This is a genomic window from Acidovorax sp. LjRoot129, from assembly GCF_964253765.1.
Classification (GTDB): domain Bacteria; phylum Pseudomonadota; class Gammaproteobacteria; order Burkholderiales; family Burkholderiaceae_C; genus Acidovorax.
In genome coordinates, this window is the sequence record NZ_CAXUSE020000001.1 from 2410976 (window position 1) to 2636399 (window position 225424).

Annotated in this window: 193 protein-coding genes, 3 tRNA genes and 2 riboswitches (1 of these 198 only partly in view); of the genes, 95 read left to right on the top strand and 101 right to left on the bottom strand. The window is 65.5% G+C overall.

Annotated elements, in window-relative coordinates; genetic code table 11:
* Positions 1–211 carry the end of a universal stress protein gene (locus tag ACSQ3Q_RS11055; protein ID WP_436134426.1) on the top strand. Its footprint begins 227 nt before the window's first position, so the window shows 211 of its 438 coding nt (coding positions 228–438); its start codon lies beyond the left edge, outside the window; the stop codon is at positions 209–211.
* Positions 212–406: 195 nt separating this feature from the next.
* On the opposite strand, the gene ACSQ3Q_RS11060 is transcribed toward ACSQ3Q_RS11055, so the two are convergent.
* The 4 genes from ACSQ3Q_RS11060 to ACSQ3Q_RS11075 form a co-directional block, all read right to left on the bottom strand.
* Positions 407–1390, bottom strand: a complete 984-nt coding sequence (locus ACSQ3Q_RS11060) for a tripartite tricarboxylate transporter substrate binding protein (protein WP_436134427.1) — start codon at positions 1388–1390, stop codon at positions 407–409.
* A gap of 172 nt (positions 1391–1562) precedes the next feature.
* Positions 1563–2747 (bottom strand): beta-ketothiolase BktB, encoded by a 1185-nt coding sequence (bktB, locus tag ACSQ3Q_RS11065; protein ID WP_436134428.1) that lies wholly within the window; start codon positions 2745–2747, stop codon positions 1563–1565.
* A gap of 92 nt (positions 2748–2839) precedes the next feature.
* On the bottom strand, positions 2840–3601 hold the full coding sequence (locus tag ACSQ3Q_RS11070; protein WP_436134429.1) for an SDR family NAD(P)-dependent oxidoreductase: 762 nt from the start codon (positions 3599–3601) through the stop codon (positions 2840–2842).
* 59 nt (positions 3602–3660) lie between these two features.
* Positions 3661–4176 carry a MarR family winged helix-turn-helix transcriptional regulator gene (locus ACSQ3Q_RS11075; protein ID WP_436134430.1) on the bottom strand — a complete coding sequence of 172 codons (516 nt, stop codon included), beginning with the start codon at positions 4174–4176 and terminating at the stop codon, positions 3661–3663.
* An 80-nt stretch (positions 4177–4256) separates the two neighbouring features.
* On the opposite strand from ACSQ3Q_RS11075, the gene ACSQ3Q_RS11080 reads away from it, so the two are divergent.
* Complete coding sequence (locus ACSQ3Q_RS11080) at positions 4257–5168, top strand: EamA family transporter (RefSeq protein ID WP_436134431.1); 912 nt, start codon at positions 4257–4259, stop codon at positions 5166–5168.
* A gap of 29 nt (positions 5169–5197) precedes the next feature.
* Here ACSQ3Q_RS11080 and ACSQ3Q_RS11085 read toward each other — a convergent pair whose 3' ends face one another.
* The gene (locus ACSQ3Q_RS11085; RefSeq protein WP_436134432.1) at positions 5198–5875 is read right to left on the bottom strand and encodes an RluA family pseudouridine synthase; all 678 of its coding nucleotides are present in this window, start codon (positions 5873–5875) and stop codon (positions 5198–5200) included.
* A 60-nt stretch (positions 5876–5935) separates the two neighbouring features.
* Positions 5936–8161, bottom strand: coding sequence for an ATP-binding protein (locus ACSQ3Q_RS11090; RefSeq protein WP_436134433.1), 2226 nt, complete (start codon positions 8159–8161; stop codon positions 5936–5938).
* 339 nt (positions 8162–8500) lie between these two features.
* On the opposite strand from ACSQ3Q_RS11090, the gene ACSQ3Q_RS11095 reads away from it, so the two are divergent.
* Positions 8501–9163, top strand: coding sequence for an NAD(P)H-dependent oxidoreductase (locus ACSQ3Q_RS11095; RefSeq protein WP_436134434.1), 663 nt, complete (start codon positions 8501–8503; stop codon positions 9161–9163).
* 71 nt (positions 9164–9234) lie between these two features.
* Here the strand turns inward: ACSQ3Q_RS11095 and ACSQ3Q_RS11100 are convergent, their stop codons facing one another.
* From ACSQ3Q_RS11100 to ACSQ3Q_RS11145, 10 genes are all read right to left on the bottom strand, one after another.
* Complete coding sequence (locus ACSQ3Q_RS11100) at positions 9235–10611, bottom strand: MFS transporter (RefSeq protein ID WP_436134435.1); 1377 nt, start codon at positions 10609–10611, stop codon at positions 9235–9237.
* Positions 10601–11887 (bottom strand): acyltransferase family protein, encoded by a 1287-nt coding sequence (locus ACSQ3Q_RS11105; protein WP_436134436.1) that lies wholly within the window; start codon positions 11885–11887, stop codon positions 10601–10603. The genes ACSQ3Q_RS11100 and ACSQ3Q_RS11105 overlap by 11 nt, the downstream gene beginning before the upstream one ends.
* 49 nt (positions 11888–11936) lie before the next feature.
* The gene (locus ACSQ3Q_RS11110; RefSeq protein ID WP_436134437.1) at positions 11937–12995 is read right to left on the bottom strand and encodes a MerR family transcriptional regulator; all 1059 of its coding nucleotides are present in this window, start codon (positions 12993–12995) and stop codon (positions 11937–11939) included.
* 162 nt (positions 12996–13157) lie between these two features.
* On the bottom strand, positions 13158–13571 hold the full coding sequence (locus ACSQ3Q_RS11115; RefSeq protein ID WP_436134438.1) for an FKBP-type peptidyl-prolyl cis-trans isomerase: 414 nt from the start codon (positions 13569–13571) through the stop codon (positions 13158–13160).
* Positions 13572–13764: 193 nt separating this feature from the next.
* Complete coding sequence (gene gcvP, locus ACSQ3Q_RS11120; RefSeq protein ID WP_436134439.1) at positions 13765–16674, bottom strand: aminomethyl-transferring glycine dehydrogenase; 2910 nt, start codon at positions 16672–16674, stop codon at positions 13765–13767.
* A gap of 71 nt (positions 16675–16745) precedes the next feature.
* Positions 16746–17120, bottom strand: coding sequence for a glycine cleavage system protein GcvH (gcvH, locus tag ACSQ3Q_RS11125; RefSeq protein ID WP_436134440.1), 375 nt, complete (start codon positions 17118–17120; stop codon positions 16746–16748).
* A gap of 81 nt (positions 17121–17201) precedes the next feature.
* Positions 17202–18341, bottom strand: a complete 1140-nt coding sequence (gene gcvT, locus ACSQ3Q_RS11130; protein WP_436134441.1) for a glycine cleavage system aminomethyltransferase GcvT — start codon at positions 18339–18341, stop codon at positions 17202–17204.
* Positions 18342–18395: 54 nt separating this feature from the next.
* Positions 18396–18522, bottom strand: a riboswitch (glycine riboswitch).
* Positions 18523–18535: 13 nt separating this feature from the next.
* Positions 18536–18635: riboswitch (glycine riboswitch) on the bottom strand.
* Between the two features lie 27 nt (positions 18636–18662).
* Complete coding sequence (locus ACSQ3Q_RS11135) at positions 18663–19958, bottom strand: TRAP transporter large permease (protein WP_436134442.1); 1296 nt, start codon at positions 19956–19958, stop codon at positions 18663–18665.
* A complete protein-coding gene (locus ACSQ3Q_RS11140; RefSeq protein WP_436134443.1) occupies positions 19955–20467 on the bottom strand; it encodes a TRAP transporter small permease in 513 nt (170 codons plus the stop codon). Before ACSQ3Q_RS11140 ends, ACSQ3Q_RS11135 begins: the two co-directional genes overlap by 4 nt.
* Before the next feature lie 84 nt (positions 20468–20551).
* Positions 20552–21526, bottom strand: a complete 975-nt coding sequence (locus tag ACSQ3Q_RS11145) for a TRAP transporter substrate-binding protein (RefSeq protein ID WP_436134444.1) — start codon at positions 21524–21526, stop codon at positions 20552–20554.
* Positions 21527–22057: 531 nt separating this feature from the next.
* Here ACSQ3Q_RS11145 and ACSQ3Q_RS11150 point away from each other — a divergent pair.
* The 9 genes from ACSQ3Q_RS11150 (at position 22058) to ACSQ3Q_RS11190 (ending at position 34308) form a co-directional block, all read left to right on the top strand.
* Positions 22058–22516, top strand: coding sequence for an Lrp/AsnC family transcriptional regulator (locus tag ACSQ3Q_RS11150; protein WP_436134445.1), 459 nt, complete (start codon positions 22058–22060; stop codon positions 22514–22516).
* 340 nt (positions 22517–22856) lie between these two features.
* Positions 22857–23780: a LysR family transcriptional regulator gene (locus ACSQ3Q_RS11155; RefSeq protein WP_436134446.1), complete on the top strand. Its 924-nt coding sequence runs from the start codon at positions 22857–22859 to the stop codon at positions 23778–23780.
* A gap of 320 nt (positions 23781–24100) precedes the next feature.
* Positions 24101–24877 (top strand): putative hydro-lyase, encoded by a 777-nt coding sequence (locus ACSQ3Q_RS11160; RefSeq protein WP_436136982.1) that lies wholly within the window; start codon positions 24101–24103, stop codon positions 24875–24877.
* A 16-nt stretch (positions 24878–24893) separates the two neighbouring features.
* Positions 24894–25862: a TRAP transporter substrate-binding protein gene (locus tag ACSQ3Q_RS11165; protein WP_436134447.1), complete on the top strand. Its 969-nt coding sequence runs from the start codon at positions 24894–24896 to the stop codon at positions 25860–25862.
* Between the two features lie 66 nt (positions 25863–25928).
* Positions 25929–26477: a TRAP transporter small permease subunit gene (locus ACSQ3Q_RS11170; protein ID WP_436136983.1), complete on the top strand. Its 549-nt coding sequence runs from the start codon at positions 25929–25931 to the stop codon at positions 26475–26477.
* A gap of 10 nt (positions 26478–26487) precedes the next feature.
* Positions 26488–27798 (top strand): TRAP transporter large permease, encoded by a 1311-nt coding sequence (locus ACSQ3Q_RS11175; protein ID WP_436134448.1) that lies wholly within the window; start codon positions 26488–26490, stop codon positions 27796–27798.
* A gap of 66 nt (positions 27799–27864) precedes the next feature.
* The gene (locus tag ACSQ3Q_RS11180) at positions 27865–28827 is read left to right on the top strand and encodes a TRAP transporter substrate-binding protein (protein WP_436134449.1); all 963 of its coding nucleotides are present in this window, start codon (positions 27865–27867) and stop codon (positions 28825–28827) included.
* An 18-nt stretch (positions 28828–28845) separates the two neighbouring features.
* A complete protein-coding gene (locus ACSQ3Q_RS11185) occupies positions 28846–32508 on the top strand; it encodes a hydantoinase B/oxoprolinase family protein (protein ID WP_436134450.1) in 3663 nt (1220 codons plus the stop codon).
* 132 nt (positions 32509–32640) lie between these two features.
* Positions 32641–34308: a methyl-accepting chemotaxis protein gene (locus ACSQ3Q_RS11190; RefSeq protein ID WP_436134451.1), complete on the top strand. Its 1668-nt coding sequence runs from the start codon at positions 32641–32643 to the stop codon at positions 34306–34308.
* 68 nt (positions 34309–34376) lie between these two features.
* On the opposite strand, the gene ACSQ3Q_RS11195 is transcribed toward ACSQ3Q_RS11190, so the two are convergent.
* Positions 34377–36077: an electron transfer flavoprotein-ubiquinone oxidoreductase gene (locus ACSQ3Q_RS11195; RefSeq protein ID WP_436134452.1), complete on the bottom strand. Its 1701-nt coding sequence runs from the start codon at positions 36075–36077 to the stop codon at positions 34377–34379.
* A gap of 138 nt (positions 36078–36215) precedes the next feature.
* On the opposite strand from ACSQ3Q_RS11195, the gene ACSQ3Q_RS11200 reads away from it, so the two are divergent.
* From ACSQ3Q_RS11200 to ACSQ3Q_RS11210, 3 genes are all read left to right on the top strand, one after another.
* Positions 36216–36998: an SDR family oxidoreductase gene (locus tag ACSQ3Q_RS11200; protein WP_436134453.1), complete on the top strand. Its 783-nt coding sequence runs from the start codon at positions 36216–36218 to the stop codon at positions 36996–36998.
* 71 nt (positions 36999–37069) lie between these two features.
* Entirely contained in the window at positions 37070–37492 is a 423-nt protein-coding gene (locus ACSQ3Q_RS11205; RefSeq protein WP_436134454.1) for an acyl-CoA thioesterase, read from the top strand.
* A 269-nt stretch (positions 37493–37761) separates the two neighbouring features.
* Entirely contained in the window at positions 37762–40920 is a 3159-nt protein-coding gene (locus ACSQ3Q_RS11210) for a putative bifunctional diguanylate cyclase/phosphodiesterase (protein WP_436134455.1), read from the top strand.
* A gap of 15 nt (positions 40921–40935) precedes the next feature.
* Here ACSQ3Q_RS11210 and ACSQ3Q_RS11215 read toward each other — a convergent pair whose 3' ends face one another.
* From ACSQ3Q_RS11215 to ACSQ3Q_RS11225, 3 genes are all read right to left on the bottom strand, one after another.
* Positions 40936–41520 carry a hypothetical protein gene (locus ACSQ3Q_RS11215; protein WP_436134456.1) on the bottom strand — a complete coding sequence of 195 codons (585 nt, stop codon included), beginning with the start codon at positions 41518–41520 and terminating at the stop codon, positions 40936–40938.
* A 188-nt stretch (positions 41521–41708) separates the two neighbouring features.
* On the bottom strand, positions 41709–42290 hold the full coding sequence (locus ACSQ3Q_RS11220) for a peroxidase-related enzyme (RefSeq protein ID WP_436134457.1): 582 nt from the start codon (positions 42288–42290) through the stop codon (positions 41709–41711).
* Positions 42291–42433: 143 nt separating this feature from the next.
* Positions 42434–43240, bottom strand: a complete 807-nt coding sequence (locus ACSQ3Q_RS11225; RefSeq protein WP_436134458.1) for an IclR family transcriptional regulator — start codon at positions 43238–43240, stop codon at positions 42434–42436.
* A 131-nt stretch (positions 43241–43371) separates the two neighbouring features.
* Here ACSQ3Q_RS11225 and ACSQ3Q_RS11230 point away from each other — a divergent pair, with 131 nt between their 5' ends.
* The 5 genes from ACSQ3Q_RS11230 (at position 43372) to pcaC (ending at position 49066) form a co-directional block, all read left to right on the top strand.
* Complete coding sequence (locus tag ACSQ3Q_RS11230) at positions 43372–44379, top strand: Bug family tripartite tricarboxylate transporter substrate binding protein (protein ID WP_436134459.1); 1008 nt, start codon at positions 43372–43374, stop codon at positions 44377–44379.
* A gap of 195 nt (positions 44380–44574) precedes the next feature.
* Complete coding sequence (locus ACSQ3Q_RS11235) at positions 44575–45261, top strand: RraA family protein (RefSeq protein WP_436134460.1); 687 nt, start codon at positions 44575–44577, stop codon at positions 45259–45261.
* A complete protein-coding gene (locus ACSQ3Q_RS11240) occupies positions 45258–46193 on the top strand; it encodes an NAD(P)-dependent oxidoreductase (protein WP_436134461.1) in 936 nt (311 codons plus the stop codon). The genes ACSQ3Q_RS11235 and ACSQ3Q_RS11240 overlap by 4 nt, the downstream gene beginning before the upstream one ends.
* A gap of 136 nt (positions 46194–46329) precedes the next feature.
* A complete protein-coding gene (gene katG, locus ACSQ3Q_RS11245) occupies positions 46330–48531 on the top strand; it encodes a catalase/peroxidase HPI (RefSeq protein WP_436134462.1) in 2202 nt (733 codons plus the stop codon).
* Between the two features lie 142 nt (positions 48532–48673).
* Positions 48674–49066 (top strand): 4-carboxymuconolactone decarboxylase, encoded by a 393-nt coding sequence (gene pcaC, locus ACSQ3Q_RS11250; protein ID WP_436134463.1) that lies wholly within the window; start codon positions 48674–48676, stop codon positions 49064–49066.
* 149 nt (positions 49067–49215) lie between these two features.
* On the opposite strand, the gene ACSQ3Q_RS11255 is transcribed toward pcaC, so the two are convergent.
* The gene (locus ACSQ3Q_RS11255) at positions 49216–49764 is read right to left on the bottom strand and encodes a PAS and helix-turn-helix domain-containing protein (RefSeq protein WP_436134464.1); all 549 of its coding nucleotides are present in this window, start codon (positions 49762–49764) and stop codon (positions 49216–49218) included.
* 76 nt (positions 49765–49840) lie between these two features.
* On the opposite strand from ACSQ3Q_RS11255, the gene ACSQ3Q_RS11260 reads away from it, so the two are divergent.
* The 6 genes from ACSQ3Q_RS11260 to ACSQ3Q_RS11285 all read left to right on the top strand — a co-directional run bounded on the left by ACSQ3Q_RS11260 (position 49841) and on the right by ACSQ3Q_RS11285 (position 56971).
* Positions 49841–50653, top strand: a complete 813-nt coding sequence (locus tag ACSQ3Q_RS11260; RefSeq protein WP_436134465.1) for a CoA transferase subunit A — start codon at positions 49841–49843, stop codon at positions 50651–50653.
* 1 nt (position 50654) lies between these two features.
* Complete coding sequence (locus tag ACSQ3Q_RS11265) at positions 50655–51293, top strand: 3-oxoacid CoA-transferase subunit B (RefSeq protein ID WP_436134466.1); 639 nt, start codon at positions 50655–50657, stop codon at positions 51291–51293.
* A gap of 212 nt (positions 51294–51505) precedes the next feature.
* Entirely contained in the window at positions 51506–52132 is a 627-nt protein-coding gene (locus ACSQ3Q_RS11270) for an ECF-type sigma factor (protein WP_436134467.1), read from the top strand.
* Positions 52087–54720 carry a protein kinase domain-containing protein gene (locus ACSQ3Q_RS11275; protein ID WP_436134468.1) on the top strand — a complete coding sequence of 878 codons (2634 nt, stop codon included), beginning with the start codon at positions 52087–52089 and terminating at the stop codon, positions 54718–54720. Before ACSQ3Q_RS11270 ends, ACSQ3Q_RS11275 begins: the two co-directional genes overlap by 46 nt.
* An 11-nt stretch (positions 54721–54731) precedes the next feature.
* Positions 54732–55892: a glycoside hydrolase family 5 protein gene (locus ACSQ3Q_RS11280; RefSeq protein ID WP_436134469.1), complete on the top strand. Its 1161-nt coding sequence runs from the start codon at positions 54732–54734 to the stop codon at positions 55890–55892.
* A 188-nt stretch (positions 55893–56080) separates the two neighbouring features.
* Positions 56081–56971, top strand: coding sequence for a glycoside hydrolase family 5 protein (locus ACSQ3Q_RS11285; protein WP_436134470.1), 891 nt, complete (start codon positions 56081–56083; stop codon positions 56969–56971).
* A 116-nt stretch (positions 56972–57087) separates the two neighbouring features.
* On the opposite strand, the gene ACSQ3Q_RS11290 is transcribed toward ACSQ3Q_RS11285, so the two are convergent.
* On the bottom strand, positions 57088–57381 hold the full coding sequence (locus ACSQ3Q_RS11290; protein WP_436132791.1) for a DUF4148 domain-containing protein: 294 nt from the start codon (positions 57379–57381) through the stop codon (positions 57088–57090).
* A gap of 95 nt (positions 57382–57476) precedes the next feature.
* A complete protein-coding gene (locus ACSQ3Q_RS11295) occupies positions 57477–57764 on the bottom strand; it encodes a DUF4148 domain-containing protein (protein WP_436132792.1) in 288 nt (95 codons plus the stop codon).
* A gap of 480 nt (positions 57765–58244) precedes the next feature.
* Between ACSQ3Q_RS11295 and ACSQ3Q_RS11300 the strand changes: the two genes are divergently transcribed.
* From ACSQ3Q_RS11300 to ACSQ3Q_RS11320, 5 genes are all read left to right on the top strand, one after another.
* Positions 58245–59546 carry an HD-GYP domain-containing protein gene (locus ACSQ3Q_RS11300; RefSeq protein WP_436134471.1) on the top strand — a complete coding sequence of 434 codons (1302 nt, stop codon included), beginning with the start codon at positions 58245–58247 and terminating at the stop codon, positions 59544–59546.
* Positions 59547–59593: 47 nt separating this feature from the next.
* On the top strand, positions 59594–59998 hold the full coding sequence (locus ACSQ3Q_RS11305) for a VOC family protein (RefSeq protein WP_436134472.1): 405 nt from the start codon (positions 59594–59596) through the stop codon (positions 59996–59998).
* A 282-nt stretch (positions 59999–60280) separates the two neighbouring features.
* Positions 60281–61153 (top strand): translesion DNA synthesis-associated protein ImuA, encoded by an 873-nt coding sequence (imuA, locus tag ACSQ3Q_RS11310; protein ID WP_436134473.1) that lies wholly within the window; start codon positions 60281–60283, stop codon positions 61151–61153.
* Positions 61113–62783, top strand: coding sequence for a DNA polymerase Y family protein (locus tag ACSQ3Q_RS11315; protein WP_436134474.1), 1671 nt, complete (start codon positions 61113–61115; stop codon positions 62781–62783). The genes imuA and ACSQ3Q_RS11315 overlap by 41 nt, the downstream gene beginning before the upstream one ends.
* On the top strand, positions 62767–66165 hold the full coding sequence (locus tag ACSQ3Q_RS11320; RefSeq protein WP_436134475.1) for an error-prone DNA polymerase: 3399 nt from the start codon (positions 62767–62769) through the stop codon (positions 66163–66165). Before ACSQ3Q_RS11315 ends, ACSQ3Q_RS11320 begins: the two co-directional genes overlap by 17 nt.
* Before the next feature lie 165 nt (positions 66166–66330).
* Here ACSQ3Q_RS11320 and ACSQ3Q_RS11325 read toward each other — a convergent pair whose 3' ends face one another.
* A complete protein-coding gene (locus ACSQ3Q_RS11325) occupies positions 66331–66843 on the bottom strand; it encodes a M23 family metallopeptidase (protein ID WP_436134476.1) in 513 nt (170 codons plus the stop codon).
* Between the two features lie 103 nt (positions 66844–66946).
* Positions 66947–69307, bottom strand: coding sequence for an AsmA family protein (locus ACSQ3Q_RS11330; protein ID WP_436134477.1), 2361 nt, complete (start codon positions 69305–69307; stop codon positions 66947–66949).
* A 294-nt stretch (positions 69308–69601) separates the two neighbouring features.
* Between ACSQ3Q_RS11330 and ACSQ3Q_RS11335 the strand changes: the two genes are divergently transcribed.
* The 6 genes from ACSQ3Q_RS11335 (at position 69602) to ACSQ3Q_RS11360 (ending at position 76931) form a co-directional block, all read left to right on the top strand.
* On the top strand, positions 69602–70516 hold the full coding sequence (locus tag ACSQ3Q_RS11335; RefSeq protein WP_436134478.1) for a pseudouridine synthase: 915 nt from the start codon (positions 69602–69604) through the stop codon (positions 70514–70516).
* A 166-nt stretch (positions 70517–70682) separates the two neighbouring features.
* Positions 70683–72716: a Cache 3/Cache 2 fusion domain-containing protein gene (locus tag ACSQ3Q_RS11340; protein ID WP_436134479.1), complete on the top strand. Its 2034-nt coding sequence runs from the start codon at positions 70683–70685 to the stop codon at positions 72714–72716.
* A 97-nt stretch (positions 72717–72813) separates the two neighbouring features.
* A tRNA-Gly gene (locus ACSQ3Q_RS11345) sits at positions 72814–72887 on the top strand.
* A gap of 313 nt (positions 72888–73200) precedes the next feature.
* Entirely contained in the window at positions 73201–74166 is a 966-nt protein-coding gene (locus tag ACSQ3Q_RS11350) for a sulfurtransferase (RefSeq protein WP_436134480.1), read from the top strand.
* A gap of 180 nt (positions 74167–74346) precedes the next feature.
* Positions 74347–75552: a YeeE/YedE family protein gene (locus tag ACSQ3Q_RS11355; RefSeq protein WP_436134481.1), complete on the top strand. Its 1206-nt coding sequence runs from the start codon at positions 74347–74349 to the stop codon at positions 75550–75552.
* Positions 75553–75902: 350 nt separating this feature from the next.
* The gene (locus ACSQ3Q_RS11360) at positions 75903–76931 is read left to right on the top strand and encodes an ROK family protein (protein WP_436136984.1); all 1029 of its coding nucleotides are present in this window, start codon (positions 75903–75905) and stop codon (positions 76929–76931) included.
* 126 nt (positions 76932–77057) lie between these two features.
* Here ACSQ3Q_RS11360 and ACSQ3Q_RS11365 read toward each other — a convergent pair whose 3' ends face one another.
* The 6 genes from ACSQ3Q_RS11365 to gabT form a co-directional block, all read right to left on the bottom strand.
* Positions 77058–78548, bottom strand: coding sequence for an NAD-dependent succinate-semialdehyde dehydrogenase (locus ACSQ3Q_RS11365; protein ID WP_436134482.1), 1491 nt, complete (start codon positions 78546–78548; stop codon positions 77058–77060).
* A 303-nt stretch (positions 78549–78851) separates the two neighbouring features.
* Positions 78852–79673 (bottom strand): ABC transporter permease, encoded by an 822-nt coding sequence (locus tag ACSQ3Q_RS11370; protein ID WP_436134483.1) that lies wholly within the window; start codon positions 79671–79673, stop codon positions 78852–78854.
* A 21-nt stretch (positions 79674–79694) separates the two neighbouring features.
* Positions 79695–80960 (bottom strand): ABC transporter permease, encoded by a 1266-nt coding sequence (locus ACSQ3Q_RS11375; RefSeq protein ID WP_436134484.1) that lies wholly within the window; start codon positions 80958–80960, stop codon positions 79695–79697.
* 30 nt (positions 80961–80990) lie between these two features.
* On the bottom strand, positions 80991–82022 hold the full coding sequence (locus ACSQ3Q_RS11380) for an ABC transporter substrate-binding protein (protein WP_436134485.1): 1032 nt from the start codon (positions 82020–82022) through the stop codon (positions 80991–80993).
* A 101-nt stretch (positions 82023–82123) separates the two neighbouring features.
* The gene (locus tag ACSQ3Q_RS11385; RefSeq protein WP_436136985.1) at positions 82124–83224 is read right to left on the bottom strand and encodes an ABC transporter ATP-binding protein; all 1101 of its coding nucleotides are present in this window, start codon (positions 83222–83224) and stop codon (positions 82124–82126) included.
* A gap of 43 nt (positions 83225–83267) precedes the next feature.
* Positions 83268–84560: a 4-aminobutyrate--2-oxoglutarate transaminase gene (gabT, locus tag ACSQ3Q_RS11390; RefSeq protein WP_436136986.1), complete on the bottom strand. Its 1293-nt coding sequence runs from the start codon at positions 84558–84560 to the stop codon at positions 83268–83270.
* Positions 84561–84748: 188 nt separating this feature from the next.
* Between gabT and ACSQ3Q_RS11395 the strand changes: the two genes are divergently transcribed.
* A complete protein-coding gene (locus ACSQ3Q_RS11395) occupies positions 84749–86167 on the top strand; it encodes a PLP-dependent aminotransferase family protein (protein ID WP_436134486.1) in 1419 nt (472 codons plus the stop codon).
* Positions 86168–86320: 153 nt separating this feature from the next.
* Here ACSQ3Q_RS11395 and ACSQ3Q_RS11400 read toward each other — a convergent pair whose 3' ends face one another.
* The 10 genes from ACSQ3Q_RS11400 to ACSQ3Q_RS11445 all read right to left on the bottom strand — a co-directional run bounded on the left by ACSQ3Q_RS11400 (position 86321) and on the right by ACSQ3Q_RS11445 (position 96385).
* Positions 86321–86995 carry a GntR family transcriptional regulator gene (locus ACSQ3Q_RS11400; RefSeq protein WP_436134487.1) on the bottom strand — a complete coding sequence of 225 codons (675 nt, stop codon included), beginning with the start codon at positions 86993–86995 and terminating at the stop codon, positions 86321–86323.
* A 140-nt stretch (positions 86996–87135) separates the two neighbouring features.
* Complete coding sequence (locus ACSQ3Q_RS11405; RefSeq protein ID WP_436134488.1) at positions 87136–88158, bottom strand: TRAP transporter substrate-binding protein; 1023 nt, start codon at positions 88156–88158, stop codon at positions 87136–87138.
* Positions 88159–88237: 79 nt separating this feature from the next.
* Positions 88238–89503: a TRAP transporter large permease gene (locus ACSQ3Q_RS11410; RefSeq protein WP_436134489.1), complete on the bottom strand. Its 1266-nt coding sequence runs from the start codon at positions 89501–89503 to the stop codon at positions 88238–88240.
* 55 nt (positions 89504–89558) lie between these two features.
* Positions 89559–90200 carry a TRAP transporter small permease gene (locus ACSQ3Q_RS11415; protein WP_436134490.1) on the bottom strand — a complete coding sequence of 214 codons (642 nt, stop codon included), beginning with the start codon at positions 90198–90200 and terminating at the stop codon, positions 89559–89561.
* Between the two features lie 124 nt (positions 90201–90324).
* The gene (locus ACSQ3Q_RS11420; protein ID WP_436134491.1) at positions 90325–91647 is read right to left on the bottom strand and encodes an FAD-dependent oxidoreductase; all 1323 of its coding nucleotides are present in this window, start codon (positions 91645–91647) and stop codon (positions 90325–90327) included.
* Positions 91644–91916 (bottom strand): 2Fe-2S iron-sulfur cluster-binding protein, encoded by a 273-nt coding sequence (locus ACSQ3Q_RS11425; RefSeq protein ID WP_436134492.1) that lies wholly within the window; start codon positions 91914–91916, stop codon positions 91644–91646. The genes ACSQ3Q_RS11420 and ACSQ3Q_RS11425 overlap by 4 nt, the downstream gene beginning before the upstream one ends.
* Positions 91913–93034, bottom strand: coding sequence for an NAD(P)/FAD-dependent oxidoreductase (locus ACSQ3Q_RS11430; protein WP_436134493.1), 1122 nt, complete (start codon positions 93032–93034; stop codon positions 91913–91915). The genes ACSQ3Q_RS11425 and ACSQ3Q_RS11430 overlap by 4 nt, the downstream gene beginning before the upstream one ends.
* 27 nt (positions 93035–93061) lie before the next feature.
* Positions 93062–94015: a 4-hydroxyproline epimerase gene (locus tag ACSQ3Q_RS11435; protein WP_436134494.1), complete on the bottom strand. Its 954-nt coding sequence runs from the start codon at positions 94013–94015 to the stop codon at positions 93062–93064.
* 222 nt (positions 94016–94237) lie between these two features.
* Positions 94238–95386, bottom strand: a complete 1149-nt coding sequence (locus tag ACSQ3Q_RS11440; protein ID WP_436134495.1) for a branched-chain amino acid ABC transporter substrate-binding protein — start codon at positions 95384–95386, stop codon at positions 94238–94240.
* Positions 95387–95467: 81 nt separating this feature from the next.
* Entirely contained in the window at positions 95468–96385 is a 918-nt protein-coding gene (locus ACSQ3Q_RS11445) for a dihydrodipicolinate synthase family protein (RefSeq protein WP_436134496.1), read from the bottom strand.
* A gap of 336 nt (positions 96386–96721) precedes the next feature.
* On the opposite strand from ACSQ3Q_RS11445, the gene alaS reads away from it, so the two are divergent.
* Positions 96722–99349, top strand: a complete 2628-nt coding sequence (alaS, locus tag ACSQ3Q_RS11450) for an alanine--tRNA ligase (protein WP_436134497.1) — start codon at positions 96722–96724, stop codon at positions 99347–99349.
* A gap of 177 nt (positions 99350–99526) precedes the next feature.
* Here the strand turns inward: alaS and ACSQ3Q_RS11455 are convergent, their stop codons facing one another.
* The 5 genes from ACSQ3Q_RS11455 to ACSQ3Q_RS11475 form a co-directional block, all read right to left on the bottom strand.
* Positions 99527–100579, bottom strand: a complete 1053-nt coding sequence (locus tag ACSQ3Q_RS11455) for a GGDEF domain-containing protein (protein ID WP_436134498.1) — start codon at positions 100577–100579, stop codon at positions 99527–99529.
* 34 nt (positions 100580–100613) lie between these two features.
* Positions 100614–101396 (bottom strand): tRNA (guanosine(46)-N7)-methyltransferase TrmB, encoded by a 783-nt coding sequence (trmB, locus tag ACSQ3Q_RS11460; protein ID WP_436134499.1) that lies wholly within the window; start codon positions 101394–101396, stop codon positions 100614–100616.
* The gene (gene gluQRS / locus ACSQ3Q_RS11465) at positions 101389–102360 is read right to left on the bottom strand and encodes a tRNA glutamyl-Q(34) synthetase GluQRS (protein WP_436134500.1); all 972 of its coding nucleotides are present in this window, start codon (positions 102358–102360) and stop codon (positions 101389–101391) included. Before gluQRS ends, trmB begins: the two co-directional genes overlap by 8 nt.
* Entirely contained in the window at positions 102357–103511 is a 1155-nt protein-coding gene (locus ACSQ3Q_RS11470; RefSeq protein ID WP_436134501.1) for an NAD(P)/FAD-dependent oxidoreductase, read from the bottom strand. Before ACSQ3Q_RS11470 ends, gluQRS begins: the two co-directional genes overlap by 4 nt.
* Before the next feature lie 119 nt (positions 103512–103630).
* A complete protein-coding gene (locus tag ACSQ3Q_RS11475) occupies positions 103631–104569 on the bottom strand; it encodes a LysR family transcriptional regulator (RefSeq protein WP_436134502.1) in 939 nt (312 codons plus the stop codon).
* A 107-nt stretch (positions 104570–104676) separates the two neighbouring features.
* Between ACSQ3Q_RS11475 and ACSQ3Q_RS11480 the strand changes: the two genes are divergently transcribed.
* The 5 genes from ACSQ3Q_RS11480 (at position 104677) to ACSQ3Q_RS11500 (ending at position 108010) form a co-directional block, all read left to right on the top strand.
* A complete protein-coding gene (locus ACSQ3Q_RS11480; protein ID WP_436134503.1) occupies positions 104677–105378 on the top strand; it encodes a pirin family protein in 702 nt (233 codons plus the stop codon).
* 74 nt (positions 105379–105452) lie between these two features.
* Complete coding sequence (locus tag ACSQ3Q_RS11485) at positions 105453–105866, top strand: DoxX family protein (protein WP_436134504.1); 414 nt, start codon at positions 105453–105455, stop codon at positions 105864–105866.
* A gap of 162 nt (positions 105867–106028) precedes the next feature.
* Positions 106029–106583 (top strand): flavodoxin family protein, encoded by a 555-nt coding sequence (locus tag ACSQ3Q_RS11490; protein ID WP_436134505.1) that lies wholly within the window; start codon positions 106029–106031, stop codon positions 106581–106583.
* Between the two features lie 67 nt (positions 106584–106650).
* Positions 106651–107058: an OsmC family protein gene (locus ACSQ3Q_RS11495; protein ID WP_436134506.1), complete on the top strand. Its 408-nt coding sequence runs from the start codon at positions 106651–106653 to the stop codon at positions 107056–107058.
* 61 nt (positions 107059–107119) lie between these two features.
* A complete protein-coding gene (locus ACSQ3Q_RS11500; RefSeq protein ID WP_436134507.1) occupies positions 107120–108010 on the top strand; it encodes a pirin family protein in 891 nt (296 codons plus the stop codon).
* 99 nt (positions 108011–108109) lie between these two features.
* Here ACSQ3Q_RS11500 and ACSQ3Q_RS11505 read toward each other — a convergent pair whose 3' ends face one another.
* The 4 genes from ACSQ3Q_RS11505 to ACSQ3Q_RS11520 all read right to left on the bottom strand — a co-directional run bounded on the left by ACSQ3Q_RS11505 (position 108110) and on the right by ACSQ3Q_RS11520 (position 112508).
* A complete protein-coding gene (locus tag ACSQ3Q_RS11505) occupies positions 108110–108964 on the bottom strand; it encodes a sulfurtransferase (RefSeq protein ID WP_436134508.1) in 855 nt (284 codons plus the stop codon).
* Between the two features lie 114 nt (positions 108965–109078).
* Entirely contained in the window at positions 109079–109933 is an 855-nt protein-coding gene (locus tag ACSQ3Q_RS11510; RefSeq protein ID WP_436134509.1) for a MinD/ParA family protein, read from the bottom strand.
* A 10-nt stretch (positions 109934–109943) separates the two neighbouring features.
* A complete protein-coding gene (locus tag ACSQ3Q_RS11515; RefSeq protein ID WP_436134510.1) occupies positions 109944–110714 on the bottom strand; it encodes a GGDEF domain-containing protein in 771 nt (256 codons plus the stop codon).
* Between the two features lie 84 nt (positions 110715–110798).
* Positions 110799–112508 (bottom strand): SulP family inorganic anion transporter, encoded by a 1710-nt coding sequence (locus tag ACSQ3Q_RS11520; RefSeq protein WP_436134511.1) that lies wholly within the window; start codon positions 112506–112508, stop codon positions 110799–110801.
* A 151-nt stretch (positions 112509–112659) separates the two neighbouring features.
* Here ACSQ3Q_RS11520 and ACSQ3Q_RS11525 point away from each other — a divergent pair, with 151 nt between their 5' ends.
* The 3 genes from ACSQ3Q_RS11525 to ACSQ3Q_RS11535 all read left to right on the top strand — a co-directional run bounded on the left by ACSQ3Q_RS11525 (position 112660) and on the right by ACSQ3Q_RS11535 (position 114945).
* Complete coding sequence (locus tag ACSQ3Q_RS11525; RefSeq protein ID WP_436134512.1) at positions 112660–113151, top strand: BON domain-containing protein; 492 nt, start codon at positions 112660–112662, stop codon at positions 113149–113151.
* Positions 113152–113220: 69 nt separating this feature from the next.
* A complete protein-coding gene (locus tag ACSQ3Q_RS11530; protein WP_436134513.1) occupies positions 113221–114456 on the top strand; it encodes a PLP-dependent transferase in 1236 nt (411 codons plus the stop codon).
* Positions 114457–114762: 306 nt separating this feature from the next.
* A complete protein-coding gene (locus ACSQ3Q_RS11535) occupies positions 114763–114945 on the top strand; it encodes a hypothetical protein (RefSeq protein ID WP_436134514.1) in 183 nt (60 codons plus the stop codon).
* On the opposite strand, the gene ACSQ3Q_RS11540 is transcribed toward ACSQ3Q_RS11535, so the two are convergent.
* Positions 114946–115620 carry an arylesterase gene (locus tag ACSQ3Q_RS11540; RefSeq protein ID WP_436134515.1) on the bottom strand — a complete coding sequence of 225 codons (675 nt, stop codon included), beginning with the start codon at positions 115618–115620 and terminating at the stop codon, positions 114946–114948.
* 27 nt (positions 115621–115647) lie between these two features.
* Here ACSQ3Q_RS11540 and ACSQ3Q_RS11545 point away from each other — a divergent pair, with 27 nt between their 5' ends.
* Positions 115648–116361: an ABC transporter ATP-binding protein gene (locus ACSQ3Q_RS11545; RefSeq protein ID WP_436134516.1), complete on the top strand. Its 714-nt coding sequence runs from the start codon at positions 115648–115650 to the stop codon at positions 116359–116361.
* Positions 116362–116450: 89 nt separating this feature from the next.
* On the top strand, positions 116451–117197 hold the full coding sequence (gene rlmB / locus ACSQ3Q_RS11550) for a 23S rRNA (guanosine(2251)-2'-O)-methyltransferase RlmB (protein ID WP_436134517.1): 747 nt from the start codon (positions 116451–116453) through the stop codon (positions 117195–117197).
* A 19-nt stretch (positions 117198–117216) separates the two neighbouring features.
* Here rlmB and ACSQ3Q_RS11555 read toward each other — a convergent pair whose 3' ends face one another.
* Positions 117217–120231 carry a hypothetical protein gene (locus ACSQ3Q_RS11555; RefSeq protein WP_436134518.1) on the bottom strand — a complete coding sequence of 1005 codons (3015 nt, stop codon included), beginning with the start codon at positions 120229–120231 and terminating at the stop codon, positions 117217–117219.
* A gap of 249 nt (positions 120232–120480) precedes the next feature.
* On the opposite strand from ACSQ3Q_RS11555, the gene ACSQ3Q_RS11560 reads away from it, so the two are divergent.
* Positions 120481–121647, top strand: a complete 1167-nt coding sequence (locus ACSQ3Q_RS11560; protein ID WP_436134519.1) for an ABC transporter substrate-binding protein — start codon at positions 120481–120483, stop codon at positions 121645–121647.
* 40 nt (positions 121648–121687) lie between these two features.
* Here ACSQ3Q_RS11560 and ACSQ3Q_RS11565 read toward each other — a convergent pair whose 3' ends face one another.
* From ACSQ3Q_RS11565 to ACSQ3Q_RS11575, 3 genes are all read right to left on the bottom strand, one after another.
* Positions 121688–122323, bottom strand: a complete 636-nt coding sequence (locus ACSQ3Q_RS11565) for a chromate transporter (RefSeq protein WP_436134520.1) — start codon at positions 122321–122323, stop codon at positions 121688–121690.
* Entirely contained in the window at positions 122320–122928 is a 609-nt protein-coding gene (locus ACSQ3Q_RS11570; protein ID WP_436134521.1) for a chromate transporter, read from the bottom strand. Before ACSQ3Q_RS11570 ends, ACSQ3Q_RS11565 begins: the two co-directional genes overlap by 4 nt.
* 384 nt (positions 122929–123312) lie before the next feature.
* The gene (locus ACSQ3Q_RS11575) at positions 123313–123597 is read right to left on the bottom strand and encodes a DUF6150 family protein (protein WP_436134522.1); all 285 of its coding nucleotides are present in this window, start codon (positions 123595–123597) and stop codon (positions 123313–123315) included.
* A gap of 508 nt (positions 123598–124105) precedes the next feature.
* On the opposite strand from ACSQ3Q_RS11575, the gene ACSQ3Q_RS11580 reads away from it, so the two are divergent.
* The gene (locus ACSQ3Q_RS11580) at positions 124106–125470 is read left to right on the top strand and encodes a cation:proton antiporter (RefSeq protein WP_436134523.1); all 1365 of its coding nucleotides are present in this window, start codon (positions 124106–124108) and stop codon (positions 125468–125470) included.
* 285 nt (positions 125471–125755) lie between these two features.
* On the opposite strand, the gene ACSQ3Q_RS11585 is transcribed toward ACSQ3Q_RS11580, so the two are convergent.
* Both ACSQ3Q_RS11585 and ACSQ3Q_RS11590 read right to left on the bottom strand, forming a co-directional pair.
* Positions 125756–127102 (bottom strand): type II toxin-antitoxin system HipA family toxin, encoded by a 1347-nt coding sequence (locus ACSQ3Q_RS11585; protein ID WP_436134524.1) that lies wholly within the window; start codon positions 127100–127102, stop codon positions 125756–125758.
* A 44-nt stretch (positions 127103–127146) separates the two neighbouring features.
* Entirely contained in the window at positions 127147–127455 is a 309-nt protein-coding gene (locus ACSQ3Q_RS11590; RefSeq protein ID WP_436134525.1) for a helix-turn-helix transcriptional regulator, read from the bottom strand.
* 68 nt (positions 127456–127523) lie between these two features.
* On the opposite strand from ACSQ3Q_RS11590, the gene ACSQ3Q_RS11595 reads away from it, so the two are divergent.
* On the top strand, positions 127524–128087 hold the full coding sequence (locus tag ACSQ3Q_RS11595) for an AAA family ATPase (protein WP_436134526.1): 564 nt from the start codon (positions 127524–127526) through the stop codon (positions 128085–128087).
* Between the two features lie 22 nt (positions 128088–128109).
* On the opposite strand, the gene ACSQ3Q_RS11600 is transcribed toward ACSQ3Q_RS11595, so the two are convergent.
* Entirely contained in the window at positions 128110–129066 is a 957-nt protein-coding gene (locus tag ACSQ3Q_RS11600) for a LysR substrate-binding domain-containing protein (protein ID WP_436134527.1), read from the bottom strand.
* Positions 129067–129191: 125 nt separating this feature from the next.
* On the opposite strand from ACSQ3Q_RS11600, the gene ACSQ3Q_RS11605 reads away from it, so the two are divergent.
* The 4 genes from ACSQ3Q_RS11605 (at position 129192) to ACSQ3Q_RS11620 (ending at position 134476) form a co-directional block, all read left to right on the top strand.
* The gene (locus tag ACSQ3Q_RS11605) at positions 129192–130559 is read left to right on the top strand and encodes a D-serine ammonia-lyase (RefSeq protein WP_436134528.1); all 1368 of its coding nucleotides are present in this window, start codon (positions 129192–129194) and stop codon (positions 130557–130559) included.
* A gap of 53 nt (positions 130560–130612) precedes the next feature.
* Positions 130613–131596 (top strand): Bug family tripartite tricarboxylate transporter substrate binding protein, encoded by a 984-nt coding sequence (locus ACSQ3Q_RS11610; protein WP_436134529.1) that lies wholly within the window; start codon positions 130613–130615, stop codon positions 131594–131596.
* A 149-nt stretch (positions 131597–131745) separates the two neighbouring features.
* Positions 131746–133305, top strand: a complete 1560-nt coding sequence (locus ACSQ3Q_RS11615; protein WP_436134530.1) for an amidase — start codon at positions 131746–131748, stop codon at positions 133303–133305.
* A gap of 22 nt (positions 133306–133327) precedes the next feature.
* Complete coding sequence (locus ACSQ3Q_RS11620; RefSeq protein ID WP_436134531.1) at positions 133328–134476, top strand: NAD(P)/FAD-dependent oxidoreductase; 1149 nt, start codon at positions 133328–133330, stop codon at positions 134474–134476.
* A 51-nt stretch (positions 134477–134527) separates the two neighbouring features.
* Here ACSQ3Q_RS11620 and ACSQ3Q_RS11625 read toward each other — a convergent pair whose 3' ends face one another.
* The 3 genes from ACSQ3Q_RS11625 to ACSQ3Q_RS11635 all read right to left on the bottom strand — a co-directional run bounded on the left by ACSQ3Q_RS11625 (position 134528) and on the right by ACSQ3Q_RS11635 (position 136961).
* Positions 134528–134743, bottom strand: coding sequence for a putative motility protein (locus tag ACSQ3Q_RS11625; RefSeq protein WP_436134532.1), 216 nt, complete (start codon positions 134741–134743; stop codon positions 134528–134530).
* 87 nt (positions 134744–134830) lie between these two features.
* On the bottom strand, positions 134831–136249 hold the full coding sequence (locus ACSQ3Q_RS11630) for a dihydrolipoyl dehydrogenase (RefSeq protein ID WP_436134533.1): 1419 nt from the start codon (positions 136247–136249) through the stop codon (positions 134831–134833).
* A 118-nt stretch (positions 136250–136367) separates the two neighbouring features.
* The gene (locus ACSQ3Q_RS11635; RefSeq protein ID WP_436134534.1) at positions 136368–136961 is read right to left on the bottom strand and encodes an IMPACT family protein; all 594 of its coding nucleotides are present in this window, start codon (positions 136959–136961) and stop codon (positions 136368–136370) included.
* Between the two features lie 220 nt (positions 136962–137181).
* Between ACSQ3Q_RS11635 and ACSQ3Q_RS11640 the strand changes: the two genes are divergently transcribed.
* Positions 137182–137373 carry a hypothetical protein gene (locus ACSQ3Q_RS11640; protein ID WP_436134535.1) on the top strand — a complete coding sequence of 64 codons (192 nt, stop codon included), beginning with the start codon at positions 137182–137184 and terminating at the stop codon, positions 137371–137373.
* Between the two features lie 58 nt (positions 137374–137431).
* Here the strand turns inward: ACSQ3Q_RS11640 and ACSQ3Q_RS11645 are convergent, their stop codons facing one another.
* Positions 137432–138412, bottom strand: coding sequence for a bifunctional helix-turn-helix transcriptional regulator/GNAT family N-acetyltransferase (locus tag ACSQ3Q_RS11645; RefSeq protein WP_436134536.1), 981 nt, complete (start codon positions 138410–138412; stop codon positions 137432–137434).
* Positions 138413–138598: 186 nt separating this feature from the next.
* Between ACSQ3Q_RS11645 and ACSQ3Q_RS11650 the strand changes: the two genes are divergently transcribed.
* Both ACSQ3Q_RS11650 and ACSQ3Q_RS11655 read left to right on the top strand, forming a co-directional pair.
* The gene (locus ACSQ3Q_RS11650) at positions 138599–141016 is read left to right on the top strand and encodes a YgiQ family radical SAM protein (RefSeq protein WP_436134537.1); all 2418 of its coding nucleotides are present in this window, start codon (positions 138599–138601) and stop codon (positions 141014–141016) included.
* Positions 141017–141236: 220 nt separating this feature from the next.
* A complete protein-coding gene (locus ACSQ3Q_RS11655; protein WP_436134538.1) occupies positions 141237–141701 on the top strand; it encodes a hypothetical protein in 465 nt (154 codons plus the stop codon).
* A 113-nt stretch (positions 141702–141814) separates the two neighbouring features.
* Here ACSQ3Q_RS11655 and ACSQ3Q_RS11660 read toward each other — a convergent pair whose 3' ends face one another.
* The 4 genes from ACSQ3Q_RS11660 to ACSQ3Q_RS11675 form a co-directional block, all read right to left on the bottom strand.
* Positions 141815–144280: an EAL domain-containing protein gene (locus ACSQ3Q_RS11660; RefSeq protein WP_436134539.1), complete on the bottom strand. Its 2466-nt coding sequence runs from the start codon at positions 144278–144280 to the stop codon at positions 141815–141817.
* A 394-nt stretch (positions 144281–144674) separates the two neighbouring features.
* Positions 144675–145136 carry a hypothetical protein gene (locus ACSQ3Q_RS11665; RefSeq protein WP_436134540.1) on the bottom strand — a complete coding sequence of 154 codons (462 nt, stop codon included), beginning with the start codon at positions 145134–145136 and terminating at the stop codon, positions 144675–144677.
* Between the two features lie 185 nt (positions 145137–145321).
* Positions 145322–146029 (bottom strand): DUF1294 domain-containing protein, encoded by a 708-nt coding sequence (locus ACSQ3Q_RS11670; RefSeq protein ID WP_436134541.1) that lies wholly within the window; start codon positions 146027–146029, stop codon positions 145322–145324.
* Between the two features lie 42 nt (positions 146030–146071).
* Entirely contained in the window at positions 146072–146971 is a 900-nt protein-coding gene (locus tag ACSQ3Q_RS11675) for a CoA transferase (protein WP_436134542.1), read from the bottom strand.
* A gap of 198 nt (positions 146972–147169) precedes the next feature.
* On the opposite strand from ACSQ3Q_RS11675, the gene ygiD reads away from it, so the two are divergent.
* Positions 147170–148030 carry a 4,5-DOPA dioxygenase extradiol gene (gene ygiD, locus ACSQ3Q_RS11680; RefSeq protein ID WP_436134543.1) on the top strand — a complete coding sequence of 287 codons (861 nt, stop codon included), beginning with the start codon at positions 147170–147172 and terminating at the stop codon, positions 148028–148030.
* Between the two features lie 114 nt (positions 148031–148144).
* On the opposite strand, the gene ACSQ3Q_RS11685 is transcribed toward ygiD, so the two are convergent.
* The gene (locus ACSQ3Q_RS11685) at positions 148145–148762 is read right to left on the bottom strand and encodes a nucleotidyltransferase family protein (protein ID WP_436134544.1); all 618 of its coding nucleotides are present in this window, start codon (positions 148760–148762) and stop codon (positions 148145–148147) included.
* Entirely contained in the window at positions 148746–149942 is a 1197-nt protein-coding gene (locus ACSQ3Q_RS11690; RefSeq protein WP_436134545.1) for an amino acid aminotransferase, read from the bottom strand. Before ACSQ3Q_RS11690 ends, ACSQ3Q_RS11685 begins: the two co-directional genes overlap by 17 nt.
* A gap of 105 nt (positions 149943–150047) precedes the next feature.
* Here ACSQ3Q_RS11690 and uvrB point away from each other — a divergent pair, with 105 nt between their 5' ends.
* From uvrB to ACSQ3Q_RS11770, 16 genes are all read left to right on the top strand, one after another.
* A complete protein-coding gene (gene uvrB, locus ACSQ3Q_RS11695) occupies positions 150048–152138 on the top strand; it encodes an excinuclease ABC subunit UvrB (protein WP_436134546.1) in 2091 nt (696 codons plus the stop codon).
* A gap of 242 nt (positions 152139–152380) precedes the next feature.
* A complete protein-coding gene (gene iscR / locus ACSQ3Q_RS11700; protein WP_007851285.1) occupies positions 152381–152917 on the top strand; it encodes a Fe-S cluster assembly transcriptional regulator IscR in 537 nt (178 codons plus the stop codon).
* A gap of 106 nt (positions 152918–153023) precedes the next feature.
* A complete protein-coding gene (locus tag ACSQ3Q_RS11705; RefSeq protein WP_436134547.1) occupies positions 153024–154244 on the top strand; it encodes an IscS subfamily cysteine desulfurase in 1221 nt (406 codons plus the stop codon).
* A 34-nt stretch (positions 154245–154278) separates the two neighbouring features.
* Entirely contained in the window at positions 154279–154680 is a 402-nt protein-coding gene (gene iscU / locus ACSQ3Q_RS11710) for a Fe-S cluster assembly scaffold IscU (RefSeq protein WP_056421409.1), read from the top strand.
* Positions 154681–154685: 5 nt separating this feature from the next.
* Positions 154686–155009 (top strand): iron-sulfur cluster assembly protein IscA, encoded by a 324-nt coding sequence (iscA, locus tag ACSQ3Q_RS11715; RefSeq protein ID WP_436134548.1) that lies wholly within the window; start codon positions 154686–154688, stop codon positions 155007–155009.
* Positions 155010–155108: 99 nt separating this feature from the next.
* A complete protein-coding gene (hscB, locus tag ACSQ3Q_RS11720) occupies positions 155109–155627 on the top strand; it encodes a Fe-S protein assembly co-chaperone HscB (protein ID WP_436134549.1) in 519 nt (172 codons plus the stop codon).
* A 77-nt stretch (positions 155628–155704) separates the two neighbouring features.
* The gene (gene hscA, locus ACSQ3Q_RS11725; RefSeq protein WP_436134550.1) at positions 155705–157576 is read left to right on the top strand and encodes a Fe-S protein assembly chaperone HscA; all 1872 of its coding nucleotides are present in this window, start codon (positions 155705–155707) and stop codon (positions 157574–157576) included.
* Positions 157577–157632: 56 nt separating this feature from the next.
* Complete coding sequence (gene fdx / locus ACSQ3Q_RS11730) at positions 157633–157971, top strand: ISC system 2Fe-2S type ferredoxin (protein WP_436134551.1); 339 nt, start codon at positions 157633–157635, stop codon at positions 157969–157971.
* 147 nt (positions 157972–158118) lie between these two features.
* Complete coding sequence (dnaQ, locus tag ACSQ3Q_RS11735; protein WP_436134552.1) at positions 158119–158832, top strand: DNA polymerase III subunit epsilon; 714 nt, start codon at positions 158119–158121, stop codon at positions 158830–158832.
* A gap of 37 nt (positions 158833–158869) precedes the next feature.
* Positions 158870–158944, top strand: a tRNA-Val gene (locus ACSQ3Q_RS11740).
* A gap of 53 nt (positions 158945–158997) precedes the next feature.
* Positions 158998–159072: transfer RNA gene (locus ACSQ3Q_RS11745), tRNA-Val, on the top strand.
* A gap of 212 nt (positions 159073–159284) precedes the next feature.
* Positions 159285–160322 carry a histone deacetylase family protein gene (locus ACSQ3Q_RS11750; protein WP_436134553.1) on the top strand — a complete coding sequence of 346 codons (1038 nt, stop codon included), beginning with the start codon at positions 159285–159287 and terminating at the stop codon, positions 160320–160322.
* A gap of 91 nt (positions 160323–160413) precedes the next feature.
* Entirely contained in the window at positions 160414–161511 is a 1098-nt protein-coding gene (locus ACSQ3Q_RS11755; RefSeq protein WP_436134554.1) for an NAD(P)/FAD-dependent oxidoreductase, read from the top strand.
* Positions 161512–161647: 136 nt separating this feature from the next.
* Positions 161648–161953, top strand: a complete 306-nt coding sequence (locus ACSQ3Q_RS11760) for a DUF883 domain-containing protein (RefSeq protein WP_436134555.1) — start codon at positions 161648–161650, stop codon at positions 161951–161953.
* Positions 161954–161995: 42 nt separating this feature from the next.
* Entirely contained in the window at positions 161996–162391 is a 396-nt protein-coding gene (locus tag ACSQ3Q_RS11765; RefSeq protein ID WP_436134556.1) for a phage holin family protein, read from the top strand.
* Positions 162391–162723: a hypothetical protein gene (locus tag ACSQ3Q_RS11770; RefSeq protein WP_436134557.1), complete on the top strand. Its 333-nt coding sequence runs from the start codon at positions 162391–162393 to the stop codon at positions 162721–162723. The genes ACSQ3Q_RS11765 and ACSQ3Q_RS11770 overlap by 1 nt, the downstream gene beginning before the upstream one ends.
* Positions 162724–162814: 91 nt before the next feature.
* On the opposite strand, the gene ACSQ3Q_RS11775 is transcribed toward ACSQ3Q_RS11770, so the two are convergent.
* Positions 162815–163870: a quinone-dependent dihydroorotate dehydrogenase gene (locus ACSQ3Q_RS11775; protein WP_436134558.1), complete on the bottom strand. Its 1056-nt coding sequence runs from the start codon at positions 163868–163870 to the stop codon at positions 162815–162817.
* A gap of 37 nt (positions 163871–163907) precedes the next feature.
* Between ACSQ3Q_RS11775 and rpiA the strand changes: the two genes are divergently transcribed.
* Positions 163908–164600, top strand: a complete 693-nt coding sequence (gene rpiA, locus ACSQ3Q_RS11780; protein ID WP_436134559.1) for a ribose-5-phosphate isomerase RpiA — start codon at positions 163908–163910, stop codon at positions 164598–164600.
* An 85-nt stretch (positions 164601–164685) separates the two neighbouring features.
* Here the strand turns inward: rpiA and ACSQ3Q_RS11785 are convergent, their stop codons facing one another.
* From ACSQ3Q_RS11785 to ACSQ3Q_RS11805, 5 genes are all read right to left on the bottom strand, one after another.
* On the bottom strand, positions 164686–165351 hold the full coding sequence (locus ACSQ3Q_RS11785) for a DUF4124 domain-containing protein (protein ID WP_436134560.1): 666 nt from the start codon (positions 165349–165351) through the stop codon (positions 164686–164688).
* Between the two features lie 42 nt (positions 165352–165393).
* Positions 165394–167439, bottom strand: coding sequence for a M3 family metallopeptidase (locus ACSQ3Q_RS11790; protein ID WP_436134561.1), 2046 nt, complete (start codon positions 167437–167439; stop codon positions 165394–165396).
* A 90-nt stretch (positions 167440–167529) separates the two neighbouring features.
* Positions 167530–168384, bottom strand: a complete 855-nt coding sequence (folD, locus tag ACSQ3Q_RS11795; RefSeq protein ID WP_436134562.1) for a bifunctional methylenetetrahydrofolate dehydrogenase/methenyltetrahydrofolate cyclohydrolase FolD — start codon at positions 168382–168384, stop codon at positions 167530–167532.
* Between the two features lie 97 nt (positions 168385–168481).
* Positions 168482–169108, bottom strand: coding sequence for a response regulator transcription factor (locus ACSQ3Q_RS11800; RefSeq protein ID WP_069105922.1), 627 nt, complete (start codon positions 169106–169108; stop codon positions 168482–168484).
* Positions 169105–171666, bottom strand: a complete 2562-nt coding sequence (locus ACSQ3Q_RS11805; protein WP_436134563.1) for a PAS domain S-box protein — start codon at positions 171664–171666, stop codon at positions 169105–169107. Before ACSQ3Q_RS11805 ends, ACSQ3Q_RS11800 begins: the two co-directional genes overlap by 4 nt.
* A gap of 167 nt (positions 171667–171833) precedes the next feature.
* On the opposite strand from ACSQ3Q_RS11805, the gene aceE reads away from it, so the two are divergent.
* The 3 genes from aceE to lpdA are packed head-to-tail and all read left to right on the top strand — an operon-like array spanning position 171834 to position 178109.
* Positions 171834–174551, top strand: a complete 2718-nt coding sequence (gene aceE / locus ACSQ3Q_RS11810) for a pyruvate dehydrogenase (acetyl-transferring), homodimeric type (RefSeq protein WP_436134564.1) — start codon at positions 171834–171836, stop codon at positions 174549–174551.
* A gap of 17 nt (positions 174552–174568) precedes the next feature.
* On the top strand, positions 174569–176239 hold the full coding sequence (aceF, locus tag ACSQ3Q_RS11815) for a dihydrolipoyllysine-residue acetyltransferase (RefSeq protein ID WP_436134565.1): 1671 nt from the start codon (positions 174569–174571) through the stop codon (positions 176237–176239).
* A gap of 19 nt (positions 176240–176258) precedes the next feature.
* Positions 176259–178109 (top strand): dihydrolipoyl dehydrogenase, encoded by a 1851-nt coding sequence (lpdA, locus tag ACSQ3Q_RS11820; protein ID WP_436134566.1) that lies wholly within the window; start codon positions 176259–176261, stop codon positions 178107–178109.
* Between the two features lie 194 nt (positions 178110–178303).
* Here lpdA and ACSQ3Q_RS11825 read toward each other — a convergent pair whose 3' ends face one another.
* Positions 178304–179311, bottom strand: coding sequence for a hypothetical protein (locus ACSQ3Q_RS11825; RefSeq protein WP_436134567.1), 1008 nt, complete (start codon positions 179309–179311; stop codon positions 178304–178306).
* Between the two features lie 818 nt (positions 179312–180129).
* Between ACSQ3Q_RS11825 and ACSQ3Q_RS11830 the strand changes: the two genes are divergently transcribed.
* Positions 180130–181092: a DUF6910 family protein gene (locus ACSQ3Q_RS11830; protein WP_436134568.1), complete on the top strand. Its 963-nt coding sequence runs from the start codon at positions 180130–180132 to the stop codon at positions 181090–181092.
* Positions 181093–181193: 101 nt separating this feature from the next.
* On the opposite strand, the gene ACSQ3Q_RS11835 is transcribed toward ACSQ3Q_RS11830, so the two are convergent.
* The 7 genes from ACSQ3Q_RS11835 to ACSQ3Q_RS11865 all read right to left on the bottom strand — a co-directional run bounded on the left by ACSQ3Q_RS11835 (position 181194) and on the right by ACSQ3Q_RS11865 (position 187717).
* A complete protein-coding gene (locus ACSQ3Q_RS11835; protein ID WP_436134569.1) occupies positions 181194–182537 on the bottom strand; it encodes a four-carbon acid sugar kinase family protein in 1344 nt (447 codons plus the stop codon).
* Positions 182538–182540: 3 nt separating this feature from the next.
* Positions 182541–183818: a ribulose-bisphosphate carboxylase large subunit family protein gene (locus tag ACSQ3Q_RS11840; RefSeq protein ID WP_436134570.1), complete on the bottom strand. Its 1278-nt coding sequence runs from the start codon at positions 183816–183818 to the stop codon at positions 182541–182543.
* 98 nt (positions 183819–183916) lie between these two features.
* Positions 183917–184459, bottom strand: a complete 543-nt coding sequence (locus tag ACSQ3Q_RS11845; protein WP_436134571.1) for a VOC family protein — start codon at positions 184457–184459, stop codon at positions 183917–183919.
* A gap of 94 nt (positions 184460–184553) precedes the next feature.
* A complete protein-coding gene (locus ACSQ3Q_RS11850) occupies positions 184554–185348 on the bottom strand; it encodes a transporter substrate-binding domain-containing protein (protein WP_436134572.1) in 795 nt (264 codons plus the stop codon).
* Positions 185349–185532: 184 nt separating this feature from the next.
* Positions 185533–186336 carry an amino acid ABC transporter ATP-binding protein gene (locus ACSQ3Q_RS11855; RefSeq protein ID WP_436134573.1) on the bottom strand — a complete coding sequence of 268 codons (804 nt, stop codon included), beginning with the start codon at positions 186334–186336 and terminating at the stop codon, positions 185533–185535.
* Between the two features lie 14 nt (positions 186337–186350).
* Positions 186351–187037: an amino acid ABC transporter permease gene (locus tag ACSQ3Q_RS11860; protein WP_436134574.1), complete on the bottom strand. Its 687-nt coding sequence runs from the start codon at positions 187035–187037 to the stop codon at positions 186351–186353.
* Positions 187034–187717, bottom strand: a complete 684-nt coding sequence (locus ACSQ3Q_RS11865) for an amino acid ABC transporter permease (protein ID WP_116749924.1) — start codon at positions 187715–187717, stop codon at positions 187034–187036. The genes ACSQ3Q_RS11860 and ACSQ3Q_RS11865 overlap by 4 nt, the downstream gene beginning before the upstream one ends.
* Positions 187718–187987: 270 nt before the next feature.
* Between ACSQ3Q_RS11865 and ACSQ3Q_RS11870 the strand changes: the two genes are divergently transcribed.
* Positions 187988–189055, top strand: coding sequence for a LacI family DNA-binding transcriptional regulator (locus ACSQ3Q_RS11870; RefSeq protein WP_436134575.1), 1068 nt, complete (start codon positions 187988–187990; stop codon positions 189053–189055).
* 152 nt (positions 189056–189207) lie between these two features.
* Here the strand turns inward: ACSQ3Q_RS11870 and ACSQ3Q_RS11875 are convergent, their stop codons facing one another.
* Positions 189208–193782, bottom strand: coding sequence for an NACHT domain-containing protein (locus ACSQ3Q_RS11875; protein ID WP_436134576.1), 4575 nt, complete (start codon positions 193780–193782; stop codon positions 189208–189210).
* 324 nt (positions 193783–194106) lie between these two features.
* Entirely contained in the window at positions 194107–194991 is an 885-nt protein-coding gene (locus ACSQ3Q_RS11880) for a TIGR01777 family oxidoreductase (RefSeq protein WP_436134577.1), read from the bottom strand.
* A gap of 104 nt (positions 194992–195095) precedes the next feature.
* Here ACSQ3Q_RS11880 and ACSQ3Q_RS11885 point away from each other — a divergent pair, with 104 nt between their 5' ends.
* A complete protein-coding gene (locus tag ACSQ3Q_RS11885) occupies positions 195096–196241 on the top strand; it encodes an RDD family protein (RefSeq protein WP_436134578.1) in 1146 nt (381 codons plus the stop codon).
* Between the two features lie 58 nt (positions 196242–196299).
* Positions 196300–197901 (top strand): DUF4034 domain-containing protein, encoded by a 1602-nt coding sequence (locus ACSQ3Q_RS11890; protein WP_436134579.1) that lies wholly within the window; start codon positions 196300–196302, stop codon positions 197899–197901.
* Positions 197902–197965: 64 nt separating this feature from the next.
* Here ACSQ3Q_RS11890 and ACSQ3Q_RS11895 read toward each other — a convergent pair whose 3' ends face one another.
* A complete protein-coding gene (locus tag ACSQ3Q_RS11895; RefSeq protein WP_436134580.1) occupies positions 197966–199444 on the bottom strand; it encodes a TIGR01777 family oxidoreductase in 1479 nt (492 codons plus the stop codon).
* A gap of 47 nt (positions 199445–199491) precedes the next feature.
* Positions 199492–200169 carry a DUF4166 domain-containing protein gene (locus ACSQ3Q_RS11900; protein ID WP_436134581.1) on the bottom strand — a complete coding sequence of 226 codons (678 nt, stop codon included), beginning with the start codon at positions 200167–200169 and terminating at the stop codon, positions 199492–199494.
* 187 nt (positions 200170–200356) lie between these two features.
* Between ACSQ3Q_RS11900 and ACSQ3Q_RS11905 the strand changes: the two genes are divergently transcribed.
* On the top strand, positions 200357–202255 hold the full coding sequence (locus ACSQ3Q_RS11905; RefSeq protein ID WP_436134582.1) for a sensor histidine kinase: 1899 nt from the start codon (positions 200357–200359) through the stop codon (positions 202253–202255).
* Complete coding sequence (locus ACSQ3Q_RS11910) at positions 202252–203715, top strand: sigma-54-dependent transcriptional regulator (RefSeq protein WP_436134583.1); 1464 nt, start codon at positions 202252–202254, stop codon at positions 203713–203715. Before ACSQ3Q_RS11905 ends, ACSQ3Q_RS11910 begins: the two co-directional genes overlap by 4 nt.
* A gap of 275 nt (positions 203716–203990) precedes the next feature.
* Here the strand turns inward: ACSQ3Q_RS11910 and ACSQ3Q_RS11915 are convergent, their stop codons facing one another.
* Positions 203991–204782: a hypothetical protein gene (locus tag ACSQ3Q_RS11915; RefSeq protein WP_436134584.1), complete on the bottom strand. Its 792-nt coding sequence runs from the start codon at positions 204780–204782 to the stop codon at positions 203991–203993.
* A 196-nt stretch (positions 204783–204978) separates the two neighbouring features.
* Positions 204979–205413 (bottom strand): RidA family protein, encoded by a 435-nt coding sequence (locus ACSQ3Q_RS11920; protein WP_436134585.1) that lies wholly within the window; start codon positions 205411–205413, stop codon positions 204979–204981.
* 143 nt (positions 205414–205556) lie between these two features.
* Here ACSQ3Q_RS11920 and ACSQ3Q_RS11925 point away from each other — a divergent pair, with 143 nt between their 5' ends.
* Positions 205557–206504: a LysR substrate-binding domain-containing protein gene (locus ACSQ3Q_RS11925; protein WP_436134586.1), complete on the top strand. Its 948-nt coding sequence runs from the start codon at positions 205557–205559 to the stop codon at positions 206502–206504.
* Positions 206505–206537: 33 nt separating this feature from the next.
* Here the strand turns inward: ACSQ3Q_RS11925 and ACSQ3Q_RS11930 are convergent, their stop codons facing one another.
* On the bottom strand, positions 206538–207299 hold the full coding sequence (locus ACSQ3Q_RS11930) for a DeoR/GlpR family DNA-binding transcription regulator (protein ID WP_436134587.1): 762 nt from the start codon (positions 207297–207299) through the stop codon (positions 206538–206540).
* A gap of 95 nt (positions 207300–207394) precedes the next feature.
* Here ACSQ3Q_RS11930 and ACSQ3Q_RS11935 point away from each other — a divergent pair, with 95 nt between their 5' ends.
* Both ACSQ3Q_RS11935 and nudK read left to right on the top strand, forming a co-directional pair.
* Positions 207395–207826, top strand: a complete 432-nt coding sequence (locus tag ACSQ3Q_RS11935) for a DUF4406 domain-containing protein (protein WP_436134588.1) — start codon at positions 207395–207397, stop codon at positions 207824–207826.
* A gap of 20 nt (positions 207827–207846) precedes the next feature.
* The gene (gene nudK, locus ACSQ3Q_RS11940) at positions 207847–208443 is read left to right on the top strand and encodes a GDP-mannose pyrophosphatase NudK (protein ID WP_436136987.1); all 597 of its coding nucleotides are present in this window, start codon (positions 207847–207849) and stop codon (positions 208441–208443) included.
* A 165-nt stretch (positions 208444–208608) separates the two neighbouring features.
* On the opposite strand, the gene ACSQ3Q_RS11945 is transcribed toward nudK, so the two are convergent.
* Positions 208609–208860 (bottom strand): GlsB/YeaQ/YmgE family stress response membrane protein, encoded by a 252-nt coding sequence (locus ACSQ3Q_RS11945; RefSeq protein WP_436134589.1) that lies wholly within the window; start codon positions 208858–208860, stop codon positions 208609–208611.
* A gap of 427 nt (positions 208861–209287) precedes the next feature.
* Here ACSQ3Q_RS11945 and ACSQ3Q_RS11950 point away from each other — a divergent pair, with 427 nt between their 5' ends.
* Entirely contained in the window at positions 209288–210274 is a 987-nt protein-coding gene (locus ACSQ3Q_RS11950; RefSeq protein ID WP_436134590.1) for a class I SAM-dependent methyltransferase, read from the top strand.
* Here the strand turns inward: ACSQ3Q_RS11950 and ACSQ3Q_RS11955 are convergent.
* The 3 genes from ACSQ3Q_RS11955 to ACSQ3Q_RS11965 form a co-directional block, all read right to left on the bottom strand.
* Positions 210261–210485 (bottom strand): DUF2798 domain-containing protein, encoded by a 225-nt coding sequence (locus ACSQ3Q_RS11955; RefSeq protein ID WP_436134591.1) that lies wholly within the window; start codon positions 210483–210485, stop codon positions 210261–210263. The genes ACSQ3Q_RS11950 and ACSQ3Q_RS11955 overlap by 14 nt on opposite strands.
* Complete coding sequence (locus ACSQ3Q_RS11960; RefSeq protein WP_436134592.1) at positions 210482–211099, bottom strand: flavodoxin family protein; 618 nt, start codon at positions 211097–211099, stop codon at positions 210482–210484. The genes ACSQ3Q_RS11955 and ACSQ3Q_RS11960 overlap by 4 nt, the downstream gene beginning before the upstream one ends.
* A gap of 64 nt (positions 211100–211163) precedes the next feature.
* Positions 211164–211664, bottom strand: coding sequence for a DUF2938 domain-containing protein (locus ACSQ3Q_RS11965; protein ID WP_436134593.1), 501 nt, complete (start codon positions 211662–211664; stop codon positions 211164–211166).
* 359 nt (positions 211665–212023) lie between these two features.
* Between ACSQ3Q_RS11965 and ACSQ3Q_RS11970 the strand changes: the two genes are divergently transcribed.
* Positions 212024–212446, top strand: a complete 423-nt coding sequence (locus ACSQ3Q_RS11970; RefSeq protein ID WP_436134594.1) for a helix-turn-helix domain-containing protein — start codon at positions 212024–212026, stop codon at positions 212444–212446.
* Between the two features lie 59 nt (positions 212447–212505).
* Here ACSQ3Q_RS11970 and ACSQ3Q_RS11975 read toward each other — a convergent pair whose 3' ends face one another.
* On the bottom strand, positions 212506–213003 hold the full coding sequence (locus ACSQ3Q_RS11975) for an EVE domain-containing protein (protein ID WP_436134595.1): 498 nt from the start codon (positions 213001–213003) through the stop codon (positions 212506–212508).
* Between the two features lie 368 nt (positions 213004–213371).
* Between ACSQ3Q_RS11975 and ACSQ3Q_RS11980 the strand changes: the two genes are divergently transcribed.
* Positions 213372–214514 carry a DUF3592 domain-containing protein gene (locus ACSQ3Q_RS11980; RefSeq protein ID WP_436134596.1) on the top strand — a complete coding sequence of 381 codons (1143 nt, stop codon included), beginning with the start codon at positions 213372–213374 and terminating at the stop codon, positions 214512–214514.
* Between the two features lie 148 nt (positions 214515–214662).
* On the opposite strand, the gene alkB is transcribed toward ACSQ3Q_RS11980, so the two are convergent.
* From alkB to ACSQ3Q_RS12005, 5 genes are all read right to left on the bottom strand, one after another.
* Positions 214663–215316: a DNA oxidative demethylase AlkB gene (gene alkB, locus ACSQ3Q_RS11985; RefSeq protein WP_436134597.1), complete on the bottom strand. Its 654-nt coding sequence runs from the start codon at positions 215314–215316 to the stop codon at positions 214663–214665.
* Between the two features lie 231 nt (positions 215317–215547).
* Positions 215548–216300: a 2OG-Fe(II) oxygenase gene (locus ACSQ3Q_RS11990; protein WP_436134598.1), complete on the bottom strand. Its 753-nt coding sequence runs from the start codon at positions 216298–216300 to the stop codon at positions 215548–215550.
* Positions 216297–217430: a bifunctional DNA-binding transcriptional regulator/O6-methylguanine-DNA methyltransferase Ada gene (ada, locus tag ACSQ3Q_RS11995; RefSeq protein ID WP_436136988.1), complete on the bottom strand. Its 1134-nt coding sequence runs from the start codon at positions 217428–217430 to the stop codon at positions 216297–216299. The genes ACSQ3Q_RS11990 and ada overlap by 4 nt, the downstream gene beginning before the upstream one ends.
* Before the next feature lie 238 nt (positions 217431–217668).
* Positions 217669–220503: a DEAD/DEAH box helicase gene (locus ACSQ3Q_RS12000; RefSeq protein WP_436134599.1), complete on the bottom strand. Its 2835-nt coding sequence runs from the start codon at positions 220501–220503 to the stop codon at positions 217669–217671.
* Between the two features lie 70 nt (positions 220504–220573).
* Complete coding sequence (locus tag ACSQ3Q_RS12005) at positions 220574–221500, bottom strand: DMT family transporter (RefSeq protein ID WP_436134600.1); 927 nt, start codon at positions 221498–221500, stop codon at positions 220574–220576.
* A gap of 136 nt (positions 221501–221636) precedes the next feature.
* On the opposite strand from ACSQ3Q_RS12005, the gene ACSQ3Q_RS12010 reads away from it, so the two are divergent.
* Positions 221637–222080 (top strand): Lrp/AsnC family transcriptional regulator, encoded by a 444-nt coding sequence (locus ACSQ3Q_RS12010; RefSeq protein WP_436134601.1) that lies wholly within the window; start codon positions 221637–221639, stop codon positions 222078–222080.
* A 22-nt stretch (positions 222081–222102) separates the two neighbouring features.
* On the opposite strand, the gene ACSQ3Q_RS12015 is transcribed toward ACSQ3Q_RS12010, so the two are convergent.
* Positions 222103–223047, bottom strand: coding sequence for a helix-turn-helix transcriptional regulator (locus ACSQ3Q_RS12015; RefSeq protein ID WP_436134602.1), 945 nt, complete (start codon positions 223045–223047; stop codon positions 222103–222105).
* 140 nt (positions 223048–223187) lie between these two features.
* On the opposite strand from ACSQ3Q_RS12015, the gene ACSQ3Q_RS12020 reads away from it, so the two are divergent.
* Together ACSQ3Q_RS12020 and ACSQ3Q_RS12025 are read left to right on the top strand one after the other, a co-directional pair.
* Complete coding sequence (locus ACSQ3Q_RS12020; protein WP_436134603.1) at positions 223188–223664, top strand: DUF3237 domain-containing protein; 477 nt, start codon at positions 223188–223190, stop codon at positions 223662–223664.
* A 75-nt stretch (positions 223665–223739) separates the two neighbouring features.
* The gene (locus tag ACSQ3Q_RS12025) at positions 223740–224759 is read left to right on the top strand and encodes a Bug family tripartite tricarboxylate transporter substrate binding protein (RefSeq protein ID WP_436134604.1); all 1020 of its coding nucleotides are present in this window, start codon (positions 223740–223742) and stop codon (positions 224757–224759) included.
* A gap of 83 nt (positions 224760–224842) precedes the next feature.
* Here the strand turns inward: ACSQ3Q_RS12025 and ACSQ3Q_RS12030 are convergent, their stop codons facing one another.
* Entirely contained in the window at positions 224843–225352 is a 510-nt protein-coding gene (locus tag ACSQ3Q_RS12030) for a hypothetical protein (protein WP_436134605.1), read from the bottom strand.
* Positions 225353–225424: the final 72 nt, after the last annotated feature.

Consider the following 225424-nt stretch of genomic DNA (forward strand, 5'->3'; position numbering starts at 1 on the left):
CATGACCGAGGCCGGTGTGCCCGTGACCACCATGGTCGGCGAAGGCCACGCGGTGCACGAAGGCATCCTGCGCGCCCTGGAGACCACGGGCGCCGACCTGATCGTGATGGGCTCGCACGGCCGCCGTGGGCTAGAAAAGCTGGTGCTGGGCAGCGTCACCCAGCGTGTGCTGGCCGCCGTCCACATCCCGGTTCTGGTGGTCCGCACCTGAGTTGCAACTGCGTCCCATCGCTCCATAAAAAAACGGCTCCAAAAGGAGCCGTTTTTTGTTGCCATTTTCGATGGCTCCAACCCTCGCTACAGCCATGGAAACTGGCACGCCGTGCGCCAGTGCACCCATGGAATTGGCTTTGCCAAGCCACCGGGTGCGTCCCCCTTGGGGGAAGGCGCGAAGCGCCTCAGGGGGTCATTCAATCTTTGCGCCAGAAGCCTCGACGATGCCCTTCCACTGCACGTATTCGGTCTTGACCAGCGTGCCCAATTGCGCGGGCGACATGGCTTCGGGCTCGGCGCCCTGGGCGTGGATGGCGGCCTTCATGTCGGCGCTGGCCAGCAGTTTGTTGATCTCGGCGTTGACCGCGCTCACCACGCTGGCGGGCGTGCCGGCCGGGGCAAACACGCCGTACCAGGTGCTCACGTCAAAGCCCTTGAAACCCGACTCGGCGACCGTGGGAACGTCGGGCAGCGACGAACTGCGCTTGGCGGACGTCACCGCCAGCGGACGCAGCTTGCCGGCCTTGATCTGGCCCATGGCCGAGGGCAGGGAGGACACCAACAGGTCCACGTTGCCCGACAGCGCATCCATCAACGCCGGGTTGGAGCCCTTGTACGGGATGTGGCTGAGCTTGACGCCCGCGGCCTGCTCGAACAGGTGTCCGGCCAGGTGGATGGACGTGCCGTTGCCAGGCGAGCCATAGGTGATGGTGGCGGGCGCAGCCTTGGCGGCGGCCACGACGTCGGCCAGGGTCTTGTACTTGGAGTTGACGCTGGTGGCGATGACCACGGGCGTATAGGCCACGTGGGCCACCGGTGTCAGGTCCTTGGTCGGATCCCAGGGCAGGTTTTTGTACAGCCACGGGCCGATCACCAGGTTGTCCTTCTGGCCCATCACCAAGTCATAGCCCGTGGACGCGGCTTTTACTGCCTCGCCAATGCCGATGGTGCCGCCGGCGCCGGCCTTGTTGTCGGCGACCACGGTCCACTTGGCGCTTTCGGTGAGCTTGGTGGCCACCAAACGCGACAGGATGTCGGTGCCGCCGCCGGGCGGGAAGGGCACGATCAGGCGGATGGGCTTGGTGGGGTAGGCGGCTGCGGGCGCAGGTGCCTGCGCGTGGGCTGTGGCGCCCACGGCCAAGGCGAGCGCGGTAAAGGAAAGCAGGTTGCGAATCATGGTGGGGGGTGTCTCCGTCTATCGATCAAGGGGTGGGCGGCTTTGCCCGCCGGTCTGGGCGCCGGCGCTTGCGGATGATCGCTGATCCTCCGCAGTGCCTGCCTTGCCAATCGCGGTTGGCAGCATCGCCACTGGCGATGGCGTAGTGCGAGGCGCGTGGTTTGTGCTTGGTTTAAATCCGCTCAAAAATTGCCGCGATGCCCTGGCCGCCACCAATGCACATCGTCACCAGCGCATAGCGGCCCTGGATGCGCTGCAGCTCATGGATGGCCTTCACGGTGATGAGTGCACCCGTGGCGCCAATGGGGTGGCCCAGCGAAATGCCCGAGCCGTTGGGGTTGACCCTGGCCGGGTCCAGGCCCAGGTCCTTGGTCACCGCGCAGGCCTGGGCGGCAAAGGCTTCATTGGCTTCGATCACATCGAGGTCGTTCACCGTGAGGCCGGCTTTTTTCAGCGCCAGCTGTGTGGCCGGCACGGGGCCGATGCCCATGTACTTGGGGTCCACGCCCGCGTGGGCATAGGCCACCAGGCGCGCCAGGGGCTTGGCGCCGCGTGCCTTGGCGGCGCCGGCTTCCATCAGCACCACGGCCGCAGCCGCGTCGTTGATGCCCGACGCATTGCCGGCCGTCACGGTGCCGTTTTCCTTGATGAACACGGGCTTGAGCTTGGCCATGTCGGCCAGCGTCGCGTTGGGGCGGAAGTGCTCGTCGGTGGCGTACAGCACATCGCCCTTCTTGCTCTTCAAGGTGACGGGGACGATCTGGTCCTTGAACACGCCGTTTTGGGTGGCGCGTTCGGCGCGGTTGTGGCTTTCGACCGCCAGCTGGTCCTGGTCTTCGCGGCTGATGCCCCACTTGGCGGCGATGTTCTCGGCCGTCACACCCATGTGGATGTTGTGGAAGGGGTCGTGCAGTGCGCCGATCATCATGTCCACCATCTTGGTGTCGCCCATGCGGGCGCCCCAGCGCATGTTCAGGCTGGCAAAGGGCGCGCGGCTCATCACCTCGGCCCCGGCGCCGATGGCCACGTCGGTGTCGCCCAGCAGGATGGACTGGCTGGCGTTGACGATGGCCTGCAGGCCCGAGCCGCACAGGCGGTTGACGTTGTAGGCGGGCGTGCCTTCACCGCAGCCACCATTGATGGCTGCCACGCGCGAGAGGTACATGTCCTTGGGCTCGGTGTTGACCACATGGCCAAACACCACGTGGCCCACGTCCTTGCCTTCCACGTTGGCGCGCGCCAGCGATTCGCGCACCACGAGCGCGCCGAGTTCGGTGGGCGGCACATCCTTGAGGCTGCCGCCAAAGGTGCCAATGGCGGTGCGCACGGCGCTGACGACGACGACTTCACGGGTCATGGGGAGGTCCTTTCAGTTGAATTTCAGGTCAAATTGGCCGCTAGCGCTTGTCTATCAAGCGCTAGTAGCTATCAAAACAGGAGCATTCCGATTTATGCGTCTCTGACGTCGGCCACGGGGTTGGTGCCGAAGTCTGCGCGGTCCAGCCAGGCCAGCACACGGGCCGCAGCGTCGGCCGGCGATGTGAGCTGCCCGCCCGACTTGAGGTTGGCAAAGTTCTGCTGGTCTGGGAAGGCCTCGGGCGCGGCGCCGCGCAGCTGTTCCTGCATGTCGGTGTCGATCACGCCCGGCGCCAACGAGCACACCTTGGCGCCATGGGGCTTGATGGCTTCGTCCAGCGCCACGCAGCGCGTGAAGTGGTCCATGCCGGCCTTGGCGGCGCAGTAGGCAGCCTGCGACGCCATCGCGCGGCGGCCCAGGCCCGAGGAGATGTTGAGCACCTTGCGCGGCACCGTCCACGCATCGGTCGCGCCCAGGAAGGCCGCGGTGAGCTGCATCGGCGCTTCCAGCCCCACGCGCAGTGCATTGGCCAGGTCAGCGGCATCGCTGTGCGACAGCGGTGCGATGCGCGGGATCACACCGGCGTTGTTGATGAGCGTGGCGCTGGCAAAAACCTGCGGGCCGCGGGCCTCGAGCCAGCTTTGCAGCTTGTGCGCCGCGTGTTCGCCTTCAGACAGGTCCTGCTGCCATTGTTCGATGGTGACGCCCGAGGCCCGGGCTTCGGTGGTCAGGTCCACATTGGCGCTGCGTGCAATGCAGATCAGCGTGTTGCCGCTCTTCAGGAGTTGCTGGGCCATGGCCAGGCCCATGCCGCGCGAGGCGCCGGTGAGGATGTAGAGATGGGTTTGAGGCATCCCGCCATGTTACTGCGCGGTACGTTCCCCACACGCGCGCCGGCGAGGCCACGGCAGGTTTACTGGCCCGTGGGCGACTCGAGTGCCGCCAGCAGCAGCGACAGCTTGGCATCCAGCGCCGCCAGGTCGGCTGCCCTGAGGGGCGCAAGGATGCGGTGCTCGTTGGCCACATGCGCCTCCACCGCACGGTCGATGAGCGCCAGGCCCACGGGCGTGAGCTGCACCAGCGAGCTGCGCGCATCCTGCGGGTTGGGCAAACGCTCGATCCAGCCGCTCGATTCGAGCTTGCCCATGCGGTGCGTCATGGTGCCCGAGGTGACCATCAGCGTCGAAAACAGCGTGGTCGGCGCCAGGCAATAGGGCGCGCCGGAGCGGCGCAGCGTGGCCAGCACGTCGAACTCCCAGAAGCTCAGGCCGAACTCGGCAAAGGTTTCGTCCAGCCGGCGCTGCAGCAGCGCCGCGCAGCGCTTGACGCGGCCAATCGGCCCCATGGGGCTGACGTCCAGGTCGGGGCGCTCGCGGTGCCACTGGTCGAGGATGGCGTCGACAGCATCGGGTGGGCGTGGGGTGGCCATGAGGGTCTTTTGCGCGGTGTTTTATCTTGAAGTCAAGATTGTATGGTAAGGTTGTTTATCTTGAATTGAAGATAAAAATCATGTCCACCACCCGCACCACACCCTGGATCGACGCCTTGGTCACCGGCATCGGCCCCGTCATCTGGGGATCGACCTACATCGTGACCACCGAGCTGCTGCCACCCGACCGGCCCTTTACCGCCGCGCTGCTGCGCACGCTGCCCGCCGGCCTGCTGCTGGTGCTGTGGTGCCGCCAGTGGCCGGCCTGGGGCGACTGGACCGGCTGGTGGCGCCTGTTGGTGCTGGCGGCGCTGAACATCGGCGTCTTTCAGGCGCTGCTGTTTGTGGCGGCCTACCGGCTGCCGGGGGGCGTGGCAGCGGTGGTGGGCGCCATCGGGCCGCTGGTGGTGATGGGCTTGACCTGGGCGCTGGACCACCGCCGCCCGCCCGCGGTGGCGCTGGGAGCGGGGGCCTTGGGTGTGGTGGGCATGGCAGCGCTGCTGCTCTCGCCCGGTGCGCGCTGGGACATGGTGGGCGTGGCCGCCGCGCTGGTGGGCACGCTGTGCATGGCGGCGGGCATGTTCTGGTCGCGCCGCTGGCGGTCCGATCTGCCGGTGCTGGCCTTCACCGGCTGGCAGCTGTTGGCGGGCGGCGTGATGCTGGCACCTGTGGCGTGGCTGGTCGACCCACCGCTGCCCGCGCTCACCGCGGCCAACGTGGCGGGGTACGTCTACCTGAGCGTGGCGGGCGCACTGTTGGCGTATGCGCTGTGGTTCCGCGGCATTGCGCGGCTGCCTTCGGTGGCGGTGTCGTCGCTGGCACTGCTGAGCCCGGTCACCGCCGTGCTGCTCGGCTGGGTGCTGCTGGGTCAGTCGATGCGAGGCATCTCGCTGGTGGGCATGCTGGTGGTGCTGGGCAGCATCCTGGCGGTGCAGTGGGCGATGTCGCGGCCTGCAGGCGACAAAGCCGCGCCAGCCACGGCGTCGAAGTAATTTGCTATTAAATAAATAGCTATAAGCGCTTATAAATCAAGCGCTAGAGGCCTATTTTGTTCAAATTCCGCCACCCATTCCAACGCCAGCTCGGCCCCGGTCGCTGGATGCGTGAAAGCCAGGTGGCTCGCGTGCAGCAGCAGCCGCGGCGCGCGGGCCTGCGTGGCCGCATCGGCGTACAGCGCATCGCCCAGGATCGCGTGGCCCACGGCCGCCAGGTGCACACGCAGCTGGTGGGTGCGGCCGGTCACGGGTTCGAGCTCGACGTGGGTGGTGTCCGGGGCCGGGTCGTACCGCCGCGCTCGCCATCGCGTGAGGCTGGGTTTGCCCCGCACCGGGTCGATCACGCGCAGCGGGCGGCGCTCCCAGTCGGCGGCGATGGCGAGGTCGATGGTTTGCCAGCCGTCCGCGTCCTGCGCGTCGTCCGCCTGCATCCGGCCCTGCACCACGGCCTGGTAGCGCTTGTGCACCTGGCGCTCGGCAAACGCGTGGCTCAGGCGCCGCTGCGCTTCAATGTGGCGCGCCATGATCACCAGGCCCGACGTGGCCTGGTCGAGCCGGTGCACGATGAGCGCACCGGGCCAGAGCGCTTGCGCGCGGGCGCTCAGGCAATCCTGCTTGTCGGGGCCGCGGCCGGGCACGCACAACAGGCCAGGCGGCTTTTGCAGCACGAGCAGGTCGGCATCTTCGTGGACGGCCACCACCATCTCAGCGACCCGTGGCGCAGTGCGCTGCTAGCGGCGTGTGAATCCTGCAGCCCACCCGGCTCATGGGGCGAGTGTCCCGTCGTCCGACACCAGCCGCTGCACGGTGGCGCACAGTTCTTCCACGTCGTTGGGTTTGTGGATCAGCGCGCGGGCGCCTTCGGCGAGCGCTTCCTGCTCGATCTCGGCCGTGACGTAGCCCGAGGCCAGGGCCACGGGAAGGTCGCTGCGGATGAGGCGTGCCTCGCGCACCAGGTCCACGCCGCAAAAGCCAGGCATGTTGTAGTCGGTCACCAGCAGGTCGTAGCGGTGGGGCGCAGCGCGCAGCGCGGCAGTGGCCTCATGCGGGTCGGTAAAGCCGCTCACCTCATACCCCCGGCGGCGCAGCAGGCGCCGCACCAAAAAGACCAGGGCCTCATCGTCGTCCACATACATCACATGCGGCTTGCGGGGCGGTGGCGTGCCGTCGTCAGGGGTGGCCTCGGACGCGTCGGGCGAGGGCGCAGCCGGGCTGGCCTGCAGCGCAGGCGCCACGGCGGGCGGTGCCGCCAATGCGCTGGCCGGCGCCACCGGAAAATACAGCGTGAACCGGCTGCCCTGGCCCGGCGTGCTCTGCACATCCACACCGCCTTCGTGCGTGCGCATCACCCCGTGTACTACCGCCAGGCCCAGGCCGGTGCCCTGGCCCACTGGCTTGGTTGTGAAGAAGGGCTCGAAGATGCGCTCCAGCGTCGCGGCATCCATGCCCGGTCCGCTGTCGCGCACCGACAGGGCCACGTAGTCGGCGGCGGCCAGGCCCAGGCGCTCGCTCAGGCGCAGGTCGGGCTGCACGGCGGTGGCCTCCACATGGATGCTTCCGCGCTCTGCGCCAATGGCGTGGACAGCGTTGGTGCACAGGTTGAGCAGCGCCTGCTCGACCTGGGTCGCATCGGCCAGCACCGGTGGCAAGCCGGTTTGCAGCTGCATGTGCAACTCGATGGCCGGGGGCAGGGTCACACGCAGCAGGCGTTCAGTGTCGTGCGCCACCTCGGCCAGCGACACGGCAGAGCGGCGGGGCGGCTCGTTGCGGCTGAAGGTGAGGATCTGGCGCACCAGGTCGCGTGCGCGGCGGCCTGCCTTGTCGATCTCCATCAGGCTTTCCAGCACGGGCGAATTGGCGGCGCAGTCGGCCTTGGCCAGTTCCACATTGCCCAGAATGGCGCCGAGGATGTTGTTGAAGTCATGCGCGATGCCGCCCGCCATGGTGCCCACAGCCTGCATCTTGTGCGATTCGCGCAGTTGCGCTTCGAGTTCGTTGCGGTGGGTCTCGGCCTTCTTGCGGCCGGTCAGGTCGCGCGCAAAGACGGTGGTGGTTTCGCCCTCGGTGTGGCGCTCAAAGGACACGCTGACCTCCACCGCCAGCTCCTTGCCGCTGGCCGTCAGCGCCGTCATCTCGCCCAGCATGGCTTGGGTGGTCAGCTGCGCAAACGCCAGGGCCTGGGCGGCGTCGGGCAGAAAGCGGTCGAGCGTGCTGCCCAGGGCGTCGGCCGCGCTGCACTGGAACAGCGCCGCGGCCGTGGGGTTGAACACGGTGATGCGCCGGTGCTGGTCCACGCACAGGATCGCGTCCAGTGCCGAATTGATGATGGCCTCCAGGCGCTTTTCGCTGGCAAAAAGCTGCTGGTTGCGCTGCTGCAGCGTGAGCGCGCTGTGCTGCAGCGCCTGGCGCTCGGCCAGCAGCGGGCCCTGGTCGATCACCGCACACAGAAACTGCGGCAGCGGCGGCCCACTGGCCTGGGGGGCTTCGATGTGGGCGATGTGCAGATCACCGGTGATGCGGGTCTCAAGGCTGATGGTGAACACCACCTCCTTGACCTCGCTGTGGCCCAGGTCCTCGGCCAGCGCAAAGGCCTCGCGCACCCGTTGGGCGTCTTCGTCGCGCACAAAGGGCATCAGTGCCGTGAGGGGGCGGTCGCGCTCGGTGGGCTGGAAGGACCGGTGGGCCATCGAGTTGGCCTGCACCACCAGGTCGTGCTCATCGACCACCATCAACGCCAGCGGCACGCTGGCAAACAGCGTCTCAAACCGTTCGTAGGCACTTTCGGCCACGGTCTGGCTGTAGCGCAAGACCTTGTTCTGGCTTTCCAGCTCGGCCTGGTAGGCGCGCAGGTCGGCCACCAACCCCTCCGCCGGCGAGCCTGCGCGCAGGGCCGGCGCCTCAGGCCGCACCACCGGCGGGCCCATCGGGTCTGCCACGCGGGCCGGCATGCGGCCGGCAGGGTCCAGAAAAGACAGGTCGGGTTCGCTCATGAAAATTGACCGCGCGGTCAGCGTGAAAGAGGGCCGAACAAGGCGACGCGCCCTGCAGAGAGCGTGCCAGAACGCATGCGGCGGAGTGTACGCCCGCAGGTTTTGGCGGGCACCGTGCACCCCGTGCGACCGCGGCTGGCCTGGGGCTTTGCAGCCTGCGCGAAGGCTTCGTTGGCGCACCGTGCCGCGCGCTGAGCGCCGATTGTTGGCCAAATCGGAACAATGCTTTTCCCCGGGACGGCTTACCGACGCCCGCTTGCTTGCCTACAGTTCATACACCGCAACTTGGCCCACGCCAAAGTGCCCTGAGACACCATTTCAACCAAAGGACTACCCCAGATGACCACCGCACTCGCCACTGCCGCCGCCCAGCCCCTGCTCGACCAACTGCAATGGCGCTATGCCGCCAAGAAGCTGAACCCCGAAAAGAAGGTTCCGCAAGACAAGGTAGAGCGCATCCTCGAAGCCGCGCGCCTGGCGCCCACGTCGAGCGGCCTGCAGCCGTTCGAGATCATCGTGGTGACCGACCCCGCGGTGCGCGCCAAGATCCAGCCGATTGCGTGGAACCAGGCGCAGATCACCGACGGCTCGCACCTCTTGGTGTTTGCCGCCTGGGACAACTACACGGCCGAGCGCATCAACATGATGTTTGACCTGACCAACGACCAGCGCGGCTTCAAGAACGAAGGCTGGGAAAACTACCGCCAGATGCTGCTCAGCAGCTACCCCCAGCGCGATGCGGAAGTGAACTTCCAGCACGCCGCCCGCCAGGCCTACATCGGCATGAGCGCCGCGCTGATCGCCGCTGCGTTTGAAGAAGTGGATTCGACACCAATGGAAGGTTTCGATCCAAACGCGCTGGACGAAATCCTGGGCCTGCGTGCACGCGGCCTGCGCAGCGTGTCGATCCTGCCGCTGGGCTACCGCGCCGACGAAGGCGACTGGCTGGTGAACCTGAAGAAGGTGCGCCGCCCGCGCGAGCAGTTCGTGACGGAAGTCTGAGGCACCGACCGGACCGCCGGTCACTGACACCCAAAGCCCGGCCCGCGATGTGCGGCCGGGCTTTGTCGTTTTCAGCGTGCCGGGGCCGGCGAATCGGTGACGCTGCGCATGGGCGTCAGCACAAAGGCCAGTGCCGCCAGCACCACCAGCGTGCCGCCGCTGGCTGCAAACAACTGCGTGAGCGTCACGCTTTTCATCAACCAGCCGGTGACGGCTGCCGAGATCGGTGCCAGGCCCATGAAGATGAACATGAACAGGCTCATCGCCCGGCCGATCAGGGCCGGCGGCACACGCTGCTGAATCCAGGTGAACACGCTCACCTGCATGAAGCCGCCCAGCAGGCCGATGGCCAGCATCAGCACTGCGCCTTGCCACACGGCGGTGATCAGGCCCATGGGCATGAAGAGCGCGCCGATGATGGCGTCGAACGCCAGGATGGTCATGCCCAGACTGCCAATGCGCAGCCGCGGCACCATGCCCGACACGACCATGCCCAGCAGCGTGCCTGCGCCATGGGCGCCCACGATGATGCCGAAGGCCGCCGCGCCCAACTGCGGTGTGCTGCCGGCCAGCACGGGGATCGCGATGTGGATCGGGCCCATGATGAACAGGGCAATGGCGCTCCAGTAGAGAAAACAGGTGCGCAACTCGCGGTCCCGCCAGAAGTGCACCAGCCCTTGCGCCACCGAGGTCAGCACCGCAGGCGGTGGCGCTGTGGGAGTGGCCACACCGCCGTGCACCTGGACTTGCCCGTGCATCTGCACTTTGGACAGCGTCCAGGCCGACACCGCAAAACTCAGTGCGTCGAGCGCAAACGCAAGGCCGATGCCGGTGGCGTTGGCCCTGGCTCCGCCTTGGCCGCCCTCGCTACCCGCCTGTGCGGCACTCGCGTCGCCAAACAGCGCAATCAGCAGGCCCGCCAGCAGCGGCCCGAGGAACATCGTGAGCTGGCGCAGGCCCAGGTTCACGCCATTGGCGGCCTGCAGCTCGTGCCGCGCCACCACGTGCGGCATCATGGCCGTGCCCGCCGGGATGCTGAAGGCGGTGGCCAGGCCGATGCCCAGCGACAGCGCGTACACCATCCACAGCGTGAGGCTGCCCGCCAACACCAGGCCGGCCAGTGCGCCCAGCAGCGCGAGGTTGACGTACTTGCTGATCATCAGCACCTGCTTGGGCGAATGCCGGTCGACCAGCGCCCCACCGATGAGGATGAACAGCGCACGCGGCACGCTGATGAGCGCGAGCACGGTGCCCAGCACCAGGGTGTCGCCGGTCATCTGCAGCACCAGCCAGGGCAGTGCAATCAGCGTGAACTGGTCGCCCAGCATCGACAGAAACGCGCCGCCGGTCATCCAGCGGAAGTTGGGGTTTTTGAACAAGGCGGCGCGCGCGTCGCTGGGTTGGGCGCGCGGCGGCAGCTCGGCTTGGGTGGATGTATCAGCGGGCATAGGCGGGATCTCCAGAGGTTTTGCGGGGATGGCGGTGGCCGTTGAGCAGCTGGCTCACCGCGGTAAAACGAACGCACAGGTGGTAGCTGCCCAGGCACAGGGCCGTGGTCGCCAGCGCGTTGAGGAAAATCTTGGCTACGGCAGGGATCGGCACGCCGTACAGCAGGGCGCCAAAACCGACCGTGAGCGGCAGGTGCACCAGGTACACCCAGTACGAGCTGTCGGCCAGGTAGGTCAACCAGGCCCGGGGCCGCGACACGTGCCGCAGGAACAGGCCAATCAAGGCAAAGCTCCACAGCCAGGACGCGCTGTTGTAGGCCAGGGCCATCCAGAACTGCAGGTGCCGCGTGGCGGAGACGGGCGAGGCCAGCATGTCGGTGAAGGCACCCGTCACCAGCACCAGTGCAAAGGCCGATGCCTCGGGTTGGGCGAGCACTTCCGCCAGAAACCCGGTCAGCACAAAACACGCGAAGCCCAGGCCGGCAAACACCGGCCAGTGCCGCTCGTAGCGCGCCATCAACACACGCCGATGGGCATAAAGGCACAGGCCGAACGCGTAGAAAAGGCCGTTGTGGATCCATTCCGCCAGGGGCGGCAGAAAGGACCCGCTGGGGGTGACGATGCCGTGGTCGTAGTGGGCACCGATCCACGCCAGCGGCAGCGTGAGCACTACGAAACCCAGCGGGGACCCGCAAAGCCAGGCCGTGGCCCGCAGCAGGGCGCGCTGCACCGCTGCGGGCAGTGCACTGGCGGCGGCCCACAGCGGCGGGGTCAGCAAGGTCAGCCACAGCAGCATCCACAAAAACCACAGGTGCATGGTGGGCGGGCCTTGTGGCACGTTGGGGCCGCGCGGCAGCAGGCTGCGGTCCACGCCCCAGGTGCCGTGGGCCATGCGGTGCAAAAACATCAGCCCCAGCAACGTGGTGGCAACGAACAGCACGGGCCAGAACACCACAAACGGCAAGCCCAGGCGGCGCAGCCGGTGGCGCGCCATGCCGGCCAGGCCACGCTGCTGCGCCAGCAGCGCCACAAAGAAGCCCGCCAGGACAAAAAACAGCGGCATGCGAAACGCATGGATCACCGCCACCAGCAAGTCGGCCACGGGAGTGGACTGGTCGTCGTGCCAGGGCAGCGGCGAGGGCGCGGCCATGTAAATGATCGACGCGTGCAGCACGATGCCCAGCCACATCATGGTGGCGCGCAGGTGGTCCAGCGCGTGCAGGCGCTGGGAAGGGGAGGCAGGGGCCGGAGGGTGGAGGGAGGGGTCAGCAGTCATGTGTCGGTCCATCAAGAGACCGACTGTCAAGCCTCACGTTGCGTGAGGGTCAAGCGTTTTTTGCTGCTTTTTTGCCAATGGGCTGAGAGGCCGCCCCTGCTGCGGGATGTGTGTGGGCGATGGCGGCGTACAGGTACGCGCGCACGGGGGTGCTGAGTGGCGATCCCGCTTGCAGCAAGGGCTCTTGCATCGACGCGGTGAGCAGCTTTTGGCGCAACGCGGCGTTGTTGCGCGTCAGCTGGCCGAACAAGGTATCCCAGCGCAGTGCGGCGGCGGCACCCTCAGCATGCTGGGGGGCGATACCGCGCGCCAGCAGTTGCTGCACTGAGTCTTCCAGCTCGGCCCATTGGGTGTGAGACACGTGGCCTAGCGCGCGCAGGTCGTCGCGGGTCAGGTACTTTTCGAGCAAGCCCAGGCGCAGCTTGATGGCGACTTCGACGTACTCAATCATCTCGCCGGGCGGCGCATGGTTGCGCCCATGCGTGGTGGGCTCGGTGCGGAACATGTGGCCCCATCGCTCCAGCAGGTCCATGTCGCCCCCCATCCAGTGCAGCATGAGCGCCATCCAGCGGTAGGCGAGGGCCTGCACTTCGGGGCTGTCGGGCGGCAACTGGCGGTCCATGGCGCTTTGCACCAGATCCTTGACGACCAGCCAGTCGGCTTCGATTAGGCTCCATTTGGTGAAGATCTGCTTGAGCTCTGCTGAACTGAAGTACTTGCCATACGTCGTCATGAGCGCCAGCGCTTCGAGCCAGTTGCCCATATCGGGCTCCGCCCCCGCCATGAGCCCGTCGCGCAGCATGGTCAGGCGCCCGCGCAGCTCGGTCGCCTGGCTGATCTGCTGGTCGAGCGAACGGATCTGCTGGCCGATGATGCGCTCGGGCGCCATGCTGTCACCGACCAGCAAGTCACCGATATCGCTGAGCGCGAGGCCCATCTGCCGCATGGTCTGGATGCCGTGCAGCCGCTGCACGTCGGCCTGGCTGTACAGCCGGTAGCCAGCCTCAGAACGGCCCGAGGGCTTGAGCAACCCGATCTCGTCGTAATGGTGCAGCGTGCGCACGGTGAGGCCGGTGCGGCGCGCGAGGTCACCAACTTTCAGCAGCATGAGCGGCTCCAAATCACAGCCCGTGTGAATCCGCTGCGCACCGTCACCAACCTACGCAATTGGCGCGCCCCGAGCGAGGGCAGCCAAGCAAGGGCCGCCCCGCAGCGAGGGCTGCGTCCCCCTTGGGGGAAGGCGCCGAAGGCGACTCAGGGGGGAGCATGCCTATTTGCGCACGGAGATCAACTCGATCTCGAAATTGAGCGTGGTATTGGGCGGAATCAATCCGCCCGCACCGCGCGAGCCATAGGCAATCGCTGCCGGGCAGGTGAGCTTGGCCTTGCCGCCGGGCTTCATCCGCTGCACGCCTTCGGTCCAGCAGGGGATCACGCCGTTGAGAGGGAACTCGGTGGGCTCGCCGCGCTTGTAGGAGCTGTCGAACTCCTTGCCGTCCAGGAAAGTGCCCTTGTAATGCACCTTCACGGTGTCGGTGGCCTTGGGCGATTCGCCCGTGCCGTCCTTGAGGGATTCATAGATCAGGCCGCTGGCCGTGGTGACGGGCTGGGCCTGGGCCAGGACGGCGGGGGCTACAGCCAGGGTGGCCAGGCTGGCGAGCAGGGTGCACAAGAGGTTTCGCAAAGGGGACTCCTTGGGATGGGGTGTCAGACAGCCCGCGATCTTAGAGCCTGTTCACGATCTCCTGCGAGATCGCAATCAGGGCTCATGGAACCCTTCCGAGATGGAACAAAGCCTTCGGCAGGCAGGCTGCGCGAAGGCTTTGGGTGAACCGCCGCTGCAGGGCCGCAGGCGTTTGGCTATTGGACTTCAACGCTCACGCGTAGTCAGACACCGGAATGCAGCTGCACGACAGGTTGCGGTCACCCCAGACGTTGTCGACCCGGCCCACGGGCGACCAGTACTTGGCCTGGCGCAGGGCGGCCACGGGGTAGGCAGCGGCCTCCCGGCTGTAGGGGCGGGCCCACTCGCCGGTGAGTAGGTTCTCGGCAGTGTGTGGTGCGTTCTTGAGCGGGTTGTTGTCCTGCGGCAGCGCGCCGGCCTCGATCTGGCGGATCTCTTCGCGGATGGCGATCATCGCGTCGATGAAGCGGTCGATCTCGAACAGCGTCTCGCTCTCGGTGGGTTCCACCATCAGTGTGTTGGGCACAGGGAAGCTCAGCGTGGGCGCGTGGAAGCCGTAGTCGATCAGGCGCTTGGCCACGTCCTCGGCCATCACGCCACTGGTTTCCTTCAGGCTGCGCAGATCCAGGATGCACTCGTGCGCGACGTGGCCGTTGGCCGACGCGTACAGCGTGGGGTAGTGGTCCTTCAGGCGCGCGCTGATGTAGTTGGCCGACAGGATGGCTGTCTCGGTCGCGGCCTGCAGGCCCACGGCGCCCATCATGCGGATGTACATCCAGCTGATGGGCAGCACGGCCGCGTTGCCCAGAGGCGCAGCGCTCACGGGGCCGACCTTGCCGTCGGCGGGAGCCAGCGGTGCATCGCCCTGGCCCGGCAGGCCGGGCAGGTAGGGCACGAGGTCTTCGACCACGCACACGGGCCCAACGCCGGGGCCGCCACCGCCATGGGGGATGCAGAAGGTCTTGTGCAGGTTCAGGTGGCTCACGTCGCCGCCAAACTCGCCGGGCGCGGCCACACCCACCAGGGCGTTCATGTTGGCACCGTCCACGTACACGCGGCCGCCGTGCTGGTGCACCAGGGCGCACAGCTCTTTCACCTGGGTCTCGAACACACCGTGGGTGCTGGGGTAGGTGATCATCACGCAGGCCAGCTTGTCGCTGTGCTGCTCGCACTTGGCCTTGAGGTCGGCCAGGTCCACGTTGCCGCTGGCGTCGCAGGCGGTCACCACGACCTGCATGCCCACCATCTGCGCGCTGGCGGGGTTGGTGCCGTGCGCGCTGCTGGGGATCAGGCAGATGTTGCGGTGGCCTTCGCCCTGCGCCTGGTGGTAGGCCTGGATGGCGAGCAGGCCTGCGTATTCGCCCTGGCTGCCGGCGTTGGGCTGCAGGCTGATGCCGGCATAGCCCGTCGCCTGGCACAGCCACTCGCGCAGCTGCTCATCCAACTCTTTGTAGCCTTGCAGCTGCTCGGCAGGCGCATAGGGGTGGATATGCGCGAACTCGGGCCAGGTGATGGGGATCATCTCGCTGGTGGCGTTGAGCTTCATGGTGCAGCTGCCCAGCGGGATCATGCTGCGGTCCAGGGCCAGATCCTTGTCGGACAGCTGGCGGATGTAGCGCAGCATGCCGGTCTCGCTGTGGTGCGTGTTGAACACCGGGTGCGTGAGGTAGCTGCTGGTGCGGCGCAGCGCGGCGGGGATCAGCGGCTCGACACCGTTCTCGAACGCGTCGAAGGTCGGCAGCGCCTGGCCGTCCTTGGCGAAGACCTTCCATAGCAGCTCGATGTCGGCGCGTGTCGTGGTCTCGTCCAGCGAAATACACAGGTAGTTTTCAAAGTAAATTCGCAGGTTAGCGCCTGCCTGTATTGCCTTTGTAGCTATCGATTTTGTAGCGACATCGGTTTTCAGTACCAGCGTGTCGAAGGTGGCTTGTGGGCGCACGGGCGCACCCAGTTGGGTGAGGCCCTTGGCCAGGATGGCCGTGTAGCTGGCCACGCGCTGGGCGATGCGCTGCAGGCCTTCGGGGCCGTGGTACACGGCGTACATGCTGGCGATCACCGCGGGCAGCACCTGCGCCGTGCAGATGTTGGACGTGGCCTTTTCGCGGCGGATGTGCTGCTCGCGCGTCTGCAGGGCCAGGCGGTAGGCGGGCTTGCCATGCACGTCCACGCTCACACCCACCAGGCGGCCGGGCAGGCTGCGCTTGAACTCGTCGCGGCAGGCCATGTAGGCGGCGTGCGGGCCGCCCGCGCCCATGGGCATGCCAAAACGCTGCGTGGTGCCCACGACGATGTCGGCGCCAAATTCGCCCGGTGGCGTGATGAGCGTCAGGGCCAGCAGGTCGGCCGCTACGATGAATGCCGCTTGTTTGGCGTGGGCCTTTTCCACATCGGTGCGCAGGTCTTCGATGCGGCCGCTGGTGGCGGGGTACTGGGCCAGCACCGCGAAATAGTCGCCGGCCAGCAGGTCGTTCCACTCCTCGGCCGAATTGGCCAGGCGCACTTCCAGGCCCAGCGGCTTGGCGCGGGTCTGGATCACTTCGATGGTTTGCGGGTGCGCATCGCCGGCCACCACAAAGACGTTGCTCTTGGACTTGACGGACCGCTTGGCCAGCGTCATGGCCTCGGCCGCGGCCGTGGCTTCGTCCAGCATCGATGCGTTGGCGATCGGCATCCCGGTCAGGTCGCAGACCATGGTCTGGAAGTTGATCAGCGCCTCCATGCGGCCTTGAGAAATCTCTGCCTGGTACGGCGTGTAGGCCGTGTACCAGGCGGGGTTCTCAAGGATGTTGCGCAGGATGACGCCCGGTGTGTGGGTGCCGTAGTAGCCCTGGCCGATGAAGCTCCTGAGCACCTGGTTCTTGGCCGCAATCGCCTTGAGCTCGGCCAGCGCGGCCGCTTCGGTGACCGAAGGGGGCAGGTCCATCGGCGTGCTGCGCGCAATCGAACGCGGCACGATGCTTTCAATGAGGGCGCTGCGCGATGCCTCTCCAATCACCGACAGCATGTGCGTTTCATCCGCAGCGTCGATGCCAATGTGGCGGGGCAGGAACTCGGTGGCGTTTTCGAGCGCGGCGAGGGAGGGCAGGGGGGCAGAGGAGGTCATCGGCGGCGGCACTGGTACAGCAAGACATTGGCCCGGCAACACGGTGCCGGGCCGCGGAAACCATCAACGCATCAGGCGTTCTTGGCGAAGTCGGCGTAGGCGGGTTCGTCCATCAGCGCGTCGAACTGCGTGAGGTCGGTCACGCGGACCTTGAAGAACCAGCCGGCGCCCATCGGGTCGCTGTTGGCCAGAGAGGGGTCGGCGCGCAGCGCTTCGTTGACCTCGACGACTTCGCCGGTGATGGGCATGTACACGTCGGCGGCCGCTTTCACGGACTCGACCACGCCAGCCACGTCACCCTGGGTGAAGGTGGTGCCGACTGCAGGCAGGTCCACAAACACCACATCGCCCAGCGCGTCCTGCGCATGCAGCGTGATGCCCACGGTGGCGGCTTGGTGGTCGGCAATGTCGACCCATTCGTGGTCCTTGGAAAACTTGACGGTCATGGGGGGCTCCAAAAAAAGAGGTTTCAAAGAAAAGTGCCGGTGCCAGCCGCGACTGTAGCGGGCTGGGCGGGTGTGACGCGATCAACCGCGGTAGTAGCGCGCCGGGGTGAAGGGCATGGCGCGCACTTCCATGGGCACAGCCTTGCCGCGCACGATGGCGTTCAAGCGCGTGCCGATGGCGGCGAAGGCGGGGCTGACATAGCCCATGGCCACGGGTTCGTTCACCGTGGGGCCGAGCAGGCCGCTGGTGACTTCGCCGATCTTCTGGCCGTCGGTGCTCTGCAGTTCGGTGTGTTCACGCACGGGTACGCGCTCCAGTGCCACCAGGCCCACGCGCTTGCGTTGCAAGGTGGCGGGGTCGTCGATCTGTGCCAGCACCTTGTCCGCGCCGGGGAAGCCGCCAGCACGTGCGCCACCGGTGCGGCGCACCTTCTGGATGGCCCAGTTGAGCGTGGCCTCGGGCGGTGTGGTGGTGGTGTCGATGTCGTTGCCATACAGGCACAGGCCGGCTTCAAGGCGCAGCGAGTTGCGCGCGCCCAGGCCGATGGGTTTGACTTCAGGCTGGGCCAGCAACGCGCGGGCCAGGGTGTCGGCCTGGGCGCCGGGTACCGAAATCTCAAAACCGTCTTCGCCGGTATAGCCGCTGCGGGTCACAAAACAGTCGCAACCGGCAATGGAGAAATCGCCGCCAGTCATGAACACCAGCTTTTCAACGCCGGGCGCCAGACGGGCGAGAGCGGTGACGGCCTGGGGGCCCTGCAGCGCCAGCAGCGCGTGGTCGGGCATGGGCACCACTTGGCAGCGCTGGCCGATGCGGGCCTGTATGTGGGCTATGTCGCCCACCTTGCAGGCACCGTTAACGATCACGAAGATTTCGCCCTGGCCCTTGTTGAAGAACATCAGGTCATCGATGACCGTGCCCTCATCGGTCAGCAGCAGGCCGTACCGTTGCTTGCCCACGGGCAGGTCGATCACGTCCACGGGCATCAGGGTTTCAAACGCTGCGGCAGCATCGGGCCCCAACAGGCGCAACTGGCCCATGTGCGATACGTCGAACAGGCCCGCCGCGTTGCGCGTGTGCTGGTGTTCGGCCATCAAGCCGGCGGGGTACTGCACAGGCATGGAATAGCCGGCAAACGGCACCATGCGGGCGCCCAGCTCGATGTGCAGGGCGTTCAGGGGGGTGGTGAGCAGGGGGGCGGCAGGAGCGGTGGCGGACATGGCGGACTTCTTGAGGCAAGGCAAATGGAAACCGCGGCCTGTACTGGCCCCGGCATTTGCCCTGCTGTCCGCTTTACCTGAGAGATTCACCGCAGCGCCCTGGCTGGCCGTGCGGTTTGCTCCTTCGGTGGATGGCCTCATCACGCGGTGCGGCGGGCCGTCTCTCTCCAGCAAGGGAACGCCCGCATCGCTGCGGGCGGTTGTCAGTCCTTTTGCCTGAGCGTTCGGCTGTTGCCTGCGCCTTCGGCGGCCCGGACGCAGTTGCTGCGAAGGGCTCTCTCCTGACGGGTGCGAGTATATCCGCTGCGCCGCTTTTCCCCGCTACTTGATGAAGCCGAGCGCGCGGGGGAGCCAGGTGGACAGCGCGGGCACAAAGGTCAGCAGCATCAGCACCACGCCATGGGCCCACAGGAAGGGCACCAGCTCACGCACCAGCTGGGTCATCGGCACACGCGACACATTGCAGGTGACGAACAGCAGCCCCCCCACGGGCGGCGTGATCATGCCCAGTGTGAGGTTGAAGATCACGATCATCGCGAAGTGGACCGGGTCCACGCCGAGCTTCATGGCCACCGGCGCAAGGATGGGGGCGAGCACCATCACGCCGGGCAGCGGCTCGATGAAGATGCCGAACAGCAGCAAAAAGATGTTCACGATGATGAGGAACATCCAGGGCGAGAGGTTCATGCCGATGAGCCACTCGGCCATCTGCTGCGGCACGCCTTCGATGGTGAGGATCCACGCGAACGCAGCCGACAGGCCGATGATGATGAGCACCGAAGCCGACAGCAGCGCCGAGCGCGCGAGGATGTCGGGCAGCGCCTTCCACTGCAGGGTGCGGTATACGAACTTGCCACACACCAGTGCGTAGAACACCGCGACCACCGACGCCTCGGTGGGCGTGAACCAACCGGCGCGCATGCCGCCCAGGATCACCACCGGCAGCAAGATGGCGGGCAGCGCCTTCCAGGTGGTCGTGAGCATCTCGCGCGCCGTGGGGGTGGCACCGTCGCCCCGGTAGTTGCGCCGCTTGGACACCAGGTAGTTGACGACGCACATGGCCACCGCAATCAGCAGGCCCGGCAGAAGGCCCGCCACAAACAGCGAGCCGACCGACACCGCGTCGTCCTGCAGCGCGTAGATGATCATGATGATGGACGGCGGGATGATGGGCCCCACGATGGCGGTGGAGGCCGTGAGCGCCGCAGCGTAAGAACGGTCATACCCCGCCTTGTCCATCATGCGGATCAGCATCGAGCCGGGGCCGGCCGCGTCGGCCAATGCTGAGCCCGAAATGCCCGAGAAGAACGTGAGCGAGACCACGTTGGTATAGCCCAGGCCGCCCCGCTTGTGGCCGACAAACTGGCCGGCAAACTTGAGCAGTACCTCGGTGAGCGACCCGCCGCTCATGAGCTCCGCCGCCAGGATGAAAAACGGCACCGCCATCAGCGGAAAGCTGTCGATGCCGGTGAAGGTTTCCTTGAGCAGCACCATGAGCGGGTAGCTCTCGGCCAGGATCAGCGTGGCCGCGGTGGCCAGGCCCAGGGCAAACGCCACGGGCACGCCGATGGCGAGGAACAGGCAGGCCGAGAAGATGAGGATGAGGGATGCGGTCACAGGGAGGCACTCGCATTCGCGTCAAAGTGCGCATCGGCCGCGAAAGTGCGGTCGAGCACATAGCCGCGCACGACGAACAGGAAGTGCACGATGAGCAGCACGCCGCCGATCAGCATGGCGCTGTAGATGTAGGCAAACGGCACTTGCGTGACGGCCGTCATCTGGAACATGGTGCGCTGCATGTAGAGCCAGCCGTACCAGACCATGAACCCGAAGAAGGCGAACAGCAGCGCCGCCACCACCGCGCGAATGGCGATGCCGCCCGCGCGGGGCAGGGCGTCCTGCAGGTTCTCTACCGCAATGTGGCCTCCGTAGCGCAGCACGGGGCCGGCACCCAAAAACGTCAGCCAGATCATCATGTGGCGCGACACCTCTTCGGCCCATTCGAGCGAGTTGTGGGTCACATAGCGCATCACCACGTTGGTGAAGATGATGACGGACATGGACGCCAACAGCAGGATCAGCGCCCAGCGGTTGGCGGCAAGAAAGTAGCGTTCGAAGGTTTTCACAGGGCGGTCTTGGGTGGCGTGCAGATCAAAGCAAAAGCGCCCGGCGCGTCAATGCGGCCGGGCGCTGTCTGGGTGCGAGCGCTTTTAGCGCACGTCCTGGATCTTCTTGATGTTGTCCGCGCCGAACTCCTTGGCGTAGCCAGCGTAGGCAGGCTTCAACGCTTCGCGGAAGGCGGCTCCGTCCACGGTCTTGGTGACCTTCATGCCTTGCGACTCGAGCACGGCAATGCCGTTGTTCTCGTCGTCATTCACCTTCTTGCGCTGGGCCACGGATGCGGCTTTGGCAGCGTCCGTAAAGATCTTCTTGTCGGCATCGTTGAGCTTGTTCCACACCTTGGGCGAGAGCAGCAGCAGCGCGGGCGAGTACACGTGGCCCGTGAGCGACAGGTGCTTTTGCACCTGCGAGAACTTGGCCGACAGGATCACGGGGATGGGGTTTTCCTGGCCGTCCACAGTGCCTTGCTGCAGGGCGCCGAACAGTTCAGGGAAGGCCATGGGCGTGGGCAGGATGCCGAAGGTACGGTAACCATCCATGTGCACCTTGTTTTCCATGGTGCGCATCTTCAAGCCCTTGGCGTCGTCGGGCTTGACGATGTCGCGCTTGCTGTTGGTCATGTGGCGAAAGCCGTTTTCCGTCCAGGCCAGCGCGATGATGCCTTTGCTCGGGAACTTGGTCAGGATGTCCTGGCCGATCGGGCCGTCCATCACCTTGCGCGCATGGTCGTAGTCGCGGAACAGGAAGGGGATGTCCACGATCTTCACTTCGGGCACGAAGTTGCCCACGGGGCCGGTGGAGGTGTTCACCAGGTCTTGCGTGCCGAGCTGGATGGCTTCGATCTGCTCGCGCTCACCGCCCAGCGCCGAGTTGGGAAAGTACTGGCACTTGTAGCGCCCTTGCGTGCCCTTTTCGACTTCATCGCAGAACACCTTGGAGCCCACGCCGTAGTGCGAATCGGGCGCCGTGGCGTAGCCGATCTTGAGCGTGGTGGTCTGCGCGCCAGCCGTGGCGATCAAGCCAAACGCAAGGCCCAGGCCCGCGGCGAGAGAAGTCAGTTGCATGGTGTCTCCTGTAGGTATGGTCTTGCCGAGTGCGCCTGCGTACCTGTTGCTGAAGGCTTCGCGCAGCCAGTGCACCGGCCCGGAAAATTATGGCGCTGCAACATGGCGCAGGGCATCGGGGTTTGTGCTGGTAAGCGTGCTTATTAACGCTGCCGAACGTTGCGGGGCGCGGGGGTACGGGGGCGACAGCTGCATGGGTCGGTCGAGATGCGTGCACTGTCGATGCACGACGGTGCGAGGGGTCGGATTTTCCCCTCGGCTGGCCGGCCGAGCCCGTGAAGGTTGCAGGTTCTGAAGCGCTTGAAGTGCGCTGAAGGTGGGGAGGGGTGCGTCCCACTGCGGTCTTGTCAAGCGCCCCGGTCCGGCGGTAACCGGTCCGGGGCCCTGTCAGTTTGTGCGCTCCGGTAAGAACGCCTTGATGACCGAAAGTATGCCTGGCGCGGGCTGGCATTTATTTCTGTTTTTGCTCAGAAATTCTTTCATTGCAGCAAATTATTCTGCAGTGGCGTGTTTCAAGGAATAATCATCGCCATGGACCGTCTTGATCGAAAAATTCTCGCCGTACTGCAAGGCAACGCGCGTGCCAGCCTTCAAGAGATCGGCCAGGCCGTCGGCCTGAGCCCATCGCCCTGCTGGGGGCGCATCAAGAAGATGGAAGAGGCCGGTGTCATCCAGGGCTACACCGTGCGGCTCAATCCGCAGGCACTGGGGTTGGCCGACACGGTGCTCGTGCAGGTCACGCTCGACAGCCACTCCGACAACACGCTGGAGAAATTTGGCGAAACGCTGGCCAGCATTCCCGAGGTGATCGAGGCGCACCTGGTGTCCGGCGACTACGACTACCTGTTGCGCGTCGTCGTCAAGGACACGCGCGATTACGAGCGGTTGCTGCGCGAGAAGCTCTACAAGATCAAAGGCATCCGCCACAGCCGCTCCAGCTTTGTGCTGCGCACGCTCAAGAAGGCCGACTTGCCGCTGTTTGTGGAGTAAATTTTGATAAAAAATGGCCTCTAGCGCATGATTTATAAGCATCTTTAGCTATAAAAATAATAGCATTTCGCGCCAAGGGCTCTCCATTCACACGGGGCATGCAGGCGAGATGACCCATGCTGCCGAGTGCGTCTGTGGAGATGATCTGTACCTTTTTTGCACGTCAGCAACTGCCCCATTGGGTGCGATGACCGCAGAATGGGCGCCGTTTTGGCTACAGCGGCACCGCGCAGACCGGCAGGCCCGCTCCGCGTTGCACCACGCCGGTGCGCGATATTTGCCAACGAACCAGCCAGCCAGCGAGCCAGCCGCACGTGCTTGATGCCTTAGGACCACCACCATGAACCTGCGTTTCGTCGAAGCCTTCTACTGGGTGGCGTCCCTCAAGAGCGTCACCCGCGCGGCCGAGAAGCTCTTCCTCACGCAGTCGGCCATGTCCAGCCGCATCGCAGCGCTGGAAGAAGAATTGGGCGTGTTGCTGCTCGACCGGCGCGACAAGCACTTCAAGCTCACCGTGGCGGGCTCGCGTTTTTTGACCTACGCCAAGCGCATGCTGGAGCTCCAGCGCCAGCTCAAGGTTGAGATGGGGTCTGGCGGTCCGCTCGAAGTCTCGATGCGCCTGGGGGCGATCGAATCGGTGCTGCACTCCTGGCTCATTCCGTGGGTGGAGCAGCTGCGCAAGGACAACCCGCTGCTGGAGCTGGAGCTCACGGTGGAATCCACGCCCGTGCTGCTCGACCAGATCCGCCGCGGCACGCTGGATGCCGTGTTTGCCGCGCTGCCCGCGTCCGCCGACGGCATCCGCAGCCAGGCCGTGACACCGATGGAGATGGTGTTCGTCGGCAACAGCAAGATCCACCGCAAGCGCCGCTACGCGCTCAGCGATTTTGTGGACACTGACATCCTCACTTTTCAGCGCGGATCGCAGCCGCATGTGTACCTGCTCGACACCTTCCGCAATGCCCAGGTGGAGCCGCGCCGCGTGCACACCGTGTCGTCGATTTCGGCCATGGTGCAGCTGGTGCAGGGGGGCTTTGGCGTGGCCACGCTGCCGCGCCTGGCGGTCGAGCGCATGCTGGCTTTTCCGGACCTGCGGGCGCTGGCCTGCGACACCGTGCTCAAGCCGCTGCCCATCCACGTGAGCTACCGCGAAGACCCGTCCTCGCCTGCGATGGACGCCATCGTGCGCTCGGCGCTCGACTTCATCGACGTCATTCCAGCAACGCCGAAACGCGGCAGCCGCCGCAAGCCCACGGCGACGTGACGAATCCGATTGCTGCGCCGCACGCGAAGGCGTTGGCGGGCGGCCTGGGCTGAGCCGCACGGTTTTTTGGCCTCCCAGGGGCTCGGGGTTAACCCTTAACTGGAGCATCCGGGTAATCCCTTGGCACCAACCTGGTTCCCTCTGCCCCAATGAAGTGCATCGAAAAAATCGATGAGCTGAGCAATATTTTTTGAATTTGCCACGACAGGTGGCGCCCCAACACAATCCGCCCAACGCCAAACAAATGGCATTTCCCAACGCAAGGAAATACGGTGGATTCTGTTCAAGAAAAAGCGCTCGCAGTCTTTGGCGCTGAAGGCATCAACGATCCGCGCCACGTTCGCAGCGTGATCCGGCAAGGCGCCTGGTCGTCGCACACCAGTGGCCTGGCCCATGGCCGGGTGCAGGGCAACCTGGTGATCCTGCCGGAGGCGCTGGCTGGCGACTTCCTGCGGTTTTGCCAGCGCAATCCCAAGCCCTGCCCGGTGCTCGCCGTGAGCGAGCCTGGCCAGGTGGCGTTGCCATCGCTCGGCGAGGGCATCGACATCCGCAGCGATGTGCCGCAGTACCGCGTCTGGCGCCACGGAGAACTGGCCCAGGAGCTGGCCGACGTCAGCGATCTGTGGCGCCCAGACCTCGTGACTTTCATCCTCGGATGCTCGTTCTCGTTCGAGTCGGCATTGATCGAGGCGGGCATCAGCCTGCGTCACATCGATGAAGGCAAGAACGTCGCCATGTTCCGCACCAGCCTGCAGACCGAGCCGGCCGGCCCGTTCAGCGGCGCCATGGTGGTGACCATGCGGCCCATGCCGGCGGCCGACGTGATACGGGCCGTGCAGGTGACTTCGCGCTTTCCCAATGTGCATGGCGCGCCGGTGCACATCGGCGATCCCTCGCTGATCGGAATTGCCGACCTGGGACGGCCCGACTACGGCGATGCAGTGGCACTGATGCCCGGCGAGATCCCGGTCTTCTGGGCTTGCGGCGTCACACCCCAGTCTGCCATCTTGAATGCGCAGCCGGCCTTTTGCATCACCCACGCACCCGGGTGCATGTTGGTCACGGACCTTTTCAATCACCACCTCGCCAGCTTTTAAACCAAGGAGTCTCCCCATGAAGAAAATGATGTTCGGCCTGTGCGCCGCGGCCGCCGCATGCCTGGCCCACGCCGAAACCAAATGGGACCTGCCTTCGGGCTATGCGGTCCACACCTTTCAAGTACAGAACCTGCAGCAGTTCGTGCAGGACGTGGGCAAGGCCAGCGGCGGCAAGCTCAAGATCACGGTGCACCCCAACGCATCGCTGTTCAAGGCCAATGAAATCAAGCGCACCGTGCAGTCCGGCCAGGTGGCGATTGGTGAATTCATCTTGTCGGGCGCGGCCAATGAGGCTGCGGTCTACGGCGTGGACTCCATACCTTTCCTGGCTACCAGCTATGCGGACTCCAAGCGGCTCGACCAGGCCTCGCGCCCGCTGCTGGTCAAGACGCTCGGCGCGCAGGGCATGAAGCTGCTCTACACCGTGCCATGGCCGGCGCAGAGCCTGTATTCCGTCAAGCCCATCACGGCGCTCAAGGACCTCAAGGGCACCAAGATGCGGGCCTACAACCCCGCCACTTCGGTGATCGCCAGCCAGGTGGGCGCGCAGCCGGTCACGATCCAGCTCGCCGAGCTCTCGGCCGCCCTGGCCACCGGCACGGTCGACAACTTCTTGACCTCCAGCGCCAGCGGCGTGGACAGCAAGCTGTATGAAAGCGTGAAGTACTTCTACGGCGTGGCTGCCTGGCTGCCGCGCAACGCAGTGGTGGTCAACCAGAAGGCCTTTGACAGCCTGGACAAGGCCACGCAAGACGCCGTGCTGGCCCAGGCCGCTATTGCCGAGCAGCGTGGCTGGGCCATGAGCGAACAAAAAGACCAGGAGTACCTCAAGGAGCTGGCTGCCAAAGGCATGCAGGTGGACGTGAGCGCCGAGAACCTCAAGAAGGAACTCAAGGCCGTGGGCGAGCGCATGACGGCCGACTGGATCAAGACCGCGGGCGACGACGGCAAGGCCGTGATCGAAGCCTACAACAGCAAGAAGTGAGCGCACGCCATGTCTTCCTTGCCTCAACCCTCTGCGGTCGCGGGCGCAGCCCCGCCCACCGTCGTGATGCCGCCGCATCTTCTGCGGCGCGCGCTGGACGGCGCCTACCTGGCCGCGGGCGCGGTGGGCGCGGCCTGCATCGCCGTGATCTGCGTGCTGATGGTGGTGCAGTCCCTGGGGCGCCAATTCGGCTTTCCCACGGGCGCCATCAATGACGTGGTGGCCTGGCTTTGCGCGGCCGCGGCGTTCTTGTCCATGGCCCACGCGTTCAAGCATGGCGACTTCGTGCGTGTGACATTGGTGCTCGAAAAACTCTCGCCCGCCATGCGCCGCAAGTACGAGCTGACCTGTCTCACCATCGCAGCCCTGGCCATTGGCTACCTCGCCTGGTGGGCCTGTGCCTTCACCTATGAAAGCTGGCAGTTCAACGAACTGGCGCAGGGCCTGTGGGCCATTCCCATCTGGATCCCGCAGCTGAGCTTTGCACTGGGCTCCATCCTGTTCCTCGTTGCGGTCATTGATGAGTGGTGGATCGTGGTGCAGGGCGGCGTACCGACCTTTGTGCGATTGGTGGAAGAGCGCCACGCCAAGGGCGACTTTTCCTCGGATCTGTAAGGAGCAAAAAATGGACATTCTTACTGTGGGCGGCGTATTGCTGCTCCTCATGCTCCTCATGCTGTCCGGCGGCGTGTGGATCGCAATGACGCTGGCCATTTGCGGCTGGGTGGGGCAGGCCTTCTTCACCAACAGCCAGCCCGGGCTGAACCTTTTCTCCGCATTCTGGGAGAGCAATGCCAGCTGGGAGCTTGCGGCCCTGCCGCTCTTCATCTGGATGGGCGAGATTCTTTTTCGAACCCGGCTGAGCGAGGACATGTTCTCGGGCCTCGCGCCGTGGCTGGGGCGCGTGCCCGGGCGGCTGTTCCACACCACCATCCTGGGCTGCGGCATCTTTGGCTCGGTCTCGGGTTCTTCGGCAGCCACCTGCGCCACGATTGCCAAGGTCTCGCTGCCTGCGCTCAAAAAACGCGGCTACGACGAGAGCATCGCCATCGGTTCGCTGGCCACGGCCGGTACGCTCGGCATCCTGATCCCACCGTCCATCACCATGGTGGTGTACGCGGTGGCGGCTGACGCCTCCATCATCCGCATCTTCTTGGCCGGCTTCTTGCCCGGCCTGCTGCTGATGCTGCTGTTCTCGGGCTACATCGCCTGGTGGTCGGTGCGCAACAAGGACCGCATGCCGGCCGACGAGCCGCCCACCACCTTCCGCGAAAAGCTGTACCTGTCGCGCAACCTGATTCCTTGTGCGCTGCTGATCGTGTTCATCTGCTGGTCGCTGGTGGCCGGCTGGGCCACGGCCACGGAATGTGCAGCGTACGGTGTGGTGGGTGCGCTGGCACTGGCTGCATGGTGCAGGGCGCTGACCTGGCAGAACTTCAAGGAGGGCCTGGCAGGTTCGGCACGCACCAGCTGCATGATCATGTTCATCCTGGCGGGCGCTGCGTTCTTGACCAAGACCATGGCCTTCACCGGCATCCCGCGCGAGCTGGCCGAGTGGGTGGATTCGATGCACCTGTCGCCGTATGCGCTGATTGCTTGCCTGGTGGGCGTGTACCTGGTGCTGGGCACGGCACTGGATGGCATCAGCATGATCGTGCTGACCGCTGCGGTGGTGATGCCCATGGTCGAGAAGGCCGGCTTTGATCTGATCTGGTTCGGCATCTTCGTGATCCTGCTGGTCGAGATCGCGGAGGTCACGCCGCCCGTAGGCTTCAACCTCTTCGTGCTGCAGAACATGACGGGCAAGGACAGCAACCTGATCGCCAAGGCGGCGATTCCGTTCTTCCTGTGCCTGGTGGTGTGCATTGGCCTGATCACGGCCTTTCCGCAGATCGTCACGATCGTGCCTGACCTCGTCATGGGGCAGTCCAAGTAGCGCCACTTTTCGCTGTGTCTGCCGGCCGCTCGTGCCGGCCCTTCTTTCCCATCACAGGAGCTTGCCATGAAGATGGTCTTGTTGGCCGCGCTCGCCGTGGCCCCGTCGCTGCACGCCCAGACACAGTGGAAATTGGCCACCGGCTACCGCGCAGAGTCCTTTCACACGCGCAACATCGTGCAGTTTGCGCAGGATGTGGAGCGCACCTCGGCAGGCGCGCTGCGCATCGAAGTGCACGCCAACAACGCCCTGTTCAAGCTGGCGGACATCCCTGAGGCAGTGCAGGGCGGCAAGGCCCAGGCGGGTGAAACCATCATGACCAGCCTGGTGCGCGACATGCCGATTGCCGGGGCCGATGCCGTGCCCTTTGTGGTGCGCAGCTATGCCGATGCGCGCCGCATGTGGGACTTGCAGCGGCCGCTGATCGACACGCACTTTGCTGCGAAGGGGCTCAAGGCGTTGTACGCCGTTCCCTGGCCGCCGCAGGGGCTGTTCTCCATTGCGCCTGTGCGCTCGTCGGCCGATTTCAAGGGCACTCGCATGCGCACCTACAACCCGGCCACGGTGCGCATCGCGGAGATGCTGGGCGCTGCGCCCGTGGACGTTCCCATGGTCGAGGTCAACAAGGCCCTGTCGGCGGGCAAGCTCGATTCGATGATCACTTCGGCCCTGACCGGGGTGGAAAACCAGGTCTGGAGCCAGATCCGCCAGTACTACGGCATCAACGCGTGGTTCCCCAAAAACATCGTGTTTGTGAACCAGCAAGCGTTTGACGCGCTGCCCGCCAGCGTGCGCCAGGCCGTCACCCAGGCGGCCACAGAGGCTGAGACCCGCGGCTGGGCCATGAGCGCAGCCGTGGCCGAGGAGTCGGTGGCCGAACTACAGCGCAAAGGCATCAAGGTGGACCGCGCACCTGCTGAGCTCGACGCCGAGCTCAAGCGCCTGGGCGAGCGCTTCTCCAGGGAATGGGTGCAGTCCGTCGGCAACGAGGCCAACAAGATTTTCATCCCGTATTACTTTCAACGTTAACCAGTGAGTCTCATCACCATGCAAGTTCCTTCTACAGTGACCACCGCACCGGCTGGCAACCGCTGGCAGTTCTGGATTGATCGGGGCGGCACCTTCACCGACATCGTGGCCAAGCGGCCCGATGGGTCTCTGACCACCCACAAGCTGCTGTCCGAGAACCCCGAGCAGTACAAGGACGCTGCAGTGGCGGGCATTCGCCACCTGCTGGGCCTCCAGCCCGGCGAGCCGGTGACACCTGCCCAGGTGGAGTGCGTGAAGATGGGGACCACGGTGGCCACCAACGCACTGCTGGAGCGCAAGGGCGAGCCCACGCTGCTGGTGACCACGCGCGGCTTTCGCGATGCGCTGCGCATTGCGTACCAGAACCGTCCGCGCTTGTTTGACCGCCACATCCAGCTGCCCGAGCTGCTGTACACCGACGTGATCGAAGCGCGCGAGCGCATGGGCGCGCGGGGCGACGTGCTGCAGCTGCTGGACGAAGCCACTCTGCGTGGCGACCTGCTGGCCGCCTACGGGCGCGGCCTGCGCAGCGTAGCAATTGTCTTCATGCACGGCTATCGCTACACCCAGCACGAAAAGGCTGCGCAGCGCATTGCCCGGGAGGTGGGGTTCACGCAGATCAGCACGTCGCACGAAACCAGCCCCATGATGAAGTTCGTGAGCCGTGGCGACACCACGGTGGTGGACGCCTATCTTTCGCCCATCCTGCGCCGCTATGTGGACCAGGTTGCCAGCGAGATGCCCGGGGTCAAGCTGTTCTTCATGCAATCGTCAGGTGGCTTGACCGATGCGGGCGCCTTCCAGGGTAAGGACGCGATCCTGTCCGGCCCGGCCGGCGGTATTGTGGGCATGGCGCGCACGGCGGGTCTGGCAGGACATGAAAAGGTGATTGGCTTCGACATGGGCGGCACCTCCACCGACGTGAGCCACTACGCAGGCGCCTTCGAGCGCGAGTTTGAAACCCATGTGGCGGGTGTGCGCATGCGCGCACCGATGATGAGCATCCACACGGTGGCGGCGGGTGGCGGATCGGTGCTGGCCTACGACGGCGCACGGTTTCGGGTGGGGCCTGAGAGCGCGGGTGCAAACCCCGGCCCGGTGAGTTATCGCCGCGGCGGCCCGCTGGCGGTGACCGACGCGAACGTGATGGTCGGCAAGGTGCAGCCACGCTACTTCCCCAGCGTGTTTGGCCCGGCCGCGAACGAAACATTGGATGCGGATGCGGTGCGTGCGCGCTTCCAGGAGATTGCCACGCAGACCGAGCGCAAACCCGAGGAAGTGGCCGAAGGTTTTATCCAGATCGCTGTGCAGCAGATGGCCAACGCCATCAAGAAGATCAGCGTGGCGCGCGGCTACGACGTGACACGCTACACCCTGCAGTGTTTTGGTGGTGCGGGCGGTCAGCATGCCTGCCTGGTGGCCGATGCGCTGGGTATGACGCGCGTCTTCGTGCATCCGTTGGCCGGCGTGCTCAGCGCCTACGGCATGGGGCTGGCGGACCAGACCGTGATCCGCGAGCAGGCGGTTGAGATGCCGCTGGCTGCCGCGTCGCTGCCCCTGATCGCAGAGCGTCTGGACGCCTTGGGCTCTGCCGCCCAGGCCGAGCTGGAGCGCCAGCAGGTCAGCGCCAACCCGGTGCAGGTGCGCCACAACGTGCATGTGCGCTACGAAGGCACGGATTCGGCGCTGGTCGTGCCCTTTGGCGACATGCCTGCGATACAGGCCGCGTTCGAAGCGGCCTACCGCCAGCGGTTTGCCTTCCTGATGGCGGGCAAGGGCCTGGTGGTGGAGGCGGTGTCGGTCGAGGCCGTGATCGCTGGCGACGCCCCGGCCGAGCCGCGCCTGGCGGTGCACCCACACCGCAAACATCCGCTGCGCGAAACGGTGCGCATGTACTCCGGCAGCCAGTGGCACGACGCGGCCCTGGTGGTGCGCGAGGACTTGCGCCCCGGCGATGTGATCCCGGGCCCGGCGATCATTGCCGAGAAGAACACCACCACCGTGGTGGAACCCGGCTGGTCCGCCCGCCTGACCGACCTGGACCACCTGGTGCTGGACCGCGTCACCGCACGCAAGGTGCAGTACGCGGCCGGCACCACGGTCGACCCGGTGTTGCTGGAGGTGTTCAACAACCTGTTCATGAACATCGCCGAGCAGATGGGACTGCAGCTGCAGAACACCGCGTACTCCGTCAACATCAAGGAGCGGCTGGACTTCAGTTGCGCGCTGTTCGATGCGGCGGGCAACCTGATCGCCAACGCGCCGCACATGCCTGTGCACCTAGGCTCGATGGGCGAGAGCATCAAGACCGTGATCCGCGAGAACGCCGGCAAGATGCACCGGGGCGATGTGTACATGCTCAACGACCCCTACCACGGCGGCACCCACCTGCCAGATGTGACGGTGATCACGCCCGTGTACGTGGCCGAAGGCGCAGAGCCCACGTTCTACGTCGGCAGCCGTGGCCACCACGCCGACATTGGCGGCACCACGCCGGGTTCGATGCCACCGTTTTCCACGCGCATCGATGAAGAGGGCGTGCAGATCAACAACGTGAAGCTGGTGGACCGTGGCATCTTGCTGGAAGAAGAGGTGCGCACCCTGCTGGCCACCGGCGGAGGCACCACGCCATACCCGAGCCGCAACCCGCAGCAGAATTTGGCCGACCTGCGCGCGCAGGTTGCCGCCAACGAGAAGGGCGTGCAGGAACTCTCGAAGATGGTGGACCAGTTTGGCCTTGATGTCGTACAGGCCTACATGCGCCATGTGCAGGACAACGCTGAAGAGTCCGTGCGCCGCGTGATCACGCAGCTCAAGGACGGGCAGTTCACGCTGCCGCTGGACAACGGCGCGCACATCAGCGTGTCGGTGAAGGTCAACGTGGCTGAGCGCAGTGCGGTGATCGACTTTGCGGGCACCAGTGCGCAGCAGACCAACAACTTCAACGCCCCGCGCGCGGTGTGCATGGCGGCGGTGCTGTATGTGTTCCGCACGCTGGTGGACGACGACATTCCGCTCAATGCGGGCTGCCTGAAACCGCTGCAGGTCATCATCCCGCAGGGCTCCATGCTCAACCCCAACCCGCCGGCCTCGGTGGTGGCGGGCAATGTGGAAACGTCCACCTGCATTACCAATGCATTGTTCGGAGCCCTGGGCGTGATGGCGGGCAGCCAGCCCACCATGAACAACTTCACTTTTGGCAATGCGCAGTACCAGTACTACGAAACCATTGCCGGTGGCAGCGGCGCGGGTGCGGTGTTCGATGCTTCAGGCCGCACGGTGCGCGGGTTTGACGGCACCAGCGTGGTCCAGACGCACATGACCAATTCGCGCCTGACCGACCCCGAGGTGCTGGAGTTCCGCTTTCCGGTGGTGCTCGACAGCTACGAGATTCAGCGTGGGTCCGGCGGCGCGGGGCGCTGGGCTGGGGGCGACGGTGGTGTGCGGCGCGTGCGTTTTCTCGAGTCGATGACGGCCAGCATCTTGTCCAACGGTCGCCTGAACCCGGCCTTCGGCATGGCCGGCGGCCAGCCGGGGCGCGCGGGTGCCAACCGGGTGCTGCGTGCCAACGGCGACGTGGAGGAACTGGGCCACATCGGCGCCGCGCTGATGGAGCCGGGCGATGTGTTCGAGATCTCCACGCCCGGCGGTGGCGGCTACGGCGAGTGCGTGGCGCATTGAGGCGCCACAAGGTATTGCAGATGGGGACCGGCGGGGCGCCGGTCTGCCTGGCGACGCTGCCGCGCTCGCTCCGGTGCGATGAGGAGCGCGAGCGCGCGGTTGAACTGACGAACGATCCATCGAAGGGTTCCCATGAACTATCTGCCAGCTACCGCTCCATCGCCCATGCCCCGAGGGGACCAGGCCGCGCAACAAGCCCAGGCAGGGATGCGCGCTGCGCCTGACAGCCCCGCCCCCGCTGCGACACCGCGCCGCCGCCAGCTGAGCGTGGGTCAGAAGCTGGCCGCCAGCTTTGGCCTGCTGGGCTGCGCGGTGGCGCTGCTGGGCGCCACAACCTGGATGACGGGCGAGGGCACCCGCCGCCAGGCGACGCTGCTTGCAGGCGAGCAATTGCCCATCGAGCGCTCGGTGCGCGACTGGAAGACCCAGTCGGTCACCATCGGTCAGATCGCGTTGCGCACCACGGTGTCGCCCGACGTGTTTCCCCTGGTGGCTGAGATGCGCAAACAACTGGCCGCCGAGGATGCCCTGCGCCAGCGCATCGAAACCGCATTGGCAGCGGCGTCGACCGCCGAGCGCACCCAGCCTATGTGGGCAGAGGTCCAAGCGCAGCGCAGGCAGTACGCGGCGCTGCGCGACACGCTGGTGCAGAACGCGCTGGAGGCCAGGATCATCAGCCAGAAGGAGCTGCAAGAGCATGCTGCGGCGCTCGCCGGGTACCTGCAGGCCATCGATAGGCTGCTCGATGCGTCGGAGCAGTCATCGCTGCAGGCGGCCGACACCATGGTGGACGATGCATCGCGTGCGCAGTGGATCAGCGCGGTTGCCGTGCTGGCGGTGGTGGGCTTGTCGGCGCTGTTCGGTTGGCTGCTGCGCCGCTCGATCGTGCTGCCGCTGCGCCAGGCATCCGACGCTGCAGCGCTGGTGGCGCGCGGCGACCTCACGGTGCGCATGGACACGCAGCGCACCGACGAGATCGGCGAGCTGCTCACCGCGCTAGACCGCATGGTCGAGTCCCTGCACCACGTGGTGACCGAGGTGCGCGACGCGGGCGAGTCGATTCACGTGGCCAGCTCCGAGGTGGCGGCGGGCAACACCGACCTGAGCGCGCGCACCGAGCATGCCGCCAGCAACCTGCAGCAAACGGCCGCCAGCATTGCCCAACTGGCCCAGATGGTGGCCGCCAACGCCGACAGCACCCGCCAAGCCAACGCACTGGCGCGCAACGCCACGCAGGTGGCCAGCAAGGGCGGCGAAGTGGTCAGCCAGGTGGTGAAGACCATGGAGGACATCAACGCCAGCAGCAAAAAGATTGCCGACATCGTGGGCATCATCGACGGCATTGCGTTCCAGACCAACATCCTGGCGCTGAACGCCGCTGTGGAGGCGGCCCGTGCCGGGGAGCAGGGGCGCGGTTTTGCGGTGGTGGCCAGCGAGGTGCGGGGCCTGGCCGGGCGCAGCGCCCACGCAGCGCGCGAGATCAAGGCGCTGATCTCTGACAGCGTGGAAAAAGTGAGCGAAGGCGCGCGCCTGGTGGTGACTGCTGGCGCCACCATGGGCGACATCGTGCAAAGCGTGGGGCGCGTGACCAGCCTGATGTCAGAGATCAGCGAGGCCAGCAGCGAGCAGAGCACGCAGATTGGCCAGGTGAGCCAGGCGGTGGACCAGCTCGACCACATGACACAGCAGAACGCTGCACTGGTGGAGGAGGGCGCGGCAGCGGCGCAGAGTCTGAAAGATCAGGCGCACCGGTTGGCCGGGGCCATGGGGCTGTTTCAGCTCGCTCGTGCAGCGGCTTGATCGCAAAAATCAATAAAAAAGGCCTGCAGCGCAGGCCCATCAAGCGCTAGGCGCTATGATTTTGATAGTTACATGCCCGAGTAGTTCGGACCGCCGCCGCCCTCTGGCGTCACCCACACGATGTTCTGCGTGGGGTCCTTGATGTCGCAGGTCTTGCAATGCACGCAGTTCTGCGCGTTGATCTGCAGGCGCTGCGCGTCGCCGCCCTTAGCCGTGTCGGGCACGAACTCGTACACCCCCGCCGGGCAGTAGCGCGCCTCGGGGCCCGCGTACTTGGCCAGGTTGATGTTGACCGGCACGCTCGCGTCCTTGAGCGTCAGATGGGCGGGCTGGTTCTCTTCGTGGTTGGTGTTGCTGACGAACACGCTGGAGAGGCGGTCGAAGGTCAGCTTGCCATCGGGCTTGGGATAGACGATGGGCTTGCACTCAGCCGCGGGCTTCAGATACGCGTGGTCGGGCTTGTCGCGGTGCAGCGTCCAGGGCATGCGGCCGCGCAGTATCAGCTGCTCGAAACCGTTCATCACCGTCGCGGTGGTCAGGCCGTACTTGAACCAGTTCTTGAAGTTGCGGTCCTTGTTCAGCTCGGTGTAGAGCCAGCTTTCCTCGAAGGCCTTGGGGTAGGCCTTGAGTTCGTCGTGCTGGCGGCCACCCACGATGGCGTCGTACGCTGCCTCAGCCGCCAGCATGCCGGTCTTGATGGCGGCGTGGCTGCCCTTGATGCGGCCGACGTTGAGGTAGCCCGCATTGCAGCCCACGAGCGCGCCGCCCGGGAAGATGGTCTTGGGCAACGCGTTGATGCCGCTGGCGTTGATGGCGCGGGCGCCGTACGACAGGCGCTTGGCCGTGATCTCGCCCTTTTCGTTCTCGAAGTAGTAGCGGACGTTGGGATGGGTCTTCCAGCGCTGGAATTCCTCGAACGGGCTGAGGTAGGGGTTCTTGTAGCCCAAGCCGGTCACAAAGCCGAGCGCGATCTTGTTGTCGTCCAGGTGGTAGAGGAACGCGCCGCCATAGGTGTCGTTTTCCATCGGCCAGCCGGCGGTGTGCATCACAAAGCCGGGCTGGTGCTTCTTGGGGTCGATCTCCCACAGCTCCTTCACACCGAGGCCAAAGCTTTGCGGGTCGCGGCCTTCATCCAGCTTGAAGCGCGCGATCAGCTGGCGGCCCAGGTGGCCGCGTGCGCCTTCGGCGAACACGGTGTATTTGCCCAGCAGCTCCATGCCCAGCTGGAAGTTCTCGGTGGGCTCGCCATCCTTGCCGACGCCCATGTTGCCGGTGGCCACGCCCTTGACCGAACCGTTGTCGTTGTAGAGCACTTCGGCAGCTGCAAAGCCCGGGAAGATTTCCACGCCCAGGGCTTCGGCTTGCTCGGCCAGCCACTTGGTGACATCGCCCAGGCGCACGATGTAGTTGCCGTGGTTTTGCGCAAACGGGGGCAAGAACATGTTGGGCACCCGCAAGCCCGACTTTTCCGACAGGAAGATGTAGGCGTCGTCGGTGACGGGCTGCTTGAGCGGTGCACCGCGCTTTTTCCAGTCGGGGATCAGCTCGGTCAGTGCCTTGGGGTCCATGATGGCGCCCGACAGGATGTGTGCGCCGGGCTCGGAGCCTTTTTCGAGCACCACCACCGACACATCCTGGCCCTTTTCAGCCGCCAGCTGCTTCAGGCGGATCGCGGTGGCCAGGCCGCCGGGGCCGCCGCCAACGACCACCACGTCGTATTCCATCGATTCGCGGGGACCATACTGGGCGATGATTTCTTCGTTTGTCATGGGCTTCTCGTCGGGCGTTTGATAATGGGTATTCTGAACAGAGCGGGTGCAATGCCCTGTCTGCCTGGCGACTGATTGTATTCACGGAATAGAGACAATCGAACGACCGTTCTTTTTTGATCAGGGGGGAGACTCTAAATGGCTTACAGCATCGACTTGTCCGGCCGCGTGGCCTTCATCACAGGGGCTTCCAGCGGCCTGGGCGCGCAGTTTGCACGCACCCTGGCGCGTGCAGGGGCGGGGGTCGTGCTGGCCAGCCGCCGGGTTGAAAAGCTCAAAGAGCTGCGCGCGCGCATCGAAGGCGAGGGCGGCGATGCCCACGTGATCGAACTCGATGTGACCGACCATGATTCCATCAAGTCCGCCGTCGCACACGCCGAGACGGAAATGGGCTCCATCGACATCCTGGTGAACAACTCGGGCGTCTCCACCACGCAGCGCATTCAGGACGTGACGCCCGAGGACTACGACTTCATCTTCGACACCAATGTGAAGGGCGCTTTTTTTGTCGCGCAGGAAGTGGGCAAACGCATGCTGGCGCGTTCGCGCGGTGCGGCGCCGGGCAGCTTCACGGGCGGGCGCATCATCAACATCGCCTCGATGGCCGGCCTCAAGGTGCTGCCGCAGATCGGCGCGTACTGCATGAGCAAAGCCGCCGTGGTGCAGATGACCAAGGCCATGGCCATGGAGTGGGGCAAGTTCGGCATCAACGTGAACGCCATCTGCCCCGGCTACATCGACACCGAAATCAACCACCACCACTGGAGCACCGAGCAAGGCCAGAAGCTGATTGCCATGCTGCCCAGAAAACGCGTAGGCAGCCCGCAGGATCTGGATGGGCTGCTCCTCATGCTGGCCAGCGACCAAAGCCATTTCATCAATGGCGCGGTGATCGCGGCAGATGACGGCTTCGCGGTCTGACCACAAGGTGACGTGCAAACTAGCGCGGCGCGGCTTACCTTGAGCATCCACGCATCCATCAAGACGTACCGATGAAGATCGAAATCCCTGACGCCAAGAAGCTGGTCTTCGAAATGCGCTTTCCTGTGCGCTGGGGCGACATGGATGCGATGGGCCATGTCAACAACACGGTGTATTTCAGGTACCTGGAAACAGCGCGTATCGACTGGCTGGTGTCGGTCGGTTGCAACCCCGACCCGCGCGGGCAGGGGCCGGTGATCGTCAATGCCTTCTGCAATTTCTACCGCCAGCTCGAGTACCCGGCCGATGTGCTGCTCAAGCTTTACGTGAGCGACCCGGGCCGCACCACCTTTGAGACCTGGGGCACGATGGAGCGCGTGGACCAGCCAGGAGTGATCTGCGCGGCGGGCGGGGCTACGACAATCTGGGTGGACTTCCCGCAACAAAAGGCGGTGGCGCTGCCCGACTGGATGCTGGCCATCGTGCAGGCTTGAGGGCGGCCACCGGGCTGTTAGGCCACTGGGCTTCGGTCGTCATCGAATTGCGCTGGGCGCGCATTTCGTCGCTCGCAATCACACGGATCCGCAAGTGCTGCAACGCTGACCGGGCGCGCGTCGCTTTGGGATCCCTCCCGTTGACATCCCAGCGCCAATCCGACTAAAAGGGCGTTACTAAAAGAATCCGCGGCCGACGAAGCTGCAAAGGTTGACTCACGGAAGCTGGCGGATCTCGGCCGCCCAGCTTCGCGAAATCGGGGGGGACCATGGCTTTTGACAACAGCGCTTCGAAAGGCGAGCTGCCCGCTGGCACGCCGTCAGCGCCGCCGCGTGCCGGTTGGGTGGTTGCGCTGGCCTTCATGGCGTTCGTCGCGGCCGTCATCGCGCTGGGGATAGCCCTCCACTACCAAGCCAAGCAGTCCGCCGAGGACGCAGCGTGGGAATCCCTGCGCGTGACCGCTGAACTTTCGGCCCACTCGCTGGACACCTGGCTTTCAGAGCGCACCGCAGACGCAGATGCCATCGGCATGAGCACGCTGCTGGTCCAGGCCCTTGGGCGCTGGCAGGGCAGCCCGGCCGATGCATCGGAACACGCGTACGTGCTGCAAAAGCACGTGGAGCGCATGCAGCGCCTATACGCCTACCGCACTGTGGCCATTGTCGACAGGCAGGGCGCCAAGGCCGTATTCAGCAGTGGCGCCGCGTTGGGTGCAGACCAACTCGCCAAGGTGGCCCGGGTCAGCGCCGACAACAACCCCCGCAGCCGGGCGGAGTGGATCGAACTGGACACGGACGCCCAAAACGGATTTCGCCTTGGCCTGGTGCGCAGCATTGCCGACGATGCAAAGGACACCGGCCACGTGCTGTATCTGGAGATGGACCCGCGCTGGCTGGTGGACTCACTGACCAAGGCCAAGCTGTCCAATTGGGGCGGCGAAACCCTCTTGGTTCACCGCAATGCACCGGATGGCCTGCAGGTGCTGTCACCTGCCACCGGCCACCAGCTCAAACCGCTGGTGCCAGCCCGCCCCGACCGCCCGCAATCGCAACCGTCGGCTTCGGTGGAGAGCTTGCTGGCCACCCCAGGCGGCGCGAACACCGTGCAGGGGCGCAACCGGGCCGGCGTGGAGGTTCTGGCCCGGCGCGAGGCCGTGCTCCTGCCCGCATGGACAGTGGTCAGCCAGATGCCCGAGAAGGCGGTGTATACCGCCATCGAAGGCCGGACACGCATCCTGGTGGCCGGGATCGTGGCGCTTTTGCTGCTGGGCTCGTTGCTCTATGCCACCTGGCGCCGCGGCGACCGCCATCGCCATGCGGCGCGGGAAGCGGGGCTGCGCCGGCACTACGAGCACATGCTGCGTGGCTCGGCCGATATCTTTTTGCTGACCGACGATGAAGGGACCATATTGGACGTAAGCCAGGCAACGGCCGACGTGTATGGCTACCCCAGGGAGCAATTGATTGGCATGGATGCGCGGCGCATGCGCCCCCCGGCCCACGCTGCGGCGCAGGCGGCCCTGCTGGAGGCCATGCAGCCGGGCGAGTCCCGGCAGATCCGCGTGCCCCGGCTGCGGGCGGATGGAACGACGTTCCTGCTCGACGGCACCGTGGGGTGCTTCGAGTCCGAGGGAAAGCGCTACTTCGTCAGCATCGGGCGGGACGTCACGCGCCAGGCCCAGGTGGACATGCAGCTGCGCGTGGCAGCAAGTTTCTATGAGCGGTCTGCCGCGGCCGTCGTGGTCGGTGACCATGAAAAGCGCATCGTCTCGATCAATCCGCACCTGACCAAAATCACGGGCTATACGCTAGGGGATCTGAAGGGCCAGCCCACCGTGGTGCTCAACGCGGGGCTCGATCCGGCGGCCGTCGAGCGTGCACGGGCCATTCTCAAGTCCGAGGATTTCTGGGAGGGCGAGATGCACATCCGCCGCAAGGATGGCACGGTGTTCCCGGCGCGCCTGCTGGTCTGCGCGCACCGGGGGCCCGACGGGCGGGTGGAGCAGCACGTGGACATGTTCACCGACCTCACCCGCCTCAAGAAGGCCGAAAGCGATGCCGAGTACCTCGCGACCCATGACCCTGTCACCCAGCTGCCCAACCGTGCCAAGCTGGAGCAGGACCTCCCGCCCAGCATTGCGGCCGTGCAGGGCCAGAGCGCATCGCCGCACAACAGCCTGTCGCTGGCGCTGGTCAACCTGGACCGTTTCAAGAGCATCAACGAATCCTTCGGGTATGCCCAGGGGGACGCCTTGCTGGTCGAAGTGGCTGAACGCCTGCGGGGGATCAGTGCGGATCTGAAAGGCCTGTACCGCTATGGGGGTGACGAGTTCATGCTGGTGCTGGCGGGCAACCCGGTCACGCATGCCTTGCTCATCAGCCAGGTGCGCGCGCTGCTGGCGCCGCCCGTGCCCCTTGGTGCGCAGGCGCACCCGGTGTCCCCCACCGCCAGCATTGGCATCGCCAGCTTCCCCGAGCACGCGGCGAATGCCGAGGACCTGCTGCACAACGTCGAGGCCGCGATGCACATGGCCAAGACGCAAGGCCGCAACACCTGGCGCCTGTACGCGCCCGAGATGAATGCCTCGGCCTATGACGACATGCTGCTGGCGGTGGACCTGCGCCAGGCCATTGATGCGGGCGAGCTCGAACTGCATCTGCAGCCGCAGTTCACCCTGTCGCACGGCGCACCGGTGGGCACCGAGGCGCTGCTGCGCTGGACCCACAGGACCCGTGGGCCGGTATCGCCCGCACGCTTCATCCCGATTGCCGAGTCCTCGGGGATGATTGCCGAAATCAGCCACTGGGTGCTGCGCGAGGCGGCGCGCATCTGGTCCGCCTGGCGCAGCCAGGGGCTGGTGCCGCTGCCGATTGCAGTCAACGTGTCGGCGGTGCAGTTCCAGGCGCCCGACTTCCTGCATGAGGTGGGGCGCGTGATGTCGGAGTTCGATCTTCCGGGGGGTTCGCTGGAGATGGAGCTGACCGAAAGCACGTTGATGGCCAACACCGATGCGGCGGTCGAATTGATGCACCAGCTGGTCGCCAAAGGCATACAAATTGCCATCGACGATTTTGGGACGGGCTATTCGAGCCTGAGCTACCTGCGCCGCTTTCCTGTGGGCAAGCTCAAGATCGACCGCTCGTTTGTGCTGGACCTGGGCAGGCACGGCAACGAGGAGGCCGAGGCCATTGCGTCGGCGGTGATTGCGATGGCCAAGAGCCTCAAGCTGCGGGTGATCGCCGAAGGGGTGGAGACTGTCGAGCAGCGCGATTTCCTCAAGGCGCACGGTTGCGACGAGGTGCAGGGCTATTTGTACGCCCGCCCCATGCCGGTGGAGGCGGCGACAGCGCTGCTGGTGCGACGCTCGCCGCAAGCCGCAGGCCCGCTGGAGCAGTCACAAACCCAGACGCAAGGCGACCTGGCTTGAAAACCGTTGCCCGCCTCAGCCGGAGGGCAGGGCAATGCAGCGCCCCTCGGCGCCCTCGGAGCCCGTGCTTACGCCCAGGAGCAACACACGCTGCAACTCTGGCAGATAACGAATGGCTGTCTGCGGCGCGCTGTACCCGGCAGAGTCCTTGAGGGTCTCATCCATGCGCCAGTGGCGGCCCGAGGGTACGTGTTCGATGGTGAGCGTGCGCACACCGGTATAGAACGTGGTGGTGATGTGCCCTTCGGTTCCGAAGAAGCCGCCGCCCGTGCGTGCCGTGCGCCGCGTGCCTTGAAATGCCGTGCCTACCCGCACGCGCTGATCGCGGCTGGTGCAACTGCCCTCGAAGGCCGCGGCGCAATGCAGGGGCAGGGCGTTTTGCTGCACGGTCACCGGCTGCACGGCGGGTTGTTTGACCTCGTCGAGCGCTACCGGCACCAGGCTTGCGCAGTCGGCGGTGCGCAACACGCGCCAGGCGCTGGCGCCCGGCAGGTCGGCGATGCCGTAGCGCGGCACGCCCAGGCCCTGCGCCAGGTAGTAGATCGGTTCAGTTGCTTGGCCCGCTTCGGTCGATGGCTGTCGTAACAGCAGCGGCGGCATGGTGCTGGAAAAGGGTGGGAGCCCCCCAGCCTGCGTTTGCACCAACAGCGGCCGCGTGGCAAGCGTGCCGCTACCCGGCGCAAAGCTGGTCAGCCCTGCCGCGTGAGCGCAGGCCGTGCCGGCCAAGGCTGCCCACAGGCCTGCCGTCCGCACACCACCTCGCCGATTCCGGGTCACGCGTCTGCTCCTCAGGCGGGTTTCGGGGCCTTCGGCACGCGGCCCATCAGGTAGAACTCGGGGTTGGGCTGCATGCCCGCAAAGCTGGCCATGCGGTTGCTCAGCCCAAAGAACGCGGTAATGGCTGCGATGTCCCAGATGTCTTCGTCGTCAAAACCATGCGCGTGCAATGCAGTGAAGTCGGCGTCGTCGATTGCGTGCGAGCGCTCGCAGACCTTCATCGCAAAGTCGAGCATGGCGCGTTGGCGTGGGCTGATCTCGGCCTTGCGGTAGTTCACGGCCACTTGGTCGGCCACGAGCGGCTTCTTTTCGTAAATGCGCAGGATCGCGCCGTGCGCCACCACGCAGTACAGGCACTGGTTGGCCGCGCTGGTGGTGGTGACGATCATTTCGCGCTCGCCCTTGGTCAGGCTGCCTTCTTCCTTGAGCATCAGGGCGTCGTGGTACGCGAAGAAGGCGCGCCACTCGGCGGGGCGCCGGGCAAAGGCGAGGAACACGTTGGGCACGAAGCCCGCCTTTTCCTGCACCTCGAGGATGCGAGTGCGAATGTCCTCAGGCAGGCTGTCGAGCGAGGGGAAGGGGTAGCGGATCACGTCGGTCTCCTTGTCGTTTTGGGGGTGGGTAGTTGGTTTGCTATTTATTTGATAGCTAAAAGTGCTTGTATAACAAGCGCTAGGGCCCGTTTTTATTCACAAATTTGCTTTGTGGACACTTTGGTTTGGCCAGTGTCCGTGATTCACGGGTGCCACTGGGTTGCCCGCACCGGTCCGTGCGAAGGCGCTGCCATGTTGCCGGCCAGCGCATACGACAGTTGGGTGGCGGCGGCCATCACGGTCTGCGCGAGCGATTCGAGCTTCTCTGCGGGCAGGCGCGAGGCCGGGCCCGAGATGCACACCGAGCCCATCAGCCGCCAGTGCATGCCGAACACCGGCGCCGACACCGTGGCCACGCCTTGTTCGCGTTCACCGATGGACCAGTGGTAGCCCTTTTTGCGGATTTCTTCATAAGCCTTGCCCGGCTCGCCCGAGAAAGCCAGGATCACCCGGCCGGGCGACCCCTTGTCCAGCGGCAGGCCTTCGCCCATGCGCGCGTGGTGGCGCAGGGCCTGCGGGCCTTCTACCCGCACCAGGCAGGTGCGCACCTGGCCTTCGCGCACGTAAAAGGCCGCGCTCTCACCCGTGGCATGGGTGAGCTCGCGCAGCGCGGGCTCGAGCACGTTCTGCACGTCAAAACCCGCCTGGTAACGCGCGCCCAGCCAGCCCGCGGCCGGGCCCAGGCGCCAGTCACTGTCCTCGCGCTGCACCATGAAGCCCGACTGCGCGAGCGTGCGCGCCAGGCGCAGCACCGTGGTCTTGTGCAACCCGCAGCGCCGGCTCAGTTCGGCAAGGGACAGGCTCGATTCGCCCAGCGCGAACGCCTCAAGTACCTGCAGCGCGCGGGTGACGGCGGTGACTCCGCTGGCGTCCTTGGCCGCCGGGGCGGTGTCGGGGATTGGTGGTGCGGTCTGGGCAGCGGTGGAGGCTTTGGTCGATCGGTTGCTCATGGCGCAATTCGTTTCATTGTGTGCAACGGCATTGTATGGATTGAAACGCCTGCATAAAGTCGCCTCCCACAGCGTCGCACCCATCACTGGTCGGGGCTGGCGCGACAGCCCACTACAACGGAGACAAATCCATGCCCACTTTCCACGTGTTTTCCCGGTCCCTGGCGGCGCCTTTGTGCACCGCGTTTCTCGGCCTCGCCGCGGCGGTTCTGCCTGCGGCGCAGGCCGTGGCCCAGGCCGCCTATCCCCACAAACCCATCCGCCTCATCGTGCCGTTTCCGCCCGGCGGGGGCACCGACATGATCGCGCGCACCGTGGCACAAAAGCTCGCGGACCAGAACAAATGGAACGTGATCGTGGACAACCGCCCCGGCGCGGGCGGTAACCTGGGGGTGGATGCGGCGGCCAAGTCCGCGCCCGACGGCTACACCCTGGTGATGGGCCAGACCAGCAACCTCGCGATCAACCCCACGCTGTACCCCAAGCTGCCGTACGACCCGCTCAAGGACCTGGTGCCGGTCGCGCTGGTGTCGTCGTCTCCCATCGTGATCGCCGCGCCGGCCAATTCGCCATTCAAGACCTTCGCTGATGTGGTGGCTGCGTCCAAGGGCAAGCCGGATGCGCTCACGCTGGGCTACTCGGGCAACGGCACGGTGGCCCACCTGGCAGGCGAGCTGGCCGAGAACGCCGCAGGCATCAAGCTGCGCCACATCCCCTACAAGGGCGCGGCCCAGGCGATGACCGACCTGGTGGGCGGTCAGATCGATTTGTACATGTCCTCCGTGCCCACGCTGCTGGGCCAGGTGCGCAACGGCAAGCTCAAGGTGCTGGCCATCACGTCGGCCAAGCGCTCGTCGCAGCTGCCTGATGTGCCCACGCTGGCCGAGTCGGGCTACAAGGGATTCGAGGCCGTCACATGGTTCGGCATCCTGGCTCCCGCCGGTACGCCCGCACCCATCGTGGCGCAGCTCAACAAGGCCATCAACCAGGCGCTGCAGCACGCCGAAGTGGCGGACAAGCTTCGCAGCGAAGGCGGCGATGTGCTGGGCGGTCCGGCCGATCAGTTCGGCCAGCTGCTGCGCACTGAAGTGCCGCGCTGGGGAAAGATCGTCAAGGACTCAGGCGCCAGCCTGGATTGATCCCCAGAGCCCGATAGCTGCAGAGAGGAGAGGGCGAGTGCGCAAGCGTCGCCCTGGCCGCCTCTACCTGTATTGCCCGCAAGCCGCTTCAAGCCGCTTCAAACCAGTGGTCGCGCTGCGGCATGGCATGTCTCTGCCACCGCCGGCGCTGCCGCCGCTTCCACCGCTTTTCCTCCTGCCTATAAGGAATTCGCCATGAGCCAGCTTCCAGAAATCATCCGTGACATCGAACGCGTCAGCGCCGATATCGTCCAGAAAGCCGCCACCTTCCAGGCCGCCATCCTTGCCGACGTGGCGGGGCGCCGCGGCACCCTGCACAGCCGTGTGGCCCCGGTGCACCAGAGCATGAAGGTGGCAGGCCCGGCCTTCACCGTGGAAGTGCGCCCCGGCGACAACCTCATGATCCACGCCGCCATGGCGCTGGCCCAGCCGGGCGACGTGCTGGTGATCGACGGCAAGGGCGACCTGACTGCCGCCCTCATGGGCACGCTGATGCTCAGCGCCTGCAAGAAGCGCGGCCTGGCCGGCGTGATCGTGGATGCCGCCATCCGCGACAAGCTGGAGATCCTGGAACTGGACTTTCCCGTGTTCAGCGCGGGCTTCAACCCCGCGGGCCCCACCAAATACGTGCCCGGGCGCATCAACCACCCCATCTCGGCCGGCGGCGCCGTCGTAAATCCGGGCGATCTCGTGGTGGGTGATGCGGACGGCGTGGTGGTCATTGAGCGCGACAAAGCGCCCGGCATGATGGCCCTGGCCGACAAGAAGGTGGCCGACGAGGCCGCCCGCATTGCGGCCATCGCCCGGGGCGATACCGCGTCCAAGTGGCTGCCCGCCGCGCTGCGTGCTGCTGGTGTGCTCAAGGAAGGGGAGTCGCTGTGAGTCTCCCCACCATCCTTGTCACTGGCGCCGACCTGGCGGACCAGGCGCTGGCCATGCTCGGGGACTTTTGTATCGTCTACGCCGGCAAGGCTCCCACCGAAGACGACCTGGTCGCCCTGGCCCGGGAGCACGACCCGGTGGCGATCATCGTGCGCTACGGAAAAGTCGGCGCAGCTGTCATGGACGCGGCGCCCGCGCTCAAGGCGATTTCCAAGCATGGCAGCGGTACCGACACCATCGACAAGGTGGCTGCCAAAGCGCGCGGCATTGAAGTGGTGGCCGCTGCCGGTGCCAATGCGGTAGCGGTGGCCGAGCAGGCACTCGCGCTGCTGCTGGCCTGCGCCAAGTCGGTGGTGCACCTCGATGCACGCATGCACGCCGGCCACTGGGACAAGGCGACGCACAAGAGCCTGGAGCTTGCTGGCCGCACTGTCGGCGTCGTCGGCCTGGGCGCCATTGGCCGGCGCTTCGCCAAGATGGCCGATGCGCTGGGCATGCGCGTCATTGGCTTCGACCCGTTTGCCACCGATCTGCCGCCCTTCATCCAGAGCGTGAACCTGCCCACCATTTGGCGGGAGGCCGATGCGATCTCGCTGCATTGCCCCCTCACGGACGAGAACCGCGGCATCCTCAATGCCGCCACGCTGTCGCAATGCCGACGTGGGGTGATCGTTGTCAACACTGCGCGGGGCGGACTCATCGACGAGGCGGCGTTGCTCGCAGCTGTGCGCTCTGGTCACGTCATGGCAGCAGGGCTGGACAGCTTTGTGGTGGAGCCCATGGCGCCTGGCCATCCTTTTCAGGGCGAGAAGAACTTCATCCTGAGCCCGCACATCGGCGGCGTGACCAGCGATGCTTACGTGAACATGGGCGTCGCGGCGGCGGCCAACGTGCTCGCCGTGCTCGCTCGGCAATCCGCCGTGGCTGTCTGAAGCAACGGCGGGGCCGGTGAGTCGTTAATAAAGATTGGCTATCAATCTCATTCAATCGATTCAATGTACGTACCGGCAATGGATTCGTAACATCCATTCACCGACGCTTACCTTGACCCGCTGACTGGAGAGACCCATGAAGACTGAAGCCAAATGCCCCTTTGACCACACCAAGGCCGCCGTCCCCAAAGGCCGCGGTAACGCTGACTGGTGGCCGAATCAGCTCAACCTGCGCCCGTTACAGCAGAACTCTCCGCTCGTCGATCCCATGGGGGATGGCTTCAACTACGCCGAAGAGTTCAAAAGCCTCGACCTGGCTGCGGTGAAGAAGGATCTGCTCGCACTGATGACCGACTCGCAGGACTGGTGGCCCGCAGATTTTGGCCACTATGGCCCGCTGTTCATCCGCATGGCCTGGCACAGCGCAGGCACCTACCGCCTGGCCGATGGGCGTGGCGGTGCAGGGGCCGGGCAGCAGCGTTTTGCACCGCTCAACAGCTGGCCCGACAACGCCAACCTGGACAAGGCGCGCCGCCTGCTGTGGCCCATCAAGCAAAAGTACGGCCGCAAGATTTCGTGGGCGGACCTGATGATCCTGACCGGCAACGTAGCGCTGGAGTCCATGGGCTTCAAGACTTTCGGGTTTGCGGGTGGCCGCCCGGACGTGTGGGAACCCGATGAAAACGTGTACTGGGGTGCAGAGTCCACCTGGCTGGGCGGCGACAAGCGCTACAGCGGCGAGCGCGACCTGGCCAACCCGCTGGCCGCCGTGCAGATGGGGCTGATCTACGTGAACCCCGAGGGCCCGAACGGCAACCCTGACCCCCTGGCCGCGGCGCGTGATATCCGCGACACCTTTGCCCGCATGGCGATGGACGACGAAGAAACCGTAGCGTTGATCGCCGGTGGCCACACGTTCGGCAAGACACATGGCGCGGGCGATGCATCGCATGTGGGCCTGGAGCCCGAAGGCGGCGGCATCGAAGACCAGGGTTTTGGCTGGATCAGCAAACACGGCAGCGGCTTTGGCGGCGATTCCATCACCAGCGGGCTGGAAGTCACCTGGACCACGACGCCCACGAAATGGAGCAACAATTTCTTCGAAAACTTGTTCGGCCATGAATGGGAACTGACCAAGAGCCCGGCCGGCGCGCACCAGTGGATTGCCAAAGGCGCACCAGCGACGATTCCGCACGCGCACGACCCCTCGCAAAAGCTGGTGCCGACCATGCTCACCACCGATCTGTCGCTGCGTTTCGATCCGGCCTACGAAAAGATCTCGCGCCGATTCCTCGAAAACCCCGAACAGTTCGCTGACGCTTTTGCCCGTGCCTGGTTCAAACTCACGCACCGCGACATGGGGCCGCGCGCACGCTACCTGGGCCCTGAAATCCCGGCCGAAGAATTGGTCTGGCAAGACCCCGTGCCCGCCGTGGACCACCCGCTGGTGAATGCGCAGGATGTCGCCGCGCTCAAGGCCAAGGTGTTGGCTTCGGGCCTGTCGATTGCTGAACTGGTGTCCACCGCCTGGGCGTCGGCTTCGACCTTCCGGGGTGGTGACAAGCGCGGTGGCGCCAATGGTGCACGCATCCGCCTCGCACCCCAAAAAGACTGGGAGGTGAACGAGCCCGCGCAGCTGGCCCAGGTGCTGGGCAAGCTGGAAGCCATCCAGCACGAGTTCAATGCCGCGCAGACGGACGGCAAGAAGATTTCCATCGCCGATTTGATCGTGCTGGCGGGCAGCGCGGGCGTGGAGGCTGCGGCCAAGAAGGCCGGGCAGGACGTGACCGTGCCATTCACACCGGGCCGCACGGACGCGTCGCAGGCGCAAACCGACGTGCCTTCGTTCGAAGTCATGGAGCCGGTGGCCGACGGTTTCCGCAACTACGTGCGCCCGGGCCTCGAAGGCGCGGTGTCTGAACTGTTGATTGACCGTGCCAACCAGCTCACGCTGACTGCGCCTGAGATGACGGTGCTGATCGGCGGCCTGCGGGTGCTGGGCGCCAATGTGGGTGCGGCCGCGGCGCACGGGGTGTTCACGCAGCGCCCACACACCTTGAGCAACGATTTCTTTGTGAACCTGCTTGATATGCGCACGAAGTGGCAGAAGTCTTCGACCACGGCTGGCGTGCTGGAAGGCGTGGACCGCGCCACGGGCGCGCCGCGATGGACGGGTACGGTGGCGGACCTCGTGTTCGGCTCCAACTCGCAACTGCGGGCCTTGGCCGAGGTGTATGGCAGCAGCGATGCCCAAGCCGTGTTCGCGCGCGATTTCGTGAAAGCCTGGACGAAGGTCATGAACCTGGACCGTTTCGACCTGGCACCCGGCAAGGCTTGATCCGGTGGTGCCCCCGGCCCCAGGGCCGGAGTGAAGTCACACCAGAAGCGCCGTGTAGACCCTCGGGTGTGCCGGCGCTTTTTTCATGCGCACCCTGCGCACGGCTAACATTGAACGCACCATCTCAAGGAGAAAAATCCGCATGACACAGCAACCCCCATCCAAGGATTTCGAGAACGGCCTGGCCACGCGCCGCGAGGTCATGGGCGACGATTACGTGGACCGCGCCTTGGGCAACGCCACGGCGTTCACGCAGCCCATTCAGGAGTACATCACGCGCAACGCGTGGGGCGATGTGTGGCAGCGCCCGGGGCTTGACCGCAGGACACGCAGCCTGATCACGGTGTCGATGCTGATCGCGCTGGGCAAACAGCACGAACTCAAGGGCCACGTGCGTGGCGCGCTCAACAACGGCGTTACGGCTGAGGAGCTGCAGGAGGTGCTGCTGCACGCCAGCATCTACTGCGGCCTGCCCAGTGCGGTGGATGCCTTTCGCACTGCTGCAGAAGTGGTGGACGGCCCCGCGAAGGGGTGATTGAAAGGAGGAGTTCGCGTGCCGTATGGCTGCTCGTGGCGCGTGAAACTGGAGCGCCCTAGCCAGTGCCACCGTGGAACTGGCTTTGCCAAGCCACCGGTGGCGTCCCCTATCTGGGGGAAGACGCGAAGCGGCTCAGGGGGGATTAACTAACTCCCCGCAAGGAGCTTTTGAACGAGGTCGGCTGCCGTCGATGCGTTGTACTTGCGCATGAGCCGCGCGCGGTAGATCTCGACGGTGCGGTGGCTGATCTCCAGGGCCCGGCCAATCTCCTTGGAGGTCAGGCCTTCGAGCAGCCGGGCCGCTACCTCGCGCTCGCGGCCGGTCAGTTCGGCCTTGACAGGGCGTTGCGCGCTCAGGTCTTCAAAACTCCAGATGCCCGAGGCGTGTGGATCAGCGCGGTTGAGTGCGCGGCCTGACACGTGGCACCAGAAGACCTCGCCGCTGGCACGCTTCATGATGCGGTTGTCGGCGTAATGGCCCTTGGTGTTCAGGATGGGTTCCATGTGCGCGCCCAGGCGTTCGTACTCGTCAGCGCTGGGGTAGAGGACCTGGAACGACTGGCCGATCAGCACCTCGCGCGAGGCGCCGAACATCTCGCACACATGGCGGTTGCAGTCGACCATCGTGCGGTTGCGCGACAGCACCAACCCCACGGGAGCCATGTCAAAAGCCAGGCGATAGTCAACGTCGTCCATAGTGCAAGTCTTTACGAAAAACTACTTATACAGATACGTAGTATCGTAGCGCATCCCAATTCATAAGGAGATCGTGGTGAACAAGATATTCCCCTCGGCTGCCGCTGCCCTCAAGGGTGTGGTGGCGGACGGCCAACTGATGGCTGTCGGCGGTTTCGGTCTGTGCGGCATTCCTGAAGCGCTGATCGACGCCTTGCGTGATTCGGGCACCAAGGACCTCACCGTGATCTCCAACAACGCCGGGGTGGACGGCTTCGGTCTGGGCAAGCTGCTGGAGACGCGCCAGATCAAGAAAATGATTTCGTCGTACGTGGGCGAAAACAAGGAGTTCGAACGCCAGTACCTTGCCGGCGAACTGGAGCTCGAGTTCACGCCCCAGGGTACGCTGGCCGAGAAGCTGCGTGCGGGCGGCGCGGGCATCCCCGCCTTCTTCACCAAGACCGGCGTGGGCACCATCGTGGCAGAGGGCAAGGAACTGCGCGAGTTCGACGGCGAAACCTATGTGATGGAACGCTCCCTGGTTCCCGAGGTCTCGCTCATCAAAGCCGATGTGGCCGACAAGTCCGGCAACCTGCGCTTTAACCTCACCGCACGCAACTTCAACCCGGCCGCAGCCACCGCGGGCAAGGTCTGCATCGTGGAAGTGGAGCGCATTGTGGAAGTGGGCGAGCTGGCTCCGGACGACGTCCATCTGCCGGGCATCTATGTGCACCGCATCGTGCTCAACGCCAACCCCGAAAAACGCATTGAAAAGCGCACCGTGACGGCCGCCCCGGTGGATGCCGCCGCCGCCAAAGCAGAAGCCCAGGCCGTGATCGCCCAGGCCGCTGCCATCAGCGACGTGCCTGTCGTCCCGACCGTGCCTGTTAGCAAGAAAGAAGGAGCCTGAGATGCCCTGGACCCAAGACCAGATGGCCGCACGTGCGGCACAAGAACTCGAAGACGGTTTTTATGTGAACCTGGGCATTGGCATCCCGACGCTGGTGGCCAATTTCACGGGTGATAAGGAAGTGTGGCTGCAGTCCGAGAACGGCATGCTGGGCATTGGCCCCTTCCCCACGGAAGACAATGTGGATCCCGACCTCATCAACGCCGGCAAGCAGACGGTGACCACCATCAAGGGATCGTCGATTTTTGGCAGCGACCAGTCGTTCGCCATGATCCGTGGCGGCAAGATCAATCTCTCGATCCTGGGCGCCATGCAGGTCAGCGAAAAGGGTGACCTGGCCAACTGGATGATTCCCGGCAAGATGGTCAAGGGCATGGGCGGTGCGATGGACCTCGTCGCTGGCGTCAAGCGCGTGATCGTTCTCATGGAGCACGTTGCCAAGAAGAAGGACGGCACCGAAGACCTGAAGATCCTGCCCCAGTGCACCCTGCCGCTCACCGGCGTGGGCGTGGTGGACCGCATCATCACCGACCTGGCGGTGCTGGACGTAACGCCCCAAGGGCTCAAAGTGGTGGAATTGGCGCCGGGTGTTTCTTTCGAAGCGGTTCAAGCCAAAACTGGCGTGACGCTGATCCCGTAAGCCCAGCGCTCATGCGCCTAACACGAAGGCCGGGCCCTGTAGGGTGCCGGCTTTTTTTTAGGTTGGCCCGATCACAGCGCCTGATCAGCTTGAGCTCACGCTGCAACGTTATCGCTTTTTTTTGAAATCCGTGTGTTTGAGACCTCCCGCTGGACCACGGCGCTGTTGTGTCAAAACGTGTGAAGAGCGGCAGGGCCGAAAAAATCGCCCCTATGATCGCGCCGAACAAATCCCGGCGCTTCATGTCATCGATTGCCTTGTCCCATCCCATCACGCAGCTACTGAACGCCTGGTCCGAGGGGAAGGACCAGGCCTTGGAGCGCTTGATCCCCCTGGTCTATTCCGACCTCAAGCGCATCGCCCAGTTTCACATGCGTGGCGAGCGCGACGACCATGTATTGCAGAGAACGGCGCTGGTCCATGAAGCCTTCATGCGCCTGGGAGAGCAACGCGGCAACGTGTGGGACTCTCGCAGCCAGTTCTTTGGCTGGATGTCCACGTTGATGCGGCGCATTCTGGTGGACCACGCCAGAAACCGCGATGCGATCAAGCGCGGCCGCGGCGCTACCGACAAAAATCTCGATGCCATGCAGGAAGAGTCACCCGATGACATGCCGGCGTGCACGTCCAGCGGGCAGTGGCAAAGCCTGCTGCACCTCGACCAGGCCCTGGCGCGGCTGGAGCAACTGGATGCGCGGCAGGGCAGGGTGGTCGAGCTGCGGTTTTTTGGTGGTTTGTCGGTGGGGCAGACTGCAGAGGCGCTGAAAGTTTCCGAAGCCACGGTCAAGCGGGAATGGTCGACCGCCCGCGCCTGGCTGTTGCGCGAACTCAACCCGTGACGGGCGCGGTGGACCGGGCCCACGCCGAGCAGGCCGCCCAGGCACTGCGCTGGCAACGCCTGAAGGGCATCTTGGCCGACGCGCTGGATCTGCCCGCCGGGGAGCAACAGGGCTTTCTGGAGCAGCAGGCGCATGACGAGGAGGAGCTGCAGGAACTCATGGCTTTGCAGGCAGCAGGGCAGGCGCGGAGCCCGCTGCTTGATGTGGGGTCCGGCGCGTTCTTGATGGAGGCGGTGGCCGCCCGGTTTGGGGCTGACTGGCTGGGGCGCGAAGTGGGCCGGTATCGCCTGGTGGAGCTGATTGCCCGCGGGGGCATGGGGCAGGTGTACTGCGCCGAACCCCTGGACGGCGCGCACGACGGTGACGTAGCCATCAAGCTGATGCGGGACGGTTTGGGGAGTGGCGCCCTGACCTCGCGTTTCCTCGCAGAGCGCCAGATACTGTCCAAGCTTGCGCATCCAAATCTGGCACGCTTGCTGGACGGCGGGGTTGCCGATGGTGTGCCCTATCTGGTGATGGAGCTGGTGCGCGGCGAGCCCATCGATGCCTATTGCCAGCGCCATGCCCTGACGTTCGCGCAGCGGATTGCGTTGTTCCAGACCCTGTGCAACGTGGTGCACTACGCACATGGCCAGGGAGTCGTTCACCGCGATCTCAAACCAGACAATGTGCTGGTCACCAACCAGGGCCTTGTGAAACTGGTCGATTTTGGAATTGCCAAAACCCTGGGTCCGCAGCCCCAGCCAGCGACCGCCACTGCGGTGCGCGTCATGACCCTGGCGTGCGCCAGCCCGGAACAAGTGCGCGGTCAACCCATCACGCCTGCCAGCGATGTTTATTCGCTGGGGGTGCTGCTGTACCAGTTGCTCACCGATCAGCCGCCTTACCGGTGGGACTCGTCCAGTGACGATCTCGAGGTGCGCAAAGCCATCTGCGAAACCACACCACTGCGCCCAAGCCGGGCGGTCACCGGCGCCGCACACAAGGCATTGAAAGGAGCCTTGGACAGGGTGGTGATGAAGGCGTTGAACAAGGCACCTGCCCAGCGCCACGCCAGTGCGTTGGCATTGTCAGAGGAGTTGGGCCACTGCGTGCGGGAGAAGCCTGCGGGCGCTGGCACGCGGTGGTTGCAGCGCGTCATTGAATTCACTTGGCGACGCCCGTGGGCAGGAGCATCGGTGGTCGCCATCAGTGTGGCCGGGCTTGTGGGTCTGTCGCTTGCCTGGTATTCCGGGTCCGAGGCCAGCCGGCACAGCGGCTTGGCAAGGCTAGCGCTGGTGTCATCACTGGTGAAAGAGATCGAAGCAGTGCAGGAGTCGCCCGTCTACGCCACTGCGCACCAGCCAGGCCTTCAGCCAGCCGTTCAGGCAGCACTTTCAAAGCTGACGAGCCTTGGGGCAGAACTGGCGACCAGCACAGACCCCGCGTTGCAGCTCGGGATTGGCATGGCCTATCTGCGTGTCGCGGAAGTCCAGGGCGGGCCGCTGGGCATCCACATGGATGACGCGGCAGGCGCCGCTCGGAGCTATGCGTTGGCAGTGGCGGCGCTGGACAAGGCGATAGGCCAAAAGCTCACCGGCGAAGCGCTGCGCCGTGCCCGCCATGCCAAAGTCACGGCTTGGGGTGCATGGGCGCGTGTGTTGTACCTGGAGGGTCAACACGCCGAAGCGAAAGCGCTGGCCATGAAGGCAGTGGCAGAGGCCCGCGCCTTGGCTAAGGCCGAGCCGGGTGCGTGGGAGGCTCGGTGGTTGCAGGCACGTGCCGAGCTGGACTGGGCCAATGCCATCGACCCCAAGAACGAAGGAGCTGCGATGGAGGAAGCACTCCGATCTTCTCGGACCCTCCTTACATCTTTGCTCGATGAGCGGCCCACAGATTGGAGTTTGGCGGAGACGCTGGCGGACAACCATGCACGCAGCGGGCAGCGGTTGATGCATGCCGACCCAGGCAGAGACGCCCGTGCCGAGCCCAGCGCAGAGCGGGCCGTCAGCGAGTTTGAAAAAGCCAAGGAGCTGCTCCAGCAGGCGCTACAGATCCAGGCTGGAAGTGCCAGGCTGCGCCTGAATCTGGCCCTTGCCCAGCGTGACCTGAGTGCCGCGCTGTGGCGCGCCGGCAGAAAGTCGAGCGCCATGGAGAACGGCGAACAGGCTCAAAAAATACTGCACACCCTGCATGAAGAAGTGCCGGGCCAGCGCCTGCTTCAGCTGCGGTGGGCCGAGGTTTCCCTGGCACACGCCGACATCCTGATGGCTGCAGGCTCAGCCAACGCGGCTGTGCGGACGTTGCTCCCCGCCGTCTCGTCGTTCGGGGATCTGGCTTCATCCCGCCCTGACGACCGACTTGCGCAGCTTCGCCATGCAAGGGCTCTTTATGTACTGGGCAAGGCCTTGATAGAGCGCGCCCCGGTGTCGCAAAGCCTGAAAGACGCCCCCCTTCCGGCTGACTGGGTGCAGGCATGCGGGAGCTTTCGTCGGAGTCTGGAGGTGCTCAAGCCTTTGCAGGCGCGGTGGGACGGAGACCCGCTGTTGCCGGACGCCGCCCAGGTTCTTGAAATGCGCCAGGTGCTTCACACCTGTCCGGCCCTTTGATGGCTGTGCACATGACGCTCGGGCTTTGCGGCACGGCAGGGCGGTTTGTGGTTCGTCTCATGGCCTTGCTCATGATGCTGGTGTTACTGATGTCCTTGGCGTCTGCGCCCTGCGCGCAGGCGCAAGGCACACAAGCCACCGTTGAGCCTGCACTCGCCGCCGAACGTCCACTAGGAACAGATCGCGGAGCTTCGCGCAAGGCTTGGGCTGCTGCAGCGGCGTTGTCACGCGGCATCAACTTGTCTGTGTATGCCGCGCCGCGCGAAGGGGACTGGGGCCTGCGCATGGACGACCAATGGATCGACACCCTGGCCAAGGCGGGCTTTCGCAGCGTGCGCCTTTCTGTGCGCTGGAGCAACCATGCCTCTACCGGCCCGGACGCCTTGCTGGACGAAGCCTTTGCGCGGCGCATTGACCGCGTGGTAGACGCACTGCTGGCCCACGACCTGCGGGTGGTCTTGAACATGAGCTTCTACAGCCAGCTCAATGGCCGGGCGCTGGAGGAGGGAGAAGCGCCCGTGGCATCGGGCGCCGTGCGCCCTCGCTTTGTGAACATCTGGAGGCAATTGGCCCAGCGCCACGCCCTTCGTTCGGATCGTCTGCTGTTCGAGCTGTACAACGCCCCTCAGGGAAGCGCCTTGGAGTGGAACAGCCTGGCTGCAGCAGCTCTGGCGGCCATCCGGCAAAGCAATCCGGCAAGGATCGTTGTGATCGCGCCCCTGCACAACGAGGCCCGCCATCTGGTGTCTCTGTCATTGCCCCGGGATGCACATCTGATGGTCACCATCCACAACCGGGAACCCCATCCGTTTACGAAGCAGGGGTTGCCTTGGGTGCCCGGCTCCGAGAAATGGCTGGGAACCCGGTGTTGCGATGAGGCCCAGCGCCTGGATCTGGCACGCAACCTTGACGTTGCCAAGGCATGGTCTGAAACCCACCGCTACCCCGTCTGGCTCGGGTCTTTCGGGGCCACCAGTGCGGCACCGATGGAGTCGCGGGCACGCTACCTCCGCTTGATGCGCGATGCAGCGGAAGCCCGTGGCATGTCGTGGGCGCATACGGATTTCGCGGCCAATTTCAACGTGCGTGATCCACCCTTGGACGCGGGCATCTATGACGTCGTGAAGCGGCAATGGCATCCCTCGTTGCTCAATGCGTTGCTGGGGCCATGACGAAGATGCATCCACGTTTTGCCCAGTGCATTGCATGTGTAGGCGCCTTGCTGGCGCTGGCAGGGTGGGGTGGGAGTTGCCTTGCGCAAACGTTGTTGGCGCAGTCTGCGCCAGCGCCGCTGGGCACGACGGTGCCAGGGGCCTCGCGGCAGGCATGGGCGGCCGCTGCTGCCTTGTCACGCGGCATCATGCTTGCCACAGCGCTGGAGCCAGCGGCAGGATTTTCAGAACCCGGCTTTAACGCCCAAACGATCGCCCAGGCCGGGTTCCGATCGGTGCGGCTGGCGGTGCCGCCCGCATCGCTGCGGTCGGCTGGCACAGCCGTCGCCGAACAGGATCTGCGCCTGCAGCGGCTGGATCACCTCATCGATGTGCTGCTCGCACGGGGGCTTTCTGTGGTGCTGGCGATTCGCGACGAGACAGGGTCTGCAGCCTACTCCACGCACGCGCGGAGCCAGGCCGCGATCGAAGCAAGGCATCGCCAACTGGTGCAGATTTGGCAGCAACTGGCGCGACGTTATTCGAAGCATTCACATCGATTGCTGTTCGAGATTGCTTTTGACCCGGGAACCAGTAGCACGGCCAAGAACCAGCGCGTGCCTTTCTTGCTGAAAGTCATCCGCCAAAGCGACCCCACGCGCGTCGTGGTGCTGGGCTGGGGCGAGGCCATTGGTGTGCCTGACATGCGGTTGCCAGAGGACAGGCATCTCGTCGTGGGCATTGCGCATGCCGAGCCGTTTCGTTTTATCCGGCAGGGGGTTCCCGGGTTGCCGGGCGCCGATCAGTGGCGGGGCAGCACATGCTGCAGTCCACAAGAGATGCAATTGATGGCATTGCCTTTGGACATCGTGAAAGCTTGGTCAGCAGAGCACCGGTACCCCGTCTGGGTGCACGAATTCATGTCCTACAAAGAGATTCCTGCTGATCTGCGTGCCCGGCACGCACGCCTGGTGCGCCAAGCGGCCGAAGACCGCGGATTCTCGTGGACCTACGGAGACTTTGACCGCGGTTTCGGTATCTACGACCCGATCTCCCAAGCATGGCAAGCGCCCGTGTTGCGCGCATTGTTGGGCCCCTGAATACCGGTACGGCACTCCAGCAGAGCCACATCGGCAAAAAAAGGCCGGGGCCCCCTAAGGAGCCCCGGCCTTTTTTTGGCTAAGCGTCTGCAGTGCGATCTGCAGACCCCGCGCAATTACATCGCGCTGAATTCGCCCGATGGAATCTGGCCCGTGCGCAGGGCTTCAGCAGCCTGGGCGCGTACCGCAGCGCGGTCGGCCGTGGACTTGTAAGTCACCACACGCGAACCTGCTGGCTCGATGCTGCGGGTCTGGGCCACGGTGGCGGCTTCTGCAGCCACTTCAGCCCGGGTGCGGTTGGTTTCAAACTTGGTGGCGAATTGCGAAGCATCGGCTTCGTCGGCTTGAGCGCCAAAAGAAGCGAAGGCAGCCACAGCGGCGATAGAGATGAAACGTGCGGTCTTGTTCATGGTGAAACTCCAGTGAAATTCAAATAAAAAGAAGAGGGCGGTTGTTGGTACCTAGGTACCTGCAGATACGGGGAGGCTGAATCCGTGGATTCAGATCAGCCCTGCTCACCCGAAGGAATTTGGCCGGTGCGCACAGCGTCCGCTGCCTGGGCACGCACTGCAGCGCGGTCAGCCGTGGACTTGTAAGTCACGACACGCGAACCAGCAGGCTCAATGCTGCGGGTCTGGGCCACGGTGGCAGCTTCTGCGGAAACTTCAGCACGGGTGCGGCTGGTTTCAAACTTGGTGGCGAATTGCGAAGCATCGGCTTCGTCGGCTTGGGCACCAAAAGAAGCGAAGGCAGCGACAGCGGCGATGGAGAGGAAGCGTGCAGTGTTGTTCATGATGAAGGTCCTTGAAGTTTAAAAAGCGTCTCAAAAAAACCGGAGCGGGGCAGAAAACCAGGAGTTGCCTCAGACCGGGTTCGGTGAGTCGCCTTGCGGGTTCGGCTCATCGATGGGTTGAACTGTACGCGTCGGGGGAGGGGAGAAAAACCCCCTGGTCGCAAACTAACTGTTCCAGTATTGGAAACAATGGGGTCGAAATTCCTCAGGGTTTACCCAAAAATTTGCGGTTCAACACGCCACGGCAATGCGGTTGAGGTGTATCTGTCCTATTGAATTCCGCAAGAGTGAGTGCGCTTCGGTTTCGCCTGTGCAGAGCAAAAACGCCTTATGAAGGGGCGCAGAATTCGTGCTCTCCAACACTCAGGCTTCCCGTCGCGATATGTGTTTTGGCTCAAACCAGGGGGAGTCCGTGCGGCGGCAATTGTTGGAATAGAGCGACCTGCGGTCTTATATTTGCAGCAATCCCTTGGACCACGCATGACTGACTCTTCTGTACCGACAGATATTGAGAACGCAGACAGCCCCCACTATCTGCGCGCTCTGACGGACATGGCTGATCAGCGCACGGTGGTTGCCGGTGCGGCCATCTATACCGACAACGGCATCAAGCTGGTGGAAAAAGGGACCCGCATCGACAGCCGCTTGTATGACCGTTTGGTGCAACACAAGCTGCGCGAACCCATTGACCGGCATTTGTCGGTAGAAGACTCGGTAGACGTGCCTGGCTTGCTGGCAGCGGCCCAAGTGATGGTCGAGCACGAGGCGCTGCCCAACATGCTGGCCCAGGCCCTGGGTTCTGGCGCCCGGCTGCTGGCGCCGCTGCGATCCGTGCCGCTGCCTGCCTCCATAGCCTGCAAGCTCACGGTGATGCGAGAGCAGCGCCCCGAGTTGTTCCAGCACAGCCTGCAGATGGCCACTGTGGCGCTGTTCCTCGGGCTTAAATCTGGCCTGAGCGAACGGGACGGCACCACGTTGGCCGCGGCTGCCCTGTTGCACGATTTGGGTGTGCTGCACATGGACCCTGCATGGAGCGATCCCGACCACAAGGTGGTGGGCGTGCAGCGCAAGCATCTGGTGGCCCATCCCATCACGGCCATGTTGATGATGCGCGATACCCAGGCGTATCCCAGGACGGCGGAGGTGGCGGTGCTGGAGCACCATGAGCGCATGGACGGCAGTGGCTACCCGCGAGGCCTGCAGGGCGCTGACATCAGCCCCATGGGTCAGATCCTGCTGTTGGCGGAAGTGGTCACGGCCTTCTACGAAAAACACGATGACATGCCGGCACAGCGGCTGTCCCTGGTGCTGCGGCTCAACCACCGCAAATTTCCTCCTGCGCTGGTGGCTTGCATCCTGCCCCTGTTGCACGAAGAAGTTGCGCGCGAATCTTCGCTCATGCCCTTGGGCAACGACGCGCAGCATCAGATCGAATTGTTGGCCGAGGCCTTTGCCTACTGGACCAACCTCAAGGCCAGCTTGCCGGGCAGCAAAGCCGTGGTGGGCAGCGCCTTTGCCTTTGCCGATACCCGTTTGCAGGCGCTAGAGAAAACCCTGCTCGAATCCGGTTCTCATCCTCAGCAGCAAAGCGAACTCATTTCCCACTTGCAAAGTGATGTGATGGGCATGGCCGAAGTGGGGCTGGTAAGCCGCGAAGCCTTATGGCAGCTGCAAAGCATCCTGAACGCCTGCCATCGCCGCTGGCCCCAGCTGTCGGACCGGGCCACTCCGCAAGATGCTGTGGTGGCCGACTGGTGTGACTGGGCGCTGCGCCGGTTGTAGAAAGGCAAGGCTGCCGCCAGCGGTGTGCCAAAACTCAGGAGCTCTCCATGATCGACCACACGGGTATCAACGTGAGTTCACTGGCCCGCAGCCGACCGTTCTACGAATCCGTCCTGGCGACCTTGGGCTACGGCGTGCGGCGGGCTATGGAGGACGCCGTCGGATTTGGCGCCCGGGAGCCTCAGCCGGGAGATGATCCGCACGGCGATTTCTGGATTTCTGAAGGCCCTCCGTTCACTCCGCGGTGCCACATGGCCTTTCGCGCGACCAGTGAAGCCCAGGTGCTGGCATTTCACCGGGCCGCGTTGGCGGCAGGCGGGCAAGACAACGGCGCGCCGGGCCTGCGCACCCGCTACCACCCGCGCTACTACGCCGCTTTTGTGTTCGATCCCGACGGCTACAACATCGAGGCGGTGTTCCATGAAAGCGGGCCGGGTGCTGCGGCCGCGTAGACCGTGTAAAGCGCGTTGATGCGCTGAGCACCTTGGAGGCTCCGCCGGGGGGGCGGTGGTGCTATCGGCCCCTTGCTGCTCTACGCCAAGGAGCCTCTGACTGGGTGGAAAGGGGGCTCAATTCCGAGCGCGTGACTCAGGCTAAAACAGGAAAACCTCAAAAAAGAGAGCGCCAGCGTCCACCCCCTGGCGGCTTGTGAGTCCTCCGCGTCATCTTCTTTGATGGCAGCAAAATACTGGTTATATTTACAGTATTCATGCTTTCGGAAGCCCACTTTTTCCATGTCTGCGCCCCGCCTTTCCTGCCGGATTGCTGCATCCGACCTGCCGTCTGCCGTTCCCGGCGTCTGGCATGCCGATGCGCTGGGTGCGGGTGCGCAGCCGACACAGCCCTCGGGCTACACGCTGCTGGATGAACAGCTCCCGGGCGGGGGGTGGCCGGTGGGGGCGCTGAGTGAAGTGTTGCAGCCGCTGCCGGGTTTTCATGAGTGGCAGTTGGTGCTGCCCGCACTGGCGCAGGCCCTGGCAGCCCGTGCAGGCACCGTGGTCGGGGTGGCACCGCCGTATGAGCCCTTTGGCCCGGTGCTGCAATCTCAAGGGCTGGCGGCCCATCGGCTGTGCCTGGTGCGGGCCGATGCGGCCTCTGCCCTGTGGGCGGCAGAGCAGGCCTTGCGATGCCGCGATGTGCTGGCCGTGATGGCTTGGCTCCCGCAGGTCCAGCCTGCGGCGCTGCGCAGGTTGCAGTTGGCGGCTGCACAGCAACACCAGCTACTGTGGGTTTTCAGGCCTCTGTCTGCCGCACCGCAGGCGTCACCGGCCTTGCTGCGCTTGCAGGTGCAAGGGCTGGAGAGGGCGGCCGGGGCGTCTACCTTTCCGGGCATGCAGGTGCAGATCCTCAAACGCCGGGGTCCGCCTCTGGAGCATGGGCTCGATCTGCCTGGATGCCACCCGCGGATGGCCCAGGCGCTGTCCGCCCAGGCCGCACGCAGGCAGGCCATGCAGGAGGCCGCACAGGGCATGGCGATGGTCCAGGTCCAGCGCGCGCAGCTACTGCGCAGCGTGGACCGGGGTTCGGCTCCTGCGCTTGCAGCCGCAAGGCCAGAGGGGAGGGGGCATGCACTGGATCGCGTTGCCACTGCCGCAATGGGCGGCTGAGGAGCCGGTGGCCCTGGCCAACGCCGGCGCCGTGGGCTGGTGGGCACTGCGCTTTACGCCGCGGGTGGCGCTGGTGGACAACGAGGCTTTGCTGCTGGAAGTCTCTACCACCGAGCGCCTCTGGGGTGGGCGCGACGCCTTGATGGCACAGATTTGCGAGGCCTGGTCGATGGCGGCTGCGGGCACTGGGATGGGTGCGGCGACAGTTGCCGTTGTCGCAACTGCAACTGTTGGCTCTGGCTCTGGCTCTGGCTCTGGCTCTGGCTCTGGCTCTGGCTCTGGCTCTGGCTCTGGCTCTGGCTCTGGCTCTGGCTCTGGCTCTGGCTCTGGCTCTGGCGCCCCGGCCCCTGAACCGCCCGCCCCGTCCCTCGTCTGGGGCTGCGGCCCCACCGCGTTGATGGCGCAGGCTTTGTTGCGGATGGCGATGGCAGGGCGTGCGCTGCCGGCCCGCATACCGCAAGGACTGCCCTTGCACACAATCACCGCCCTGCGTCCCCACGTGGCCAGCCTGGAGCGCATGGGCTGCCGCACCTGGGGGGCGCTGCAGGCGCTGCCGCGTGCGGGCGTGGCGCGGCGTTTTGGTGCCGGGGCGCTCAAGGTCCTGGACCAGGCCCTGGGCCAGGCCCCAGAGGCCCACCGCTGGCTTGAGCTGCCCGAAGAATTTGTGCTGACCGTGGAACTCCCCGCGTTGGCAGAGTCGGCCGATGCCCTGCTGTGGAGCGCCAGCCGGTGCCTGACGGTGCTGCAGGGGTGGCTGCAAGCGCGCCAGCAGGGGACGCTGGGGCTGGAGCTGGCCTGGCGGCACGACCTGCGCCGCATCGACGGGGTGGCCATACCCCCCACACGCGCGCTGCAGGTGCGCACGGCGCAGGCCACGCAGGACATGGCGCACCTGCGGCGCCTGCTGTCAGAAAACCTGGCACGCACCGCGCTGGCGGCCCCAGCCAACCAGATCACGCTGCGCCTGCTGGAATCCGCCCCGTTGCAGCAGCGCAGCGCCAGCCTGTTGCCCCCGGATGACCGCAGGGGTGGCGACGATGCTGCCGGCGCCCCGGCCGAGGCCTTGCACCAGTTGCTAGAGCGCCTGTCGGCCCGCCTGGGCGCCGACCGTGTGCTGGCCCCCGTGCTGCAGGCCGACCACCGGCCCGAGCGCATGCAGCAGTGGCGCCCGGCGGCCGAGGTGCTGCGCGTGGCGGCGCCCGCCATCGGCGTTGTGCCCAGGGGCGCTGCCGTCAATGCCTCCGATGCGGCCCTGGACGCCACGCCCGATGCCTTGCTGCAGCCCACCTGGCTGGTGAACCCGCCCCGGCGCCTGTCCGTGCAGGGCAGCAGGCCCTGCCACCACGGGCTGCTGCACCTGCTCAACGGGCCGCACCGCTTCGAGGCGGGTTGGTGGTCGGCGGTCGACGAAGGCGTGGACCCCGCCCACCCTTGCGCGGGCCTGGCCTTGCGCGACTACTTCGTGGCGTACAACGACGTGGCCGGGCTGGTGTGGGTGTTCCGCGAGCGGCTAGCCCCTCAGCCGGAAGATGCCGAGCACGACGAGGCTGCACAGACCCAGCACGCCCGGCAGCCCCAGCGAACCGTGGCGCGCCCCCAGCGCTGGTTCCTGCATGGAATCTTTGGCTGATGCACAAGCGCAGGTTCCCATGGGTGTGAAGCCTTCGTCATCCTCTTCTTTAGCCCCTGTGGCCTCTGCGGGCCTGGCCACCACCCGCGCACCCGCATCCCGGGGCGCTGGTGCAACCGGGCTGCCCGACTACGCCGAGCTGCATTGCCTGTCCAACTTCAGTTTTCAGCGCGGCGCATCGCATCCCCAAGAACTGGTGGCGCGTGCTGTGAAGCTGGGCTACCGGGCGCTGGCACTGACCGACGAATGTTCTGTGGCTGGGGTAGTGCGCGCACACGGCGTCGCACAAGAACTGGACCTGCACCTCATTGTCGGCAGCGAGTTCCTGTGGGGCGACCTGCGGCTGGTGGCTCTGGCGCGCGATGCCGAGGGCTGGGGCAATCTGTGCGAATTCATCACGGCAGCGCGCAGGGCGGCCCCTAAAGGCCAGTACCACGTGGGGCCGGGCAGCCCGTTTGCGCTGCTGCAGGGGTGCGAGCTGTTGCTGGCGCCCATCCGCTCGCGCTTTGATGCTTCTGATTTGATAGCTATCAGCGCTTGTCTATCAAGCGCTAGAGGCCAATTTGACTCAAATTTTGACGGTCACATCTGGCTGGCGGCCGAGTTGCACCTGGCTCCCAACGATGGGCTGTGGCTCGCCACCTTGCAGCGCGCGGGGGCCGAGCTCGGCTTGCCGCTGGTGGCGGCAGGTGACGTACACATGCACAGCCGCCAGCGCAAGCCGCTGCAGGATGTGGTCACTGCCGTGCGCCTGGGCCGCAGCGTGGGCGAGTGTGGCTTTGCGCTGCAGCCCAATGCCGAACGCCACCTGCGCCGCCGCGTGCGGCTGGCAGGCCTTTACCCGCCCGAGCTGCTGGCGGCCACGCTCACCGTGGCGGGGCGCTGCACTTTCAGCCTGAACGAGATCAAGTACCAGTACCCGCTCGAAACGGTGCCGCCCGGCATGACGCCTGCGCAGGCGCTGGCCTGGCTGGTGCAGGCTGGGGTTGCGGGGCGCTATCCGCAAGGCGCACCCGACGGGATTGCCGCGCAGATCCGCAAGGAACTCGACCTGATTTCGGATTGCCAATACGAGATGTACTTCCTCACGGTGCACGACATCGTGCGCTTTGCGCGCAGCATCGGGATCCTGTGCCAGGGCCGGGGCTCGGCCGCCAACTCGGTGGTCTGCTATGTGCTGGGCATCACGGCGGTGGCCCCCGAAGAGTCGCACCTGCTGTTCGAGCGCTTCATCAGCAAGGAGCGCAAGGAGCCGCCCGACATCGACGTGGACTTCGAGCACGACCGGCGCGAAGAAGTCATCCAGTACATCTACGACAAATACGGCCGAGACCGTGCCGCCATCGCAGCCGTCGTCACCTCCTACCGCACGCGCAGCGCGCTGCGCGACGTGGGCAAGGCGCTGGGCGTGGGGCCCGCGCTGGTGGATGCGTTTGCCAAGGACCACCACTGGTTTGATGAAGAGATTGCCACCGACCGCCTGCAGGAACTGGCCGTGGCGGTGGGCGCGCCGCTGCACCGGCACACGGCGCAGTTGTGGCTGGAACTGGCAGACGACCTCCGGGGTTTTCCGCGCCACCTGAGCCAGCACGTGGGCGGTTTTGTGCTGACGCAGGGCAAGCTCACGCGGCTGGTGCCGGTGGAGCCGGCCAGCATGGAGAACCGCTCCGTCATTCAGTGGGACAAGGACGACCTCGATGACATGGGCCTGCTCAAGGTGGACGTGTTGGCCCTGGGCATGCTCAGTGCGCTGCGCCGCTGCCTGGACCTGCGCGCCGTGCTGCGGGGAGCGCGCTGGCAACTGCACGATATTCCGGGCAAGGACTCCGCCACCTACGACATGATCTGCGCCGCCGACACCGTGGGCGTGTTCCAGATCGAGAGCCGCGCGCAGATGAGCATGCTGCCGCGCCTTCGGCCGCGCAAGTTCTATGACCTGGTGGTCGAGGTCGCCATCGTGCGTCCAGGGCCCATTCAGGGGGGCATGGTGCACCCGTATCTCAAGGCGCGTGAGCTGGAGCGGCAGATGCGCAGCGCGGGCAGCGAAGAGCCTTTTCCGCTGGAGTACCCAGAGCTGCGCAACGCGCTGGAGCGCACGCTGGGCGTGCCGATCTTCCAGGAACAGGTGATGCAGATATCCATCGACGCCGCCGGATTCACCCCGGGGCAGGCCGATGACCTGCGCCGCTCGATGGCGGCATGGAAGCGCAAGGGAGGTGTGCACCGTTTTGAAAAGCCATTGAAAGACGGCATGGTGGCCAACGGCTACGCGGCAGAGTTCGCCGACCGCATCTTCCAGCAGATGCTCGGCTTCGGCGAATACGGCTTTCCTGAAAGCCATGCCCACAGCTTTGCCCTGCTGGCCTATGCCAGCAGCTGGCTCAAGTGCCATGAACCCGCGGCTTTCCTCGCCGCGCTGCTCAACTCGCTGCCGATGGGTTTCTACACCGCATCACAACTGGTGCAGGACGCGCGCCGCCACGGCGTGCGCGTGTTGCCCATCGACGTGGCGCACAGCGACATCGATTGCACACTGGAAGGCGCGCTGGAGCACTTGCGGCCCGACAAAGGATTGGCCTCACCGCCCTTGCCGCAGCCTGCGGTGCGCCTGGGCCTGTGCCTGGTGGGCAGCCTGCGGCGCGATGCTGCAGAGCGCCTGGTACAGACGCGCCTGGCCGGCCCTGCCTTTGCCAGCACCGAAGACCTGGCCCTGCGCGCACAACTGAGCCAGCAAGACCTGCAGGCCCTGGCTGCCGCCGACGCGCTGGCCAGCCTGTCGGGCCACCGGCGCCAGCAGATGTGGGATGCGGCGGCCCAGCATGCCGCGCCGGCCCTGCTGCGCGATGTGCCGGTGCACGAGACACCGCTGGAGCTCGCCGCTGCGCCTGAAGGCGAGGAAATCCTGTTCGATTACGCCGCCACCGGCCTCACCCTGCGTCGCCACCCGCTGGCCCTGCTGCGCCCGCGGCTGGAGCGCTGGCGCCTGCTGACCGCGCTGCAACTGAATGCCGTGCCCCACGGCCGCAAGGTGCGCGCCTGCGGCATCGTCACCGTGCGCCAGCGCCCCGGTACCGCCAAAGGCACGATGTTCGTCACGCTCGAGGACGAGACCGGCCCGGTCAACGTGATCGTGTGGCCTTCACTGGTCGATATCTGGCGCAACGCGCTGCTGCGTTCTCAGTTGCTGGCAGTGGAGGGCACCTGGCAATGCAGCGTGCCGGAAGAGAGCGTGCCCGCCCCGGGCCACGATGCTGCATCCCCACCCAGCCCAGGCGCGGCGCCCATGGTGGTGCGCCACCTGGTGGCCCAGCGCTTCAAGGACATGACCCCGCTGCTCGGGCGCATGGCCCACGCGCTGCAGGGCAGCCGGGATTTTCATTGACCTGTGCGCTGAGCCGCTGTCCAGGCCTGTCGCCATCGGCATCGCCATCGCCTGTGCGTTGTTGGGGCGCCCTCCTGGCACCCGCATGGCGAGGCCGCACCGATTTCATGCGCCGTGAGAAAGGCGGCGCGCCGTGGATCGCCGACACTCCATCGCCGCCGTTGATCAGTCTTGCAAGTACGCCCCCGGGTCAATGAACAGCGCCTTCTTGTAGCCCTGGGTCGATCCATCCATCTTCCACGGGGCCGGCAGCATCCGCACGATGGAATAGTGCAGGTGCGGTGGCTTGCCCTGGGCGTTGCCGCTGGCGCCCAAAGTGCCCACCGGCTCTCCAGACGCCACCCACGACAAGGCGCCTGTGCGGATCGAATCCAGGTGGGCGAAGTAATGCAGCCGCCAGCGGGGCCCGAGCACCAGCACCACCTTGCCGCCCTTGGCGATCTCGCCGGTGAACAGCACGAAACCATCGGTGGTGCTCAGCACCGGCGTGCCCGTCTTGCCGAAGATGTCGATCCCCTTGTGCACGCCAGAGCTGCCCCAGGGCTCGAACCAGAATGATTTTGGGTTCCAGTCCCGGGCTGTGGCACCGGCCACAGGGATCTGAATGCGCTCTGGCAGCAATAAACCCGCCACCAGCACGGCCAGCAGGCCAAGGCACACCCTCTTTGCAATTTTCATGAACGGGCTATTGAGGAGCGCCGGGGCGCGAGAGCGCGATTATTCCCCGGCAGTACTCCCGCACCGGCGCGCCCAAGCGCCGGCCGCACCGTAGCGTTGCCGCTCAACGGGCTGCGGGCGCCGCCTTGCTTGCGGCCTGGCGCGCCGGCTGCGATTCCGTGCCCGCTGCACCTTTGGCGCCGGCCTTCACAGGCTGCTTGCCCAGGTCCAGCAGCGGCTTGCAGTGCGTGTCGTCGTCGGCAGCCGGCACGGTCAGGGGAACCAGCGCCAGCGCAGCCGGGGCCACGACGGCGGCGACCACCGCAGCGCCCGCGCGCAGCAGCAGCGGGCCGGCTTCCACGCCAACGTTGGGGTTGCCAAACGTGCCCTTCACGTACAGGGGCGAGCGCAGCGAGAAGAACTTCCACTCCAGGGATTCGGGCTTGATGCGCAGGTCCAGCTCTTCCGTGCCCAAGTCAATCGTGCCCGTGGCCTCCACGATGGCGTCTTCCGTGCTCATCTTCACCACGCGCGTGGTCGCCAGCCCCTTCACCACCGTGAAGTCGGCCACGGCGCAGCGCAGGTGGACTTCCTTGTCATCGCCGAACAGCTTGCCCACGATGATGCTGCCCACGTTGAGTGCTGCCAGGTCCAGCATCTGCTTGCTCAGTGTGCCGTCGCGCACGTACAGGCGCATCTCGCCCGTGCCTTCGCCCAGCAGCCCGGCCATGCTGCTGCCGGTGCTCTCCAGCGCAATCGCGCCATCCATGTGACCAAAGCTCTTTTTCATGAGCTGGACCTTGGGGAACAGTGCCGACAGCTGCAAACCCTGCACGGTGCCGCGGATCTGCGCCTTCAGCGGCGCGGTGCGCCCATCAATGCTCACCTGCGATTCGATCTTGCCCTCGGCCACGCCAAAGGTCAGGGGCGCCAGCTTGAGCTGCGCGTTCTCCATCACGGCCCGCAGGCTCAGGTCTTCCAGCGGCAGGCTTTCAGGGCGGATGATGTGGCGGCCCTTGAAGGTGATGTCCATGTCCATCGCATTCCAGCGCTCGGCTGCAAATTTGGAATCGGGCAGCACCTTGCCGCGGGGCGCACGGCCGCGTTTGGGGCTGGGGCTGGGGTCGGGGCTGGCGGCGTCAGCCTTGCCGGCGCCAATGGTCGGGCCCAGGTCGGCCAGCCGCAGCTGGTTGGAGGTCATCGTCCCGACCAGGCGCGGGCGGGGCTTGCCCGAGGTGTACTTGAGCGAGCCATGCAGGTCGCTCTGGCCGACCTTGCCGTTGAAGTTGGTGTACTCCCACACGGCGCGCTCGGGCTCCAGGCTGCCGGTCAAGCGGCCGTTGGTTTCAAAGCGGGGCGTGTTGGGCAGCACCAGCCCGGTCAGGTCGTACAGGTCGGCCATGCTGGCGCCCTTGAGCAGGACCTGAAAGTCCAGGCCCGACAGCGCCCCAGGGTTGGCCAGAATGCCTTCTGCCGACAGCGCCACGCTGCCCGCGGTGGCATCGATCTGCAGCGGGTAGTTGACCACCTTGTTGCGCAGGCTGATGACCTGGCCTGCGCGCCCTTCGCCCTTGATCTGCGCCTTGGCAAAGCGCCCCTCAAGCTCAAAGCGCAGACCATACGGCACGGGGCCGGCAGCGGTCGTGGTGGGGTTGTCGGGGTTGGTGGCCGCCTCAGGTGCCGACGCCCCGCTTGACGCGGGCGAGGTAGCCGCGGCGGCGCTGGCCGACGAAACACGCGCCGCTGAAGCCTTGGGCAAAGGTGCCGACGCAGCCGCCGCAGCGACCTTGGCCGCCGATTTGCCTGGCGCCACCGGTTCGGTCGTGTTGATGCGCGCCTGCACATCCAGATCCTTCATGGCGTCGGCATAGGCCAGCACGCCCTCGTTCACCACCAGCTGGTCCACGTCAAAACGCCAGTTGCTCTTGGGCCCATCCTTGCGCTCAAACGTCCAGTTCTTGGTGCCGTCGCTGGTCCGTGCCAAAGCCACCTGCGGGCCTGTCAGCGCGACCGTGTCGATGGAAAGGGACTGCCCCAGCAGCGGCAGCAGCTGCACTGTGGCGGTGGCGCTGCCAATGCGGGCCATGGTGGTGGCGTCCAGCACATCGACCGTGTCTTTGGACGGGGTTTTGCTGTCGGCGCGCCTGAAAGGGGGCGTAAAACCCTCAGGGTTGCCCATCACCATGCGGTCGGCCTTCACCACCACCCCCGGAATCCAACGCTGCCAGCCGGCATCCACGGGCTGGGGCCAACGCCACTCGGCAGAAAGATCGCCCTCAATGGCAAAGTGGCGGCCCGTTGCTTCGCTGACCTTGTCGTTGACCCAGGGCTTGGCGCGGTTCCAGTCGATTCCCGCCACCAGGACCATCAGCAGCACCAGCACGCCCACGACCACCCCCAGGGCCCACAGCATCCCTATCGCCACCCGCCGCCCGACGCCACGACGCGGCCGCGGGTCGCTGGGCGGCACCGTAGGGCGGGTCATATCGGCGGAGGACGTGGCAGGTGTATTTGGCATGAAGGCTGATGCAGAAAACGATAGGGCTGCGCCTCCTTGGCGCATTGCCAGGGGTGCGCGTTTTGGCAGGCAGGGGCCTGCACGGCCACGGGGCTTACTGCGTTCATGCTAGCCCGCATCCAGCCGTGCCGCAGCAGCGCTGGCGCAACTGCCGCCCTTGTCCTACAGGGCAAAACCAGCGCACGTTTTGATCGCGGATGCCCATTCACAAACCTGTCTTCACAACGCGCTATGGCGGCACGGGTCCCTAAAATGCCCGCCATGCACAACTCCCGGCACCCCTACGCTCCGCCCACCCGCGATGGCGTTGGGGCCAGTTGTGTGGTGCTGCCGGGGCAGGGGGCGGGCAGCATGCTGGACTTTCTCGCGCAGCGGCTTTCGGTCGTCACCCGGGGTGAATGGCTGCGGCGCATGCTAGCGGGTGACGTAGTGGATGAGCGCGGCGACGCCGTAGCGCCCGATCGCGCTTTTGAAGGCGGCCTGCGGGTGTATTACTACCGCAGCCTGCCTGCCGAGCCGTCGCTGCCTTTCACCGAAACCGTGCTCTACCGGGACGAGCATCTGGTGGTGGCCGACAAACCCCACTTCATGCCCGTGACGCCGTCTGGCCGCTACCTGCACAACACGCTGCTGGTGCGGCTCAAGCTCAAGCTGGGGCTGCCGGAGTTGTCGCCCCTGCACCGCATCGACCGCGACACGGCAGGGCTGGTGCTGCTGTCTGCGCAACAAAACACGCGCGGTGCCTACCAGGCGCTGTTCCGCGACCGGCAGATCACGAAGCACTACGACGCGATCGCGCCCTGGCGTGCAGACCTTGCACTTCCGCTGGAGCACACCAGCCGGCTGGAGGAGAGCCCGCAATTCTTTCGCATGCACGAGGTGCCCGGCGAGCCCAACAGCCGCACCCGCATCGAGGTGCTGGAGGTCGCACCGTCGGCTGAGTGGGCGCGCTACCGCCTCTCGCCCATCACCGGCAAACGGCACCAGTTGCGTGTGCACATGGCCGCCCTGGGGCTGCCGCTGCGCAACGATCCGTTCTACCCGGTCGTCAACGACCCGCCCGAGGGCGACTATTCACGGCCGCTGCAACTGCTGGCGCGGTCGCTCGAATTTGTGGATCCGTTCTCGGGAGTACCGCGGGTTTTCGAGAGCATGCAGCGGTTGAGCCTGCCCTGACAAAACCGTCTCTCCACTGGCCTTCCTTCCGAATCTTGCGTCCCTGACCACAAGGCTCCAAAGAAAAGGCGATTTCCCGCCAGTTGGGTTTACGTGTGCCCAGGGTTCAGGTAAGTTGGGCGCCGGGCCGGGCACAGGCTCGCAGACCAAAAACGGGGGGAACACCATGAAGAACGCCGCCGCCACGCACCGCTCCGTGGCTTTCAAGCTCTCTCTCACCGCACTTCTCAGCCTGCTGGTGGTTTTGCTCATCACCATGGGTATTGTCAGCGCGCTGCTATGGCAAGACTTTGGCCGCCTGGTGCGGCACGAGTCGGCACAGAAGGCGGCGCAGGTGCGCACGCTGGTGCAGACCTTCGACGAAACCGCGCAAGAGCAGGCACGCCGCGACTTTGCGCTGTTCAAGGCCAACTTCCCTGGAAAATTCGAAGTGACCGAGGCGCCCGGGCCCGACGGCAAACCCGAGGCCGCGATGTCGTTCGGCGGGGCTTCCGTCAATGGGGTCTTCGACGTGGTGGACCGCTTTTCCAAAGACAGCCAGGGCGCCGTCGCCACCCTGTTTGCGCGTGTGGGAGATGACTATGTGCGCGTGACCACCTCGCTCAAGAAGCAGGATGGAGAGCGCGCCTACAAGACCGTCCTGGACCGCAAGCACCCCGCGTATGCGCTGATGGCCGAGGGCAAGACCTTCATTGGCCGGGCCAATCTGTTCGGGCGCGAATACATGACGGTGTACGAGCCCATCCGCGAGGGCAACCGCACCATCGGCATCTTGTTCATCGGCTCTGACATCGCCTCCATCCTGTCCAAGCTCGACGCCGTGATGGCCGGGCAAAAGCTGTTTGCTACGGGGGCGGTGTACGCCGTCAACATCTCCAGCGGGCCGGCGCGGGGCAGCGTCATCGGGCTCCCACGCGCTGCGGGTGCCGCAGCCCCCAAGGTCGATGAAACCGTTGAGGACGCCAAGGCCTGGATGGCGGGGCTGGCGGCCATTGAACAAACAGGCGAGATGGAAACCCGCTGGTCGCCGCGCAGCGCGGGCGCGGGGGATGGCGGCGCGGCCAGGCGCCACCTGACGGTGGAGCGCTACAAGCCCTGGAACTGGGCCATCGTGGCCGAAGCACCTTTGTCTGAAATGATGAGCGAGGCCAGGGGCGTGCTGGTCTGGCTGTGGCTGGGGGTGCTGGCGGCGCTGGCGTTGCTGACGGCGGTGCTGGTGTTCGTCACGCGCCGCCTGGTGGGCGTGCCCGTGCAGCAGCTGAGCGCGGCGCTGGGACATCTCACGCAGGGCGACCTTACCCATCCACTCACCATTCGCTCGGGTGACGAGATCGGTGTGCTGGCGCAGGGCATGGAGGGTTTTCGCGTGCGCCTGCTGGAGAGCCTGGGCACGGTGCATACCAGCGCGGGCAGCGTGGCGACGGCCAGTGCAGAAATCGCGCAGGGCAACCAGGACCTCTCGGGCCGCACCGAGAGCCAGGCCAGTTCGCTGGAGGAAACCGCGGCCAGCATGGAGCAACTGGGCGCCACCATCCGCCACAACGCCGACAACGCCAACCAGGCCAACCAGTTGGCCGTGGGGGCAAGCCAGGTGGCCACGCGCGGCGGCGAAGTGGTGTCGCAGGTGGTGTCCACCATGCAGAACATCCAGGCCAGCAGCAGCAAGATCAGCGACATCATTGGCGTGATCGATGGCATTGCCTTCCAGACCAACATTCTTGCGCTGAACGCGGCCGTCGAGGCTGCGCGCGCCGGCGAGCAAGGCCGCGGCTTTGCCGTGGTGGCGGCGGAGGTGCGCAACCTGGCCCAGCGCACGGCCGCAGAGGCCAAGGCCATCAAGGAGCTGATTGGCGCGAGCGGTGCAATGGTGCAAAAGGGCTCGGCGCTGGCCGATCAGGCGGGCGCCACGATGCAGGAAGTGGTGGGCTCCATTCAGCGCGTGGCCGGCATGGTGGCCGAGATCAGCGCGGCCAGCCGCGAGCAGACGAGTGGGGTGGGGCAGGTGAGTGAGGCCATCACCCAGCTCGATCGCACGACCCAGCAGAACGCCGCCATGGTCGAAGAAATGTCCGCGGCCGCAGGCAACCTGCGGGTGCAGGCGGAGCAGATGGTGGAGGCAATTGCCCGGTTCAACCTGGGCCACCCGGGTGCTGGCGGCGCGCTGCCGTCGCCATCGCCAACCCGCGCATTGGCGCGCTGAGCCGCCCACCGGGGGACTGCGCCAGCAACCTCCTCATGGGAGTGCAGAGTTCCACCCGCCGGAAGCCCGCAAGATGCTGCCTATAATCGCAGCCTTCGCGGGTGTAGTTCAATGGTAGAACGGCAGCTTCCCAAGCTTCATACGAGGGTTCGATTCCCTTCACCCGCTCCAAATGCAAGACCGGCCCCGCCGCACAGTGGGGCCGGTTTTTTTATGGGCTCCTGCTGCGGGCATGGCGGCGATTTGCCGCCGGGTTGCCTTGTGCTTCTAGCCGGCGCCCATATGCCGGCGAACCCAAGCACCCAAGCCCCTTTCAGTCACCGGTGCCCCGGCCAGATTGCCAGAGGGTGAATGCACAGGGTGGCAAGCACACAAACCGCATATTCATAGCCGATCTTGTTGGTTGGGCAGATTCAGCACGGGACCTAAATTCCTTTCACCTGCTGCACGCTGCAGGCCCTTCACAGACACGGAAAGGACGCCCATGACCACGCCATTGAACCCCTTCACACCATCCACCTGGCGCGCCTGGCTTCGCACTTGCGCGGCGGTCGGCATGGTGTTGCTTGGCGGCTCGGTACTGGCCGCGACGCCTATTCCTGCGGGGCCCCTGGTCACGACCGAGTGGCTGGCGCAGAACTTGGACAACCCGCAGGTGCGCATCGTCGAGGTGAGCGTCAACCCGGGCCTGTACGAGCGGGGCCACGTGCCCGGTGCCGTCAACTTCTCATGGCATCAAGACCTGAACGACCGCGTGCGCCGCGACATCGTGGGCAAGGAAGGCTTTGAAGCCTTGTTGTCCAAGGCCGGCGTGTCGCCCGACACCACCGTGGTGCTCTACGGCGACACCAACAACTGGTTTGCGGCCTGGGGCGCCTGGGTGTTCGACATCTACGGCGTGAAGAACGTCAAGCTGCTCGACGGCGGGCGTAAGAAGTGGGAGGCCGAGAACCAGCCGCTCAACAACCGCTTGCCCGAGTTTGCCGCTACCACGTACAAGGTCGGCCCGGTCAACAACCAGCTGCGCGCTCGCCTGTTGGACGCGCTGGCCGCGGCCGAGGGCAAGAGCAATGCCAAGCTGGTGGACATCCGCTCGGCCGATGAATACAGCGGCAAGATCTTTGCGCCTGCCGGCGTGCCCGAACTCAGCATCCGCGCCGGCCACATCCCCGGCGCGGCCAACGTGCCCTGGGGCCAGGCCGTGAAGGAAGACGGCACCTTCAAGTCGGCCGACGACCTCAGGAAGCTCTACGCCAGCGCCGGCGTGGATGGCAGCCGTCCCATCATCACGTATTGCCGCATCGGCGAGCGCTCCAGCCACACCTGGTTCGCCCTGTCCAAGATCCTTGGCTACAACGTGAAGAACTACGACGGCTCGTGGACCGAATACGGCAACTCGGTGGGCGTGCCCATCACGAACCCGGCGGGCACCATCTGGGCCGCCAAGTGAGGTTGGGGCGGGGCCACATCCAGCCCGACCGGTCGAGCGCTTGAAGCGGCGATCGACACGCGCTGCAGACGGCTGACGCCCGCAAATTTTTGGTAGGGGGTCTCCTTTACAGCCCGCTTCGTGCGGGCTTTTTTTGGCCGCTCCGGGTTGTCACGCGCGCGGTGCACAGGTCATCGATCTATGAGCTTTCCACTTCGAACCACCCTCCCTTCCATCATCGCGCTGGCGCTGCTGGCTGCCCTGGTGGCCGGTGCCCAATGGCTGCAGGGCCAGGCCGGCGGGCGCACTCTGGTGTTTGCGCTGGCCTGCGGCGCGGTGCTGGGCATCGTGCTGCAGCGCTCGCGCTTTTGTTTTTATTGCCACGCCCGCGATTGGTTCGAAGACGGCAACCCGCGCGGGCTGCTGGCCATCGTGCTGGCGCTGGCCGTGGGCGTGGTGGGCTACACCGTGGTGCTGGGCAGCTGGCTGCCGGTGCCGCAGCCGGGCAAGTTGCCGCCCGACATGCACATCGGCCCGGTGAGCTGGGTGCTGGTGGTGGCAGGGCTGTCGTTTGGGACCGGCATGGTGGTTTCGGGCTCATGCATCAGCGCGCACTGGTACCGGCTGGCCGAGGGTTCGGTGGTGTCGCCGTTCGCGCTGGTGGGCTCGGCACTGGGTTTTGTCCTGGGGTTCAAGACCTGGAACACCCTGTACAGCGGGAGCGTGGCCGATGCGCCTGTGGTCTGGCTGCCCGCGCATCTGGGGTATGGCGGCGCTCTGCTGGTGCAACTGGGCGTGCTCGCGTTGGTGGCAGCGTGGTTGTGGCGCGGGTTTGCACAAGAGGCCAGCACCTCGCGCAGCAGCGCCGTGCCCCCGCTGCGCGCGGTGTGGCAACACCTGTGGACCGGGCGCTGGCCCTACTGGGTGGGCGGCCTGGCGGTCGGGCTGATCGGCGCGTTGGCCATCGTGCGCATGCGGCCCCTTGGCGTCACAGCCACACTGGGTGGCGCGGCCCGCCAATGGGCGCAAGGACAAGGATGGATACCGGAGCGGCTCGACGGGCTGGACGGTTTTGCCGGTTGCGCCACGCTGCCGCCGTCGACCTGGCTCACGCCCAATGCGCTGTTGTTGGCGGGGCTGGTGGCAGGGGCCTTCGTCGCGGCGCTGGCTAGCCGCCAGTTCACGCCACGCTGGCCGACCTGGCGCGATGCAGCTCGCGGCCTGTCGGGCGGCGTGCTGCTGGGGTGGGGTGCGATGACGGGCCTGGGTTGCACCATCGGCACCTTGTTGTCCGGCGGCATGGCAGGGGCGCTGTCGGGCTGGGTGTTCGGCGCTGCGGTGTTTTTTGCGGTGTGGCTGGGGCTGTGGGGCAAGCGCCTGGTCCGGCAGCGCCGGGCGGGCGCCTGATGACGGGCGCCTGGAACGCGCCACTCATTCCTGCCCACTGTGTTGACGTCAATCCCCTTGCCAACAACTCTCCCAGCTGATTTTGGCGGTGGATGAAGGTTGTGTGACAAGCCCCGTTCTCCTGCGAGATCACGGTGTTGGCTGACGCGGCCGCGCCGCCGCGTGCGGCACGATGCAGCCTCGGCCCCGCGTGAGGGCAGCTCAATGAGGCAGGAATGGCATCAAAGGACACCGACACCCAGGACTCCCGCACCGGCAAGGGGAGCGACAAGCAAACCCCCAAGGATGCGAACGACGCCAAGGATGCCAAGGCCCAGCGCGAGCTGGGCATCCTCGGACCGCATGGCGACATGGAACTGGCCTCCGTCACCATCAACGGCTACAGCCTGGAGCTGCGCGACCGCGAAGGCGACGGCTTTGTCGGCGATGTCGCCAGCGGCACCGCGTTTCGCTACATGCTCGACGCATGGCGCAAGCTCTTTACCACCATGGTGGGCAAGGACCCGTTTGGCAGCAAGGCCACACGCGATTTCAGCAAAAAGCAGCTGGACGCAGCAGCCGACAAGAACCCCGATGCGGCCCACGCGCTGGAGCAAGCATCGGAAGACTACGCGCTGCAATTGGCAGACGTGGTGCAGCGCTTTTTGGAGGAGCCCACGTGGCGGGGCGTGGAGCGCGTGATCCTGGGCGGCGGCTTTCACCAGAGCGAGTTCGGCAGCCGCGCCATCGACCGTGTGCGTGAGCGTCTGAAGGCTGCGAAGGTGACGGCCGAGCTGCGCACGCTGCACCACCATGCCGACGACGGCGGGCTGATCGGCTGGGTGCACCTGGCCCCGCCCGCGCTGCTGCAAAGCTACGACGCGATTTTGGCGGTGGACATCGGCGGCACCAATGTGCGCTGCGGCATCGTGCAAACCCATTTGCACCGCGCGCCCGACATGTCACTGGCCGAGGTGGTGCGCCGCGAAAAGTGGACGCACAAAGACGACGGCCCCCGGCGCGACGAACTGGTCGAAGGCATTGCCGGCCGGCTCGAAGACCTGATCGCCCACGCCGAGAAAAAGAAGATTGCGCTGGCGCCCTTTATCGGCGTCGCCTGCCCGGGGCTGATCGTGGAGGATGGCTCCATCGTGGGCGGCACCCAGAACCTGCCGGGCAACTGGGAGAGCGCGCGTTTTCACCTGCCGCGCCACCTTTGCGAACGGCTGCCCACCATCGGCGGCGGCCGCACCCAGGTGTGCCTGCACAACGATGCGGTGGTGCAGGGCCTGTCGGAGCTGCCCTTCACGCAGGACGTGAAGCGCTGGGCCGTGCTGACGGTGGGAACCGGGCTCGGGAACGCGAGCTACACCAACCGCACAGCGCCCGATTTGAAGTAAAAATGGCCCTCAGCGCTTGTTATATAAGCGCTGATAGCTATAAAAATAGTAGCAAATAGCGATTGTGGAGATTGCGGCGGTGGCGGTGTTTGGCGTGCTGCTCCCTCGCCCCGCCACCGACCCCCCTCAGTTCTGGATATCCCCCAGGCAGAGGTACTTGATCTCCACGTAGTCGTCCATGCCGTAGTGCGAGCCCTCGCGGCCCAGGCCGGACTGCTTGACGCCGCCAAAGGGCACATGCTCGGTAGCCAGGATGCCCACGTTGGCGCCGACCATGCCGTACTCCAGCGCCTCGGTCACGCGGAAGATCCGGCCCACGTCGCGGCTGTAGAAATAGCTGGCCAGGCCAAACTCGGTGTTGTTGGCGGCGTCGATGGCTTCCTGCTCGGTCTTGAACTTGAACACAGGGGCAAACGGGCCAAAGGTTTCCTCGCGGGCGCACAGCATGTCGGCCGTGGCGTTGGCCACCACCGTGGGCTCAAAGAACTGGCCCGAGCCCAGGCTTTGCAGTCGCTTGCCCCCGGCAACTACTTGGCCGCCCTTGGCAATGGCGTCATCCACATGGCGCTGCACCTTGGTCAGCGCGGCTTCCTCGATCAGCGGGCCCTGGTTCACGCCGGCTTCAAAGCCGTTGCCGACCTTGGCGGTCTTCACCTTGGCGGCGAACTTGGCCACAAACTCGTCGTACACGCCTTCCTGAACATAAAAGCGGTTGGTGCACACGCAGGTCTGGCCGGCGTTGCGGTACTTGCTGGCAAAGGCGCCTTCCACGGCGCTGTCAATGTCAGCATCGTCAAACACGATAAAGGGCGCGTTGCCGCCCAGCTCCAGCGACATCTTCTTGACCGTGGGCGCCGACTGCGCCATCAGAATGCGGCCCACCTCGGTGCTGCCGGTAAAGCTGATGTGGCGCACCACATCGCTGGCGCACAGCACCTTGCCGATGGCAATGGAGTTGTCGCTGTCGGCGGGCAGGATGTTGAACACGCCCGCCGGAATGCCCGCACGGAGGGCCAACTCGGCGGCGGCCAGGGCCGTGAGCGGGGTCAGCTCGGCCGGTTTGATGACCACGGGGCAGCCTGCCGCCAGCGCAGGCGCGACCTTGCGGGTGATCATGGCCAGCGGGAAGTTCCACGGCGTGATGGCCGCGCACACGCCAATGGGCTGCTTCAAGACCAGCAGGCGGCGGCTGTTGTCGAACTGCGGCAGGGTTTCGCCGTTGATGCGCTTGGCCTCTTCGGCAAACCATTCCACAAAACTGGCGCCGTAGGCCACTTCACCCTTGGCTTCTGCCAGGGGCTTGCCTTGCTCGGCGGTCATGATGCGGCCGAGGTCGTCCTGGTTGGCCATCAGCAGGTCGAACCATTTGCGCAAGATGATGCTGCGTTCCTTGGCGGTCTTGGTTTTCCACGGGCCCCAGGCCGCATTGGCGGCGGCAATCGCCGCTTCGGCGTCGGCCGGGCCCAGGTTCGCCACGTCGGCCAGCTTGAGGCCCGTGGCGGGGTCGTTCACGTCAAAGCGGCTGCTGCCGGCCACCCACTGGCCGTTGATGAGGCCATCGGTCTTGAGCAGAGTGGGGTCGTTAAGCAAGGCGAGGGGAGAGGTCTTCATGTCCATGGGATGCGTCTGGTTGAAGCAAAAGATACGTGGGGAGTTGAGGAAAAAGGCTAGCACGCGTTGCCGCCGAGCTTGTCACCAATGTGGCACTGGCGGCGTGGTTTTAGGTTGGTTCTCGAGAATTCGGCGCGTTTGCCCGCAGCGTATGCAACTGGCGCGGCGCAAGCGAGGGCAGCCGCGCAAGGGCCGCCAAGCCGCGTATGCGGCGCTTCGCTCGCGTGCGCTGGCTGCGTCCCCCTGCCCGCATTGCGCAGCAATGCGAGAGCGGGGGGAAGGCGCGCAGCGACTCAGGGGGGTGTTCCATCAGCCCCGGCGCCCGCGCAGCCACTCCAGCGCCAGCAGCAGGCTGGTGGTGAAGAGGATGAGCAGCGTCGCCACGGCGGCAATCGTGGGCGAGATGTTTTCGCGGATGCCGTTGAACATCTGGCGCGGCAACGTGGACTGGTCGGCCCCCGCAAGGAAGAGCGTGACCACGACCTCGTCGAACGACGTGGCAAACGCAAACAGCGCCCCCGAGATCACGCCCGGCGCGATCACTGGCAGCGTGACGCGAAAGAAGGTGTTGAAAGGCGTCTCGCCCAGGCTCAGCGACGCGCGCACCAGGTTGTGGTTGAAGCCCGCCAACGTAGCCAGCACGGTGGTCAGCACAAAGGGTGCGCCCAGCGCAGCGTGCACCATGATGAGCCCGAAGTAGCTGTCCGCCAGGCCCAGCGGCGCGAAGTACAGGTAGGTGGCCACGCCGACCACGATGATGGGCACGACCATGGGTGCGATCAGCACGCTCATGAGCACACCCTTGAACGGGAAGTCCGCCCGCGACAAGCCCACTGCTGCCAGCGTGCCCAGCGCTGTTGCAACCACCGTGGCTGCCGGCGCCACGATAAAGCTGTTGCGCGTGGCGCGGGCCCACTCGGCCGACTCGAACAGGTTGCGGTACCACTTGAGCGACCAGCCCGGGATCGAGTAGGCCAGGAACGAGCTTTCGGAGAACGACAGCGGCACCATCACCAGGATGGGAGCCAGCAAAAACACCAGCACGGCCACGCACAGGGCGCGCACCGCCCACCAGCCGAGCTTGTCGGCCAAGGTGGCGTACAGGGGGAATTGGGGCAGAAGATGGCGCATGGTGAGTGTCTTTAGAAGTGATCAGCCCAGACTGAGTTCTGCCTTGCCAATGCGTCGATACACGCCGTAGAGCACCAGCGTGGCGGCCAGCAGCAGGGCGCCCAGCGCACAGGCCATGCCCCAGTTCACTTCCACATTGGTGTAGCGGGCGATGTAGTAGCTCAGCATCTGGTCATCCGCACCACCCAGCAGCGCAGGGGTCACGTAATAGCCAATGGCGAGGATGAACACCAGCAGCGCCCCAGCGCCCACACCCGGGTAGGTCTGAGGCACATAGACCCGAAAGAACGCGGCGATGGGCGAGCTGCCCAGCGACACCGCTGCGCGCAGGTAGGTTGGCGGCACGCTTTTCATCACGCTGTACAGCGGCAGCACCATGAACGGCAGCAGGATGTGCACCATGGCAATCACCACGCCTGTGCGGTTGAACAGCAACGCCAAAGGTTGCTCGATCAAACCCATGCCGATGAGGCCCCGGTTGACCAGACCCTCGGACTGCAGCAGCACGATCCAGGCGGCCACCCGCACCAGGATGGACGTCCAGAACGGCACCAGCACGAGGATCATCAGCACATTGGCCTGGCGCGCGGGCAGCGAGGCCAGCCACCAGGCCAGCGGGTAGCCCAGCAGCAGGCAGAGCAGCGTGACCACAAAGCTGATGTGAAATGTGCGCAGCAAGATGCCGCCAAACGCTCGCTGCTCCTCGGGCATGCGCTCGACCTGGCCCAGCGCATCGCGCTGCAGGTCTACCGATGCCAGCAAGTAGTCGGGCGTCCAGCGTGCGCCATTCTTGGCAATGGCACGCCAAAATGGCGCTTCGCCCCAGCGCGCATCCTTGTCGATCAGCTGGTCGCGGATGGATTCGGGTGTGCCCCGCACGGGCAGGGCGCGGAAGGCACCCATCACCATCGAGCGCGCACCGGGCACCTCGGAGTTCAGCCTGCGCGCCAGCGCGCCAGCGTCCGAGCTGTCGGGCAGGCGCGCCAGGTCCTTCATTAGCGCCGCATACGCTGCGGGGCCCGGCGCGTCGTGGCGGTCCCAGCCGTGCAGCGCCTCGATGGTGGCGGGCAGCGTGTTGGCGACCTCGGGGTTCTCCACGCCGCGCTGCAGCAGCGCGGCAATCGGGATCAGCAGCGTGAGCAGCAAGAACACCAGCAGGGGCAGGGTCAGGGCAAAGGCCCGCCACTTGCGCCGTGCTTCGGCACGCGACAGGGCCTTGCGCAGCGCGCCGGGTGCGTGGTCGTCCAGCGCAAGCGCGGCGGGTGCGATGGCAGAAGGGGCTTGCATGGTGTCTTGCGCTCCGAGGGTGCGGGTGACTTACTGGGTGGCCCAGGCGGCAAAGCGCTTTTCCAGCGCCTCGCCCTGGTCGGCCCAGAAGCTCACGCCGAACGCGATGGCGTCCTTGGCGTTGGCGGCCGACGTGGGCAGGTCGTCCAGCACCTTCTTGTCCAGCTTGGCCAGCGCCGTGGTGTTGGCCGGGCCGTAGGCAATGTTCTGCGCGTAGGCGGCCTGGTTGGCGGTCTGCATGGTGTAGGCGATGAACTTGACGGCTGCGTCCTTGTTCGGCGTGCCCTTGGGGATGGCCCAGTAGTCCAGGTCATAAATGCCGCCGGGCCAGTAGATCTTGAGGTTGCGGCCTTCGCGGTTGGCAGCGTCGATGCGGCCGTTGAACACGGTGGTCAGCACCACGTCGCCCGCCACCAGAAACTGCGGTGCCTGGGCACCGGCTTCCCACCACTGGATGTTGGGCTTGAGCTCGGTCAGCTTCTTGAAGGCGCGGTCGGCGCCGTCCTTGGTGGCAAGCACCTTGTACACGTCGGCAGGCTTGACGCCATCGGCCAGCAGGGCAAATTCAAGGTTGTAGCGCGCGCCCTTGCGCATGCCGCGCTTGCCGGGGATCTTCTTGGTGTCCCAGAAGTCGGCCCAGCTGGTGGGCGCGGTCTTGAGCTTGTCGCCGTTGTAGGCCATGACGGTGGACCACACAAAGATGCCCACGGCGCAGTCGGACACGGCGGCCGGCAGCAGGTCGCTCTTGCTCACGATCTTGCTGTAGTCGAGCTTTTCATACAGGCCCTCGTCGCAGCCGCGCGCCGCGTCGGGCGACTCCAGTTCCACCACGTCCCAGGTTACCTTCTTGGCTTCGACCATGGCTTTGACCTTGGCCTGCTCGCCGTTGTATTCCACGGCCACGATCTTGTTGCCCAGCTTTTCGTAGGGCTCGTAAAAGGCCTTCTTCTGGGCATTGGCGTTGGCGCCGCCAAAGTTCACGACGGTCAGTTGCTGCTGGGCGAAGCTGGGCAGTGCCAGGCAGGCGGCCAGGGATGCGCAGGCGATGAGGCTCTTTTTCATGGTGCAGGTTTTCCTTCTGAAGGGTGGGACGGGGAAGCGAAGCGGAACGAACGGAACAGGAAGCGATGGAAGGGAAGAAATGAAAGGAAATGCGTGTGGGCTTACACCGCGTAGATGCGGGTGGCAGCGGGTGGGAACTCCAGCAGCACCGCATCGCCGGGCTGAGGTTGGGGTGCGGTGCCTGACGCGGCGAGCGCGAGCTTGACGGTGGCCTGCTCCTGGCCGTGCCCCAGGTCGCACATCAGGCGCACGTGGTCGCCGTAGTAAATCGTGCGCGCCACCGTGGCGGGCACGGCCGAGCTTTTGGGGTACTGCGTGGGCGGATGCAGCACCACGCGTTCCGGCCGCACCAGGGCCTGCACGGCAGAGCCGCGGGGCGCCTGGTTCACGTTGACCCCCGGCAGCAAAAATCCGCCGGGCAACTGGATGGCTGAGTCGGCGCCCGCACCCTGCAAGGTGCCCGTGAGCACAGTGCTGTCGCCCACAAAGCCGGCCACGAAACGGTTGGACGGCGACTCGTACAGCGTCTCTACATCGGCCAGCTGCTGGATGATGCCTTCGTTGAACACCGCCACGCGGTCGCTCATGGTCAGCGCCTCGCCCTGGTCGTGGGTCACGTAGACAAAGGTCACGCCGAGCTGGCGGTGCAGCTCTTTCAGCTCGATCTGCATGTGTTCGCGCAGCTGCTTGTCCAGCGCGCCCAGGGGCTCGTCCATCAACACCAGCTGCGGGTTGAACACCAGCGCGCGGGCCAGCGCCACGCGCTGCTGCTGGCCGCCCGACAGGCGCGTGGGCAGGCGGTCGGCCATGCCGGTCAGGCGCACCATGTCCAGCGCCTTTGTCACGCGGTCGGCTTGCTCGGACTTGGGCACCTTGCGCACGGTCAGCGGGTAGGCCACGTTCTGCCCCACGGTGAGGTGCGGGAACAGCGCGTAGTTCTGGAACACCATGCCGAAGTTGCGCTTGTGCGGCGGCGTGCGCGTGATCTGTTTGCCGTCCAGCAGGATGTCCCCCGCGGTGGGCGACTCGAACCCGGCCAGCATCATCAGCGTGGTGGTCTTGCCCGAGCCCGATGGGCCGAGCAGGCTCAAAAATTCACCGCGCTGGATGTCCAGATCCAGCGCGCGCACGACCAACTGCGCGCCGTCGTACGTTTTTTGCACGCCGCTGAAGCGGACCAGGGGTTCGGCAGAGGGGCTCATGGCAGGCGGCACCTTGATGGCGGCGTGAAGGTCGGGCCGCATGTCAGCTCAGTGCGGCAAAGCTGTCTGCCAGGATGGCCAGGCCTTCGTCCAGCAACTCGTTGGAGGCCGTGAGCGGCACAAGGATGCGGATCACGTTGCCGTAGGTGCCACACGACAGCAGGATGAGCCCGCGGCGTGCGGCCTCGGCCACCACCTTCTTCGTCAGTGCCGCGTCGGGGCGGCGCACGTCGCCGCCTTCAAACAATTCGATCGCCACCATGGCGCCCAGCCCGCGCACGTCGCCAATCGCCGGGACCATTGTCGCCAGGTCCTTGAGGCTGCGCACCAGCAGCGCGCCCATGTCCTGGCTGCGGGCAAGCAGCTGTTCTTTCTCGAAGGCGTCGATCACCGCGAGCGCTGCGGCGCAGGCCACGGGGCTGCCGGCATAGGTGCCGCCCAGGCCGCCCGGGGCGGGGGCATCCATCACTTCGGCTCGGCCCACTACACCCGCCAGCGGAAAGCCGCCCGCCAGCGATTTGGCGGTGGTGATGAGGTCGGGCGCCACGGGCCACTGTTCGCTGGCAAACCAAGTGCCGGTGCGGCCGGCGCCGGTCTGCACCTCGTCGGCAATCAGCAGGATGCCGTGGCGGTCGGCCAGTGCCTTCAGGCCGTTGATGAACTCCGGCGGCGCCACGTAAAAGCCGCCTTCACCCTGCACCGGCTCGACGATGAACGCGGCCACGCGCTCGGGCTCCACATCGTTCTTGAAGATCAGCTCCACCGATTCCAGTGCCTGCTCCACGCTCACGCCATGCAGCGCATTGGGAAACAGCGCGTGAAACACCTCGCCCGGGAAGGGCCCGAAGCCCGTCTTGTACGGGATGACCTTGCCCGTGAGCCCCAGCGTGAGGTTGGTGCGGCCGTGGTAGCCGCCGGTGAAGGCGATCACGCCCGGGCGCTTGGTGTGGGCGCGGGCGATCTTCACAGCGTTTTCGACTGCCTCGGCGCCGGTGGTGAGCAGCAGCGTCTTCTTGGCAAAGGCGCCGGGTGCCAGCGTGTTCAGCCGCTCGGCCACCTCGACGTAGGGCTCGTAGGCCACCACCTGAAAGCAGGTGTGGGTGTACAGGTCCAGCTGCGCCTTGACCGCAGCAATCACGCCGGCATGCAAGTGGCCGGTGTTGAGTACGGCGATGCCGCCGGCAAAGTCGATGAAGCGCCGGCCCTCCACATCCCACAGCTCGGCGTTGCGGGCCTTTTGAATGAAGAGGTCGTGGGCCTGGCCGACACCGCGGGCCACGGCGGCGTGGCGGCGGGCGAGAAGGGCGGCGTTGGTGAAGTGGCGGTCTTGCTGCATGGCGGTGGGCGGTGGTGTGAACGGATCAGTGAACAGATGCAGCGAATTCTGGAAGTCGCGCCACGCCCCGTCCATGTACACCCGCACGCTGTTTGGCACGCACTGTGCAGGTCTAGAATCCTGTACAGGCAATCCCTGATTCGGGATGCGCCATGCCGGTGCACAATCCGCCCCTTTTTGCCCACCTGATGCTCACACTCAGCCCGGACCTCCAGACACCTCTGGTCAGCCAGATCGTCGATGGTCTGCGGGGCCTCATCGTGGGGCAGGTGCTCAAGCCCGGCGCCAAGCTCCCGTCGATTCGAGCTTTTGCCGCCGCCCACGGCGTGAGCGTGTTCACGGTGGTCGAGGCGTATGACCGCCTGGTGGCGCAGGGCTGGCTGGTGTCGCGCGCCAACGCGGGCTTCTTCGTGAAGCGGCGGGACAACGAGGCCGCTGCGCACGGCGCTGGCGCGCAAGAGCGGCCCGTGCCCCGCTTTGATGCGCGCTGGTACCTCAAGCAGATTTTTGAAAACCGCAACCTGCCGATGAAGCCCGGCTGCGGCTGGCTGCCGCACGACTGGCTGTTCAGCGATGCCGTCAAACGCAGCATGCGCCAGCTGTCGTCGGATGCGCCCGAGCTCGATGGCTATGGCCTGCCGCATGGCCACATGGCGCTGCGCATGGTGGTGGCCGAGTCGCTGGCCGAGCACCACCTGGCGGTGGACGCCGAGCAGGTGCTGCTCACGCAGGGCTCCAGCCAGGCGCTGGACCTGGTCGCGCGGCGCCTGGTCAAGCCCGGCGATGTGGTGCTGGTGGATGACCCGGGCTACCCCAATTTGCTGTTCATGCTGCGCTTTGCGGGCGCGCAACTGGTGGGCGTGCCGCGCACGGCCACAGGCTATGACCTGGTGGCGCTCGAGGCCCTGTTGGCCGAGCACAAGCCCACCGCGTATTTCACGCAGCCGCGGCTGCAAAGCCCTACCTGTTCGGTGGCGTCGGTGGCGCACCTGCACCGGCTGCTGCAGCTGGCGGAGCAGCACGGCTTCACGCTGGTGGAAAACGATATCTATGCGGACATGGACACGGGCGTGCGGCCTTCACTGGCCAGCCTGGATCAGCTCAACCGCGTGGTCTACATCGGCAGTTTTTCCAAGACGATTTCGCCCAACCTGCGCACCGGTTTTGTGGCGGCGCGGCGCGATCTGCTCGATGAGCTGGTGCAGCTCAAGATGATCTCGGGGCTCACGTCGTCCGAGATCACCGAACGCATCACCTTTGGTGTGGTGACGGACGGGCGCTGGCGCAAGCACCTCAAGTCGCTGCGCGAGCGGCTAGCCGAGGCGCACCGCGCGGTGGGGCGGCGGCTGCTGGGCCTGGGCTTTGAGCTGTTCCACGAACCCGAGGCCGGCATGTACCTCTGGGCGCGCCACCCCGATCTGCCCGACAGCGCCGAGCTGTCCAAGGAGGCCACGGGCGCCGGCATCATGCTCGGGCCCGGGCAGCTTTTTCTGGTGGAGCCGCGCACCATCGGCTGGCTGCGCTTCAACGTCGCGTTCAGCCAGGACGAGCGCATCTGGCGTTTTCTGGAGCAGCGCATCGTGCTGGGGCAGCAGGCGGGCGAGTAGGACGGGCTGGTGGCGCCAATTTCAAGTGTTTTAGGCCTCTAGCGCTTGTCCTATAAACGCTAGTAGCTATAAAAATAGTAGCAAACGGGTTTTTGGCCACTGCGTGCCAGCCACTACCCGTTGGCTCCGTCGGTGGCCCGGTCACCCAGTCACTCACTGGTCGATGATCCGCCGCGCAAACCGCTCCAGGTAGTCCATTAGCTGCTCGGCCCCGGCCATGGCATGCGCCTCGTCCCCAGTGGCGATGCCCTGGGCCAGATGCATGTGGGCGCGCGCACCTTCTGACACCTCGCCCTCGTGCTGGTACGCGTACCAGAAGCGGCGGCACTGCACGATGAGCGGCTGCACACATTTGACGGCCGAGTGGTTCTGGCTGGCCTGGTGTGTGACCACGTCGAGTTCGTGGTCGGCCAGCATGTAGTCGTCGAGGTGGGCGCGCGCTGCGGCGTCGACCATTTTTTCGGCACAGCGCACGATGGCCTGGCGCTGCGGCGCGGTGGCGCGGCGTGCGGCGCACGAGGCGATCAGCCGCTCCAGCACGCGGCGGGTCTGGATCACATCGAGGTGGTCGGCCAAGTCGATGTGCGACACCAGCAGCCCACGCCGGGGCTGCTGTGCGATGAGCCCGATCGACACCATGCGCAGCAGCGCCTCGCGCACGGGGGTGCGGCCCAGGCCCGTGCTCTCGACGATCTCGGCCTCCACCACGGGGGAGCCGGGCTGCAGCTGCAGCGTGGAGATCATGGCCTCGATGGCGTCGTAGGCCACGTCGGCCGCACGCCGCTTGGGGCCGGTGTCTCGCTTCAAAGGTGCGCTGCTGGTGGTCATGGCGGGAGGGCGTGGGCGGTGAAGGCGGGTGCGGGGCAATGCGGTCTAAGGCACAGGTACGTGCCAGTAGGGCGCGGACCGCATCTTAGGCGAAGGCCTGCACAGGTGATGTGCTCCGCACCGTGGCACCGATAACGCCGTCAGAGACTGGCGCCGGCCTTGCGCAGCTCGGCAATCTGCGGCGCTTTGGGCAGCCACAGCTTGTCGAACTCCTGGATGGTGCTGTCGGGGTTGAAGGACGCCGCTGTCTTGAACGCGATCGAGGTGCCCTTGAACTTCTCGATCAGGCCGGCTTCGGTGGTCACGATGTCGTTGATCTGCGCATCCAGCGACTGGGCCACAAGCTTGCGGATGATGTCCTTGTCCTTGGCGTCGAGCCCTTGCCAGATGCGGCCCGACACCAGCGGCGCGAACGGCATGAAGAGCGCATTCATCTGCAGCAGCGTCTTGGCCACCTTGTCGAAGCGCTGGTTCCAAGAGAACTCGATGTCGGCCTCCAGCCCGTCCACCTGGCCGTTGGCCATGGCGTCAAACACCTGCGGCGTGGGGATGGGCGTGGGTGCGGCGCCCAGCATTTGGTAGAAGTCGCGGTACACCGGCGTGGGGTTGATGCGCAGCTTCATGCCCTTGATGTCGGTGGGGCTTGCGATGTCCTTGGTCGAGAACACGACGCGCATGCCGGTAATGCCCCAGCCCAGGCCGATGGTGCCGGTCTCGCGCGGCAACGCCTCCAGCAGCTTGGTGGCGGCCGGGTGCTTGACCAGCTTGGCCACGCTGGGCGTGGAGCGCACCAGATACGGCGCATTGATGGCCGCGATGCTGGACACGCGCGAGCCCAGCTCTGCCGCCTGGATCCATCCCATGTCGAGCGCGCCCGACTGCAGCTGCTGCATCATCGCCGCCTCGTTGCCCAGCTGGCCCGAGTGGAAAACGGTGACGCTCAGGCGTCCGTCGGTTTCCTTCTTGAGCGCCTCGCCAAACTGCAGCGCGGCGCGGTTCCATGAGTGTCCTGCGGGCGTGATGAGGCCCAGGCGGAATTCCTTGGCGTCGGCGGCGCGCACCAGCGATGGCAAACCCAGCGGCACGGCCACTGCAGCGGCGGCAGCCGCGTGGCGCTGGATGAAGTGGCGGCGGGTGACGGGGTGGGCAGGCGTGGTCGTCATGGTGATCTCCGGGTAGAAGGACGGTGGGAGGGACAAGGGCAGCGGGAGGGGAACGGGGTATGCGGCGTCGCGCAAGCGGTTACTTGAGCAAACCGAGCGACAGGCTGGGGAACAGCGACAGCACCACCAGCGCCACGCAGCTGATGATGAAAAATGGCAGCGTCACGATGAACATCTTTCCGGGCTTGGCCCCGGTCACCGCGGACGCGACAAAAAAGCTCAGGCCCACCGGCGGCGTCATGAGGCCCAGCACCAGATTGACGACCACCACCACGCCAAAGTGGCGCGGGTCGATGTGGTAGACCTCGGTGGCAATCGGCAGCAGGATGGGCACGGTCATGATGAGCCCGGGAATGCCGTCGATGACGGTGCCGATGACCAGCAGGATCACGTTGACCAGCAGCAAGAAGGTGACCGGGTCGTGCGCCACCGTCTGCACCCACGCTGCCACCATCTGCGGCACCTTGCCGTAGATCAGCAGCCACGAAAACACGGCAGCCGCCGCCACCAGGAACAGCACGATGGCCGAGTAGATGGCCGAGCGCAGCAGGATGGCCGGCATGGCGCTGAACCGGAACTCCTTGGTGACATAGCGGCCCACCAGCGCCGAGGCGAACGCGCCCACGGCAGCGGCTTCGGTGGGGTTGGCCAGCCCGCTCAGGATGGAGCCGACGATGACGATGGGGATCAAGAGCGTGGGGCTGGCCTGCACCACGGTGCGCGCGCGCTGGGCCAGCGTGCGCTTTTCGCTTCGCGGGTAGTCGTAGATGAAGCCCATCAGGGCGATCACGATGAAGAACAGCAGCGTGAGCAGCACGCCGGGCAGGATGCCGGCAATCAGCATGTCGCCCACGGCCACCTGGGCGAGCACGCTGAACACCACAAACATCACCGACGGCGGGATGATGGGTCCGAGCATGCCGCCGTACACCGTGAGGCCCGCGGCAAAGGTCTTGTCGTAGCCCTGCTTGACCATCTCGGGCACCATCACCTGCGACATGATGGCCACCTGCGCCGTGGCCGAGCCGATGATGGACGAGACCAGCATGTTGGCCAGGATGTTCACGTATGCCAGGCCCCCTTTGACCGAGCCGATGAAGGCCATCGACAGGTCCACCAGCCTGCGCGTGATGCCACCGCTGTTCATGATCTCGCCAATCAGGATGAACAGCGGGATGGCAATGAGGCCGTAGCTGTCGACCCCCGCGAACATCTGCATCGGGTACGACTGGAACAGCACCGTGCTGTTGGTGCTGAAGATGTAGACGATGCCCGCAAGGCACAGGCACACGCCGATGGGCACGCCCACGATGAGCACGGCGAGGAAGAAGAGGGTGGTGATCATGGGGTGGTTCCGGTGCGGCGGTTGCGCGGGGCAGTAGTGCTTTGGTGCGGTGGGCTCAGTTCACGGCGTCGGCGCTGACCACGTCAAAACCCTCGTGCACCCGGCGCGGTGCGGCGCCCACGTCTTCAAGCAGATTGGCCAGCGCATGCACGGTGAAGGTGGCCGAAAAGATCGGCAGGATGAGCTGCAGCACCCAGGTGGGCCAGTTCAGCGTCTGCGTGCGCTCGGTATAGAGGAAGTTGAAGCTCTCGGCCGCGAACTCCTTGGCATCGAAGCCATACCGCGCAATACCGATCGGGTCCATCCACACCCAGCACATGAGCAGCATGGCCACGCCAAACAACAACACACCGGACGTCGCCACCGTCTTGGCAACGCGCGCGCTGCGTTCGCCCAGGTTGTCGGTGAGCATGCCCACGGCAAAGTCCATGCGCAGCCGCGTCATCACCGAGGCCCCCACAAAGGTGAGCCACACCACGGTGTAGACCGCCGCCTCGTCTACCCAGTAGATCGGCATGCCGGAGTAGCGCGTCACCACGTTGAGCAGGATGAGCGCGACGAGCAACGTCATGAGCGCGGTGAGCAAGTGGCGCTCCACACGCAGCACCTGCGTTGACAGCGCCAGCCACCAGCGCACGGGAGCTCGGGGGGCGGATGCTTCGGGGGGTGGGGAAGAGGGCGTGGCAGCGGTGGGCATAAGGGGCTTCAAAACAGAAGGTGGAGCGATGGTGGTGCGCTGGAATCTGCAAATATCTTATTAATATATGTAGAAGCAAGATGAATGCCTATCAGGGCCTATACCAAGTGCCGTGTGGGTTTCGTCAGTTCGTGGAGGGCGTGTGTTCGGCGGCTGTGGGCGCCAGGGCAGCCAGCGTAGCGATGCGCGTGGGGGCCAGCAGGTGGCGCGGCGGCGCGGGCGTCCAGCCCAGCAGATGCTGCGTGGCTGCGCCGCAGATGCGGCCCTGGCACGCGCCCATTCCGCAGCGGGTGTGCAGCTTGGCGTCGATCCAGCCGGTGCGCCCGGTGAGTGCGGCGTAGGACACGTCTTCGCAGCGGCACACCAACGTGTCGGGTTCGGCCAAGCTGTTCAACGCGGGTTGCAACGCGAAATGCCGGTGCAGTGCATCGGCAAATGCCTGCCAGCGCGCGCGCTCGGGCCAGACGGCGCGGGCGGCGGCCAACTCACCCACGGCCACATGCCCGGCAATGGCGCCTTCCGCGCGCGAGCGTTCGCTGCCGCCAAAACCTGTGCATTCGCCGGCAGCCAGCACGCCGGGCACGCCCACCAAGCGCTGCTCAGCATCTACTTGCAGGCCACGGCGCGCGTTCAGATCGCCGCCCAGCATCTGGCCCAGTTCGGTGTTGGGGACAAGGCCGAACCCGCAGGCCAGCCGGTCGCAGGCGATCTTGCGGTCGCGTCCGTCCTGGTGCAGCGTCACGGCCTCGATTTGCCCCGCCGTTCCGTGGGCGCGCACCACGTGGCTGCTGGCGCGGTACACGGCAGGCAGCAGCGTTGCGGCCTGCACCGCCTTGCCCGGCCAGCGCACCAGCCTGGCGCCAAACTGCACCAGGGCGCGCCACGGCGTCTGCTCGGCCACGGCCACCACCTGCGCGCCCGCTTGCCGTGCGGTGTGCGCGGCCGCCAGCAGCAGTGGGCCGCTGCCCGCTACGACGATGCGCTGACCGGCCACCGGGAGCCCGCCCTTGATGAGGGCCTGCAAGCCGCCGGCACCGGTCACGCCGGGCAGGGTCCAGCCCGGAAACGGCAGCAGCAGCTCGCGCGCGCCGGTGCACAGGATGATCTGGCGGGCCTGTTGTACCCAGCCACCTTGCGCGTCTTCCAGCAACAGGGCATGAAAGCCCGGGCTCGGATTTGTCCGTTGGGCCAGGCCCGCCACGCGCGTGCCGCAACGCACTTGCACGTTGGCGTGCCGGGTCAGGGCCTCACGCTGCTCGCGCGCAGCGACGGGAAGCTTGGCGGCGGGGCCGTCGCGCCAGATCTGGCCGCCTGGGGCGGGGTTGTCGTCCAGCAGCACGATGCGCGCGCCGCTGGGCGCGGCCGCCAGCGCTGCAGCCATGCCGGCCGGGCCTGCGCCCACGATGAGCAGGTCGCAGGTGTGCGCCACGGTGTTGGCGCCGGTCATGGGGCGTTTCCTACGGGGTGTAGGCCGGTGCGTACCTGCATGCCGTCACGGCACAGCGTCTGGCAGGCCAGGAGCCGCAACCCGTCGACTTGCACGCGGCATTCCTGGCAGATGCCCATGCCGCACAGCGGTGCGCGCACATCGCCACGCACCGAGCGGCGCGTGGCACCGGGTGGCTGAGCTTGCGCCAGGGCCGCAGCCACCGTGATGCCCGGGGCGACGCGCGCGGCCTGGCCGTCGAGCGTGAGGGTGATGGTGGCTTGTGTCATGTCTGCAGCGATGCAAAACGGTGGGCCGCGAACGGTGCGGCATCGAGCGGCAGCGGCGTGCCTGTGATCTGCGCGGCCAGCAGCTGGGCCGTGGCCGGCGCGGTGGTCACGCCCAGCCCCTCGTGCCCCACGGCAAGCCAAAGGTGCGAACGCTTTGGGTGGGGGCCGATGATGGGCAGTCCGTCGGGCGTGGCCGCGCGAAAGCCCGTCCAGGTGCGGATGGCGTTCAGGTCGGCCAGGCCTGGCAGATACTCCAGCGCGCGCTGCAGCATGCGCGCCAGCACGGCGTCGTTGATCGCCGGGTTGGTGGTGTCGAACTCGCGCGACGAGCCGATCAGCAGCTGCCCCGTGGGCCGCGGCTGCACGTTGAACGCGACGGAGGTGCCGTCGCTGTGGTGCGCGCTGGTGATGTAGCCCAGCTCGACCAACTGGTGGTGCACGGTGCCGGGGTAGCGGTCGGTGATGAGCAGGTGGCCCTTCTTGGGGCGCAGGGGCAGGCCGGGGCACAGCGCCGTGGCGTGGATGCCGGTGGCCAGCACCATGGCGCCTGCCTGGCGCGTGCTGCCGTCCCGCAGCGTGGCGCGCTGACCGTCGATGTGCACGACCTCGGCCTCTTCGATCCACAGGCGGCCGGGGCCGCCGTGCGTGGCGGCGTCGTCCTGCAGCCACTGTGCCGCGCGGGGCGCATACACCACGCTGTCGCCAGATACGCGCAGTGCACCGGCCATGCCGGGGCGCAATGTGGGCTCAGCCCGAGCCAACGTGGCGGCGTCCAGCAGTTCGCAGTCGACGCCATGGGCCTGCAGCGTGGCGCGCTTGGCTTCGGCCGCCTGCAGTTCGGCGTCGTTGGCGGCCAGCCAGAGCGTGCCGCAGGCGGTGAAGGCGCAGCCCGCATCCATCCGCGGCGCCCAGGCGTGCCACAGGTTCAGCGACGCCTGGCTGAGCGCGAGCTCCGCCGGGTTGTCATCCATCAGCACCAGGTGCCCCATGCCGGCCGCGGTGGCGCCACCCAGGCGGGCATCGACGATGCGCACCGACAGCCCGGCCTGCACCAGCGCATGTGCGCAGGCCGCGCCGACGATGCCGGCGCCGATCACGAGGACATCGGTGTGTTGCATGACTGGAAGGTCTGGGTGTGCGACGAACTACAGCCGGATGCCCCAGCCGAAGGGGTCGCTGTCTTCTATCAACAAGGTGGCCTCGGCACTCATGTGGGCACGTCCGCGCAGGGTGGGGATGACCTTGCCGCCGCCATCATCAGCCAGTGTGTAGCTGGCCTCGAACTCGCTGCCGATGATGCTGGCCTGGCGCCACACCTGGCCCGGTTGCAGCTTGCCGTCGGCCGCGAGACACGCCACCTTGGCGCTGGTGCCGGTGCCGCAGGGCGAGCGGTCGTACGCCTTTCCAGGGCACAGCACGAAGTTGCGGCTGTCGGCCGGGTCATCGGCCCGGTCGTCGTCGGCAAAGAGTTCAATGTGGTCGATCTCGCCACCGTTGTCGCCGCGAATGCCCTGGTCCTTCAGCGCCTGCTGGATGGCGAAGGTGTAGGCCGTCAGGGCATCGAGGTTGTCGCTGGCCACGCGCTGGCCGTGGTCCGCCACCAGAAAGAACCAGTTACCGCCCCAGGCCACGTCGCCCACCACGCGCCCGTAGCCCGGCACGTCGACGGCCAACTGGTGGTGCAGCCGGTACGCCGGCACGTTGCGCACGCTGACCGAGCCGTCGTCGTGCAGCGTGGTGGTGACGGTGCCCACGGGCGTCTCGATGCGGTGCTCGCCCGGCGTGATGCGGCCCAGGTAGGCCAGCGACGCGACGAGGCCAATGGTGCCGTGGCCGCACATGCCCAGGTAGCCGGTGTTGTTGAAGAAAATCACGCCCACGGCATTGGCAGGGTCCTGCGGCGCGCAGAGCAGGGCCCCCACGATCACGTCGTTGCCGCGCGGCTCCAGCACCGTGGCCGCCCGCCATGCATCGTGCTGGCCGGCCAGCAGCGCGCGGCGCTCGGCCATGCTGCCCGCACCCAGGTCGGGAAAGCCGCCGACAACAAGCCGCGTGGGCTCGCCGCCGGTGTGGGAGTCGAGGATCTGGATGCGTTTCATGGTGTGGCGTGGTTCAGGGCGTTGCAGATAGTCTGGGCGATTAGAAGGAAGTAGCCGCCGGCAGCTGATGCGGATGTGCTTTCCATCAATCATTCAAAACCGTTCGGGCTAAGCCTGTCGAAGCCTTGCGCGGCGCTTCGACAAGCTCAGCGTGAACGGTTCTTGCATTTTGACGAAATGGGTACCAGGGGCGCTTCAACGATTCTTCAGGGCGCTTCAGCTTCAATAGCTCGCGAGCGGAAACGGCGCAGCGTTGCGGAACGTCAGCACCGTGATTGGCGCCTGCTTCAGATTGCCCTTGTCATCGTAGGCGTAGGTGCCGGCCACGCCCTGGTAGCTGGCGCTATACATCTGTGCGCCCACCTTCGCGGGCTGCGTGGAGTTGGCCTTTTGCACCGACTCGCCCATGAACATCACCTGGTCGTAGTAAGACGCCGCATACGCGTCGGCATCGAGCTTGAAGCGTGCCTTGTACTTGGCCTTGAAGGCCGGGCCGTTGGCCGCCTTGTCGAGCATGGTGCCGCCCTGCGCGCAGAACACGGTGTCGTTGACGGCATCTCCGCCCAGCTTGCCGACCTCGGGGCTGCACAGCGTGTCGCCGCCCAGCAGCTTGGCGGTCAGGCCCAGTTGCTTCATCTGCCGCGCCATGGGGGCTGCCTGGGGTGCATAGCCGCCAAAGAAGATAGCCTGCGGTTGCTTGCCCTTGAGGCTGGTGAGGATGGACAAAAAGTCCGTGGACTTGTCGGTGGTGAACTCCTGGCCCACCACGGTCAGACCTTGTTTCTTGGCCTCTTTGGTGAACTGGTCGGCCACGCCCTGGCCAAACGCGGTGCGGTCGTCGATCACGGCCACCTGTTTTACCTTGAGCACCTGCGCGGCATAGACGGCCATGTTCGAGCCGATCTGGGTGTCGCTGGCGATGATGCGAAACAGGTTCTTGTAGCCGCCCTCCGTCACCTTGGGGTTGGTGCCCACGGTGGACACCATGGCCCCGCCGTCGCTGTACACCCGCGATGCCGGAATGGCCACCCCGGAGCAGTAGGGGCCCATGACGAACTTCACGCCGCTGTCCACCAGCTTTTGCGCCACGCTCACGCCCGTGCGGGCGTCGCACTGGTCGTCTTCGGACACCAGCTCGAACTTCAGCACCTTGCCTTCGACGGTGATCTTCTTGGCGTTGAGCTCTTCGATGGCCAGGCGCACGCCGTTCTCGTTGTCCTTGCCCGCAAAGGCGTTAGGGCCAGAGAGCGGGCCGCTGTGGCCGATCTTGACGACCTGCTCCTGCGCATTCGCGTGGTGGGCTTGGCCCACCAGCATCAGCGCCGCGATGGCGGCCGGGGTCAATGTCCGAAATCCAGATGCACGTGTCATGGGAAACCTTTTATGTGTGCGTTGATGGAAAAGGCCGCTGTCTCCTGCGGCCCGTGGGTGCAGCTTGGCGGTGGTGCCGGGTCAGGCCACGGATTGGTACTGGGCGGGGCGGGTGTCGAGCGCCTTCTTGACCACACGCTCGACAAATGCACGCTCTTCGCCGATCAGCGGCAAGCGCGGGCGGCGCATGTGCTCGCTGCCCACGCCGACCAGCACGTCGATGAGCTTGAGGTTCTGCACCAGCTTGTTCGATACATCCAGGTGCAGCATGGGCGTCATCCACTGGTACAGCGGCAGCGCTTCGGCAAACTTGCCGGCCTTCATCAGGTCGTACAGCGCCACGGTTTCACGCGGGAAGGCGCAGCCCACGCCGGCCAGCAGGCCGTCGCAGCCCAGGGCCAGGCCTTCGTAGGCCAGGTCATCCACGCCCAGGAAGAGCTGGTAGCGGTCGCCCAAGGCGTTGCGCAGGTCGGTGATGCGGCGGATGTCGCCTGTGCTTTCCTTGATGGCGGCGATCCACTGGCAGTCGGCCAGCTCCACCATATGCTCGGGCTTGAGGTCCACGCGGTAGGCCACCGGGTTGTTGTAGACCATGAGGGGGCGCTGGGCCGCAGCGGCCATGGCGCGCACGTTGGCCATCGCCTCGCGGGCGTCGGCCACGTAGATCACCGAGGGCATGACCATGTAGCCCGCCACGCCCAGCTTGTTTGCGCCGTCGATGTAGCGCAGGGCTTCGCGGGTGCTGGTCTCGGACACATTGGCCAGCACGGGCACACGGCCGTCGGCGGCGTCGAGGGCGATCTTGGCGACCTGCAGCTTTTCTTCCAGGCTGAGCGTGCTGGCCTCGCCCAGCGACCCGCAGGTGACGATGCCATGGATGCCGTTGCGGATCTGAAAGTCGATGTGGCGGGCTGTGCCTTCGGCGTCAATGGACTCGTCGGCGTGGAACTTGGTGGTGATGGCGGGGAAGATGCCTTGCCAGCGGGGTTGGGGATTCACAGGTGCTCCTTGAAGGATGGTTGGGCCTTGCGGCTTCGGTAAATTCATAAATATATTAACAACATATCTAAATTTGGCAAATAGGATTTTCGAGAAGAGCCGGGGTCGGGAACGTGCCCGGGATAGACAGCAGCCTGAGATTTGGGCAACAACCCGCGGCCCGCTCCTCGACCAACTTGACCGCTCGCTATGCATCCATTCGTGTGCTGCGGCACTGTCGCCCGCCAGCCACGGCGCGAGGAGCAGCAAACCTATAATGAAAGGTTGGTCCCGATGGGTAACTCACAGGCATCGGCCTGCCGGGTAGCCCGCTGTGTGAAACCACTCCTACACACCATGAGCACTCCCACTTTTTCCGTCGCCGACATCCGCAAGTCCTTCCTGGACTTCTTTGCCTCCAAGGGCCACACCATCGTGGCGTCGAGCCCGCTGGTGCCCGGCAACGACCCCACGCTGATGTTCACCAACTCGGGCATGGTGCAGTTCAAGGACGTGTTCCTGGGCACCGACAAGCGCCCTTACAACCGGGCGGTGTCCGTGCAGGCCTGCCTGCGCGCCGGCGGCAAGCACAACGATCTGGAAAACGTGGGCTACACGGCGCGCCACCACACCTTCTTCGAGATGCTGGGCAACTGGTCGTTTGGCGACTACTTCAAGCGTGAGTCGCTCAAGTGGGCGTGGGAGCTGCTGACCGAGGTCTACAAGCTGCCGCCCGAGCGCCTGCTGGCCACGGTCTATCAAGAGGACGACGAGGCTTACGACATCTGGACCAAGGAGATTGGCCTGCCGCCCGAGCGCGTGATCCGCATCGGCGACAACAAGGGCGGCCGCTACAAGTCCGACAACTTCTGGATGATGGCCGACACCGGCCCTTGCGGCCCGTGCAGCGAAATCTTCTACGACCACGGCCCGCACATTGCCGGCGGCCCACCCGGCAGCCCCGATGAAGACGGCGACCGCTTCATCGAGATCTGGAACAACGTGTTCATGCAGTTCAACATGGACGAGACCGGCGCCGTGACCCCGCTGCCCGCGCCCTGCGTGGACACCGGCATGGGCCTGGAGCGCCTCGCTGCCATCCTGCAGCACGTGCACAGCAACTACGAGATCGACCTGTTCGACGCGCTGATCAAGGCTGCGGGCCGCGAGACCGGCGTGGCCGACCTGAACAACAAGAGCCTGCGCGTGATCGCCGACCACATTCGCGCCACCGCCTTCCTGGTGAGCGACGGCGTGATTCCGAGCAACGAAGGCCGCGGCTATGTGCAGCGCCGCATCGTGCGCCGCGCCATCCGCCACGGCTACAAGCTGGGCAAGAAGACGCCGTTTTTCCACAAACTGGTGGCCGATCTGGTGCGCGTGATGGGCGATGCCTATCCCAAACTGCGCGAGCAGGAGCAGCGCATCACCGAAGTGCTCAAGGCCGAGGAAGAGCGCTTCTTCGAGACCCTGGCCAATGGCATGGAAATCCTGGACGCAGCCCTGGCGGGTGGCTCCAAGGTGCTGCCCGGCGACGTGGCCTTCAAGCTGCACGACACCTATGGCTTCCCGCTCGACCTGTCGGCCGACGTGTGCCGCGAACGTGACGTCGAAGTGGACGAGCCCGGCTTCAAGATCGCCATGGAAAAGCAGAAGGCCCAGGCCCGTGCTGCAGGCAAGTTCAAGATGGACAAGGCGCTCGAGTACACCGGCAGCGCCAACCAGTTCACCGGTTACGACAAGCTGGCAGAAACTGCAAAAATCATAGCAATCTATGTAGATGGGACAAGCGCTGGGGCCTTAAATGAAGGCCAAGCCGGCGTGGTCGTGCTCGACACGACGCCGTTCTACGCCGAAAGCGGCGGCCAAGTGGGCGACGAAGGCACCATCACGAGCGGCGCGGCGCGTTTTGCGGTGGGCGACACGCTCAAGGTACGGGCCGACGTGTTCGGCCACCACGGCACGCTCGAAGCCGGCACGCTGAAGGTGGGCGACACCGTGCAGGCCGAGGTGAACACGGCCGTGCGCTCCGCCACCGTCCGCAACCACTCGGCCACCCACCTGATGCACAAGGCCCTGCGCGAAGTGCTGGGCAGCCACGTGCAGCAAAAGGGCAGCCTGGTCAACGCTGAGCGCACGCGTTTTGACTTTGCGCACAACGCGCCGGTGACGGATGCGCAGGTGCGCGAGATCGAGCGGCTGGTGAACGAAGAAATCCTTGCCAACCACCCCACGGAAGCCCGTGTGATGGACATCGAGTCCGCCCAGAAGACGGGCGCGATGATGTTGTTTGGCGAGAAGTATGGCGAGACCGTGCGCGTGCTCGACATCGGCTCCAGCCGCGAGCTGTGCGGCGGCACCCACGTGCAGCGCACGGGCGACATCGGCCTGTTCAAGGTGGTGGCCGAAAGCGGTGTGGCGGCGGGCGTGCGCCGGATTGAAGCTGTGACCGGCATCAACGCGCTGGTTTACCTCCAGCAGCTTGAAAGCACCGTCAACCAGGCAGCAGGCACCCTCAAGACGTCGGCGACCGAACTCAATGGCCGCATCGGCCAGGCGCTCGACAACGTGCGCGCGCTGGAGAAAGAAGTGGCCGCCCTGAAGGGCAAGCTCGCCTCCAACCAGGGCGACGAACTGGTGAACCAGGCGGTCGACGTAAAGGGCCTCAAGGTACTGGCCGCGGCGCTGCCCGGTGCGGACGCCAAAACCCTGCGCGACACCATGGACAAGCTTAAGGACAAGCTCAAGACCGCCGCCATCGTGCTGGCCGCCGTGGATGGCGACAAGGTGCAGATCGCTGCCGGCGTCACGGCCGACAGCGTGGGCAAGGTCAAGGCCGGCGAGCTGGTGAACTTTGTGGCCCAGCAGGTGGGTGGCAAGGGCGGTGGCAAGCCTGACATGGCGATGGCCGGCGGCACCGATGCGTCCAAGCTGCCAGCGGCACTGGCTTCGGTCACAGGCTGGGTGACGCAGCAGCTGGGCTAAGGAAGACAGGGGCAGCATCGGACGGCCGCTTGGTTTGTCCGGCTGCCTTGGCTGTCGCCCTGCTGCGGGACGTGTGCGATGGGATGGGGTGGGTGGGGTTTTCCCCCGCGCCATCCTATTTTTTTGCGCGCTGGGTATGCAGGGTAGTGCGCGCCGCCTCGTCAGAAGGTCGGCAGGTCAGAACAGCTCGACGTCGTCATTGGCGACCTTGGCCGCCAGTTGTCCGCTGGCGATCAGGTCGTCGTAGAAGCAGACCTGGTTGCGCCCGTGTTCCTTGGCGTAATACAGCGCCTGATCGGCCTGGCCAAGGATTTCCACCGGCGAGCCGCGGGTCGTGCTCACAAAACCGAGGCTCACGGTGACGTTGCCAACCTGCGGGAAGGCGTACTCCTGTACGGCCAGACGAAAGCGGTTAAACACGCGGTGTGCGGTGGCCAGCGTGGTGGAGCGCAGCAGCACCACAAATTCCTCGCCGCCAAATCGGAAGACGCGGTCGTGGCTGCGGAAAGAGGTGCGCAGAATGTTGGCCAGCAGGATCAACACCTCGTCGCCATACAGGTGCCCAAAGCGGTCGTTCACCTGCTTGAAATGGTCGATGTCGACAACGGCCAGCCACTGCTGGACGGGCTCTGCCGGCGATGCGCCGTCTTCAGCGGAAAACGTTTCGGCCAAGGGACCTGCGCGGCTCACGCCCAGCCCGTTCATGGCCTGGCGCGAGAACTGTTCGTCGAAGGTCTTGCGGTTGAACAGGCCCGTCAGCGCGTCGCGTTCGCTGTAGTCCAGCAGGCGCTGATAGTTTTGGTAGACCTGGAACACACCCTTGAGCACATCCAGCTTGTGCAGCGAGAACGTGCGCGAATGCGTGATCTCCAGGCAGGTGTTGACCTTGTCATCCATCCACACCGGCAGCCACAGCACATGGCGACCCCGGCGGGGGGAGGCCAGGGCATGCTCGCCGTGGCTGGCCACGCAATCGCGCAACGCCGGGTAGTTGTCCAGAATCTCGCGCCGAGGGTCCGTGGCGGCTTCCGAGTCGGTGGAGACGAGCTCCCCGTTTTCCACCCAGGTGCGGGGGCGGACGTGGGGCACGCCGCCATGCGTGAACAGCTCCAGGGCCCTGACCTCGACGATGCCACTGAGCTTTTGCAACGCCGAGAGGACCGACACCTCCAGCCGCAGGTGATCGCGGTGGCCGGTCATCTCGACCAAGTTCTGAAGAATGGGTGTCATGGGAGATGTACGGTGGGCCAGAGCAGTCATGTTGTCAATGGCGTCGTTGGAACACCACATCCCACACGCCGTGTCCGAGCCGCAATCCGCGGTTTTCGAACTTGGTGAGGGGGCGGTATTCGGGTTGAGGTGCAAAGCCCTGGGCTGTGTTCTGAAGCAGTGTTTCGGCACTCAGCACCTGCAACATCTGCTCGGCATAGGGCTGCCAGTCGGTCGCGCAATGCAGGTAGCCGCCGGGCTTGAGGCGGGCTGCCAGCTTGGCCACCAGCGGCGACTGGATCAGGCGCCGCTTGTTGTGCTTGGTCTTGTGCCAAGGGTCCGGGAAGAAGATGTGCACGCCGTCCAGGCTGCCTTCGGGCAGCATGTGGTCGATGACCTCCACCGCGTCGTGCTGCAGGATGCGAATGTTGCTCAGGCTCTGCTCGCCAATGCGCTTGAGCAGTGCGCCTACGCCAGGCTCGTGCACCTCGCAGCACAGAAAGTTGTCGTCCGGGCGCACCCCGGCGATGTGCGCCGTGGCCTCGCCCATGCCAAAACCAATCTCCAGCACCAGCGGCGCGGCGCGGCCAAAGGCGGCTGTGGCGTCAAGCGGAGCGGGGGCATAAGGGAGCACGAAGCGCGGCCCAAAATCCTCGAAGGCCTTGGCCTGGCCGGTCGTCGTGCGGCCGGCGCGGCGCACAAAGCTCTTGATGGTCTTGGGGTGGGTCACGCCGGCCGGGATGCCGCCAGGCTGGGCGGGGGCGGCCGGGGCGGCTGCGCTCCCAGTGCTGGGAGCGGGAGCGGAGGTCGGGGCGGGGGCAAGGGTCTGTTCAATCACGGTCGCCATTGTAGTTTCGTCGCCACGCTGCCGCCCATGCGTGTAATCCATCTGACAGGGAGCGGTTGCGTGCATCCTCCAGCGCCGGCAAGCCCAGGACCTGCGCCGCCTGCGCCAAGGCCAGCAAGGGGTTCGACAAGTCCAGCGCCTGCGCGCCGTTTTGCTTGGAGAGTTTTTCGCCGTTGTCGCCCCACACCAGGGGTGTGTGCAGGTAGCGGGGCGCAGGCACGCCCAGGGCCTGCTGCAGCAGGATCTGGCGCGGGGTGTTGTCGGCCAGGTCTTCGCCGCGCACCACGTCGGTGATGCCCTGGTCGGCGTCGTCCACCACCACGGCCAATTGGTAGGCCCACAGCCCGTCGGCCCGGCGCAGCACAAAGTCGCCCACGGCCGCAGCGACATCCTGCACCTGCGAGCCCAATCGGCGGTCCTGCCAGTGCACCAATTCATTTGCTACTGAATTGATAGCTATAGGCGCTTGATAATCCAGCGCTGAAACCTGTTTTTGCTTGAAATTTGCCACATGGAACCGCCACGAACGCCCCGCGCGGCCGTGGAGCCCGTGGCGGCAGGTGCCCGGGTACGGCAGCGCGGCATGCCGCTCCCGCGCGTGTCCGAGCGCCGCCTGCGCGTCTTCAATGTCTTTGCGTGAGCAAGCGCAGGGGTAGGTGTCGCCTTGTTCAATCAACTGGGCCAGGGCACGTTCGTACAAGGCCGTGCGTGCGGACTGCCACTCGGGCGGCGCATCCGGCAGCAGGCCGCAAGCCGCCAGTTGCTGCAGGATGAACTCGCCGCCCCCAGCCACACAACGCGGCGTGTCCACATCTTCGATGCGCACGAGCCACCGCCCCCCATGCGCCCGCGCGTCCAGCCAACTGGCAAGGGCCGCCGCCAGCGAGCCCGCATGCAGCGGGCCGGTGGGGGAGGGGGCGAACCGGCCGGTGTAGCGCAGCCCGGAGCCCGTCATGCCACGGCGAGTGCCAGCTCCAGGCCGGAGATGAAGGCGTCTTCCACCCGGTGCCCCAGGCACCAGTCGCCGCAGGCGCCCAGGCCCATGCCGGCGTCCCACAGGTGGGTGCGGCCCAGGGGGTGGGTGGTCTGGGCATAGCGCCAGCGGCGCGTGTCGGCAAATGCGGGCTGGGCGCGGATGCCGGTGACTTCGGAGAAGGCCTTGATCAGCTTGGCCTGCACGCGGGCTTCGTCGTCTTCCAGGTGTTCGGCCGACCACGCGGGGCTGGCCTGTACGGTCCAGCGTTCGACGACGTTGCGGCCGGGCTTGGAGGATTCGCGGGCCAGCCAGGCGATGCGGTGGTGCGTGCTGCGCGCAGCGTTCCACTGGGGACCGAGGGTGGTGAGGCCGGGTCGCACCGCCTGGGGGTAAGCCAGCATCAGTGTCCAGCACGGCGCGATCGCCACCGTGGAGAGGGGTTCGGACAGCGGGGTGTCGAGTGCGGAGCTGGCGAGCAGCGCCTGCGCGGGCACCGCGGGCTGGGCCAGCAGCACGGCGTCAAACCCGGCGTAGACGCGCTGGGTACCGGCTGCGCCTTCGGTGCGCAACTGCCAGCCCGAGGGGTTGAGGGCATCGCGCTCGATGCGCGAGACACGCGTGCCGGTGATGAGCTGGCCGGCCTGGTGCAGCGGCTCGGCCCAGGTCAGCACCAGCGACTGCATGCCGGGGCTGGCCACCCAATGCGCCTCGCGGTGCGGCAGCCCGACGGCGGCCACGCGGCCTGCGGCGTCGAGCACTTGTACCGAGTTGGCGCTCCAGCGCTTGCACACGCCCGGCACGGTGTCGATGGCACGGGCAAAGCGCGGATCGCGCACCGTGAAGTACTGCGCGCCGGCATCGAAGTTGCCGAAAGGGCTGTCGATGGTGGCGGTGCGTCCGCCGGCTTGCGAGGATTTTTCAAACACCGTGACGCGGTGCCCGGCCTGGACCAGGGTGCGTGCGCAGGCAATGCCTGCCATGCCGGCGCCAATGATGGCGAAGTGGCGCTGGGTACCCGCGCCGGACTGTGGCGCTGGCGCAGAAGTGGCCGCAGCGGCCGAGCCCGCGGATGGCCCTGCGGTGTCGGTGCGTCGGTGCCGTTTGGCGGGGCGTGAAACAGGTTTGTTCATGGGAAAGCCTTTCGATGTCGGTAGGCAGGTGAAACGCCAGGCAGGGCGCTGTGGGATCCGCACGCTCTGCAGCAGGAACCACTCTACACGCGCTGCGGCGCGTGAACGCGTGCGCTGGGTCAGAAATGATGGTGGTTTTCCAGCAGAGCGCGGCGTGTGGCGGGGCTTTGCAATTGGTTCAGCCACCACTGCAGCGCCCGGCCGGGTGCGGTGAAGCCCGGACCGCCCCATGCGTAGTTGACGCGCACGTTGCGCTCGGGCCGGGCCACGCGGCGCGGCACCAGCCGGCCGGCCTCGACATAGGGGCGCACCATGGGCTCGGGCAGAAAACCGCCGCCCAGGCCACGCAGCTGCACGCGCACCTTGGCTTGCATGGTGTCCACGGTCAGCACGTCCTGCCCGCCCAGCAGGCCCATGGTGGCGCCGCCGCGTGTGGCCGAGTCGGCCACGGCCACGGCGCGGTGCTGCAGCAAGGTGGCGTCGGTGATGGGCTCGGGCACCTGGGCCAGTGGGTGGTGGGGCGCCACCACGTAGATGAAGAGCACGTCGCCCAGCGGCGCCTGCTGCAGGCCGGCCACGCTGGCACCGAGCACCGACACGCCGATGGCCAGGTCTGCGCGGCCCGAGGTCAATGCCTCCAGCGTGCCGGTCATGATGCCGTCGCGCAGCTTGAGCCGCGTGGGCGGGGCCATGGCGTAGAACGCGTCCACCAGTTCCAGCATGGTGTGGGGCGAGATGATGCCGTCAGTAGAGATGGTGAGCTGCGGCTCCCAGCCCGTCGCGACGCGGCGCACGCGGTGGGCGACGGCGTCGATGTCCTGCAGCAGCCGCGCGCCCTCGCGCAGCAGCTCCACCCCCGCCTCGGTCGGGCGGGCCTGGCGTGCGCTGCGGTCAAACAGCAGCACGTCGAGCGCGTCCTCGATCTGGCGGACGCGGTAGGTCAGGGCGCTGGGCACCAGGCCCAGTTGCCGGGCTGCCGCGGCAAAGCTGCCGGCTTCGGCGATCACCTGCAGCATGGTCAAAGCGTCAGGGGTGAGGACATCGCGTGCGTTTTGCATGGTCGTGCCATCGTAGTTCAATTATTTTGAACAAAGCCATCAATCCGTCAGGCCGTGGGCGCAGGGGCGCAGTTCTACAGTCAAGGCTTGAAAGAAAGGGGCTCTACATGCTCACTGTTCGCAAATCCCAAGACCGGGGCCATGCCGACCATGGCTGGCTCCAGTCGTTCCACAGCTTCTCGTTTGCCGGCTACTACGACCCTGAGCACATGGGCTTTGGCAACCTGCGCGTGATCAATGAAGACCGCATTGCCCCCGGCACGGGCTTCGGCACGCACGGCCACCGCGACATGGAGATCATCAGTTATGTGTTGACGGGTGAGCTGGCGCACAAGGACAGCATGGGCAACGTCAAAGGCATTCCGCCGGGCGACGTGCAGCGCATGAGCGCGGGCTCTGGCGTGATGCACAGCGAGTTCAACCATGCCGATGGGCAGAGCACGCACTTCCTGCAGATCTGGATCGAGCCCAACGTGCGCGGCATCACGCCGAGCTATGAGCAAAAGACCTTTGCCGACGCCGACAAGCGCGGCGCGCTGCGCCTGGTGGCCTCCCCTGACGGTGCCCACGGATCTGTGCGCATCCATGCAGACGCCGCCATTTACGCCGGCTTGCTCGATGCCGAGGAGGCCGTCACACTGGCGCTGAACCCTGCTCGCAAGACCTATGTGCACCTTGTCCGCGGCGCGCTGCAGGTCAACGGGCATCCGCTGTCGGGTGGCGATGCCGCGCTGATGCACAACGAAACCGCCTTGTCGTTGACCCATGGCCACGGCGCCGAGGTGCTGGTGTTTGACCTGGCCGCCTGAAGTTTTACGTTCCTCCCCGCCCTCCGGCTACCGCTAGTTTTCCTCCGCTCATCTCTCAACTTAAGGAGTTCACCATGCTCGCATCCCTGCAAAACCCCTTCGCCCTCGCGTCCCGCCTGTTGCTCGCCGCGCTGTTTCTGCCTGCCGGCATCAGCAAGATCACTGGTTTTGCCGGCACGGTCGGCTACATCACGTCGGTGGGCTTGCCCATGCCCACGGTGGCCGCCGCCGTGGCTGCTGCGGTCGAAGTGCTGGGCAGCCTGGCGTTGATCTTCGGCTTTGGTACGCGCTTTGCGGCCCTGGCGCTGGCGGTGTTCACGCTGGTGGCCAGCTTCTTCTTCCATGCGTACTGGAGCCTACCGGCCGACAAGCAAATGATGCAGCAGCTCATGTTCTTCAAGAACGTGGCCGTGAGTGGCGGTCTGCTGGCGCTGGTGGCCTTTGGCGCTGGCGGCTGGAGCCTGGACGCACGCCGCGGCCAGCGTTGATATCGCGCAGCCCTTTCGCTGGCGCGCGAGCGCAGCGAGGGGCACGCTGAGGTGGGAGGGAGCAGATGCGTGCGCTTGTATGCGCAGTGGTGCTTCGCTTCGTCTTTTCGTTTGTCGGCCGCGCCGGCATCCCTTTGTTCAGACCCCTTGAGGAGTTTTTAGATGGCACAGATCGCAGTTGTTTACCACTCGGGCTACGGCCACACGCAGCGTTTGGCGCAGGCCGTAGCCGACGGTGCGGGCGCCGAGCTTGTCGCCATCGATGCCGACGGCAACCTGGCCGAAGGCGGCTGGGAGACGCTGGCCGGTGCCACTGCCATCATCTTCGGCACGCCCACCTACATGGCAGGCCCAAGCTGGCAGTTCAAGAAGTTTGCCGACGCATCGTCCAAGGCGTGGTTCGGCCAGGCCTGGAAGGACAAGCTCTTTGCCGGCTTTACCAACAGCGGCAGCATCAACGGCGACAAGCAGATCACGCTGGACTACCTGTACCACCTGGCCATGCAGCACGGTGGCCTGTGGGTGGGCAACGGCATGATGCCGGCCAACTCCAAGGCCGCGACGCGCAACGATGTGAACTGGATGGGCTCCTTCAGCGGAGCCATGTCGCAGTCGCCCTCCGATGCGTCGGCGGCCGAGATGTTTCCCGGCGACCTGGAAACCGGCCGCCAGTTCGGCCAGCGCGTGGCCGCCGCGGCGCAGCGCTGGGCGCGCTGAGCGGGCACGGAATGGCGCTACAGTGCCAGCGACCTGAAAAAACCACAAAGGCCCCACAAAGGAACCTATGCCAATCGAACTGCAGCGCATTCCCGGTGCGCCCATGGCCCAGGCCGTTCACATCCGCAGCCACGAATTCGTGGCGGATGGGAGCGTGGAAGAGGGTGGGGCCGACGGCGGCCCGAGCCCGCATGACCTGTACGACGCAGCGCTGGGCGCCTGCAAGGCGCTCACCGTGCTGTGGTACGCCCGGCGCAAGGGACTGCCGGTGGAGGACGTGAAGACCGTGATCGAGCGCGATGCCTCGGCCGAGCGCACCGGCACCTACCGCCTGACGGCACGCCTGCAGATCAGTGGCGACCTGACCGACGCGCAGATCGCCGAGCTGGAAACCGTGGCGCACAAGTGCCCGGTGCACAAGCTCATGACCACGGTCACGACCGAGATCAACACGTCGGTGGAGCGCATGGCATGAGCGCTGTGCCCGGCCACGTGACACCCACCCGCACTGCGGTGCGCTTCACGGAGATTCACCCATGAGCGATGCCATCCTGCAACTGAAGGGCCACGCCAAGGACCTGGGCGGCGGCTTCACCGTGCGCCGTTTGCTGCCCGCGGTGCAGCGCCAGGCGGTCGGGCCTTTTATCTTCTTTGACCATTTCGGCCCGGTGACCGTGATGCCGGGCGACAGCCACGACGTGCGTCCGCATCCGCACATTGGCCTGGCCACAGTGACGTATCTTTTTTCGGGCGCGATCATGCACCGCGACAGCCTGGGCTACGTGCAGCAGATCGAGCCGGGCGCCATCAACTGGATGACGGCGGGCCGGGGCATCGTGCACTCGGAGCGCCGCCCAGACAGTCTGGCGGACAAACCCTACGTGAATCACGGTATCCAGCTTTGGACGGCTCTGCCCATCGCGCAAGAGGAGGCCGAGCCTTCGTTCGTGCACACGCCCTCGGCCGCCATTCCCGAGGTGCGGGTCGGCGATGCCACGGTGCGTGTGCTCATCGGCACCGCGTTTGGCCAGACATCGCCGGTGGCCACGTCTTCGCCCACGCTGTACCTTGATGTGCAGTTGCCGGCAGGTGCCTCGCTGGAGATTCCGGCATTGGCGCAGGAGATGGCGGTCTACACCGTCGACAACCCGGTAGAGCTCAACGGCGAAGCGCTGGGTGCGCAGCTGCTGGGGGTGATGGAGACGGGCCAGGCCATGCGCCTGTCTGCGCCGGGCGAGGCCGCTGCACGCCTGATGGTGATCGGCGGCGATGCACTGGATGCGCCGCGGCACATGTGGTGGAACTTCGTCTCCAGCCGCAAGGAGCGCATCGTGCAGGCCGCGGACGCTTGGGATGCCCAGGCGATGGGCCAGGTGCCTGGCGAGGTGGAGCGGATTCCGCTGCCAGAACGCCGATTGAAGCCTTGAGGGGGCGCGGCGTGCTGGCCTCTGGGCCCAATCCCGGCACGGCCCAGAAATTATGACGTCAAAATAGCCTCTACCGCTTGATGGCAGGGCGTTTGTTGCTCATTTTTCAATAGCATCGGAACTTGTGCAGGCTGTGGTGGGGATTGCCTCGCCCAGGACTGCTCCTGCGGCAACGCCCGCAGCTTTGCTGGCGATCTCGCGCACAGCGGTCGTGGCATCTGCAGCCAGGTCGCTGGTCAGCACAGCGCGTTCGTCGAACACAAAGCAGCCGCCGTGGTAGTGCGCGCCGTCGGTGAGTTCGAAGTATTTGAGAATGCCGCCTTCCAGCTGGTAGACATGGGGCAGCCCTTCCTCGCGCATCAGGATGGCGGCCTTTTCGCAGCGGATGCCGCCGGTGCAAAAGCTCACCACGGTCTTGTCGCGCAACGCGTCCTTGTGAGCGCGCAGGGCTGGGGGAAACTGGGTGAACTTGTCGATGCGCCAGTCGATGGCGTTGTTGAAGGTGCCCTGATCCACCTCGAAGGCGTTGCGGGTGTCGAGTGTGACCACCTCGCGGCCTTCGTCATCGTGCCCTTGCTCCAGCCAGCGGCGCAGCGTGGCCGGGTCCACGGAAGGCGCTCGGCCTGCTGCAGGCCGAATGGTGGGGTGGTCCATGCGGATGATCTCGCGCTTGACCTTGACCAGCATTTTGCGAAACGGCACCGTGGCCGACCAGCTCTCTTTGGGCTCCACGTCGGCAAAACGCGTGTCGGTGCGCAGCGCATCGACAAAGCCGCGCACGGCATCGGCCGGCCCGGCCAGAAAGAAATTAATGCCTTCCTCGGCCAGCAAGATGGTGCCCTTGAGGCCGGCCGCAGTCACCCGTGCGTGGAGCAGGTCGCGCAGCGCGGCCGCATCGGGCAGCGGCACGAACTTGTAGCAGGAGATGTTGAGGATGGAATCGGTGGAGTTCACGGCGAAAGGACAGAAGTCTGCGACGGGCGGTGTTGGCTGCTGTGGCGGCCGCGGCGTGCGGCGCGGCGGCAGCAGGCCCTGAAATCACCGCCAGCGCGCTGGGTCAGCGACGCTTCAGGCGGCTGGGTTCAGCAGCGTGGTTTCAATCTTGTTGGCCAGCTGGGCAATGGCCAGGGCCGCCGGGCAGCCGGGCGTGTGCAACAGCAGCAGCTGGCGGCGCATCACCGCGTCACGCACCGTGGGGTCGGCGGGAATGTCGCCCATGTGGATCAGCCGCATCGGGCGCCCCGACTCGGTGCTCACAAAGCGGTCCAGCACCTGCTGCAGCTGGCTGGTGATGGCCCGGCCATCGCCGGCGCGCGCGGCCTGGTTGATCACGATGCGCACGTGCTGGCGCTTTTGCTGCGTGGCCAGCACTTTGATGGCGGCGTAGGCGTCGGTGAGCGAGGTGGGTTCGGGCGTGGCCACGACCAGCACCTCGGACGCCAGTGAAATGGAGAACAGCACCACGTCTGAGATGCCGGCACCGGTGTCGAGCAGCACCACGTCGTACTGCGGTGTGAGCGCCTGGATCACGCTCAGGAACTGGCTGCGCACCTCGGGCGTGAGGCGCGAATACTCGACCATGCCCGAGCCGGCCAGCAGCACGTTGAAACCGCCGGGCGCCTGGATCACGGCTTCCTCGAGTGTGGCCTTGCCGGTGAACACGTCGTGCAGGGTGATCTTGGGGTGCAGGTTCAACACCACGTCGAGATTGGCCAGGCCCAGATCGGCGTCGAGCACCAGCACGCGCTGGCCGCGGCGGGTCAGGGCGGCTGCCAGGTTGGCGGAGACAAAGGTCTTGCCCACGCCACCCTTGCCGCTGGTGATGGCGATGATGCGGGCTCCCGACGGCACGTGGGCCTGCGGCATGGCCGGGCCGGCAGGCGCGGCGGGCGATGTGGGTTGGGGGGACAGCGCGTCGCTCATCTTCTAACTTTCAGTAGGCGCTGCCTGTTGATGGATCCAGCGGAGGCAGGTCGCCCCAGCCCGAGGGAGTGTAGAGCGGGCCAAACAACAGGCTTTTCTCTTCGGCACTGACGGTGCTGTCGGGTTGCTCCTCGATGCACACGCGGTTGCGGCCTTCGGCCTTGGCGCGGTAGAGCTGGTGGTCGGCGCGGTCGGTCCACAGCAGGGTTGTCGAGCGAATCCACTGCAGGGCAAAGGCACCGCCAATGCTCACCGACACATTGAGTTCCACCGAATTCGAGACCCGGATGGGCGTGCTGGCGACCGCACGGCGGATGCGCTCGGCCACCACCCGCCCAAAACCAGCCTGGCACGCAGGCAGCACCACCGCAAACTCCTCGCCGCCATAGCGCGCCAAGGTGTCCATGGGGCGCACGCAGGCATCCAGCGTGCGGGCCACTGACTGCAGCACGATGTCGCCCGCCAAATGGCCGTGTGTGTCGTTCACCCGTTTGAAGTGGTCGATGTCCAGCATCAGCAGCAGCGCGGCTTCGCCAGAGCGTGTCACGCGGTCAATCTCGCGTTCGAGCACGGCCCGGAAGTGCCGGCGGTTGGCCAGCCCGGTCAAGGGGTCTTTGAGGGAGAGTTCGCACAGCCCGTCGATCAGGCTTTGCAGGTAGCGCGAGGGCACCTCCCGGTGCAACGCTGCTTCGCTTCCGCCGGCCTGAGCCACCAGCGCGTGTGCAGTATCCAGGCGAAGATCGCGAAGATCTACAAGATGAGAGGCCGCAGGGTCAGACACAACGTGGGAGGGAAGAGAGTTTATGCAGTGTACCAGCGCCTCTGTAGCGGGGGTACGGGCGGGGCCTAGGCAAATCCCTCCCCGCTAGCCCTGTTCAGCCAGGACGGTACCGGCGGGGCTGCTGCGCGCGGGCAGCTGTTGCAGCGCCATCAAAGCCTCGGCATCGGTGCGGTACATCGCCAAGCCAGTTCCGGCCTCCAGCAGGCCCGCCTGGCGCAGTACCTGTTCCACCGGCAGCTTGAGGCCACTCAGGTGCAGCGTGCCGCCGCGGGATCGCAGCAAGGCCAGCAGGTTGGCGAATGTCTCTACGCCGGTCACGTCGATGCGGTTGATGGGCTGGGCCAGCAGGCACAGGTGCGCAACATCGGGGTGGGCGGACAGATGTTCGGTCACGCGCCGCTCAAGTGCGCTGGCGGATGCGAAGTCCAGCTCGGCGTCCATGCGCAACGCCAGCAACTGCGGCGCCAGCGGTGGCAGGTGCCAGAGGTGGCGGTCGCGCAGACTGCCGTCCGGGTGCAGGCCTACTTCGATGATGCGGGGGTGCAGCCGCTGATACAAAAAGTGGCTCAGATTCATCAGCAGTCCCACCAGCACACCCCAGTACATGCGCGGCGCGGTGGCCAGCGTGAGAGCGAAGGTGACCCCGCCGATCACTGCCTCAATTCGCGACACACGCCAAAGCCTCAGCAGCGTGCCGGGCTTGATGAGGCTCGTCACCGCCGTCACCACCACGGCCGCCAGCACCGACTGGGGCACGTGGTAAAGCGCGGGCGTGAGCCACAGCAGTACCACCAGCACCAGCGCAATGGCGAACAGCGTGGCCCAGCCACTTTTGGCGCCCGCATACAGGTTGATGGCTGAGCGCGAGAACGACGCGCTGGTGGCAAAGCTGCCGCACAGCCCGCTGCTGATCTTGGCCAGGCCCTGGCCGATGAGATCCTGGTTCTCGTTCCAACGCTCGCCCGAGCGCTGGCTCTCCACCTTCGCGCTCGAAGCGGTCTCCAGAAAACTCACCAGCGTGACCACGAGCACCGGCATCACCAAGGCAGAAAAGCCGGACCAGGGCAGGGCGCCGGGCCAATACGGCGCGGGTAAGCCGGAAGGCAGTGCGCCAACGACTGCGCCGCCCGCGTCGGCATACCCCAGTGCCCAACTGAGCGCGCCGGCGGCCCCCACCACCAGGATGGCGGCCGGAAAATGCGGGCGCCAGCGCCGCACCAGCATCAGGATCGCCAGGCTTCCCAGGCCAAACGCCGCAGCTGTGAGATCGAAAAGACCCGGGGACGGCGTGGACAGCAGCGCGCCCCAGTCGGACCGCAGCCCCAACAGGGACGCAAGCTGCGAGCCCAGGATCAGCAGCGCTGCGGCCTGCGTAAAGCCGCTGAGCACGGGGGACGTGACCAGGTTGAGAAGCCATCCAAAGCGGGCCAGGCCCATCACCAGCTGCAGCAGGCCCGACAGCAAAGCCATCCACGCGGCCATCGCCACCCATTGCGCACTGCCGGGCTCGGCCAGGCCCGTCAGCGATGCGCCGATAAGCAGGCTTGTGAGCGCTGTGGGGCCGACACCCAGCCGCGTCGAGGAGCTGAACAACACGGCCACCAGCGCGGGAATGAGGGATGCGTAGATGCCCGTCACGAGTGGCATGCCCGCCAGCGCAGCGTAGGCCACGCCCTGCGGCACGAGCATGAGGCCTACGGTCATTCCGGCCCAGAACTCGCCCTGGATCAGATCGCGGCGCGGGCGCGGCCAGGCAAGGAACGGAAGCCAGCGGGCCAGTGAGGGGAAAGGCATAGGGCGATTGTCGCGCCATGGCGCGATCACACATCGCGTCCTGCCTGCGACCCTGAAACCGTCCTACAGATGCTTCGGCCACGTCCGACCCACGCGGAGCAGGGCACTGTCTACAGTGCGGCCCATGTTCCCTTCACAAAGGAGAGTTCGCATGAACACCCAGATGATTTCCCAGCGCCCCGCCAATCGCATCGCCAGCATTCTGGCCGTGAGTGCCCTTGCCCTGGGGCTGTCGGCCTGCGGCAAAAATGAAGACGCCACCGTGGGCCAGCGCCTGGACTCTGCGGTCGAGAAGACCGAGCAAGCCGCCACCGATGCACGCATCAAGGCCGAAAGCGCCATGCAAAGCGCTGGCAACAAGATTGAACAAGGCACGGCCGGCGCCGAGTCGTCGGCCAAGCAAGCGTCCAACAACGCCAAGGACGCCATCAACGATGCGACCATCACGGCAGAGGTCAACGCGAGCCTGGCCAAGGACCCCGACCTGAGCGCAGTCAAGATCAACGTGGACACGGTCAACGGCAAGGTGACCTTGAACGGCCCCGCCCCCAGCACCGTGGCGCGTGACCGGGCAGAAACCATCGCCAAGGCGGTCACTGGCGTTACCGCGGTCAACAACCAGCTGGTAGTGAGCGCGAGTTAAACCGGGGTTGGGCCACTTGCGGCCCAACCCTGCGCGCCACTCGGGCTCTTGCTCGGGCACCGCGCTACCATGCGCGGCATGAAAGAGCACGACACCGCCCTGGCCACCCGCATCGTCCACCACGACTACATCCCGCCCGGCAACTTCGCCGCGCCCCAGCCGGGGGTCTTCAAGGCCTCCACTGTCATCTTCCCCAACGTGGCCGCGATGCGTTCGCGAGAATGGAAGGACAAGAGCGGCTACACCTACGGCCTGCACGGCACCCCCACCACGTTCATTCTTGAAGAGCGCCTTTGCACGCTCGAGGGTGGCTTGCAGTGCCTGCTGGTGCCCAGCGGGCTGGCAGCCATTGCCAACGTTGCCCTGGCGCTGCTGCAGCCGGGCGATGAGGTGCTGATCCCCGACAACGCGTACGGCCCGAACAAGGACCTCGCCAACGGCGAACTGCGCCGCTTCGGTATCCGCCATGTGTTCTACGACGCGCTCGATCCTGCCGATCTGGCCGCCCGCATCACCCCGGCCACCAAGCTGGTATGGCTGGAGGCTGCGGGCTCCGTCACGCTGGAATTTCCGGACCTGTGCGAACAGGTGCGCATCTGCCGTGCGCGCGGCGTCACCATTGCACTGGACAACACGTGGGGCGCAGGGCTTGCGTTTGCGCCGTTTGACCTGCTGGGCGACGGCACGCTGGGTGTGGACATTTCGGCCCATGCGCTCACCAAGTACCCCAGCGGCGGGGGCGACGTGCTCATGGGCAGCGTGATCACGCGCGACGCCGGTTTGCACATGAAGCTCAAGCTCACCCACATGCGCCTGGGCTTGGGCGTGGGCGGAAACGATGCCGAGGCCGTGCTGCGCGCCCTGCCCAGCATCGGCCTGCGCTACCGCGCCCACGACGAAGCCGCCCGCCAGCTTGCCCGCTGGATGCAGCAGCAACCCGCCGTGGCCCAGGTGCTGCATCCCGCGCTCGAAGATTCGCCCGGTCACGTGCATTGGAAAGCCCTGTGCGGCAGTGCCCAGGGCGGGCAGGGCGCCGCTGCGGGCTTGTTCAGCGTGGTGTTCGATGCCCGGCATTCGCAGCAACAGATCGACGCGTTCTGCGATGGCCTCCGCCTTTTCAAGCTGGGCTACAGCTGGGGCGGCCCCATGAGCCTGGTCGTGCCTTACGAGCTGGCCAGCATGCGCAAACAATCGACACAGCACCTGCGGCCGGGCACGCTGGTGAGGTTCTCGATCGGGCTTGAGGCGGTGAACGACCTGCGCCAGGACCTGCACCAAGCCATGGAGCGAGCCTTCGTGGTCTGAGACTGCGTTGGCTGCAGGCGCAGGGCGGGGGTGGTAGTTTCCGCAGTGGCAACTTGTGACGGCTGGGCTTAGTGTGGCGACGTGACCGCGACGTTTGGCGGGTCGGTGTTCGATGCGCCCGAAGTCCTGACTTCACAGACCAGCAGGTGGTTTGGGTGGGGCGTCGGGCTCGGCCTGGCGGGGCTGGTATCCGATCACACCAATTGGTATGCGCAGCGGGTGTCTAAGACTCCTCCAGCGCCCGCCATGGCATGACTCCGGCCCAGTTCATGCTGTTACAGTGGGCCACTACTACAGGAATCTACCTTGGCAACACCCAACTACGGATACGAAAAACGGCAGCGCGAACTCGCTAAAAAGCAGAAAAAGGAAGAGAAGGCGAGGGCAAAGACCCACCGCCGGCCCGAAGATCCGCCGGAAGAAAATTCCGCGGACGGTGGCCAGCCAGAAGGCGGGGCGCCAGCCCAGCCTGCCGGCGCCGGCGGCTGATCAGCGCAGCAGCTTCTTCAGCTCAGGCCACACATTGGCCAGCATCTGCGGGTGCGCTTCGGCGCGGGGGTGGATGCGATCGGGCTGGAACAGGCGGGTGGGGTCTGCCCCATCCGCCACGCCCTTCAAGAAGAACGGCACCACCGCCGTCTTCTGCGCTTGGGCCACGGTAGTGAATACGCCCGCAAACTTGTTGGCGTAGTCCGCGCCGTAGTTGGGCGGCATCTGCATGCCGACCAGCAGGACCTTGGCGCCGGCCTTCTGGGCCGCCTGCGCCATGAAGGTGAGGTTCTCCTCCACGCTTTTGAGCGGCAGGCCGCGCAAGGCGTCATTTCCCCCCAATTCGATCACCACGTGGCTGGGCTTGTGCTGGGCCAGCAGCGCGGGCAAGCGCGAACGGCCGCCCGAGGTGGTCTCGCCGCTCACGCTGGCGTTGACGATGGTGGCGGTCAGCTTGTCCTGGGCGAGTTGTTTTTCGAGCAGCGCCACCCAGCCGGTGCCACGCGCCAGGCCGTATTCGGCGCTCAGGGAATCGCCCAGCACCAGAATCACCGGCTGGCTCCTGGGTTTGGCGGCTGCGGGAGCTGCCTTGGCGGCCTGGGCCAGCGCCGCGGGCGCGCAAACCCCCACCGCAAGGCCGATGGTGGCGCTCAGGATAAAGTGGAGCCGGTGCATAGTGCGAATCAATGTAAAGAGCCTTTCATGTCCGAAACCCTCTCCTCGCCCGTGGTATCTGCCGCGGCATCCCCTGTGACGCCGATCATTGCCGTGGAGCACGTGTTCAAGTCGGTGACGGATTCCACCGGCACCCTCGACATTCTGCGGGATATCGATTTCCGCCTGGCGCCCAGGGAAACAGCCGCCATCGTGGGCGCATCCGGCTCGGGCAAGAGCACGCTGCTGTCCATCATCGCCGGGCTCGACACGCCCACGCGCGGCACGGTGCGCCTGGACGGGCACGACCTCTTCGCCATAGACGAGGATGCACGCGCGGCACTGCGTGCGCAGAAGGTGGGCTTTGTCTTCCAGAGCTTTCAGCTCATGGGCAACCTGACCGCGCTGGAAAACGTGATGCTGCCGCTGGAGCTGGCCAACCGCCGGGATGCGCGCAAAGCTGCCACCGACATGCTGGAGCGTGTGGGGCTGGGCCAGCGCCTTGGGCACTACCCCAAGGTGCTTTCGGGCGGTGAGCAGCAGCGTGTGGCGCTGGCGCGGGCCTTTGTGGTGCACCCGGCCGTGCTGCTGGCCGACGAGCCCACCGGCAGCCTGGACTTCGCCACGGGCGAGACGATCATGAAGCTGATGTTCGACCTCAACCGCGAGCAGGGCACGACCCTGGTGCTGGTCACCCACGACCGCGCCATTGCGGCCCAGTGCGAGCGCCGCATCACCATCGAAGCCGGGCGCGTCGTCTGATTTAAAGTCTTTTTGGCCTCCAGCGCTTGATACATAAGCGCTGATGGCTATAAAAAATATAGCATTTGGTGGCAACGGATAATCGCTGCATGTCCAGCCCCAAAGTTCTCTTCGGCTTTCACGCCGTGGGCGTGCGTTTGAAGACCGCGCCGAAATCCGTCATCGAGATTTACTACGAAGTCACGCGGCGCGATGCCCGCATGCGCCAGTTCCTCGACCGCGCCCGCGAGGCCGGTGCGCGCCTGATCGAAGCCGACAGCGAGCGCATCGCCAAACTGGCGGGCAGCCACGGCCACCAAGGTGTGGCAGCGCGGGTGGAGGCCGTGACCCAGGTCACCTCGCTCGACGAACTGCTTGAAAACCTTGAAGCCGCCGGCATTGAGCAGCCCCTGCTGCTGGTGCTCGACGGCGTGACCGATCCACACAATCTGGGCGCGTGCCTGCGTGTGGCCGACGGCGCCGGCGCACATGCCGTGATTGCCCCCAAGGACCACGCCGTGGGCATCAACGCCACCGTGGCCAAGGTGGCCAGCGGTGCGGCCGAGACCATGCCGTATTTCATGGTGACCAACCTTTCGCGCACGTTGAACGAGCTCAAGGAGCGCAACATCTGGTGCATCGGCACCAGCGACGATGCGCCCAAGACGATCTACCAAGTGGACCTGAAGGGCCCCGTGGCCCTGGTGCTGGGCGCCGAAGGCGACGGCATGCGCCAGCTCACGCGCAAGAACTGCGACGAGCTGGTGAGCATCCCCATGAAAGGCGCGGTCGAGAGCCTGAATGTCTCGGTGGCCAGCGGCGTGTGCCTGTACGAGGCGCTGCGCCAGCGCACCTGAACCCGCCGCCCGCCACCGGCTACCGGGCCTTGCCAGCAGCCCTGCGTCGCGCGTACCCCAGGCACAGCAGCGCGGCCAAGGCCAGCAAGGCCGGTTGCCCCAGCGCAGACACCGCGTGCGGGGCCAATACCACCAGGGTCAACGTAGCCGTGTTGTCGGCCGGCACCGCTTCGCCCGTCGCGCCCGTGCTGGCCGTGATCACCACGGGGCCGACGGTCATCGGTGGGGTGCCCGCCACGGTGCAGATCACGGTGGCGCCCGCAGGCACCGTGTTGCCAGCCACCCAGGCAGCGCCGGTGCGGTCCAGCACACATCCCGTCAGCGTGATGCCTGGCGGCAACCCCGAGTCGATGGCGCAGGTGGTGCCGGCCACTGCATCCAGCAGCCCGGCGTTGGTGCACGTGAACGTGCCCGTGTAGGGCTGCCCCGCCACCGTCTGCAGCGGCATGCCTGCCAGGCTGATGACCATGTTCACCACCGCGACCGCGGTGGTGGCGTTTGCGCTGTTGTTGCCCGCGTTGACGTCGCCGGCAGTCGCCACGGTGCTGGTGAGCGTGACCTGGCCCAGCGCTGGCGCCTGGTAGCGGAAGTTGAACGACAGGATCTGCCCATCGGCCAGTGCCGGGGGCAGGCCGGCCAACGCCACGGCGCAGGTGGCCGCGTTGAAGCTGGCCATCGACACGCCGGGCGGCCCGCCCATCAGCTGCACGGCCGCGGGGCAGCTGCCTGCGGTGCCAATGTTGATGCTGGGCGTCCAGGGGCTCGCGGCCGTGCCGCTCAGGTTGGAAAACGACACCAGCACCGTAACAAAGTCACCCGCCAGCGCCGTGACCGGTGCGCTCGCGCTGGTCTGCAGATCCACAGCGCTGACCACGGTGGTGGCGGTTGCGGTGTCATTGGCCGGCACGTCGTCGGCCGCCGCAGCGGCAATCGCCGCCAGGGCCGACACACTGCCGCTGGCGGGTGCCGTGTACGAGAACGTCATCGGCGCGGCCGGGATGGCCCCCAGCACCGACGCACCGCCCGCCAGCGTGCTGGGGAACCCCGTGAACCCATACCGGCCCTGGCCCAGCGTGTCCACGCATGCCGCAGATGCGCCCACGGGCAGATTGGCAAAGGTGAGCACCACATCGGCGCAGCTGCGGTTAAGGGTCAGGCTGTACTGCAGCCCGGTGATGGGGTCAGCGCCGTGGTTGGTGAAGGCCAGGCGCCCCTGCACCAGGTCGCCGGGCCGGGCCGAGGCAGGCGCGAACACGCCGGCCGACACGTCGCGCAGCAGCGGGTCCACCCACAAACTGCCGTTGACGGCGGGCGTGCTGATGTAGGTCCACAAGTCCAGGCCCTTGGCATCGCCCCAGCCGCCCGTGGGGGCGCAGTCGCTGTTGGCATTCAGGCCCGGCAGCCACCAGCGGTACAGGCGCGCCAGGGCGCCGTAGACCAAGGTGGAGTCCACGCCAGCCACGCCCTGCGCCGGGCTCGGGGCCGGTGGTGGCGAGGCCGGGCAGAGTGTGCCGTTCACCTGGCCCACCAGCGTGCCGCCGCGGGTGATGTAGCCCCGGTCGTCAAAGTACACGGTGGTGTCGCCCGCCTGGGGGCCGTTGAGCTTGGTGACGGTGGGGCCGCCGCCAAAGGTCGCGGTCGTGGGGCTGGTGCCGTTGCCGTTGTTCTCGGTGTCGATCATCGGCAGGTGGATTTCGCCCGCGCGGGCAAACGCGCGGAAGGCGTACGGTGTGCCGCTGGCCGGGAACGGGTTGCCCGCAACATCGGCGCCGTCCCATGCCACATCCTGCGTGCCGGCGCCCGCAATCCCGGTGATCACCGCGTTGGCCGTGTTGGACGGGCTGAAGTCCACGCCATCGCGGCTCACGATGATCTGGTAGGTGGAGGCATGGGTGATGGACAGCCTGAACATGCCACCCGCGCCGGTGCGCGTGTGGGTGGCGGGGCTCGCTGCCGGGCCGGTGAAGGTCACGTTCGACAGCGTAGGTGCCTGGGGCGCCAGCGGGATCCCCAGCGCCGTGAGCACCTTGTTCACCTCTGCCGCATGCGGCGCGGCAGGCGCCACGTTGCTGAAAAAGATGGGGAACTCCGGCCGCTGCGCTGACAGGCCGGGCGCGAGGTTGGTCACCACAGAATTGCTGCCGCGCACGCCCTTGTAGAGCGGCTGCCCCTGGTCCAGAAACCCCAGCCGGTTGGCATACAGCGCAAACCCGTTGGGGTCGAGCCCGGCCAGGGACTGCGTGTACCGGAAACCGTCCAGCGTCACGTAGTGGTGCTGCGAATAGATGGGCCGGTTGTTCACCCCGGTAAAGCCCACCCAGGCATAGGTGAACAGGCGGCCATTGAGGTCGGCGACGCTGTTGGCCGTTGCGCGCACCGTCACGTCCCACGCGGCCACAGTGCTGCTGCTGGCCAGCGGGTTGAAGATGTCCGCATTGATGTTGGTGGGCCCGGTGGCAACCGTGAATTGCACGCCGTAGATGCCGGTGCTGGGCACGCGGTAGGCGCAGGGCGTGAACCCGCCGGCTACGGTCACGGTGCCGTCGGCGCTGTGCGGGCCGGCCAGCTCGGCAGCACGCGTGTTCAGCTGCCCGCGGGTGCCGCCCCCAAAGCTGCCCACGGGGGGCGTGTTGGAGGCGCAAGAAAAATCCGCGGCGGCCGGCAGCGTCTCGTCGCCCGGGGTGCCGAAGTCCTGCGGGTTGTAGACGAGGATGTCGCCTGCTGTATTGCGGTTGCGCGAGCCCAGCAGCACATATTCGCCCGCCTCGGCGTACACGTAAAGAAACGTGCGGCGCTGGATCTTGCCTGCGTACAGCGTGCCGGGCTGCAGGTCGAGGTTCGCGCGGCAGCCCCGGTTAAAGGTGTTGGCGCATGTGCCGGCACCCGTGGGGTACGTGGACGGGTACAGCGTGCGGCTGCCTTCTGCCCAAGCCCCCGTCGTGCCGCCCATGCCAGCGAGCACGCTCAGCGCACCCAGTGCGGCGGCGCGCACGCGGGCGGCAATGTGGCGGTCGGCTGGCGGTCCATCAAACAAAGGCGGGTCCTTCCGCGGCGCGGGCCTCTGGCCTGGGGGCATTGGGAGGGGACTTGCGGGCCCGCTTGAGCGCAGGCGCCTTCAAGTGGGGAGCAGGTTCAAGAATGCCTCAAAGACGCGGAAAGGTCGAGCCAGCTTGCTGCGCCCTTACAGTAGTTTTGTCGCTTTCCTGTCTCGAATCTGACACCCTGAAACACTCTTCACCCTGTAGCCTGCGCCACCTTTTGCACAACTTTGGGGCGTATTCACATGAGCCGTAGACATTTCCTTTTGCGCGCCACCCAGGCCGTGGCTGCCACCGGGCTGCCCGCATGGGCCCACACGGCGATGGCGGCAGAGGACGCATTGACCGCCAAGTCCCTCACCCTGGGCTGCTCCATTGCGCTCACCGGGCCGCTGGGGCAGGCTGGCATCGAGCAACTGGCGGGCATGAAAGCCGCGTTTGCCGAGGTGAATGCCGCCGGTGGCGTGCACGGCCGCGAGGTGCGCATGGAGGTCAAGGACGACGGCTACGTGGCCGCCCGCACGCTCAAGAACGTGACGGACATGGTCGAGGCGCAGTCGGTGTTTGCGCTGATCTCCCCCTTGGGCACGGCCAACACCGCGGCCATCCTGCCGTTGATCGAATCCAAGGGCATCCCTACGGTGGGGCCGGTGACCGGCGCCACGTCGCTGCGCGCGCCGGGCAACCGGCACGTGTTCTTCCTGCGCCCCACCTACCGCGAAGAGACCCAGCGCCTGGTCAAGCAGATCGTGGACATGGGGCTCAAGCGCATTGCCGTGGTGTACCTGGACAACCCCTTTGGCAAGGAAGTGCTCAAGGATATGTCCGCAGCGCTCGATGAAATCAAGGTCGAACGCGGCGGCGAATTTGCGCTGGCGGTGGACGGCAAGAACGGCGCCGAGCTTGCCGACAAGGTGGCTGCCGAGCGCCCCGGCGCCGTGCTGCTGGCAACCACCGGCACCGCCAACACCGCCTTCGTGCAGGCGTTTCGGGCCAAGGCGCAGGGCGTGCCGCTGGCGGGCCTGTCGGTCACGGTGATCTCGTCCGAGCTACCCAAGCTTGCGGCGTCCACACGCGGGCTGGCGCTGGTGCAGGTGTTCCCGGACGCCAACTCGCAAAAATCGGTGGTGGTGCGCAAGTTCCAGAGCACCATGAAAGCCACTGGCGCCGACGCCGCGTTTTTGAACAGCGGCAGCGCGCTCGAAGGCTGGCTCAACGGCCAGATCATGGTCGAGGGCCTGAAGAACGCGGGCAAGGACCTCACGCGCGACCGCCTGCGTGCGGGCCTGGCGGGCATCCGCTCGCTGTCGTTTGGCGACTTCAACGTGGGCTTTGGCAACAAGGCGCCGTACATCGGCTCGGACGCGATCTACCTGGCGGTGTACGCCGAAAACGGGCGGCGCATCAGCTGACCTGGTTTGCCAACCGGCGGGCGCGTCTCGCCGCAGGCTCCTAGACCAAGCCCACCGCCCCCAGCACAGCACCCGCACCCAGCATCCACAACAGGTGCAGCTTGGTGCGCCACACCAGCACCACGGTGACGGCGCTCAGCAGCCACAGGGGCCATGCGGTGGCCGGGGTGCCGTGGGCGCGGGCCAGCACCCACGAGGTGGCCAGCAGCAGGCCGATCACGACCGGTGCCATGCCTTGCTTGAAGGCCCGCACGCCGCGGCGTTCGCGGTTGCGGTGGCCCCAGCGCGTGGCCAGCCAGGTGAGCAGGCTGCTGGGCAGCATCACGCCCAGCATGCACACCGACATGCCCAGCGCCCCCAGCAGCCAGCCGGCGACCCCGGGGCCGCCGGCGTTGATGCCCACGTTCCAGCCCAGCAGCGCAATGAACAGCACGTTGGGGCCGGGCGCAGCCTGGGCGATGGCGATGGAGGCGTTGAACTGCGGGTCGGTGAGCCAGGCCTGGCGCTCGACCAGAAAGCGGTGCATGTCGGGCGCAGTGGCAATGGCGCCGCCCACGGCCAGCAGCGACAGCGACATGTAGTACAGGAACAGGTTCAGCCAGTCGGCCGGGCTGAGTGCAAGGAGCGGGGCCGTGGCGGCGGCTACGGCCGTGGTGGCAGTGGTAGCGGCGGTCATGGCGCGAGTTTCCTCCACGTGAGCACGCAGGCCGCGCCGCCAACGACCGGCAGGGTCCACAACAGCGGCCAGCGCAGCACCGCCATGGCCACGATGGTCAGCAGCACAAAGGCCACACACAGCGGGCGGCCCAGCGGGTGTTTGGTGATCGACGCAAAAAGCTTGATGGCCACCCCGGCAATCAGCCCTGCGGCCACGGCCCCCATGCCGCGCAGTGCGCCGGCCACGGCGGGGTGGCTCGAGAACTGTGCGTAGACGACGGCCAGGGCCAGCACCAGGATCAGCGGGAAGGTCAGCATGCCCGCCAGTGCCGCGAACGCGCCGCGCAGGCCGAAGTAGCGGTCGCCAATCATGATGCTGAGGTTGACCACGTTCGGCCCCGGCATGATCTGCGCCACCGCCCAGTCCTCGACGAATTCCTCGTTGGTCATCCAGCGCTTTTTCTCGACCAGCTCGCGCTGCACCACGGCCAGCACGCCGCCAAAACCTTGCAGGGCCAGAAGAGTAAAAGACCAGAACAGGTCGGCAGGGTTGCGCGGCTGGGGCCGGGGTGCGGCGCTGGGGCTACTGGGGGGGGCGTAGGGCAGGTCGGTGGCGTCGGCCATGGCGAAATTTTGGTCAAAATGGCCGCCAGCGCTTGTTTTGTAAGCGTTGGTAGCTATCAAATCAGGAGTGATGGCGGGTCCGGGCGCTGAAGGCCCGGCGCCAGTGCGCCATGGTACGCCGGGCAACGGTGCCGGCGGGGCGCCGAGGCTTCGTGTTGTGGAAGCGCCGGGCTTGCGGATTGCGCATGCACGGGGATTGCGAAGGAATGGTGCGGACCGGTGCCGATGCTGTGGCCTGTGCGCCAGACGGTGCCCAGGGATGCTCAAGAACACGTCACCGTGGGAATGTGGGCCGGGCTGCCAACCGTAAGCCGCTCACCGCCGGCCGCCCGGGTACACGGCGCACACGGCGCACCGATTTATTCGCGCAGAGGAAGAGGCTCGCTACCCAAGCTTGCCGCGCAGCAGATGGTCCTTGGTGCGCCAGCCCGCCAATTCAGGCGTGGCCACTTTGAAGAGTTTCAGATCCGCCTGGCTGGCGTGCTTGACGCGCAGCACCTTGAAGGTCGCCTGGTTGGCATAGGTCACAAAGAACCAGATCGCGTCGCCGCTGGCCTGCGTGGCGTAGGGCACCTCGTGCCAGCACAGGTCGGCCAGATTTTCGTGCGCCACCTCGCACACATGGGCATCGGCCTGGTCTTCGTATTTCACTTCCAGGATCTTTGCCATGGGGTCCTTTCGGGGGCTTTTGGTGGGTGCTCACGCCTGGGGTCCTGCGCCCGGTCATCGGGGGGTGGGCGCAGATGGCATGAATGAACGAATGATGGAGGGGATTCCTTCTATGGAGGGTATCGAAAACCATCGGTTCCGTGTGTGAGCGCATGTGAGTTCGCTGGGCGCGTAAGTTTTGATCAAATCGGCCGCCAGCGCTTGACCTATCAGCGCTATAAGCTACTGAATCAATAGCAAGGCTGCAACGTAACGCGCGGTGTGCAGACGCGGCTTTTTCCCAATAGGTCGCAAGTCGCGGCGCGTTCTGACACACACGTGCGCCTCGCGCTGGCAGCCAGGCGGCCGTGCGGCTTGCACCCTGGCGCATGCATTCACCCTCGGATTTATTCGTCACCCAGGCCGCGGCCACGATGTGTTGCCGGCGCGCCGCCCGCAACGTCGCCGCCCCACCTGGCAGCACGCTCTTCAACGCCACCACTGCACGACCGCAGACCGCGTGCCACCCATGAGCGAAGCGCTGATCTCCTCCCTCAGCTTTGTGCTGGTGGGCTTGCTGCTGGTGGTGATGACGCTGACCAGCCCGATCATCGCCAGGGTCCCGCTCAGCTCGGCCATCCTGTACCTGGGCGTGGGCGTGTGCATCGGCCCCTGGGGCTTGGGGCTGCTCACGCTCGATCCGATCAAGGACGCGGGGCTGATCGAGCGACTGACTGAAATTGCTGTCCTGATCTCGTTGTTTACCGTGGGCCTGAAACTGGAGCTGCCACTGCGCGACGCGCGCTGGCGCATCCCGCTGCAGCTGGCCACGGTGTCCATGCTGCTCACCGTGGGGGCCATCACGGCGGTGGGTGTGTGGCTGCTGAACCTGCCCCTGGGCGCTGCGGTGCTGCTGGGCGGGATTTTGGCGCCCACCGATCCGGTGCTGGCGTCCGACGTGCAGGTGTCTGACCGGCAGGACCGCGACCGGCTGCGTTTTGGGCTTACGGGCGAGGGCGGGTTGAACGACGGCACGGCCTTTCCGGTGGTGATGCTGGGCCTGGGGCTGCTGTCGCTGCACGACCTGGGCGAGGGGGGCTGGCGCTGGTGGACGGTGGACGTGCTCTGGGCCGTGGTGGGCGGCGTGGGCATCGGATTTGCGCTGGGCGCCGTGGTGGGCCGGGCCATCCTGTACCTGCGCATCCGTCGGCGCGAGGCGCTAGGACCCGATGAGTTCATGGTGCTGGGCCTCATTGCGCTGGCCTACGGCGTGGCCTTGCTGTGCCACGCCTACGGCTTTTTGGCCGTGTTTGCTGCGGGGCTGGCACTGCGGCGCGTGGCCGCGCAGCCGGTGGCGGAGGTGGCGCCGGGTCTTGTTGGCGAAGCTGAGCCAGCCAGGAAGGAGCAAAGCGCCAAGGACGACGCGCAGGCGGCCGACGGCTCGCCCGCGAAGCCACCCATAGAAGAGCTGCCAGGCTACTTGATGGAATCCGTCGAGCGCTTCAACGCCCAGCTCGAACGTCTTGCCGAAGTGGCCGTGGTGTTGGTGGTGGGCGCCTTGCTCACCGTGGTGGACTTTGGCACCGAGGTGCTGTGGTTTGTGCCGCTGCTGCTGTTCGTGATCCGGCCGCTGTCGGTCTACGCCGGGCTGGTGGGCGTGCGCGTGCAGCGCTCGCAGCGCCGGCTGATCGCCTGGTTCGGCATCCGCGGCATCGGCTCGGTGTACTACCTGATGTACGCCATCACCCACGACCTGCACCCCGTCATCGCGCAGCGGCTGCTGGCCATCACGCTGGCGGTGGTCGTGGTGTCGATGCTGGTTCATGGCATCTCGGTCACACCGCTGATGCGTCGCTATGAAAAGCGCAAGGAGGCGAAGCGCATGGCGGAGTGAGGGACCGGGTGGGCCCGTCGGAGTTTGATGTGGCGAAAATTCGAATGAAAATGGCACCTGGCGCTTGATTGGTAAGGGTTTGTTGCTATTGATATGGTAGCAACTGACGTTGGGCAGGCCTTGGTTTCGCAAGCCTCAAAGACCCGCCCTTCACCCATCTGCTCCCACACCGCCGCCCTGCAACACAACGCTCAACAGGGCGCCGCGCCCTCTCGTCCCCAGCGAACAGGTCACCTCAGCCGATCTCAGCCAGTAGCCCTTTTTTGGCACCTGCCGCCCGTGTGCCTACCCACCCCCGGCCAACGCCACGCCACCCGCCAACCGCTCCAGCACCGTCGCCCGCATTGCAGGCGGCGCTGTCTCCAGCAACGCAGGCCATTGCGTCTGCGCCTGCTGCACCACATCGCGCAGCAGCGCCAAATGCCGCGGCGCCCGCAGCAGCCCGGCGGATTTGATGAGGCCTTCCATGTCAGCCCAGCTGAAGGCCCGCAGCGTGCGGTCGATGGCGCGGTTGACCGCGTACTGGCTCTCGGGCACACCGTCGAAGAATGCCGCCACACACACTGGGTCGTACACCGGCGCCAGCTGCGGCACGCGCCCATCGGGGTAGACCAGCGCCCAGTTCTTCAGGTGCGCATCGGTGTTGCCCATCAGGATGAACGCCACCATGCGCGCCAGAAACTCGCGCGTGTCCTGCACCGGCTGGCGGCTTAGCTGATTGAGCACGCGCAGCATCGTGGCCCAGTCCTGCAGGATGCCCTTGCCGTACTTTTGCCGTGGCGTGTAGCCCAGCACCTGGTTGAACTCTTCCATGTGCACGCGCGCGCCGCCGGGCAGGTGGTCAAAACGCTGCACAGCCAGGATGTCGTCGAAAGGCACGGCGTCGGGCAGGTCGGCCTCGGCGCGGGTGATAACGCTCACGTCTGCGCAATGCAGGCCCAGCGCCTTGCACAGCTGGTAGCCCGTATATTCGTTGGCCACCAAGTCCGGGTGGGCGGTGGTGGGCAGCTTCAGGATCACGCTGCCCGCCGCGCCCTGGCGGCGCACGGTGTAGCGGCGGCCGTCCTGCACCGCGCTGAATTTGGTCACCACACCGGGCAGCGATGCCGCGTCTTCCACCGGGTACTCCACAAACCCCGGCTCCAGCACGTCAAGCCCTTGCGTGGTGTGCCAGTGCCGCACCACGTCAGGGATGCCGTCTTGCGCGGGCACGGGCTCCACCTCCAGCGCGCCCATCAGATCGTGGCCCGCGGCGGCCAGCAGCTCAAACTCGTCGTCCGGGCTGCAGCCGCGCTCCCGCGCCAACCGGTCGCGGTTGTGGCCCTCGGGCAGCAGGTTCTGAAAGTACACCGGCCAGCGCCCATCGGTGCGCACCAGCCGCGCATCCCGCGCCGACGCCAGGATCTGCTGTGTGGCCGCCTCGTCGGCACCCTGGTAGCTCAGCGAGAGCGTGGGGCGCTGGGGGTTGCGGATGTAGCCCTCGTCAAACGACACACGCAGGATGTCGCCGTACTGCGAGAGGTAGCCAATCGGCTCGCGGCGGCTGGCGGGTTCGGCCGGCGCGCCCGGCCCACCGGCCGCGCGCGTAGGCCGGTGCAGGTACAGGCGCAGGTAGCGGATCGAGGTGCTCATGGGGTGCTGGCGCGTGGTGATGGCTGGGTGTGTTGCTGTCCGCGTCAGCCCGGCCGGCTCAGGCTGTCGACCACCGAGGGCGGGGCGTCCACGCCTTCAGGCTGGCCTAAAAACTTGCCACCCGACTGGATGAACGCCTCCAGGCTCGGCCGCAAGGTGCTGGGCACGGCGATGATGTCCATGCCCAGCACGCGCGCCATCTCGGCCAGGGTGGAATAGCGCGGGTCCAGGTCGCCGCCTTCGGTACGTTGCACGGTCATGCGGCTGAGGCCAGCGCTCTCAGCAAGCTGGGCCTGGGTAAGCTTTGCCACTTTGCGAGTGCGGGCCAGACTTTGGATAAGATCGTTTTGCATGATCGTATTTATACTCTTTTATTTAAAAAAGATAAATATTGTTATCTTTTTGATGGCGAGGTAAGCAAGTGATCCGTTCTAACGAGGGTGCGCCCACGCTGCGAGTTCACGTCACTGGCGCTTCCGGCTCCGGAACTTCGATGTTGAGCGCGGCTTTGGCTGCGGTACTGAATGGAACCCACCTCGATGCCGATGACTACTTTTGGCTACCGACATCGCCGCCATTCACCACACAACGCGATAGCGCTGAACGGCTGGCTCAGCTTTTGCGCGACCTGCGCTCTCATCGGGTGACCGTGGTGGCCGGTTCCGTGGCCGGGTGGGGGGCAGAGCTGGAAGACTCGTTTGATCTCATCGTTTTTCTCTACCTCGATGCGACCACGCGTCTTGAGCGCCTTCGTCAGCGGGAAGCGCAACGCTTTGGACATGCGAACCCCGCGTTTTTGGAGTGGGCCGCGCAGTACGACACGGGCACGCTGCCCGGCAGAAGCTTGCAGCGGCAGCGGGACTGGCTTGCGGCGCGCAGCTGCCGCTGCATGGAACTCAATTCAGAAATCCCTGTGAACCAGCTTGTGGCCACCGTGCTGCAATCCCTCCCCAAGCGTCCGCCGTACGGCACTCAAGCCTTTTGAGATGCGCAGCGCGAGCGCGGCTTCACTGCGAAGGTGCCGTTAGCACCAGCGCCCGCTCCTTACAAAACCGCTGCGCTTCTTCCGCCAGCCACTCCCGCACCAGTTCCATCGCAGGGCCCGGCTGCGCCGTGGTCACAAACGAATAGGCCGCCCGCGACAACACACTGCGCCCCAGCAATGGCACCAGGCGCCCGGCCTTCACGTCCTGCAGCACCAGCGCCGCGCGGCCCATGGCGATGCCTTGGCCAGCAAGGGCGGCGCCCAGCGCCAGTTGTGACAGGTTGAATTGCTGGCCGCCGGCCCAGGGTGGTGGGACGGCGCCTGTTTGGGCAAACCAGTGCTGCCACTCTTCGTACGTGTCTGCGCCATCCCAGGCGCTGCCGTCGTGCAGCAGCCAGTCGCCGTGCAGATGCTGCGGGGCGGTGATGCCAGGGTGGCGGGCCAGAAAATCGGGGCTCGCCACTGGGATGAGCCATTCGTCGAGGAAGACGGTGGCGCTCAGGTCGCGGTAGCCGCCCAGGTCGAACCGCACGGCGGCCTCGATCCCGTCGCGCACCATGCGGGTGCGGTCGAGGGTGTGGAACTCGCCGAACACGCGCAGGCCCAGGCTGGGGTGCTGGCGAAAGAACTCGCCCAGCCGGGGCGTGAGCCAGCTCATCGCAAACGAGGGTGAGCAGCTCAAGGTGGCGGTGGCTGCCTCGGCGGGCTGGCGCATCTGGCCGAGCGTGCTTTCAATGGCGGTAAAGCTCTCGCGCAGGACCACGGCCAGCCACTGGCCTTCGGGCGTGGGCAACAGCGCGCGCGGGGTGCGCAGGAAGAGGGGGCGGCGCAGCCAGTCTTCGAGCTGTTTGACCTGCTGGCTGACGGCGCCCTGCGTGATGCACAGCTCGGCGGCGGCCTTGGTAAAGCTGCCGTGGCGGGCGGCTGCATCAAAACTGCGCAGCCAAGCGAGCAGGGAGGGGGTAAGGCGGATATCCATTACTTTCACTAATGCAGTCGTCACTATAAATGGGTTGTGACAAGGCGGTGACGGGCGAAGAATGGCGTCATGGCGCTGCGCGATGGACTGCAGCCCCAGCGATCCCTCGTCATCCGGATTCCGATATGCCCGATACCACGATCCTTGCCAGCACGCCCGCAGAAGATTTGGTGGCCACCAGTCTGCGCCAGGCCCAGCCCTGCCTGTGGACCAACCCCGCGCGTTTGGCGCCGCCGCCGGTTGCCCTGAGTGCAATGGGCCGCAGCATTAGTCTGGATGATACGAAGGCTGCCGCTGCGCGCCTGAAGCGTTTTGAAGGCTTGCTCGCCGAGGTGTTCACCGAACTGGCCGCCACCGGCGGCGTGGTGGAGTCGCCCCTGCTGCCAGCCGCCGCGCTGCAACCGGCGCTGGGCCTGCACGCCGACCAAGGCCGCTTGTTCATCAAAGCCGACCACAGCCTACCGGTGGCGGGTTCCATCAAGGCGCGCGGTGGCATGCATGAGGTGCTGGAGTTTGCCGAAGGCCTGGCGCTGCAGCATGGATTGGTGCAGCCCGGTGGCGACTACCGCGCGCTGGCCACGCCCGCCGCGCGCGAGGTGCTGGGGCGCTACCAGGTGGCGGTGGGTTCCACCGGCAACCTGGGGATGAGCATCGGCGTGGTGGCGTCCGCCCTGGGCTTCAAGGCCGCGGTGCACATGTCGGCCGACGCCAAGGAATGGAAAAAAGAGCGCCTGCGCCAGCGCGGGGTGCAGGTGGTGGAGCACGCGGGCGACTACGAGCGCGCCGTGGCCGCCGGCCGGGCCCAGGCGAGTGGCGATCCGCTGTGCCATTTTGTGGACGACGAGCAGTCGTTCTCCTTGCTGCTGGGCTACAGCGCGGCGGCCTTGCACCTGCAAACGCAGTTGGCAGAGCAGGGTATTGCCGTGGATGCCGAGCATCCGCTCATCGTCTACCTGCCTTGTGGTGTGGGTGGTGCGCCGGCGGGCATTGCGTTTGGCCTGCGGCAGTTGCTGGGCCCCCATGTGCACTGCTTTTTTGCCGAACCGGTGCAGTCGCCTTGTTTCATGGTGCAGATGCTAGCCGGGCAGGGCGGGGGCGATGCACACCCCTCGGTCTATGACTGGGGCCTGACCAACCAGACGGAGGCGGATGGCCTGGCCGTGCCACGTGCGTCGCTGCTGGCGGCCGAGCTGATGGCGCCGTTGCTGTCGGGCGTGTTCACCGTGGCGGACGACACCTTGTTCATCCACCTGGTGCAGGTGCTGGACGCGCTGGGCGAACGCATCGAGCCCTCGGCCGCCGCCGGCTTCAGCGGCCCGGGCATGCTGACCGGCACCGAGGCTGGCCGCACTTGGCTGCACAGCTCAGGCGTGGGTGCGGTGCTGGCGCAGGCCACCCACCTGGTGTGGACAACCGGCGGGCTTTTGGTGCCTGATGTGCAGTACCAGGGTTTTGTGCAGCGCGGGCGTGCGCTGCTCGCTGAGCAAGCCTAGTTTCTTTGTCCCTCATTTCCTTTTCCTGACCTCGTGACCTTTGGAGAAACGCCATGAACCGCAAAAAGCTGATGTTGTCTGCCGTGATGTGTGCCCTGGGCCTTGCCGCACCGGCCGCGGCCGTGGCGCAAGACGGCGCTTACCCCAGCAAGCCCATCACGCTGGTGATCCCGTTTCCGCCCGGCGGCGCCACCGACGTGCTGGGCCGGTTGATTGGCAAGAAGCTGGGCGACAAGCTCGGGCAAAGCGTGGTGATCGACAACCGGGCCGGTGCGGGCACTGTCATCGGCGCGGCCTACGTGGCCAAGGCCACACCCGACGGCTACACGCTGCTGATGAGCTCGGGCACCACCTTCACCGTGAACCCGGCCGTGCGCGCCAAGCTGCCATACGACCCGGTCAAGAGCTTCGACCCTATCGGTATCGCCGGGCGCACCAGCCTGATCCTGCTCGCCCACAAGGATGTGCCGGTGAGCGATGTGAAGCAGTTCGTGGCCATGGTGAAGGCCGCGCCCGACAAGTATTCGTATGGCTCGTACGGCGCGGGCACCACGTCGCAGTTTGCAGGTGAGGCATTTTTTAATGCGGCGGGGCTCAAGATCCAGCACGTGCCGTACAAGGGCAGCGCCCCGGCGATGGTGGACCTGATAGGCGGGCAGATTCCGTTCACGGTCGACACCGTGTCGGCGGCGCTGCCCCATCTCAAGGACGGCAAGATCAAGGCGATTTCCGTTACGGCGGGCAAGCGGTCGACCCTGCTGCCCAAGGTGCCCACCTTGGCCGAAAGCGGCTACCCAGGCGTGGAGATGGACACGTGGCTAGCGATGGTGGGGCCGCGGGGCTTGCCGCCCGCAGTGAAGGCCCGGCTTGAAAAGGTGCTGGCTGAGGTGGTGGCAGAGCCCGACACGCGCGACAAAATGATCGCGGTGGGCTTTGAACCCGCGTTCGCTTCATCCAAGTCCCTGGGGGAGCTGATCGACAAGGAGTTGCCGCTGATGCGCGCTATTGCACAGCGGGCCAACATCACGGCAGACTGATGGGTCGGGATCAAGCCACTCGAAACCGTTCACGCCGAGCTTGTCGAAGCGCTGCGCCAGGCTTCGACAAGCTCAGCCCGAACGGGTTTTAAAAGTTCAAAAAGATGCTGACTCGCTAAGTTAAATCCACGAAGAGAGGCAAGCCCGAGATGACCGCTATTGCTACCACCCTGGTCGAGCTGACCGCCAACGAACTGCGCCACCGCATTGGCACCCGCGAGGTGTCGCCCGTCGAACTGCTGGAGGCCTGCATCGCGCGCATCGAAGCGGTCAACCCGTTCGTGAACGCTGTCACCGCCACCTGCTACGACCGCGCCCGTGCGGAAGCCAAGGCCGCCGAGCAGTCGGTGCTGCGCGGCGAGCCGCTGGGTCTGCTGCATGGCTTGCCGCTGGGCGTGAAGGACCTGGAGGCCACGGCCGGGCTGCTGACGACGTACGGCTCCGAGATCTACCGCAGCAACATCCCGTCAGAAGACAACGTGCTGGTGGCGCGCCTGCGTGCGGCGGGGGCCATCGTGGCGGGCAAGACCAACATCCCCGAGATGGGCGCGGGCGCCAATTCGCGCAACACAGTGTGGGGCGCCACGGGCAACCCGTTCAACCCCAATTTGAATGCAGGCGGGTCATCGGGCGGCGCAGCGGCCGCGCTGGCCTGCGACATGCTGCCGGTGTGCACGGGCTCCGACACGGGGGGCTCGCTGCGCATTCCGGCGTCCATCTGCGGGGTGGTGGGCTTCAGGCCCTCGCCCGGCGTGGTGCCCAGTTCGCGCAAGCTGCTGGGCTGGACGCCGATCTCGGTGGTGGGCCCCATGGGCCGCACGGTAGAGGAAGCCTGCCTGCAACTGGCTGCCACGGCAGGCATGTCGGCGGGCGACCCGTTGACGTACCCGCTCGACCCGAAGGGCTTTTTGCTGCCCGAACCGGTGGACCTGGGCCGCCTGCGTGTCGCGGTCACCGAAGACTTTGGCGCCTGCGCGGTGGACGACGGCATTCGCGCGGTGTTTCGCCGCAAGGTGCAGGCGATGAAGCACCTGTTTGCCAGCTGCGATGCCATCAACATCGACCTGGGCGACGTGCACCGCTGCTTTGACGTGCTGCGCGCCGAGGCCTTTGTGGCCGGCACGCGCGAAGCGTATGAGCGCGACCCGGCGAGCCTGGGGCCCAACACCCGCGCCAACTACGAAATGGGCGCCGCCATGACGCTGCTGGACAGCGTCTGGGCGCAGGCCGAGCAGACGCGCATCCTCGGGCGGTTTCAAAAACTGTTCGAGCAGTACGACGTGGTCCTCGCGCCCACCACCCCGGTGTCGCCCTTCCCGTGGACGCAGCTGTTTGCCAGCCACATCAACGGCGAGCCGCAGGCCAATTACTACCGCTGGCTGGGCCTGACCTATGTGACCACGCTCACCACCCACCCTTCTCTCAGCCTGCCGTGTGGGCTGGACGACGCGGGTTTGCCGTTTGGCCTGCAGATCGTCGGGTGCTTTCGCGCGGACCGGCACACACTGGGCGTGGGGCATGCGCTGGAGCAGGCGTTCAAGGGCATCGGCGGGCTTGCGCGCCCGCGGCCCGACCTGGCCAACCTGGTGAAAACGCGCGCCGAGCCGGCGCTGACCTCCATCGTGACCGGTGCGCCCGATCCGCGCGATGCCCGCAGCCTGCCGCGCGACGACCGTCCGGCGGCGTCGGCGCAGGTGTCTGCCGTTTGAACGAAGCCAGGAGAATCCAAACATGCAATCAGCGGATTTCATCGTGGTGGGCGCCGGCATTGCCGGTGCCTCGGTGGCGTGGCAATTGGTCCAAGGCGCTGGCACTGAAACCCCCGGCGCCAGCGTGCTGCTGCTGGAGCGCGAATCCCAGCCCGGTTACCACACCACGGGCCGCTCGGCTGCGCTGTATATGGCCACCTATGGCACGGCCAACATCCAGGCCCTGACCCGCGCGAGCCGCGCTTTCTACGACGCGCCGCCGCCCGAGTTTGGCGACACGCCCATCTTGTCGCCCCGCGGCGTGGTGTACGTGGCCGGTCCACACCAGCTGGATCTGCTGAAGCAAGCCTTTGAGGAGGCCCACGCTGTATCGCCCAATGTGGAATGGGTGGACCATGCGGCGCTGATGGCCATGCTGCCATGCCTGAAGCCCGACGCCGTGGCCGCGGGCATGAGCGAGCCCGAGGCGGCAGACATCGACGTGAACGCCCTGCACCAGGGCTACCTGCGGGGCCTGCGCCAACGCGGCGGGCAGGTGCTGACCCATGCCGAAGTCACGGCCGTGCAGCGCCAAGGAGATGCTTGGCAGGTCACCCTGGCCGACGGCCGCACGCTGCAGGCGGGCGCCATCGTGAATGCCGCGGGTGCCTGGGCCGATGTGCTGGCCGGCATGGCCGGCGTGCCGCCCATTGGCCTGGAGCCGCGCCGCCGCACGGCTTTTACCTTTCCTGTGCCCGAGGGCATGGACGCCACCCACTGGCCTGCGGTGATCGGCATTGATGAGAACTTCTACTTCAAGCCCGACGCAGGCCAGCTGCTGGGCTCACCCGCCAACGCCGACCCGACGCATCCGCACGACGTGGTGCCCGAAGAGCTGGACGTGGCCACGGGGATTTATCACATCGAGGAGATGACCACCTTCCAGATCCGCCGTCCGTCACACACCTGGGCAGGTCTGCGGTCGTTCGTGCCAGACGGCGACATGGTCATCGGCTGGGACAACCATGTGCCCGGCTTCTTCTGGCTGGCGGGGCAGGGGGGTTATGGCATCCAGAGCGCTGCAGGCGCGTCGTTGCTGGCGCGGCAACTGCTGCGCGGCGAGCCGCTGGCCGATGAACTGGTGCGCGAGGGGGTGGTGCTGGAAGGGTTGTCGCCTGCGCGGCTGAGGTAGTTGCGCGCTTTGGTAGAGGGGTCAGCGCCCCTTACCTTGCCAGAATGGAGGTCAGGCGAACGTGTTGACCTGGGTGCCCAACGTGCCAGAGGAGGCCAGCGCCGGCTGGGGCATCGACTGCTGCATGGCGTTAAGCATCGTGGCGGCCGACACGGCCTGGATGTCCAGCGCCTTCTTCAACACCACCATGTTCAGGGCGTCCGACGTCTTGGCGCTGGCCAGGGCCGTGGCGGTGTTGACGATGCTGTTGGCGAGGGCGACGTCCATGGCGATTCCTTGGGGTGATGGGTTGTTATCGGCAGTTTGGTTGGCGGCTTGAGTGCATTTACAAATACGGGTCCTTAAGCACCGCACCTATTCCAGCGCCGCGACTCCGATGTCCCCGCAGGTGGCCAGGTCCGAATTGCGTGTGGCCGGCAATTGGCGCACGGCATCGCGCAGCGCTGTGCGCAGCCCTTCCTCGTAAGTGGGGTGATAAATCGGCATCCCTAACAAGTCGTGCACGGTGAGTTCTTGCCCGATGGCCAGCGCCAGCAGGTGCGCCATGTGTTCGCCCTGCGGTGCGCACATTTCGGCACCCAGCAGCCGGCCCGTGGCCTTGTCGGCGTAGATGCAAATGCGCCCGTGGTTGTGCTGGGCCGCGCGGGCCCGGCCCTGGTTGTCGAAGCTCGCGGTGCCCGTGGCTGTGTTGTCGGTGTCCAGGTCGGCCAGGCGCCTGCCGACCACAGCGATTTGAGGGTCGCTGAACACAATGGACAGCGGAGTGCGGCGCTGAAAGCGGGTCAGTGTGTCTGCCAGGGCGTTCATCCCCGCGATATGGCCTTCGTCTGCCGCCTCGTGCAGCAAGGGCGCGTGCGTGTTGGCGTCACCTGACATAAACACCGGCAAGTTGCCAATCTGCTGCGTCTGCGGGTCCACCGCAGGCAGGCCCGCCTCGTTGAGCGGGACGCCCAGCGATTCAAGCCCCAGATGTTCGATGTTGGGCACGCGGCCCATGGCGGCGATGACCTGGTCCACCACCACGCTGTTCGGGCCGCTGCGCACTTCGATGCCACCGGGTACTTCCCGGAGTTCCGCAGGCGCGCCGAGGTGCAGTACCAGTTCCTTCTTCAGAAGTTTCGTCAGCTCTGCGTTCAGGGTGGGGTCGCTCAAGCCCCCGAGCGTTGTGCCCGTGGTGAAGGCCGCCACCTGCAAACCCAGCCGCGCCAGCGCCTGGGAAATCTCCACGCCCAGCGGGCCCATGCCGATGACGGCGATGCGTGGCCCCAGCGTGGGCTGCTCAAAGAGGGTGTCGGTGGTGAGGATCCGGTCACCAAATGCCAGCCATTCATCGGGCACGCTGGGGCGCGAGCCGGTGGCGATGATGATGCTGCGCGTGGTGTAGCGGGTGCCGTCGATTTCCACCGTTTGCGGGCCCTGGAGCAAGGCGCGCCCCGCGATCCGATGGCGGTCGCTCAAGCCGTCGGTGGCTTCCAGCGCGCCCGCCACAAAGTCGTCGCGCAGGGATCGCACCCGCTGCAGGACGGCTGGGACGTCGGCGGTGAGCCCATCGGCGCCCCGGATTCCAAACTCTTCATAGGATTTGCGGCGGTGGAAAGCGTTGGCGGCTTCGATCAGCGCTTTGGAGGGCATGCACCCGACCCGGGCGCAGGTGGTGCCCCAGGGGCCTTCGTTGACGATGAGGAAGCGGTCTGTGCGTTTGCGCACTTCACGCAGGGCAGCCAGGCCCGCGGTGCCGGCGCCAATGATGATTGTGTCGAGCGGTGCGCTCATGGGGAGGGTCCTCGCAGCCAGTGTCGCCAGAGTGTCGCGCCCCAAGTGCTGGGCATGTGTAGGCGCAGGGCACTTGTTGTCGAGCTGGTGCGAGGTGTTGGCGCAGAACCAGCGGCTTTCAAGTCCCAGGCTGGGTCCAGCCCACGCGGCCCTGGCCCGCGTCGTTGATGCGCTCGATGAACGCAGCGGCTTGGGCTTCTGGCAAGCAGAACTGCAGGGTCACCAGTGTGCCGTGCTGCACCTCGGTCAGATCGGCGCCGGCCGCGTCGATCTCGCGGCGCAGCAAACCTTCCAGGGCATAGGGCACGTGGCATTGCAGGGTCTTCATGCGCTGCAGCACCACCTTGGGTGCGGTCAGCAGTGCTTGCGCCACCGCGTCGGTGTAGGCCCGTACAAGGCCACCGGCACCCAGCTTCACGCCGCCAAAGTACCGCGCCACCGTGGCGAGCACACCTTCCAGATCCTGGTGGCGCAGCACGTCGAGCATGGGACGGCCGGCGGTCCCGCCGGGTTCCCCATCGTCCACGGCGGCCGATTGCCCGCCCGCCAGCAGCGCCCAGCAGATGTGCGCGGCACCGGGATGCTGCTTCCACAGGGCATCCACGGCGGCCTGTGCGCTCGCGCGGTCGGCCATGGGTTGCACGCAGCCGATGAAGCGGCTCTTCTTGATGACCAGTTCGCTGTGGGCCGGCGCAGCCAGGGTGTGGGGCATGGGGCGCAAAGTGTAAGAGGCACCGCTAAGGAGGCGCGGGACTGCGCGGTGTGACAAAAGTCACACACATCCGTGGCTGTCGGCGAGGCTGCCCCATCAAACGTTAAAGCTTGTGTGTTCTGTCACACAGCGACGGAGCGCCAATTCCTACACTGCCCAGTTAAGCCACGATCTACGCTGGTGCTACGTTTTTTGAAGCGTGCGCCTTGAAGGAACCGCCATGTTTGCCATCCCGTTCACCCCCTCCTCGCCATCCACCTCGGGCTCCGGCTTGCTTGGCAGGTTCTTGTCCAGGGCTGCACCGCCCACTACCGGGGTGGTTGCTCTGCAGGCGGCACCGGTCGAGGTGGAATTGACGGAAGAAGCTTTCCCGGACCTGGCCCAGCGCGTGCGTGAAGTGGGTGAGTGGTAGTTGTGCGGGCAGCCATCCAGCACAACGGCAAGGATGGCTGATCAACAGTTTGGGATGATCAGCCTCGCCCCAGCTTGAGCTCCCAGGTCTCCCCCACCAGTCGCTGTCCAAAATTTTCATACGGCTCTGACTTCACCAGCGTAAACCCGCGCTGGGCATAAATCCCACGCGCCGCAGTCAGGCAGCTGTTGGTCCACAGCACCATCTTTTTGTATCCCTTGGCCCGCGCGAATGCGATGCACTCGTCCGCGAGGCGCGCGCCCAGGCCCAGTCCGCGGGCCTTGGGCGACAGGATGAGCATGCGCAGCTGGGCCGTGGTGGCTGATTTGCGCACCACGAACGCGGCACCCACCCGCTCACCCTCCAGTTCGGCGATCCAGCAGCGCTCCCACTCGGGTTGAAACTTGCGCACAAATTGCGCGGAAATGTCGGCCACCAGCGCTTCGAAGCGGCTGTCCCAGCCATATTCGCGCCAGTAGATTTCACCGTGTTGCTGTACCACCCAGCCGATGTCGCCGGGCGCGGGGTCACGCAGCAGGGCCACCTTGGGCGGCAAGGCGGGCGCGTTGGCGGGCTCGAGCAAGGCCTCGATGCGTTGCATGGCATCGACCACTTCGTGGCGCCGCGCCGGGGGCAGGGGGGCGAGCAGGGCGGCGGCTTCGTCGCGCGAGCGCTGCTGCAGCGGCTCGAACGCATCGCGTCCTGCGGGGGTGAGGGTGAGCACGCTCTGGCGCGCATCGCGCTCGCTGGCGCTGCGGCGGATCCAGCCGGCAGCTTCAAAGCGGCGCAGGATGCGGCTCAGGTAGCCGCCGTCCAGGCCCAATTCGCGCGCCAGTTCGCTGGCTACGGGCGCATCGCGATGGGCCAGCTCGTACAACACACGCACATCGGTCAAAGAGAGGTCGCTGCCCAGGTAGGGATCCAGCACGCCCACGCGGCGGGTGAAGAAACGGTTGAAGCGGCGCACGGCCTTCACTGCGTCGGCCGGCACCAGAGTGTTAGTGGTGGATGGGCCAGAGGGAGAAGGATCCGTGCTCATGATTGCCTTTGTCACCCAATTAATTGACTGAAGCAAGTATATGCGCTGACTCATTCAAGCCTGCCAGGGGAAGGGCCAAGGTGCCGAGGCGACAAAAAGTGCCCACTCACGTAAAATCGCGGGTTACCCACCATTGCGCGCCCCACGACGCCCCACCGCACCGGGCTGGCCGCGCGCCCCTTCCGAATGAACGCCCCCGTCGACGTCTCCTTTTTTGCGCGCGCCGCAAAGCCATTGACCAGCTACCGCCCGTACTGGGCCAAGCGCTTTGGCACGGCCCCCTTCATGCCGATGAGCCGCGCCGAGATGGAAAAACTGGGCTGGGACAGCTGCGACATCATCCTGGTGACGGGCGACGCCTATGTAGACCACCCCAGCTTCGGCATGGCCGTGATCGGACGGACGCTGGAGGCCCAGGGCTTTCGCGTGGGCATCATTGCCCAGCCCGACTGGCAAAGCGCCGAGCCCTTCAAGACGCTGGGCAAGCCCAACCTGTTTTGGGGCGTGACGGCGGGCAACATGGATTCGATGATCAACCGGTACACGGCCGACCGGAAGATTCGCAGCGACGACGCCTACACCCCCGGCGACATCGGCGGCAAGCGCCCCGACCGCGCCGCCATCGTCTACAGCCAGCGCTGTCGGGAGGCGTTCAAGGACGTGCCCATCATCCTGGGCGGCATCGAAGGCAGCCTGCGCCGCATCGCCCACTATGACTACTGGAGCGACAAGGTGCGCCGCTCCATCGTGGTCGACGCCAAATGCGACCTGCTGCTGTACGGCAATGCCGAGCGCGCGCTGGTTGAGGTGGCACACCGCCTGGCCGCCCGCGAGCCGGTGGAGCAGATCACCGACGTGCGCGGCACGGCCTTTGTGCGCCGGCCGGATGACGAGAGCGGCAAGGGCTGGTTCGAGATCGATTCCAGCTCCGTGGACGAGCCCGGGCGCGTGGAGGCGCACGTCAACCCGTACATGACGACCAGCGAGCAGGCGGCTGCGCAAGGCAGCACCTGCAGCAAGGATGATGCTCCTGAATCGATAGCTGACAATGCAGATGGAATAAGCGCTGACGGCCAAAAAGACCCAAAATCTGCCGAGCCGAACCCCACCGTTCAGCCCATGCTGTTCGTGGCCAACCCGGCGCTCCGAGCCAAGCTCAAGGTGCCGCCGCGCGACCGGAGCGTGATCCGCTTGCCCAGCTACGAGCAGGTCAAGAGCGACCCGGTGCTGTATGCCCACGCCAACCGCGTGCTGCACCTGGAGACCAACCCGGGCAACGCCCGCGCGCTGGTGCAGGCGCACGGCGAGGGTGCGACGGCGCGGGATGTGTGGATCAACCCGCCGCCCATTCCGCTGACCACGGCCGAGATGGACTATGTGTTTGACCTTCCGTACGCGCGGGGCCCGCACCCGAGCTACGCCGACGAGAACGGCAGCCATGACGGCACGACCAAGATCCCTGCGTGGGAGATGATTCGCTTCAGCGTGAACATCATGCGAGGCTGTTTTGGCGGCTGCACCTTCTGCTCCATCACCGAGCACGAGGGCCGCATCATCCAGAGCCGGTCCGAGGACTCGATCATTCAGGAGATCGAGGACATCCGCGACAAGGTCAAGGGCTTTACCGGCACCATCAGCGACCTGGGCGGCCCCACGGCCAACATGTACCGCCTGGGCTGCAAGAGCCCCGAGATCGAAGCCGCCTGCCGCAAACCGAGCTGCGTGTACCCCGGCATCTGCTCCAACCTGGGCACCAACCACGACCCGCTGATCAAGATCTACCGCCGCGGCCGTGCATTGAAGGGCATCAAGAAGATCCTGATCGGCTCGGGCCTGCGCTACGACCTGGCGGTGAAGAGCCCCGAGTACGTGAAGGAGCTGGTGCAGCACCACGTGGGCGGGTACCTCAAGATCGCGCCCGAGCACACCGAGCAGGGCCCGCTGACCAAGATGATGAAGCCGGGCATCGGCAGCTATGACAAGTTCAAGCAGATGTTCGAGAAGTTCAGCGAAGAGGCGGGCAAGAAGCAGTTCCTGATTCCGTACTTCATCGCTGCACACCCGGGCACCAGCGACGAGGACATGATGAACCTCGCCATCTGGCTCAAGAAGAACGGTTTCCGTGCCGACCAGGTGCAGACCTTCTACCCCAGCCCCATGGCTACGGCCACGGCCATGTACCACTCTGGCAAGAACCCGCTGCGCAAGATCGGCCGCGACAGCGAAGGGGTGGACATCGTGCGCGGCGAAAAACGCCGCCGCCTGCACAAGGCCTTCTTGCGCTACCACGACCCGAACAACTGGCCGCTGCTGCGCGAGGCGCTCAAGACCATGGGGCGGGCCGACCTGATCGGCAACGGCAAGCACCACCTGATCCCGACCTTCCAACCGCTGACCGATGGCGGCTACCAGAGTGCGCGGCGCAAGAACTCGACGCCCAACGGCAGCAAGGTCTCGGCAACCTCGGGCTCAGGCAAGTCTTCTGCCGGCGTAGCCCTGAAGTCCGTCACGCCGCAGAAGGGCCGCATCTTGACGCAGCACACGGGGCTGCCGCCCCGTGTGAACGGGTCCGCCAAGCCGCCGGGTGGCCGCAAGGCGCGCTAGGAGCTGGCGCGGCAGAAGGATCAAGCGTTGCAGCCAATGCTCCTTCTGCCGACCACGCCTCCAGGGTGGTTATCCCGCTAGCGCTGGCGGGTAGCGGCCTGTGCACGTGGCAGCCGTTTTTCTTTGCGCCGGCCTCACCATGGCTGTTGTCTCTGAACAAGCCGGCCCCTGGCGCCCCGGCCCTGGCTGATGGTTCCCAGCCGCTTTCAAACGTCCCTTCATGCAATTGCCCATCCGTCTCAAGCCCATCCTCTGCGCAGCTTTTTTCGCTCTGTGGCTTCCTGCCACGGCACAAGCGGTGGCATTGCTTGAAGGGGTGTGGAGGGAGGTGGACGATGAGGCGACTACCAGCGTGCTGCGTTTTGAAAAATCCGGCGCTGTCTGGACCGGGAAGTACGTGCAGGTGAGCGCAGATCAGGCCTCGTATGGATTTCGCGTCGGCGAAGCGATCATCCGCGGGCGCCTGGAGGGCACACGCTTCACGGGCGAGGTGCTGCTGAAGGGCGTCGATGTCGATCCCGCGTGCCCTGAACTCGGCGTGGGATGGGTGCCAGCCAGGATGACCCTGGTCCACAGCGGCCGGCGCTTACATGGGGCCTTCCTCGGGACGCTGGTAGAGGACGGCAATGCCTGCCGCAAGACCGGAACGTACTGGCGGCAGTACCGGCTGCAGCGCACTGAATAGGGCGGGGGCTACGCGTGCGCAGGCCGCTTCAAGAGCGTGTGGGCTGCAGCTGAGGCTGCTCCACTACCGCTGGAATCCTCCGCAGAGAAACGGACAGGGTCGCGCCACCCGGTTCAGGCGCTGGCGCTGCCAGGGCTGGAGGACAGGCGCTGGTGTTCCTTGGTGGCGATGGAGGCCAGCCTGTTCATGGATTGGGGCGCTGTGCCGTGCCCTTGCAGGCATTCGCCCAGCGGCACAGGCTTGGCCAGCGCGTAGCCCTGCGCGTAGTCCACGCCAATCTCGCGCAGGGCGGCAACGATGGCGTCGGACTCGGCAAACTCGGCAATCGTCTGTTTGCCCATCACGTGGCCGATGCGGTGGATCGTCTCCACCATGGCGCGGCTGGTCACGTCCTGCAGCATGTCCTTCACGAAGGCGCCGTCGATCTTGAGGTAATTGACCGGCAGGTGCTTGAGGTATGTGAAGGACGACATGCCGGCGCCAAAGTCATCGAGGGCGAACCGGCAGCCCAGCTGCTGCAGCTCTTTCATCAGGCGCACGGCGTTGGGCAGGTGCGATATGGCGCTGGTCTCGGTGATCTCAAAACACAGGGTCCGCGCGTCCAGCCCCGATTCAGTGAGCGCCGTGCGGATGAACTTGAGCAAGGCGTCGTCGCCCAGGCTGGTGCCGGACAGGTTGATGGCGCAGGTGTGCACGGGCATGGCGCCCGGTGTGCGCTGGTGCTGCGCCAGCGCTTTGAGCGTGTGCTCCACCACCCAGCGGTCCACCGCCGGCATCATCCCGTAGTGTTCGGCCGCCGGGATGAAAGTGCCGGGCGCCACCAGTTGCCCGTCTTCCTCGCGCAGGCGCAGCAGCACTTCCATGTGCAGCCCCTCGTCGCCCGTGCCCTGCAGTGCGCTGATGGCCTGTGCGTACAGCTGAAAGCGGTTGTGCTCCAGGGCCAGGCGCAGGCGGCGCACCCAGTCCATCTCGCCTTCGCGCCGCGTCATTTCAATGTCTTCGGGCTGGTAGATGAACACCCGGTTGCGGCCGCCTTCCTTGGCGCGGTAGCAGGCCATGTCGGCCACGCGCATGGCCTCCTGGATGGAGATCAGCGCGGGGATGAGCTGCACCATGCCGATACTGAGGCCGGTGGACAGCTGCTGGCCTTCCCACGACAGGCGCAGCTCCTGGCCGGCCTGGCGCAGCTGCTCTGCGATGCGGGCCGAGGGGCCGGCGGGGCAGTCCTTGAGCAGGATGCCAAATTCGTCGCCACCCAGGCGCGCCAGCGTGTCGCCTTCGCGCAGGTGGCTTTGCAGCATGCGGCAGACCTCGCGCAGCATTTCATCGCCGGCCTGGTGGCCGCAGGTGTCGTTGATCAGCTTGAACTGGTCCAGGTCCACGAAGAGCAGCGAGCCCTCGCGGCCCGGCTGGCGTGGGCGGTTGAGCAGGGCCTCAAGCCGGTGCTCGAACTCGCGCCGGTTTACCAGGCCCGTCAGCGCGTCGTGGCTGGCCTGCCACGACAGCTGCTCCACGTAGTGCTGCTCGCGGGTCACGTCGTGCAGCACCAGCACCGCGCCGTTGACGGTGCCCTGGTGCCGCAGGGCGGTGCCCACCAGCTTGACGGGCACCACCGACTGGTCGGGCCGCACGATGGTGCGGATGCTGTAGTCGTTGGCCCCGGCGGGGACCGGCGCCGGGGTGCTGCCAGCCTTGTGCTGCAAGATCTGCCCGACCAGTGCGTCGACCGCCAGCGGCCGGCTGCCTTCGCCGTCGAGCTTCAGCACCTCCGCCAGCGGCATCCCCGCGGCGTCTGGCGCGGCATGGGCCAGCAGCCGCTCGGCCGCCGGGTTCATGTACACGACCTCGCCATTCACATTGGTCGTCACCACCGCATCGCCGATGGCAGTCAGGGTGATGTGCGCCTGCTCGCGCTCGGCGCTCAGGGCCTCTTCGACGCGGCGGCGCTGCGCGAGCAAGGTGCGGGTGTGCCACAGGGTGAGCAGGATCAGCACCACGGCCATGCCGCCGTTGGCCCACATGAGCATGGCGACCAGGCGGCGCGAGCTGTCTCCCAGCGCCTCGCTGAAGCCCCGCGCCGCCGGGGTCGCGCCGGCGTTGATGTCGCGAATGGTGGCCTGCCAGTGCGCGCGGGTGATGTCGTCGACGTCGCCCGCTGCGGTCTCGTGGCGGATCTCATGCGAGAGGTCGCGCAGCGCGTTGATGTATTCGTCGCCCACGAGCCAGAACTCCATGGGCTTTTGCACGATCTCGAAGCGGTGGAAATACCGCAGCAGCCAGATGAGGTTGTTGATGTCGTCCGGGTGGTTGCCGCCGCGCAGAAACCCCTCGCGGGCCAGCTCGACCTGCACCTGCCCAGGCTGCAGCGCCAGGCGGGCCGCACGGTCGCCCAAGGGGACGTCGATGGCCTGCGTGAAGCGTTCGAACGCCTGGGGCGAGCCGTTGGCGGCATACAGGCCCAGGTAGTAGATGGCGTCTTTTTGCCCCTTGGTCCACAGGCTTTCACCCGCCACGAAGGCGCGCACGGTGGACAACATGTAGAAGCTGGTCGCGGCACTGGCAGCCAGGAGCAGCACCATGGCAATGAAAGGCCAAGTCAGCCGCAAGGTCAGCTGCAGGGGGCTTCGCTCAACTGGCTGCACTGCATCCATCGATTCATTCTCCCGCCGGGTGCGAAGGTGTGGGGGCTTGTGGGCCGGCTTCGGGAACGCGGCGGAGCCTTCCTTGCGTAACTTTCCCGGCAGGGCCAGGAGCTCTTCGATGCACTATATAGCGATCACCCCGTAAATGCATGCAAAGCATGGCAAGTACGCCACTGAGGCGGCCCGTGGCACTTAGCGACAGGTTTTGGCCGAAAGCGCGCCCGCGAAGGCGAGATACGGATCGGCAGGGTGCAGTGGAGGCACCGCGAGGGGCGGTGAAGGCACCCGATGGCCGGTCTACCGCCTCACGGCAGTATGTGGCCAAAGCCGATCATTGCGCTGCCGCGTGAGTGCCCACCACGACCGACTGCGGTCCGTCCTCGGCCGGCGGCGTGACCAGGTCTTCGATGATGAAGGTGCGGTAGTAGAACGCCGTCACTGCGCCTTCGGGGGCAATGGCGTTGCTCAAGGTCTCGGGTTCGTCCTTGTCGCCCATCTTGATCAGCAGGCCGTGGTGGCCCTTGCCCGCCAGGTCGGCAATGCGGCGCACCATGTCGCCTTCAGCCCCCACCGACGGCAGCGGGGCGTCGGCCGTGCCGAGCGTGCGCACGATGTCTTGCAAGATGAGCTCCGGGCCTGCGTAGGCGATGTCGCCGGTATGGCCGGCAGCCTGGAGGGCCGCAGCGGCCTGGCGTGCGCAGTCTTCATCAGGGAACAGCGCAAACACGTGGCCGGTCGGGTAGAAAACGCCGCCCATGTTGGTCATGGACGAATCAAGAATCAGGGGTTTCATGGCCATCTCCCGGTGGTGTTTTAAAACCCCCATTCCAATGGCGCAGCGCAGCAGTGCGTGTAGGCCGGTGGGCCTTTTTTCCGTCAGAGCGGCCAAAAATATCAGCTCAATTGGCCTCTAGCGCTTGATCTATAAGCGCATGCAGCTATCAATTTGAGAGTGATCCGCCAGCCGCCTTGCTCAAGCTATCGGCCCACCCCCAACACCCATGCGGCCAGGGCCGTGCAGTGCACGACGACCGTGAGCCAGTACACGGCACGGAATTCGCGTTTGCTGGACTTGTGGCGCAGGGTCTGCTGTGCCAGCCAGGCGCCGGGCCAGCCGCCCAACAGGCTGAGCAGGTGCAGCGAGCTCTCTGGTGTGCGCCAGCGGCGTTGTGTGGCGGCGTTCTTGTCCGCGGCGTAGGTCCAGAACGTGACCAGATTGACGGCCACGGCGGCGCTCAGCGTCCAGCCCAGCGGCAGCTGCCGGGTCCAGATGCCCCAGGCCAGGAGCCCGATCCAGCCGGCGGTGAGCAGCAGGGCTAGGCCTGCGGAAGCTGAACCGCCCGACGTGTTGCGTGCGCGCCGGTGGTCGGCCGCTGCGGCGCGCCGGGGCGATTGTTGGCGGGGGCTGTGCCCTGCGGCGGGCCGCGCAGCTGGGCGCGATGGCGCCGCTCTGCCTGCGGTTGCGCCGGCTGCCACGGCCCCCGTCGGCTGCACCGCCATTGCACGCGGGCCTTTACCGCCCACATGGATTTCTTCGAAGGTGACGGCCAACCCCTCGCGCGGTGGCGCGCTGCCACGAAAGTCCCGCACATGAAAGAACACGTCGGCCGACGTGCCGGGGCTGCGGATGAAGCCGAACGCGCGCGTGGCGTCCCAGCGGATGACGGTGCCTTGTTTGCTGCTCATCGAAAGTGGGCTTCTTGAAATTTGCGGGAATCGCCAGCGGGATCAGGCCAGGGTATGGAGGGGAATGTCCTGCGCAACCGCGAGCGCATCGAGTTGCGCCCGCGTCTGGCTTTGCAGGAATGCGGCAACGGCTTGGTGCGTGGCCGGCGCCCGCAGCACGTCGGCATCGCCCGTGGCAGGCAGCCCCGCGGCAGCGCACAGGCGCGCGGCAAAGTGGGGTTCCAGCGCCGCCACGGCCACGCGGCCGTCGGCGCAGGGGTAGATGCGGTAGCCGGCGTGCTGGCCGCCGACGTCGCCATTGGGCGTGGTCAGGCCCCAGTCGCGCGGCTGGGCGAGCCACGTGGCAGCGTCCGCCAGGGCGACCTCAATGCAGACACCGGCGCCCGTGTGGCTGCGTTCCAGCAAGGCTTGCAAAACGGCTTCGCTGGCCATCAGTGCGCCGCACATGTCGGCATAGAGCGTGGGCGGCATGTCGGTGCCGGTCACCAGGCCTGCGTCGGCCAGGTAGGTGAGGTCATGGCCGGGTTCTTCGGCGCGTGCACCCGCCGCGCCCACGATGCGCACCAGGGACAGGCGCGGGTATCTGGATTGCAGCGCCTCCCAGCCCAGGCCGAGTTTGGTGAGTGCCGAAGGGCGAAACGACGTGATCAGCACATCGGTGCGCGCGAGTTCCTCATGCAGCGCTGCCTGGCCCTCAGGCGTCTTAAGGTGTGCGTGCACCACGCGCACGCCTGCATGCAGCGTGGCGTAGGCCGCCGGGCTGTAGATGCCCATGGGGTCGGCGCTGGGATGGCCGGGGGCGGGCGGCGGTTCGAGCTTGGTGCACTCAGCCCCGAGCCGCGCGCAGCGCATCAGGGCGGCGGGGCCGGGCAGGTTGAGCGCAAGGCTGAGGACGCGGGTGTTGCGCAGAGGCTGGGGCGGGGGGGCGATGGCAGCGGTCATGGGCGAGGGCGGTGGGGTGAGGGGAGGGGGCAAGCAGGGCAGGCCACAAGGAACGCCGGGCTGCAGCCGCCGGAACTTTGGCAGGGGCGGGTGCTCCCTCCTGCGTTATACATAATTTGTTACGCTCCCCGATTCATGCAACGCAGAACCTCTTTGGCCGCCTTGGCGGGCCTGGCCACCTTTCCGGGAGCCTTCTCCATGACCTCTCTGAGCAGTGCCGCCACCTTGCCCGCGCTGCAGGCCCAAAAGCCGTCGCCGCGCATGCCGGTGCTGTTCGTGGGCCATGGCAGTCCCATGAACGCCATCGAGGACAACGCCTGGCGCCGCAGCTGGGAAACCACGGGCACGGAGCTGCTGGCGCGCGCGGTGCCGCCGCAACTCATCCTGTGCATATCGGCGCACTGGCTTACACGCGGCGGCTGGCAGGTCACGGGCATGGCGCAGCCCAAGACCATTCACGATTTCGGCGGTTTTCCGCAGGCGCTGTTCGACCAGCAATACCCCGCGCCGGGCGCACCCGCGGTGGCGCGCAGCCTGGCCCGCGAGCTGAAATCTCCGGCCACGGGCGGGGCGCTGGGTGTGGACGAGGGCGAGTGGGGGCTGGACCACGGCACCTGGTCGGTGCTCAAGCCGATGTTCCCCAAGGCGCACATTCCGGTGCTGCAACTCTCGATGGACTACAGCCGTGCCCCGGCCGAGCACTATGCGCTGGGCCAGCAGCTCAAAGGCCTGCGCGAGCGCGGCGTGCTGATCGTGGGCAGCGGCAACATCGTGCACAACCTGCGCGCATCGCGCCGTGGCTCTGCCGCCAACGAGGCCTACGACTGGGCCACCGAGTTCGACACTGTGGTGCAGGACCAGATCAAGAAGGGCCAGTTGGGCGCCTTGCAGGATTTTCAGAAGCTCGGTGCCGTGGCGCAGCAGGCGCATCCGACCCATGAGCATTACCTGCCGCTGCTGTACGCAGCCGGGGCCGTGCACGCGAGCGAGATGCCGCGTTTCTTCAATACGGGCTACCAGTCGGCATCGATATCGATGCGCTCGGTCTTGTGGGGTTAATGGTCGATTGCTATTAGTTTGATAGCTATTGGCGCTTGCCAATCAAGCGCTAGAGGCCAAAAAGACCATAAATTTCGGGTGCGGAGCGACACAGAGGTAGCCACATCGCCACGCTCAGCTGGATGCGCCCGCCATCTCCCGAATCTGAAGCCAGCCCCAGCGCTCGCGGTAGCTCTGGGCCTTGGCCTGAAAAAGTGGCAGGTGCGGGCACTGGGCGTTGGGCCGCAAGATGCCTGCATACAACTCATCCAGCCCATAAGGTGCATACAGCGTAGAGGCCTGCTCGGCCACACCCGACTGCAGACCCACGCAGGTGCAGGGCACCAGAAACCGCTCGATCCCTTGGCGCGCCGACTGCAGCGCCTGGTAGGGGTAGCCAAACCACTGCTCGTACCAAAGGTGCACGCGCGCCTGGTTCTTGGCTTCCACGGTGATCGGCAGGTCGGCGAATACGGCAGTGACGCGGGCCTGGACCTGCTGCTCGGACGCCTCGGACAAATCCGACGCATCGAAATAGAACAGGTCGTAGTCCTTGATGTGCGCCGTGGGCGCGAGCCCGGAGCGCAGGTTCCACACCGTCTGGAACAGACAGCCCGCCACCAGCCACACATCGGGCAGGCCCAGAAACGGCAAACGCTCCAGAATGGCCGCGTTGTGCGGGTTCTGGAGCGCTTCGCTCACAAAGCGGCGCCCGAGCGCCGCTTCCTCATCGTGCTCAGACGACCTTTGCAATGGACTGGCAGACGTAGTCGATGTTCTTGCTGTTGAGCGCGGCCACGCACATGCGGCCGGTGTCGGTGCCGTACACACCGAACTCATTGCGCAGGCGCACCATCTGGTCCTTGGAGAGGCCCGAATAGCTGAACATACCGATCTGCGTGGTGATGAAGGACATGTCCTGCTTCACGCCGGCGGCCTTCAGGCCGTCGACCAGCTTCTGGCGCATGGCCTTGATGCGCACGCGCATTTCAGACAGCTCTTTTTCCCACAGGGCGCGCAGCTCGGGGTTGTTGAGCACTGCGGCCACCACGGCACCACCGTGGATGGGCGGGTTGGAGTAGTTGGTGCGGATGACGATCTTGAGCTGGCTCAGCACGCGGGAGGCTTCTTCCTTGTCCGTGCACAGCACCGACAGGCCGCCCACGCGTTCGCCGTACAGGCTGAAGCTCTTGGAGAACGAGGTGGATACGAAGAACGTGAGGCCTGCTGCCACGAATTTCTGGATGACGGCGCCGTCTTCGGCGATACCGTGGCCGAAGCCCTGGTAGGCCATGTCAAGGAAGGGCGTGAGGTTCTTGGCCTTGACGGCGGCCACCACCTGGTCCCACTGCTCGGGGGTGATGTCGTAACCCGTGGGGTTGTGGCAGCAGGCGTGCAGCACGACGATGGTTCCGGCAGCGGCGGCGTTCAGGCTGGCCAGGAAGCCTTCGAAATTGACGCCGCGCTTTTCAGCGTCGTAGTAGGCATACGTATCGACTTCAAAACCGGCGTTGGTGAACAGGGCGCGGTGGTTTTCCCAGCTGGGGTCGGAGATCAGGACTTTGGCGTTGGGGCTGACCTTCTTCAGGAAGTCAGCGCCGATCTTCAGGCCGCCGGTGCCGCCGATGGCCTGCACGGTGGCCACGCGGCCGGAGGTGACGGGTTCGCTGTCAGCACCAAACACCAGGCTCTTGACCGCGTTGTCATACGCCACGATGCCGTCGATGGGCAGGTAGCCGCGGGCGGTAGGGGTGGACATCATGGTCTTTTCTGCGGCCTGCACGCACTGCAGCAGGGGCAGCTTGCCGTTGTCGTCGAAATAAACGCCGACTCCCAGGTTGACCTTGTTGGGATTGGTGTCAGCGTTGAATTGCTCGTTGAGGCCCAGGATGGGGTCGCGGGGGGCCATTTCGACGGCGGTGAAAAGAGACATGAAAATCCTTGAAAGGTTGTCAGTAGCGAAGAATCCAGGCGTGGTGTACTGTGCCGGGTTCCGCCGATTTTAACGGCGGCTACCCTCCACTCGTTGACTGCACCCATGCCGGATATCACACAGGTCATAACGGAAAAGCAAGACGGCGAATTCGTTCGTTTCCCCGAATCGCCCTTCGAGCTTTTCCAGCCGTACCCTCCCGCGGGCGACCAGCCCGAGGCCATCAACAAGCTGGTGGACGGGCTGAACGACGGGGAGTCCTTCCAGACCCTGCTGGGGGTGACGGGGTCTGGCAAGACCTTCACCATGGCCAACGTGATCGCCCGCATGGGCCGCCCGGCCATCATCTTTGCGCCCAACAAGACGCTGGCCGCGCAGCTGTACAGCGAGTTCCGCGAGTTCTTCCCCAAGAACGCCGTGGAGTACTTCGTAAGCTATTACGACTATTACCAGCCCGAAGCCTACGTGCCCCAGCGCGACCTGTTCATCGAGAAGGACAGCGCGATCAACGAGCACATCGAGCAGATGCGCCTGTCGTGCACCAAGAGCCTGATGGAGCGGCGCGACGTGGTGATCGTGGCCACGGTGTCGGCCATCTACGGCATCGGCGAGCCCGAGAGCTACCACCGCATGGTGATGACACTGCGGGTGGGCGACAAGCTGGGCCAGCGGGACGTGATTGGCCAGCTCATTCGCATGCAGTACCAGCGCAACGAGGCGGATTTTTCGCGCGGCAAGTTCCGTGTGCGCGGCGACACCATCGACGTGTTTCCGGCCGAACACTCCGAGCTGGCGATCCGCATTGAGCTGTTTGACGACGAGATCGAAAGCCTGCAGCTGTTCGACCCGCTCACAGGCCGGGTCAAGCAGAAGATCCCGCGATTCACCGTCTACCCGAGCAGCCACTATGTGACGCCGCGCGACAAGGTGCTCACTGCCGTGGAGACCATCAAGCTGGAGTTGGCCGAGCGGCTGCAGCAGCTGTTGGCCGAAGGCAAGCTCGTGGAAGCCCAGCGCCTGGAGCAGCGCACGCGGTTTGACCTGGAGATGCTCAGCGAAGTGGGGCACTGCAAGGGCATCGAGAACTACACGCGCCACCTGTCGGGCTCTCCGCCGGGCAGCCCGCCCAGCACGCTGACCGACTACATGCCCAAGGACGCGCTGATGTTCCTGGACGAGAGCCACCAAATGATCGGGCAGCTCAACGCCATGTACAGCGGCGATCGGTCGCGCAAGACTACCTTGGTGGAATACGGCTTTCGGCTGCCGTCGGCGCTGGACAACCGCCCGCTGAAGTTTGAAGAGTTTGAACACCGCATGCGTCAGGTGATCTTTGTCACTGCCACGCCGGCCGACTACGAACGCACGCATTCAGGGCAGATCGTGGATCAGGTGGTGCGACCGACAGGGTTGGTGGACCCGCAGGTGGAGGTCAGGCCGGCGACCCATCAAGTGGACGATGTGCTGCAAGAAATACGCATTCTTGTAGAAAAGCACGAGCGCGTACTCATTACTACGCTGACGAAGCGCATGGCCGAGCAGTTGACGGACTACCTGACGGACAACGGGGTGAAGGTGCGGTACCTGCACAGTGACGTGGACACGGTAGAGCGGGTGGAGATCATCCGTGACCTGCGCCTGGGTGCGTTTGACGTGCTGGTGGGCATCAACCTGCTGCGCGAGGGCCTGGATATTCCCGAGGTCTCGCTGGTGGCGATCCTCGACGCCGATAAGGAAGGTTTTTTGCGGGCCGAGCGCAGTTTGATCCAGACCATCGGCCGCGCGGCGCGCAATTTGAACGGGAGGGCCATCCTGTACGCAGACCGCATCACCGATTCGATGAAAAAAGCCATCGGCGAGACGGAACGCCGGCGCGTCAAGCAGATCGCACACAACGAAGCACACGGAATCACTCCGCGCAGCATTGTCAAGCGGGTACGAGACCTGATTGACGGCGTGTACAGCGAAAAAGCGGGCAAGGACGCCGAGCGGCTGGAACAGGAAGCCATGCGGCGCGCACAAGTGGAAGACATGTCCGAGAAGGACGTAGCGCGCGAAATCAAGCGCCTGGAAAAGCTCATGCTGGAGCACGCTCGCAACCTCGAATTCGAGCAGGCTGCGCGCGTGCGCGACCAGCTCACCCGGCTCAAGGACCAGGCTTTTGGTGCACACGGGAGTGATTCGGTGGCTTTGTGATTGGGCTGCTGAGAATTGGGGAAGACCCCTCGGGTCAATTCATGACCCGTTGGTTTTTTAACCCGACAAATTCGATAGGGATTTGTGCTATACTTGCACAAAATACTCAAGAAAAAGCCCAACGATGAAGGGATCCGTGGCAGGCAACTGTGCGGAGAAGGGGCGGAGACGGTGCCCTCGCTGACCATGAGCCAGCGAAGGCGGTTTCTACAACGAACAAGCCTTAGCACAAGGAGCTTGCGATGCGTCTCACAACCAAAGGCCGTTTTGCGGTCACCGCCATGATTGACCTGGCCCTGCGCCAGAACAATGGTCCCGTCACGCTGGCAGCGATCAGCCAGCGCCAACAGATTTCCCTCTCGTACCTTGAGCAGCTTTTTGGCAAGCTGCGCCGCCACGAACTCGTCGAGTCGACCCGTGGCCCCGGTGGCGGCTACACGCTGGCCCGCAAGGCGGGTGACATCACGGTGGCGGACATCATTGTGTCGGTGGATGAGCCCATCGACGCCACGCAATGCGGTGGCAAGGAAAACTGCCTGGGCGAAGCTGGCCGTTGCATGACGCACGAGCTGTGGGCATCGCTCAATCAGCGCATGGTGGAGTTCCTGGATTCCGTCACGCTGCAAAAGCTGGTGGAAGAGCAACTCGCCAAGGGCGTCCAAATCGAAGACAAGCCGGTAGTACGCCGCGCGATCTCCACGACGCCGGTGGTCAAGCCCATCCGCGTGAACGCCCCGAACTCCGTGTTTGCGTTGGGCAACGTCTTCGCCAAATCCTGACCTTCTGGGTACTGCTGCCGGCCTGAGGGTCGGCAACGCCCTGATCGATTTTTGTACGCCTACCTTCTTTTGCATCTGCCAGCCAGAACCTTTTACTGAGCCAGCCATGGACATGACCCCGCACTTCCCCATCTATCTCGACTACGGCGCCACCACCCCGGTGGACCCGCGCGTGGTCGATGCCATGATCCCGTGGCTGCGTGAGCACTTCGGCAATCCAGCGTCGCGCAGCCATGCCTGGGGTTGGGAAGCGGAAGAAGCGGTGGAACGGTCGCGCGGCCAGGTGGCAGATCTGATTGGTGCGGACCCCCGCGAAATCGTCTGGACCAGTGGTGCCACCGAATCGATCAATCTGGCGCTCAAGGGTGCTGCGCAGTTCTACAAGGGCAAGGGCAAGCACCTCATCACGCTCAAGACCGAGCATAAGGCGGTGCTGGACACCATGCGCGAGCTGGAGCGCCAGGGCTTCGAGGTCACGTACCTCGACGTGCAGGAAGACGGGTTGGTCAATATGGACGCCCTCAAGGCAGCCATCCGCCCCGACACCATCCTGATCAGCGTGCTCTTCGTGAACAACGAGATCGGTGTGATTCAGGACATCCCCGCCATCGGCGCAATGTGCCGTGAGAAGGGCATTCTGTTCCACGTTGATGCAGCCCAGGCCACCGGTCGCGTCGAGATCGACATGGCGACGCTGCCGATCGACCTCATGAGCATGACGGCCCACAAGACCTATGGCCCCAAGGGCGTCGGCGCCTTGTACGTGCGCCGCAAGCCCCGCGTGCGGCTGGAAGCGCAGATGCACGGTGGCGGCCATGAGCGCGGAATGCGTTCGGGCACCTTGCCCACGCACCAGATCGTGGGTATGGGCGAGGCTTTCCGCATCGCCAAGGAAGAAATGGCCGAGAGCAATGCCAAGGCCCATGCTTTGCAGCAGCGTTTGCTCGACGGCTTGAAGGATATCGAACAGGTGTTCATCAACGGCAGCATGGAGCGCCGCGTGCCGCAGAACCTGAACATGAGCTTCAACTACGTCGAAGGCGAGTCGCTCATCATGGGGATCAAAGGCCTTGCGGTGTCGTCAGGCTCTGCCTGTACGTCTGCCAGCCTGGAGCCCAGCTATGTGCTGCGCGCCCTGGGCCGCAGCGATGAGCTGGCGCACAGCAGCCTGCGCATGACCATCGGCCGTTTCACGACCGAAGAAGAGATCGACTACGCCATCTCTACCATCCGCGAGAACGTGGCCCGCCTGCGCGAGTTGAGTCCGCTGTGGGAGATGTACAAGGACGGCATCGACATCAGCACCATCCAATGGGCTGCGCACTGATCCCCAATTTCTGAAGATTCAAGAGGTACACATCATGGCTTACTCAGACAAAGTCGTAGACCACTACGAGAACCCCCGCAACGTCGGTTCGTTCGACAAGGGTGATGATTCGGTGGGCACCGGCATGGTGGGCGCACCTGCCTGCGGCGACGTGATGAAGCTGCAGATCAAGGTGAATCCCGCTACTGGTGTGATCGAAGACGCCCGCTTCAAAACCTATGGCTGCGGCTCGGCCATTGCCTCGTCGTCGCTCGTCACCGAGTGGGTGAAGGGCAAGACGTTGGACGAAGCGGCTGCCCTCAAGAACAGCGAAATCGCTGAAGAGCTGGCGCTGCCGCCCGTGAAGGTGCACTGCTCCATCCTCGCGGAAGACGCCATCAAGGCTGCCGTGCTGGACTACAAGACCAAACACGCAGCCACTGCCACTGCTGCCTGATTGCCATGGCCATTACGCTGACTGAAGCCGCTGCCCGGCATGTGAACCGCTACCTGTCCCGCAGGGGCAAGGGGCTGGGCGTGCGCCTGGGTGTCAAGACGACGGGTTGCTCGGGACTTGCCTACAAGCTGGAGTACGTCGATGACAGCCAGCCCGAAGACATCGTGTTCGAGAACCACGGCGTCAAGGTGCTCATCGATCCCAAGAGCCTGGCGTATATCGATGGCACCGAGCTCGACTTCGTGCGTGAAGGCCTCAATGAGGGCTTCAAGTTCAACAACCCCAACGAGCGTGACCGCTGCGGTTGTGGAGAGAGCTTCCGCGTCTAGACGGCTCTGGCCGAGTGCCTGCCAAACCGCCACCGCGCACCTTGCGTATTGGCGGTTTTTTGTTGACCCGCCCATCTGCTATCCGATGACGACCCGTGCATGAACCTCCAATCTGACGACTTTGAACTCTTTGGCCTGGCGCGTGGCTTTGTGCAGGATCGAAGCGCCATTGACGTGCGCTGGAAAGAGTTGCAGCGCGAGGCCCATCCGGACAAGTTTGCGGCCCAAGGTGCAGCCGCGCAGCGGGTCGCGATGCAGTGGTCGGTGCGCATCAACGAAGCCTACCAGCGCCTCAAGGACCCCATGCGCCGGGCCGCGTACCTGTGCGAGCTCTATGGTGCACCCATCCGTGCCGAGGACAACACTGCGATGCCCGCGGCCTTTCTGATGCAGCAGATGGAATGGCGCGAGGCGCTGGAAGAGGCCCGTACCGATGTTGAACTTGAAGCACTGGACGATGCCGTCGCCCAGGCGCGCCGCGCCGCGCTGGCTGAGTGCGAGGCGCTGATCGACCGCCAACAGGACTACGCCGGCGCCGCGCGCCAGGTTAGAGCCCTCATGTTCATTGCGCGATTTGCCGACGACATTGAGCGTCGGCGAGAGCAACTGGGACAATAGGCGCTGGTACTTGCGTTCCCCATCCAGAAGCGGTTGGCAGCCTTTCCCCGCTTCTTTCGTTTGAGATACCGAATTCCATGGCGCTTTTGCAGATTTCCGAGCCCGGCCAGTCCCCTGACCCCCACCAACGGCGCATTGCTGTCGGCATTGACCTGGGCACTACCCATTCGCTGGTCGCTGCCGTGCGCAACGGCGTGGCCGAATGCCTGCCCGATGCGCAGGGCAGGGTGCTGTTGCCCTCGGTCGTGCGTTACCTCGGCAATGGCGGTCGCCAGATCGGCCACGATGCGGTGGCCGCGCAGGCGCAGGATCCCCGCAACACCATCGCCTCGGCCAAACGCTTCATGGGGCGCGGCCTGCACGACGTGGTGGATGCGGACAAGCTGCCCTACGAGTTCGTGACCGGTACGGGCACGCAGGCCGAAGGCATGGTGAGCCTGGCGACGGCCGATGGCATCAAATCGCCCGTGGAAGTCAGCGCCGAGATCCTGGCCACACTGCGCTATCGCGCTGAAGACACCTTCAACGATGACCTGTACGGTGCGGTCATCACTGTGCCCGCCTATTTTGACGATGCCCAGCGCCAGGCGACCAAGGATGCAGCCAAGCTCGCCGGTATCCACCTGCTGCGCCTCATCAACGAGCCGACCGCTGCGGCCATTGCCTACGGACTGGACAACGCGAGCGAGGGCGTCTACGCCGTCTATGACCTGGGCGGCGGCACGTTCGATATATCGATCCTCCGGCTCACGCAGGGCGTGTTTGAGGTGATTTCCACGGGCGGGGATTCGGCCCTGGGCGGCGACGACTACGACGCTGCATTGGCGGACTGGGTGCTGCTCCAGCTGGGCCTGCAAGTGACCACGCCCGCTGACAAGACGGCAGTGCGCATGGCCGCGCGCGCGTCCAAAGAGGCTCTGACTGCTTCTGAATTGATAGCATTCAAGGCAGAACTATCAAGCGGTGGAGTCCATTTTGATGTTAAAAGATCGGATTTCGAGGCTGTGACAGCAGAGCTGACCGCCCGTTCGATGGCCGCTGTGCGCCGCGCATTGCGCGATGCCCATCTGGCACGGGACGAAGTCCAGGGCGTGGTGATGGTGGGCGGCTCGACCCGCATGCCCCAGGTGCAGCGCGCCGTCGCCGAGTTCTTCGGCAAGGAGCCTCTGAACAACTTGAATCCCGACGAGGTGGTGGCGCTGGGCGCATCCATCCAGGCCAACCAGCTCGCCGGCAACAAAACGGACGGCGACCTGCTGCTGCTGGACGTGACGCCGCTGTCGCTGGGCATCGAAACCATGGGTGGGCTGGTCGAGCGCATCGTGGCGCGCAACGAAACCATACCCACCGCAAAGGCCCAGGATTTCACCACCTACAAAGACGGGCAGACCGCTTTGGCGGTGCATGTGGTACAGGGTGAGCGTGACCTGGTTCAGGATTGCCGCAGCCTCGCACGCTTTGAGTTGCGTGGCATCCCGCCCATGGCCGCAGGCGCGGCGCGGATCCGCGTGACCTTCACGGTGGATGCCGATGGTCTGTTGAACGTGAGCGCCAAGGAACAAGGCAGCGGCGTGGAAGCGCGCATCGATGTGAAGCCTTCGTATGGCCTCTCCGACGACGAAATCGCTCGCATGCTGCAAGACGGGTTTGCCACCGCCGCCCAGGACATGAAAGCCCGCGCCGTGGTCGAAGCCCGCGTTGATGCCGACCGCATGCTTCTGGCCACGCAGAGCGCCCTGGACGCAGACGGCGATCTGCTGTCGCTGCCAGAGCGGGAGCGCATCGATGCGCTGATGGTGGCTTCGCGCGCGCAGCGCGATGTCGACGACGCCGCCCTGATCGAAGCCGCCACCGAAGCCTTGGCCAAGGGCACCGAAGCTTTCGCGGCCCAGCGCATGAACCGTGGCATCCAGCAGGCCCTGGCTGGCAAGAATGTCGAAGCGCTTTGAGCGTGATCGGAAAAAAGCGCGAACAGCAAAACTAGAACACCAGAAGAACCCGCCCCATGCCCGTCATCAAGATCCTTCCCCATCCTGAATACTGCCCCGCCGGCACGGAGATCACCGCGCCCGCCGGCACGTCGATCTGCGAAGCGCTGCTCGAGAACCACATCAACATCGAGCACGCCTGCGACATGAGCTGTGCCTGCACGACCTGCCACGTGATCGTGCGCCAGGGATTGAACTCGCTCAACGAGGCGGAGGAAGAAGAAGAGGACCTACTCGACCGCGCCTGGGGTCTGGAGCCGCAGTCGCGCCTGTCGTGCCAGGCGATTCTGGCGCAGCAGGACCTGGTGGTGGAGATTCCCAAATACACCATCAACCACGCCAAGGAAAATCATTGAATTGAAGCCCTGTGGGTCGTTTGGCGGAATCCTCGCAGGGGTGCACCGCCAGCGGGGCGGGGCCTTTTACGGCGGCGCTGGCCCATACACCGGGGCGCGCAAGTTTCATCGGGGCCGAAGGTTGGCGGCCGGCTATGGAGAATCGAAATGACACGGCAAATTGTTCTGGACACTGAAACCACCGGCCTGTCGGCAGAGGGTGGCGACCGCATCATTGAACTTGGCTGCGTGGAGCTGCTCAACCGCAAGCTCACGGGCAACAACCTCCACCTGTACTTCAACCCGGGCCGCGACAGCCACGAGGACGCCCTGAAGGTGCACGGCATCAGCAACGAGTTCCTGAAGGACAAGCCCAAGTTTGCCGAGGTGGCCGATGAGATCGTGCAATACCTGCAGGGTGCCGAGATCATCATCCACAACGCAGCTTTCGACGTGGGCTTTCTCAACAAGGAACTGGAACTGATCGGTCGGCCGGCCTTTCGCACCTACGTGGAAAGCGTCACCGACACGCTGGCCATGGCCAAGGAGATGTACCCCGGCAAGCGCAACTCGCTCGATGCGCTGTGCGACCGCCTGGGCGTGGACAACTCCAGCCGCACCTTGCATGGCGCCTTGCTGGACGCGGAACTGCTGGCCGACGTCTACATCAACCTCACCCGCGGCCAGGATGCGCTGCTGATTGCAGACGACTCGCAAGAGGGCAGCGACGGCCTCAGGATTCCGGCTATCGACCTGCGGACGTTGCTCTTGCCGGTGCTCAGCGCCAGCGACCAGGAAGCCCTTGCGCACGAAGAAGTTCTCGCCCAAATCGACAAGGCCAGCGGCGGTAAAACAATTTGGCGGGCTGTGCAGGCGGCCTAAAAACCTGTGCCATAATCGAAGGCTGTCGCAGCGACACGGGTGATTAGCTCAGCGGTAGAGCACTGCCTTCACACGGCAGGGGTCACATGTTCGATCCATGTATCACCCACCACGCTTGCCACAGACCTTCGCTCTCGTATCCTGTTCGTTCAGGGTGCTGGCGACGGGTGATTAGCTCAGCGGTAGAGCACTGCCTTCACACGGCAGGGGTCACATGTTCGATCCATGTATCACCCACCAATTCAAACCCTTGCTGGTTCCGACCTGCAGGGGTTTTTTCGTGGCCGGTCGGGCCCGCGGTTCTGCTGGACTTGCTTGCGAGGCCGCAGGCGCATGGCACCGTCTTTCACTGCCCCTCGGACCGCCTGGATTCGGCTGCGGGCCCTCTTCATGCCGCTAAAGTGTCAGGCGCTGCCGCTATCGGCTCCGACGCCATCCACGACGCTCCGCCCATGATCACTTTTCACAACCCCTTGCACCAGGGCCACGCGCCCGTCCATGAGTTCTACCGCGGCGAGCGCGTGCCGTGCTTTGAAAAGCCCGCCCGTGTCGACTATGTGGAAGAGGCGCTGCGCCTGCGCGGCCACGCCCTTCATGTGCCCGACGTGGACAGCTCAGCAGTGCTCTCGCAGGTGCACTCCGAGCGGTATCTCACCTTCCTGCAAACGGCCTGGCTGCAGTGGGTCAGCCTGGATCCTGCCAACGCCGCGCTGCAGCCGTTTCCTTCGGTGTGGCCGGTGCGTACCTTGCGCAGCGATGTGGAACCCGACAATTTCGTCGCCCGCCTGGGGCTGTATTCGATGGACAACGGCACACCCATGGCCGCCGGCACCTGGGCCGCGGCCAAGGCCGGTGCCGACGCTGCAGCCAGTGCCGCTGCCCGTGTTGCGCATGGGGCACGCACCGCGTTCTGCTGCACGCGACCGCCGGGCCACCATGCCGGCCCGGACTTTATGGGCGGCTACTGCTTTCTGAACAATGCCGCGGTGGCTGCGCAGTTGATGCGCAACCAAGGCGCGGCGCGCGTTGCGCTGCTGGATGTGGACTACCACCACGGCAATGGCACACAAAGCATCTTCTATGAGCGCTCCGACGTGTTGTTCATCAGCATCCATGGCGACCCGCGCACCGAATACCCGTTCTATCTGGGCCATGCGGATGAAACCGGTGCAGGGCAGGGTGCGGGTTTCAACCTCAACCTGCCGCTGCCGGCGGGCACCAGCGCTGCCACCTGGTTCGATGCGCTGGAGGGCGCCTGCCAGCGCATTGCAGCCGATGGCGCGGAAGCCCTGGTGATCTCGCTCGGGCTGGACGCCTTCGAGGGCGATCCGATTTCCCGATTTGCCCTGTCCTCCGATGACTTCACCCGACTGGGCGAGCGGCTTGCGCGCCTTGGCCTGCCCACGGTGTTTGTGCTGGAAGGCGGCTACGCTGCCGCCGAGCTGGGCACGAATGCAGTCAATGTGCTCGATGGGTTTGAGCAGGTGTGATGGGCGCTGAGCCGTTTGATTCGAGACTGGGCAGGACTATCTGGTGCGCCACCTGCAAGCGCGAAAAACCACAAAAATCAGGAGCACGAGGATGATCGAACAGGTGGATTGCGTAGTGGTGGGCGCAGGCGTTGTCGGGCTTGCTATCGCCAGGGCCCTGGCGCTGCAAGGCCGCGAGGTCTTGGTGCTGGAGGCTGCCAATGCGATTGGCACCGGCACCAGCTCGCGCAACAGCGAAGTGATCCATGCCGGGCTGTACTACCCCACTGGGTCGCTCAAAGCGCGCCTGTGCATCCGGGGGCGCGAGCTGCTTTACACCTACTGCGCCGAACGCGGTGTGCCCCATCGCCGATGCGGCAAGCTGCTGGTGGCCACATCACAGGCCCAGCTGCCGGGTCTGGAGTCCATTCGGGCGCGGGCCCAGGCCAACGGCGTGCTCGACCTGCAGTGGCTGACACGTGAACAAGCACAAGCCCTGGAGGCGGCACTGGAATGTGTGGCGGCCCTGCATTCGCCCAGCACCGGCATTGTCGACAGCCACGCATTGATGCTGGCGCTGCAGGGAGACCTGGAGCATGCGGGCGGAATTGTGGTGCTTAATTCGGCTCTAGCGCTTGCTGAATGTGCGCAGAATGCTATTGAATTGGTAGCAAACGACGGAACGAGGCTGCAAGCCCGCACCGTGGTCAACGCCGCCGGCCTCCATGCGCCGCGCCTGGCTACACGTTTTGCCGGGCTCGACCCAGTGCACGTGCCCCAAGCACACTACGCCAAGGGCAGCTACTTCACGCTGACGGGCAAGGCGCCGTTCAGCCACCTGATCTACCCTGTGCCCGAGGCCGCTGGGCTGGGCGTCCACCTGACGCTGGACCTGGGAGGACAAGCGAATTTTGGGCCTGACGTGCAGTGGGTCGATTCGCCCGACGACTTGCTGGTGGCCCCCGCCCGAGGGGATGCGTTCTATGCAGAGGTTCGCAAATACTGGCCGCAGTTGCGCGACGGCGCGCTGGCGCCGGGTTATGCGGGCATCCGCCCCAAAATCCACGGCCCCGATGCCCCCGCTGCCGACTTCGTGATCCAGGGGCCACAAGTGCACGGCGTCGCCGGGCTGGTCAACCTGTTTGGCATTGAGTCGCCTGGCTTGACAAGTGCCCTGGCGATTGCGGAGCATGTGGCTGCGCTGGTTTGAGTTGCGCCAGTCGCATTGCAATCGGTAACCTCTTGGGTCCCCGTCCTACGGAGTGGCCGTGAGTGAATAGCTAAGATGAATTCGAGTCCTCCTAGCGAGGACGCACCAGTTTTTGTTGCTCTTAAGAAAGGCTTGTATGACTGCTTCCGACACGACCACCACGACCCAGGGCGAACTGGAAAAGCTGGTTTCTGACTTGCGGGGGCTGCTGGCCAGCAAGACGCTGGATGCCGTCCCTGAAATCAAGATGTTGCGCCAGCGGCTGGACGACGGCGTGCAGCATGCGCGCGAGTCGGCTGTGCGTGCGGCGCAGGACGCTGCCGACAAGGCCAAGGAGGCGGCCCTGGCCGCCGACCGCTATGCGCACGACGAGCCATGGCGTGTTGCCGGTGCCGCCTTGGCAGTGGGCGCGCTGGTGGGGTTTCTGCTTGCACGCCGTTGATGTGAACCGCAACGCGATGACCACGGTCCTTGGAGGCAGCACATGAACTGGCTTTCCATCCTGGGTCTTGAAGTGCTGGTCGCGCGGTGGCGCGCCAATGTGATCGAAGCCGCCATTGCGGCCGAAGATCGCATGGACTTGGTCCGGCTGGAATGGCAAGAGCAAAAGAAGCGGCTGGAGCAGATTCTGGTGCTCACCATTGCGGTCGCCGGGCTCACGGTGGTGGCGCTGATCATGGCGTCGCTGGCCGTGCTGGTGCACTTCTGGGATACGCCCCAGCGCACGATGGTGGCGTGGATTGTGGCGGGCGTCTGGGTGGCCGGATGGGCGGCAACTCTGCTGTCCCTGGTGTCGGTCGCGCAGCGCGCCCGCAACGGTTTTGCACTGACTCGCAAAGAGCTGGCGCAGGACTGGAGCGATATCAAGGAGCGTTTGTAATGGCCTCTGTCTCCCCCTCCATCGCAACCCCGGACACCGCTGACGCGCCAGCACCGACCGCTGCACAGCAGAAGGTGCTGGACCGCATCGCAACGCAGCGGGATCGGCTGCGCGCGCGTCGGGCCGCCATGGCCCAGTCGCGGGCAGTGACACAGCAGCGAGACGGCATCGGCGGCATTGATGAGTCGTTTGTCCTGCGCGCTGCGGGTTTTGCCCGCGAACATCCTCTGGCGGTAGCTGCCATGGCAGGCGTAGGCTTGCTGGCGGGCCCGCGCAGGCTGATCCGCTGGGCAGGCGTGGTGCTGCCGCTGCTCATGCGCTTGCGGCGCTGACCCTTCAGCGGCCATACGCTGAAAGAAAAGCCGCTGCGCGACAGCGGCTTTTTTTGGGGGGCCCGAGTAGCGCTGCGCCAGGCTTATTGGCTCATGCCTTTAATGCTTTGAGAGCCTTTGCAGCCTTCAACACCAAAGCCGGGCCTTCGTAGATAAGGCCGGTATAGATCTGCACCACGTCAGCACCTGCGCGGATTTTGCTCACCGCGTCGTCGGCGCTCATGACGCCGCCGACGCCGATGATCGGGTACTGGCTGCCCAGCGCCGCACGCAGTTGGCGGATCACCTGATTGCTGGCGTCCAGCACCGGGGCGCCGCTCAGGCCACCCGTTTCTTTCGCATGCTGCAACCCCTCCACAGCGGCGCGGCTGATCGTGGTGTTTGTGGCAATCACGCCATCCATCCCGTGGCGCCGCAGCGTGGCGGCAATGACGTCGACCTGGGCTTCGTTCAGATCAGGCGCGATCTTCACGAACACGGGCACGCGCTTCGCATGCCGCACAGCCAGCGCTTCGCGGCGCTCTGCGACGGCAGAGAGCAAGGCATCCAGCGCCGCATCGCTTTGCAGGGCGCGCAGGTTTTGGGTGTTGGGCGAACTGATGTTGACAGTGACGTAGTCCGCGTGCGGGTACACGCCTTCCAGACAGGTCAGGTAGTCGCTGGTGGCGTTCTCGATTGGCGTGGCGGCGTTTTTGCCGATGTTCAGCCCCAGCAACATGGGATGGCGGCGCGCCTGCGTGCGAAAGCGTGCCTGTTGCACGTTGTGCAAGAAAGCCTCGAGCCCTTCATTGTTGAACCCCAGGCGGTTGATGAGCGCGCGCGCCTGGGGCAGGCGGAACATGCGCGGCTTGGGATTGCCGGGCTGTGCCTTGGGCGTTACCGTGCCGACCTCGACAAAACCGAAGCCCATGGCGCCCAGGGCGTCGATACAACGCGCGTTCTTGTCGAGGCCTGCGGCCATGCCGACGCGATTGGGAAAGGTCAATCCGGCGAGTTGGATAGGGTCGTCCACCGTTTCATTGCACCACGCCCACTGCAGCGGGGTGCGCTGACCGCGCGCCAGCATGTCCATGGTGAGTTCGTGGGCAGCTTCGGCATCAAGGCCAAAAAGAAACGGGCGGGTGAGGGCGTAGGGGATCAGGGACATGGAGGGATAATTCAAGGATTACCCCCGATTTTCTCCTATGACGACGACCCACACGCCCCTCACCCAAGACGAACTCAAGACCCTGGTCGGCCAAGCCGCGCTGCACTACGTCGTGCCCGGCGAAATTGTGGGGGTCGGCACCGGCTCCACCGTCAATAAATTCATCGATGCATTGGCCGGCATCAAGGACCAGATCAAGGGGGCGGTTTCCAGCTCCGTAGCAAGCACGGAACGCCTGAAGGCCCTGGGCATCGCGGTGTTTGACGCCAATGAGGTCGAATCGCTCTCCGTGTACATCGACGGTGCCGACGAGATTGACGGCCGCGGCCACATGGTCAAGGGCGGTGGCGCGGCGCTCACGCGTGAAAAGATCGTGGCCGCGTTGGCCACCCGATTCGTGTGCATCGCTGATGAGTCCAAGCTGGTCCCGGCGCTCGGGCAGTTTCCTTTGCCTGTGGAGGTGATCCCGATGGCCGCCGCGCATATCACGCGCCGATTCACTGCAATGGGCGGCCAAGCCACTGTGCGCATGAAAGACGGCCAAGCGCTCGTGACCGACAACGGTCAGCACATCCTTGACGTGAGGGGGCTGTCGATCACTGACCCGCTTGCGTTTGAATCCGAGATCAACCAATGGCCCGGCGTTGTGACGGTGGGCGTTTTTGCGCACCAGAAGGCGTCGGTATGTCTTCTGGGTACGGCGCAAGGGGTCAAGACAATCACTTACTGAAGCGGGTAAGACGCCATAGTGACCAAAAAAGGGGCCGCGAAGGCCCCTTTTTTGTTGTGCGCCTCCAGGAGCGCCCAGGGAGGTATCAGAACGTGATGCCGGCGGGATTGCTTGGCGTAGGACCTTGGTTGACAGGCGCTGGCGGGCGCGCCCTGGGAGAAGAGGCGCGTGCAGCCGGAGCCGAGGCGCCCGCTGTCGCTGCTGCAGGAACCGCAGGCTTGGCAGCCACCAGCGGTGCTGGGGCAGGCTGGCGATAGGTGCGCGGCAGTTGCGACTGCTTGGGGTAGCCGGCGGCATCAAGGTATTGGGCCCATTCACCTTCCGAGAATCCGGTGAGCTGCTGCGAGCCGATGGAGCCAAAAGGAAGGCTGGTGCCACCGCTCAAGCGTTGGAACGCGGCAATGTCGTCATTGCTCGACACGGTCCGCTCAGTGAACGGGATGCCACGCAAAGACAGAAAATTGCGGGCGGATGTGCACGGGGCGCAGTCGTTGCCGGTGTACAGCGTGACCGGGAAGCGGCCGGCAACCTGGCGCAATTCAAAGGGAAGCGCATCGTTGCTGGCCGCCGGGCCTGTCCCGGTGGTACGGGCTGGTTGCGCGTTGCCCTCCGCCGGAGGCCGGTCGGAGAAGGTCACCTTGCCATCCGGTCCCACTATGCGGTAGACGCCCTGCGCGTGCGCGCCCGCGCCCGCGCAGACCAGCGTCATCAGCAGGGACGCCAGCAGGGGCGCGGTGAATGGCTTGTGCATTTTGGTTCTCCTCACTACTCAAACGTGGTGGTGATGGTGGGGTTACGCCGCCGGCGCCTCAGCCATGCCCTGGTGGCGCAGCAACGCATCCAGATTCGGCTCGCGGCCCCGGAAGGCCTTGAAAGACTCCATGGCCGGGCGGCTGCCGCCAGCTTCCAGAATCGCTTCGCGGTAGCGGCGGCCTGTTTCCGTGCTCGGCAGTCCGTCGGTGCCCGCCGTTTCTTCAAAGGCAGCATACGCATCAGCGCTCAGCACTTCAGCCCACTTGTAGCTGTAGTAGCCGGCAGCGTAGCCGCCTGCAAAGATGTGGCTGAAGGTGTGGGCCGTGCGGCTGAATGCGGGCGGCGTCAGTACCGAGACCTCGTCGCGCACCTGGGCGAGCAGGGGCATGAAATCCTTGGCCGGGTCGTGCTCGGTGTGCAGCAGCATGTCGAAGAGCGAGAACTCAATCTGGCGCAGTGTCTGCATGCCGCTCTGGAAGTTCTTGGCGGCAATTAGCTTGTCGAACAGCGCGCGGGGCAGGGGCTCGCCCGTGTCTACATGGGCCGTCATGTGCTTGAGCACGTCCCACTCCCAGCAGAAGTTTTCCATGAACTGGCTGGGCAGCTCCACCGCATCCCATTCCACGCCGCCAATGCCCGAGACGTCGCGCTCGTTCACCTGGGTCAGCATGTGGTGCAGGCCGTGGCCGAACTCGTGGAAGAGCGTGATCACGTCGTCGTGCGTGAGCAGCGGAGGCTTGCCGTCCACGCCGCTGGCGAAGTTGCAGACCAGGTGGGCCACCGGGGTTTGCAGCACGCCGGTATCGGGGCGCAGCCAGCGGGCGCGCACGTCGTCCATCCAGGCACCGCCGCGCTTGCCGGTGCGGGCGGGCTGATCCAGGTAGAACTGGCCGACCAGCGTGTTGCCGCGCTCAATGCGATAGAACTCCACCGCAGGGTTCCACACCGGCGCGCTGTCGCGGCGGATGGACACCTCGAACAGCGTCTCGATGATCTTGAACAGGCCCGCCAGCACCTTGGGTGCCGTGAAGTATTCCTTGACCTCCTGCTCGCTGAAGGAATACCGCGCTTCCTTGAGCTTCTCGGAGATGTAGGGCCAGTCCCAGGCCTCAGGGTTCTGGAGGGCGAGCTTTTCTGCGGCGAAGGCGCGCAGGTCGGCAATGTCCTTCTCGGCGTAGGGGCGGGCCCGGCGGGCCAGGTCGCGCAGGAAGCCAATCACCTGGGCGGGTGACTGGGCCATCTTGGGCACGACAGAGACTTCACCGAAGTTGGCGTAGCCAAGCAACTGGGCCTCTTCGCGGCGCAGGGCCAGAATCTCGCCGATCAGCGCCGTGTTGTCGAATTTGCGCGCGTCGCCCTCGGCCTGGTCGGAGGCACGCGTGACGTAGGCACGGTACAGCTTCTCGCGCAGATCGCTGCGTGCTGCAAACTGCATTACCGGCAGGTAGCAGGGCATCTTGAGCGTGAGCTTGTAGCCTTCCTTGCCATCGGCCTGGGCGGCCTCCAATGCGGCCTGCTGCACATCGGGCGGAATACCTTCCAGCTCTTCGGCAGTGGCGTAGTAGGCGTAGGCGTCCGTGGCGTCGAGTGCGTTCTCGCTGAATTTCTGGCTCAACTCGGCCTGGCGCTCCTGGATCTGTGCAAAACGTTCCTTGGCGCTACCCGTCAACTCGGCGCCGCTGAGGACAAAGTTGCGCACTGCGTTCTGGTGCGCCTGGCGCTGCTCAGGGCTGAGGGCCGCGGGGTCGATGGCCTTGTATTTGGCATACAGGCGCTCATCAGCGCCCAGGCGGGTCCAGAACTCGGTGACGCGGGGCAGGGCTGCGTTGTAGGCGGCGCGCAGCTCGGGCGTGTCTGCCACGCTATTGAGGTGGCTGACGGCGCCCCAGGCCATGCCAAGCTGCTCCGTAGCCACGTCCAGCACTTTGGCGATGGCTTCCCAGCGGGCGGGAAAGTCGGGGGCAGTGACGGTTTCCAGTGCGACGCTGGCCCGCTCCAGCAGCACGTCCATGGCGGGCGCCACGTCTTCTGGGGTGATGCGGTCAAACGGTGGAAGGCCGGCGAAATCGAGAAGGGCGTTGCTCATGCGAAGGTAGATGGCGCCGGGAGGCGTTGGTTCAAGTTGCAAGGCAGCGGTGCGCACCGCAGATCACTGTTGATTTGCGCGTGCTCGGGGTCAGAGCCCTGCGGTGCGTTCGGCGGCCTCGATGGTGTTCACGAGCAGCATCGTAATGGTCATGGGGCCAACCCCGCCAGGCACGGGGGTGATCCAGCCGGCCACTTCCTTGACGCCGTCAAAGTCTACGTCGCCGCAGAGCTTGCCGTCGTCGTTGCGGTTCATGCCCACGTCGATCACCACCGCGCCGGGCTTGACCATGTCGGCGGTCAGCACATTGCGCTTGCCCACGGCGGCGACGATCACGTCGGCCTGCAGCGTTTGCGCCTTCAGGTTCTGGGTGGCGCTGTGGCAGACGGTGACGGTAGCGTTTTGGCCCAGCAGCATCAGGGCCATGGGCTTGCCCACGATGTTGCTGCGGCCGATGACCACGGCGTGTTTGCCCTTGAGGTCGTAGCCGATGCTTTCCAGCATCTTCATGCAGCCGTAAGGGGTGCAGGGCCAGAAGCCGGGCATGCCCGTCATCAGGGCGCCGGCGCTGGCGATGTGAAAACCATCCACGTCCTTGGCGGGCGAGATGGCCTCGATCACCTTCTGCGCATCGATGTGCTTGGGCAGCGGCAGCTGCACCAGGATGCCGTGGATGGCCGGGTCGTTGTTGAGTGCATCGACACGGGCCAGCAAGGCGGCTTCGGTCATGTCGGCGTCGTATTTCTCCAGCACCGAATGCAAGCCGCTGTCTTCGCAGGCCTTGACCTTGTTGCGCACATAGACCTGGCTGGCGGCGTTGTCGCCCACCAGAACCACGGCCAGCCCGGGTTTGACACCGCGGGCGGTCAAGGCTGCAGCGCGTTGCGCCACGTCGGCGCGCAGTTGGCGGGAGAGGGCGTTGCCGTCGATGAGCTGTGCTGTCATGTCGAAATACTAGTCAAAATGGCCGCCAGCGCTTGATCTATAAGCGCTGATAGCTATCAATAAGTGAGTAACTAACTAAGTAAGGCGCTGCCGGCGCTCAGCCCTTGGGTGCGTTCTGTCCCAGGGCGATCTTGAGCAGATCGGCGACGGTGTTGGCGTTCAGCTTTTCCATGATGTTGGCGCGGTGCGCCTCCACGGTCTTGATGCTGATGCCCAGGTCGTCGGCGATCTGCTTGTTCAGGCGGCCGGCGACGATGCGCTCAAGCACCTGCGCCTCGCGGCTCGTGAGCTTGGAGAGCAGGGCGTCGCGGCTGGCGGCCTGCTGAAAGCCGGCGAAGGCTTCGCGGGCATGGTCCAGCATGCGCTCGACCAAGCCGACCAGCTCTTCTTCATTGAAGGGCTTCTGGATGAAATCCAGCGCGCCTTTTTTCATGGTGTTCACGGCCATGGGCACATCGCCGTGGCCGGTGATGAACACGATGGGCAGTGGCGACTTGCGCTCGATCAGGCGGTCTTGCAGTTCCAGGCCGGTCATGCCACCCATGCGGATGTCCACGATCAGGCAGGCCACTTCGCGCGGGTCGTAGCGCGAGAGGAAGGTTTCGGCCGAATCAAAGCAGCGCACCCGGTAGTCCTTGCCTTCCAGCAGCCACTGCAGGGAGTCGCGAACCGCCTCGTCGTCGTCCACAACGTAGACCGTGCCTTTTTTCGGAATCAAGCTCATGCAGTTGTCCTTGGGTTTTGTACGTTTGCTACAGAATTCATAGTGGCATCCGCAGGTTTGGCGAGCGGCAGCCAGAAGGAGAACCTGCAGCCGACGACCTCTGGGCCATTGTAGAGGTTCTGTGCCTGCATCCTTCCCTGGTGCGACTCGACGATGCTGCGGCACAAATTGAGGCCCATGCCCATGCCTTCGGCCTTGGTCGAGAAGAAAGCTTCGAAGAGCCGCTCGAGCACTTCGGGGGCCAGGCCCTTGCCGGTGTCCTGCACCGAGAACTCCACCACCTCGTGATCTTCGATGGTCTTGGGGATCACGCGCAGCTCGACGCTGCGGCCGGCCACGGGGCGGTTGGCGTGCTGGATGGCCTCGGCGCCGTTCTTCATCAGGTTGACCAGCACCTGCTCGATCAGGATCGAGTCCGCCATCACCGGCGGCAGGCGGGCGGCCACGTAGTGGGTCAGCCGCACGTTGTGCCGGCGCAGCTCAATGTCGGCCAGCTCCACGGCCTCGTTGACCATCGAGTGCACGTCGGCCAGCGTGCGGTTGGGCTCGCTTTTCTTCACGAACGCACGGATGCGCTGGATGATCTGCCCCGCGCGCTGCGCCTGGTGGGCGGTTTTTTGCAGCGCGGTCAGCAGGGCTTCTTCGGTGAGCTGCCCGCTCTGGATGCGCGAGACCATGCCGCTGCAGTAGTTGTTGATGGCCGTGAGCGGCTGGTTGAGCTCATGCGCCACGCTGGAGGCCATCTCGCCCATGGTGATGAGGCGGCTGACCGACTGGGCACGTTCGGCCTGGCGTGAGGCTTGTTCCTCGGCCTGGCGGCGCGGCGTGATGTCGGTGGCAATCACCATCTGGGCCAGGCGCCCGTCCACCCAGTTGAGGTAGCGGGAGCGCACTTCGAGCCACTTGCCCAGGTCGGGGAGGTAGATCTCGGCATTCTCGGTGCGTGCGCTGGTCAGCGGGTCGGTGGGCAGGCCCATGAGGCCGTCCTCGTCGTCCATGCCGCGATGGTCCGTGCCTGCCACCGGCACCACGCCGGCCTGCGCCACGAGTTGCAGATGCCCGCCCGTCTGTGAGCCAAACCACTGGCGGTACAGCTTGTTGGCAAACAGGAGTTCTTCGCTGCCCAGCGGCGCCACGGAGACCGAGGCGTCCAGCGATTCGAGCACGATGGTGAAACGCTCGTGCGAGGCCGACAGCTGCTCGCGGATGCGGTTGGGCTCGGTGATGTCGGTCATCGACGTCATCCACCCTGTCTGGTGGCCGCGCGCGTCGATCAAGGGCGACACATACAGCCGCGCGTCGAACAAGGTGCCGCTCTTGCGCCGCACCCGCACCTGAAAACCGCCCACGATGGTCTTGCCCGAGAGCTCGTCGCGCAGCTTGGCGTGCAAGGCTTCGTGGTCGGATTCGGGCCAGTAAGGGAAAGGCGCCTTCAGGCCGACCAGCTCGGCCTCGCTCCAGCCGGTCATCTGGCAAAAGGCCGCGTTCACGTAGGTGATGCGGCCTTCCATATCGAGTGCACGCATGCCGGTGAGGATGGAGTTTTCCATCGCGCGGCGAAAGTTGGTTTCTGCCACCAAGGCTTGCTGGGCCTGCATGCGCCGGCGGGTGTGGCGCCAGGTCGCGATCAGCATCCAGGCCGTCATGGCCGAGAGCGTGCCCACCAGCCAGAACAGGCCGCTGCCCACCACGCCCAGCGAAGTGCGGTAGGCCTCGGCCTTGAGCACCAGGCCGTTGCCCACGGGCGACACCGGCACCTCGTATTCATTGGCGCGCGAGGCCCAGGGCAGGAACTGCGTGGCGGTGTTGCGCGGCCCCAGCGGCGTGCCGGCCAGCACCTGGTCCTTGCTGTCCAGCAGCGTGACGGCGTAGCGGGCCAGCACCTCGGTCGGTGTGCCGTAGCGTAGCAGGCTGTCGATGGAATACTCACCAAGCACCACGCCGCTGAACTTGCCCTGGTTGTTGAGGGGCACCTGCAATTGCAAAAGCGGAACGGAGTCGCCCTTGGTGACCGCGGGCTGCGCGTACACCGGCTGCTGCAGGTCGCGCGCCAGGCCAAAGGTATCGGCGGTGTCGCCAGGTTTGAGCACCTCGCCGGCGATGCGCAGTTCGCTGCTGGCCAGCGTGGGCGCAGCGTGGCTCGCGCGGATGCGGCGCCGCTCGTCGATCCAGGTGATGGCCTGGAGCTCGGGGTATTGGCTGATCAGTGTCTCGGCACGGCTCACGAACTCGGAGCGCTCCAGTTCCTGGTTGGACAAATCCCGCGCAATGCGCATGAGCTGCTCTTGCCGCTCCAGCAGGCGCAGTCGCACGCGCTGCTGGGCGTACTCCACATCGCGGCGCAGGGCTTCTTGCTCGCGCTCGGCCTCTTCAGCCCTCAGGTACCAGAACGCCGCCACGATGGCCGCGAGGAACATCAGCACGGCGGCCAGCGGAGCCAGTGCCGCAAACCTGTCTTGCCGGGTGGGCGACAGGCCACGCCACCACTTGCGCCACCAGCGAAGCGGGGCGGCCACGGCAGGGGCCGTATGGGGCGGGGCGGGAGGTAGCGGATCCATCCTGCAAGTGTAGGTGAGCGCTGTCTGCGCCGGACCGCGCGGGATTTTGTGCAACTGCAGCATTTTCTTGTAATGTGAAATGCAAAAGCACCATTTGAAATTACACAAAAATATGCGAAACTAGAGCCAACGTACTAAATTGCTGCCACACCTACAGGAGACAAAGCATGTCAGCTCAGCCCGACCAACTGGCCGGTTTCGGCATCGGCACGGATGCCGATCAGCAGGAAACCCGTGAATGGATGGACGCCCTGTCCGCCGTTATCGACAAAGAGGGCCCAGAGCGCGCCCATTTCCTGCTCGAACAACTGCTGGAGCATGCGCGCCAAAGCAGCATTGACATGCCGTTCTCGGCCAACACCGGCTACGTGAACACCATCGAGCCCGACCAGGAGGCGAACTGTCCCGGCAACATCGCGATTGAAAAGCGCCTGCGTGCCTACATGCGCTGGAATGCCATGGCCATGGTCGTGCGCGCCAACCGCATCAACCCTGCCGACGGCGGCGACCTCGGCGGCCACATCGGCTCCTTCGCCTCGGTGGCCAGCATGTTCGGTGCCGGCTTCAACCATTTCTGGCATGCCGCCAGCGAAGACCATGGCGGCGACCTGCTGTACATCCAGGGCCACAGCTCCCCCGGCATTTACGCCCGGGCCTACATGGAAGGCCGCCTGACCGAAGAGCAACTCGACAGCTTCCGCCAGGAAGTGGATGGCAAGGGCCTCTCGAGCTACCCACACCCCAAGCTCATGCCTGAGTTCTGGCAGTTCCCCACGGTGTCGATGGGCCTTGGCCCGCTGATGGCCATCTACCAGGCGCGTTTCCTCAAGTACCTGCACGCCCGTGGCATTGCCAACACCGAGAACCGCAAGGTCTGGGTGTTCTGCGGCGACGGCGAGATGGACGAACCCGAATCGCTGGGCGCCATCGGCCTGGCCGCGCGGGAGAACCTCGACAACCTGATTTTTGTGATCAATTGCAACCTGCAGCGCCTGGATGGCCCGGTGCGCGGCAACGGCAAGATCGTTCAAGAGCTGGAAGGCGAATTCCGCGGCGCTGGCTGGAACGTCATCAAGCTGCTGTGGGGCAACGGCTGGGACACCCTGCTGGCCCGCGACAAGACCGGCAAGCTCAAGCAGCTGATGATGGAAACGCTGGACGGCGACTACCAGGCCATGAAGGCCAACGACGGCGCCTTTGTCCGCAAGAACTTCTTCGGCAAGTACCCCGAAACCGCCAAGCTCGTCGAGCACATGACCGACGAAGAGATCTTCGAGCTGCGCCGCGGCGGCCACGAGCCCGCCAAAGTGTATGCCGCCTTCCATGCCGCCAACGCGCACAAGAACCAGCCCACCGTGCTGCTGGTCAAGACCGTCAAGGGCTACGGCATGGGCAAGGCCGGTGAAGGCAAGAACACCGTGCACCAGACCAAGAAGCTGTCGGACGAAGACATCAAGTACATCCGCGACCGCTTCGCCATCCCGATCCCGGACAGCCAGCTGGCCGACATTCCGTACTACAAGCCGGCCGATGACACGCCGGAGATGCGCTACCTGCAAGAGCGCCGCAAGGCGCTGGGCGGCTACCTGCCCAAGCGCCTGCCCAAGGCCGAAGAGAGCTTCACCGTGCCTTCGCTCGACACCTTCAAGGCGGTGCTCGAGCCGACGGCCGAAGGCCGCGAAATCTCCACCACCCAGGCCTACGTGCGTTTTCTCACGCAGCTGCTGCGTGACCAGGCCCTGGGCCCGCGCGTGGTGCCGATCCTGGTGGATGAAGCCCGCACCTTCGGCATGGAAGGCCTGTTCCGCCAGATCGGCATCTACAACCCCAAGGGCCAGCTGTACACCCCGGTCGACCGCGACCAGGTGATGTACTACAAGGAAGACAAATCCGGCCAGATCCTGCAGGAAGGCATCAACGAAGCCGGCGGCATGGCCAGCTGGATCGCTGCTGCCACCAGCTACAGCACGAACAACCGGATCATGATCCCGTTCTACGTGTACTACTCGATGTTCGGCTTCCAGCGCATTGGCGACCTGGCCTGGGCGGCGGGCGACATGCAGGCCCGTGGCTTCCTCTTGGGCGGCACGTCGGGCCGCACCACGCTCAACGGCGAAGGCCTGCAGCACGAAGACGGCCACAGCCATATCCTGGCAGGCACGATCCCCAACTGCGTGAGCTACGACCCCACCTTCGCGCACGAAGTCGGCGTGATCATGCACCATGGCCTAAAGCGCATGGTCGAGCGCCAGGAAAACGTCTTCTACTACATCACCCTGCTCAACGAGAACTACCCCATGCCCGGCCTGCAGCCCGGCACCGAGGACCAGATCATCAAGGGGATGTACCTGTGCAAGCAGGCGCCAGCCCTCGGCGCCGATGCACCCACCGTGCAGCTGCTGGGCAGCGGCACCATCCTGCGCGAGTCGTTCTTCGCGCAAGAGCTGCTTGAAAAGGAATGGGGCGTGGCCGCCAACATCTGGAGCTGCCCGAGCTTCAACGAACTGGCACGCGATGGCCAGGACGTGGAGCGCTGGAACCTGCTGCACCCCACGGCCACGCCGCGCACGTCCTTCGTGGCCGAGCAGTTGGGCAAGACCACGGGCCCCGTGGTGGCGTCCACCGACTACATGAAGAACTACGCGGACCAGATCCGCTCGTTCATCCCCGCCGGCCGCACCTACAAAGTGCTGGGCACCGACGGCTTTGGCCGCAGCGACTTCCGCAGCAAGCTGCGCGAGCACTTCGAGATCAACCGCCACTACATCGTCGTGGCCGCGCTCAAGGCGCTGTCCGAAGAGGGCAAGGTGCCCGTGGCCAAGGTCGCCGAGGCCATTGCCAAGTACAAGATCCAGGCCGACAAGGTCAACCCGCTGTACGCATAAACCGAACGGAGACAACAATGGCATTGGTAGACATTCAAGTCCCGGACATCGGTGACTTCGACGAAGTCGGCGTGATCGAATTACTGGTCAAGCCCGGCGACACCGTGAAGGCCGAGCAGTCGCTCATCACGGTCGAATCCGACAAGGCGTCGATGGAGATTCCGTCGAGCCACGCAGGGGTGATCAAGGAGATCAAGATCGCCATCGGCGACAAGGTCAAGCAAGGCTCCGTCATCGTCGTGCTCGAATCGGCAGACGCTGGTGCGCCCGCAGCCGCTGCGGCCGCCGCGGCTCCCGCACCCGCCGCCGCAGCGCCCAAGGCAGAGGCTGCAGCACCCGCTGCGGCCCCCGCAGCGCCCGCTGCTGCATCCGGCCCCATGGAAGTGCGCGTGCCCGACATTGGCGACTTCAAGGACGTGGCCGTCATCGAAATGCTGGTCAAGGTCGGCGACACGGTGAAGCTCGAGCAATCGCTCTTCACCGTCGAGTCCGACAAGGCCTCGATGGAGATCCCTTCGCCCGCCGCGGGCGTGATCAAGGAGCTCAAGGTCAAGATCGGCGACACCGTGAACATCGGTGACCTGGTGGCTGTGATGGAAGGCGCCGCGGGCGCCGCACCGGCTCCTGCAGCCCCAGCTACCGGTGCACCCGCAGCGCCAGCGCCGGCCGCTGCAGCAGCAGTCGCCCCGGCACAGGCCTCCGCCCCGACGCCAGCCGCGGCAGTTCCTGCCCACAAGCCCGGCACCCCCACGGCCGGCCTGCCCCATGCATCGCCTTCCGTGCGCAAGTTCGCCCGCGAACTGGGCGTGCCGATCGACGAGGTCAAGGGCACCGGCCCCAAGGGCCGCATCACGCAAGACGACGTATCGGCCTTCACCAAGCAGGTGATGGCCGGCGCGACCCAGACCAAGGCGCAGGCTGCCAAGGCGCCTGCGGGTGGTGGTTCTGGCGTGGGTCTCGACCTGCTGCCCTGGCCCAAGGTCGACTTCACCAAGTTCGGCCCGGTGGAGCGCAAGGACCTCTCGCGCATCAAGAAGATCAGCGGCGCCAACCTGCACCGCAATTGGGTCGTCATCCCGCACGTCACCAACCACGACGACGCGGACATCACCGACCTCGAAGCCTTCCGCGTGCAGTTCAATAAAGAGAACGAGAAGAGTGGCGTCAAGGTCACCATGCTCGCCTTCATGATCAAGGCCGCCGTGGCCGCGCTCAAGAAGTTCCCCGAGTTCAACAGCTCGCTCGACGGCGACCAGCTGGTGCTCAAGAACTACTTCCACATCGGCTTCGCGGCTGATACGCCCAACGGCCTCGTCGTGCCCGTCATCCGTGACGCCGACAAAAAGGGCATCGTGCAGATCTCGCAAGAGATGGGCGACCTGGCCAAGAAGGCGCGCGACGGCAAGCTCGGACCGGCCGACATGACCGGCGGCTGCTTCTCCATCAGCTCGCTGGGCGGCATTGGTGGACGCTATTTCACGCCCATCATCAACGCACCCGAAGTCGCCATCATGGGCGTGTGCAAGAGCAGCATCGAACCCAAGTGGGACGGCAAGCAGTTCGCCCCGCGCCTGGTGCTGCCGCTGTCGCTCAGCTGGGACCACCGTGTGATCGACGGCGCTGCCGCCGCGCGCTTCAACGTGTACTTTGCCTCGCTGCTGGCGGACTTCCGCCGCATCGTGATGTAACCGAAGGGCAAGACACACCATGGCAATCATCGACATCAAGGTGCCCGACATCGGCGACTTCGCCGAAGTGGCCATCATCGAAGTGCTGGTCAAACCCGGCGACACCATCAAGGCCGAACAAAGCCTGATCACCGTGGAGTCCGACAAGGCCTCCATGGAGATCCCCTCCAGCCACGCTGGCGTGGTCAAGGAGCTCAAAGTGAAGCTGGGCGACAAGATCGCCGAAGGCTCGGTGGTGCTGACGCTGGAAGTAGAGGGCGCTGGAGCTGCGGCACCGGCACCTGCAGCAGCGCCTGCACCCGAAGTTTCAGCACCAAAATCGGCTCCAGCGCAGGTCCCACAAGCGCAAACAGCTATCAATACAGTAGCATCGAGCTTTGCAGGCACCGCCGATATGGACTGCGACGTGCTCGTGCTCGGCGGCGGCCCTGGCGGCTATTCGGCTGCGTTCCGCGCGGCTGATCTGGGCCTCAAGGTCATCATCGTCGAGCGCTACGCGACCCTGGGCGGCGTGTGCCTGAACGTGGGCTGCATCCCGTCCAAGGCGCTGCTGCACGTGGCCGCCGTGATGGATGAAGTTAGCCACATGGCCGACCTGGGCGTGAGCTTCGGCGAGCCCTCGCTCGACATCGACAAGCTGCGCGGCCACAAGGAAAAGGTCATCGGCAAGCTGACCGGCGGCCTGGCCGCCATGGCCAAGATGCGCAAGGTCACCACCGTGCGCGGCTACGGCAGCTTCGTCGGTGCCAACCACCTCGAAGTGGAAGAGACCAGCGGCACGGCGCAAGAAAAGACCGGCACCAAGAAGGTCATTGCCTTCAAGAACGCCATCATCGCCGCCGGCAGCCAGGCCGTGCGCCTGCCCTTCATGCCCGACGATCCACGCGTGGTCGACTCCACCGGCGCTCTGGCGCTCAAGGAAGTCCCCAAGCGTATGCTCATCCTGGGCGGCGGCATCATTGGCCTAGAAATGGGCACCGTCTACAGCACGCTGGGCGCGCGCCTGGATGTGGTCGAGATGATGGACGGCCTGATGCAGGGCGCCGACCGCGACCTCGTCAAGATCTGGCAAAAGATGAATGCCAAGCGTTTTGACAACATCATGCTCAAGACCAAGACGGTGGGCGCCAAGGCCACGCCCGAAGGCATCGAGGTGACGTTTGCCGCAGCGGAAGAGGGCGGCACTGCCCCCGCACCGCAGGTGTACGACCTGGTGCTGCAGGCCGTGGGCCGCACGCCCAATGGCAAGAAGATCGCTGCCGACAAGGCGGGCGTGGCCGTCACCGACCGTGGCTTCATTAACGTCGACATCCAGATGCGCACCAACGTGCCGCACATCTTCGCCATCGGCGACATCGTGGGCCAGCCCATGCTGGCGCACAAGGCGGTGCATGAAGCGCACGTGGCGGCTGAAGTGATCGCTGGTGAACTGCAAGGCAACAAGGAACTGGCCGCCGCCGCATTTAACGCCCGCGTGATCCCGAGCGTGGCGTACACCGATCCCGAGGTGGCATGGGTCGGCCTGACTGAAGACCAGGCCAAGGCGCAAGGCATCAAGGTCAAGAAGGGCCTGTTCCCCTGGACGGCCTCTGGCCGCGCCATCGCCAACGGCCGCGACGAAGGCGTCACCAAACTGCTGTTCGACGACTCACCCGAGGCCCATGGCCACGGCAAGATCCTGGGCGGTGGCATGGTCGGCACGCATGCCGGCGACATGATTGGCGAGATTGCTCTGGCCATCGAGATGGGCGCCGACGCAGTGGACATCGGCAAGACGATTCACCCGCACCCCACGCTGGGCGAAAGCATCGGCATGGCGGCTGAGATTGCGCATGGCAGCTGCACGGACGTGCCGCCGCAGAAGAAGTAATTCGATCCGCCATTTCGCGAAAGCCCGGACGGAAACCGTCTGGGCTTTTTGCTATCCGCGCCACCGCATTGTCGCGGTGTCGCCCTCTGCATTCGTTGAAACTACCCTTGGCCGTGCTGCATTCTGGCTTCGGGGCAGCTGCTGCGCGCGGCGGTGGCGGTGCCGCTGTGCGGGGTGGCTTCAGTGCCGCCCCTTCATTTCTGCGGAATCGCAATCGGACCTGTACGCCGAATTTTTGGCGCAGGGGTGTGTTCACCGAAGGCGACTTTCTCGCTTCTTTGTGAGTTCATCAGCGTGATGAAGAAGGGTTTGAGGGGCACAAAATCAAAGGCTTTCTCAACCACAAGATACCGCGGCAAATGGTTGACCCCAGCCAGACCGGTCGCCCCTGATTGCACTTGCCGAAAGCGTCGGTTGCTGCCGGTCTGCATGCGTCGCCGCTCACGCGCAGGAAGGTCATTCAGCGGCTGGACAAAGGAGCTGCGCGCGCTGAAGCGTACCCAGGTTTGACCTCCCGCGGGAATCGCGGTGGAGTTGGCGCTGACGGTTTCCGAAGCGGTTCCCAAAGGGCTTGCCGGGCTGGGCGGCCCCACGACCGTAAGGCGTAACTCCAGCTGGAGCGACGTTTCCGAGCCCTGATTTTTTACGAGAACGTCGAGTTGGCGTTTGCTGCCTGGTACCGCTTTGAAATCAACAAATTTCAAGTTGGAAAAGGGGCTGGTTTCGCCCTCTTTCCACTGTGGAGCCATTTGAGGTGCTTGCCCTTTTTCCCACAGGAAAACGTTGTCGTTTTCATTGGATTCGACGACATCGCTATAACCGTCTGCGGTGAAGCGAAAGCCATAAGCAAGTCCGAATTGCTCGTAGCTGATGTTTTTAGGCAGCTGTATAGAGAAGCCAACCATGCAGTCCCCACTGCCGGGATAGCCGCCCAGTCCGTTCACTTCGTAGCCTACTGCGTGCATTGGCCCATGCGCTTCAGTTGGTCCGGCGAACGTCTCGAACCGCACATAAAACAGACCAGTGTTGCCCGTAGGATTGTTGGGGTCTAGATATTTGTCCGGCGGGCTAAGGTCAGTGCGGAAGTTCGCATTGATCACGGTCACATGGGCAAACCATGGTTGCGCCGGGTCATAACAGGGCATACCAGGGGTGGCCTGCTCAAGACCATCAAAACGGACATGCAAATTGGGTAGTGCCATGGTGTTTCCGTGCCGGTTAGTTGTGGGTGACCAAAAAGCGGCGGATACCTAGCGTGGGTCTGGGCAGGCGCGCGCCGCCAAAGTATGGCATCGAAACTAAATAAGCCGTCAAACAACTTTGGCAGTGGAAGCCGTGGCGCCACACCACGCATTGCTCACAACCACCTCGAATCTTCAGCGCGAGCCCTCCCGAGATATCAGCCCAGACGTTGTAGTTGCCCGGATGCGCCGTTACCTAAGAAAAGCGATCGTTTTCATTTTTGAGTGCCTTTTCGAGCGCGGGCACATGCTCCTGGAAGTCTCGCCTGTTCTTGCTCGGACCTGGAGATCCAGGAGCCTCGCAAACAAATCCACACCGCCCATCCGTCTACCTTTGAACATCAGCTCCAGTCCACTCCGTGCCGGGTCCTGGCTATGCGCGCGGCACAGGGTGATGCTGGCGGGCGCGTCGTCGGTGGGGCCGGTGTAGGCCAGCACATGCTGGCCTTTTTTCAGGCCGGTGCAGATGGCGTCCAGCACGGTCTGCGCATCGCCGGGTTGCTGCCCAACCGCTGGGCGTCCACAGGGATCAGCGCTGAAGTTCAGAACGCACAAGTCCGTACTGGGCAACGGTCCGGGCTTCTTGCTTTTACTATCTAGCCGCAGAGCCAGGTAGTCGTGCCCCAGCACCGGCAGCTGTGCGCGATGCGGGCAATTTCTCTAGACCGTGTGGCGCCCCGTGGGCGTTGGGGTTGCAGACTGCCGTGGATACTGCCCTCTTCATAAAGCGCCACGCGGTCTCTTTCCCCATCCACTGCGGGTCCTGTCCCTGTCTTCCCATGCCCCTTGTCTCATCCAGTTTTCATCCCCAATGCATTGGCCTTTTGCACATAGACCCCGCGCAACACCCGCAGGGGCGGCAGCACTTCAGTGCAGCAAGTGGTCTGGTGCGCTCCGGCCCCACGCTGTTTGTGGTGGCAGACGACGAGTTGCACCTGGGCGTGTTTGAAGACACCGTTGCGGCCGGCACGGCGCCGGGCCCCGGGGACCTGGTTCGGTTGCTGGAAGGCGATTTGCCCGCAGAGGCGGCGCCGCGCAAAAAAGCCAAACCCGACTTCGAAACCCTGACCCGTTTGCCGGCCTTGCCCGGCTGTCCGGCGGGGGCGCTGCTGGCCTTGGGTTCAGGCTCTACGGCCCACCGGGAGACCGCCGTGCTGCTGGGTCTGGCCAAGCCGGGTCGCCTTAGCGGACGCACGGCCATCGTGTCGCTGTCCCGCTTGTATGCGCCGCTGCGCAAGCGCTTCGCCGATCTGAATATCGAGGGTGCCTGGGTGGCCGATGGCCATTTGCACCTGTTGCACCGGGGCAATCAAAGCGACGCGCGCAGCGCCTGTATCCGGTACGACTGGAGTGGTATTGCGCCCTGGCTGGCTGGACTGCAGGCACAACCGCCGGTGATCAAAAACGTGCAGGTGCTCAACCTGGGCTCCGTCGACGGTGTGGCGCTGAGTTTGACCGATGGCGTGCCGCTGGAGTGCGGGGATTGGATGTTCAGCGCAGTGGCCGAAGACACCGGTGACAGCGTGGCAGACGGTGCCTGTGTTGCGTCTGCCCTGGGGGTCATCGCTGCCGACGGAAAGGTGCGCCGCCTTGCATACCTGGAAGGCGCGCCCAAGGTCGAAGGGATTGCGGTTCAGCGCGAAGGCACTGACTGGGTGGTGACCATGGTGACCGACCCCGACGACCGGGCGGTAGCCTCGCAGTTGCTGGTCTGCCGCATCCCCATGGCATATTGGACTTGATGCGATGGAGGGCGGTGCAGGCGTGAGTCACGCAAACCCCGCCCAATCGCAAGCTCCGCTCTGGGAGGCGACCGTATTGCGCCACGGTCTGCCTTGCTGCCTCAACCTTCTCCGAGCAACTTGGCGAAAAGATCCGTCCCGCCCATCTGCCCGCCTTTGAGCATCAGCTCCAGCCCGTCACGGGCGGGGTCCTGGCTACGCGCGCGGCTCAGGGTGACGCCGGGGCAGAGCGTCGTCTGGTACGACAGTCCCCACAGTTGCAGGGCCTGCACGACGTGGCTGGAGGTGTCGCCGCCGGCAATACCAATGCGGCGCAGTGGCGTGCCGTGCTCCGCTTGGGCTTGCACCACGCGGTCCACCAAGTTGGCGCTGGCCTGGGCCACCTGCTCGGCGGAGGTGATGTTGGCAGCCGTGCCGTCGGTGGGGCCGGTGTAGGCCAGCACATGCTGGCCTTGTTGCAGGCCGGTGCAGATGGCAGCCAGCAAGGTCTGCGCATAGGCCGGATCGTTGCCCAGCCGTTGAGCGTCCACGGGGATGCGCTGGTAAGCCGTGGCGGCTTGCACCTGGGCTGCGGTGAGAGGCGACAGGCTTCCCGCCCACGCGAAGACGGGGCCATCGGCTAGCGTCAGCGGGGGCGCTGCTGGGGGTGTGGGTTTTGCCCAGTGGGCCACCAGGGCCTGCGCCACCGCACTCGAGCCCACGGCCAGCAGCCTGGCCTTTTGTGCCTGCTGCCACAGCAGACGGCCCACGGTGGCGAGCTGCTCCGGCGTGGTCAAGTCCAGCAAAGTGGGCGCCATGGTGCGAGGTGCGTCATCGTTGTCCAGCAGATCCTGAAGTGCAGCGTCCAATGCATTGGTACTGGCGTCGGCGTTGGTGTCGTACAGCGGGTAGTGCAGGGCGGTGATGCCCTCCAGCCCTTGGCGCGCCAGATGGAGCCGCAGGTCAGCCTCACCCATCGGCGTGACCGGGTGCTGGCGCATGGTGGGGTGGCGGTCGATGCGGTGCACGGCGCCGCCGGTGCCTGCGGCAGCGAACAGGTTGCTGAACGCGCAGTAGCGCCCCAGGCTGGGCTGCCCGCCCACGATGGGCACCCACCGGTTGTTCACAAACGGGTGCAGGGTCTGAATGCCGCAAGCGATGTTGCCGACATGCGGAGCGCTGTCGAAGGTGGAGCACACCTTGTAGTGCAGCACCGGCGGCGCGACCTGCTGAAAGAACATGCCCACGGCGGACATTTCGATCCGCATGGCGTCTGGCTCCATGGCGCGCGCGGCGCCAGCGATGCCCACCGCGTCCAGCGGCCCGGCAGCGGCCAGAGCCTCTGCGCTGGGCACGCCCATGAACAACATAGAGCGCAAACCGGCCTGGGCCAGCACGGCCAGGGTGTCGGTGGCGCCGGTGAAATCGTCGCCGTACCAGCCGTACAGGGGGGCACTCGTCGTCATCGCTTATTTCTTGCCGAAGAATTCGATCGCACGGCGCAGCTCGGATGCGTGGGTGGCGCGCTGCGCCAGGGTCTCGCCGTTCTGCACCGCATCCCACGCCTGCTGCAGGCTGGCTACCCCCGCGGCGGGGCCGTCGGGGTGGGCCAGGATGCCGCCGCCGGACATGAACAGCAGGTCGTTGGACCGGATGCTGTCCCAGGTGGCGGGCACGGTGCCGGCCCACTGGCCATTGGAGAAAGCGGGCATCACGCGGTCGTCCAGCCCTTCGCACAGCGGCGCCAACGTATCGTGGGCGGAATCGATCACTTCCTCGTCGGTCTGCGAGAACTTGCCTTGCAGACCGTGCACATGCATGTGGTCCACACCCGCCAGGCGCCACAGCGTCTGCCAGGCGTTGAACGAGAAGCCCAGCAGCGGGTGGCGCGACAGCGCGCCGTAGCCGTTGCGGTGGCCATGCAGTGCCAGCGGACTGTGGCGGCGCAGGGTTTGCACGGCCGAATATCCGCACCAGTTCAGGCTGACCATGATGCAGCTGCCACCTTCGGCGGCAATCAGGTCGGCGTGGCGGCGCATGGCGTCGGTCTCGTCGGTGATGTTGAAGGCCACCATCACCAGCTTGCCGGTCTTGTCCTGGTAGGCGCGCACACGGCGCATCACGGCCTTGACGCGGTCGGCCAGCGGCGCGTGAACCGGGTTGGCGCAGACCTCGTCGTCCTTGATGAAGTCCACCCCCGCTGCACACAGGCGGCCGGCCAGGTCACCGGTTTCTTCGGCCGACAAGCCCACGTTGGGTTTGATGATGGTGCCGATCAGCGGGCGGCCCTGCACACCCGTCAGTGCGCGCGTGCCGCTGATGCCGTGGCGGGGCATGTCGAACTGCGTGCGGTAGGCGTTGGGCAGTTTCATCGACTCCAGGCGCAGGCCGGTGACCTCGCCCAGGTCGTACAAATTGCCCGACACGGTGGCCGCCAGCGTCGGCAGGTTGGGGCCGATGTTGTCGCACGGGAAGCTCACGCGCAACCGGGCACGCTGCCAGGTCTGCGGCGTGTCGAACATGCCGCGCCGCTGCATCCACCCGTTGGGCAGGGATGGCGCGGGGGCCACGTCCAGCAGCTCGACCGACTCGACCGTGGCACGGGCGCGTTCGCGCAGCGCGTCGGTCTCGCCCTCAACCCGGGTGAAGGTGCCACACGATTGTTCGCCCGCCAGCACTTCGGCAACGTGGGCCGGGTCCAGCGGGGTCTCTATCAGGTAGGTGGCTTCAAAGCGGTCTGGGGACATGGTTAAGGTGCTACTACTGTTTTGATAGCTACTAGCGCTTATAGGACAAGCGCTAGCGGCCAATTTGACTTGAAACTCAGACCTTCTTCAGGCCATCTTCAGATCTTGGACAGGTCTGGGAAGGGCCGCACCGGGTCCGTCGTACCGTCCCACGTTTCCGACTCCGCACGGATCAGGTCGAACATCCGCCCCTTGGGGCCGGCCACTTCCGACAGCTCGATCACCGTGCCGGGGTGGTACTCGGTGTCGAAGTAGACAAAGCGGCCTTTTTCGCCCACCTCGCCACTCATCACCGTCTTGAATCCCTGGGCCGTCAGCCGCGCCAGGTCGGAGTCGTAGTCGCTCGTCCAGTACGCCACGTGCTGCAGCCCGGTGCGCCCGGCTTGCAGAAAGTCGCGGTACATCGACGGCACGTCGTTGCGAGTCTGGATCAGCTCGACCTGCACATAGCCCGAGTTGGCCAGAGCCACCGAGTTGTGCGGCTCGTACGATTCGCCCTTGTAAACGTAGTTCTTGATCGGAACCTTGGGGTTGTAGAACCAGGGGCCCACGCCCAGGGTCTTGCTCCAGTAGTCCATGGCGGCTTCGATGTCGTGGACCACATAGCCAAGTTGGCGGATGGCGCCGAAATGACGGCTCATAAAATTTCCTTTGGTGGTGATGCGTCAGGGTAGGGCGCAGCCGGGCGGGCCCATCAGGCGCCGCCCAAGTTGCAGGCTTGGCTTGCTTGTTGGCTTACTTCGCGCCGTCGACGATTTCTTTGGGGATCGGCACGCCTGCGTACTTCACGTGGATGTCGTTCAACTTGCCGTTGGCCAGGTTGGTCTTGATCCAGCCGTTGACGGCGGCCATCAGCTCGGGTTGGCCCTTGCGCATGGCCACGCCCAGCTGGTACGACTGCAGGATGAATTTGGTCTCGAAGTCGCGCGACGGGTTCTTCTTGGCGATGGCCGCGATGATTGGCGGGGTGATGGCCACGATGTCGGCCTGGCCGGTGGCGGCCGCGGTGATGGATGCGGATTCGTCGTCGAACCGCACCACCTTGGCCTGCGGTGCGCGCTCGGTCAGGATCTTGTCCTGCGGGCCACCGCGCGTCACGGCCACGGTCTTGCCGGCCAGGTCTTCAATGCTGGTGAGCTTCAGGCCCTTGGGCGCGCCCACCGCGGCCTGGATGGCGCCGTACGGGATGGAGAAGTCCACCGCCTTCTGGCGCTCGGGCGTGATCGACAGCGACGAGATGATCAGGTCCACCTTGTTGGACAGCAGGTTGGGGATGCGTGAGGAGTTGGTCGTGTTCACGATCTCCAGCGTCAGGCCCAGGTCCTTGGCCAGCAGCTCGGCGGCTTCCACGTCCGAGCCCACGGGCTTCATTTTTTCGTCCACGTAGCCGTAGAACGGCGCGCCAAAGTCGATGCCCACGCGCAGCTTGCCGGCGGACTTGATGTCGGCCAGCTCGGCCATGGCGGGCACGCACAGGGCGGCGGCGCTGAAGGCCAGCAGGGTGCGGCGGAAGATGAGGGAAGCGGTCATGGTGGTTGTCTCCTGGTGGTTTTTTGGTAAGGAATCGAAGAGGGCAGGGCTTTCGCTATCCGGCCCTTTGAAATCTCAACATCCGTTCGGGCTGAGCTTGTCGAAGCCTCGCGCGGCGCTTCGACAGGCTCAGCGTGAACGGTTCTAGTGGGTTCATGTCGTCTCTCAATGCGGCGCACCGTCATCACAGCCCGTGCGACAGAAAGTCGCGCAGCTCGGCGGTCTGCGGGTGCTTGAGCATCGCGCCCGGGCCCGTCTCCCACACTTTGCCCTCGTGCATGTAGATGATGGTGTCGGCCACCCGGGTGGCAAACTCCATCTCGTGGGTGACCAGCACCATGGTCATGCCGCCCTGGGCCAGGGCTTCGATCACGCGCAGCACCTCGCCGGTGAGCTGCGGGTCCAGGGCAGAGGTCACCTCGTCAAACAGCATCACCTGCGGCTCCATCGCCAGCGACCGGGCAATCGCCACGCGCTGCTGCTGCCCGCCCGACAGTTGCTCGGGGTAGGCCTGCGCCTTGTCCGCCAGGCCCACCTGCTGCAGCGTGCGTGCGGCAATCTCGCGCGCCTTGGCCGTGGGCAGGTTCTTCACGGCCTTGGGGGCCAGGGTGATGTTCTGCTCCACCGTCAAGTGCGGGAAGAGGTTGTAGCTCTGGAAAACAATGCCCACGTCCTGGCGCAGCTGGCGCAGGTCGATGGCCGGGTCATGCACCGCGTGGCCGCAGACATTGATGGTGCCGCTGTTGATGATCTCCAGCCGGTCGATGCAGCGCAGCGCCGTGCTCTTGCCCGAGCCGCTCTTCCCGATGATGGCCACCACCTGGCCCCGGGGAATCGCAAACGACACGCCCTTGAGCACCTGGTTGCTGCCAAAGCTCTTGTGCACGTCTTTCAGTTCGACCACGGGCTGTTGTTGTTGTCGTAGTTGTTGTGCAGACAGAGCCGCTTGCGCAAAAGGGTGCACGGCAGCGTCTTGGGCGAGGTTCATGGTGTCTTCTCGTTTCATGCGGTGGTCACAGGCACAGTGGCTGGGCCACGGTTTCCAAACTGCTGGCGCTGCTCCAGCTTGCGGCTCCACACCGACAGCGGGTAGCACATCGCAAAGTAGACGATGGCGATCAGCAGGTACACGGTGAAGGGCTGAAAGATCGAGTTGTTGATGAGCTGCCCGGCACGCACCAGCTCGATGAACCCCACGATGGACGCCAGCGAAGTGTTCTTCACGATCTGCACCATGAAACCCACCGTGGGCGGCGTGGCAATGCGCACCGCTTGCGGCAGAACCACCAGCCGCATGCGCTGGGTGCGCGACAGGGCCAGGCACTCGGCCGCCTCCCACTGCGTGCGCGGCACCGACTCGATGCACCCGCGCCAGATCTCACCCAGGTACGCGCTGACGTAAACAATCATCGCGATGCTGGCCGCCACGATGGCGGGCAGCTCCAGCCCTGCGATGGACAGGCCGAAGTAGCACAGGAACAGCACCACCAGCAGCGGCGTGCCCTGAATGATCTGAATCCACGCAATCGTCGCCCAGCGCACCGCCTTGATCGGGCTGACGCGGCACAGCGCAATCACGCCCCCGGCCAGGCCACCGCCCACAAACGCAATCAGCGACAGGCCGATGGTCCACAGCGCGCCAAACAGCAGGTACTGCAGGTGGTACGAGTTCAGTCCACCGTCAATCATTTGGCGTTCCCCAATTTGCGTTGGCGCGTAAACACGATCTGCCCAAACACCCACAGCCCCAGCCGCATCAACAGCGACAGCGCCAGGTACGCCACCGCCACCAGGATGTAGGCCTCAAACGGGCGGAAGGTTTCAGACTGCACCCGCGCCGCCACGGCGGTGAGTTCCTCCACCGAGATCTGCGAGGTGATGGACGACGCCAGCATCAACAGCACGAACTGGCTGGTGAGCGCGGGGTACACCTTCTCCATAGCCGGGCGCAGCACCACATGCCAATACACCTGCCGGCGCGTCAGGCCCAGACACTCGGCCGCCTCGATCTGGCCCTTGTGGATCGAATCCATGCCCGCCCGCATGATTTCGCAGGTGTAGGCCGCCACGTTGATCACCAGCGTCAGCAGCGCCGCAGCAAACGCCGACACCTTGAAGCCCAGGCTGGCCAGGCCAAAGAACACCAGAAACACCTGCACCAGCAGCGGCGTGTTCCGCAGCACCTCCACATACGCACCGCAGGCCCGCACCAGCCAGCGCTGGTCGCTGCGCCGGCCAATGGCCAGCAGCGTGCCGCCCACAAACCCGATCACCGTGGCCGGGAAGGACAACAGGATGGTCATCCAGGCCCCTTCCAGAAACTGGGGCCAGTTGGCCAGCACGCTGGCAAAGTCGAACTCGTACGTCATGAGCGGGGCAGCGGTGCGCGTCAATCAGCGAGTGCTGGCGCGGCGGCCAAAAACTGGCGGCTTGCCTTGTGGGCGCAGGCGAGCGTGAGCGGAAATACCAGGCATGTCTTTGTCTCCTGCGTGATCGGCCTGGCAATAGTGCCAGCCGTCACAACCTAGGGTTTGTACTGATGGTTTCTGATGCCTTTCAGCACCGAACGCGGAGTGATAGTATCCGCAGAATCCATCAAATACCAGCAAGCTGGATGATGGTTTTTGATTGAATTGCACATGGCCCAAACTCCGCCCCACCCCAGCAGCCCACGCAGCCCGCGCATCCCCGACATCGCCCAGCTGTCCGGCGTCTCCACCGCCACGGTCGACAGGGTGCTGAACCAGCGCTCGGGCGTGCGCAACGCCACCGCGCAGCGGGTGCTGCAGGCCGCCGCCACCCTGGGCTACCTGCCGCAGGCCGAGCTGCATGCAGCGCTGCAGCCGCAGCCCCTGCGCTTGATGGTGCTGATCCCCGAAGGCAGCAACAGATTTCTGCAAATGCTGGGCGACGTGATCGGCTACGCGCAGGACCACTGGGCGCCGTTTAACGTGCGCTGCCAGGCGGCGTACATCGAGAGCTTCAACCCCGACGCACTGGCCAAAGCGCTGCTGCACTATGGCAAACGCTGTGACGGCATCGCCTTCATGGCGCTGGAGCACCCCGTGGTGCGCGAGGCCGTGGCCCAGCTGGCAGAGCAGGGCGTGCCCACCGTCACGCTGATCTCGGACTTGTCCAACTCGCGCCGCGTGGCCTATGTGGGCCTCGACAACCGCGCCGCAGGCCGCACCGCCGCCTACCTCATCGCCCGCTTCATGGGCCCCCTGGCCCACAGCCGCAAGGCGCACGTGGCGATGATTGTTGGGTCACTGCGCTACCGCGCCCATGAGGAGCGCGAGGCGGGCTTTTTGCACCTGTTTGAAGAACAGTTCCCCCTGGTGCAGGTGGTGGGCGTGCGCGAAGGCCAGGACGACGCCGAACGCAACTACCGCCAGGCCCGCGCGCTGCTGGAGCAGCACGACGACCTGGCAGGCATCTACAACATCGGCGGCGGGGCCGAAGGCATTGGCCGGGCGCTGAAAGAGGCGGGCGCAGACCGCAAGATCGTGTTCATCGGACACGGGCTCACTCCGGATACGCGGGCGCTGCTGATCGACGGGACGATGGATGCGGTGATCACGCAGAACCCGCAGGGGGCGGTGATGAACTGCGTGCGGATTTTTGCCAACTTGCGGGATGGGCGGGAGCCGACGAGTGGGGTGGAGACGACGCGGAGTCAGGTGATATTTCGGGAAAATTTGCCGTAGGGGAGGCCAGTGGGCTCTCTGGGTGCCGGACTGGTGTGCGAAGGCGTGCGGTTCTCTTTGGCACTTGAACTTGCGGCCTTGAACGTTCCGTCGAAATTGCAAGCCAGTTGACTGCTTCGGCTGCGAGCGGCCAATACAACTGTGACAGGTAGTCACTGTCTTTCCGCCGCCTTCAGCCATTCACTGACGCCATTCACGTTGATGGCAAGCAATTTGTCTTGGATTGCTACTACGCGCTGAATCATGGCCCCCCCATCCGACTCCTCCAATTCTTCGGCATGGGCGAAAAGATGGGTCAGCAGTTGGGTAAGGTTGTTTTCGCTGTCGTAAAGGTAGGGCTTGGTGCGTTGCACAAACGCCAGAAAAATTTCGCTTGCGGTGAGGGCCTCTGCTGGGTCACGCTGGGACATAGCATTTAGCCAAGCATCAAAATCGTAAAACTCGCGCCCATTAGATTCAGTGTCGGACTCCAAAAGCTCGAAACATCGTTTGAGTAGGGCGAGGGGCACAACTGCCAAAGGTTTCGTTTCCCTAAAAAGGCCTCGCATTTTGCGCGCAACGACGGCTGCATTTCGATTTTCTGAGGCCATGCCTACTTCAAGGGCCTCTCGACATTGATTTGAATGATTTTGGTAGTTTTCTGAGTGGCTCCAAACAGTTGCCGCGCCTTGCCAAGCTTCAGGCATATTCGCGACGTTCAACTCATCAAGCATCGAATTGAAATCAAGCTTGTTGCTCAGTGCCGCGAGTGCAGAAATACGGCCCCATGTTTCCAAATCTTTCCCGATGCCAAGGGCCGCCAGCTTTGAAAGCCACGGTTTGACTGTCTCAAATTTCTGGTGATACGCGTGGTACATGCAAGGCTCAGCTATAGTCCAAAGACCTGGGGCCGGTTTTTGTATGGCAATGTCAAATAATTGCCAGCCCAACTCAGGAGCAAGGCTCTGCAAGTAGGGCAAGCGTCGCAGCATTACTGCGCGGACAGCAGGATGAGCATCGTTCGCAAAACATCGCAGAGCAGGTGCCAATATTTCTGACCATGGGGTGCCATTTTCTTGAAGCCTTGTGCCAGCAATCATCAGAGCATCGGCAGCTTGGCCCCTTGCCATGTTGATGCCAAGGTCTAACAGTTTTACAGAATCGCCTCGTAAGGGATCTTCTTCAGCCAAGGTTAGAAAATCATTGGCCAGATGCACCAGCCGTTCTGCCGTCTGGCTGTCTTGTATCACATGCGAGCAGGCTTCCAGCGCCTTGGCTGCCTCGCGGCTGTGATGCCAGTATTCCGGGTATTTTTCCAGGGCATTCAGCATGCTCTGAAGCAGAGTCGCTGCATTGGTTTCCTCGACGGGGGCCCAGTTGCCATTGGGCCGCAGATTGCCGTGACAGACGTCGAGATAGGTTGCTGTTCCGCGCATGAGGTTATTGCGAAATCTATTCGGAATACTTTCCCAATAGTGCAGCAAAAAAGCGATGAATCGGTGCGGGTGGCGGGATGCGGCCTCTTGCAATTGGCCGCCCACTTCCTCTTCACCTCCAATCAAAAAATCACTGAAAGTGTTTCTCAGGTAACCGTCGTAGTGGCTTATTAACTTCAAAATCGCCGAGTCGCTGCAATTCAGGAAAATTTCAAAAGAAAAGGGCGATGAAACTATTCCCCCACGAGAGCCAATGCTTGCCTGCCTTACCAGAGGCCAAGTGAAACGTTCGACTTCATCAATGACAGCTTGAGTCGCTGGATTACGCAAATGGCACGGGATGGGCAGAATTAACTGAGCTTGTTGGCGCAGTCTCCAAGCAAGATGGCCAGTCTCGCTGGCATCTTCGGGATGGATTCCCAATATGCACGCCTGGATTGCATCTTGGACGCCTGAATCCAACTCAATGAAAGTCGTCTGTATCAGTGTTCCCAGCTCGAAAAGCAAACTTGATTCAAGCAGTTCTGCATCGCACAACATGAGGCCAATCACATCCCGATTAGTGTTCGGCGCTGCTGTACAAGCCAAGACGGCGAAGTACCTCAATGCCCCCTCCGCGTTGAAACACAGACTAAGCCGGTTTTGTTGCCACCACTCGGAATTGTTGGCGGCGTGTTGAACGATGGCGGTTTCGATTGCGTCGACCAAAATTCGCCCACTGTCAACATGCCGGTGGTCAGTCTGGCTGTGGGCGTCCTCATAAGAAGTGTCGCGCAGGAAGCCGCTCCAATAGCTCCGATCTCTACCGTATTGCGATGAACGGATTTGGCCCCACTGTTCCAATGAATCTACCGCTAAGGACAGCAAAAGTGTGGATGCTTGCATGCGACGACTCAAAAAACGGTCGTTCGAATTGCCAAATTCATGCGGCTCGCAATGTAGGTTCTTGTTCCATTGGAATCCCACCAAATCATCGTTGCTGACCTCCCCAGCGATGTAATTCCACAGTACCTCGTCATCCAGCCCTCCTGCGGTAATACAACGGGCTAAAGCCTTGCCGAGAAAACTGCGTTTTCCCCTGGGCAGGCTCAGCAAGGATTTCAACAATGAAGACATCTGACCTGCATGCATTTGATCCATGCTTCCGATGGCAAAGGTCAATTGTTCAGCTAAGTGCGCGCGGTCCACCCAATCCGTCGCTAGCGCTTCTGTCCAGAAGCCCACTACTCCTACCACATCATCATTTTTCCAAGCCGAGACGCGGTGAACATGCCTTGTTATTGCTTCACTGTCCCGCTGACATTTCAAGTCGGGCACCAGATGCTTCATCCAGAAGTGATGCCATTCCAATCGGACAGCTTGGGTATAGATAACCTGAAAGACTTCGGGATGTAAGGCTCGCAAATCGCGAATAAGCGGCCAGTCATCGTCGTAAGGTATTTGCTCAGCCAAGCATTCCGCTACTAAGCGACGGATGTGAAATGCATGTTTCTGGGTGAGTGCCGTACGCAATTGGCTGCGAAATTTTTTTCTATCACCAGCGGCCAGTTGGGCCACAAAACTGCGGATGCTGGGGCGCACGAAAGGCACCGGCGGCAAGTCTTGAATGAAAGCATTCAATGTCTTGCCGTGACGTAGGGCATCACTTATGACCAGCACATCCAGCAAAGTTTGGTGCCCAAAGGTCAGTTTCCCATCTTGGGTTAACTGCAAGACGTTGTGACTCAGTAGAGACCTGCGGACCAAATCAGAAGCTGCCAACCGCTGAGGCGGTACTGATAGGCTGCGATGCCTCAGCATTTCTGTTGCGATGGCCTCGATAGCTTGCATGGCGGCATCACCCAGCTCATCGTTGGCTTGAACAATGGTGTCTAGGTACCTTTGAGCCAATGCTTGGCTGGTCACCACGTTGAAGCTACCGCCTTGGCCTGCCAGCTCCACATACAAGGCCAGTTCACGTGGGTTCTGAATCAGCTGCCGGGTGGCCTCATCCAAGCTGGAAGTGTCGATGCCCTGTCTGGCGAGCAGAGGGGCAATATCCGTATCCCAGTTCAACGGTTGGCATTTGAATTCGTTGCTCCATCTCCGTTGTGCAATCCGTCTGTCATATTGGCGGTCAAAGTCGCGGCAAGCGGTTATGACCGTGACATTGGGCAGCCTCAGCAGGCGATCCATCTGAGCAAGAAAGTAGTCCAGCACCTTGTGTTCGCGGGCGATGGAAAGAACATCGAGCGAATCAATGACCACCACTACATGGGTTCCTTCAGCAATGCGTGCCGTGCGCTCCACCCAGTCTTGTGGCAGCCCTTGCGCCTGGCGATCTTGCGCAGTGTCCAGGTCCGCAAATTCGCGGGATTGGATAAAGATGGGAAAACGATCTGAACGGGACTGGGTTTGCTGCTCAAGCGCTTCCTGCAAGGCCAGCATCACGCATGTTTTGCCAGCGCCTGGCTGGCCGGTCAGCAAAATGGACGAGGGCTTTGAGTCAATCGCAGCCAGGATTTCAGCTACTAAGGGTGTCGAAACGGTTTCGCCAGCAATATCTCGGCGCCACTTTCTGCCGATGGAGGATGTGCTTCCAAACGCAAAGCGAACTTCGGCCACATCCATGGGCAATGCCAGCATGGAGCCTGCTGCATGAAGCATGGACTGAAGGTCGGCTTTGGTCAGGCGGTGTTGTACCGCGGCGTTTTGTCCGTTCTGACCGTCAGCGCGAAAGCCGAGCTGGTTAACGCGCGTCCAAAGGGCATTGAATGCAGCATCTGGGTTGCTTGCCAACCGACGCAGGCGCTCTAGGAGCAGTGCTTCCATGCGATCCAGCTCTGGACTGGATTCAAATGTGGTGCGACGAAGGAAGTCGTAGGTGGAAAGTGTCGGCGTGTGATGCGCAAGCTGGGTTTTCAGTTTTGCATCTGTCGTCCCCGTTGCTTGACCCAAGTTTGCTTTGTAGCTGGCCTCGTCGGGATAGGTGGTGCCGTACTCCCGCAAGGCTGCCAATTCCCCGAAGGGACTTCGGGAATAGAAACGTACAGAGGTCTTCGGGTCACTGGCAAGCATGAGGCTGGCTTTTTGAAGTTCGCCAGCCAGATCCGCCACTGACCACGCCTGATGCTCTGGTTGGTTCTTTTTGCATTGGCAGCAAATTTTTGAACCGTCTGTTTTGCCGATGACTACGTCATCAACCTTTAGCGTCGCGGCATCGACCTCAAGCCATTCAAAGGTTGGATCATCGAGAACGGTGAGTGCCCATTCAAAGGCAACCAGCGTCTGATAGCCATCTCCACGATTGGATTGAATGCCTGCCTTGCTCATTGAGGGCTTCCTGTCTAGCGTTGGTCTTTTCACATAGCCCCGTGTGATGGGGGCTCCACATTGTCGCCGTCGACAAGTGGGTGGTGCTGATCACAGGACGAGGTGCAGCAGGGCCCGGGTAGCGATGAGGACAAGAGCTTGCTGCAGGCGATAAAGGCCGCGCGAGATGCGGTCAACGCCAAGCCAGGCACGCCCAGAGTGGCAAACCTGTTTGTGAGCAAGGTGGGACCGGGCCCGCGCCGGTTGCTGCAGCGGTGACGGTACTTGGCGGGGCTTCACGAGATGCTTCACTTTTGATAGCTTTTGGCGCTTTTCCAATAAGCGCTAGAGCCTGTTTTGACCAATATTTTGCAGCGCTGGGGCAGATCGTGTCACTTTGGCCCGCGCAAGGACGGCAAGTGCGCCGCCGAGTTGAGAGTGCACAAATGGGTAGCCATGGCCTAGCGCTGCAGTCGGCACAGCGTTCTGCCCATCCAGCAGCAGGGTAGACATTTCTCCCAGCACGACCCGCATCGGCAACCCCGGCATACGCAGCCAGGCCCGTCGCCCAAACGATGCAGCCAGCGCCCGCACAAACGTGGCCTGCGTCACCGCCTCAGGCGCCACTACATTGACGGGGCCTTGCAGATGTGGGTGCGCCATGGCAAACCGCACCAGCCCCACCGCATCGGCCAGATGAACCCAAGGCGCAGGTTGGCGACCATGCCCCAGCACGGCCCCCAAGCCCAGGCGGGCGGCCAGTGCCTGCATCGGATACGCGCCGCCGCCGTGCCCCAGCACCACACCAAACCGCATGCGCACCACCCGCACGCCCAGGGCTTCGGCGCGGCGGGCCTCGTGTTCGATGGCGGCGCACAGGTCGGACTGGAACTCGCCCGGGCGGGGTGGGGCGGTTTCGTCCAGCGGCTCCATCGACGCGTTGGGCGATGCGCGGTAGAAGCCGACGGCCGATGCGCTGACCAGCACGCGCGGTGCCTTGTGCAGGCGCCGCATCAGGCTGACGACGGCCACGGTGGTGTCCACCCGGCTGGCGAGCAGTTGGCGTCTGCGCGCCGCTGTCCACGGCATGCCCAGCACGCGGGCGCCTGCCAGGTTGACCACGGCGTCGATGGTCGTTTCAGACGGGATAGCGTCCAGGGTGTCCACCACCCACACGCTGGGGCCAAAGCTGGCGCGGGCCATCCTCACACCCATTTCCCACGGCGGCATGATGAGAAAATCTTGCGTTCGGCCTAGAAACGATATGGTGGCCCGCCCCAGAGCCTAGAAGTATTGGCACTTATCTCCCTGCGCGCCCCCGCCTTTCCATTCACATGAAATGTTCAACATGCCAGTGGCACAACCCTGGCGAAGCCACACAGTGCGTGATGTGCCGCGCCCCGCTCGCCAGCGGCGGCGAGCCTGACTTCACTTCAGCCTTCGCGCAGCAGCCTGCACCCGCCGCAGCGGCCACCCCGGCCGCCGTTTATCTCGCCACCGACCTGAGCCGCACCCTGGCCACGGTGATCGATGGCGTGCAGATGCTCGTCTCTGCCGCGGTGTGGCTGGTGGTGGTGTGGGATATGTCCTGGTCCATCTGGCTCAAGCTGCTGGGTGCCGTGGTGCTATTTTTTCTGCCCGCGTTGCTCGACGCCGGACCTGGGTCGCTGGGCAAACGGTGCCTGAAGATTCAGGTGGTGACGACACATGGTGAAAAGCCGTCGCTCATCACCAGCATGTGGCGGCACTTCATCAAGTACGTGTTGCACATCGCGTTGCCCATCGTGTGGAAGCTGATCGAGCCGTGGCTGACCGGCGGACGGCACCTTCACGATGTGTGGGGGGGCACCACGGTCATCGAGCGCTTGCCTGCCAGTGCCCGCGCGGCCCGCGCTGCGCCGGAGCTGTTTCATGAAGCGTTGATCGCGCAGGCCCAGGGCGTGCAGGCCGGTGCAGCTCCGCAGGCCCCGGTGCGAGCCGATGTAAAGAACGCCAGGCAGCAAGTCACGCGGGCGTCCAGGGCGTTCGATGTGTTCAAGAACCTGCTGGCGTGGTGCATTGCGGGTGCATTGCTGTGGCTCTTCGTTCCGGCGGTGTGGTCTTTGTACAAGGAGTCCCAGGACCCCACCATGTCCGCCGTGTCAGACGCCAAGGCCGCCACCAAAAAGCTCACGCACCTGCTCAGCCAGCGATTCGAACAAGGCCAAAGCCTGGAGCTCGACTGGAGCGACCCTGCGTTGGCAGCTCTGGAGGCAGAGATGGGTGCAGTGTTCACCAGCATCACCACAGAGCCCCGCGGGCCCGTCACGTTGCAGATCAAGAGCGGGCCGGTCGCGGGCAAACACATCGTGCTGGCGCCGGAGTACAACTTCAGCAAGAAGTCCATCAAAAAATGGACCTGCGGCAGCCCTGACATCGAGCGGGCGCTGCTGCCCACCGGCTGCAAGGCCAAGCTAAGCACCGCGCCCACCACTTCTTAAATTGGTTGGTGGCCGCCACTTCAGCGCGGCACCGATCGCACCCAGACACTTACCGATGATGACTGCTTTGTCCCAGCACCAACACCTTCTCGACCCTGCCGTTCTCAACCACCCGCAACGGCAATTTGCCTTGAAGGTGATGGACCTGCTCAAGACGCGGCAGTTCGACGCGCTCGAAGCCCTGCTGGCGCCCACCTGGGCCGCCTTCGAGTCGGGTGCGTTGTCTGACCTGGGGTTGTCGCGCGCGTGGTCCCACATGGGCTTGCAGCGGGCCGATCTGATCGAGCCCGCCCAGGCGTGGGTGCAGGCGTACCCTCACAGCTTTGCGGCACTGCTGTTCGCGGCGCAATTGCACTGCGCCGTGGCCTGGCAAGCGCGCGGTACTTGTACGGTCGACAAGACCAGCGAAAAGCAGTTTGCGGTGATGCAGGAGCATTTCGATGCGGCGTTTCCATACCTGCACCGCGCCCTGGCGGCGTCCGCGCGGCCCACGCTGGCTATTGCGGTGGGGATCACGATGGCGCGTGCGGGCAGCGACGACCCTGAGCACGACTACATCGCGCTGGCTCAACCTCACTTGCCGCACAGCCCGGTGCTGTATGGCCGCGTGATGTGGGCGCTGAACCCCAAGTGGGGCGGGTCGCTGGCAGAGGTCGACGCGTTGTTCCGCTCCGCGCAGCAGTGGAGTGCCTCGTGGCCCGACGAGGAGCGCAAACGCGTGCACGCCACCCACCGATCCGAACTGGCGGACATCGAGGCCTGCAACGGTGATTCGGACCGCGCCATCGCCTTGCTCAACGGCATCCTGCACGAAGCGCCTGACTTTGACGACGCGCACTCCCAGCTGGCCAGGCAACACCACTACAAAGACCAGATGCAGCTGGCAGTTGATCACCTGCTGCGCGCCGTGCGCTTGGCGCCAGAGGCAGACCGGTTTGACCGGCTGGGCGACCACTACGAAGCGCTGGGTCAACAGGACGTTGCCATCGCGTACTTTGAAGAGGCCATGCTGTGGGGCAGCGGCAGCGCGGCAAGCTCGGTGGCCCATTGGCTGAGCAACCAGCTTAAGGCTGCAGCCGCCGACCAGCGCCCCGCGATCGAGGAGCAGCTTGGGCGGGTGGCCACCTACGGCATGCAGCAGTTTTCGCCCAGAACCATGTTCGTGATGGGCGCCATCGAGTTCTTTCAGCGCGGCGACGATGCCGCCAAGTCGCGCGCGTACGACTGGTGGCGCGAAGCCGCGCGATGGGGTAATAGCGGTGCCATGTTCAACCTGGGCATCGCGCACTTCGACGGCGAAGACGGGCAGACGTTGAACAAGGCTTTGGCCATCCAGTACTGGGCAACTGCGGCTTCGATGGGTAATCTGTCATCCCATGAGCGCCTGGGCAAGGCGCTGCTCACCGGCGACGGCATAGCGCAAGACCTTGAAAGTGCTGCCTACCACCTGGAGATCGCGGCCGATGGAGAAAACGTCTATGCCATGCGCGACTGGATTTGTTGCCTGTGGTTCGGGCGGGGCACGCCGCAAGACCGGGGCACTGCCAAGCAGTTGCTGCAACGCCTGAAGGCGTTGAGCCCCGACATGTACGAGTCGGCCCGCGAGCGCGTCGGCCTGGGCGCCAGCATCAAGAATTGGGTGGGAAAGCTGTTCGCCTAGCGGTTCGCCTGGGGCGTAGACGTCCAATCGCGTTGACTAATATTTTCGGGGTTACAAATCTGCGTCAGGCCTTTTTACCCTTTGCAAGGTGAGCTAGGGCTCTACTGAGCAACGGGTGCACAAACCGGTATCCCTGAGCCAGCGCGGCACGCGGCACCGCGTTCTGCCCGTCCAGCAACAGAGTCGACATTTCCCCCAGCACGGACCGCAAAGGCAGTCCCGGCATACGCAGCCAGGCGCGTCGCCCAAACGATGCAGCCAGAGCTCGCACAAATGTGGCCTGCGTCACCGCCTCAGGCGCCACAGCATTGACGGGGCCTTGCAGATATTGGTGCGCCATCGCAAACCGCACCAGCCCCACCGCATCGGCCAGATGAATCCACGGCGCAGGTTGGCGACCATGCCCCAGCACGGCCCCCAAACCCAGGCGGGCGGCCAGTGCCTGCATCGGGTACGCGCCACCGCCGTGCCCCAGCACCACGCCAAACCGCATGCGCACCACCCGCACACCCAGGGCTTCGGCACGGCGCGCCTCGTGTTCGATGGCCGCGCAAAGGTCAGACTGAAACTCGCCCGGGCGGGGTGGGGTGGTTTCGTCCAAGGGCTCCATCGACGCGTTGGGCGATGCGCCGTAGAAGCCCACGGCCGATGCGCTGACCAGCACGCGCGGGGCCTTGTGCAGGCGCCGCATCAGGCTGACGACGGCCACGGTGGTGTCGACGCGGCTGGCCAGCAGTTGGCGTCTGCGCGCCTGGGTCCACGGCATGCCCAGCACGCGGGCGCCCGCCAGGTTGACCACTGCGTCGATGGACGTTTCAGACGGGATAGCGTCCAGCGTGTCCACCACCCACACGCTGGGGCCAAAGCTGGCGCGGGCTTGCAGGGCGTCGCGGGTCAACACGATCACCCGCTGGCCGTCGCGCACCAGGTCGGCCACCAGGGCGCTGCCCACGAATCCGGTGGCGCCGGTGACCAGGGTGGCTGGCTGGGGTTGGAGGCCACGGGCATGCAGGGTGGTGCTGGGCTGTGCAGGCGGCGCCGTGCGGTAGAGCTTGATGGCGGCCAGCGTGTTGCGCACGCTCCAGGCCCACACGCCGACGGCATAGGCCGTGAACAGCCACGACACCCAGCCGTGCGGGGCCAGCACCATGGCGGTGGGTTGCTGCGCCCAGGTCCACAGCACGGGGCCGATCAGGCCAAGGAAGAGGCCGTAGCTGATGGTCAGCACGGTGTGCAGCACACGCTCGAACGGCGGCAGGCGCCGGGTGCGGTCTTCTTCCAGAAAGTCGGCCAGGGTGATGCCCACTTCGACGAGCAGCAGGGCCGCGAGCACGGCGGCAAAGGCGCCGCGCCATTCAAACCAGGCCAGGCCGACAAAGACGACGCCGTAGATGGCCTCGCGCGCGGCGTGCAGCGAGAGTTCGTACCGCGCGGAAGTGCGCTGGGGCAGCCGGGCCTGCAGCTCGTGGTGCCACAGGTTGTCAAACGCGCCCAAGGCGGCCTGGATGGAGAGCAGCAGGAAGATGGTGTTCATGGCGGTCATGGTGTGTGTGAGTGTGAAGATGAATCGATGCCGACGGGTGTGGTGGGTCAATCGACCACGGGATCGGTGAACACGCCGGACTGGTGGAAGGTTTCGCCCCACAGCGGGTGCACCATGCTCAGCGTGAAGCGGAACTGGCCTGCGCCCAGGTCGGTGTGGGCGACGCGGCAGGTGCCGGGCGTCAGCAAGGTCGGCACGGGGATGCGCAGGCCCGCCAGCACCCACCAGAAGCGGCGGCTGCGGAACACCAGTGCGCCGTCTTCTTCGAGCACGTCGAGCGACATGGCCAGGCCGCCGTCGGTACGCTCCAGCAGGGTGCCGTCGGTGCCCAGCTCCTTGGTGGATCGCACGGTGCGGTCTGCGCCGTTATTGGTGCCGTTTTCGGTTTCGGTGCCGGTGTGAAAGCGCCGCTCCCACACCACGCCGCCGCGGCCGTTGTGGCTGACGTTGACGGTGGCGGGCAGGGCGGTGGTGTTGATGTGGGTCAGCGGGCCGCCCCAGGCCCGGGTCAGCGCGGCGTAGACGTGGCCGATCAGCGAGCAGCGCAGGTCCATCTGGCCGTGGTAGCTCACGTCGGCGTGAGCGGTGCCAAAGCGGCGTTGCACGGCGGCGGGCAGGCGTGCCCAGGCTGCGGCGCCGGCCAGGGCGGGCAAGTCCAACACTGGCGTTGCGTGTGCTGGGTTGGCGGTGCAGTGGCGGGGCGCTGGGGTGAAAAGGGCAAACATGGCGGGCTTTGCGAGAGTGGCGGTTGCACTCTCTATTGCGAAACCCGGGCCAGGCTCAGCGGCCGCTGCAAGTGGTTGATTTCATTGAAATTTGCTTGGCTGGCTGCATACTTGGTTTACAGTGCGCGCAGCCCCCACCGTTAACGCTTGGAACAGGTCACGCCATGATCACCGCCACCGTCTGCACATGCTGATCCACGCCGTCCTCGGGTTCTCGGTGCTCGAAACGCTGGTGCTGGCAGCCCTGCTGCTGGCCTGGGCCGACCGCGTGGCGGGGGCCCGCCTGTTGGCGGCGTTCTTGATCGGGATCTCGCTGTGGATGGTGGGCAACGAGCTGCCTAACTGGCTGGGGCCGGAGACCGAACCGGTGGCGATGCGCTTGCTGGCCACAGCGCCGTTCACCTCTGCGCTGTTCTTTCATTTCTGCACGGTGTTTTGCCGTGTCGACCTGGGCCGCTGGGGCGTTGCTGCCGCCTATGCGCTGGGTGGGGGCGCCTCGGTGGTCTCCGTCATCCTGGTGCCGGGGCACTTGGTTGAGCACCGCGACATTGGCTTTATTGCGGTGGCCGACCCGGTGGGCACTGTGGCCAGCATGGCCTGGGTGATTTTGGGCATTGGCGGTGTGGCGGTGCTGCTGCTGGCCTTGCTGCGCGCGCGCCGGTCGGGTGACGGGCAGAAGTTTCGGCAGATTGCCGCCGTCACCGCGTCGTGCCTGTGGGGGCTGCTGTGCCTGGCGGGCTACGGCATTGCGGTGCTGGATTTTCCGATTTACCCGTTTCCGCTGCTGGGCCTGCCGCTGTATTCGCTGATTCTGGTCTACGGCATCTTGCGTTATGGCGTGTTTGTGGCCAACGCCTGGGCACGACGCGCGCTGGTATGGGCGCTGCTGCTGGCGCTGGGGGCGGTGGTGCTGGCGCTCACGCCGTTGCTGCCGTTTGAGTCGCGCTGGCTGGGTGGGCTGGCGGTAGCGGCCAGTGTGCTGGCGCTCAACGGCCCGGTGCGCCGTGTGGCCGAGCGGCTGGTGTACCCAGGGGGCGAGGTGTCGATTGCCGACCTGGGTGCGTGGCGCAGCGCGCTGCTGTCGATGGAGACGCCCGAGGCCCTGGCGCAGCAGGCCGCCACGCTGCTGAGTGCACGCATTGGGACGCAGGTGGAAGTGCAGATTGGCGATCCGTCCGCGTCAACAACACCCTCAACGTCATCAGCCCCATCAACGCCACCCGGCAGCACCCCGCAGCTGGTGTGCACCCCGGGCGAGCAAGGCTGGCAGACCACGCTGCAGGGTTGGGACGCCGCACCGCCCGGGCCGCGCCACGTGGCCGAACTGTTTGGCACGGTGGTGGCCGAGGCTGCGGCGCGGGTTGAGCAGGCCCAGCAGTTTGCCGCCCGCGAACGCGAGCGCCAGTTGCAGGCGCGGCTGGCCGAGCTGGGCGCGCTGGCCGCCACCGTGGCGCACGACATCCGCAACCCGCTCAACATCATCTCGATGGCGGTGGCCGCGGCGCCCGGCGAGACGCGGCGCGAGGTGGCCGACCAGGTGGCGCGCATTGCCAACCTGACGCACGACCTGCTGGACTTTGCCAAGCCCTGGAAGCTGGTGCCCCGTGAGCTGGACTTGGCTGCCCACGTGCGCAACGCGGCCCTGCGGTTGCCCGACGTGACCCTGGGCGCGGGCCTGGCCCAGCCGCTAGTCTTGCAGGCTGACCCGCGCCGCTTGGACCAAGCGCTGACCAATTTGCTGGAGAACGCGCGCATTGCAATGGCGTCTGATGAGGTGGATACCGAGGTTGCTGGAGGCGCAAACACGGCAGCAACACACAGCCCTGTGCATATCGACGCAGAAACCACCGCCGACGCCGTGCTGCTGCACATCTGCGACGCGGGCCCCGGCGTACCCGACGAAATTCGCAGCCGCCTGTTCGAGCCCTTTGCATCGCGCAGCCCCGGCGGCACCGGGCTGGGCCTGGCCATCGTGGCCCGGATCATGGCTGCGCACGGGGGCTCGGTGGCGCTGACCGAGCGGCCACCGTGGAGCACATGCTTCACGCTGCGCTTTCCTTTGACGACGACGCAACGCCTGCCATGACAGCCCACACCACAGACAACGCAGCCGGCGCCCCGCCGGGTGCAGAGCATGACGCCGCGGCAGCGGGCGAGCCGATAAGCGACCATGTCAACGGCCACGTGCTGCTGGTCGATGACGAGGCAGCTTTTCAGCGGCTGGGCGGCGCATTTCTGCGCAACCTGGGCCACACCGTCACGCTGGCGGGCGATGGCGATCAGGCCCTGGCGGCGTTTGCCAAACAGCAGCCCGAACTGGTGCTGCTGGACCTGGCCATGCCGCCCCACATGGACCCGGAGATCGGCCTGGAGCTGATCCCGCGCTTTGCACGCGTGCCGGTGGTGGTGTTGACCGGCCACGGCGACCACGCGCTGGCCCTGCGCGCCACCGAGCTGGGCGCCTGGGACTTTCTGACCAAGCCCATTGACCCCGACATGCTGCGGTTTGTGGTGGCACGCGGGTTGCGCAAGGCGCGGCTGGATGCCGAACTGGCCACCCTGCGCGCAGGGCAGTCGCTGGACGATCTCGGCATGGTGGGGCAGGCGGCGGCCACGGTGCAACTGCGGGCCCTGGTGCGCCGGGTGGCGCCCACCCACGTCAGCGTGCTGGTGCTGGGCCCCACGGGCACCGGCAAAGAACTGGTGGCCCGCGCCCTGCACGCCTGCAGCGCCCGCCGCAGCGAGGCCTTTGTCGCCATCCACTGCGGCGCCCTGTCGGCCGAGCTGCTGGAAAGTGAGCTTTTCGGGCACATGAAGGGCAGCTTTACCGGTGCCTACCGCGACCAACCAGGTTTGGTCGAAGCCGCCCACGGCGGCACGCTGTTTCTGGACGAGGTGGGCGAAATGCCGCCACCCATGCAGGTCAAGCTGCTGCGCTTTTTGCAAGAGGGCACTTTTGTGCCCGTGGGCGGCCGTGTGCCCAAGCGTGCCGACACCCGCGTGGTGGCCGCCACCCACCGCGACCTGGAAGCGATGGTGCGCGAAGGCACCTTCCGCGAAGACCTGTTCTACCGCCTCAAGGGCGTGGTGCTGCGCACCCCGTCGCTGGCCGAGCGGCCCGCCGACATCCCGCTGCTGGCCACGCGCTTCTTGCACCGCGTGGCGCACCGTGCCAGCCTGTCGGCCAGCGCCCTGGCGTGGCTGATGGCGCGCGAGTGGCCGGGCAATGTGCGCGAGCTCAAGGCGGTGGTGGAGTCGGCTGGTGCACTGCTGATGCCCGACCAGCGCGAGGTGGATGCCGAGCTGCTGCAGCTGGCCAGCGGCGATATGCCCGACGTGGGCGACACCGCAGCGAATCTCAAAACCCATCCGCTGGCCCCGCCCGGCAGCACCGGCCCGCTGGACGCCGCGCTGATGGAGCTGGAAGTGCGCATGGTGCGCGACACCATGGCGGCGGTGGCGGGCAACCAGTCGGAGGCGGCACGGCGGCTGGGGATTTCGCGGGTGGGGTTGATCAAGAAGCTGACGCGGCTGGGGTTGAAGTGAGCCAGCGAGCGTGACCACGGCTACGGGCACCGTGACGCACGATTTCTTCGTCTGCATCGGCGGCAGTGCCTGTGCGCGACGGGTCCGAAAGGGCGCACTCTCAAGCGGCAAATTGCCGATTGCTATATTAAAGATAGCAATAAACCCATATAGATAAAGCGCTAGGCAGCAATTTTGTTGCATTTTTACGGTGAGAACACGTTGCGCTTCCACGTTGTCATCAGTTGCCGCCGCATCCGCCATGGGCTTTGCGACCTGTCTGCCGGACAGGAGGGTCAGCGCCCGGGTCCATCCTGTGCCTCGGCGTCGGTACCGCGAGAGCCCACACCCGCTCCCACCGCCATGACGCCCAGCCCGGCACCGCCTGTGCCGGCTCCGTCGCCACCACCACCGCCGCTGCCGCCGCGCCCCCCACCAGCTTCGGCCCTGCCAGCCGCGCCCGCGCGCCTGCCTGCGGCGCCGCCCGCACTGCTGCCGGCCGGGCGCAGCGGTCCCTGGTTGGGGATGGCCACCGAGCCAGGAATCGCCTCCAGGTCCAACGCCGCGCGGATGAAGTGCCGCAGGGACACGACCAGCTGCGCGGTCTCGATGCTGCGCCCGGCCACCATGTCCTGCGCGGCGCGGGCGGCCAGCTCGACCTGTTCTTCGGTGCCGAGCAGAATCACGTCGGACAGCGCGGCCTCTACCGCATCGCGCACGCGGCGCTGGCGTTCGGTGCTGGCCAGTTCGGGGGCGGGGGCCAAAGCCTCGGCATCAAAGGCATCGGTGTCCGATGGGTCCGCCGCCGCCACCTGCACGCCGCTGGTTTGCACCTGCTGGCGCCGCAGGTCGCGCATGTGTGCGGGGTTCACCTGCAGTTGCCCGGTGAAAGAGCCGCCCAGCGTCTTGTAGGCGGCGATCAGTGTCTTGAGCCGCTCGTTGATCTGGCGGTTTTCGCGCTCCCGACGCTTCTGGATGGTCTGCATGAAGACCAGCCGCGTACCCACCATGACCAGGGTGGCCACCAGCAAGCCCATCAGCGTGGTGAGCAAGGTAGACCAGGAGCTGAAGTCGATCAGGTTGCGCATGGGGTCGGCGGTGCGGCGGGCCGTAAGGGTGGAGAGGCACCTATCCTATCGGCGGCACGCCGCTAGGCCCTGTAGGCCGGAGCCCCACGGTCGCGCATGGCTGGCCGCGCATGGGCCCGGCCACGCGCACAGGCGTGGCTTGCTCCGCAAGGCTCGCAGATGTCGAGCCGCGCAGTGGTGACGTGGGAGGCGCGAACTACGCGACTTCAGTGGCCGCGCCCTCCGGCAGCTTCGCAATCACCTTGATCTCGAACTGAAACCCATACAGCCACGTCACGCCGATGCCCGTGAGCGTGGGGTGCGGCGCATGGCCCCAGTATTCGCCCACGACTTCCCAAGCGGCTTCGAAATGCTTTTCTGGGTCCACCATGAACACCGTCACATCGATCACGTCGTCGAACGTGCAGCCGGCTGCCTGCAGGATGGCGTTGAGGTTGTCGAACGCCAGCCGCACCTGGGCCTGGTAGTCGGGCTCGGGCGAGCCATCGGGCCGGCTGCCCACCTGGCCGGAGACGAAGAGAAATCCGTTGGAGCGGATGGCGGGCGAGTAGCGGTTCTTCTCGTACAGCGCCTGGCGTCCGGGCGGAAACACCACGTCGCGCGGGGAGGAGTGGGTTGGGGATCGGGTCATGAGGCGAGTCCTTTCAAAAGGGCCAGCGTGGGCCCGGGTGGGTGATGAGAAGAATTTATCGGCGTGTCCCCGGCAGATAAACGGGGAGGTCTGTCCATCACTGTTTGTAAACTCCAAACAATCTTTGACGAGGCAGGAGCTCCATGGACCGGTTCGATGCAATGCAGGCGTTTGTGCGGGTGGTCGAATCGGGCAGCTTCACCAAGGCGGCCGACACCATGCACGTGAGCAAGACCACGGTCACGCAGCTGGTGCAGCAACTGGAGGCGCGGCTGCGCGTGAAGCTGCTGCACCGCACGACACGGCGCGTGCAGGTCACGGCCGATGGGGCCGTGTACTACGAGCGCGCGGTGCGGCTCCTGGCCGACATGGACGATGCCGAGACCAGCCTGTCGAGCGCGTCCGCCGCGCCCCGGGGCCGCTTGCGGGTGGATGTGCCCAGCCCGCTGGCCCGGCTGATCCTGGTGCCAGCCCTGCCGGAGTTTCATGCCCAGTACCCCGACATCCAGCTCGACATGGGCGTCAGCGACCGCATGGTGGATCTGATCGGCGACAACGTCGATTGCGTGGTGCGCGGGGGCGAGATCCAGGACCAGTCCCTCATCGCAAGACGGGTGGGTGATCTGCAGCTGGGCGTGTATGCGTCACCCAGCTACCTGGATCGTGCGGGCAGGCCTGCGCATCCGCACGAGCTGGAGGATTCGCACCACCGCGTCGTGGGCTTTTTGTGGTCGAGCACGGGCAAGACCTTTCCTTACGCCATGCGACGCGGCGCCGAGGAGATTCAGGTGCAGGGCCGCTATGTATTGGCGGTCGACGACGGCAACGCCTACCTTGCGGCCGGGCTGGCCGGCATGGGCGTTCTTTGGCTGCCGCACTACATGGCCCGCCCGCACCTGGGCAGTGGCGAACTGGTGGCCCTGCTGGAGGACTGGGTGCTTGATCCCATGCCACTGTACGTGGCCTACCCGCCCAACCGCCACGTCAGCGCCAAGGCGCGGGTGTTCATCGACTGGGTGGCGGCGCTGATGGCAAAACATGCCCCGCCGGTGCGCCCGCCACGCAAGCGGCCCAACCGGGCGGCGGATTGACCACCACTACCCCTGCGCGTTCCTGCAGGCGGGTCAGGCCTGCGCGACGCGCACCTGTGCGCCCGCAGCCTTCAACGCATTGCGCACCCGGGCGGGCGTTGCGGCCGGCACCACCAGCCCTGCCAGCGCCTTGAGCGGCGCCACGGTGAACGCCGACGCGGCGCCCAGCTTGTCGGCAGACGCCAGCACCACCGTCTCGGCCGCGCGCTGGTGCAGGGCACGCTTGACGGCGGCCTCCTCAAAGTCGCCCGTGGTCAGGCCCGCCTCGGCGTGCACGCCGGTCACGCCCATCAGGTACAGGTCTGCGCGCAATTGCGAGGCGGCCTCGACCACGCTGGCGCCCACGTTCACCATCGAATGGCGAAACAGCCGGCCGCCGAGCACCAGCACCTCGATCTCTGTGTGCCCCGCCAAAGCCATGGCCACGGCCGGGCTGTGCGTGACCACGGTGGCGCGCAGGTGCAGCGGCAGGTGCAACACCACCTGCAGCGACGTGGTGCCGCCGTCAAGAATCACCACCTGGCCGGGCTGCACCAGGGCCGCGCCCGCACGGCCCAGCGCGCGCTTGTCGTCGGTGGCTAGGTGCTCTCGCACCTGCAGGCTGCCCACGGCGGCCGAGGCGGGCAGGGCGCCGCCGTGCACGCGCTGCAGCTGGCCTTCGGCCGCCAGCTCGCGCAGGTCGCGCCGCACGGTGTCTTCCGAAATCCCTAGTTCCTCGCTGAGGGCCTTGGCCACGATCTGGCCGTCTTGCCGCAGACGGTCCAGGATGAGTTGTTTGCGTTGGGTGGTGAGCATGGATGTTGAACTTGCGGCAGTGGGCGGCGATCACCGGGGTTGCGTGAATTTGCGTGTTTGTACATGATATTGCACGAATTGAAATCTGCAAAACCATGACACCTTCCACCGACCCCAACCCTCCGCTCCTGGTGCTCATCGCCGGCCCCTACCTCTCGGGCACCGATGGCGACCCCGGCAAGATCGCCGCAAACCGCGCGCGTCTGGAGGCTGCGGCGCTGCCCATCTATGAACGCGGCCACCTGCCTTTGCTGGGCGAATGGCTGGCCCTGCCCATCATCCACGCGGCGGGCGGGCGCGAGCCGGGTGACGCGGTCTTTCATGCCTACCAATACCCTGTGGCCGAGCGGTTGCTGGCGCGCTGCGATGCCGTGCTGCGCTTGCCCGGCGCTTCGCGCGGTGCCGACATGGACGTGGAGCGGGCGCGCGCTCGGGGCCTGCCGGTGGTCTACGACGTGGATGAATTGCCGCTGCGGCAGCAAGCCGCCATCGCCGTAGCCATCCCCGCAACGGAGCCAAGCCTGTGAGCCGCCCCGTGCCCGCGCCAGTGCCCGCAAGTACCGAGCAAGTGAAGCTGCAGTCGGTGGAAGTGCTGTCCGACCACTGGTACACGCTGCGCAAGGTGACCTTTGACCTGCGCCGTCGCGACGGCCAGTGGCAGACGCTGAGCCGCGAAGCGTACGACCGCGGCAACGGCGCAGCCTTGCTGCTCTATGACCCGCGCCGCCGTACCGTGGTGCTCACGCGCCAGTTCAGGCTGCCGGCGTTCCTCAACGGCAGTGACGACGGCATGTTGATCGAGACCTGCGCCGGCCTGCTCGACGGGGACGACCCCGAAACCTGCATCCGCCGCGAAGCCGAAGAAGAAACCGGCTACCGCGTGCGCCAGCCGCGCAAGGTGTTCGAGGCCTATATGAGCCCCGGCTCGGTCACTGAAAAGCTCCACTTCTTCATCGCCGAATACGCGCCGCAGGACCGCATCCGCACCGGAGGCGGCCTCGCCCACGAGGGCGAAGACATCGAAGTGATCGAGATGCCGCTCGCCGAGGCCCTGGCGGGCATTGGCAGCGGCGTGATCGAGGACGGCAAGACGGTGATGCTGCTGCAGCATGTGGCGCTGATGCTGCAGAGCGGGGCGGGGTAGAGCCGCCCGTGTGCTTTTGGGGTTGACGCGGTCGAAGTGCCGTTTGCGAGAAACGCTTGGCTTCGACCGGCCTAGCCCGAATGGATCGGGCTGGATTTGAGGGTGGTCCGGCGAGTCAGGCTGAGTAGCGAATTTCAGGGCGCTACAGAGCGACTCGCCTGGCGATCACGCCTTCTTCTTGATCAGCCCGTAGATCACCAGCAGCACGATGGCACCACTGATCGACGCGATCCAGCCGACCGGCGCATCGGGCCCGTACCAGCCCATGGCCACGCCCACATAGCGCGCCAGCAGCGACCCGGCGACGCCGAGAACGGTGGTCATGATCAAGCCCAATTTGTCATTGCCCGGCTTCAATGCGCGCGCGAGCAATCCGACGATAAAGCCGACAACGATGGTTCCGAGAATGGAGAGCATGGAATTCCTTTTGAAGAGGTTCAGGCCGTCAGGTGGCCCCGGCAGCGACTGTAGTTGCATTTGAGGCCGCGGTTTTTGGCGCTAAATCTCGGCTCGTTGTAGGCCGAAGCCGCACGCCGGCGGCGCCCTGAACGCGCACGGCACAACAAGGGGTTGCGTGCCGCAAAGGTCTGGTGCACACACGCCCGGCAGACCTGGCTCCTTGCGCAACGCTCGGCGTCTGCCCCGGGCGCATGCGCCTGTCACATCCATCATCCGCATCGCGCAGAGTCTCTCTGCCGACGCGGCGACCGCCCCACCGGCCCGTCTGGCCACAAGCGCGATAATGTGTGGTGCTATGTTTTCAGTAGCTATCAGCGCTTGTCTATCCAGCGCTGGCGGCTATTTTTCTTCCTATTTTCGGTTCCCCAACCTGTTCTTTTCTTCCATGCAAGCCCTGCTCGACGCCATCGCCGCCATGCCCCTGCCCACGGACGCCCAGCGCGTCTTTCATGGCCGGGGTGGGCTGTACGCGGGGTCTGAGCAGTGGTCGCTTGATGCGTACCCGCCGGTGTTTGTGTTGACGAGTTTTGCGCCCGCCACGGACGAAGACCTGGCCGCCATCGGTACGGCATTGGAGGCGCGCTGGGCGCAGATCGCACCGGCTGGCGAGCCGCTCAACTGGGTCTTTCAGCACCGCGGCGAGGCCCTGCGCATCGAAGGCCGCAGCGAAACCCGCCTGATGGCCGGCGCCGTGCCCGACCCGCACACCGTGACGGAGGCCGGCGCGCGCTACCGCGTGCATGTGCTGCGCGGGCAGAACCACGGCCTGTTCCTGGACATGGCCGCCGGCCGCCGCTGGGTGCGCGACTACGCGGCGGCCCGCAGCACCGACCGCTATGGGCTCAAAGTGCTCAACCTGTTTGCCTACACCTGTGCCTTCTCGGTGGTGGCGCTGCAGGCGGGGGCCAGGCATGTGGTCAACGTCGACATGAGCCACGGCGCCATCGGCATCGGGCAGCAGAACCACCAGCTCAACGGCATCACCACCGGCGCCGCGTTCCTGCCACACGACATCTTCAGCAGCTGGGGCAAGATCACCCGCGGCGGGCCGTATGGCCTCGTCATCGTCGACCCGCCCAGCTACCAAAAGGGCAGCTTCGTGGCCACCAAGGATTACGCGCGCCTCATGCGGCGCCTGCCCGACCTGCTGGCGCCGGGCGGCCACGCGCTGCTGTGCCTGAACGCGCCAGAACTGGGCGCCGCCTTCTTGCAAGAGCAGATGCGCGAGCTGGCCCCGGAGCTTGAGTTCATCGAGCGCGTGGCCAACCCGGCCGTGTTTACGGACAAGGATGCGGACCGGGCGCTGAAGGTGCTGGTGTACCGCGCGCCCGATCTGGTGTCCCCAGAACCTGCGACCACTACGGCGACGTAAGCCGCGCTACCCAGCGCCGCGCCAGCGGGGCGGCCACCAGCACGGCAGGGAAGGCAAAAGCCCAGGCCGTGAGCCACGCGCCGGCCCACACGCTGACGAAGCCAGAAGACCAGCCCCGCGCGTGCAACGTGGAAATGCCCGACACGAGCAGCGACATCAGGCCCGACAGGATCAAGCCGAACAGCACCGGCGCAAAGCGCTGCGGGATCATGCTGCGGCCTCTGCGGCGGCCAGCTGCTCTGGGGTGTGCGGGGTGTGCTGCACCAAGCTGTGCACCTTGCGCGCAAAGTTCTGCCCGAACATGTGGGCCGTTTTCACGTCGCCGGGCGCAAAGGCATCGGCCGGCGACGCGTGCCCGGCCTGGGCCATCAGGCCCGACCAGGAGCCCAGCCGGTTGGCCGCCTCGTCATAGGGCGTGCCGCTGTGCTGCTCGGGCAGGATGGGGTTGCCCACCCAGATCATCCCGTGCTGCATGGAGAACACGAACATCGACATCAGCGTGGACTGCTTGTCGCCCGAAGGCAGCGACGACACCGTGAAGCCCGCCGCCAGCCGGCCTTGCAGCTGCTGGCGGCGCCACATGCCGCCGGTGGCGTCCATGAAGGTTTTGAACACCCCCGACACGCCGCCCAGGTAGGTGGGCGATCCCCATACCAGGCCGTCGAATTCCTGCAGTAGATCGGGCGCGGGCGTGAGGCTGGCCGCTTCGATCAATTGCGCATGGGTGCCGTGCACGCTGCGTGCCCCGTGCGCCACGTGCTGGGCGATGTGCTCGGTGTGGCCGTGGCCGCTGTGGAACACGACGGCAATTTTCTTGTGGTTCATCATTTCAAACTCTCCATTCAATAAAAGTCAGGGGTTGGGGAAATCGGGGTGGGTGGGGGCTGCATCAGCTGGCGAAGGACCGGCTCCACGCCCAGGCGGCGAAGTACAGGCCCAGGCCGAAGACGGCGTGGTTGGCCAGGCTGCGCAGGCGGTTGCGCCACGGCGTGGCGGTGCGTGACGCCGCGATGCCGCTGCCCATCGCGGGCTGCATCACCAACAGGGGGACGAGCACGGTGGCGATGCCAACGGCAAGCGCTGGCAGTACGGTGGGTTGGGCGGCCCAGCCGCGGCCATTTGCCAGCACGGCCAGTACCGCAAAGCCGATGCCGACGGCGTAGTGCACAAGCCAGCCCAGCGCCGCTTCACCGCGCACCGGCGCCGACTTGGCGATGCCGTCGTGAAACCACCGGCCACGCGGCATGTGCCCGACCCAGCGGCCAATCAGCGAAAAGGGCTGGGTGGGCACGCCCAGCCGCCGGAGCACCACCAGCCATGCGTCCATCACCGCCGTCGCGCCGACGCCGATCCAGAGCACGTGCAATACGTCGCGGGTCCATTCATTCATACGTTCCTCGTTTCTTTCACAGTTGACTGAGTACAGGTGCTCAGGGCGTGTGATCCATCAATACCCCCACGCGAAAGCCATCCAGGCCGCGCAGTGCTAGGCGCCCTGAGCGCCGCGTAGCTCGGCTACACAAGCGAAGGGCAACGACGCAATGTGCGACCTGGCTGGCTTTCCCTTTGGGCAGGCCCCGCAATGCGGCGTCTGCTTTGTCGCTCGGCTTGCCCATAGATGCCTATGGGCCGCGCCTCGCTTCGCGCATCCATCCGCATTGCGGAGCCTGCGCGTGGGGGTATTGGTGGATGACACGCCCTAAGTACTGTAAGAATTCAAGTCAACTTGAAGTCAAGAGGTTTTTTGTGATGGACATTGCTGAAGTGGCCAAGCGCTCGGGTGTGGCCGCATCCACCCTGCGGTACTACGAGGAAAAGGGGTTGATCGCTTCCACCGGCCGCCATGGCCTGCGGCGGATCTTTGACGCACGGGTGCTTGATCAGCTGGCGCTGATTGCGCTGGGGCGCGTGGCGGGTTTCTCGCTGGACGAGATCGCCACCATGTTTGCGCCCGACGGCCAGCCCGACATCGATCGCGCCATGCTCACCACCAAGGCGGACCAGATCGATGAGATGGTGCGGCGCCTGAAAGCCATGAGCGCGAGCCTTCGGCATGCCGCGGTGTGCCCGGCGCCTAGCCACATGGAGTGCCCGTCGTTCCGCAAGCTGCTGCAATCCGCCGCATCAGGCGACATTGCGCCGCGGGAGTTGATGCCCCGGCGGCGGGGGTGAGGGTGTGGCCTTAGGGCCGTGCAGCGGAGCTGCCTGCGATACGGCCGGATAGGGCTCCGTCAGCCTGCCTGCAAGGCGCCGACGATGGCCTCCCACTCGGCCGGAGTGACAGGCGTGATGGACAGGCGGCTTCCCCTTTGCAGCACGCGCATCTCGCTCAGGTCGGGGTGCGCGCGCATTTCAGCCAGCGGCATCAGGCGTGTCTTTTGCACGGCCTGCACGTCCAGCAGCAGCCAGCGTGGCTTGTCGGGGGGCGAATTGGGGTCGTTGTAAGGCGAGTTGGGATCGAACTGTGTGGGGTCGGGCCGGGTGCCCGAGGCCACGCGGGCGATGCCTGCGATGCCCGGCGCGGGGCAGCTCGAGTGATAGAACAGCACGCCATCGCCCACCTGCATCTCATCGCGCATGAAGTTGCGCGCCTGGTAGTTGCGCACTCCTGTCCAGGGCACGGTGGCGTCGGGCGCGGCCAGGGCGTCGTCGATGGAGCATTCGTCGGGCTCGGACTTCATGAGCCAGTAGCGCGGCGCGGGGTGGGGGGCAGCGGGGGCCGTGGTCATGGGCGGTATTTTGGCAAAGACGGTTGCGGTTGGGTATCCCGGCGGCTGCGGGACCTGTCTACGTGTGTATTGCTATTAATTTAGTAGCTATAAACGGTTGTCAATCAAGCGCTAGCGGCCAAAAACATGCATAAAACGCCATCCGTGCCCAGCCATTGCACCTCCGCCGAGCCCACCGCAAAATCGCAGGGCGCGCCGTGCCATGCTCGGTACGATCCGGCCCATGCCGCGCCATAGCCGCCGGCTGTCCAACACACAACAAAGAACATCAGGGAGGAGGGCGTCCAACCCCGTGCCGAGAGGGCTTGCCACTGCGCGGTGGCAGCAGGCCCCTTCGCGCGATGGGCAATGACGCACGGGAGACGACGATGGCCACCAGCAACAGTTTGAAGAAAAAGCAGCGCAAAGCCGAAGCCACCAAGGGCAATCAGAAGACGGGCTTCTGGGTGTTGGCGCTGTTCGCGCTCCCGTTTGCCGCCGGTGGGTTGGGCATGCTGCTGCTGGGCGTGCTGCCCACGCTGTACGACTGGGGCCGCATGCAGGGCTGGCAGCCTGTGCCGGCGACCCTGACGTCGGCCAGCCTCAACGTCTCGCGCGGCAGCAAATCCACCACCTATGGCGTCTCGGCCAGCTACCGGTATCAAGTGGCGGGGCGGGACTATGAGGGAAAGCGCGTGGCGATTGGCGGTGGCAACGACAACGTCGGCGATTTCCAGCAGGAGCTGGGTGAACGGCTGGAGGCCGCGCACCGCCAGGGGCAGACGGTACAGGCATGGGTGAACCCCGCGTACCCCAGCGATGCTGTGCTGGACCGCAGCCTGCGCCTGGGCCTGCTGCTCTTCAAAATGGTCTTTGTGGTGGTGTTTGGCGGGGTGGGCTTTGGCATGCTCTATGGCGCCTGGCGTGGACGCCGGGGCGCGGCGCCCCGGGCCAGGACACACGCACAGACGCAAACTCCGACCCAGGAGTCGCAGACCCGGCGCCCGCGGTCCAAAGACATCCCCCGCGCTGACATCGAGGCCGCCTGCAACCTGCAGCGCATTCCGGGCGGCGTGCGGCTGTACCACCCCTATGGCCGATCGTGGAAGCAGACCTTCATCTGGATGGCCGTAGGCGGCATTTTTGTGGGCGTGGCGGCGCTGGGGGGCCACGACATGCCCACGTTCTTCGTGATCCTGTTGGGCGGGCTTGGCGGCGCGGCGGTGGCGGGCGGTTTTTACGCGGTGGCCAACAGCCTGAGCGTGGAGCTGGACGGCCGAGGCATCCGCACCGAGCGACGGCTTTGTGGCTTGATGCTCGTCCACCACCAGGCACCCGCCAGCGATATCCTGCGGCTGCGTTCGACCGTGAGCTACACGGTGCAGACCGGGTCGCGCCAGGACACGTTCTACCGCGTCGAGGTGGAGCTCCAGACGGGCAAGAAGCTCACCATTGCCGACAGCCTGCGCGGCGCACAAGCCGCCGAAGCCTTGCTGGCCGCCATCGCTGCGCAGACGGGGTACCCGAGATAAACCGCGGGTGACCGCAAGTAATCGCGTCGGCCTTAAGAGCGGCGAACAAAACTCAGCGAAGCGGTTCTGGCTAGGCGCTGCGTCGCAGGCAGTACGAGTAGTACGACAAGACGCGGCAACGACGCCAGAAGAGTTTTGTTCGCCGCTCTCAGCCCGCCTTGCGAAAGGTGAGGTTGATCCGCACCCCGCCAGTCAATGGGTGCTCTGCCTCGGCCAGCGGCAGCACGCCATGAAACCGCAGCCGCGCCGGCCCACCCCACACCACCACGTCGCCATGCCACAGGCCCACACGCCGGGCCTTGTCTGCGCGCGCTGCGCCGCCCCACAGGAACACGGCCGGGATGCCGAGGGACACCGAGACGATGGGATGGTCGTAGTTGCCTTCGTCGCGGTCCTGGTGCAGTGACAGCCGGGTGCCAGGCGTGTAGCGGTTGATGAGGCAGGCGTCGGGCGCAAAGCCGGGGTAGCCGGCGGCCTCGGCAGCACTGCGCGCCAGTTGGCGAAAGGCCGCGGGCATGGCTGGCCAGGGCTCGCCGGTGTCGGGGTCCACAGGGCCATAGCGGTAGCCGCTGCGGTCACTGATCCACCCCAGCGGTCCGCAGTTGGTCATCGCCACCGACATGCGCTTGCCGCCGGGGGTGATGAGGTGCCTGAAGGGGGAGGTGGCCGCAATGGACTCAACGGCCTGCAGCAGGTCAGCCGCCTGCGCCAGCGCAAAGCCGCGCAGCACCACGGCACCCGGCTCCAGCCACTCGGGTGCTTGCGGCGTGGAAGGCAGATCGTCGAAGAGACCCGGGGTCATGGTTCACAAGCCACGACGCGCATGGCACGCGTGGCCTCAGAAACTGGCGCGGCCCAAGCGAGTGCACCCGCGGAACTGGCTTGGTCAGGCCACCGGGTGCGTCCCCCTCCCGCGCACCGGGAGAAAGGCTGGAGGCCGTAGCTCCAAGCCTGCCCGCGCAGGCTTGGACGGGCCGCAAAAGCTGCCGCCTCTGGCGGTGGCCCCTGGCGCAGCGACCCAGGAGGTGAATATCTACTCTGCGTCATGGAAGATGATGCCCGCCGTGTGCCGCTGCCCTGTTCGCACCCGGCTCACCCCGTGCCGCAGGTTCACGCGGTAAGTCCCCCGGGTGCCCTGCACCGGCCGGTGGTGCACGGCAAACGCTACGGCATCGCCCTGGCGCAGCGGCACGACCTCAGCGCGCGATTGCATCCGCGGGCGCTGCTCGGTCAGCACAAATTCGCCACCGGTGAAGTCGCGGCCTGGCTCGGACAGCAGGATGGCCACCTGCAGCGGAAACACATGCTCGCCATACAGGTCCTGGTGCAGGCAGTTGTAGTCGCCGGGTGCGTACTGCAGCAGCAGCGGGGTGGGGCGCACCTGGCCGGCCGCATGGCAGCGCGCGATGAAGTCCGCATGGCGCGCGGGGTAGCGCACCTCGATGCCCATGGCGGCATTCCAGTGGTTGGCAATGGGGCACAGGTGCGGGTACAGCGCATTGCGCAGCCCGGCCACCACATCGGGCAACGGGTAGCTGAAATACTGGTATTCGCCCAGGCCGAAGCCGTGGCGCTGCATGACCACGCGGCTGCGAAACAGCGGCAGGCCGGCTTGGCGGTACAGCCCGGCCAGCGCGGTGCATTCGCCAGCGCTCAGCAACTGCGGCAGCACCGCATGGCCTTGGGTGTGCAGGTCGTCGGTGGCCTGGGGCCAGTCGAGCGCGACGACACGGTCGGGCCAGGGGGTTGTCTCTGGCGACTGCGTGGTCTGCGGTTGCGCGCTCATGCCACTTGGTCCTCGCGCAGCGCGGGTTCTGCGGCATCGGATTCGCGCTCCAGCAGTGCCCGTTTGCGCTCCACGCCCCAGCGATAGCCTGACAGCGCGCCGTCGCTCCTGACCACCCGGTGGCACGGTATGGCCACGGCCAGCGCATTGGCCCCGCAGGCCTGGGCGACGGCCCGTGTGGCGGTGGGGGCGCCGATGCGCGCTGCGATGTCGGCATAACTTGCGGTCTGCCCCGCGGGGATGGTGCGCAGCGCCTGCCACACGCGCTGCTGGAAGGCCGTGCCCTGCACATCCAGCGGCAGGCCAAGGCCCAGCCCGGGTGCTTCGACAAAGGCCACAACCTGGGCCACGAGGGCTTCAAACTGCGCATCGCCGCCCACCAGTTGGGCTTGGGCAAAACGGTCCTGCAGGTCGCGCACCAGGGCGTCTGGGTCATCACCCAACAGGATGGCGCACAGACCTTGCCCGCTGTGCGCCACCAGGATGGCGCCCAGCGAGCATTGCCCGACCGCAAACCGGATGTGCTGTGCCGCGCCGCCCGCACGGTAGCGCGTGGGGGTCATGCCCAGCACCTGGGCGGACTTTTCGTAGAACCGGCTGCTCGACTGGTAGCCCGCGCCGTAGATGGCGTCGGTGACCGAGTCGGCGGATTGCCCGAGCGCACTGCGCACACGCTGCTCGCGCTGTGCGGCCGCGTAGGCCTTGGGGGTGAGGCCAGTGGCCTGCTTGAAGATGCGGTGCAGGTGCGAGCCGCTCAGGGCGACGTGCTCGGCCAGCGCATCGAGCGTGGGCGTGCGCCCATTGGCCACTTCGGATTCGATGAAGCGGCAGGCTTTTGTGACCAGCGTGCTGTGGTGCGCCAGTGCGGAGGGCTGCTGGGGCTTGCAGCGCTGGCAGGGGCGAAAGCCGGCGGCCTCAGCCTCTGCGCAGCTGGCGTGAAAGCGCACGTTCTCAGGCCGCGGCGCCCGCGCTGCGCAACTGGGGCGGCAGTACACGCCGGTGGACTGCACCGAATACCAGAAGCTGCCATCCGCCGCCGCGCTGCGCGCCTGCACCGCCGCCCAGCGCGGGTCGGCCTGGGTGTTGACGGCCTGTGCAGCCTTGGCGGAGGGGATAGCACGGCTGGGCATGGCAGTGAAAGGTTGGGCCAGGGCGTTGGCGCTGCGGTGAATGGTGTTCAGGTTCATGGTGGATGGCTCACAAGGTGGATTGCGATGCCATGCACTCTAGGGATGGGGTGGGCGAGGCGCACTCCGAAGCTTGCTTTTGAATTCTGCGCTTTTCGGAGGCCAAGGGCCTGAGACCTGATTTGCTCCTATTTTGATAGCTATTTGCGCTTTATCAATAAGCGCCAGCGGCCAAAAACAATCAAATTTCAGGCGGCTGCAACGGCCGCGGCCGGCGTTTGCCCGTACCGCCCCAGCGCCGAGCATCCTCGCCCGGAATGCCCAGCGGGTTGTCCGCAGGCTCGGCCAGCGGCGCCAGCAAGGCCTGGAGGTCGGCCTCGCTGAACTTGACCGCGCCCGCCGCATCGTGCCCCAGCACGCCGTGCGCCAGAGCCGCCTTGCGTGCCTGCAGCTCCAGCATGCGTTCCTCGATGCTGCCTTCCACCACCAGCTTGTAGACAAACACGGGCTGGTCCTGCCCGATGCGGTGGACGCGGGCGGTGGCCTGTTCTTCTACGGCGGGGTTCCACCAGGGGTCGAGGTGGATGACGGTGTCGGCGGCCGTGAGGTTCAGGCCCAGGCCCCCGGCCTTGAGGCTGACGAGCAGGATGGGGGCGCTGGTCTCGTCCTGCGCCTGGAACTGCCGCACCACCGTGCCGCGTTGGCGTGGAGGTGTCTGGCCGGTCAGGGTGAGGTAGGGCAGGGCCAGTGTGTCGAGCAGCTCGGCCGCCAGAGCGAGCATTTCAGTGAACTGCGAGAACACCAGCACGCGGCGGCCTTCATCGACCAGGGCGGGCAGCATGTCGGCCAGCAGTTCGAGCTTGGCGCGCTCCATGGTCTGCGCCGTCTTTGTCGTCCCCTTCACCAGGCGCGGGTCGCAGCAGACCTGGCGCAGCTTGAGCAACGCATCAAGGATGGTGATCTGCGCGCCATCAAAGCTCTGGCGCTCGAGCGCGCGGCGCACCTGCTTGTCGGCTGTGGTGCGCACGGCCTCGTACAGCTCGCGCTGCTTGCCCTGCAGTTGCACGCGCTGGATGACCTCGGTGCGCGGTGGCAGTTCGGTGGCCACGTCCTGCTTGCGGCGGCGCAGGATGAAGGGGCGCACGCGCTGGGCCAGCAGCTGGGCGCGCAGGGTTTCGCCGTTCTCTTCGATGGGCTTGCGCCAGCGGGCGTTGAAGCTGCGCACATCGCCCAGAAAGCCCGGCATCAGAAAGTCGAACTGCGCCCACAGCTCGCCCAGGTGGTTTTCGAGCGGCGTGCCCGTCAGGCACAGCAGGTGAGGGGCCTGCAGCTTGCGCAGGGCGCGGGCGCTGCGGCTGCCGGCGTTCTTCACCATCTGGGCTTCGTCCAGGATGAGCAGGTGAAAAGGCTCGGCGGCCAGCGCGTCGACATCGCGCCACAGCAGGGGGTAGGTGGTCAGCACCAGGTCGTGCTGGGCGACCTGCCGGTAGCGCTGGCCGCGGTCGGGGCCGTGCAGGCTCAGCACGCGCAGGCTGGGCGCCATGCGCGCGGCCTCGGCCTGCCAGTTAAAGAGCAGCGAGGTGGGCAACACCACCAGGGCCGGGCGGGTGAGGCGGCCCGCTTCCTTTTCGACCAGCACATGGGCCAGGGCCTGCGCGGTCTTGCCCAGGCCCATGTCGTCGGCCAGGATGCCGCCCAGACCCTGGGCGCGCAGGTACTGCAGCCAGGCCAGGCCTTCAAGCTGGTAGGGACGCAACTGGATCTGCAGGCCGGCGGGTGTGGCCACGGGCTGCGGCGCGCCGATGCGGCGCAGCCGCTGGGCCAGCTGCGCCAGGCCCACGTCGCCCTGCAGCTGCCAGCTGTTGTCCCAGCCGTTGACGGTGCCCACGCGGTGCGCCTGCACCAGGCCTGCGCGCAGGGCCTCGATGCGCCGCGCCTCCCAGGCACCCAGGCGCAGCGGGTCGCCGTCCTTGAGTTGTTTACGGGTCGGATCGGTCAGCAGATCGACCATGGCCCCCACGATGGCCTTGAGCGGCCCGGCCGGCGCGTCGATGCGCCGCCCGCCCGGTGCACGCAGCGAAATGATGGCCAGGTCGTCGATGGCGGCCATCTGCCGCGCGTTGAGCCAGCGCACGTCGCGGCGCAGCATGTCGGCCAGCATGGGGGCCAGGTCCAGCGTGACGCCGTCAATCTCGATCCCCAGGCTCAGCAGCCAGGCGCCTTCGCGCTCGGGCAGGTGCAGCTTTTGCACGGGGCGCTCGCGTGGGCCCAGCGGGCCGTCCACCTCCTTGGCCAGCAACTCGCCGGTGTCGGGGGCAATGACCAGCTTCCAGCGCTGCACGGGCACGCTTTCGTGCGCGAAGCCGGGGTGCACCAACACGCTCCAGCCTTCGGCGCGCAGCGGAGGAATCTGGTCGGCCCAGAAGTCGCCGAAGTGCGCCTCCTGCGCCAGGGTCCACACCGGGCCCAGCGCGGCAGCGGCCTCGCGGTGGCGCCACTGCAAATGCTTGGGGTCCACGGGGGTGAGGCCCAGGTCCCACACCCGGTCCATGGCGTCGGCCTCGGCCGCCAGGTTGCGCTGCATGCGCAGCACGGGGCCGCCGGTGTCGTACAAATCCTGCACGGGCGCGGGGCGGGCGTTAAGCACCGAGGTCGGCGCGGCGGTCTCCCACTGCGCGCCGCTGTCGGTGCGGTAGATCCAGTCAATCTGCGCCAGGGTCACGCTGTCGCCGCGGGGGCCCAGCTTGCCCTGGGGCGCCATGCCCAGCAGGCCATCGCCGCGGCCCAGTGTCATGAGGGTGATGCGGGGGCGGAAGTGGCCGGTTGTGATGCCGGGAGGGGATGGTTGGGGCGCAATGGTGCGGGGGCTGGGGGCGGCGGGCCCGGGGGCATCGCCGCGCAACAGTGCCATGGCGCGGGCGGCTTCGGCGTCGGTCAGGGGCGCCAACTTTTGCAGCGTGGCGGCGTCGGCCCGTTGGCGCAGCGCCTGGACCCAGGCGGCCACCAGTGCGGCCCGGTCGGATCGCGACGGCTCGGGGTCGGGTTCAGGGGCGAAGGCGTGGCCAGCGTCGGACATAGGCCGCACATTGTGCCGTGCGTGCCGTGGCAGACCTTGGGGTGCTGGGCGGCTGCGCGGCGATGTTCTGTCAGGTCTGGCGCGTTACCGGTGGCGTGGTCGCGGCGGCGGTGGCTAGAGCCGCCGCGGGGCGGCGCCGGTTGGCCTGCACGTTCATCGCAGCTGCCGCCAGCAAGATGGCCGCCGCCCCCAGCCATTGCGCCGGCTGCAGCCGGTGGCCAAACGCGACAAAGTCCACGCCAATGGCGACCACGGGATAGATGAACGACAGCGCACCTTGCAAATACGTCGGCAGCTTTTGCACCGCGCCGTACAGCAGGATGTACATGAGACCCGTGTGCACCACACCCACGGTGATCATCAGTGCCCAGGTAGTAGCGCCTTGCGGCGGGGCGCCCAGATCCGCGAAGGGCGCCAGCATGAGCACCCCCACTCCTACTTGCACGAGTGCGATCAGATGCGGCGGCGTGCCGGTGAGGCGCTTGGCAACGACGGATGCCACAGCCCAGAAAAACGCCGCGCCCAGCGCCATCGCAATGCCCAGCGCGTAGTGGCCGCCCGGCACGCCCGCACCGGGTTTGGCCCGCACGATGAGCAACATGCCCACGAAGGCCGTCAACAGCCAGCCGACTTTGGCCAGCGTGACGCGTTCACCAAACAGCAATGCGCCAAAAACCACCAGCATGAACGGCTGCGTGTTGTAGACCGCGGTGGCGACCGAAATGGAGGCGTGTGAATAGGCGCCGAAGAGCAGCAGCCAGTTGGTGACGATGGCCACGCCACCCAGGGCCGCCCAGAGCGCGGTGCGCCAGGTCAACACGCCCCGCAGCAGCCCCATGGCCCAGCACACCAGGCCCAGCGTCACCGCCCCAAAGGCGCAGCGCCAGAACACCACCTGCAGCGCAGGCAGGCCTGACTGAACGACGAACCAGCCGATCGTGCCGGAGATCGCCATTGCCGCACTCATCTCCAAGGTGCCTTGTGTTTTCTTGTCCATATGCGCTCTTGTGGTGTCTGTGGTGGTGTCAGAACTATAGGAACTTGGCGCTTTTTGATGAATGCACGAAGTAAGGTGATTTTTCAATTGGTCCTGATAATCTGAGGTATTTTTAACCTTTCAGGAAGGATGTTGCATGGATGCAGTCGATCAAGCCATTTTGACGGTGCTGCACCAGGATGCCCGCACCTCGCTCAAGGAACTGGCCGAGCGTGTCGGGCTGTCCTCGCCCAGCGTGTCGGAGCGTTTGCGCCGCCTGGAGGAGCGCGGGGTGGTCCGCGCGTTCACCGTGGACATCGAGCCGCGCGCGCTGGGATACCAGCTGCAAGCCATCGTGCGCATCAAGCCTCTGCCGGGCCAATTGGCCGCGGTGGAGCAGCTGATCCGGGACACGCCAGAGTTTTGCGAGTGCGACAAGGTGACGGGGGACGACTGTTTTGTGGCACGGGTGTACGTGCGCTCCATCGAGCAGCTCGACGGCGTGCTGGACCGCATTGCCGACAAGGCGCAAACCAGCACGGCGATTGTGAAGGCGCAGACCATCCGGCGCAGGCCGCCGCCATGGATTCCAGGAATTTGATGGCAGGGTGGGGTGGGGCGTTTCAGCCGCCCAACACCCGCGCAAACAGCTCGTTGCGAAAGTGGATGCCCAGGCGCGCAAAGGCCCGGTTGCGGTAGGTCTTAACGGTGGGCACGCTCAGGCGGAGGTCGCTCGCGATGCCTTCGTGCGTCATGCCTTGCAGCAGCCGGGCGCACACGTCCAGCTCGCGGTCGGTCAGCTCCGCCTGCAGCCGCATCAGGCGCATGCGCAGCACGGGCAAGGCGTCTGCGGCCAACGGGGCCAGCGTGACATCCGTCGATTGCAGGGCCGGGTCGCTTGCGGCAGATCCGAGGGTCTGCACGTGCGGGCGCGGGCCGCCTTGCGCCGCCTGCTGCCAATGATCGGTTGCAGCGGCCAAGGGCGGGAACGGATGCGACAGCAGGATGTGTTTGCGGGTGAGCGCCAGCAGCACGGGTGCCACGGATTCAAACGCGGCGATCTGCCGGTCGCTGAATGCGCGCTGGTGCTGGTGGCGGTAGAAATTGACGGCGAATACCGAGCCATCACTTTCATATTCGACCACCGACACACGCTCAGCCACGCCGTGGGCTTCATACACCCGGGCACGGTGCTCGCCCTCGACCTCGGTGGCGGTCACATGGCACAGGCGGGTCTCGGGCTGCGCAACCGGCGCTTCGTCAAAGGCGCGGCCCCACGTGCGGTCGCTGCGGTAGGGGCCCGACAGATACGCCCACCAACAATCCTGCGTGGTGTCGGGCACGCCCCGGCTGGCCGACATGAAGAGCGTGGGCTTGCAGCGCTGGCCGGTGCGGTACACCGACCATGACGCCGCAGGCAGCACGGGCTCCAGGTCCTGCAGCAGGCCGGGGGCAAAGCCGTTGTCGCCCAGGCGGTGGACCATGCTGGCGAGCGTCTGGCTGGCGGGGCTGTGCAGCACCTGCCGGCCGGGCGAAGTCTGCAGAGAAGGGGGAAGCCACTGCCGCATGGGTGAATCGCGAAGGTTGGGTGCTGAAAACGGGGAGTGTGCGCTGAAAGAGACTGCGCAGCCGCCGCCAGAGGCGCGGGTTATCCCGTCATCCTCTGGGATGACAGGCCCCGGCTGCAACGGGACTTACGCTAAGTGCTATGCCTGACCTGACCCCTTTGCCCGACCCGCAACTCCAATTTTTTGCCGACCTGCGCGTGGATGTCGGCACCCCCCAGGAGGTCGGCCACACCGTGCACGGTCTGCGCAGGCTGATTCCCATCCTGGGCGGCAGTGCCACGGGCGACGGCTGGAGCGCGCGGGTGCTGCCTGGTGGCGCGGACTTCCAGCTCATCGTGAACGACCGGCTGTCCGAGCTGGACGCGCGCTATGTGCTGGAGACCGATGGCGGCGATCTGATCTACGTGCAAAACCGGGCCGTGCGCTCCGGCCCGGCCGAGCTGATCGCCCGCCTGGTGCGCGGTGAGCCGGTGGACCCGGCGCAGATCTATTTCCGCTGCAGCCCGAGCTTTGAGACGGCGTCTACAGCGCTTGGCTGGATCGCCGAGCGCATGTTTGTCGGCACCGGCGCGCGCTACCCGGATGCGGTGGCAATGCGCTTCTTCGAGCTGCGGTAGCGCCTGGCTACTGACCGACCGCCTCTGTACTTTTTGATCCTTTTCCCGCACACAAGAACCACCCCGGAGACAACCATGAAGAACATCGCCCAGCGTCTTGCTTTCACCACCACGCCCCGCCGCGCCATCGTTGCCGCAGCCCTGTTGGCGGGACTCATGCCCTGGGCCAGTGCCCACGCGCAGGGGGCTGCCACGTATCCGAGCAAGCCCGTGCGCATCATCGTGGGCTTTCCGGCTGGGACGGGGCCGGACATCGTGGCGCGCCTGCTAGCGCAAAAGCTGTCCGAAGGCTGGGGCAATGCCGGCGTGATCGTGGACAACAAGCCCGGCGCCGGCGGCCTGATCGCAGCGAGTGAGGCTGCACGCGCCACGCCCGACGGCTATACGCTGATGCTGGGCGAAACCGGCCAACTCAGCATTGCACCCAGCAGCTACAACAAGCTGCCTTACGACCCAGCCAAGGACTTTGTGGCGGTGAGCCAGGTCGTCACCTCCGACTTCGTGCTGCTGGTCAACCCGCAAAAGGTGCCGGCGCGCAATGTGAAGGAGTTTGTGGACTGGACCAAGCAGCAAAAAGGCTTGTTCCTGGCGACCTTCGGCGCAGGGACGCCCGGGCACTTTGGTGCCTTCATGTTCGGCGATGCGGTCAAGCTCAAGCCCGAGCCGGTGCACTACAAGAACACGGCCGATGCGCTGGGCGGCCTGTTCAGCGGTGATGTACAGGGCGTGTTTGCCAGCGTGGGCCTGGCCGCCCCCAATGTGAAGGCCGGCAAGCTGGCTGCGCTGGGCACCACGGGCGCCACACGCACCAACACGCTGCAGGACGTGCCCACCATCAAGGAGCAGGGCTACGCCAACCTCGAGTTCTCGTCATGGTTCGGCATCGTGGCGCCTGCCAAGACGCCGCCGGAGATCATTGCCAAGCTCAATGCCGACATCGTCAAGGCGGTGCAGTCGCCAGAAGGCCGCGCCAAGATGGAAGAGGCCGGTTTCCGCGTGACGGGCACCAGCCAGCAGGACTTCGCCCGCACCATCGCTGCGGACACGGTGACCTGGGGCAAGGCCGTGGCCGCCACGGGCTTCAAGGCCGATTGATGGGCTGACTGCCCGGTTGCTCCGTGGGATGGCTGATGCCACTCATGCCCAACGGGGACTCCCACGATTGGCGCCGGTGGCGGCTATTTGCGCGCGGTAGTGGCAGGGGCCGGCAGTTGCAGGTTGGCCTCTTGCACCACCCGAACGCAGTCGCGCAGGTGCTGCTCGCCCAAGTAACGCAGCGTGGCGTAGCCGATGGTGGCGGCCACGGCCTGGCCGGCCAGCGGCACGTACTTGGCAACCTGCTTGGTGGTCAGGCGCAGCCCTACGGTCTGGGTGGCGCGCAGCACCAGCTCCCGCGTGACCAGCTTGCCAATCAGCACCGAGCCCACCCAGCCCACGGCTTTTTGCACTTGCTCGCGCTTGTGGGGGTCGAGTTGGTCGATCTGCTGGGCCGACAGGCCAAATTCAGCATTGATTTGCGGCAACAGGCGCGAGAGCAGGGCAGCGTCCACAGCCCAGTCCAGCCCGGGCACCGGTACTGCGCTGGCCGCGGCGGCGACCAGGGCACGTTTATGAAGCAGCTTGCGGCTGCGCTGCACGGCTGCGGCAAGGGCCGGATTGCCGGCCGCCATTTGCAATGAAGTGGGCATGGTCTGTTGTACCTGATGGGTCGCCGGTCAGTAAAGGGGCAAGGCCCTGCCATGGGCCAGGATTCCCGAAGG

Bases quoted from the DNA above. Each gene is read 5' to 3' on its own strand.
- ada (WP_436136988.1), bottom strand. From the start codon at position 217,430: ATGCCCAGCCGTGCTATCCCCTCCGCCAAGGCTGCACAGGCCGTCAAC.
- ACSQ3Q_RS11890 (WP_436134579.1), top strand. From the start codon at position 196,300: ATGACTGCTTTGTCCCAGCACCAACACCTTCTCGACCCTGCCGTTCTC.
- ACSQ3Q_RS11080 (WP_436134431.1), top strand. From the start codon at position 4,257: ATGTCCACCACCCGCACCACACCCTGGATCGACGCCTTGGTCACCGGC.
- katG (WP_436134462.1), top strand. From the start codon at position 46,330: ATGAAGACTGAAGCCAAATGCCCCTTTGACCACACCAAGGCCGCCGTC.
- ACSQ3Q_RS12005 (WP_436134600.1), bottom strand. From the start codon at position 221,500: ATGGACAAGAAAACACAAGGCACCTTGGAGATGAGTGCGGCAATGGCG.
- ACSQ3Q_RS11665 (WP_436134540.1), bottom strand. From the start codon at position 145,136: ATGAAACCCCTGATTCTTGATTCGTCCATGACCAACATGGGCGGCGTT.
- ACSQ3Q_RS11295 (WP_436132792.1), bottom strand. From the start codon at position 57,764: ATGAACAACACTGCACGCTTCCTCTCCATCGCCGCTGTCGCTGCCTTC.
- ACSQ3Q_RS11330 (WP_436134477.1), bottom strand. From the start codon at position 69,307: ATGACCCGCCCTACGGTGCCGCCCAGCGACCCGCGGCCGCGTCGTGGC.
- ACSQ3Q_RS11945 (WP_436134589.1), bottom strand. From the start codon at position 208,860: ATGCTCTCCATTCTCGGAACCATCGTTGTCGGCTTTATCGTCGGATTG.
- ACSQ3Q_RS11915 (WP_436134584.1), bottom strand. From the start codon at position 204,782: ATGCGCAACCTGATCGACTTCAGCTCCTGGTCTACCTTGCTCACCACG.
- iscR (WP_007851285.1), top strand. From the start codon at position 152,381: ATGCGTCTCACAACCAAAGGCCGTTTTGCGGTCACCGCCATGATTGAC.
- ACSQ3Q_RS11865 (WP_116749924.1), bottom strand. From the start codon at position 187,717: ATGACGTACGAGTTCGACTTTGCCAGCGTGCTGGCCAACTGGCCCCAG.
- ACSQ3Q_RS11690 (WP_436134545.1), bottom strand. From the start codon at position 149,942: ATGTCTCTTTTCACCGCCGTCGAAATGGCCCCCCGCGACCCCATCCTG.
- ACSQ3Q_RS11860 (WP_436134574.1), bottom strand. From the start codon at position 187,037: ATGATTGACGGTGGACTGAACTCGTACCACCTGCAGTACCTGCTGTTT.
- ACSQ3Q_RS11525 (WP_436134512.1), top strand. From the start codon at position 112,660: ATGAACACCCAGATGATTTCCCAGCGCCCCGCCAATCGCATCGCCAGC.
- rlmB (WP_436134517.1), top strand. From the start codon at position 116,451: ATGTCCAGCCCCAAAGTTCTCTTCGGCTTTCACGCCGTGGGCGTGCGT.
- ACSQ3Q_RS11300 (WP_436134471.1), top strand. From the start codon at position 58,245: ATGACTGACTCTTCTGTACCGACAGATATTGAGAACGCAGACAGCCCC.
- ACSQ3Q_RS11360 (WP_436136984.1), top strand. From the start codon at position 75,903: ATGGAACTGGCCTCCGTCACCATCAACGGCTACAGCCTGGAGCTGCGC.
- ACSQ3Q_RS11790 (WP_436134561.1), bottom strand. From the start codon at position 167,439: ATGAGCAACGCCCTTCTCGATTTCGCCGGCCTTCCACCGTTTGACCGC.
- ACSQ3Q_RS11415 (WP_436134490.1), bottom strand. From the start codon at position 90,200: ATGCCCACCGCTGCCACGCCCTCTTCCCCACCCCCCGAAGCATCCGCC.
- ACSQ3Q_RS11495 (WP_436134506.1), top strand. From the start codon at position 106,651: ATGCCAATCGAACTGCAGCGCATTCCCGGTGCGCCCATGGCCCAGGCC.
- ACSQ3Q_RS11930 (WP_436134587.1), bottom strand. From the start codon at position 207,299: ATGCTCACCACCCAACGCAAACAACTCATCCTGGACCGTCTGCGGCAA.
- ACSQ3Q_RS11620 (WP_436134531.1), top strand. From the start codon at position 133,328: ATGCAATCAGCGGATTTCATCGTGGTGGGCGCCGGCATTGCCGGTGCC.
- ACSQ3Q_RS11440 (WP_436134495.1), bottom strand. From the start codon at position 95,386: ATGACACGTGCATCTGGATTTCGGACATTGACCCCGGCCGCCATCGCG.
- ACSQ3Q_RS11210 (WP_436134455.1), top strand. From the start codon at position 37,762: ATGGCTTTTGACAACAGCGCTTCGAAAGGCGAGCTGCCCGCTGGCACG.
- ACSQ3Q_RS11350 (WP_436134480.1), top strand. From the start codon at position 73,201: ATGACCACGCCATTGAACCCCTTCACACCATCCACCTGGCGCGCCTGG.
- ACSQ3Q_RS11215 (WP_436134456.1), bottom strand. From the start codon at position 41,520: ATGCCGCCGCTGCTGTTACGACAGCCATCGACCGAAGCGGGCCAAGCA.
- ACSQ3Q_RS11400 (WP_436134487.1), bottom strand. From the start codon at position 86,995: ATGACCACCAGCAGCGCACCTTTGAAGCGAGACACCGGCCCCAAGCGG.
- ACSQ3Q_RS12030 (WP_436134605.1), bottom strand. From the start codon at position 225,352: ATGCCCACTTCATTGCAAATGGCGGCCGGCAATCCGGCCCTTGCCGCA.
- ACSQ3Q_RS11990 (WP_436134598.1), bottom strand. From the start codon at position 216,300: ATGAGCGCGCAACCGCAGACCACGCAGTCGCCAGAGACAACCCCCTGG.
- ACSQ3Q_RS11935 (WP_436134588.1), top strand. From the start codon at position 207,395: ATGACACCTTCCACCGACCCCAACCCTCCGCTCCTGGTGCTCATCGCC.
- ACSQ3Q_RS11875 (WP_436134576.1), bottom strand. From the start codon at position 193,782: ATGAGCAAGGCAGGCATTCAATCCAATCGTGGAGATGGCTATCAGACG.
- ACSQ3Q_RS11110 (WP_436134437.1), bottom strand. From the start codon at position 12,995: ATGCTGCTGAAAGTTGGTGACCTCGCGCGCCGCACCGGCCTCACCGTG.
- ACSQ3Q_RS11320 (WP_436134475.1), top strand. From the start codon at position 62,767: ATGGAATCTTTGGCTGATGCACAAGCGCAGGTTCCCATGGGTGTGAAG.
- ACSQ3Q_RS11590 (WP_436134525.1), bottom strand. From the start codon at position 127,455: ATGCAAAACGATCTTATCCAAAGTCTGGCCCGCACTCGCAAAGTGGCA.
- ACSQ3Q_RS12010 (WP_436134601.1), top strand. From the start codon at position 221,637: ATGGATGCAGTCGATCAAGCCATTTTGACGGTGCTGCACCAGGATGCC.
- ACSQ3Q_RS11385 (WP_436136985.1), bottom strand. From the start codon at position 83,224: ATGAGCCCCTCTGCCGAACCCCTGGTCCGCTTCAGCGGCGTGCAAAAA.
- aceE (WP_436134564.1), top strand. From the start codon at position 171,834: ATGTCAGCTCAGCCCGACCAACTGGCCGGTTTCGGCATCGGCACGGAT.
- ACSQ3Q_RS11855 (WP_436134573.1), bottom strand. From the start codon at position 186,336: ATGAACCTCGCCCAAGACGCTGCCGTGCACCCTTTTGCGCAAGCGGCT.
- ACSQ3Q_RS11910 (WP_436134583.1), top strand. From the start codon at position 202,252: ATGACAGCCCACACCACAGACAACGCAGCCGGCGCCCCGCCGGGTGCA.
- ACSQ3Q_RS11805 (WP_436134563.1), bottom strand. From the start codon at position 171,666: ATGGATCCGCTACCTCCCGCCCCGCCCCATACGGCCCCTGCCGTGGCC.
- ACSQ3Q_RS11580 (WP_436134523.1), top strand. From the start codon at position 124,106: ATGAGCGAAGCGCTGATCTCCTCCCTCAGCTTTGTGCTGGTGGGCTTG.
- gluQRS (WP_436134500.1), bottom strand. From the start codon at position 102,360: ATGACGGGCTCCGGGCTGCGCTACACCGGCCGGTTCGCCCCCTCCCCC.
- ACSQ3Q_RS11490 (WP_436134505.1), top strand. From the start codon at position 106,029: ATGGCACAGATCGCAGTTGTTTACCACTCGGGCTACGGCCACACGCAG.
- alaS (WP_436134497.1), top strand. From the start codon at position 96,722: ATGAGCACTCCCACTTTTTCCGTCGCCGACATCCGCAAGTCCTTCCTG.
- ACSQ3Q_RS11880 (WP_436134577.1), bottom strand. From the start codon at position 194,991: ATGCCGCCGTGGGAAATGGGTGTGAGGATGGCCCGCGCCAGCTTTGGC.
- imuA (WP_436134473.1), top strand. From the start codon at position 60,281: ATGTCTGCGCCCCGCCTTTCCTGCCGGATTGCTGCATCCGACCTGCCG.
- ACSQ3Q_RS11365 (WP_436134482.1), bottom strand. From the start codon at position 78,548: ATGGACATGAAGACCTCTCCCCTCGCCTTGCTTAACGACCCCACTCTG.
- ACSQ3Q_RS11775 (WP_436134558.1), bottom strand. From the start codon at position 163,870: ATGTCCCTGATCCCCTACGCCCTCACCCGCCCGTTTCTTTTTGGCCTT.
- ACSQ3Q_RS11625 (WP_436134532.1), bottom strand. From the start codon at position 134,743: ATGGACGTCGCCCTCGCCAACAGCATCGTCAACACCGCCACGGCCCTG.
- ACSQ3Q_RS11225 (WP_436134458.1), bottom strand. From the start codon at position 43,240: ATGAGCAACCGATCGACCAAAGCCTCCACCGCTGCCCAGACCGCACCA.
- ACSQ3Q_RS12020 (WP_436134603.1), top strand. From the start codon at position 223,188: ATGCCTGACCTGACCCCTTTGCCCGACCCGCAACTCCAATTTTTTGCC.
- ACSQ3Q_RS11605 (WP_436134528.1), top strand. From the start codon at position 129,192: ATGCCCGATACCACGATCCTTGCCAGCACGCCCGCAGAAGATTTGGTG.
- lpdA (WP_436134566.1), top strand. From the start codon at position 176,259: ATGGCAATCATCGACATCAAGGTGCCCGACATCGGCGACTTCGCCGAA.
- ACSQ3Q_RS11520 (WP_436134511.1), bottom strand. From the start codon at position 112,508: ATGCCTTTCCCCTCACTGGCCCGCTGGCTTCCGTTCCTTGCCTGGCCG.
- ACSQ3Q_RS11155 (WP_436134446.1), top strand. From the start codon at position 22,857: ATGAACCTGCGTTTCGTCGAAGCCTTCTACTGGGTGGCGTCCCTCAAG.
- ACSQ3Q_RS11750 (WP_436134553.1), top strand. From the start codon at position 159,285: ATGATCACTTTTCACAACCCCTTGCACCAGGGCCACGCGCCCGTCCAT.
- ACSQ3Q_RS11825 (WP_436134567.1), bottom strand. From the start codon at position 179,311: ATGGCACTACCCAATTTGCATGTCCGTTTTGATGGTCTTGAGCAGGCC.
- ACSQ3Q_RS11170 (WP_436136983.1), top strand. From the start codon at position 25,929: ATGCCGCCGCATCTTCTGCGGCGCGCGCTGGACGGCGCCTACCTGGCC.
- ACSQ3Q_RS11635 (WP_436134534.1), bottom strand. From the start codon at position 136,961: ATGCCCCACACCCTGGCTGCGCCGGCCCACAGCGAACTGGTCATCAAG.
- ACSQ3Q_RS11270 (WP_436134467.1), top strand. From the start codon at position 51,506: ATGATCGCGCCGAACAAATCCCGGCGCTTCATGTCATCGATTGCCTTG.
- ACSQ3Q_RS11925 (WP_436134586.1), top strand. From the start codon at position 205,557: ATGGACCGGTTCGATGCAATGCAGGCGTTTGTGCGGGTGGTCGAATCG.
- ACSQ3Q_RS11340 (WP_436134479.1), top strand. From the start codon at position 70,683: ATGAAGAACGCCGCCGCCACGCACCGCTCCGTGGCTTTCAAGCTCTCT.
- ACSQ3Q_RS11600 (WP_436134527.1), bottom strand. From the start codon at position 129,066: ATGGATATCCGCCTTACCCCCTCCCTGCTCGCTTGGCTGCGCAGTTTT.
- ACSQ3Q_RS11545 (WP_436134516.1), top strand. From the start codon at position 115,648: ATGTCCGAAACCCTCTCCTCGCCCGTGGTATCTGCCGCGGCATCCCCT.
- ACSQ3Q_RS11280 (WP_436134469.1), top strand. From the start codon at position 54,732: ATGACGCTCGGGCTTTGCGGCACGGCAGGGCGGTTTGTGGTTCGTCTC.
- ACSQ3Q_RS11070 (WP_436134429.1), bottom strand. From the start codon at position 3,601: ATGCCTCAAACCCATCTCTACATCCTCACCGGCGCCTCGCGCGGCATG.
- gcvP (WP_436134439.1), bottom strand. From the start codon at position 16,674: ATGACCTCCTCTGCCCCCCTGCCCTCCCTCGCCGCGCTCGAAAACGCC.
- aceF (WP_436134565.1), top strand. From the start codon at position 174,569: ATGGCATTGGTAGACATTCAAGTCCCGGACATCGGTGACTTCGACGAA.
- ACSQ3Q_RS11765 (WP_436134556.1), top strand. From the start codon at position 161,996: ATGAACTGGCTTTCCATCCTGGGTCTTGAAGTGCTGGTCGCGCGGTGG.
- gabT (WP_436136986.1), bottom strand. From the start codon at position 84,560: ATGCAGCAAGACCGCCACTTCACCAACGCCGCCCTTCTCGCCCGCCGC.
- iscA (WP_436134548.1), top strand. From the start codon at position 154,686: ATGGCCATTACGCTGACTGAAGCCGCTGCCCGGCATGTGAACCGCTAC.
- ACSQ3Q_RS11190 (WP_436134451.1), top strand. From the start codon at position 32,641: ATGAACTATCTGCCAGCTACCGCTCCATCGCCCATGCCCCGAGGGGAC.
- ACSQ3Q_RS11570 (WP_436134521.1), bottom strand. From the start codon at position 122,928: ATGGCCGACGCCACCGACCTGCCCTACGCCCCCCCCAGTAGCCCCAGC.
- ACSQ3Q_RS11485 (WP_436134504.1), top strand. From the start codon at position 105,453: ATGCTCGCATCCCTGCAAAACCCCTTCGCCCTCGCGTCCCGCCTGTTG.
- ACSQ3Q_RS11920 (WP_436134585.1), bottom strand. From the start codon at position 205,413: ATGACCCGATCCCCAACCCACTCCTCCCCGCGCGACGTGGTGTTTCCG.
- ACSQ3Q_RS11105 (WP_436134436.1), bottom strand. From the start codon at position 11,887: ATGACTGCTGACCCCTCCCTCCACCCTCCGGCCCCTGCCTCCCCTTCC.
- ACSQ3Q_RS11290 (WP_436132791.1), bottom strand. From the start codon at position 57,381: ATGAACAAGACCGCACGTTTCATCTCTATCGCCGCTGTGGCTGCCTTC.
- ACSQ3Q_RS11455 (WP_436134498.1), bottom strand. From the start codon at position 100,579: ATGACACCCATTCTTCAGAACTTGGTCGAGATGACCGGCCACCGCGAT.
- ACSQ3Q_RS11585 (WP_436134524.1), bottom strand. From the start codon at position 127,102: ATGAGCACCTCGATCCGCTACCTGCGCCTGTACCTGCACCGGCCTACG.
- ACSQ3Q_RS11265 (WP_436134466.1), top strand. From the start codon at position 50,655: ATGCCCTGGACCCAAGACCAGATGGCCGCACGTGCGGCACAAGAACTC.
- ACSQ3Q_RS11375 (WP_436134484.1), bottom strand. From the start codon at position 80,960: ATGCAAGCCCCTTCTGCCATCGCACCCGCCGCGCTTGCGCTGGACGAC.
- ACSQ3Q_RS11195 (WP_436134452.1), bottom strand. From the start codon at position 36,077: ATGACAAACGAAGAAATCATCGCCCAGTATGGTCCCCGCGAATCGATG.
- ACSQ3Q_RS11785 (WP_436134560.1), bottom strand. From the start codon at position 165,351: ATGCACAAGCCATTCACCGCGCCCCTGCTGGCGTCCCTGCTGATGACG.
- ACSQ3Q_RS11205 (WP_436134454.1), top strand. From the start codon at position 37,070: ATGAAGATCGAAATCCCTGACGCCAAGAAGCTGGTCTTCGAAATGCGC.
- ACSQ3Q_RS11435 (WP_436134494.1), bottom strand. From the start codon at position 94,015: ATGAAACGCATCCAGATCCTCGACTCCCACACCGGCGGCGAGCCCACG.
- ACSQ3Q_RS11800 (WP_069105922.1), bottom strand. From the start codon at position 169,108: ATGAGCTTGATTCCGAAAAAAGGCACGGTCTACGTTGTGGACGACGAC.
- ACSQ3Q_RS11640 (WP_436134535.1), top strand. From the start codon at position 137,182: ATGTTTGCCATCCCGTTCACCCCCTCCTCGCCATCCACCTCGGGCTCC.
- iscU (WP_056421409.1), top strand. From the start codon at position 154,279: ATGGCTTACTCAGACAAAGTCGTAGACCACTACGAGAACCCCCGCAAC.
- ACSQ3Q_RS11165 (WP_436134447.1), top strand. From the start codon at position 24,894: ATGAAGAAAATGATGTTCGGCCTGTGCGCCGCGGCCGCCGCATGCCTG.
- ACSQ3Q_RS11675 (WP_436134542.1), bottom strand. From the start codon at position 146,971: ATGACCGCTGCCATCGCCCCCCCGCCCCAGCCTCTGCGCAACACCCGC.
- ACSQ3Q_RS11230 (WP_436134459.1), top strand. From the start codon at position 43,372: ATGCCCACTTTCCACGTGTTTTCCCGGTCCCTGGCGGCGCCTTTGTGC.
- bktB (WP_436134428.1), bottom strand. From the start codon at position 2,747: ATGACCCGTGAAGTCGTCGTCGTCAGCGCCGTGCGCACCGCCATTGGC.
- ACSQ3Q_RS11960 (WP_436134592.1), bottom strand. From the start codon at position 211,099: ATGAACCACAAGAAAATTGCCGTCGTGTTCCACAGCGGCCACGGCCAC.
- ACSQ3Q_RS11085 (WP_436134432.1), bottom strand. From the start codon at position 5,875: ATGGTGGTGGCCGTCCACGAAGATGCCGACCTGCTCGTGCTGCAAAAG.
- ACSQ3Q_RS11395 (WP_436134486.1), top strand. From the start codon at position 84,749: ATGCTCACACTCAGCCCGGACCTCCAGACACCTCTGGTCAGCCAGATC.
- ACSQ3Q_RS11540 (WP_436134515.1), bottom strand. From the start codon at position 115,620: ATGCACCGGCTCCACTTTATCCTGAGCGCCACCATCGGCCTTGCGGTG.
- ACSQ3Q_RS11645 (WP_436134536.1), bottom strand. From the start codon at position 138,412: ATGAGCACGGATCCTTCTCCCTCTGGCCCATCCACCACTAACACTCTG.
- ACSQ3Q_RS11335 (WP_436134478.1), top strand. From the start codon at position 69,602: ATGCACAACTCCCGGCACCCCTACGCTCCGCCCACCCGCGATGGCGTT.
- ACSQ3Q_RS11670 (WP_436134541.1), bottom strand. From the start codon at position 146,029: ATGAGCAGCAAACAAGGCACCGTCATCCGCTGGGACGCCACGCGCGCG.
- alkB (WP_436134597.1), bottom strand. From the start codon at position 215,316: ATGACCCCGGGTCTCTTCGACGATCTGCCTTCCACGCCGCAAGCACCC.
- ACSQ3Q_RS11180 (WP_436134449.1), top strand. From the start codon at position 27,865: ATGAAGATGGTCTTGTTGGCCGCGCTCGCCGTGGCCCCGTCGCTGCAC.
- ACSQ3Q_RS11770 (WP_436134557.1), top strand. From the start codon at position 162,391: ATGGCCTCTGTCTCCCCCTCCATCGCAACCCCGGACACCGCTGACGCG.
- ACSQ3Q_RS11870 (WP_436134575.1), top strand. From the start codon at position 187,988: ATGGCCCAAACTCCGCCCCACCCCAGCAGCCCACGCAGCCCGCGCATC.
- ACSQ3Q_RS11980 (WP_436134596.1), top strand. From the start codon at position 213,372: ATGGCCACCAGCAACAGTTTGAAGAAAAAGCAGCGCAAAGCCGAAGCC.
- ACSQ3Q_RS11145 (WP_436134444.1), bottom strand. From the start codon at position 21,526: ATGCAACTGACTTCTCTCGCCGCGGGCCTGGGCCTTGCGTTTGGCTTG.
- ACSQ3Q_RS11510 (WP_436134509.1), bottom strand. From the start codon at position 109,933: ATGAGCGACGCGCTGTCCCCCCAACCCACATCGCCCGCCGCGCCTGCC.
- ACSQ3Q_RS11955 (WP_436134591.1), bottom strand. From the start codon at position 210,485: ATGATCCCGCAGCGCTTTGCGCCGGTGCTGTTCGGCTTGATCCTGTCG.
- hscB (WP_436134549.1), top strand. From the start codon at position 155,109: ATGAACCTCCAATCTGACGACTTTGAACTCTTTGGCCTGGCGCGTGGC.
- ACSQ3Q_RS11355 (WP_436134481.1), top strand. From the start codon at position 74,347: ATGAGCTTTCCACTTCGAACCACCCTCCCTTCCATCATCGCGCTGGCG.
- ACSQ3Q_RS11905 (WP_436134582.1), top strand. From the start codon at position 200,357: ATGCTGATCCACGCCGTCCTCGGGTTCTCGGTGCTCGAAACGCTGGTG.
- ACSQ3Q_RS12025 (WP_436134604.1), top strand. From the start codon at position 223,740: ATGAAGAACATCGCCCAGCGTCTTGCTTTCACCACCACGCCCCGCCGC.
- ACSQ3Q_RS11095 (WP_436134434.1), top strand. From the start codon at position 8,501: ATGACCACCGCACTCGCCACTGCCGCCGCCCAGCCCCTGCTCGACCAA.
- ACSQ3Q_RS11325 (WP_436134476.1), bottom strand. From the start codon at position 66,843: ATGAAAATTGCAAAGAGGGTGTGCCTTGGCCTGCTGGCCGTGCTGGTG.
- ACSQ3Q_RS11475 (WP_436134502.1), bottom strand. From the start codon at position 104,569: ATGCAAAACGCACGCGATGTCCTCACCCCTGACGCTTTGACCATGCTG.
- ACSQ3Q_RS11530 (WP_436134513.1), top strand. From the start codon at position 113,221: ATGCGCGGCATGAAAGAGCACGACACCGCCCTGGCCACCCGCATCGTC.
- ACSQ3Q_RS11970 (WP_436134594.1), top strand. From the start codon at position 212,024: ATGGACATTGCTGAAGTGGCCAAGCGCTCGGGTGTGGCCGCATCCACC.
- ACSQ3Q_RS11560 (WP_436134519.1), top strand. From the start codon at position 120,481: ATGAGCCGTAGACATTTCCTTTTGCGCGCCACCCAGGCCGTGGCTGCC.
- ACSQ3Q_RS11660 (WP_436134539.1), bottom strand. From the start codon at position 144,280: ATGGTGCTGCTCCTGGCTGCCAGTGCCGCGACCAGCTTCTACATGTTG.
- ACSQ3Q_RS11565 (WP_436134520.1), bottom strand. From the start codon at position 122,323: ATGACCGCCGCTACCACTGCCACCACGGCCGTAGCCGCCGCCACGGCC.
- ACSQ3Q_RS11405 (WP_436134488.1), bottom strand. From the start codon at position 88,158: ATGACGACCACGCCTGCCCACCCCGTCACCCGCCGCCACTTCATCCAG.
- ACSQ3Q_RS11305 (WP_436134472.1), top strand. From the start codon at position 59,594: ATGATCGACCACACGGGTATCAACGTGAGTTCACTGGCCCGCAGCCGA.
- ACSQ3Q_RS11610 (WP_436134529.1), top strand. From the start codon at position 130,613: ATGAACCGCAAAAAGCTGATGTTGTCTGCCGTGATGTGTGCCCTGGGC.
- ACSQ3Q_RS11835 (WP_436134569.1), bottom strand. From the start codon at position 182,537: ATGACGACGAGTGCCCCCCTGTACGGCTGGTACGGCGACGATTTCACC.
- ACSQ3Q_RS11705 (WP_436134547.1), top strand. From the start codon at position 153,024: ATGGACATGACCCCGCACTTCCCCATCTATCTCGACTACGGCGCCACC.
- gcvH (WP_436134440.1), bottom strand. From the start codon at position 17,120: ATGACCGTCAAGTTTTCCAAGGACCACGAATGGGTCGACATTGCCGAC.
- ACSQ3Q_RS11650 (WP_436134537.1), top strand. From the start codon at position 138,599: ATGAACGCCCCCGTCGACGTCTCCTTTTTTGCGCGCGCCGCAAAGCCA.
- ACSQ3Q_RS11470 (WP_436134501.1), bottom strand. From the start codon at position 103,511: ATGAACAAACCTGTTTCACGCCCCGCCAAACGGCACCGACGCACCGAC.
- ACSQ3Q_RS11370 (WP_436134483.1), bottom strand. From the start codon at position 79,673: ATGCGCCATCTTCTGCCCCAATTCCCCCTGTACGCCACCTTGGCCGAC.
- ACSQ3Q_RS11090 (WP_436134433.1), bottom strand. From the start codon at position 8,161: ATGAGCGAACCCGACCTGTCTTTTCTGGACCCTGCCGGCCGCATGCCG.
- ACSQ3Q_RS11975 (WP_436134595.1), bottom strand. From the start codon at position 213,003: ATGACCACGGCCCCCGCTGCCCCCCACCCCGCGCCGCGCTACTGGCTC.
- ACSQ3Q_RS11840 (WP_436134570.1), bottom strand. From the start codon at position 183,818: ATGTCCCCAGACCGCTTTGAAGCCACCTACCTGATAGAGACCCCGCTG.
- ACSQ3Q_RS11425 (WP_436134492.1), bottom strand. From the start codon at position 91,916: ATGACACAAGCCACCATCACCCTCACGCTCGACGGCCAGGCCGCGCGC.
- dnaQ (WP_436134552.1), top strand. From the start codon at position 158,119: ATGACACGGCAAATTGTTCTGGACACTGAAACCACCGGCCTGTCGGCA.
- ACSQ3Q_RS11175 (WP_436134448.1), top strand. From the start codon at position 26,488: ATGGACATTCTTACTGTGGGCGGCGTATTGCTGCTCCTCATGCTCCTC.
- ACSQ3Q_RS11480 (WP_436134503.1), top strand. From the start codon at position 104,677: ATGCTCACTGTTCGCAAATCCCAAGACCGGGGCCATGCCGACCATGGC.
- ACSQ3Q_RS11235 (WP_436134460.1), top strand. From the start codon at position 44,575: ATGAGCCAGCTTCCAGAAATCATCCGTGACATCGAACGCGTCAGCGCC.
- ACSQ3Q_RS11630 (WP_436134533.1), bottom strand. From the start codon at position 136,249: ATGAGCGCACCGCTCGACACAATCATCATTGGCGCCGGCACCGCGGGC.
- ACSQ3Q_RS12015 (WP_436134602.1), bottom strand. From the start codon at position 223,047: ATGCGGCAGTGGCTTCCCCCTTCTCTGCAGACTTCGCCCGGCCGGCAG.
- ACSQ3Q_RS11615 (WP_436134530.1), top strand. From the start codon at position 131,746: ATGACCGCTATTGCTACCACCCTGGTCGAGCTGACCGCCAACGAACTG.
- ACSQ3Q_RS11900 (WP_436134581.1), bottom strand. From the start codon at position 200,169: ATGTTTGCCCTTTTCACCCCAGCGCCCCGCCACTGCACCGCCAACCCA.
- ACSQ3Q_RS11185 (WP_436134450.1), top strand. From the start codon at position 28,846: ATGCAAGTTCCTTCTACAGTGACCACCGCACCGGCTGGCAACCGCTGG.
- ACSQ3Q_RS11075 (WP_436134430.1), bottom strand. From the start codon at position 4,176: ATGGCCACCCCACGCCCACCCGATGCTGTCGACGCCATCCTCGACCAG.
- hscA (WP_436134550.1), top strand. From the start codon at position 155,705: ATGGCGCTTTTGCAGATTTCCGAGCCCGGCCAGTCCCCTGACCCCCAC.
- ACSQ3Q_RS11100 (WP_436134435.1), bottom strand. From the start codon at position 10,611: ATGCCCGCTGATACATCCACCCAAGCCGAGCTGCCGCCGCGCGCCCAA.
- ACSQ3Q_RS11150 (WP_436134445.1), top strand. From the start codon at position 22,058: ATGGACCGTCTTGATCGAAAAATTCTCGCCGTACTGCAAGGCAACGCG.
- ACSQ3Q_RS11760 (WP_436134555.1), top strand. From the start codon at position 161,648: ATGACTGCTTCCGACACGACCACCACGACCCAGGGCGAACTGGAAAAG.
- ACSQ3Q_RS11285 (WP_436134470.1), top strand. From the start codon at position 56,081: ATGCTTGCCACAGCGCTGGAGCCAGCGGCAGGATTTTCAGAACCCGGC.
- fdx (WP_436134551.1), top strand. From the start codon at position 157,633: ATGCCCGTCATCAAGATCCTTCCCCATCCTGAATACTGCCCCGCCGGC.
- ACSQ3Q_RS11655 (WP_436134538.1), top strand. From the start codon at position 141,237: ATGCAATTGCCCATCCGTCTCAAGCCCATCCTCTGCGCAGCTTTTTTC.
- pcaC (WP_436134463.1), top strand. From the start codon at position 48,674: ATGACACAGCAACCCCCATCCAAGGATTTCGAGAACGGCCTGGCCACG.
- ACSQ3Q_RS11410 (WP_436134489.1), bottom strand. From the start codon at position 89,503: ATGATCACCACCCTCTTCTTCCTCGCCGTGCTCATCGTGGGCGTGCCC.
- ACSQ3Q_RS12000 (WP_436134599.1), bottom strand. From the start codon at position 220,503: ATGTCCGACGCTGGCCACGCCTTCGCCCCTGAACCCGACCCCGAGCCG.
- ygiD (WP_436134543.1), top strand. From the start codon at position 147,170: ATGACCTCTCTGAGCAGTGCCGCCACCTTGCCCGCGCTGCAGGCCCAA.
- ACSQ3Q_RS11315 (WP_436134474.1), top strand. From the start codon at position 61,113: ATGCACTGGATCGCGTTGCCACTGCCGCAATGGGCGGCTGAGGAGCCG.
- ACSQ3Q_RS11845 (WP_436134571.1), bottom strand. From the start codon at position 184,459: ATGAGCCGTCATTTCGGCGCCATCCGCCAACTTGGCTATGTGGTCCAC.
- ACSQ3Q_RS11950 (WP_436134590.1), top strand. From the start codon at position 209,288: ATGCAAGCCCTGCTCGACGCCATCGCCGCCATGCCCCTGCCCACGGAC.
- ACSQ3Q_RS11255 (WP_436134464.1), bottom strand. From the start codon at position 49,764: ATGGACGACGTTGACTATCGCCTGGCTTTTGACATGGCTCCCGTGGGG.
- gcvT (WP_436134441.1), bottom strand. From the start codon at position 18,341: ATGTCCGCCACCGCTCCTGCCGCCCCCCTGCTCACCACCCCCCTGAAC.
- ACSQ3Q_RS11430 (WP_436134493.1), bottom strand. From the start codon at position 93,034: ATGCAACACACCGATGTCCTCGTGATCGGCGCCGGCATCGTCGGCGCG.
- ACSQ3Q_RS11200 (WP_436134453.1), top strand. From the start codon at position 36,216: ATGGCTTACAGCATCGACTTGTCCGGCCGCGTGGCCTTCATCACAGGG.
- folD (WP_436134562.1), bottom strand. From the start codon at position 168,384: ATGACAGCACAGCTCATCGACGGCAACGCCCTCTCCCGCCAACTGCGC.
- ACSQ3Q_RS11275 (WP_436134468.1), top strand. From the start codon at position 52,087: ATGGTCGACCGCCCGCGCCTGGCTGTTGCGCGAACTCAACCCGTGACG.
- ACSQ3Q_RS11895 (WP_436134580.1), bottom strand. From the start codon at position 199,444: ATGACCGCCATGAACACCATCTTCCTGCTGCTCTCCATCCAGGCCGCC.
- ACSQ3Q_RS11500 (WP_436134507.1), top strand. From the start codon at position 107,120: ATGAGCGATGCCATCCTGCAACTGAAGGGCCACGCCAAGGACCTGGGC.
- ACSQ3Q_RS11830 (WP_436134568.1), top strand. From the start codon at position 180,130: ATGCCCCTTGTCTCATCCAGTTTTCATCCCCAATGCATTGGCCTTTTG.
- ACSQ3Q_RS11380 (WP_436134485.1), bottom strand. From the start codon at position 82,022: ATGAAAAAGAGCCTCATCGCCTGCGCATCCCTGGCCGCCTGCCTGGCA.
- ACSQ3Q_RS11965 (WP_436134593.1), bottom strand. From the start codon at position 211,664: ATGAATGAATGGACCCGCGACGTATTGCACGTGCTCTGGATCGGCGTC.
- ACSQ3Q_RS11060 (WP_436134427.1), bottom strand. From the start codon at position 1,390: ATGATTCGCAACCTGCTTTCCTTTACCGCGCTCGCCTTGGCCGTGGGC.
- ACSQ3Q_RS11420 (WP_436134491.1), bottom strand. From the start codon at position 91,647: ATGACCGGCGCCAACACCGTGGCGCACACCTGCGACCTGCTCATCGTG.
- rpiA (WP_436134559.1), top strand. From the start codon at position 163,908: ATGACGACGACCCACACGCCCCTCACCCAAGACGAACTCAAGACCCTG.
- ACSQ3Q_RS11755 (WP_436134554.1), top strand. From the start codon at position 160,414: ATGATCGAACAGGTGGATTGCGTAGTGGTGGGCGCAGGCGTTGTCGGG.
- ACSQ3Q_RS11575 (WP_436134522.1), bottom strand. From the start codon at position 123,597: ATGGCAAAGATCCTGGAAGTGAAATACGAAGACCAGGCCGATGCCCAT.
- ACSQ3Q_RS11885 (WP_436134578.1), top strand. From the start codon at position 195,096: ATGAAATGTTCAACATGCCAGTGGCACAACCCTGGCGAAGCCACACAG.
- ACSQ3Q_RS11850 (WP_436134572.1), bottom strand. From the start codon at position 185,348: ATGACCGCTTCCCTCATCTTCCGCCGCACCCTGCTGGCCTTCAGCGCC.
- uvrB (WP_436134546.1), top strand. From the start codon at position 150,048: ATGCCGGATATCACACAGGTCATAACGGAAAAGCAAGACGGCGAATTC.